Source organism: Idiomarina sp. (assembly GCF_048265525.1).
Taxonomy (GTDB): Bacteria; Pseudomonadota; Gammaproteobacteria; order Enterobacterales; family Alteromonadaceae; genus Idiomarina.
In genome coordinates, this window is sequence record NZ_JBLXBI010000001.1 from 806,005 (window position 1) to 1,036,690 (window position 230,686).

The window sequence follows — 230,686 nt, forward strand, 5'->3', positions numbered from 1 at the left end:
GAAAGCAGCGCCGAGTAGCGCAGCCCAAATAAACTAAAGGTGACAAAAGTAACTATCGCGACAACCACCACTTCAATCGCTTTGCCGCGAATGTAGTTCATAATTTGCAGGTTCATCTCCTGCCCTACCTGCGAAATCAACTGACGGTTTGAAGGCAGCAGACGGCTGAAATGAGCAATCAATATATCGCGATCTTTTAGCATGAAAAAGATTAAAAGCGGCACGATAATGAGATACACCAGCATCGCCATGACATTCACAATAGAGGTTAATGAAACCGTTAACAGGCTTTCCCCTAGGCTCACGGCTCGTCTTTTTACTTCCTGAGTGAACTCCGTAATTTGGCTGTCATCGACAATAGTCGGGAACATTTCAGGCAGTTTATGCAGCCAAATTTGCATGTTCGTGACCATATCCGGCATTTCCTGAATCAAAGTGGTGCTTTGCTGCCATATAACCGGCACCAGAGTCAGCAAAGTAACAATCATTATTGCCAGAAATAACGAGAAAGTAATAACCGTGGCAGTTAAACGGGATAAACCAAGCCCCATCAGTCGCATTACCGGCCAGTCCAGCAAATAGGCCAGAGAAATAGCAATTAACAACGGTGCAATTAAGCTACCGAAAAACACAATGACCAATACCGCAACAACCAATAACAGAAACAATGTTACTGCATTAGGGTCAGAAAACTTCCGTTGATACCATTGTTGAACGTATTCCCACATAACGACTATCTCTTAACCTTTGTTGAGATGATAATATCAGTCCTTGCAATCTTTCCATAACCCCATAGAGTAAAAAGGAACTAAAGATAAGAATTTTGCTCTTAAGAGAAGATTAAATCCGTTTCATTTAGCCTATGAGTAGTTGATGTCCACCAAAATAATACACCTTTTTGTCGCTTGCTTATTTACCTTCGCAATCAGCTTTAGTGCTGCAAGCAGTGCTGTGCAGGATAATCAACGTTTGCCCGAAATTGGAACCACCGGCGCTGCTTTCATGAGTATTGAACGCGAACGTGTTGTCGGCGACTTCTATATGCGCCAGGTACGCTCACAAGCGCCCATTATCCACGATCCGGTATTAGACAGTTATTTAAACAGCATGGGCCAGCGGTTAGTCAGGAATACCGGCGGCGTACGCTACCCTTTTAACTTTTTCTGGATTAACAACAAAGAAATAAACGCTTTCGCCTTTATGGGTGGCTACGTGGGTGTACATACGGGGTTAATTAACGAAGCCAGAACCGAGTCAGAACTCGCTGCCGTACTTGGACACGAGGTTGCGCACATTACTCAGCGCCACATGGTTCGCCGAATGCAGGAACAACAACGCAGTATGCCCATGACCATAGCTGGTATCATTGGCTCTATTTTAGTCGGTATGGCCAACCCTGAAGCGGGAGCTGCTGGCCTTTACGCCACAATGGGCATGGCTGGTCAGTCGCAAATTAATTACACTCGGCTGTATGAAATGGAAGCCGACCGCATCGGTCTCTCTACGCTTTTGTCTGCGGGCTTTGATCCCCGTGGCGCGCCCGACTTTTTTGGCCGGTTGGCAGAAAAATACCGTTATGTCAGCAAGCCCCCGGAAATGCTTATGACTCACCCATTACCGGAGTCTCGCATAGCCGACACACGTGCACGCGCTGAAAATATGCAACGGGTGGATGTGGCTCCCAGCCTCGACTTTGCCCTGGCTAAAACCAGAGTCCAGGCCCGGTATATTGGTAACACTACGAATAGTGATTTTGAATCTATGCGCTCCAGTAGCAATTCAATTAACCAACAAGCCGGGCAATATGGTTTAGCCATACGTGCGCTAGACAGTGGCGAAATTGATTTAGCATATAAACTCATGCAGCCACTACTTGAGCGCTATCCTAATGACCCGTTCTATATTGATGTCCAGACAGACATTCTGTTGGCACAAGAAGATTACGAGACGGTTTTAGACTGGTTGCGCGGTAAGTACATTCAGCAGCCGACCGAGCCTGTCATTACTCTTAACTTTGCTAACGCAGCACTCAAAGCAAAAGACACAGACTTAGCCGAAAAGCTTCTGCGCGACTTTTTATTAAAACAACCAAAACATGCGCTGGCGCTTGACCTTCTAACTCAAGTTTATGAGCGCAGTGGTAAGCGAGCCGCTATGTACGAAACTCGCGCCGAAGCACTGGCGTTAAGAGGAAACTTCCGGCTGGCCATTGACCAGTTGCACACTGCGCATAACCATACAGATAACGATCTGACGCATAAACGTCTGAATGCACGTATTGATCAAATGCGCAGCTTAGAGCAGCAAATAAAGTCGTTAATGTGAGTTAACTGCATTTTCCAGCGACTCTAGATCCTGCTCACCCATTAACGGCCCTTTGACACTGCCATCGGGCTTTATGACGTAGGTAGCCGGTAACATCTGCGGGCGCTGAAACGGAAACTTCGGCGCAGGCTCCATCAACGCCAACTGAAACTCAATGCCATGACGCTGTTTCAGCTCTGTCAGCTCAGCGTTAGACATTGGGTCGAAACTGACACCTATTAACTCAACATCTTTTGCTTTGTGCTGATTAAATTCGTTTAACTCCGGTAACTCTCTTAAGCAAGGAGCACACCACTCAGCGAAGTAGTTTACCACCACCGTTTTTTCACCAAGGTCGCCCCAGCGAAACTCATTGTCGGCATCGGTAACCACATCCGGCTCTTGCGAACAAGCCGTTATCAGCACAGCAGCTGCAGCGCACACTAGCGTTCTCAGTTTCATTCCTTACCTCAATTACGTTACTATTAACTTATACTTACCTAATAATCAGATACTACAAGGTACGATACTTATGAGCCAAGTAACAATTTATCATAACCCGCGTTGCTCAAAATCAAGACAGACTCTCGAATTACTCAAGCAAAATGACATTGAACCGGAAGTTGTTGAATACCTTAAAACTCCACCTAATGCTGCAGAGCTAAAAGATATTCTGGAAAAGTTAGGGCTTTCTGCCGATCAGCTAATGCGCAAAAAAGAAGACGTTTATAAAGAACTCGGTCTGGCCGGTATCAATAACGAAGATGAATTGATTACCGCAATGATTAACAATCCTAAGCTTATTGAGCGTCCCATTGTTATTCAGGGTAATAAAGCAGCCATTGGCCGCCCTCCTGAAGCTGTACTGGATATTTTATAATGACCCGTGTCGTTATTCTTTATTACAGCCGTAATGGGGCTACTCAACAGCTCGCTGACGCGATAGCAGAAGGCGTCACGGCGGCCGGAGGCGAAGCGGTTTTACGCAGCACCGGACACGGCAGCAACGCGGTCAGTGACCGCGATCTGGCGATTGAAAACGCCGATCTTGAAAGCTGTGATGCCCTTATTCTGGGCAGTCCGACTCGCTTCGGTCATATGGCCTCAAGCTTGCAAAAGTTCTGGGAAGGCACCTCGCGCGAATGGTTACAGGCTACGTTAACGGACAAACCCGGTGCGGTATTCACCTCCTCCAGTTCACTGCATGGGGGGCAGGAATCCACCCTGCTGACTCTGGCTTTACCGCTGTTGCACCATGGTATGATGCTGGTTGGCATTCCTTATTCTGAACCGGCTCTGCATCAGACTCAGTCCGGCGGTTCACCTTATGGTGCCAGCCATCATGAGCACAGCAATAAGTTAACTGACCATGAAAAGCAATGTGCTATCGCTTTAGGTAAACGAGTCACGCAAACCGCTTCTAAGCTCTCATCATAGGAATTACCAATGCCGACTTCTCCACGCTTTTATCGCTGGTTAACACAAGTTTGTTACTGGCCACTGCTCATTTTAGTTGCACTATGGCACGGTATGCCAACCGATGCGCCGGGCACATTGCCAGCTTATATTGCTTTGTTCCTCTGGGTGCTGCCGTTGTTGTTCCCTCTGCATGGGCTGGTTAAAGGCAAACCTTATACCCACGCATGGACTAACTTTGTTTTGATGTTTTACTTTCTGCATGGCTTAACTGTGGTCTACACCCACCCGGATGAGCGTTTGTGGTCAATACTGGAACTGATATTTACCACCGGTGCATTTATTGGCGCAACAGGTTATGCCAGATACCAGGGAAGAGCTCAGGGATTAGGGCTGAAAAAACTAAAAGACTACGACTAAATTTCGAGAACCTGCTTAACAAAAGGAATTGTTAAGCGGCGTTGGTAAGTAATAGAGGCTTTATCAAGCTCGTTTAACGCTTTCATTAAATCTCGCATGGAACGACCCAGTCGTTGAGTCATAAAAGCTGCGACATCGCTCGGCAACTCCAGTCCGCGCCATTGCGCCCGCAAAATTAACGCATTAATTTTTTCTTCGTCATTCAGCGGTTGAACCTGAAAGCCCGTTGCCCACTGGAAACGCGATTGTAAATCCGGTAACAACACTTTAGTTTGAGCCGCCGACTGCTTGGCCGTCATCACTAAACGCGTTGACTCATTATCGGTTACGCGATTAATAAGCGAGAACAACTCAAAACTCCAACTTTGTTCCTGAGTTACCGTATCAATATCATCCAGACAAATAAGATCTGCCTGATCAATTCCCTGCAGAACAGCGGATGCATCGGCTTTAGCCAGTTCACACAAAGGTAAATACGCAATGCGATATTGTGACCCGGCCGAGGCTATGACGCTGTGCATTAAGTGACTTTTGCCTACCCCACTCGCTCCCGACAGCCAGGTCAATTGCTGATTTCGCTTTAGTGGAGGCTCGGCTGCGGGCAAGCTTTCTAACCAACTTAATAAGGTTAAGTTGTCACCCGCAAGAAAAGTAGAAAATATCTCGTCATCCGGCAATTGCACAGCTAACGGTAATTGCTGTGGTGACATCAGCGGTTCTCATTCCAACGGTAAACCGGTGTTTCGGCCTGCTGCGCCGCAACAAAGGGGCCCACTTCCTGCGATACCAGGCGCCCATCCAGATTAATAGCCTGCAGTATCTGATCGACCGGACCATTAACCACAATCTCAAATTCGCTCATAGCTTGCGAGTATTCAAGTAAACGGACTTCGCGAACAGAGACAATACTATCCAAAAACGCTTCCAACTCTAAAACACGGCTTAAGCTACTTAATTTTTCAACTTTAACCATTAAGGTATTGCGAACATTTTCATCGCCAGCGGTAACGCTATACTGCTTCGCTAACTGCGCCATTAACTGCTCAACCAGGGGCTCGGCAAGCCAGTCCGGGCTGGTTGCTGTAACTTCGCCAGAAAAACGGTCGTCTCCCACTTCAACAAACCAGTTTAAACTCCACGGCTCTTCCTCGTCGTCCTGACGAATCATACGACCGACCAATAAACCATCGGTACCGTAACGTTCGGTAGTGGTTCTCACCGGGTCTAAAAAGCGCCCCCATACATCGGTTGCGTTTATGGTGAAACTGTCGGTCAAATCCATTAAAGGTAGCTGAATTGGAATACTGTACTGCTGCGCAAAGAATCTAAGTTGTTGGGTAAATACTGACTCGCTATTACTGTCGATAATCACGCGCTGCCCATTACTGTTTTCCTTCGCTATCCACAGCATCAATTGCGGTCGCCGACTACCCCAGTAGGGTAACTGCTGCTCCGCCAGCAACGCGCGCAGCTTACTACCATCAAATGTCGCCGTTAAAGTTCGCTTTTCTTCATTTTCGCTGTAACCGTATTGCACCAGGTAATTATTCACATCACGCTTTGCTCGCTGTATCGCATCATGCCCGGCCAATTCAGCCTGTCCGGTTAATTTTGTAATAACACGGTCAAAGGCTTTCCCTATTGCCTGCTGCCGATGAGACGAACTTTGCGAAGCCACTTCCACTTCTGCTGAATATAAATTTTCAATCAACCGCGCTTCGACCTCTTTAGCTATAAAAAGGCTAAACAGAAAAAATAAACTGGCAGCGAAGTAATGAATCTGCGACTTTGACATGTCATTATCCAAATAAGACTTTGAGAGCATATTAAACAGCCAGGTAGCGAACAGCAAGTAACAACTTGTGGATAAGCTTGTGGGAATCTTCACTAGGAAAATAAAGCCACTAACGGTAGTATTGCGACAAACGGACGAAGGGTGACAAAGGCATGCTAAAACAACAACTTCGCGGTATCAGCTCACTGCTTGGCAGCATTAGTTTAATTGGGGTCTGTGTTGGCATGACCAGTACCCTGTTAAGTTTGCGCGCTACCATTGAAGGTTTTGGTACCCTGGTTACCGGCTTTATCATGTCGGCTTATTTTATCGGCTATTTATTTGGCTCGACCCGCGCGCCAAAAGATATTCGCCGGGTGGGTTATATTCGTTCATTTGGCGGCCTTGCCGCGCTGGCTGCCTTTAGTATTCTCATGCAGGCTATCTGGGTCGACCCTGTAGTCTGGTTTGTTATGCGTTTTATAACCGGTTTCGCTATTTCTGGTATTTTCGTCATTGTTGAAAGCTGGCTTAATACCATGGCCGATAACCGCAGTCGCGGCACCCTGCTGTCAGTTTATCTGGTCATTATTTATAGCGGGCTTATTGTCGGGCAGCTTATTCTCGGCGTGGCCGACCCGGCCGGCTTTGTTGCTTTCGCTATTGTCGCTCTACTCATTAACTTAGCGCTTATTCCAATTCTTGTCAGCGTTACGGCAGAGCCGACAACGCACGAAAACCGTAAAGTACCCATTTCACTGCTACTGAAAACCGTTCCGCTGGGCGTAATTAATGCGTTTATAATGCAGGCCTGTTATGCCATGTTTTACGGTATAGGCCCAATGTATGCGTCCTATATAGGCCTTAGTGTTCTGCAAATTACTTTTTTCATGGCAGCCTTTATTGCCGGTGGCCTAGTTTCACAAGCACCCTTTGGTTTGTTATCGGATCGAATAGACCGTCGTTTTGTTATTGCTATTTGTGCCGCCGGAGGAACCCTGACGGCTGCCGCTCTGTCGCAGCTTGATGCATCAAACGCCATTCTCATTTACTTAAATGTGGGACTTTTAGGCGCCTTCATACTGCCCTTGTACTCTCTGGGTATGGCACACACCAACGACTATCTGGAACGTGATCAAATGGTAGGAGCAACCGGTGCCATCATTAAAATTGGGGGAGCAGGCTCTATTATTGGTGCGCCTGCGGTAGCTGCGTTAATGCAGTTTGGTGCCATTAATTACTTCTTTTTACTCTTAGCCGCACTTACCTCCTGTGTTGGTTTTTATTCTCTGTACCGCATTACACGGCGGGCAAAAGCAGAAGACCAGCTGCACAGCAACTTTGCCATACTGGCACCGTCACAAACTTCTGATGAGCTTTTAACGTCAATGGCTGAGGAAGCCCCGGAAACGGAAGAAGAAGACGACGAAGAAATGGAATCCAACGCCGTCCTTCGTTAAGAGACTTAGTCTGAGAGCAGGTCATTCACCCAGATAGTGGCCTGCTCCAGAATGTCATCCAGATGTTGCTCGCTGACAAAGCTTTCTGCGTAAATTTTGTAAACAGGCTCTGTGCCTGAAGGTCTGGCCGCAAACCAGCCTTTATCGGTAGTCACTTTTATCCCACCAAACTGGGCGTCATTCCCTGCCGCTTTGGTAGAAATGTCAGACACACTGTCGCCCGCCAGTTCAGGCAGTTTTACTTTATAGGCGCGAATGTCTTTAAAGCGCCCATTCTTTTGTGCACTGGAAGCCGTATCAACCCGACGATAATAAGCCGTACCATGTTGCTGGCATAACTCATCGTAATACTGACCGGGGTTTTTACCGGTTTTCGCCAGTATTTCAGCCGCCAGCAGTGCCATGACAATGCCGTCTTTATCGGTCGTCCAGGTATTGCCTTTACGGTCGAGTAAAGTAGCACCGGCACTCTCTTCACCGGCAAACGCAATTGAACGTTCAAACAACCCTTTAGCAAACCATTTAAAACCCACCGGCACTTCCATAAGAGATCGCTCGTTTGCGCTCACCACGCGGTCGATCATGGCGCTGGACACTAGAGTCTTCCCAATGGCAATGCTGTTATCCCAGTCGCGGTTCTTACATAAATAGTCTATTGCAACAGATAAATAATGATTCGGGTTCAGCAGCCCGTGTGTCGGAGTCACTATGCCGTGACGGTCGTAGTCCGGGTCATTACCAAAAGCCAAATCGTAGTTGTCTTTTAGCTCAAGCAAGCTGGCCATGGCAAAAGGCGACGAACAATCCATTCGAATTTTGCCGTCTTTATCCAGCGGCATAAAGGAGAATGTCGGGTCAACCACGGCATTGCGAACCTCAATCGACAAGTTGTAGTGCTCTGCAATTTGCGTCCAGTACTTAGCGCCCGAGCCACCCATGGCATCAACCGCCAGTCTCAGTTTCGCATCCTGAATAGCCGACATATCAATGCAGTCATCAAGCTGGCTAATATACTGCGTGCGCCAATCAACAAAGGTTAGTTTCGGGTGCTGTAATACGTCTTCACTCTCACAGGTATTCACGCCGACAAGTCCTGAAGACAGTAACGCGTTTGCGTATTTCTCTATGGTTCGGGTCACGTCAGAGTCTGCCGGACCACCATGTGACGGGTTGTATTTAAAACCGCCATCTTCTGGTGGGTTATGCGAGGGTGTAATCACCACGCCATCGGCTTTAGCTGTGTTCTCACGGTTCCACTCAATAATCGCGCGGCTTAAAACCGGAGTTGGTGTGTAGTCATGCTCAGTCTGAACCTGAACCTCTACGCCATTGCCAATAAAAACATCTAACGCACTAATGTAAGCGGACTCAGACAGCGCATGAGTGTCTTTAGCCACCATAATAGGTCCGGTAATGCCCTGCTCCTCGCGGTAAGCACAAATAGCCTGAGCAATAGCCAGAATATGCGCTTCATTAAAGGAACGCTTCAATGAACTGCCGCGATGACCCGAGGTACCAAAACTGACTTTTTCAGCCGCTTTGCGTGGGTCCGGCTCATAAACATAATACGCACTGGTCAATTGCGCTATATTGGTCAAGTCGCTGGCCTGCGCCAACTGGCCTGCTCGCTCGTGATCCGCCATTATAAAAAGTCCCTAATTTTTTCTGCATCGGCCGATTGATAACCCAGTTTTTCTGCTACCTGAGTCAGCATGGCTTTTTTCTTAGTCGTATTGGTATTGGTAATTACCCAAAATGGAGAGTCCGGAATCTGCTTCGGGTTCGTGCTGTTCCCCGATGTCAGTAAAGCTTCTTCTGAGCGGGCAAAATATTGACGATCACGACCGCGAATATCCAGCACTTGCGAAAATTCGCTCGGGTGGCAGCGGTACAACATGCTTAAAATATACAGAAAGCGCGCTACTACGCTTTTCTGAATACGCACATCCTGCTCATTCAAACGGTTAAAAACCGACTCAGTGAGTTCGCTTTTGCTGTCGGCTTCAGGTTCACTGCTATTCACGTCAAGCAAACGACGCAGAATATCCGATGCGCTCTCGCCTATTTGTCTGGTATGGCTTGCAATGTACGTGTATAAGTCATCGTCAATGTCAATCCGCTTCATTGTTGACTTTCTACCTCTAAAAATTGAAAGGTTGCGCTTTGTCACTTGCAACACCCCGACAAAGCCTTGAAAATATAGACCAAAGTTTATCACTAAAGGCAGTTCGATGGCAGACTCTTCATTGTTGAATCACGAAACATTAGGTACGGATAGCAATCCGGCTATCATCATTATTCACGGTCTGTTTGGCGATAAAGACAATTTAAAAAGTCTTGCCCGTGAACTGTCAGAAGACTACTACTGCATTTTGCCCGACGCCCGTAATCATGGTGAATCGTTTCACAGCGACAGCATGACTTACCCGGACATGGCAGAGGACATTATCAAACTGGCTGACTCGCTGAACCTCGAACAGTTTTATTTAGTTGGTCATTCCATGGGTGGCAAAATAGCAATGGAAACTTGCATAAAGGCCCCTGAACGGATTAAAGCGGCGATATTTGCCGATATTTCACCCGCAGCTTATGACGGTACCCACGACAGCATATTAGACGCTCTTTCTAACCTGGACATAGACCAGGTAAAAAGCCGCGGCGACGCCGACAAACAGTTAGCCGAGACAATTTCAGAAAAAGGTGTACGCCAGTTTCTGCTGAAAAACCTGAAAAAAACTGACGACGGTTACCAATGGCGGCTTAACCTAAAAGCCCTAAGAGAAAATTATCAGCAAATTTCAGCGGCCGTCAGCAAAGGCCAATACGACGGACCGGTACTTTTTATAAAAGGAGGTAGCTCAAACTACCTCACAGAAAAGCATCAACAAGACGTGGCAGCCCGATTTAGCAATGCCTCGGTAAAAGTTATTGAAGGTGCAGGCCACTGGCTACATGCCGAGAAACCAAGAATATTTAACCGCCTGGTCATTGAGTTTATAGCGCAGTAATCTCGCCACCAGCCGTGCTTTATGGTAATCTAAGCGCCGTAAAAAACAGTCAAGACCGCATTAAGCATTCTTAGGTTAAGTACCAGCGAGGTTAAGCAGTATGTTAGCTGAGTATTACGAACAAATTGAAGTTCTGGCCACCAATTTTACGCTGGGCATACTATTCTTACTAATAGGCTTAGCCATTCGGGACGTGTTAAAACGTTCTGCAGTGCCCAAATTTGGCCAGGTTATTGTCTGGATGGTGCTCTTTCTTGGCTGTTTTGGCTTTATCGCTAAAGGTATTATTCAGGTGCTCTGGGAATCCGGAGTTTAACCCAATTGATAATTTACGCCGCTGAATGGCAATCCATTCAGTACTGTTTATTCGTATAATCAGGTGAAAATTGACTTATGGCAACTGTTGGAATTTTCTTTGGAAGCGACACCGGTAACACCGAAGCCGTCGCGCAGATGATTCAGAAAGAGCTTGGTAAAAAGCTCGTTGATGTAAAAGACATCGCCAAATCCAGTAAAGAAGATATTGCCAATTACGACTTACTATTGTTCGGTATTCCGACGTGGTATTACGGCGAAGCTCAGTGCGATTGGGATGACTTTTTCCCCGAACTGGAAGAGATAGATTTTACAGACAAGCTCATTGCCATTTTTGGCTGTGGCGATCAGGAAGATTACGCGGAATACTTTCTTGATGCCATGGGCATGGTTCGCGACATTGTGGAAGCCCGTGGTGGCATTATTGTCGGACACTGGCCTACCGAGAGCTACAATTTTGAAGCATCTAAAGGCATGGCCGACGACACACACTTTGTCGGTTTGGGTATAGATGAAGACCGTCAGCCAGAGTTAACCAAAGAACGCGTTAGCAAATGGTGCCAGCAAGTTTATGAAGAAATGTGTCTGGCAGAACTGGCAAGTGACAGCTAATACAGGGTATGCTGTTATACATGTTTAACTGAGATACTAATTATTATGGCGAGTAACGACGAACAGCTGAAAAAAGCAGGACTAAAAGTCACTTCCCCACGGATGAAGATTCTGGAGATTTTGAAAAAACCAGATAACCAACACATCAGTGCCGAAGATGTCTATAAAATTCTGCTGGAACAAAAAGATGAAATTGGCCTGGCTACCGTTTACCGGGTACTAAACCAGTTTGATGACGCTGGTATTATTACTCGCCACCACTTTGAAGGTGGGCGTTCGGTATTTGAGTTGAGTGCAAAGCACCACCACGATCACCTGGTGTGTTTAACCTGTGGCCACGTTTTTGAATTTGAAGATGACGTAATAGAAGAGCGTCAGGAAAAAGTAGCCGCAGAAAATAAAATTAAACTGACTAACCACAGTCTGTACCTTTACGGTGAATGTCAGCGTGGTGAAGGCTGCGAATACAAAGCTGCCGCTGAGGCAGAGTAATAATATGGCACTGCGCTGGCTCATTTACGGTGCATACGGTTATTCGGGCAAACTTATTGCCCATCAGGCTAAAAAACGCGGTTACCAACCTATTTTAGCTGGCCGTAACGAAAACGCCCTTGAGCCAGTGGCACGCCATTTAGACTTTCAATACAGGGCATTCTCGCTCGACAGTATTGATGAAGTTCAAAAGCAATTAGAAGACGTAGACTTAGTCATTAATTGCGCCGGCCCATTCAGCCAGACCGCAGTTCCCCTTATTCAAGCCTGTATTGATACCAAAACCCACTATTTAGACATTACCGGCGAGATAGACGTATTTGAATACGCTCACTCTATGGACAAAGCCGCGCGCGAAGCCGGCATTGTTATATGTCCTGGCGTTGGCTTTGACGTTATTCCAACCGACTGTATTGCCGCGCGACTCAACGCCCAGATGCCGGAAGCAACACACCTAGCCTTAGGTTTTGATTCAGGTTCACGCATGAGTCGTGGCACTGCCAGAACCAGCATAGAACGTTTAGGTCGTGGCGGCGCTGCCCGTATTAAAGGACAAATTACCGATGTTCCTCACGCCTGGCATTCCCGTTGGATAGATTTTGGTAATGGTGAAAAATATGCCATGACCATTCCCTGGGGCGATGTCTCTACCGCCTACTACACCACGGAAATACCCAACATTGAAGTGTACATACCGGCCAGCCCGCGCCTAGTCAAGAAAATGCGCCGGATGAACTGGTTCCGCTGGGTATTTAAATGGAAATGGGTTCAGGCTAAGCTGAAGAAAAAACTCGAATCACAGCCTGCTGGCCCTGAAGAAAAAGAACGGAAGAATAACCCGACTTACGTTTGGGGTGAAATCAGCGATGCCAAAGGCAATAAGAAAAGTATGCGGGTTAAAGTGAAAAACGGTTATTCGCTAACTGCCGAAGGGGCTGTTGAGGTAGCTATTCATACCTTAAGTCAGAAACAGTCAGGGGGCTTTTACACCCCCTCACGTTTGTATGGCGCTAAGCTACTGGACCAGTTTAAGATCCAGTAGTTTGTTCCTGTTCTATTTTCGCCCAGCTGTCGCGTAAACCAACGGTCTGGTTGAATATTAAACGGCCTTCAGTCTCAGCATCCTGATCCAGACAATAGTAGCCCAGACGTTCAAACTGGAAGTTCTCGCCCAGTTTCGCACTCGCTAAGTTAGCTTCCACAAAGCCTTTCTTAATAACCAAAGACTCCGGGTTCAGGGTTGAGAACAAGTCTTCCTCGGCTGCCGGGTTAGGCACCTGGAATAAGCGGTCATACACACGGAATTCTGCTGCTTTTGCGGTTTCTGCAGACACCCAGTGAATAACGCCCTTCACCTTACGACCGTCCGCCGGGTCTTTACCCAGAGTGTCGGCGTCATAATGGCAGTAGATGGTCTGAATTTCACCGTTGTCGTCGGTTTCTACCCGGTCTGCACGAACAACGTAAGCATTACGCAAACGCACTTCTTTATCCAGCACCAGACGCTTAAACTTCTTATTAGCCGACTCACGGAAGTCTTCCCGTTCAATCCAGATTTCACGACTAAAAGTCACCTGACGCGAGCCCATTTCCGGGTCATTCGGGTGGTTTGGCGCATCCAGCAGTTCCTGTTCGCCTTCAGGGTAGTTTTCAATAACAATTTTAACCGGATCCATCACCGCCATAGCGCGTGGTGCATTGACGTTCAGGTCATCACGAATGCAGGCTTCCAGCATGCTCATTTCTACCTGGTTATCCATTTTGGTCACACCAATACGACGGCAGAACTCACGAACTGAATCTGGTGTATAACCACGGCGACGCAAACCAGCAATGCTGGCAATACGCGGGTCATCCCAGCCGCTTACTTTATTCTCATCTACCAACGTATTAATAATGCGTTTACTCATTACCGTGTATTGCAGATTCAGGCGCGAGAATTCAATTTGCTGTGGATGGCAGTCAATGCTGATGTTATCCAGCACCCAGTCATACAAGCGACGGTTATCCTGGAACTCCAGCGTACACAGTGAATGTGTAATGCCTTCCAGCGCATCCGAAATGCAGTGGGTGAAGTCGTACATTGGGTAAACGCACCATTTATCACCAGTCTGGTGATGGTGTACAAAACGCACACGGTAAATAACCGGATCGCGCATACACATAAACGGCGAGCTCATATCAATTTTTGCCCGTAATGCGGCGGTGCCTTCTTCGTGCTTACCTGCTGTCATGTCAGCAAAGTGCTTTAAGTTCTCTTCCACAGAAGTATCACGGTAAGGGCTGTTTACGCCCGGCTCTTTCAGAGTACCGCGCATTTCGCGCATTTTATCCTGCGAACTGAAATCAACGTAGGCCAGGCCTTTTTCAATCAGCTCAACCGCAAACGCATGCAGCTGATCAAAGTAATTAGAGGAATAACGCGGTTCGCCTTCCCAGTGATACCCCAGCCACTCCACGTCTTTTTTAATGGAGTTCACATAGTCCACTTTTTCTTTCAGTGGGTTGGTATCATCAAAACGTAGGTTACAGGTACCGTTGTAGTCTTCAGCAATACCGAAGTTCAGCACTATCGATTTGGCATGGCCAATATGCAGGTAACCATTCGGCTCCGGAGGAAAACGGGTGTGTACAGTTGCGTGCTTACCACTGGCCAAATCTTTATCAATGATTTGACGAATAAAATTACTGGGACGAGAGTCAGTATCTGCCATGAACCTTTTGTCTCCGCTACAAAATCAACACCGGATAATATGAAGCGGCTATGATCGCAGGTTATCGTCAGCCTGACAAGCTAAGCGAACATTAAAAAACTGATAAAAACGGCGCAATTGCTGCTGTGCAACTTTACCCTCAATGCGGGTAAAACGAACGGTCTGCCCCGGCTGGCATTGTGCCAACCGACCTAAATCGAACGGGTTAATGGTGCCCAGTTTCGGGTAGCCACCTAAGGTCTGGCGGTCGTTCATCATAATAATAGGCTGGCCATTTGCGGGCACCTGTACAGACCCCACATTCACGCCTTCAGACACCAAACCCTCACCGTCATATTCCAACGCTTTACCGGACAAGCGAATGCCCATGCGGTCACTGTCTTTAGTCACTTCGTAATCTTCGTAACAGAAAGCTTCTCTTGCAGACATGGGAAAGGCGTCGTACTGAAAGCCCGGTATTAAGCCAATAACCGGGGTTTTCTGGTAGTCTGCTCTGTAGGCCCAGCCCACGCGCCGCGATACCTGATAGTTCTGCTCATTAAAACTCAGTTCATCACCCGCTTTTAAAAACGAGCCGTCTCCATGCAGGCCGCCAACCGCGTCACGAGTAACGGTTGCGCAACTGCCCCACTTAGATTCCACCTGAAAACCGCCCTGCACCGCTAAATAGGCTCTGACACCGGCACTGGCGTACGCCATCTTCAGGCGTTGACCCGCGCGTACTTTAAAATTTTGCCAGGTATTTAACACCTCGTCGTCCAGCGTCAATTGAACATCAGCACCGGTCACAGCACACTGGCAGTCACGGTCAAATTCTACTTCAAAGCCGCCCAGGGTAATTTCTATTTGAGCGGCATTAAAATGGTTACTCAGCAACCGGTTCGCCCATAAAAACGCGTGTTCGTCCATTGGACCGCCCCGGGTCAGACCTTTTGATAAATAACCAAAACGCCCGAAATCCTGAACGGCTGAGCGCATACCCGGCTCAATAATACGCATCATGACAAGGCCTCCGTGTCACCGCCTTCCTCAATAAACTGCTCTTTACTTACCGCGTAAAATTCTACTTCATCGCCTACGTTCAGCGGGCTGATGGTCCCCGATGAGGGGTCATATAACTGGGTAGAAGTACGGCCAATAATATTCCAGCCTCCGGGCGATGCCGACGGATAAACCGCCGTCTGACTTTCAGCAATGGCGACGCTGCCTGCGGTAATGCGCTTTCTGGGGTTATCTAAACGAGGCGTTCTGATCTTCTCAGTAACTTCACCTAAATAAGCGAAGCCCGGCGCAAAGCCCATGGCATATACGCGGTACGTCTGCTCGGTGTGCATTTTTATTACATCATCCACAGAGCAGTTGTTCATGTCAGCAATGCGAGCAAGGTCAGGCCCGACACTTTCATCATAATAAACCGGAATGCGATGCAGCTTGCCGCTCTGCTCGCTAGTATCAGAGCTGAGGTCAGCTAAAGCTTTACGCAAGCGTTCACGTATTTCGGGCTCATCAATGCTCAGCACGTTGTAATAAACCATTAAGGAGTTGTAGGACGGCACTAAATCCAGCACAACGTCAGACAGTTGCTCTTTTACTACCTTAACCGCAGCCAGAACACGCTGGTTAACTGACACGCTAATGCCCTCGCCTAAATAGACAATAACGGCATCGGCGCCGGCTGAAACGAGTTTTGGAAAATCAGACTCTTCTTTCATAACTGAACTATAGGTCATTCCTAAGTTTATTCGTTAGCTTGCCGGACAATACTCCGCAGCTTCTCTACGGTTTCTATCGCTTTGGGGTTATCCCCGTGAACACAAAGAGAATCAATTTCAATTTGCAGCGACTTACCCGACACACTCTCAATAGCACGACCTGTCGCAAAAGCCTCCGCCTGAGCATACATGGCTTCAACATCACCGTGCACGGCGTCAGGATTGCTACGCGAACGCAACTGCCCATTATCGTCATAAGCGCGATCGGCAAAACCTTCAAACCATAATTCCACACCAAACTGCTGCGCGCGGTGGCGCCAGGCGTCATTTTCGGGAGTTGCCATAACCATTAACGGCAAGGGTTCATGTCTGTCGTCCTGCAAGGCGGCAATGGCCTGACAAACAGCATCGAATTGCTGACCGTCGCTTAACATGTCGTTATAAAGTGCGCCGTGTGGCTTCACATATTTCACTTCGGTTTTCTGGCCTGCACAAATGCCCTGTAAAGCCCCCACCTGATACTGAATTAAAGCGGTTACTTCATCGGGTTTTAACGCCATATGACGTCGGCCGAAACCAACAAGATCGGGGTACGCAGGATGCGCGCCTATCGTCACATCATGCTGCTTGGCTAACTTGACTGTTTTCAGCATAGTTAGAGGGTCTGATGCATGAAAACCACAAGCCACATTAGCGCAGTCGATGTGCGGCATAATTAAGTCATCGGCGCCCATTTTCCAGGTTCCAAAGCTTTCACCAATATCGCTGTTTAATGTAATTCCCGGATTACTTTCGGGGCTACTTTGACGACTCATTCCTCACCTTTTTCGGATTTTCTGGCTTCAATGTCTCCCATTAGCTTAACCAGACCCACGGCAAATAAATACAAACCAACACCTACGGCGGCGAGTTGTAACGGCGGCAAACAAAGCACCACCAGTTGATGTTTCACAAATACAGCTGCTGCACCAGTGAGTCCCATAGTCGTTATTGCGCTGGCAACTAAAGTAACAGGTGCCATCCAGGAAAGCAGCCAGCGGAACTTTAACAGTGCGCACAGCCCACCAATGACTAAGCCCCAGGCAACAGGAACGCCCAGTTTGTACCAGCTCAGATTAAAGTTCGCAATTAGAGTAATCAGGTCTTCCTGCTCTGCGGTGTAAAAAAACAGCCCCACCGCGCCGGCCAAAATAACAATTCGTTTTGCTATATTCATGAATTCGATTCCTAACTGAGTCTCTGTTTACATAAACAGACTAATCACAAAGATGATGATCGCAATAATAGGTATCCAGAGAATTGGAGACTGATACCATTTTAACGTTGGCTTATCGGTACGATTAAGCGACTTCAACGTCGGTTGCTTATACAGCCAGATAATACCAATTAACATCAATACCGCACCCGACAGTCTGACATTGGTATCGTTGTCACTCACCACACCCAAAACGGCCATTAACAGACCGACAATCAGAATCAGTAATGCCAAAACCCGTTGCCACATACTTCCCCCAAGTCATTGTTCTTATAATTATTGTCTTTATACTAAGAACTTATACTGTATCAGGTTCTGGAGCCATATGTTAAAGCAAATTCTTATCTGGTTAGGCGCTTCGGCCGTCACCCTTCTCGTCATTTTTGTCAGTGTTGTTGTGTACCAGTACACCGCCATGGAACCAGAATTACCGCATGAAGACGAGTGCGACATTCGTCAACTGGAAACCAGTGAAGACGGCGCGCTGGAAGTTCATAGCTACTGGTGCGAACGGGGTGAAAAACAAAGTTGGCAGGGCCATGAAATCTGGCTGCACGAACCACAGCCGGATAAATGGGAGCGCATAATGACCACCGAACACGATGGCTGCATTAAACTGGAACTGGCGGATCAGCGGTTGGAAATCAACCACGATGGCAAGCGCGGCGACATGTTTTTAGTCGAGCCGGTATTTCTGTTTAACGATGCACAAGGCGTCAGCCAGTCTCTGTCAGTGCAGGTTTCTACTAGCGGCGACGCCGTTTGCTCTGACTCTGGTGAATAACCGAGAGTTAAGCCAGCTTTAACACCCATTTCAGCGGCAGGCGTTTCATTACAAACGCCATTAATGCCCAGGGCCAACGCGGTACATAAGCTTTAACCGGCTCTTTATTGATGGCTTCGGCCAGCAAGCGACAGCCGGTTTCGGTGTCCACCATAAAAGGTGTGTTTTTCACCTTCTCGTTAATTTCCGAACGAATATAGCCCGGGTAAATAGTCGAGACTATTATTGGGCTGTTGCTGCCGTAGGTTTTCATTAAGTCTGCACGAATGCCTTCCGTTAATGATGCCAACCCAGCTTTGGTAGCCGCATAAACCGTCATAGCCCGCGGCATACCGCGGAAAGCACTCATGGACGAGATAGTCACCAGGTGCCCCTGTTTTTGCTCTCGTAGAATTTCCATAGCCGCTTCACACTGCGCCAGCGCGGCTACGAAGTTCGTTTCAGCCGTGGCTTTGTTTGCTTCAAAGTAGCCAGTGCCAAGCGCAGCGCCTTTACCCATGCCAGCATTAATAATAAAGCGGTCAACTTGCCCCTGCTCTTGCTTAAACTCCTGAAACACTCGGAACACGTCCTCGTGGACATTTACATCCAGAGTTTTAATGCTCACTTTTATGCCGGAATACTTTTCTTCCAGTTCGGTTTTCAAGGCTTCCAGCCGGTCTAGCCGACGCGCGCACAGGCATAGATCCTTGCCCTGAGCGGCAAACTCACGAGCCATACCTTGCCCCAGACCAGAGCTGGCACCGGTAATTAAAATGGTCTTCCTTTCTTGAGACATTATTGAGCTCTCTTTATTGTTATTGTCTTTTTATTCATATTTTTTAAGCTTTGGCGATACGACGGCGGCAACGCCACAGCAAGTAGTTCACCAAAAACCAGAAGTTCTTAAAGGCTTTATTGGTGGTTTGCTTATGGTGGTACCGATAATAAATTTGCTGGGCTATCACCGCTAAACGGAATAAACCAAACACTTCGTAGAAAGCAAAGTCTTCTACCTTGGTGCCAGTGCGCTCACAGTAGTAATCGATAACTTCTTTGCGGGTTAGCATGCCCGGGTAGTCGCTCGGCTGACGTTTGGTCGCACGCGCCACTTTGTCATCGCCCGCTTCTATCCAATAAGCCAGCGAGTTACCTAAATCCATTAACGGATTGCCTAAAGTCGCCAGTTCCCAGTCCAGAATACCGATAATGTCAGTTGGATCATCCGGGTTAAGTATCAGGTTGTCTAAACGAAAGTCGTTGTGAACCAGACAAATTTTCTCGCTTGGCGGCTGGTTCTCTTTAAGCCAACGCATAACCGAACCCGCGCCGAATACATTCCAGGTCTTTGCTTTTTCATAACGGCCACACCAGCCATTTACCTGACGTTCGGTGTAACCTTTACCTTTGGCTATTTTGCGTAGGCCGGTGCTGTCTAAATCCACCTGGTGCAGCTTTATCAGTTTATCCAACGCGTTCGTGCATAACTGCCGCGCCTGCTCAGAACTAAGATCCAGCCCTTTAGGAAAACGCCTCCGCGGAATAATGCCTGTTACGTGCTCCATCACATAAAACTCGGCGCCAATAACCGACTCGTCACGGCAATACGCCAGCATTCGGGGCACATGAGGAAACGCCGGTCTCAGGCGTTTCTGAAGACGGAATTCACGACCCATGTCATGGGCTGACTTGGCCTTTGTGCCGTCGGGTGGGCGGCGTAGCACCAGTGCCAGGCCGTTGTAATCTAAACGGTAAGTCCAGTTCGACACACCACCAGTATATTGGGTAATGCGCAAAGTACCGCGGTCTTCGGGAAGCTCGTCGCCTATATGCGCCGCCAGCCAATTATCTAATGCCTCTACGGGCAAAGTTTCTTCTTCGCGTACGTCACTCGCCTGATCGACTACGGCGGATGATGGATCAGTCATTAGAGCGCCCTTTCCATTGTTTTAACTCTGTTTTTGCAATAGTCGCACGGTGCACCGCGTCGGGTCCATCGGCAATGCGCAGCGAACGCGCAACGGTTAATAAGCCCGGCAGTGGCGTGTCGTGACACAGAGAAGCACCACCAAATAGTTGCATGGTTTCGTCCACCACCCGCTGCAGCACATTGGGTGCCACCAGCTTAATGGCCGATATTTCTTTAATGGCTTTCATGGCACCAACGTTGTCGATTTGCCACGCCGCATGCAGTGTCAGTAACCTTGCCTGATCAATGGCTACGCGCAAGTCAGCTAAACGCTCGGTATTGCCACCTAGCTTCATTAACGGTTCGCCAAAGGCAATGCGGGATACGCCCCGTTCAATAAAGAGTTCCAACGCGCGTTCTGCCGCGCCAATAGCGCGCATGCAGTGGTGAATGCGTCCCGGACCTAAACGTCCCTGCGCAATTTTAAAACCGGCACCAGGGCCGACAATGATGTTTTCTTTCGGTACGCGAACGTTATCGAATACCACCTCGCCATGACCGTATGGGGCATCGTACTCACCTAAGGCAGGCAACATGCGTTCAATATTTACGCCGGGCGTGTTCAATGGCACCAATACCATGGAATGGCGATGATGTTTGTCGGCGTCCTCGTCGGTCAGACCCATAACAATGGCAATCTCAGCGTCCGGGTGACCTAAACCAGTACTCCACCACTTACGGCCGTTTATGACCCAATCGGAGCCATCCGCTTTAATGGTAGTTTGCATATTGGTGGCATCGGAAGACGCGACATCGGGCTCGGTCATACAAAACACCGAGCGAATGTCGCCGTTCAAAAGCGGTTTTAACCACTGCTCTTGCTGCGGGTCATCACCAAAGTGATAGAGCACTTCCATATTACCCGTGTCAGGTGCGTTGCAGTTGAAGACCTCGGGTGCTAAGAGGCTGCGACCCATGCGCTCAGCTAATGGCGCATATTCCAGCGTGCTTAAACCAGCACCAAGCTCTTCGTCCGGCAAAAACAGGTTCCAAAGCCCCTGCTCTTTCGCCATTTGCTTAAGCTCAGCCACCCGCGGCGGCACCTGCCATTCACGCCAATTCGGCGTGCTGTTCAGACGATAATTTTCTTTCTGATACTGGTTTTCATACGGCTCAATATGCTCGCGCATAAAGGCATCTAACCGCGCTAAGTAGTCCTTTGTTTTCGCACTGTAGGAAAAATCCATAACACCCGCTCCCAGCCAACGTTAAACAGCATTGTAGACATGAAAGGGTTGGTGGTACAACCAGAGTTGACCACAAAATTCTATTGTACATTGGGACTAAAACTCGCCAATCAGAAAGAGTAGATTCAACTACCTGAAATGAAGCTGAGACGGCCAAAGTGGCTGCGATAATCGGAAGGAGTATAGCCAGTAATGTTTTTAAAGGTTCTGCGAAATGAGGTATCGTCGGTAAAACCTAGTTGGTCGCTGATCTGCGAAACCGATTGTGAACTATAGATTAGGTAATCCGATGCCTGTTTAACTTTCACAAGCCGCATAAAGTGAGCGCATGACAGCCCGGTTATTGCCTTCACTTTTCTCGCAAGTGTTCGTTCAGTTGTATGAAGTACTTGAGCCAGAGCAGATACCATTAAACAATTCGCTGATGTTTCTTCAACCCAGGCATAAACCTGGCGGATCAATGGTTCTTCAAACTGCATCATATTGACAGCACGTAAGGGGGTTACCTTATGTTCCGGCTTGGGAACAACCATAACTTCAATAATATCCCTCAGTATGTTGTGTCCAAGCTCCTGTTCAATAATCGCCTGTGCGATGGGCAAATGCCCATTAACCCCAGAGGCTGTCATGACATTTCCGTCGGCAACAAAGGTCTGAGAAAAACGCCAGAACGTTTCGCGGTTTCGGGCAGAAAGAAAGTCGGTCAGCCACCAGGTTGATGTTGCCCTCCTGTTCTTCAAAAGACCGGCTTCAGCCAATAGACTCACCGCGGAGCAATAAGCCCAAAGTTGGGTCGATGGAGATATACCTTTCAGGATACTGATAAGGTCATCATAGTTATCCAGTAAACCGCTTAGGTCGTCCTCTCCATCCGTCCAGAAACCAGGTATAAGCAATGCTTCTAGTGAGTCGTCTGTCATTGGCAACGCGGGTACGACAGAAACATTAGCGCCGTACCGCGTCACTTGAATGTTTACGGGCTTATCGTTAACGCCTGTCCAGACAACATCAAATTGCGTTTTTCCAGAGCGTTGATTGGCAGCCTCAAGCAGCTCCGCGAATGCCAACAGCCCGGACGCCATGCATCCAGGGTAAACCACCAGACCAATTCTCATTTTCCACCCATATGGCTGATATTGAATGATTAATGTCGTAAACGGCCATTATGTTCAGTGCTCAATAAAAATACAATGACTTCATTACCAATAAGGAAGCTGCCAACGATGAAAATTACCCAAATAAGAAACGCGACCATTGTTATTCATTACGAAAATGAAGTTATTCTTGTTGACCCAATGCTTGCACCAAAAGGCGCAATTCCACCACTGAAATATCTCACTACTACGCGGACAAGGAACCCAACAGCCCCGCTTCCTGACAATACCGATAAACTATTGGATAGCGTCACAGCGTGCTTGATCACGCATTGTCAAAAAGGACACTTTGACCACTTAGACAGAGCTGCAGCAAAGTGGCTTAGACAGCACCAAATTCCTGTCTATTGCTCCGATAAAGACGCACGATTTCTGGCACGTAAAGGACTGAACGTGCAGTCGCTAAGTACTGAACAAACTAACTCCTTTTTACACGGTACTATTAACCTTATTCCCTGTGTTCACGGAGAAGGCTTTATTGGCCGACTCATGGAACATGGTCATGGCTTTTTAATTAAGCAAGCCAATGAACCCAGCTTATATATTACCGGTGACACCCTTTTAACTGACGATGTTCGCCACTGTATTACTTCAGAACAGCCAGAGTGGATAGTACTACCCGCTGGTGGAGCGCAGTTTGACGTTGGAGGACATATCATTATGGGTATTGAAGAGGTTCTGGAAGTGGGCACATTAAGCAAGGGAAATATTGTCGCCAACCATTTAGAGGCACTGGATCATTGCCCGGTGACTCGGAATCAACTAATGGATTCTGTTAAAGAACAGCTATTAACAGACAAAGTTCATATACCGCTCGACGGAGCGACTATTTTGGCTTCATGAGAGCGCCCTTTCAGGGTTCTTCAATAAAACCAGCCTGTTCGAAACGAGACACCCACAACAACGAATAGAATGGAAATAACAGTAACCGACACAATGTGCCACGCCATTACTTTGAGGTTTGCTGGCGAAAGGTTGGGTATGACGAAAAACCTTGCGCTAATAGCAAAACCAACCGTTAACGCAAGCAAGCCCAGTTTTGCCATTATTGGATAAGCAACCGGGTTACTGGTATTGAACCACAGGCTGAAATCTGGGAGCAGCCTGTGCGCCAGAATTACGCCTGTAATTATTTGAATGATGAGTGCGGGCATGCCAATTTTTTCGTAGACAGACTCAAAATCGAGGAGTAACTGAGGTGACCGCTCTTTTAAAACCTTGGGCAGCACAACGAAGGACAGGACAATGTGCCCACCTGTCCAGATGGTTGCCGCGAGAATGTGGAGTAGTAAAAGTAAACCGTACATTGGTACCTCTTGAGCAAAAAACTTCATTCGTGGCAGGCTCTCACACCACACTTCTATGTTCATAAATATCGTCTACAGCTTTTGTCAGAGCAATGGAAATTGCGCTTCCAGAAGTTTGTTCTTCAAGTAACTTTTTAAGCTTTTTTTCATACTCTAGATATATCCTTGAATGATATGCCTTATTCTTCGCCATTGCAGAAACTAGCATTAATTTACGGATATCACTATTTGGCTCTTCAAGCGCGAGTTTTAGCAATTTATCGAAAATATTCCGTTCTCCATATAGTGTGCTTGGGCCATCGTCAACATTACATGCCAACGAGAGAGCTAAACAACTATCATTGGCATCCACGTAATGAGCAAATAACTTAGGGGTCACCTGACTGACACGAACTGGAGAGCTAGCTAGCTTAATCGAATAGTTTTCGGTGATATAAAGGCACACTTCATCTACTAGTTCTTTTAAAGCCAGCGATGGCTGGTCAGGACTGAACCCTATCGCAATAGTTTTTATTAGCGAAGAACCCGTTGAATCAAATATGCGAAATTCCATTTTCCATTGGTTAGATTCAGCATAAAGATGTGGAAGAATTATCAAGTCACAAGGGGTTCGCTCTGCTAGCTGAGTAACCCAGTGTTCCTCATATCGTTCTCCAAAAAAAGCAAAGCCCGCGTTTTCAACGACGGGAACTAACATGACGGCTTGACCGCTAGTTTCCAAATTCAGTTTGTCGCAAATAGACAAAGGAATACCACGGCATAAGCTTCCCTCTTGATTAGTTTTTTGCTTTATTAGCTGATCATGTTTTTCGTTAACAGAACAACTACCTGAGGTAGTAAGTATGGTAAAAGGTTTTTCATTTTTAGGCGGAAGAACATCGTCCACTGAATTTAACTTATGCAGCCATATGGGCTTTTCAACAGACATCAAAGCCAATTTAGGTGGTGTACTGTCTTCCAAAGGGCCGTAGCCTCCCATCAAATTATCTAACTCATTTTCCCAATAGCTCAATCCTTCTTTCCAATCTGGTCGTTTTTGTGCAAAAAGAGCTTCGACAAGAGATTTTGCCTCTTGAAACCTTTTTAGTTCAATAAAGGCCTTGATCAGGTTATTGCCAACCGAAAAGCCATGCTGCTCAATATCAAAATGGGGCGTTACAACAGTAATAATTTCCTCTATATGACCCTTCAACCCAAGATCCCCACTTATCTGCTGTAAAACCTGTGAATCTGGACTGTCAGAAAGTCGGAATATTTCTTCATACAAAGATATTGCTACATTTTTTTCCCCGCTATCAAGAGCCTCGCGGGCTAACCATAATTGCGGTCTCCAAGCTCCAGAAAGCCTGCTGACTCTTGTAAGGGCGTCAATATAAGAAGACTTTCCACCACGTTCATTATGAATGGCTGCATACCATTCAAGTCCATTATCTTGATTTGGGTCTGCTTCAAGCGCACTCCACAAAATCTTTTCTGCCATCCTATGGTCGTTACGCTTAGCGTAGACCTTAGCCAAGTTAGTTAATAGAACGCCTGACTCTCCGATAGAAGCCATGGTTTCCTTTAAAATTTTCTCCGCTTGATCTAAATCGTTGTTTTTCATTAACACGATGGCGTAAATACAAGCACCTCGTTCTTTAACAGGGTCTATCCCATATAGCCGTGCGCTGGCGTCTTGAATATGTGCTTCAAAGCCATCGTTCAGTGCGGATACGATTAGGTTGTAGAGTTCATCAGGGTTGTCTCTATTTTTTTCGAGGTTCCCTACTAATACACTGTTTAACCAGCTGCTCTTACTGATATAAATTTCACGACCATAGTCATCATAAGCCTTAATCATATCGTCTTTCGATTTTACTTCGCCTGGCTCAGAACTATTGGGTTTCACCCCCTTGTTCTTACCTTTTTTTCTACCAAATAGTTTTTTGATAAAACTCATGAATATTCCTTGTACAAGTTCATTCGGTTTAAATTGTAAATCGCTGCAGCATATTTAGGTCATTTAATGCCAGGCACACGCGCCGGTTTGGAGCCGTGAAGTGGAAGGAGAGCAGTCACAGTAATGCCGCTTGTTATGCCGAATCACTCAACCGCCCTGAGTTGAATTTTCGCTCCTTCAGGAAAGTCTTTAATCTGTTTTGCTAGATCACCTGAGAAACGAACAAGTTCGATAAGGGGCGTAGTTTTGATGTTTGAGGTTTCGTATGCCCCTCCTAGCGCACCGGGAATGACGAGACAGTATTTGTGGCCCTCCGGAATCGCACCTAAGCTTTCTTTTGCTTGCTCAACTAACGCCTGCATATACCAATCTTTGAGAAAGTTCTGGTCTTCAGACAGTAGCTCTAATTCGGCTCGGTCATTAGCCACAATCTCGCAATAGAGATCCTCGGGACTTAGGCGCCAAAACTTACCGTACACATCTTCAACCATCAGATTACCGAAATCGTTTTCGGCAACAGTTGCGAGCGGTTCAATTCCGACCCACCCCCATGAATCTTTGATTTCCTGAATGATGCTCATGAGTTAGCTACCCCATAACGCCTCAATAGCCGGCGCTGTTTTCTCCGTCCGGCGCCATAGCCTCGAAGTTGATTAACTTGTTATATGTTTTCATAGACGCCAATCCATAAACTTTGACTCATAAAATCTTGGAGAATAAATCAACTGTAAATCACTGCCTCTAGGAGTAACCGACCATCTACCATGTCGAGCTAAGTTTAGGTCCTGCCAGGAAAGATTCAGCTCACTTAATTTGGCTTCCCACATTTTCTCTTCTTCATCATCTTCCAGGCCAAGTTCATCCATTTCTAAATCAAAGGAAGACATCGAAGTTACAGCGACCAACTTTTTAAACAGAGAATCATCTTCGAATTCAACTTTTCCCGTAGCCCATGGTGTTTCGTAGGTAAAGCTAAGAATAGTGGCAACCTTAACCCCATCTAATTGTAACTCTATCGGTGTATTCATAGTGGCTCCTCGGTGGCTTTTAAGTAGCCCTATTTTAACTTACCTTCCGTGTTGCCCGTCGATTTTCAGTGCATATGTCCACCTTACATTCAAATGAGGTTTTTCTTCTTTTAAGCGCTTTAGAAAATATATAGTTTCAGGATCATGTGATCTAAGGTAATCATCATCAATGATCAGGTTATCTGCGTTATTGAAATACATAATGAAGTTTAAAATTCTTTCTAATTTTACATACCTAGTTGCGTCCGCTGCTATATTAATCGTTTTAATTTTTTCACTATGCTGTGGCTGTGAATCCAGATCATTTGGTGCTGAAACAAAAATTTCCATTGCTCTATTTTCTCTTTGAGTTAATAGTTTCATAGCACTTACGCCAGTGGTTGGTGGAACGCAGCGTAACCAATCCCCTGCGCATACTTGTTATGAGCTCTAGTTGGCGTCCCATATCCAGTATTTCTTTCCTTTCAAGGTGAATAAATACACCGAGATATCACCACCTTCACTGTAGTGTTTGAGTTTCTTTTTAGGCAGGCGATCCCATAACCACTCAATATCTTCTATCTTTTGAGCTTCTTCAATAAATGCATTGAGAAACTCAGTTTTGTCACTGAAATCCTCAGCTGACGCGATGCAATCGAAAACCGGAAACTCACCAGCCACCATCGGCCAACCGATATCTTGCCATGTAGGCAATGCCGGTGTTTTATATGTAATAGTTTCTGCAGCTTTAGAGCCATCGTCAAAGTTCATGTTTGGTTCGATTCCAAGCTCGATTAATGCACCAGCCTTTAAACAATCTGTGCAGATACAATCGATATCGTTGATACCAGCATAGCCACCAACATCAAAGCAAAGATCAACCTTGCCACACACAGAGCATGGTTTCGGTTTATCTACTTTATAAGCAAATTTTTCAGGATATCTAAAAAATTCAAATTCCATATGCTTTACTCATAACCCCCACCATAAACAGCCAAGTGAAACGAGGTTCGGCGACAGGAGGGAGCGAATTTAATGGCTTTGTTAGTGGGCATTTTCTTTAGCCCATATTTCATGTGCCTTGGTGTCATTTCCAAACCCAACGGACATGAGCAGATCCCGACAATCTCGCTGTGCTAACTGTATTGCCGAGTCTAGATCCATAGAGTTATCTTTTGCTAGCTTTAATATGGCGAAATGTATTCTTTCCATCTGCTCCGGGGACCAACCACTACAATATGATGCCTCTGTGCCACACTCAGTTTCCAGCATGTCGCATACCTCAAGAGCCTCACGCGACTTGTATAAATCGTGAATTATCTTCTTGGTTCTATTGCTGAGCTCACTCAAGAACTTGCCCACTAACGCCAAGCTCTCCGTAATATGTTCCCGCGTGCAGCTCTTTGTTAAGTGACACTGACTTCAGCCTCGATTGCGGATGCCACAAGGATTACTGACGACGGAGGTACCGGCACGCTAGGCGACCAAACCTGTCCCACCAAGATGACGTGCTCCTTTTTATCCCATGTTGCCACCATGTTTCCGCTATTACGGCGCTCTCTCAATGCATCGTTGTAGTAGCTATCGGGAGAAACCAGCATATACTTCTCAGTTTTCGAGCCAACCCATAATTCAGAAGACTCGGATGCCCCACACAAGTGTGAGCGCAGATGCAGTTCGAGTTCTCCAGACTCTCTACTAAAGCTAGCGATAATTGAAACTTGAGTGGTGGTCATTGCATTCACTTAACGCAGCCAGCAGCGGGTTTGAGGTACAGCGACCAAAGGGAGCGATGCTGACTGGCCTTGTTAAAGGTCACCTTTCGCAGACTCATACATTTCATTTTTAAGCTTTTCCAAGATCTCGTCAGTTAAACCGTACTTAATTGCAGCAGATTTAGAAATCGGATTCAAAATGTCTTCAACTGAATTAAATAACTTAATAGCATCTTCAAGTTCATTTATCATCTTGTTTCTTCCAGCTTCGTTTATAAAATCCAAAGCACGATCAACAAAATAGGCATGAGCTAACCAGTTTCTTTTTTGCAACGCTAGTGAAAGTGTATTTTCAATATCGCTATCGAGTACACCCATTTCTTTTATTGCACCCAGTAGGCGGCCCATAGTTTTCTTCGACAATACGCCATCAAATCGGTCAAAATCTGCCTCCCATTTCTCACGACTTTCAAACTTAGGCACGTTCTCCTTAAAAAAATCATAGAAAATGAGTAACTGAACTATTGATTGCTCAACACATTGTGCTCGATACATTGCGAGGCCAAAGTATGCGTAGACTTCTTTGCAGTGTTCAGACGTATCCATCGTGACCTTTAACGCCTGCAGCATGCGCGCCCATGAAATGGAGCCGAAGGCCCAATGTAATGGGCGTCGCCGTGCCTGCATTGGTTATGCGAGTTGCAGGTTTTCACGAAATTTCCGCACATTTTCTCACCAGTTTAAAAAGTTTTTCTGACGTTACTCCCAGGTGGAGAGCATATGGATGTACTTGAACGTCTTCTCCGAATACAAATGACTGTTTTGAACATAGTCATCCTCTAGTGCCTGCTCTAAATGGTCAGGTAACTCATAATCCCATGAGCGTTCGGCGTATTCCGCTCTTAACTGTGTACTGTTGGCCAATGTGATTGCTACCTCGCCTAAACCGAACTTGTACTGGAAATCACCTGACGACCAGAGCCATTCTGATACCCGCCGCATAACATTTCTATACTGCGCATGCGCATTTTGTAACGCCCCAAACAGTACCTCGAAAACCTTTAACTCACTGGTAAAATTAATATTATGAATCAAAGATCAAATAAGCTTGGAAAAACAATCCGAGCACACTCACTTTCGTGCTGGTAAACACACAATATCAAACTTTAATTTCTTGTTATATCTTTGACGATAAACGAGTTAATTTCGTAAAACAATACCAAATCGTGCAATACCTCCGACAAATGTGCGCAATGAATGACGCCAGACGTATTTGCCAAAAGCCACATCGCAAATCACTCAATTGGTTTGCCTTAGCAAGCGGCGATGCGCTATACCAAACAACCCCCTTCTAAAGTACAATACACACCCTAAACACCTGAAACTGCACACGACTACATGACTTTTTCTGACCTCGGACTTTGCCCTGAAACACTTGCCGCTCTTACGCGTCAAGGTTATACAGAACCAACACCCATTCAGGAGCAAGCGATTCCGCCGATCCTTGCTGGTAAGGACGTAATGGCAGCAGCGCAAACCGGCACAGGTAAAACCGCAAGCTTTACTTTGCCAATTTTAGACATACTCAAAAGTAACGAGCGCGCAAAGGCAAACACAGCACGCGCGCTCATTCTTACGCCTACTCGAGAATTAGCGGCTCAGGTGAGTGAAAGTGTTGCTAACTTAAGCGCGGGTATGCCGCTGAATTACGCGGTGGTGTTTGGTGGTGTGAAAATTAATCCGCAGATGATGAAGCTTCGCAAAGGCGTGGATATTCTGGTCGCCACACCCGGCCGTCTGCTCGACTTGTACAAACAAAACGCTGTTCGCTTCCCGAAGTTAGAAATGTTGGTACTTGATGAAGCCGACCGAATGCTCGATATGGGCTTTATTCATGACATTAAGAAAATTATTAAGTTACTGCCGGCTAAGCGCCAGACACTTATGTTCTCAGCGACCTTTTCAGATGATATTCGCACCCTGGCTAAAGGCCTGCTAAACAAACCGGTAGAAATTTCCGTAGCACCACCCAACGCTACTGCCGAGCCTATTGAACAAACAATGTATGCGGTACAGAAAAGCGAAAAGCTGCGCATGCTACTACGACTACTGCACAGCCTTAACGAGCCGCAAGTGCTTGTGTTTTCCCGCACCAAACAAGGCGCTAATAGGTTAGTTAAGCAACTGGATAAAGCCGGTTTCTCTGCCGCCGCTATTCACAGCGCGAAAAGCCAGGGTGCCCGCACCAGAGCGTTGGCTGAATTTAAAAGTGGCAAGGTTCAAGTGCTTATCGCAACCGATATTGTCGCGCGGGGAATCGATATTGAAAAGCTGCCGTACGTTATCAATTATGACTTACCACAAGTTGTTGAAGACTATGTGCATCGCATTGGCCGCACCGGTCGTGCTGGCCAGGTTGGTCATGCCATATCTTTGGTCACCGACGAAGACTTTACTTTCCTGAAAGCTATTGAAAAACTGATTGGCCAGCCGATTGAGCAGCGTAATCTGGAAGGTTTCGCCGACGTCGAACTTAACGGAACGACGACGGCTCTGACTAAAGACTAAATTCCCCCAAAAAGCGAAAAGCTAAGTCCCGATAAGGGACTAGCGAAGTCCGGGAAACCCACTGAGTTAGGTTAGCTCGTCCATTTTAATGTGGCTAGTTTTTAAACCCCACAACCCTTCAGCTTATTGACAGCTTGGGCAACACGCTCCGTCACGCGTGTTAGATCCGACTCTGATTGTATAGAGACGTAGCCACAACCTTTATAAACTAATTGCATATAGCTGGCGGTCAATTCAAAAGCCTTTATAAAACGCTCTGGTAACTACCGATACTTGCTTGACGAGCAGCCTGACGTTTTTTCTCCGCTGCTAAGCTCGTTCGAGTCCATCGAAACAGATATAGAATAACGAGCTTGGTACAGGCGCTCACTATTGCCAGCAGCAATAACGGCCAGCCGTTTTCAAGTCCCATAGTAAATGCGAATGCGATTGTCGATACATCCATCAACAGAATGAACTGACTCATTTTAATATCCAGTGCGCCGGTATCTCCTAATTTCAATACCTGCATAACTTGATGAATGTAACCTTGAGCAAGAAAGGCCGTAATCACAACAATCATTGCAGTCATTAACTGACGTCCATTATCTTCGTATGTGCCAGCCACCAGACCAAAAACAATACCTGAAACAAGCAGAAGCGCGGCTAAAATAAATAAAGTTAGAGGGATTATTGCTTTTCGGTCGAACCATATTTCATACAAAAGGACAGCTACTAAAAGAGCAGCAGCCAGCCTCGGCCAGACAATGAAGTGGTTAAAAGGCTCGATAGACATGCCGTAAACAAAAAATGAGTAATAAGCCAAAAAACTAACGAAGAACTTATTGAGAGAAAGGACTTCAGTTGCTCCGGTCTCACAGTCCCTCTTTCGCGCCCAAACAGTTCGCACCTGTGAGAAAACACCAACCAAGCTGACCACAATCAAAATTGAGTTTAAAGTACCAAAGAACTTGAAAAGCATAGCGCTCGATGAAAGTTGATTTGTCGACAATATACCTACAAATATGAGGTTTTCGAAATAAATAAAGATTATATCCGATATTTTGTCGACAATAATAGCACTAAGTAAGTTGTAAACCTGAAGAACGATTAACGAATGTCAGGCTTCAATTCATACAGGTATGTGCCATGCGGAAACATCGAAGAATACGGAGTGGCTCTCAAGTTTAGAGCCTTCCCCGTATAAAGTACCCGTTCAAATAAAGCGGTTAGCAATCCAAGTTTTTAACGAGTGGCTTTGCTACTTAACTCATGAGCACGGTCTAAAGCATCCATAGCCGGTACTTCAATATCCGGATTAATTCCGGTGCGCTCCCAGTTTTTCCCGGTTGCCGTTATTATCGGCTTGAATAGTGAAATACGAAACGCAAGCATGTCGGTAATTCGGCGTACTCCGACATAAAAGCCGGCGCTGGCGGTGATGTCACCAACCAGTACGGCCTTTGAATTAGCCTGCAAGACACCGGCGAAAATTTCAGAAGCGCTAGCTGTATTGCGACTGGTTAATATCCAAACCGGAAAGTCACCGCGAAAACTGTGGTGAGCTGCGGTATCAGATGCTGAAATCTCTGCTGTCTTCTCGTTTGAAGAATTCAGCACATACCAAAGGGGCGTTTCGTCGGGCAGAAAATAGCTCAGCATGTACTGAACTAAATCGGGCGAGCCGCCAACGGTATCTCGCAAGTCAATAATGATACCGTCGCTCTGGCCAAGAAAGTTAAAAGCTGCGTCAACGGCGTCCCTAGCCTGCTTGTCCGGCGAAAACTTATTAAACTTCAAATAGCCAATGTTACCGCTCAGGTAACGCACTTCCTCGACCCCATAGTTATTGGTTAACTTCCCTTCTTTATGGGTCAATATATGGGTAATTTCTTCGTCTGGGTTAACGGTATACAAACTAAGGTGGTTGTCGCCTGTAACCGCTCGTAAATCTTGTCCCAGTACGTGCGCGAAGTCCTCCAGAGACGTCAGCGAATCGTACTGCCCCAACTCCAGCTTGTTAAGAAATAGCTGTTTTAGCTCGGGAACCACTTCCGGTTCTATGTAATTGGCCTGCATAACATCGAACGTTTTAGTCATCAGCTGACGAACATGTTCTGACGACAGGTTGATCTCATCGGCCTGAGATAGCTCCGATTTGGACAGCAGAGAAATAAGCAAAAATAGCAGAGCAATAAATCTGCACGGTTTCAGTAAAATACTTTTCATGAGTTTACCTTTAAAAATCCATTAGTAAGGGCTGGCTTAAACCAGTCCAATAATTGTTATTCGTGTAGGAACTAACGGATTCAGATAAAGGCGTTCTTGATTTTGAATTGTATACCAACGTCTTTCCACCCGGACAGGCGAAAACGACTTGATGGTTTTATTAAAAACCAGTCGACAAGAATAGGTTCGGTGAGTAAATAACTATTAGCAACGGCAACGCTGAACTTAGTTTCATCAATGCGCTCGAATTGCCAATTTGCCGACTGTTTATGATGCTCAAATTGACTTGCGCTTGAGTATAGTGAAGCCGAGACAGCAGTGTCGTCATTTGCCTGGGACGTAACGAACGCATCGGCTACAACGAGCTGAGTATTTGTTGTCGAGTCAGGGTTAGTAAAAAAAAGCCAGCAGAACACACACAACATTATTGCCGTAATTGTGATTTTTGCAGTCTGAAAGGCTTGTTTTTTGGCCGCATCAACCATTAACGTTTCTCACCCCCCGTCCTTTCACATAGCTCTCCACAGCGCTGTTAATTTCGTCTTTAAGCCACGCAGGCCCGTAGTCCGTCATATCGTTATGCCGGGATTCTGGTATTTTCTTAACGCATATACCGTATTTCTCACTCTCTTGCTGTGACGGCAACACCCCGTCGTCTGCAGGGTAATCGCTGCCGCGAATTGAGAGCACACCAATATCCTTATTGCGGGGAAGCGGAACGCGCCGGTGGTCAATCGTAATAACAGTTTCTATGTAATCCTTGCTTTCATTCGCAAGCCAGGACGAGATATCGCCGCCGTTTGAGTGGCCAATCAGCAGCAAGTCATTAAAATTGTATTTCGGGTAAGTTGGCTCGAGGTTGTGCTTAACGAAATCCAGCGTTTTAGCGCCCCTGCTCCAGTTTTCGCTTCTGGTTTCATAAAGATCACCCGATACAGACAGCGGCGGATCGCTCTCTAGCTCATGGCCAATAGCCACAACCATATAACCCAACTGGTTTAGCTGCTTAGATAAAAAACTGTACTTGGTATGCGAAACTCCGTAACCAGCACTAAGAAATGCTACCGAACATTTTTGAGCTTCACTACACTGTTCTTCAGAGGTGGGATATGAAATTTGTATAGGAATATTTCTGTCTCTGGACTCATCGTAAATCGTGTTGTTGGCAAAGCTAAATGAGCTGAACAATAAGCCTGCGAGTAATATGAGGAGTTTCAAATTATAGTCCTTTACGATTTGATTTCGTGTTCTTTAACTGTACTACGATTTAAAATCTATGTCTGCTTATCGCAGGGTACTAGTCTTAAAGCAGCTTCCTAAGTTTTTCAGTGCAACCATAAATAAAACGACCTCATTTTTGAACATCACTGACTTAAGTTAGCCCAGGTTTTCGGGGTTGTGCCAAAGCATTTTTTAAAAAGGCTCATGTCACTTTATTCATATAATCGCAATATCGTTCAATAACATATAGGCTAGCCGAGCTACTATAGCCCAAACATTCATTGGGAGTATATATCTTGATTAAACACTACACCGTTTTCGCTAAATTGATTGCAGTGGTAACCGTCGCATTATTAACGGCTAGTTGCTCTGCCAAGGGGATCATAAACTTACAAAGCGGCAATGCTCTGGCGTCGCAAACGTGGTTAAGTAAAGAAGAAAGCTTCAAAGTCCCCTTCATTTGGCATGACGGCCATATCATTATTGAAGTAGATGTTAATGATACGGAGTCTTTACGGCTCGCTTTTGATTCAGCTGCCGCTGCGACCGTTATTTTTGATACTCCCCGAACTCAAAAACTGCCGTTAGATGTGGAAAGACAGCTTGATCTTCAGGGCCGGCAAGTCAACGTGGTTAATAATGGGGTTATCCGAATTGGGGAGCTAGAGCTTTCAGAATTGACTTTTATTCACGTTCCTATTGAGCAAAACCCGCTCTTTAACGACTATGACACAGCTTATTTTGACGGCGCAATTGGCTACGACTTACTGAATCACTTCAATATAACGGTTCTTTTCGCGGAACAGTCGCTACAGTTTTCTCAAAAAGACACGAAAAGTGCGTTCAGCAACGAAAACAGCATTACTTTACCATTGTCGATTCATGGCAGAATTCCCTACATTGATGCCACAATGAAAAATAGAGACGGAGTTAGAACAAAATATGCTTTTGTCGTAGACACAGGCGCCCCTGACTATGTTTATTTGAATGAAAAATTGGCAGATGGCATAGAGTTTCCAGCGGAATATTTTGAAACGAAAACACAAAACTTTGACGGCAAACAGGTATTTAAAACGAGTCGCATCGACTTTTTGGGACTGGGCGATGCAGAATTTCAGAATGTAGCGGCACATGATTTACCGCATTTTAAAGACTCTCACGGAGTTGGTTTAATAGGCAGCGGGCTGCTTCGGAAATTTGACGTCCATTTTAATTACGAAGAAGGCACTATTACGCTCGTAAAAAATAAGCTGTTTAGTAATCAAACCTATATCGACCGCAGTGGCTTGGTAATGGAACCACACCGGATGGGAGGTCTCATAGAACAGGTAGCAGAAAATTCTCATGCAGCAGAACTTGGCATTACTGCACCAGCGATAATAAATGAAATTAACGGCAAAAAAATAACTGAAGACAACTTTGATGAGCTGCGCGCGTTATTAAGCAGTGATGAGCCATTCGTGAATCTATGCTGGAAAACAAGCGGCCGAACAGAATGCGGCGATTTAAAGCTAAAAGATCGCATCTCGTTATAACTGACTTTAGCTTTTACTAAGAAAGCCGCAGACTCTCTCATATTGATGATTTCGGCAATATCAGAAGTGGCCATCGAATGAGCTTTTAGGCATTTATAGTTTACCTAAAAGCTTATTTAACTCATTCAGCACAAGCTCAGGCTCATCGACCTGAACAAAATGGCCACTATTCTCTCTCAGAATCGCTTCACCTTGAGGGAATTGATTCACCCACTCGCTTTGATATTGTCCCCACAGTTCACGACCTCGCGCTGTCTCAAATGCGTTTGACGGTTGTTCTGCCACCTTAACACCTGCTATCAAGGTGACAGGTATATCACCAATCTCTGAAAAACCTATAGCCTCGGATTTATCCCAAATCACATCCAAAAAGCACCATTTCCCCTCGCCCATCGCGTAATCGTTCTTTTTGATTGCATCGATTTCATATTGTCCGCCTGAAGGATTTAGCTCTGTGACGATATCAACATCGCGAGGGTTTGCAGGATCAATCATAAGTAAAGCCGCAACGTCGCCCTTATGTTTAGCCGCAAAGTTTCTCGCTGTTACTCCACCAAGAGAGTGACTCACATAAACGAAAGGTCTGTCTATATTCAACTTGGTAAGCAACTGGTCAACTTCATTCACGTAGTCTGAAATACTCCGCTGTCCTGTGCAGGGGGCGGAGTTACCCTCACCCAGCCGGGAAAACCGTACGGCGGTTATTTCCTCTGGCAAATCACTCCAAATTGAGTCCCAGCCGGCCATTCCTGACAACGCACCCGCATCAAACAGAACGACTGTGTCACCACCTGCTTTTATCTCATATTCGATACGACCGCCATCCACTTCTATCATGGATGATGCACCTGCCTGAGCACTCAGAAAGATGAAAAGAAAAATACCTATTAGTTTTTGCACAGTGTTTCCTTACTGCGGAGTGCTAATGCCGCACTCACGGGATTGTTAGATGCAGCGCTTGGTTAAGCACTTTTCACCGTTAGTTTCTGCCAAATTTCCAGCCATCTTTTTTCAGCTATGCGCTTTCTAAAATCAACTGGCTTAGGTCTCTTGTTATTCAGCGTAATGGAGTAATTAAATAAAGACTCGACGCCAAAAGGGGCGACAATGGCGACCTCCCCATTGTCATCCAACGTAGCTCCGACAGCTGTTTCAACTTCAATCCAATAACTCATAGCATTTGAGGCTGACGTATATGGTTTATCCAAGTTCCGCTCATGCATTCTCGTTTGATTCTTTACCGACCAGGGAAAATCAGATATGCCGCTGAGCTTCTCTTCTATACCGCGATCTCTAGCCTTGGCGATATCTTTCGGATCGAAGTAGATTAAATCTATATCGTTAAGCGGCGTTGCAGATGAAAAATCATGCATCTTGTCCCAAGCGAGGTTGCGGACAAAGCCTGCAGCGAGACACCAGTCCGGCAGGCGCAGTTCAGCAGCCAAATAAAGTGCCTTCATGCGTTCCGAGTCTTCTTTTATCCATTTTTTGAGCTGTTCTTCGTAGTCCATTGGATGCCTGATATTTATATATTGTGCACACGTACTTAGTAACTCGCTCAATTACTCACGACATTCTACAAAACACTAATAACGCTAATTTTAATTTAGTTATGTAACTGACATTAAACGAATTAAAACCGCAATTCAAACACATACCCACGAACGGCTCCCCAGTACCGACTCTTAATACACCTTGCTCGACTAGCCGCGAAAGAAGCCATTCAGGCTATAGAAGCAGCATAAGTAAACGACCGACTTGCCCGAATGCCTGGGCGGCTAATACCAGTTGGCTATTTTTTGGCTTAGGTATTTTGGTATTGATTCCGATAACCACCTTTGTATGGACTCGCCTAAAGTTCAAATCCCTAAACGACAAATAAACTTTTCACCAGATTTTATCGTACTGCTAAATACATTTAATAATTTGAGGCAGTCATTAATGTTTGGACTTTTTAAGTCAGACCCTACGAAGAAAATGCGCAAAGAACTAAAGCAACTGCAAGAAAAAGCCATGGAAATGCAACGTAACGGAAACATTCGCGATAGTTCGCATATCAGTCAGCAAGCAGACGAACTCTGGAATAAAATTCAGGCACTGGAAAGCCAGAATAAGTAAGCTTGCGGTTTTGGGTTGCTAACTGGCAACCCACTTTCTCGAAAACCTCAAAACAAACTTGCAAACAGTAATAATTCTCATTATGATCTATCGCGCAATTACTTAAGCACTCTTAAGTGTTGCTTATACAGGTCTTTGCTTTTCCTCTCCCTGGAAGTGCAAATTTGTTCCCTAGCTGCGGCTAGGGAACGTTTTTGACCAAGACCATCATCAACACACTCTAAAGCTCGTATTCCACCTGTATACAAATAAACTGAAAACTTATTTCACCTTTACATTGAAACGCAAATCATTCTCATTTATGATCCTCCTCCGACATTTCACGGGGGTATCAATGAAACTGACAAAATGCTTTATCGCACTGACTCTGGCCGGTATGACAAGCACACCACTGCTGGCACAAGAAACACAAACAACAAACGAATCAGACTCAACTAGCGCTCAAGAAAACATAGAGCACATTAACGTTAAAGGCCGGGCTCAAACGCTCTACCGTCAGGACTCAAGCAGTGTCGCCACACGCACGAATACGCCCATTGAAGAAATTCCACAAAGCGTTCAGGTGCTGACCGAAGAACTGATGAAAGATCAGGCCGCCCGCCAAATAACCGATTTGTACCGCAGTATCAGTGGTGTGAATTCGTTCAGTTACTCAACTATTACCTTCCGCGGTTTCCGTCAGGATGACATTTTTTATGACGGTGTTCGTGGTGACCCCTTTAACGGATTCGCGGTTCCTCAGCTGTTCAACATTGGACAAATTCAGGTATTAAAAGGGCCTAGTGGTGCCATGTTCGGTAGCGGTCAGCCCGGCGGCGTTATTAACTACGTGACTAAAAAGCCAACAGCAACAACGGAGCGTTCCATTGAACTGGGACTCGGAAATTACGACTATAAGCGCGGTTCTGTTGAATTAAGCGGCCCGCTAACAGAAGATGCTTCTCAGCGTTACCGTGCCGGTTACTATTACGACAACGAAAAACCGTTTCGCTATAACACCGAACAAACTAATAAAATACTCGATTTAGGTTACGCTTTTGATGTAGGAAGCGACAGCGAGATCATTCTTCAACTAACCGACTACGAGCAAGATTACCAGGGCGCTCGCCTTCGCGGCGTGCCGGTTGATAACGACGGTAACTTTGTCACCGACCGTAAATGGAACCATAACGAAGCCAGCGACTTCCAAAGATTAGAAGCTACCGTTTATCAGGCCCGTATTAATCACGACTTCTCGCTTAACTGGCGCGGCGATTTAACCATTCGTCACTATGAAAACACCGAGCGTCAGAATTACCATGAGCCTCGCGGCCTGCTTGATGCCGATTTAAATCCTGTGGACGACCCGAGAGAGGCGGTTTACAGTCAACGACAATTCCGTAATCAGTATCGTGAAAACGAAGCCACCAGTGTTACAGGTAACTTAATTGGTGAACTCAATATTTCAGGTCTGGAACATACTGTGTTAATGGGAGCCGAAAGTTATACGGCAGACAACACCTTTATTGGCAACAACGCAAACCCTGGCGAAGTTCCCAATTTAGAGATCCATAACCCAGTGTACGGACTAACCTCGGGCCCCTACTCCACCGCATTGGAGAATGCGACCCCGAGAGTTACCAAAACTCAGCGCGACGGCTTTTACCTTCAGGATCAAATTGCGTTTAACGAAAAAGCGAACCTGTTACTGGGTTTGCGTTACGACCAGTTTGAGGACGAGACCAATGCAGCAGATTTTGATGACAGTGACTTAACCTACCGTATTGGTGGAACCTATGAATTTGCCGACTGGGTTCGGGCTTATGCGTTATACGGTACCGGGTTCTCACCGCAATCGGCCGGGGATCAAGAGCCAGAGGTTGGCGGTCCTTTTGAGCCGGAACAATCGGATATTACTGAGTTGGGCGCCCGTTGGTCATTGATTAACGACAGCATTCGCGTCGGCACCGCGGTTTATGAGATAAACCGCGAAAACATTTTGCAGGCAACCGGTGAAGTCAGCGAAGACGGTCGCAATGTTTTAGGCAACGTAGGCAAAGTGCGCAGCCGTGGGTTTGAAATTGATGTGCTGGGCGACATTACCGACCAATGGGTCATTAATGCTAACTATGCGTACAACGACGCAAAAGTGGTAGAAACCGTACCTGGCCAGGGTATTACCAACGCAGTCGGTGACCAGTTCGCAAACGCTCCTATGCACCAAATGGGTGTATGGACGCGCTATGACTTGCCTGCACTGAACTCCTCTATCAGCGGTGGTATGGATTACGTGAGCGAGCAAATAAGCTTTTCGAACCCCGCTCAACGAGTTAAACCCTACACAGTGTTTGATGTCAGCTGGCAAACTGAATTTAACCAGTGGTTAGTTCAGGTTAATATCAAAAACTTATTTGATAAGGAATATGCGTCAAGCGGCTTCTTAACCCGTACCGGTCACTTCCCGGGCGAGCCTCGTCGCATTTACGCATCGGTTAAATATCGTTTTTAAGGACTTTGCTCAATGACTAACCGCCAGTGGTTCAAATTTCATTCCTGGGCTGGCTTCGCCTTTGCGGGGCTTCTGCTGCTCATTTGTATCACTGGCGTTTTAGCTACTTTGAGTTACGAAATTCAATACCTTAGTGACGAAAAATACCGGGCTTTAGAAGAACGTGAAGGCCCGGTAGCCTGGAAAGAGCTAGAGTCTAATCTGAGCGAAAAATACCCTGAGAGCCATATTTTAGGGGCGCAGGTGCACTCGCAAAACTACCTCGCCGGCGAAGTCCGTTTAATGACCCCAAATGGCTTTCGCTTTGTTTATTTCGATGCAGCCAGCGGAAAATTGCTGGGAGAAGGTGGCTGGGGGCAAGTTTCACGCTACTTACGCGATATTCACATGTATTTGTCTATGGGTGGCGTCGGTAAATACATTGTTACCCTCACCAGCCTCCTGCTTCTTATTTCGCTTGTTTCCAGCTTTTATGTTTACCGCAAATGGTGGCGCGGATTTCTCGCGAAACCCGGTAAGCTCAGTTGGAAAAAACGAACGGAGTGGTCCTCTTGGCACAAATGGATAGGGCTTTGGAGTTGGTGGTTCATCGCTACTATTACAATTACGGGAATATGGTATTTAGCCGAACATATGATGTTCAATTTTGACATTGAGCATTACCCGACAGCACCAACAGTTGAGCATACCGAAGCGCAACAGCAACAAACCGCGCTTTCACTCACTGAACTCGTTAGTATTGCGCAAGCCGACCGACCAGATATGGACATTACCCGATTCTACTATCCGCACCAATACAACCAGCCCATGTCCTTTACCGGACAAAATGGTTCAATACTGGTGCGTGACCGCGCTAATCGAGTATATCTTGACCCAGTTACCGGAGAGGTTGCAGGAACTCAGTACGCCGGCAATTTAGGTATTGTTGCCAGAATTTCTGATACAGCCGACCCACTCCACTTTGGTGACTTCTCCGGACTACCCGTAAAACTTATATACGCCTTCTTTGGGCTCATGCTAGTGGCATTAGTCGCTGGTGGAATGAGAATGCACTATCTGCGGACTCAAAAGCGCGACCCAAACACCGCCAAATGGCTCGGAATTACCGGCAGTTTATCGCTTGTACTAAGCGTTGTAGCACTCATCTACACTACAGCTGTCTTCGACGAATACAGCAACACCTCCACGTCAATTTCGCCGCAGCTTGAACAGCTTAAAACCAAAAACTCTAACTACTCAGAGTAAATTTATTCCTTAACACCAAAACTACAAATGGTCGCAATCTGTACAACGCACAAAGTTTAGTGTAACTTAAAATAATTATCAGATAAGGATTCCAGCCATAGTAGGCTGTTTATTAAAGGGATTTTATGAAGAAAAAGTGGGAAGATTTAACCTTTTTACAAAAGGCGGTAGCTGGCGTTGTTCTAATGGCTTTAGCACTGCTTGCTCCCGAGTTTGCCATGCTGGTTCAATTTGGTGGCATTGAAGTCGCTTTCGCATTTTTACTTTTGTACCTCAAACCCACTTTGCTGTGGCTCCAGGCTAAATACAGCGAACTAGAAGCTAAACTCTTTACAGCTTATTTGTCGTTCACGCAAAGCGCGTCGACCAAACCATCTGTGTTTATTACCCAGGCAACATTCTGCTGCGCCGCGCTTGTACTCACGGGTTCAATGGCCCTCTCCTTCAGCTTTTTTATGCCCGCTCTCCTATTTAATTCTGTACTAATTTAATCCCCAGAAAAAGAGTTGGTGCTGTGTTTGTTGCTGAGCCAGAAAGGCGAAATAGCTGAGAGCTGGTGCCAGATGTTGTAGCCTCACCATGTCGGGGTGTCGAAGGCCAAGGATGGCCTGAGACAAGCGCACACGGACGTGCTCGTAGCGTCTCCGACATGGTGAGGCTACAACATCCAACCGGCGACCTGCTATTTCGACCTTACTCAAAGCCAGCAACAAAAAACCCGGCACGAAGGCCGGGTTTTGTTTAAGCGTTGGCCGTTATTACCAGCCAGTTTTCTCTGCTACAGCTTTGCCGATATCGGCCAGGCTGCGTACAGTTTTAACGCCTGCTGCTTCAAGTGCAGCAAATTTCTCGTCAGCAGTACCTTTACCGCCGGCAATGATGGCACCAGCGTGGCCCATACGTTTGCCAGGAGGAGCAGTAACACCAGCAATGTAAGAAACAACCGGCTTAGATACATTGTTTTTAATGTACTCTGCCGCTTCTTCTTCCGCCGTTCCGCCGATTTCACCAATCATTACGATAGCTTCGGTTTCTGGATCTTTTTCAAACAGTTCCAGAATATCGATGAAGTTAGAACCCGGGATAGGGTCGCCACCGATACCAACACAGCTAGACTGACCAAAACCAGCGTCAGTAGTCTGCTTAACCGCTTCGTACGTTAATGTACCTGAACGTGACACAATACCCACTTTACCTTTCTTGTGGATGTGACCAGGCATGATACCGATTTTGCACTCGTCCGGAGTGATAACACCCGGGCAGTTTGGACCGATCATGCGCACGCCTTTGTGCGTCAGATATTCTTTAACGTACAGCATATCCAGTGTAGGAATGCCTTCAGTAATACAAACAATCAGTTCGATACCAGCGTCTGCTGCTTCGATGATTGAATCTTTACAGAAAGGAGCTGGTACGTAGATAACTGAAGCAGTTGCGCCAGTTGCTTCTACAGCTTCTCTTACAGTATTGAATACAGGCAGACCTAAGTGCTCTTGACCACCTTTACCAGGTGTAACACCGCCAACCATTTGCGTACCGTAAGCAATAGCTTGTTCAGAGTGGAAAGTACCCTGACCGCCAGTAAAGCCCTGGCAGATAACTTTGGTATTTTTATCGATCAAAATGCTCATTATTGACCTCCTGCCGCAGCAACCACTTTATCGGCAGCATCAGATAAGCTCTCTGCAGCGATAATGTTCAGGCCACTTTCGTTCAATTTCTGGGTACCCAGTTCAGCGTTGTTACCTTCAAGGCGAACAATAACTGGAACTTTAACACCCACTTCTTCAACAGCGCCGATAATACCTTCAGCAATCATATCGCAACGTACGATACCACCGAAGATGTTAACTAATACGGCTTTAACAGAGCTGTCTGACAGGATAATTTTGAACGCTTCAGAAACACGTTCTTTTGTCGCGCCGCCACCAACGTCAAGGAAGTTAGCTGGTTCGCCGCCACTCAGTTTAACGATGTCCATAGTACCCATCGCCAAACCAGCACCGTTAACCATGCAACCAATGTTGCCATCTAGTGCTACGTAGTTCAGTTCCCATTTAGCCGCTTCTGCTTCACGAGCGTCGTCTTGTGACGGATCGTGCATTTCACGGATTTTAGGCTGACGGTACAATGCGTTGCTGTCGATGCCAACTTTCGCATCCAGACAGTGAACGTTGCCTTCGTCAGTAATAACCAATGGGTTAATTTCTAACAGTGCTAAGTCGTACTGTTCGAACATTTTCGCCAGGCCCATGAAGACCTTAGTGAACTGCTTAACCTGGTCTGGAGTCAGACCCAGTTTAAAGCCTAGCTCGCGACCTTGGTATGGCTGCGCGCCAACCGTAGGGTCAATTTCAGCTTTCAAGATTTTCTCAGGTGTTTCTTCAGCAACGGTTTCAATTTCTACGCCGCCTTCGGTTGATGCCATGAACACGATTTTGCGTGAAGCACGGTCAACAACTGCACCTAAGTAAAGCTCGTCTGCAATGTCAGTGCAGCTTTCAACTAAAATCTTAGCAACCGGCTGACCTTTCTCGTCGGTCTGGAAAGTTACTAAGTTTTTACCTAACCACTGCTCAGCGAATGCGCGAACGTCGTCTAAACTTTTCACTAATTTCACGCCACCCGCTTTACCGCGGCCACCAGCGTGAACCTGACATTTGACAACCCAAATGTCGCCACCAATACGTTTTGCCGCTTCTACCGCTTCATCAGCAGTGTCGCAGGCATAACCTTCAGATACTGGCAAACCAAACTCTTTAAAGAGTTGTTTACCCTGATACTCATGCAAATTCATGATGCTCTTCCGATTCGTTGAAACAACTTAAGCAGCTAAAGTGCTGCCTACCCGAATACCGCGCCGAATTTTAACCTGCTCGGCGCATAATTAACAGCCGCAAGCTAAATTGCATTGCGGCTGGTTCTCAGCGTCTTTAGATATCCAGGATAAGACGTTGAGGATCTTCTAATAACTCTTTCACGGTAACCAGGAAACCTACCGATTGTTTACCATCAATGATTCGATGGTCATAAGAAAGAGCCAGGTACATCATCGGTAAGATTTCGATCTTACCGTCTACCACCATCGCCCGCTCCTGGATTTTATGCATACCCAGAATAGCGCTTTGTGGTGGGTTCAAAATTGGCGTTGAAAGCAGTGAACCAAATACGCCACCGTTAGTGATGGTGAAGTTACCACCCTGCATTTCATCCATAGTCAACTTACCGTCGCGGCCTTTAATAGCCAGGTCACGAATACCGTTTTCCATATCCGCAATGCTTAGGCGGTCTGTGTCACGCAGAACTGGGGTTACCAGACCACGAGGCGTTGATACCGCGATGCTGATATCGAAGAAATTGTGGTAAACAATATCGTCGCCATCAATGGATGCGTTTACATCTGGGAAACGTTTCAGTGCTTCAGTTACTGCTTTTACGTAGAAGCCCATGAAACCAAGACGCGTGCCGTGAGTTTCTTCGAACACGTCTTTGTATTTCTTACGCAAGTCCATAATTGGCTTCATGTTGATTTCGTTAAACGTGGTCAACATGGCCGTGTCGTTCTTAGCTTGCAACAGACGCTCGGCTATACGCTTACGCAGACGTGTCATAGGTACACGCTTCTGCTCACGGTCACCTGAAACCTCAGGCTGTGAAGACTGCTGTTTGCTGCTGTCCGAAGACTTAGAAGACTGTGCTTTTACGTGTTTTTCCACGTCTTCTTTAGTGACGCGACCGCCCTTACCAGTGCCTTTAACATCACTTGGCTTAAGGCCGTGTTCACCAAGTAAACGACGAACCGCTGGACCCGCTACTTCGTTGTCACCGTCATCGTCCTTGCTTTCTGAAGAAGATTCGGATTTGTTCTCATCAGACTTGCTTGAACTACTGCCGGCAGACCCACCAGCTTCTACAATACCGATAACGTCATCAGCACCGACTGTCGCGCCTTCTTCGTGTTTAATTTCAGCTAAAACGCCATCAGCCGGAGCAACGACTTCCAAAACCACTTTATCGGTTTCAATATCAACCAGGTTCTGGTCGCGTTTTACCGCATCACCGGCTTTAACGTGCCAGGTAGAAACAGTGGCATCAGAAACAGATTCTGGCAGTTGAGGAACTTTAACTTCCATCTTCTCGCCGGAACCTTTTTTGTCAGAACCTTTGTCTTCTGAAGAATCAGATTCTTTTTTCTCTGACTTCTTGTCGTCGCCTGAGTCTTTATCTTCTGATTTATCGTCAGATGCCGACGCGCCGTCACCTTCTTCAATTTTTCCGATAACTTCTTCAGCTGTTACGGTAGTGCCTTCTTCGGCAGTAATTTCGCCCAAAACACCGTCTGCTTCCGCAACCACTTCCAGCACTACCTTGTCGGTTTCGATGTCAACCAGATTCTGGTCGCGAGACACTTTATCGCCAGGTTTTACGTGCCATGTTGCAATTGTTGCATCTGCAACAGACTCGGGTAATTGAGGAACTTTAATATCAATCGCCATGGTTCATCTTCACCTATTTAATGGTTAGCGCTTCGTCAACAAGGTTTTGCTGCTGCTTGTTGTGCTCTGAAATGTATCCGACCGCCGGTGCGGCTGACGCACTACGACCACGATAAGACAACTGAGCTCCTTTCGGAATTGCGGCCCAGAAGTGATGTTGGCTGCTATACCACGCACCCTGGTTCTGAGGCTCTTCCTGACACCAGACAAAATCTTTAACGTGCTGATAATCTTTCATAATTTCTGCCACTTCTTCCGCAGGGAACGGATACAGCTGTTCGATACGAATAATGGCAACATCTTCTTGTTCACGCTCGCGGCGTTCTTTCAGTAAATCGTAGTAAACTTTACCTGAGCAGAATACCACGCGTTTTACTTTTTTCGGATTCAGATCATCGATTTCACCAATCGCGTTCTGGAATCCATGATCCGCTAAATCATCCATTTCTGATATCGCTAACGGATGACGTAACAATGACTTAGGCGTCATAACAACTAACGGACGGCGAACCGGGCGTAAGTGCTGACGACGGATCATGTGGAAAACCTGTGCAGGCGTTGTCGGTACACAAACTGACCAGTTGTGATCAGCTGATAATTGCAGGAAACGCTCCAGACGGGCTGAACTGTGCTCAGGACCCTGCCCTTCGTAACCATGTGGCAATAACAAGGTTAAACCACATAAACGTCCCCATTTCTGCTCGCCAGAACTTAAGAACTGGTCAATAACCACCTGGGCGCCGTTTACGAAATCGCCAAACTGAGCTTCCCACATAACCAACGACTGTGGTTCAGCTGTCGCATAACCATATTCAAAAGCCACAACCGCGGCTTCCGATAAAACCGAGTCATAAATTTCCATTTGCCCTTGATCTGAACCTAAGTTGTTCAGTGGCATATAAGTTGAACCATCTTTCTGGTTATGCAAAACCGCGTGACGGTGGAAAAAGGTACCACGCCCGCTGTCCTGACCAGTTAAACGAATATGAGTGCCATCGTTAACTAAGGTGGCATAAGCCAAAGTTTCAGCGAAACCCCAGTCCATTGGTTTATCACCTTTCGCCATTTTCAGACGTTCTTGATAAACTTTTTCAACTCGGGAATTCAGCTTGTCTTCTTCCGGATACTGAGTGATTTTTTCACCCAATTCTTTCAGCTTATCTGCTGAGATTTTGTAGTCGTACTCAACGTCCCAGTCGTTTCCTATATAGGGAGACCAGTCAACAGAATGCTGACGCATAGGACGGTGTTCATCAACCACTACTTCGCCTTTATCTAACGCATCACGATAGTCAGACATCCACTGCTTAGCGGTGTCTTCATCAACTATCGATTTCTCTATCAGACGCTTACCATAAAGCTCGCGGGCAACGGGCTGCTTTTTAACTTTTGCGTACATCAGCGGCTGTGTTGCACTTGGCTCGTCGGCTTCGTTATGTCCATGACGACGATAACAAACCAAATCAATAACCACGTCGCGCTGGAATGCATTACGGTAATCAAGCGCTAACTGAGTGACAAAAACAACGGCTTCAGGGTCATCCGCATTAACGTGGAAAATTGGCGCCTGCACCATCTTGGCAATGTCAGTGCAATACTGAGTAGAACGCGCATCTTCCTGTTTAGAGGTAGTGAAACCAACCTGGTTATTCACCACTATGCGGATAGAACCGCCAACACGGTAAGCACGTGTTTGCGACATGTTGAACGTTTCTTGTACCACACCCTGGCCAGCAACAGCAGCGTCACCGTGAATGGTAATAGGCAGAACTTTTTTGCCTTCAGGATCTTTCAGGCGATCCATGCGCGCACGAACCGAGCCCATAACGACCGGGTTAACTATTTCCAGGTGCGACGGGTTAAATGCTAATGCAAGGTGGACATCGCCGCCTGGCGTTGCATAGTCAGAAGAGAAACCCATGTGATACTTAACATCACCCGAGCCCTTACTGCTGTCATGCTTACCGGCAAACTCGTCGAATAAGTCCTGTGGCTTTTTACCCAGAACGTTGACTAAAACGTTCAAACGACCACGGTGAGCCATACCAATAACAACTTCCTTGGCACCTTGCTCACCAGAGCGTGAAATGAGTTCTTTTAACAGCGGAACCAGACTGTCGCCACCTTCTAATGAAAAGCGCTTAGCACCTGGGAATTTTGACCCAAGATACTTTTCCATTCCGTCAGCGGCTATAAGTTCTTTTAAAATTTTAGTCTGTTGTTCTTTTTCAAACTTGGGTTTTCCAAGGACACCTTCCAACCGTTGCTGAATCCAGCGTTTTTCCTCGGTTGAAACAATGTGCATGTACTCGGCACCAATAGAGCCACAATAAATATTTTCCAGTGCTTCGTGAATATCACTCAGCTTCATTGTGTCTTTGCCAACAGCTAAAGAGCCCACATTAAACTCGCGTTCTAAGTCGTCTTTGCTTAAATCGTGGAAGTTTAATGAAAGGTCTGGAACGGTTTCCTGTTTCCATAAACCAAGAGGATCAAGGTTGGCGTGCTGATGGCCGCGGAATCGGTAAGCATTGATGAGCTGTAAAACTTTAACTTGCTTCTGATCTGCGGCAGTCGTGCTGCCTGTTTGAGATTGCTTGAGCTTATTCTTAGCGGCCTGGCGAAACTGCTCCCGGACATCGCTGAGTTTAGTATCAACAATGTGATTATCCTTCGGCAACGCATCGAACATTTGACGCCATTCATCACTGACTGCCGTCGGATCATCCAGATACGCCTCAAACATTTGTTCAATGTAGGCAACGTTACCACCGGCTAGATGCGATGTTTCTAACCATTCACGCATTACACCATCTTGCATTGCGTTTCCTTCACCTGAATAGATAAACCGTTTTTATAAAAAAATAGCCATCCTTTGTGGGATGGCCATCCACAACATCAACCGTTCAAATTGGCGCGACGATTTAACGAGTTAAACAGCGCGACTCAAAAGCATCGATTTGATGTGTCCAATAGCCTTTGTTGGATTCAACCCTTTTGGACATACGTTAACGCAGTTCATGATTCCGTGACAACGGAATACACTAAAGGCATCATCAAGTTCGTCCAAACGCTCGTCTGTTGCTGTGTCACGACTATCAATTAAGAAACGATAAGCGTGCAGCAGACCAGCAGGTCCAACAAATTTATCCGGGTTCCACCAGAACGATGGGCACGAAGATGAACAACATGCACATAAAATACATTCGTAAAGACCATCAAGCTTAGCACGGTCTTCCGGCGACTGTAGTCGTTCACGCGCTGGTGGCGTTTTGTCATCGTTGATAAGGTACGGTTTGATTTTCTCGTACTGTTGATAGAACTGGCTCATATCAACAATCAAATCACGAATGACCGGCAAGCCTGGTAGCGGACGAATCACAATTTTGTCTGATTTCAAAGAAGACAAGTGAGTGATACATGCCAAACCATTTTTACCGTTAATATTCATACCATCGGAGCCACAAACACCTTCACGGCACGAGCGGCGGAACGCCAGCGATGGGTCTTGTTCTTTCAATTTGATCAATGCTTCTAGCACCATCAAATCCTGACTGTCTTCCATCTCCAACGTGTACTCTTTCATGTGAGGCGCGTTGTCGACATCAGGATTGTAACGATAAATTGAAAATGTGTACTTTTTCATATTACCCTCCAACTTAGTAGGTACGAGCTTTCGGAGGGAAAGCTTCACGCAGTTTAGGTGCCATATTGACCTCCCGCGTCACCATATCTTCCTTTTCAGGACGATAAACAGTGTGTACTAACCACTTCTCATCATCACGATCCGGGTAGTCTGCACGGCTGTGAGCACCGCGGCTTTCTGTACGGAAGCTAGCAGCAACTGCAGTTGAGTAAGCCGTTTCCATCAAGTTATCTAGCTCAAGGCACTCGACGCGCTGAGTATTAAACTCTTTAGAGGTGTCATCAAGACGGGCGTTCTTAAGGCGTTCGCGAATTTCGCGCAGCTCAGCAAGCCCTTCTTTCATTGAATCGCCTTCGCGGAAAACCGAGAAATTAAGTTGCATGCACTGCTGCAGGTCTTTCTTAATTTGTGCCGGATCTTCGCCTTTTTGGGTGTTTTCCCAACGATTATAACGCGCTAGTGCAGCGTCAATGTCGTCGCTACTTGCTTCTCTGGCTTCTACGTTAGCCGCAAGAGTTTCACCCAGGTGCATACCGGTTGAACGACCAAATACCACTAGGTCAAGCAGTGAGTTACCGCCTAAGCGGTTAGCACCGTGTACAGATACACAAGCAATTTCACCACAAGCAAACAGGCCTTTAACATGAGATGTCTGACCATCGTCACCAACAGTCAGGACTTGTCCGTTAACATCCGTCGGAATACCGCCCATCATGTAGTGACAGGTAGGAATAACCGGAATTGGTTCTTTCACCGGATCAACGTGTGCGAATGTACGTGATAAGTCACAAACACCCGGCAAACGACTCTCGAGGGTTTCTTTACCCAGGTGATCCAGTTTCAGTTTAAGGTGAGTACCCCATGGGCCTTCACAACCACGTCCTTCACGGATTTCAGTCATCATAGCGCGTGAAACAACGTCGCGTGATGCCAAATCTTTCGCGTTTGGCGCATAACGCTCCATAAAGCGTTCACCGTCTTTGTTCAGCAGGTAACCGCCTTCACCACGACAACCTTCTGTAACAAGCGAGCCCGCTCCGGCAATACCGGTTGGGTGGAACTGCCACATTTCCATATCTTGTACTGGAACGCCTGCGCGCAGAGCCATACCAATACCGTCACCCGTGTTGATATGAGCATTGGTCGTTGAAGAATAAATACGACCAGCACCGCCGGTAGCAAGAACAACGGCCTTAGCTTTAACAAAGTAAACTTCGCCGCTTTCGATATCCATGGTGGTTACACCACAAACTTCGCCGTCTTGGTTCTTAACGATATCCAGCGCGTACCATTCTGAAAATACGGTGGTCTTTTTCTTCACGTTTTGCTGATAAAGCAAATGCAGTAAAGCGTGACCAGTACGGTCAGCGGCAGCGGCAGTACGAGCGGCCTGCTCGCCACCAAAGTTCTTCGACTGACCACCAAATGGACGTTGATAAACTTTGCCGTTTTCAAAACGCGAAAATGGTAAACCTAGGTTTTCCATTTCTAAAATAGCTTCAGGGCCAGCTTTACACATGTATTCGATAGCGTCCTGGTCACCAATATAGTCCGAACCTTTAACGGTATCGAACATGTGCCATTCCCAGTTATCTTCATGCGCATTACCTAGTGCTACGGTAATACCACCCTGAGCAGAAACTGTGTGAGAGCGTGTTGGAAACACTTTGGACATCAACGCGCAACTCAATCCCTCTTGGGAAATTTGCAGTGCTGCTCGCATGCCGGCACCGCCAGCACCAATCACCACTGCATCATATTCTAAAGTTTTAACAGTCACTTAAACACCCCACAGTACGAATAAGCCAGTGAGCCAAACAGCGATCAGACCAACGCTGAAAACCAGTTGGATAAAAGCTCTGAGACCGGACGCTTTCACGTAGTCTGTTGATACTTGCCAAATGCCAATCCAGCCGTGAATTAGCACAGAGGACAAGGCCAGCATAGTGAATACTTTCATCCAAATGTTGGCAAACAACCCACTCCACACTTGATAAGTTACATCTGGCGTAGAAAGGAAGAACCCAGCCATGAACAGTGAATATAGAACCATTACAATCGCGCTGGCTCTCAATAAAATAAAGTCATGAGAACCGCTACGACCAAAAGTAGCTGCTGCTGTTACCATAGCCAAACTCCTACTAATACGGAAAAGATCACAGAAAGAGCAATTGAGACAATTGCGCTGATTCTTCCGGAATCGAGTTCTTCCCAGTAGCCCATGTCCATTACTAAGTGACGCAGACCAATGATTAAGTGAAATCCTAGCGCTGTCAAAATACCCCAGCCAATAAATTTAGCGATAAAGCTGGTCATGATACTCTCGATTTGAGCAAAGCCTTCAGGGCCACTAAGTGACACGGCAAAAGCCCAAATTAGAAAAGCCAGAGAGAACAGCATAGCAACACCGGAAATACGATGCAGTATGGATGCTTTGGCAGCGGCAGGAAGCTTGATAGTTGATAAGTCTAAATTAACAGGTCTTTCTTTTTTCACGATAGATTGCCTTTTAATAAAGCACAAAAGAAATGCAATTTTCGTTTGCGCGACACAGAAACATGCCACCAATACGGCGCAAAGTATATCTAGCCAAGCTATTAATTACAACGACAAACTCAGATTTGAACGCTGACTAAAATACGCTTTACTACTAAAGTCTAACTTAAGGTTATAATTCTTCAATCTGAGTAATCTTTTCGTCATGTTTATTACGTATGTTTAGCTATAATTGGTTCATGTTCCCCGATTAAAATTGACATTTAAGGGCATGATCGAGTTAAATTAGCGCACTTTTTCAAAGTAGATAGCGAGGAGAATTCCTTATGGCTGATCGTAAAGCCACTTTACAGATTGACGGCCAATCCATTGAATTGCCGGTACTATCACCAACGGCAGGAAAGGATGTAGTTGACGTCCGAACTCTGGGAAAACATGGTTATTTTACTTTTGACCCGGGGTTTCTGGCTACAGGCTCTTGCGAGTCGGCTATCACCTATATAGATGGTGAAAACGGCGTTTTATTACACCGCGGTTACCCTATTGGTGAATTAGCAACTAAAGCAGATTATTTAGAAGTTTGCTACATGTTGTTGCACGGCGAAGCTCCTACCGAAAAGCAATACCATGAATTCAAAGACACCATTACTAAACACACTATGGTGCACCAGGGAATTCACAATTTCTTTAATGGTTTCCGTCGCGATGCTCACCCTATGGCAATGTTATGTGCCGTAACGGGGGCTTTATCATCGTTCTATCATGATGACCTGGAGATTCACGATGAAAACCAACGTTTACGCAGTGCTTACCGTCTGATTGCTAAAATACCGACAATTGCAGCAATGGCTTATAAATTCAGCATTGGTCAACCTTTCGTTTACCCACGTAACGACTTAGGTTATGCAGAAAACTTCCTGAACATGATGTTCTCGGTTCCTGCGGAAGACTACAAAATAAGCCCTGCGGTAGCTCGCGCTATGGATCGCATCTTTACTTTGCATGCTGACCACGAGCAAAACGCATCAACGTCAACAGTACGCCTTGCCGGTTCTTCTGGTGCTAACCCTTACGCATGTATCGCTGCGGGTGTTGCGTCTTTATGGGGACCAGCCCATGGTGGTGCAAACGAAGCTTGCTTGCGTATGCTGGCTGAAATTGGCTCTGTTGAAAACATTCCAAAATATATTGAGAAAGCAAAAGACAAAGACGATCCTTTCCGTCTAATGGGCTTTGGTCACCGTGTATACAAAAACACCGACCCTCGTGCAACGGTAATGCGTGAATCTTGCCACGAAGTACTGAAAGAATTGGATCGTGATGATCCATTACTTGACGTCGCAATGGAACTGGAGCGCATCGCTCTGGAAGACGACTACTTCATTGAAAAGAAACTCTTCCCTAACGTTGACTTCTACTCAGGTATCGTACTGAAAGCTATTGGTATTCCGACCAATATGTTCACCGTTATCTTTGCGCTGTCACGTACTGTCGGCTGGGTTTCTCACTGGCACGAAATGATGGGCGAAGAAAACCAGAAAATTGGTCGTCCTCGTCAGTTATATACTGGTTATACAAAACGCGAGTTTTCACCAATTAAAAAATAAATTGGTTTGAGTTAAGAAGGCGCTCGGTTGAGCGCCTTTTTTTATGCCCGCTCTTAATTAGTTTGAGTACATTGCTTTTCACACCTTACAGAACGTGCAACGAAGCCTTAAATTCTTTATACTACGTCGCATTTCGTTGGTCGCCAAAGAGAGAGCTGACAGACAAATTCATTTTCAACGTGCTTTAGCAGGTTGCAGATAATTACAGAGAGGCTTATGCAGCAAGTAGTCAATGTACAACAACCCATCATTACACCACGTAAATTCAAGGTATATCAGCATCGCCAGTTAGATAAAATTGAGGCGTTAAAGAAAGTTCCTGCTGACATGCGTTTTGAAATGAAAGTCGTCGCTAATGTACTGCCATTCAGAGTTAATGAATATGTATTTAACGAACTGATTGACTGGGAAAATGTACCCAATGACCCGCTGTTTCAACTGACATTTCCGCAAAAAGATATGCTGGAGCCTTCTGCGTATCAGCGCATGGCTGACCTAATGTCAGGCAAGCACACCACCAATGAGGTATTTGATTTAGCGACTCAATTACGCGATGAGATGAACCCTCACCCTGCCGGGCAAATGCAAATGAATGTGCCGCATGTTGACGGTGAACCTTTGCCAGGTATGCAGCATAAATACCGCGAAACGGTACTCTTCTTCCCGGCTCAGGGACAATACTGCCATTCTTACTGCACTTTCTGCTTCCGCTGGGCGCAGTTTGTTGGTAAGGCTACCCGCTTTAATTCAAACGACGCTGATCAATTGCACCGCTATCTGGCCCAACACAAAGAAGTTACTGACTTGCTGGTGACCGGCGGCGACCCAATGGTGATGCGCACGCGTAAGCTGGCTCATTATTTAGAAGGCTTACTGCAACCTGAGTTCGAGCATATTAAAACCATACGCATCGGCACTAAATCACTCACATTCTGGCCATATCGCTTTATCACCGACCCCGATGCGGACGATTTACTGCGTTTATTAGAGCGCTTAGTTGCTGGCGGCAAGCATGTATCGATAATGGCGCATTTAAACCACCCGAATGAATTGCGCACTGAAGTCTGTCAGGAAGCCATTCGCCGCCTGCGCGCTACAGGTGTTCAAATCCGCTGTCAGGCTCCTTTGCTCAAACACATTAACGACGACCCGGATGTCTGGGCTTCTATGTGGGAGAAGCAGGTACAACTGGGATTAATCCCTTATTACATGTTTGTCGAACGCGATACTGGCGCGAAACGTTACTTTGAAGTGCCACTGGAGCGTACCTGGGAAATTTTCCAAAAAGCGTATCAACAGGTTTCCGGTATTGCTCGTACCGTGCGAGGCCCTTCGATGAGCGCAGGCCCTGGAAAAGTAGAAGTTCAGGGGGTTACTGAAATTGCCGGTGAGAAAGTCTTTGCCTTACGCTTTATTCAGGGACGCAACCCAGACTGGGTACAACGCCCCTTCTTCGCTAAATACGACCCGGATGCCACCTGGCTGCATCACTTGAAACCAGCTTTTGGTGAAGAGAAATTCTTTTTCGAAGATGAGTATTCACAAATGTCGGCGATGGATTAACCATCGCCTGCCAGTTTTCGTGCCCGCTGCAGGTCTTCTTCGGTATCAATGCCTGTAGCTGGTGCGAGAATGGCTTCAGCGACATGAATACGCTCTCCGTGCCAAAGTACCCGCAATTGCTCTAACGACTCAAGCTGTTCAATAGGGCTTGGTTGCCACTCAACATAACGTCTCACAAACCCCGCCCGATAAGCGTAAATACCAATGTGACGATGGTAATGCTCAGTAACAACATCAGTCGCCCGATCGGCAGAAAAGTGCTCTCTGTCCCAGGGAATTGCCGCACGGCTAAAGTACAGCGCATAACCGGCAGCATCGGTAACCACCTTTACTGTGTTGGGGTTAAAAATATCTTCAGCGTCGGTAATAGGCACGGCCAGCGTCGCCATAGGTGCCTGTCGTTGATTCGCTAAGTTATCGGCAACCTGTCGAATAATTTCAGGTGGAATAAAGGGTTCATCGCCCTGCACATTAACCACCACTTCGTTTTCTGCCAGAGCTAATTGCTCGATAACCTCAGCCAACCGTTCCGTACCAGAGGAGTGTTCACTTGAGGTCATCATTACACGACCACCGAACTTATCAACGCCCTCTTTAACCCGCATATCATCGGTAGCAACTATGACTTCGGCAGCGCCACTAGCCTCAGCTCGCTCAACCACATGCTGAATCATCGGCTTTCCGGCTATATCGGCTAAAGGTTTGCCCGGCAAGCGGCTGGAACCGTAACGAGCGGGAATGACAACGGTAAAACTCATGAAGGAACCTTTTCTAACTCTTCTGAAGATAATTCGCGGGCCTTATCCGCTATAAGCACGGGAATATTCTCGTCTATAGGGTATGCAAGGCGTTCTCCGCGGCATACTAACTCGTTTTTATCCGAGTAATAAGTCAACTTTCCTTTACACTTCGGACACGCCAATATTGCTAATGTCGTTTTATCGATGGCCATTTTTCTTCCTTTCCAGCTCTGCCAATAAGTTAGTTTTCATCACTTCGGGCAGCTTCGCTTCAATTGTTTGGTAATACCAGTCAGCTTGGGCAAAAGGCTGGCATTTACCGGCATCTTTTTCTGTCATTAATATAGGGTTACCGGCCAGGTTAGAAAAGTCCTGTTGGCTAAAAGCGTGATGATCCGCAAAGCCCTGACGGTTCTCCAGTTCAATACCCTGCTCAATTAGCGAGTTAAAAAAGCGCTGCGGATAACCAATACCAGCCACTGCATTAAATTTGCTCTCGGTTTTTAACGCAATTTGCTCATTGTTATCAACCCGGTACCAGTTGCCTGGCTCTACATCCACAACATGCCGGGCGAATGCGTGGCGACCATAGTTAGAAATAACCCAGTCAGCGCCTTTCAGACGCCAGGGGCCTTCTCTTAATGGACCTGCAGGCAAAAGCCATCCGTTTCCGGTTCCTCGCTCAGCGTCTATCATAATTAATTCAATGTCGCGCTTAAGCCCGTAATGCTGCAGCCCGTCATCACAAATAATAACGTCTACTTTTGGATGTTGTTCAGCCATAAGCTTTGCGGCCTGAGCTCGTTTTGGCGCAATAACAACAGGGCAGCCAGTTCGGCGACGCATGAGCAAGGGTTCATCGCCAGCTTTCTCCGGCGAGTCACTCGCTGAAACGTCGTAGGGAAAAGGGCCTTTCGCACCGTAACCACGACTAATAATGCCCGGATTCCACCCTTCATCTTTTAGCCATTGGCTTAAGGCCACAACCATAGGTGTTTTGCCAGTGCCGCCCACGCTAATGTTTCCCACCACAATGACCGGAACATCAGCTTTATAGCTAGGCATTAACCCAAAAGCATAAAAACTTCGACGCAAATTCGTTACCAGCCAAAACACCAGCGACAGTGGTGCCAGCAAAAACAGTAAAGGGTGCAGACTGGCTTTATACCACTGCTTTTGAAGCCACATTAGGCGCTCCCGCTAAACTGCAAGTTATGCAGCTGAAAATATGCACCTTCCTGATCAAGCAATTGCTGGTGTGTACCGCGTTCAATAATCTCACCGTTGTCCATAACCAAAATCTCATCAGCATTTTCAATGGTTGATAAACGGTGAGCAATAACAATAGCTGTGCGGTTTTGACGCAAGGTTCCTAACGCATCCTGAATATGACGCTCGGACTCAGTGTCCAGCGCCGATGTTGCTTCATCCAATATAAGAATGGGAGCGTCTTGTAATAACGCTCGGGCTATAGCAATACGCTGACGTTGACCACCGGATAACATCACCCCATTCTCGCCCACCATAGTATCCAGCCCTTTTGGCATACTGTCGGTGAACTCAGTAACGTAAGCTTGCTCAGCGGCTTTAATAATGTCTTCACGCGATACATCTTGCGAAGCACCATAGGCAATATTGTTTGCTATGGTGTCGTTAAACAAGGTTACATGCTGAGACACCAGCGCAAACTGACGTCTTAAGCATTTCAGCTTATAATCGTTAATATTATGGCCATCAAGCAGAATGTTGCCCTGCTCCACATCGTAAAAGCGCGTAAGTAAGTTCGATATTGTCGACTTACCACTACCTGACCGCCCTACCAGCGCCACGGTTTTGCCTTGATCAACTTTAAAGTTTATGTGCTGAAGAGCGGGTTCATCATCTTTTTGATAAGAAAAGGTCACGTCATCAAAGACAATATCACCGGCTGCCCGCTCTACCACTCGCGAGCCTTTATCAACTTCAATCGGTTCGTCAAGAATCGCAAATACACTGGTTGCAGCCGCAATACCGCGCTGGAAATCACTGTTTACGTTAGTAAGCTGCTTTAACGGACGCAGCAGCATGATCATGGCGGTAAGTAACGTAGTAAAAGCACCGGCCGAAAGCTCACCCAGCATTTCTGGGAAACTGGCAATAACCAGAACCATAGACAGACTTAGCGAAGCTATAAACTGAATAACCGAAGTGCTTATAGCCCGGGTGTTCACCAACTTCATATTCTGGTTGCGAGTAATGTTGTTTATTTCCGAAAAACGTGTCGACTCACCTTCTTGACCCTGGTGCATGATCACAACCTTATGGCCGTTGATCATCTGCTCTGCAGTTGTGGTTACATTACCCATAGCTGTTTGAATACGACTGCTTACTTTACGGAAGCGACGCGAAACAACCCCTACGACTTTTGCAACCAGAGGCCCTATCACCAAAAATACCAATGATAGTTGCCAGCTTTGATAAAACATCAAACCCAACAAACCAACGACAAACGCGCCCTCTTTCACCAAGACCAGAACAGCCCGGCTACTCGCTTCTGCTACCTGCTGCGTGTCATAAGTTATTTTTGAAATCAAATCACCGGTTGAATGCTGGTCATGGAAACCAACCGGCAGTTTCATCATATGGTCAAAAAGCTGCTGCCGCATTTTAGTAACGACTTTAAAACCCACCCAATGCAGGAAATAACTGGAAGCAACATTCAAAGAACCGCGAAGGATGAAAATAAAAGGAACAAAGAGGGCACCGTAAAGCAATATATTAGAGTCCTGCTCTGTTAACCCATTATCAATTAAGGTTTCAATTTGGGATAAGAACAATGTATCAATGGCAGAGTAACCAATCATACACAGGATAGCAGCGATAAAAGCTGCCTTATAAGGTTTGATATAACCTAACAAGCGTTTAAAGGTCGTCTTTTTTTTAAGCTGAGAATCCATGTAGTCTCAAATAAGTCATTAACACTTTTGGTATTCTACCTGTTTTCAAAGGGTAACTCCAAACTCCATGTGTTGCCGTCACTAACAATAGTCAGTTGGCCGTTATCCCTGGTTCCAAACCAGGGCTTTTGAGTACGGGCGAGCCTTTCTAGTGTATAGCGGTGAGGAAAGTCATACCCACTATGCTTACCGTAGCTGATAATATAGACATCGGCATCAACCGCCTGTAACAGAGGCCAGCTGGTCGACGTTTTGCTGCCATGGTGCGGAATCAACAGAACGTTGGAGTTAGCTTCAGACTGTTCATGTAAAGAACTCAGCAATAATTGCTCTGCTATCATTTCAATGTCACCGGGCAGAAGAATACTGAAGTTTTTATAACTGATGCGTAGTACACATGAACGATTATTTTTACTTAACCGATTTGAGTTCTGATACGCAGGCGTTGGCCACAGAACCTTCCATTGCATGCTATTCCATTCACCTGTGTCACCTGCGCGGCAGGGTTTATCACTGGCATCTCCGCGCCACTCTAGCTGAGGATACCTTTGCATCAGAAAGTCTCTGCCGCCGTTATGATCTCTATCGCCATGGCTGATAAAAACCAGCTCAGGTCGCAAACCATGGTAATTTAGAAAAGGTTCAATAACAGATTCTGCAACACTGAAACCGGAGTTAAACTCAATACCGGTATCAATTAGCATGGCTTTGCCGTCTTTCTCTAGCACCACAGCCTGGCTTTGACCCACATCCAGAACATGAAGACGCAACTTCCCGTCCCGTTGATTAAAAAATAAATAAGCAGCAACGGGCAAGCATAATAATAAACCCAACCGATGCCAACTGCGGCTAACCGGCAAAAGCAGAGCCGCAGTAAGCGCGAACAAAGCAGCAAACCGCGCGGCACGAGTTATTGGCCATTGGTTCAGTTCCAGCCAATTAGCCGGGTACCCCTTTATAGCTTCCAACGCTGGGTTCAAATAGGTAACGGGGAGTTCGGATAATTGCCAGAAAAAAACAGCAAGACCAGAATCAAACAGCGCCAAAACCGTTCCTATTAAAGCCAGCGGCAATAACCAAAAGCTGATAACAGGTAACACCAACAAATTGACAACGGGAGCAAAAACCGAAAAGCCGCCAAACAATAAGAATGATAATGGAGACATCACCACCAGCAGCAGCCATTGAATTGACCAGAGGCTTTTTACCGCAGAGAAACGACCACGACTTTTGCTCCAGCGCCAACTGGCAAGAAAAAGTGCGGCAACGGCAGTAACAGATAACCAAAACCCGGGATCCTGCCAAGCGAAAACATCAACCGCTAGCACAGCAGCAACCACTCGTAGCAATAAACTTAGCGGATTTAACTTAAGATTTAACACAATATGCAGAAGAACCACCAGAAACATGGTTAAAGCTCTTACAGTAGATATTGAGAAATCTGCCAGGCCAGCATAACCACTTACCACAATTGCCCCGAAGACTAGCGACCCCAGCCGAATGTTTAGCCGCTCTCGTGTTTGTAAGCTGATGGGAAAACAGTGGAAGCAAAAACGAAAGAATAAAATAGCGGCGCCGGCAACCATCCCCAGATGCAATCCTGAAATGGCCAGACTATGAGCTAACCCCGCTTTTTGCCAGGTTTCGCGGGTGGCAGAGGTTAACAAGCTGCGTTCGCCAATAGTTAATGCAGCCAATATACCCGGTTCAGATAAATCAGCTTGTTTAATGTCATCAAAAATTTTCTGACGAAAACTGATCAAACTGGTAAGTTTTTCGCCGCCTTTAACTGTGCCTAAGGCATAAATATTATTGCGCAGTAAGTATTGCCGATATCGAAAACTCCCCTGGTTACGGTAGTCCGTTGCCTGTTTCAGCTTCACTTCCAGTTGCCAACGCTCGCCAGCTTTCGGCACCTGTTTATGGTGGCTGTTATACCAATTCAGTTGAACCCGGGGTTGCTGCCAGAATGGCAAAACTTTACCAGCCAGAACTTCTACCCTACCCGTCATACGCAAATGAAAAGGGTAGCGACGCGATATTTCATCTACGACAAGCGTTAATTGAGTTTCCCGGTCAATTAACTCGTTTGGTACAGCGCGTAAATTTTGCCAATAAAGGTTGGCATTAGCCCATAAAATACCGCAAAATAACACCATCAGTAGTAGTACGATGGTTCGCTGTTTTACTTCCCTCTGTCTAAAATAAAAAAAGGCATAAGCTATCGCCAAAAGTAGTAGAGCAATAGTTGAAACAATTAGCCAAAATTTAATGTCAGAGTGTAATGAAGCGGACAATATTCCGCTAATAAAGACCAGTAACCAACGATCCATCGTTGCTCCTTCCCTGGGGCAGTAACCGGATAGGTAATAAACGTCACATTATGGCCAGACGCTTCATTAAACGCTTAATGCCTGATCATCAAAAAGTGCGCGAATCCAAAGCGATTCGCTTATTCGGCAGCCTTCTGCACGATGCAAACTTATGGCATTTAAACCGACGGTCAGCTTCAGGCGCATTTGCAGTCGGTCTATTCTGCGCTTTTATACCGGTTCCTTTTCAAATGTTATTAGCGGCAGCGTCGGCAATTCCTTTTCGCGTTAACCTGCCTCTTTCGGTCGGGCTTGTCTGGATCTCAAACCCTATTACTATGCCGCCAATGTTTTACCTCTGCTATTTAGTCGGTAACGCCATATTGGCTGAACCCCCGCAACCCTTTGCCTTTGAAGCCAGCTGGGAATGGTTAATGCACAGCATTTCAACTATAGGCCCTGCATTTTTGCTTGGCTGTCTGGTACTGGGCACGTTATCCAGCTTTGTTGGTTATATTGGTATTCGCTTACTTTGGCGCCAGTCTGTGGTCAAAGCCTGGCGCCGTCGTAATCCTGAAGGCAATTAAGTACTTTCGTGCAGAGCCTTGGCGGGTTCAACTTTGACCGCCCGCCAGGCAGGATAAATAGTAGCTAACAGACTCATTAGCAGCGCCACACTGGCGACTAAAATAACGTCGCCCCAAACCCATTCAGAAGGCACCTCGCCAACAAAGTAGATATCGTTGGAAAGCACTTTAAAGTGAAACCAGGATTCAAGTGTCAGCATAATATCAGGTAGAAACTGCGCCAGAAGTATTCCACAGGCACAACCAATAACGACCCCATAAAGGCCATTCATTAGCCCTTGAAATACAAAGGATTGCAGTAAGGACTTGTCTTTCATGCCCAGAGTTTTCAACATAGCAATTTGGCTGCGCTTTTTCGCTACCGTCATAATCAGCGTTGAAACAATATTAAAGCAGGCTACGGCCATAACCAGAATCAAAACCAAATACACGACCCAGCGCACCAACTCAATATCACGATATAAATGGCCATGACTTCGGGTCCAGTCATCCAGATAGACTAATTCTGGCAACTGGTTACCTATTTCCCGGGCAACCGCTGGAGCCGAAAAAACATCCTTTAACCGCAAGCGTACCGAACTGACATCACTAGCAAAACTCAATTCATTCTTAGCCGTTTCCAGAGAGACATAGGCATTTTGATAATCGATTTGCCCACCAAATTTAAACAATCCAGTGACTTCCAGTCGCACCCGTTCTGGAGAACGAAATCCTCGTTCAGACTTTTCCGGCGTTAACAAAGAAACGGAATCGCCAACGGCCAAGCCCAGCTTTTCGGCTAAGCCAGCCCCTAACAACAAGCCGCCCTTATGTTGCCAGCGTAGCCAGTCTTCGTTGCTTACATAGTCGGATAAAGCCGATACGTTTTGTTCCTGCTCTGCAGATATTCCCCGAACCTGAATACCATGAAAAGTTGACTGGGTCTGCACCATAACAGTGGAATTAATTCCAGGAGCCGCAGCTATAACTTCAGGGTGTTGCCGGGCGATTTTCGCAATCTCATGCCAGTCTTCCAATGCACCTTCTACCGCACTGTATTCAACCTGAGGAACAACAGCCAGTAGCCGCTCCTGTAGCACCTGATTAAAACCGTTCATCATCGACAACGCCGCAATTAAAACCGCACATCCGAGCGCTATACCAATAGTCGATGACGCCGATATAAAAGACAAAAAACCCTGCTTTGCGGTACCTTTACGAAAGCGGCGGGCAATTAACCAGGCAAGCTGCATTAGTCTTGCTCCTTACGCAAAATTCCATTTTTTAAAACTTCTACGCGCTGCAGTTGCTCAGCCAGCTGTAAGTCGTGAGTGACCACAATAAAGGCCGTGCCCATTTCCTGATTTAGCTCCAGCATTAACTGATAAATACTCTCAGCCGCTTCACCATCAAGGTTACCGGTCGGCTCATCAGCCAGCACAACCTGTGGTTTATTCACAAAAGCCCTGGCTATAGCAACCCGTTGACGTTCACCGCCGGAAAGCTGTGCCGGACGATGCGACAACCGGTGCTCTAACCCCACGCGTACTAAAAGCTGCTCAGCCTGCTGTTTAGCTTCCGCCGGGCTTTTACCGGCTATCAGTTGCGGCATGGCAACGTTTTCCAACGCTGAAAATTCCGGCAATAAATGATGAAACTGATACACAAAGCCAAGGTTCTGGTTACGCCACTGCGCCAACTTGTCGGCTTTCCAGGGCGTCATTTCCTGATCTTTATAAAACAATTGGCCAGATGAGGGTTTATCCAGTCCACCCAACAAATGCAGCAAGGTGCTTTTACCCGAGCCTGACGCTCCGACTACGGCAACCATTTCTCCGGCTTGCAGCGCAAAATCAATGTCTTTTAAAACGGTAACCTGGTCGCCCCCGTCCTGATAGGATTTACTCAATTCTTTGCAACGCAACAGCGCGTCAGTCATAGCGTAATGCCTCCGAGGGTTGAACATGTGCGGCTTGTGATGCGGGATATAGCGTTGCCACCAAAGTTAAGGCAATTGCAGCAACAGCGGTAATAATAACCTGAGACACATTAATGATAATTGGCAGGCCTTCATCTGATCCGGCAAAGATCTGTGCACCGAATAACGCCAGAATATCATTCAGGTAGCAACTCAACACCAGCCCCAGAATAACGCCAATTAGTGAGCCCAGCACGCCATTATAAAGCCCCTGCAATAAAAATACCGTGCGTATCCGTCCGTTAGATAAACCCAAAGTTTGTAATATGGCGATATCATGGCGTTTGTCGTTTATCACCATAATAAGAGCCGATAAAGTATTAAACGCCGCAACCGCAATGATTAACGCCAGCATCAACCACATCATGCGTTTTTCCATGCCCACAGCTTCAAATAACTGGCCGTAATTTTGTCGCCAGTCGCTTATCGTTAACTGTGTTTTATTGCGCAGGCTTTCTGCCACTTGGGGAGCTTTAAAGGCGTCATCTAAAAATAACTGCAGCCCACTCACTTCTCCTTCAGGTAACCGAATTAAACGAGCCAGGTCACTGCCATGGGCAAAAACAACCGATTCATCGACCTCAGACCCCATAGAAAAGAACCCGGTGACGACAAAGCGGCGCTGCGACGGAACCAGTCCAAAAGGTGTATAAACCCCGCCCTGCGCTGCAATAATACGAATGCTATCACCAACGGTTATTCCTTGTTTCTGCGCCAGCCGCTGCCCTATCACTAAGTGATAATTCCCCGGCGTCAGACTGAGCCAATCGCCGACAACCATTTTATCTTCGAGCGAAAGAGGTACCTCGCCCACATCTGGGTAAATGCCCTGTATATTGGCTACCGACATCTTTTCTGAAAATTGCAATATGCCCTGCGTTTGCACATACGGCATTGACCCTTTAATGGCTTCTAATTCAGGCAATTGCTCCTGTGTTTTACGCCAGTTTGACAGTTCCGTAGTGCTGTCGGCATCGGTTAGGGTCACCTGAGGAACAGCGCCCAGAATGCGTTCTTTCAATTGGCCTTCAAAACCGTTCATAACCGACATGACAACCACCAGAGCCATAACCCCAAGGGCAATACCGGCAAAGGCAAAGCGGTTGATAAAGGCGGTAAACGCAGACCCCTGCCTTGCCCTACTATAACGCAGGCCAATAAACAGCACGACCGACTGAAACATATACCCTCAATTATTTGATGGTTGCTAATTCATAACGAGCAAGGATAATGAGTTGTATTGAGCCTGACAACTAAAAGCCGACACAATGACGCAATCGCAGACATCAATGACATCACCAATCGGAGATTTCTTCACCGTAAGAGATCGTTTCCCGGTCAATTTAATTGCGCTGGAGTCGGCTGACAGTACCCCTGACGAAGACGCGTTTATTGCAGAAATTCCGGAACTGTTCACGATTGCGTCCAGTATGGCTGAAAGTGACCAGCAGCAACTGCAAAGTATTAAAGTTGAACAGTCGTCAGGCAGCGCTCTGGTCGCCTTTCTAGAACAGCAACACAAACGCATGAACATATTGTTGGGCTACATGCTCCGCAACGAGGATGATCCGGCTCACCGCTTTGAAGGCGTCGAATACGGTGGCGGTGGTATTCGCATAATAAATGACTCGCCACTAACCGAAGGTCAGACATTCCAGGCCAAACTGTTTTTTAAAGAAGAGGCCCTGGCAATTTATTGCTATCTGACAGCTGAAAACTCAGAGCCAGAGGAAAGCGGTGAGACTTACCTTTGCACGCTGAGCTTTGCTCAAATTCGCGAGGAAGATCAGGAGCTGTTAATTCGGGCCAGTCTTCATGCCCAGAGTCGTCAGCTTAAAGAACGTTCAAAGCAACGCCGCGAAGAAAAACAAAACGACAACCTGTCATCCAAATCCTGATTGATTTCGGTATAATACCGACGTTTTTCCAAACCAGTTGAGTAGTCATGACTAAGGCATCTGTATTAAGACCCCCTTTTCCTCCGGCAGCAAACAAAGACCTTACCTGGCAGGAGTTGCATGGCAGCTCGCCGGCAATGGCGATAGCCAGGCTAATTGACGCCACGCCCGGGCGGGTTTTAATTGTCACCGCAGATGCTAACCAGGCACACCGGTTAGAACAGGAAGTGAAATACTTTGCCGGTGAACACACCGAATACCATGACGACATTACGCTGTTCCCCGACTGGGAAACTTTGCCCTACGACAGCTTTTCACCGCATCAGGACATTATTTCTGACCGACTCAGCGTGCTGGCACGCCTTCCCGATGCCAAGCGCGGGGCACTGATTGTCAGCATTAATACCCTGCTGCACCGAATTGCTCCAACCTCTTTTGTGCAGGGGCAAGCGTTACAAATTGAAAAAGGCCAGCAACTCGACAGCCTGAAGCTGCGACAACAGCTTGAAAATGCCGGTTACCGGCATGTTAATCAGGTAATGGAACACGGCGAGTTCAGCGCCCGCGGTTCAATCTTAGACTTATACCCTATGGGCAGTCAGACACCTTACCGGCTCGACTTTTTTGACGACGAAGTCGATACCATTCGGCCGTTTGACCCTGAGACTCAGCTATCAAAAGATCCAATAGACGGCATTAATTTACTGCCCGCACACGAGTTTCCACTGACAAAAACGGCGATTGAACGCTTTCGCGCAAATTACCGTGAGCATTTTGAGGCCACCACTGAGCGTGAATCGGTGTATCAGCAAGTCAGCAAAGGCCAGTTACCCGGTGGTATAGAGTACTACCTTCCGTTATTTTTTGAAGAAACAGCCAGCTTGTTTGATTACCTTCCCAACGACACGGTACTGGTTACTTTCGGCAATATTCAGGCGAGCCTAGAACGGTTGTGGCAGGATATTAATCACCGCTACGATCAGCGTCAATTCGACCCTTTGCGGCCATTACTGCACCCCAATGAGCTCTTTCTTCCGGTCGATAATATTCACGCCGGTTTCAAACAATACCGCCGGGTGCGCGCCAATGTGCCTGCAGAAATGGCACAACCCGGTCCGACGCCGTTTTTGACAGAAGCAGTAACGGAAATAGCAGCTGACCATCAGCAAAAACAACCCTTTTCCAAGTTAAAGGCGAAACTGGAACAGGCTTTGGCAAAGGGTGAAAAAGTTCTGCTCTCAGCCGAAAGCGCAGGCCGCCGCGAAGCCTTGCGTGAAATTGTCAGCAAGCTTGGTTTTCAGGTAAGACTTTGCTCCGGGTTGGATGAATGCCCAACCCAACAAATTGGGTTAATCATTAGCCCCATTATTAATTCATTTTATTTACCAGACGCCAAACTTTGGTTTATTACCGAAACCGAATTATTTGGTAACCGCGTGGTGCAAAGCCGTCGACGTCAGCAAAAAGCCACTGTCAGCGCCGATACGCTGATTCGCAATTTAGCAGAGCTGCAAGCCGGTCAGCCGGTTGTTCACCTGGACCACGGTGTTGGTCGTTATCAGGGACTGACGACACTGGATGCCGGGAATGTCACCACCGAATTTGTCACCATTGAGTACGCTGGCGGCGCCAAGCTCTACGTTCCGGTCGCCAACCTTAACGTTTTAAGCCGCTACAGTGGCGGTGAAGAAAGCCATGCTCCGTTAAATAAGCTGGGGAACGATACTTGGGACAAGGCCAAAAAACGAGCTGCGGAAAAAGTTCGTGATGTTGCGGCTGAACTGCTCGATATTTACGCCCGCCGCGAAGCGAAGCCCGGTTACCCATTTAATATCAACGAAGAAGATTACCAACGTTTTGCCGCCGGATTTCCGTTTGAAGAAACCATTGACCAGCAGGCTGCAATTGATGCGGTTAAGCAGGACATGCAGCAGCCCCGCGCTATGGACAGACTGGTCTGCGGCGACGTGGGCTTTGGTAAAACCGAAGTGGCAATGCGCGCAGCCTTTATCGCGGTTAATGAAGGCAAGCAAGTGATGGTGTTGGTTCCGACCACCCTGCTGGCCCAGCAACATTATGAAAACTTCAGTGACCGTTTTGCTGAGCAGGCCATTCGGGTTGAAGTGCTGTCGCGCTTTAAAACCGCAAAGCAGTCAAAAGGTATTCTTGAAGACTTGTCCAACGGTAAAGTCGATATTGTCATTGGTACCCACAAGTTGCTGCAAGACAATGTGAAGTGCCATGACTTAGGCCTGCTTATTGTCGACGAAGAACACCGCTTTGGTGTAAGACAAAAAGACACCATTAAACGCCTGCGCGCTGACGTAGATATTCTGACGCTAACAGCAACACCGATTCCGCGTACCCTTAATATGGCCATGAACAACATTCGTGACCTGTCAATTATAGCCACGCCACCAGCGAAGCGACTGGCAGTAAAAACCTTTGTCCGCGAATACGACGAGCCAACGGTTCGTGAGGCTATATTGCGTGAGATTCTGCGCGGCGGTCAGGTTTACTTCTTGCACAATAATGTCGACACTATTGAGAAAACCGCGGCTGATATTGAAGCTCTGGTTCCGGAAGCGCGAGTTGTGGTTGCTCACGGACAAATGCGTGAACGTGACCTTGAACGTATTATGTCGGACTTCTACCATCAGCGATTTAATGTTCTGGTCTGTACCACCATTATTGAAACCGGTATCGACATACCCAGCGCCAACACCATCATTATGGATCGCGCCGATCACCTGGGTCTGGCGCAGATGCACCAGCTGAGAGGCCGGGTTGGACGCTCCCATCATCAGGCTTATGCCTATTTATTAACGCCACACCCCAAACGCATGACCAAAGACGCGCACAAACGACTTGAAGCTATCTCTCAACTTGAAGACCTGGGTGCCGGTTTTATGCTTGCAACTCACGATCTGGAAATTCGTGGTGCCGGTGAGCTGCTGGGCGATGATCAGAGTGGCCAGATTGAAAGCATTGGTTTTACTTTATACATGGACATGCTGGAGCAAGCGGTTAAAGCTTTAAAAGAAGGCAAAGAACCTGCGCTTGCGCAACTGCTACACGAACGTGCTGAAATTGACTTGAAACTGCCGGCACTTTTACCCGAAGCTTACATACCAGACGTCAATAATCGTTTAAGTTTGTATAAGCGAATAGCCAACTGCGAAACCAGCAAAGAGCTTGATGATCTACAAGTAGAATTGATTGATCGTTTTGGCCTGTTACCGGACGCCGCGAAAAACCTGATTCGACAAACACAACTTCGCAATAATGCTGAACAGTTAGGTATACGCAAAATTGATATTGGTAATCAGGGCGGTATTATTGAGTTTGCCGACGACACGAAAATTAACCCCGAGATAATTATTGGGTTAATTCAAAAAGCGCCCAGCTATTATAAGCTGGACGGGCCAAACCGTTTACGTTTGAGTCAACCACTGGAAGATACTCAAAGCCGCTTAAAACTGGTAGAGTCTCTGCTAGACGAGTTTGCAGAACAATCTCAGGCGGCGTAACACAGGAGTGAATAAATGGCGCTGGTACATCGGGGTGTAAAATCGGTACTGGGTTTAGCAACCGCATTAACGGCTTTAATGTCTGTAAATGCTGCGGCTCAAGCAAATAAAGATTATTGGCGCTGGTTTGAAGTTGAAGTTCTGGTCTTCAAACAAACCGCTACCGATCAGTCCGGTGAAAACTTTTCTTTAACCATGCAGCCTATTGCGGTTAATAAGAGCCGGGATTTATTGACGCCTCACTACAGCCAACAAAACCGCTCTCTTCGCAGCGCGCTACCTGTTTGCGAAGCATTTTCTGAGCAAAACTGGCAAATTGATGTTGCCTGTCGGTATGACAACGAAGACCAATGGGTACCCATTGCCGGTAACCCATTCGCCCCGGAACATAGGTTATCTGAAATGGCCTCTACTGAGGTTGTTATTGATGGCCCCGGTGGCAACATAGAACAAGCCTCGCAACCGTTCCTGATGCCTGCGGACGCCCTCGAACTCTCTCCAATCAGAACCGAACTCGAGCGCAAAGGTCAGGCTAAATCGTTGTTGCATCTAGCCTGGAGACAACCAGTTTTTACCCGGGGTGTCGGTCGTAGAATGCGCTTATTTGGCGGCAAAAATTATGGTAACGACTTCTTCTATAATGGTTTTCCCAAAGAGCAGGAGCAACTCGATACACCCCTGTCCAGTGCTGGCCAGGAGCAGCGTATGGATAATATCCAACGCCTGTTCAGCGTTATTGAATCAGGCACCGACCCTTTTATCAGCCCGGAAGATAATACCCCAGTTCGCCCGCCTCTGACGGCGGCTGGAAATCCTCAGCTTGCCTGGGAATTTGACGGCTTAATGCATATTTTTCTGGTCGGTAACTATCTGCATATTGACGGTGAGTTCAACTTACGCGAACAAGATGAAATCAAGCGTCTTGCCAACGACTTAGAAACTCAGGCGGCTTATGCTCTTAATGGTGCGAGTAAACAAACACCTTATTTACGTAGCTATTATTTTTCTCAGTTACGACGCGTTATCAGTCACGAAACACATTACTTCGATCACCCTAAACTCGGGGTTGTCGTTCAAATTCGCCGTACTGACTTATCGGCTCCAAGATACTAATAAGTTACGAGGCAATTATGGAAAAGTACGAAGAGCTGCTGCTGGCCTTAAGAAAAGTTATTCGCGCCATCGACTTATACTCTAAGCAGTTAAATAAGTATTCCGGATTAACCGCGCCTCAGTTATTAATTTTGCGTGAAATAAATGCGGCAAACGGTATAACCGCCAGTAAGGTTGCACAAAATATCAACCTAAGCCCGGCAACCGTCTCTAATGTCATAGAACGCCTTGAACATCGCCAGTTAATCCACAGACACCGTAATGAACAAGACAAACGCCGTGTGTCTCTGTATCTCACTGAGCAGGGTCTGACTCTGCTGGAAAAAGCGCCACAGCCGTTGCAGGAAGATTTCATAGAAAAGTTTCAGGCACTGGATGAATGGGAGCAGTCGTTGCTGCTTTCGTCAATGCAAAGAATTGCCAATATGATGGATGCGGAACGTCTCGACGCCGCGCCCGTACTTGAAGTTGGAAGCTACCACAAACTGGACCACTAACATGCACAAACGACTACTTAGCTTATTACCAGCTCTGCTTTTATCAGGTGCTGCAATTGCAGAAACCTGTGGAAGTGATAAAGAGGTTATTCCTATTTCACAGGTGCAGGGAGAAAGTAAACAGTCTCCAAAGGTTGGTAAGCAAGTAACCGTGCGCGGTATTGTTACCGCAAGCTGGCAGCCGTCTGAACAACTTGGCGGCTTTTTTATTCACAGCTTATCTGAAGACATGGATGACAACCCTGCGACTTCAGAGGGCTTATTTATAGTCACCAATAAGCAGCATTCGCAAGTTAATAACGGTGAATGGGTAAGAGTGACGGGACAAGTTGAAGAGCGTTCCAAATTAACCTCGTTAATAGAAGTGTCCAATATAACAACCTGCGGTGATGCAAAAGCTCTTCCTGCGACAACTGAGCTGGGACTTCCATTTGAGTCACTGGACGCACTTGAAGCTTTGGAAGGTATGCCTGTCATTTTATCCGCTACCAAAGGTGAGAGCCTGACAGTTTCCGGAAATTACAATTACCCTCGCTACGGTTTTTTCGATATTTCCGCCGGGCGCTTATGGACGCCGACCCAGGTCGTTATGCCGGGAAAAGACGCGAAACTTCAGGCACAGGAAAACGAATTGAACCGCTTGCAGGTTGATGACAACAGTAATGTTATCAAGCCACGTCCTCTGCCGTTTTCGGAGCTTCAGCATGGTGAACAAAGCAGTTTGCGTTCCGGCTCTACCATAAAAAGCTTCTCCGGTATTATCAGCCAGTTCAATAACCGTTACCGAATTCAGCCAACCGACGACTTAGAACTAGAAACACCGTCGGTGCAACCGCAACTGGCAGAGAAGTCAGATAAGGCCCTGCGCATCGCCAGTTTTAATGTACTGAACTTCTTTAATGGAAACGGTGCCGGACAAGGTTTCCCCACTCCCAGAGGAGCCGATACGCCTGAGCAAATGCAACGACAACAGAAAAAAATTGTTGCCGCACTAACAGCTATTGATGCTGATGTTATTGGCTTAATGGAAATTGAGAATGACGGATTTGGTGAGCGCAGCGCAATAATGCAACTGGTCAAGGCACTGGAGAAAGCATCAGGAAAAGATTACGCAATAGCTGAGCCGCGTGCCGAAAAAATTGGAACAGACCAAATTACTGTCGGTATTATTTATCAACCACAGCGTGTAAAACCAAGTTCTCACGCGATATTTACACGTCAGGGCCCTTTCTCCTGGGGAAGCCGCCCTCCTCTTGCGCAAAGCTTTATCGATGCCAACACCGATAAAGAATTCAGTGTTGTGGTAAACCACTTCAAGTCGAAGGGCAGTTGTCCGGAAGACTCCGAAAGCCCAAACAGTAACCAAAATGATGGCCAGGCCTGCTGGAATGACTTAAGACTTCAGTCCTCGCAAGAATTAACGCAATGGATTCAGAGCGAGTCTTTAGAAAACCCGGTATTACTGGGTGATTTTAATGCTTACTATCAGGAAGACCCGGTGCGTTATTTTGCTGACAATGGTTTTTATAACCCTTCAGGCGCAAAAGAATATTCTTACGTATACGACAGTCAGGCTGGGGCTTTAGATCACATTTTTGTTGCAGATTCACTTAAAGACGCGATTCAGGAGGTGTATCACCTACCCTTTAATGCTGACGAACCCCAGGTATATGATTACCGCGATGAGGCGTATTTTGTAGAAGGGCCTTTCCGCTCTTCTGACCATGACCCACTAGTACTGGACTTAGATTTTTCCGGCTCGGGCATGTAGGCATTATCGGTTCCGAAGTGAACCTCGAACTCAACACCAATTAACCACTGGCCGCTACGCTGCTCCGTCATAAGATTGCGAGGCCAGTGGTACCCAGCCCAAGTTTCCACAAAAAACCAGTCCCGCAGGTATCGCTGACGATTAAGAAATCGCAATCCATAGTCCTGAACTGGCACCTCGTGATCTGTATTGCCCTCGATCCAGGTTTCTGTCGCCCAGGCTTTTTCTTCACCATATAAATGGTATAAACGAGCAGTACTGCTCCAGCGAACACCGTCCGTTTCTTCTGCAAAAGTACCTTTAGAAGCCCACCTTAATAACCAGGTGTCAGTTAACGTAGCTTCATAATCCACTTTCTGCGCAACACCAAAGCCGTCGCTATCGCGCCAAAAAGCCGAAGACTGCATACGAACTTGCTGATTACCTGAAAAAACAAAACCGGTCATATAACGGGCTCTGACATAGGTATCAAGCCGTAATCCACCACGTATACCTATACTGTAGGATACTCGATGCGCTTCATTAATTTCAGGATCGAAACCTAAGCCCACTAGCCACTCTTCGTCTGACTGTGGGGAACGAATAACTGAGGGGCGACCGGTTGAGTCATCATCCAGAAACTCATTTTCATCAACCCGGCCAATGAAAGCTGAAACGTTTTCTTTTAGCTTAGGTAAGGTTACCCGGGCTCTGAAACGCGACTTAACTTCAAAGCCATCGTACTGATCCCATTGCGGCGCAACCGAAAGCCGCCCATAAGAGCGTTCATATTGATTAATGCTTTCATCTCCGAACAAGCCGTCAAACCAGCGCGCAGTTGCATCTACCGAGGTTCCAAGCCCGCTGCGGAAGCTGTCCAGCCACATATCATCTTCTTCATCAGCCTGTTGAGCTGCTGTAGCTGACTGGCAACCAAGACTAAAAATAAAAGCTAACCAAGTAATCTTTTTCATATTGAACGGTCTATAACTAAACACCACCTTTGGTTGGAGAACACTATGTCGTTTCGCCTTATAATTGTTATTGTCGGTTTGTTAGTATCTTGTTTCAGCATGGCACAGAATAGCGAGCCAACAAAGCAAAAAAATGAAAAAGTCGCGACTTTTGCCGGCGGCTGTTTCTGGTGTGTTGAAGAAGCTTTCGAGAAAATGCCTGGCGTCCGGGAAGTCATCTCGGGATACAGCGGAGGCGATGAAGCTAACCCAACCTATGAGCAGGTTTCAGCAGGTAAAACCGGGCACACGGAAGCAGCCCAGATATACTACAACCCGGATGTCGTAAGCTACGCAGCATTACTTCAGAAGTTATGGCGTATCAGTGACCCGACAGACAACGACGGCCAGTTTGTTGACCGCGGCGAACAGTATCGCCCCGCTGTTTTTTATCATAATAATGAACAAAAGCGCATAGCTATGGAGTCGCGCGAGTGGCTGGATAAAAATGGCCCCTTTCCTGATCCGGTGGTTATTGAAATAACACCATTTAAGAGCTTCTACAAAGCTGAAGAATACCACCAGGACTATTACGACAAAAATCCCGTTCGCTACCGTATTTATACCTACAACTCGGGGCGTTATGACTTCGTCGAGAAGCATTGGGGCGACACCTCGGACGTTGACTATCAGCAATTTACGAATGACAACCCCACAGGTACATCTGAGCAGCAAAGCTTCGTTAAACCTAGTGACAGTGAACTAAAGCAGCGCCTAACAGATATTCAGTATGCGGTGACTCAGGAAGATAAAACGGAACCGGCCTTTGATAACCGCTACTGGGACAATGAACGTGACGGCATCTATGTGGATGTGGTAAGCGGTGAACCGCTTTTTTCTTCAGCAGATAAATACGAATCGGGTACCGGTTGGCCAAGCTTTACCAAACCCATAAGCCCTGACGCGGTAGTAGAAAAAGATGACAGCAGCTGGTTCTACACTCGTACTGAAATTCGCAGCCGCAAAGCAGACTCACATGTCGGCCATGTCTTTAAGGATGGCCCTCAGCCTACCGGTTTAAGGTATTGCATGAATTCTGCGGCGTTGCGCTTTATTCCTTTAGAAAAAATGGAGGAAGAAGGTTACGGTGACTACATTCCTGCAGTCACCGATGATTAAGCAATATAATCAGGCCGTCCAGCCAAGCTCAGTAGCACGCTGCTGAGCCTGCGCGGGCACATCAGTTGCCACGAAATGGTGATGCAGCACCTGAACACCCAGCATGTGGTTGATGACCGCATCAAGCTGTACACGTTCCTCGTTGGGAACATTCTCATCCTGATGCCGTTCAAAGGTCCGCACCACTTCGTCGTAGTCCAGCAAACCCGCTGACTTCACTGCATCGGCATTCAGAAACTGATCTGCCAGCTTCTCAACGGCTTTCCACTTTTCCGGGTCGGTGTGCGCCGGCGGTGCCATAAAAGCGAACTTTTCACGTTTATACAGCGTTTCCGGCAACAAACCTTTCATGGCTTCACGCAGCACATATTTTTCTTTATTGCCTTTAATGCGCAGATGCGGCGGCACAGTAAAAGCATATTCCGCTAAGTGATGATCTAAAAATGCCGGGCGCGCCTCCATTGAATTCGCCATATCGACCCGGTCGCCACCCCAGGTCAGAATTTGCCCCTCCAGCATGGTTTTAATCCAGACATACTGAGCTCTGTCCAGCGGGTGCCGGCCATCCAGCATCTTTTTATCGAGCGTGTTGGCAATAGCCAGACTGGGGTCGTAGCCTTCAACCTGTTTCCGCTTGTTCTCCGACATAAGCGGTAAAGCAACCGATGAGCAAGAAAGCCACGGCTGCACACAACTTGGAGTGAAGCCCATTTTCTGGTTAAAAGCTTCGCTAACAAACTCTTCGCGAGCCAACATAGCCCCTTTAAAGAGTTTATTGTTTTTTTCCAGCAACTCCTGCCATTCCACCCGCTCCACTTCCGGTAAATGATCCAGCCCATGCAAGAACATATCCTTTCTAAAAGCCGGGTAACCTGCAAAGAGCTCATCCGAGCCCTCTCCGGTCATCACAACTTTATAACCGGCTTCGTGTACCTCTTTACTCATCAGATACTTGGCTACGCCCAGAGTGTTATAAATTGTTCGCTCGGTGTGCCACAAGGTTTTCACAAAATGGTCATAAAGATCATCGGCTTTAAGCCGCATAATATGGTGATCAGCCTGAGTCGCTTCAGCCATTTCTTCTGCAATAGGTGTTTCATCATAGTCCGCAGAATCAAAACCTATGGTAAAAGCTTTTACCGAGGTTTGGGTTGAGGCGGACGCAAGTCCCAGAATGGCACATGAATCAATGCCACCGGACAAGTAGCAACCGACAGGAACGTCAGCTGTCATTCGGTGCTGAACGGCTTCCAGTAACTTAGCACGGACACCTTCAATGTAAATCTCTTCATCAACATCCGCTCCTGGGTAGCTCTCTTCCGGTGGAAAGTCGACATCCCAATACTTATGCTCTGTTGCAACCACTTTCCCATTTTTGCGCTGCAACTTAACCACATAACCCGGTTGAACCTGATTAATCCCCTCAAAGGCGGTAGAGCCCGGCACCATGACCTGAATTAACTGGTGATATAAACCTTCTGCTGAAAACTCCCGTTTAACGTCCGGGTGAGCAAACAACACTTTCAGCTCAGAGCCAAACACCACACCGTGCTCCGTTTCCGTCCAGTATAAAGGCTTAATTCCAAACCTGTCGCGCACCAGGTAAAGGCTTTCGTCTTTGGCATCGAACAGGCCAAAAGCGAATTCACCCCGCAGCTCTTTTAGAGTGTCCTCCAGTCCGTAACGCTCAAATAGGTGAAGAACAATTTCAGAGTCGCTTTTACTGTTAAACCTTGCGCCGCGAGCGGTTAAGTCCGCACGAATGCGCTTAAAGTCGTAAAACTCACCGTTATGAGTCAGCATCAGTCGTTTATCGGCTGATATAAAAGGTTGCCGACCTCGCTTTTCGTCCAGGTCGATAATGGATAAACGGGCGTGACTAAACCCCACGCCATAGTCTTGTTGCACTTCATAACCAAACCCGTCGGGTCCACGATGATGCATTATCGCAGCCATATTCACTAAGGTTTGGGGTTCAATCGCTCTTTCCGTTTGATGATGAAAAACGCCAGCAATTCCGCACATTCTTTGCTTTTCCTCGTATCAGACGACATCAATGACGCGTTCAGCTCGCTGTACCATACAGGTCAGTAGCGCCATACGTAAAAACACCGCCCCCCGTGCCTGGCTGAAATACCAGTTATGAGGCGTATGGTCGAGATCGGCGGATAGTTCTTCACCGCGCGCTAATGGATGTAAAATAATAGCGCTGTCTTTTAGCGGTGACTGCGCCGTTAAGTGAAACTCACTGCCATAAGTACTAAAGGTATCACCTTCCCACGAAATAGCGTTGATATAAACTACGTCGAGCTCTGGTAGTACCTGCTCTAAATCCCGGGTAGTACGAATATTTATTCCGGCTTGTTCGATCTGTTCTCGTTGCTCACTTCCGAACAGCTGAGTCGACGATTCCTCGTCATGAATAATGACAATTTCATCAATTGCTTTTGGAAACTTTACTAAACATTTAATAAAGCTGCGCACGGTACGCATTTTATTTGGCACACCAATAATACCAATTTTTATCGGTGCTTTATCGGCTTCGTCCGTCACTAAATCGGGGCGCCATTTAAACAGTGCGTACATATCCGTAAGCGCCTGAGTTGGATGCTCATCTGAACCATTACCCGCATTAATAATGGGAATGCGCAGCGAATCGATCATCTCTTCCAGTGAGGTTTCATTATTGTCCCTCAACACCACACAATCACCATAGTTATTAAACATTTCAGCCACATCGGCTAAACGCTCACCTTTGGCTATGCCGGTAGTAGAACGGTCCGTAATTGACATGATATCGCCGCCCAGACGGTGCCAGGCGCTTTCAAACGACAAACGAGTACGAGTACTTGGCTCGTAAAACGCGCTGATTAGAATTTTTCCTTGTAACGACGTACTAAAGCGACGAGGGTTAGCCTCGTACTTGGCGGCAAGCCGAAACAACTGCAGCATGCCCAACCGCGAAAATTGGTCTGCAGACACAACATGCTGATTCGACAAGTTCAGCAAGTAATCACCATCTTCCTGAATTGCTTTTAATAACGCCTTTGGGTGAGCATCGCCGCAAACATCGGGGCGCTCTCGTTCAAAGGAGACATCCTTTATAGTCATACAATTACCATATGGTTTTAGAAATAAAATCTTTAATAAAAAGTCCCAGTAACAAAACCGGAGCTAAGCAAGTCATTATTAGCGCCAAAGAAATTAGCCACTCAAAAGCCAGTTCACTGATTAGCATTTGACTGCTCCTTCTCATTTAGTGTGTCCCAGTCAAACTTTTCGCTACTACGTAAAATGCCTATTAGACATATTAGACCGGAAACCGCACATGACACTAAAGCGGCGACATAAAAGCCGACAACAAAATAACTCAGCATACCAAACGCCGTACCGAACGCCATAGCGCACGCCGCGTATGTTCCTGTCAGCCGACGATGATACAGCCCCAGTACTATTGGCCAGATGGTGCTGGCAACAAAAGCTCCGGCAAAATTCAATAAAGCACCTAAGGTCGCAACACGCGGCAAGCACAATAACCAGGTAACGATTCCTAAGCCTAGAATACAACTGCGATTAAAGCGCATTAATGTTTTGTCGCTGGCTTTAGGTTTCAGTTTTTTATGGAAAATATCCTGCGTGACTAAATCTGAAGTAGCTGCGAGTAACGAGTCCAGGCTGGACGCCAACGCAGAAAAAATAACAATAAAAACAATAATGGCTCCGGCTTTACCGAGTACAGCCGCAGCAACGGTAGGACCAATCATATCGGGGCTTGGCGGGAAGATTCCCAGCTGAGGCGCTGCTAACGCAATGAATCCGGTAACAATAGGAATGGGCAACCACAATAAGCCACCAGTTAAATACGCCTTGTAGGCCACATTCTTTTTAAAAGACAAAGCCCGTGACCACCAGACGTTCGAGTGAAAGATTTCCCCAAGGCCGAAAAAGATATTATTAAACAGAAACATGACGGCAGCCGGAAATAACATATCCAAAAGCTGAGGATGCTCACTTGTCAGGTTGCTGTGGATGCTCTCCAGGCCAACATTATCAATTATCCAGTACGCGATAAAACTGACACCGACAATGATAATTAAAGCCTGAATAAAGTCGGTGGCAATAACCGCCCGCATTCCGCCAAAGAGTGTATAGCCGACACAAATTATCAGTATGGTGGTCATGCCAATGTGATAATCGAGTCCACTAAGTGACTCAAGCAAAATACCACCGGCCATACCCAGACTAATTAACCAGCCAAAAGCATAAACCACAGAAATGATAATAAACACGAGCCAGGCCAGATTACCATAACGCAAACGCACAAAGTCGCCCGATGTATAACCGTTAGGAAGCAGTTCCTTAATGCGTTTAGCCATAGGTGCAAACAGCACTAAGCCCAGAGCAGCAAAGGAATACCCTATCATGCCCCAAATGCCGAATTGATAGGTTAACTGCGGAGCTACCAGCGTGGTGTTACTGGTCACCCAGGTTGCCATAGCTGTTGCCGCGGCAAAAGCAAAACCAACATTTCGGCCTGCCAGAGCAAAGTCCTCGTGGCTGCGGTTCTTCCGCCCCAGCCAATAACCAAAGGCTACCCAGAACACCCCAAACAGGACGATAATCGTGATGCCGGTACTCGTATCCAGTGCGAACTCAGTCATGGCGCTCTTGTCTGGAGTGAATCCATTGCCGATGAAGCAGCAATAAGGTGGCTACCAGAGTAATGAAAATAACCAGGCCGACGAAGAATAAGGTCAGAGATTGCCAGAGCGGATAGTGCTCCACAGTTATCTCAATAGTATTGCTGGTATAGATTTGGTTATCAGGACCTTCGGCTCGAGCGCGCACATAGTAAGTGCCGTTGCTAAAACCGGTAAGTGAAATATCCTGGAAGTCACCTAGCGTAGGAAACTGACGAGTACTCTTGGCAAACTCTGAATTGCTGGCAACTTCAATAGTAACTCTGTTAAGCTCGTCAAAATTCGGAGCACTGACAGAAACGGTGAAGTAACCTTCTTTTACAACAGAGTCCGGCCCGCTCAGTTTTAACGAGCTCGCATGCGCGGTTGTTGGCAACATTACCAACAAACATAAAGCAAACAAAATATAGCAATAGTTAAAGCCGTTTTTCTGCGTTGTCATTAACACTTCTGCTCATCAGCATTAGTTGAAATCTCAGGCTAGCAGCAGAATTTTTTAATTTCAACTGTTTAAAATAGTCATCTGTTTACTGTTATAACCCGTAATCAGTTCAACATATTATTTACGTTTAGTGGTCAGTCATTCAATGCAAAAGTATTTATGCAGTCTTGGTTCAAACATTGAGCCTGAAACACATTTTCCTCAGGCACAAGTGGCCCTTAAAGCTTTATCCGGCGATATACGCTTTTCACGAAACATACCGACTTCACCCGTCGATATGGACACGAACAACGACTTTCTGAACGCTTTATTTATTATTCGTACACCTATGTCTGCGAATGAACTAAAGCAAGAATTTAATGCTATTGAAGAAGCTATGGGCCGCGACCGTTCAGATCCGCAAAGAAGCTTTAAAGATCGCACCATAGATATTGATATCCTGGGCCGGCTTGAAGAGAAGCCTCCGGTACCGGAATACTTAACCTCTTTATTACCAGATTTAGGACTCACCTCATGAAAAAAACAGCAGTTATTACAGGCGCCGGACGACGTTTTGGTTTTGAACTGGCCAAAGCCTTGCTGACTGAGGGGTACCAATTATTTGCTCACTACAATAGCTCTCGTGACGGTATTGACGAGCTGGAAGCACTAGGTGCTCAGGGCGTACAAGCAGATTTCACCAACATAGACAGTATTCAGGCCATGGTTCGTACTATTAGCAGTGCTACGGAAACTGTCGATCTATTGGTTAACAACGCGTCCTGTTTTTTCGACAACGAGACCGTTGATAACGACAACAACGCATTAGCTGCGGTATTCCAGGTACACGGAATGGCGCCATACCTGCTCATAAGCGGTCTGCAACGGCAATTAAGCCATTCAGAGAATGGTCTGGTTATTAATATTACAGACATATACGCTGACCGCCCGTCTACCGATTATATTGCTTATTGCGCAGCGAAAGCCGGACTCGCCAACATGACCCAGGCTTTTGCTAAAAGCTTAGCGCCGTCAGTAAGAGTCAACGCCATTCAGCCAGGTCCTATTCTATTTTTACCAGAGCACGATAAAGAACATCGTATGCAGGTTCTGGATGAGACACCATTGCAGGTTGAAGGGGGATTAGAGCCCATGATAGAAACCGTTCGCTTTTTACGTGATAACCCATTTATTACGGGCGAATCCATTAAAGTCGACGGCGGTCGTGGCTTGATGATATAAAAAAACCCGGCGCAATGGCCGGGTTTCAATTCACTATAGCGACTCTTATTTAAGCATTCCGCGCAATACGTAATGTAAGATACCACCACTTTTGTAGTAGCTCATTTCATTACCAGTATCGATACGGCACTTAACCTCAAACTCAACTTCGCTTCCGTCTTTGCGTTTAGCAACAACTTTCAGCATCTGTCCAGGCTTGAGATTATCATCAAGACCTAAAATCGATATCTGCTCTTCGCCAGTCAGCTTGTGTTCTTTAACACCTTCACCTTCAGCAAATTGTAGCGGCAGAACGCCCATACCCACTAGGTTAGAACGGTGAATACGTTCATAGCTCTCAGCCAGTACGGCCTTAACACCTAACAGCGTTGTACCTTTTGCTGCCCAGTCGCGGCTTGAACCGGTACCGTACTCTTTACCAGCTAATACAACCAACGGCGTATCATTTTCCATGTACTTCATGGCGGCATCGTAAATGGCCATTTGCTCGCCAGTTGGAATGTACTTGGTGTAACCACCTTCGACATCGTCCAGCATCTGGTTTTTGATACGAATATTAGCGAAGGTACCGCGCATCATGACTTCGTGGTTACCACGACGCGAACCATAAGAGTTAAAGTCTTTAACTTCGACGCCATTTTCCTGCAGATACTTACCTGCCGGTGAATCCGGTTTGATAGAGCCTGCCGGTGAAATGTGGTCGGTAGTAATCGAGTCAGCAAATACCGCCAGCACATTAGCGTCTTTAATGTCGCTCGGTGCCTGCAGAGGCTTATCAATACCTTCAAAGAACGGCGGATTCTTAACGTAAGTAGAGTCGTCCTGCCAGTTATAGGTATTGCCTTCGGCAACACTAATTGACTGCCATTCTTCATCACCTTCGAAGACTTCGCCATATTCTTTGCCGAACATCTCGTTATCAACCATTTTCACAGCTTCGGCAATTTCTGAACTGCTAGGCCAAATGTCCTTCAAGAACACATCATTACCGTCTGAGTCTTTACCTAAAGGATCTTTACTCAAATCAGTACGTGTTGTACCCGACAGCGCATAGGCAACCACTAGCGGCGGTGACGCCAGCCAGTTAGCTTTAACTTCTGGGTGCACACGGCCTTCAAAGTTACGGTTTCCTGACAACACAGAAGATACTGTCAGGTCACCTTCATTAATGGCCTGTGTTATTTCATCATCCAGCGGGCCGGAGTTACCGATACAAGTAGTACATCCGTAGCCCACTAAGTTAAAGCCAAGCTTATCTAAGTATTCATCTAAACCGGCTTTTTCAAAGTAGTCGGTAACCACTTTAGAGCCCGGTGCCAGCGAGGATTTAACCCAGGGCTTACGTGTCAGACCTTTCTCTACGGCTTTTTTAGCAACCAAACCAGCCGCCATCATGACACTTGGGTTTGACGTATTGGTACAAGAGGTTATAGCAGCGATGACAACATCACCGTGCGACAAGGAGTAATCCTTACCTTTCACTTGTACTTCTTTGTCTTTCTCACCCGATTTACCGTTAGTTTCCAGTATCAGGTCGAAGTTACTGCCAAGCTGCTCCATATCCACCCGGTCCTGAGGACGTTTCGGACCAGCCAATGAAGCCGTTACAGTACTTAAATCTAGCTCCAGCGTGTCAGTGAACTCCGGTTCATTGTCATTATCGCGCCACAAACCCTGTGCTTTAGAGTATTTCTCAACCAATTCAATGGTTTCTTCATCACGACCTGACAGACGGAAATAACGCAGGGTTTCGTCATCGACCGGGAAGAAACCACAAGTTGCGCCATATTCCGGCGACATATTTGAAATCGTCGCACGGTCAGCTAACGGTAAGTTGTCCAGACCAGGACCGTAAAACTCAACAAATTTACCTACTACGCCTTTTTCACGCAGCATTTGAGTAACGGTTAAGACCAAGTCTGTCGCGGTTACACCTTCTTTCAGCGCACCGGTCATACGGAAGCCGACAACTTCCGGTATTAACATGGAAACCGGTTGACCCAGCATTGCAGCTTCGGCTTCAATACCGCCAACGCCCCAGCCTAATACGCCAATACCGTTGATCATGGTGGTGTGCGAGTCGGTGCCAACCAAAGTGTCAGGATAAGCAAAGGTTTTTCCGTCTTCCTCTTTAGTCCAGACACTCTTACCTAGATATTCCAGATTCACCTGGTGACAAATACCGGTACCCGGCGGTACTACTCGGAAGTTTTCAAAGGCACCCTGCCCCCACTTCAGAAACTCGTAACGCTCTTTGTTACGTTCCATCTCAAAGCGGACGTTTTCTTTAAAGGCACCTTCGGTTGCGTATTTGTCTACCATTACCGAGTGGTCAATGACCAGGTCGACGGGCGACAATGGGTTAATGACTTCAGGATCATGCCCGGCTTTCGCCACGGCGTCACGCATTGCCGCTAAATCGACAATACCCGGAACACCGGTGAAGTCCTGCATCAGCACCCGCGCAGGGCGGTACTGAATCTCGCGGTCAATTTTCTTCTTCTTCGACCAGTCGACCATGGCTTGCAAATCGTCTTTCGTGACGGTTTCGCCATCTTCATTACGCAATAGGTTTTCGAGTAAAACCTTCATTGAAGCAGGAAGTTTAGAAATGTCTCCTAAGGCTTCCTCTGCTTTAGGCAGGCTATAATAATGAAAGGTTTTTCCTTTAACATCTAACGAACTTAAGGTTTTCAGACTGTCTTTGCCTGACATAGATTCTCTCCCATTCGCTTCCAAAGCGTCGTTGTGAACTAAACGGTTTCTTAAATATAGACAAACAGAACCGTTTCAGCCATCAAATATGTACCTTGATGAAAACATAAATCAAAAGTTTGTGCCAATTAACTGCTGGTTAAGTAGTCAGTTAAGCAACTATTTTTATTATAAATTGTGTTTATATTACATAGTCTGTAAAAAGTGTTTAAGATCAATCAGACATCAGTCTTAGCGAATAAAATAAGGATATAATGAATGAGTCAGGTACTCGATGATTTACTCGACCTGCTAACCCTGGAAAGCATTGAGGACGGCCTTTACCGTGGACAAAGTCAGGATTTAGGCTTTGGCGCTGTTTTTGGTGGTCAGGTTATTGGACAGGCGCTTTCGGCGGCTAAAGAAACCTTACCTCAGGAACGAGTGTGCCATTCGTTTCACAGTTACTTTTTACGTCCGGGTGACGCCAAAAAACCCATTGTTTATGACGTTGAAACCATACGCGACGGTAAAAGTTTTTCAGCACGCAGAGTCAAAGCCATACAATATGGTAAACCCATTTTCTACATGACTGCGTCTTTCCAGCAACAGGAACAAGGCTTTGAGCATCAGGACACCATGCCTGAAGTACCGGGTCCCGAAGGCTTAGTTTCAGATTTGGATATTTATCGCGAGCACGAAGAGCTGATACCGGCTCCGCTGCGCAAAAAATTCATTTGCGACAAGCCCATAGAAATGCGCTTCGTTACCCCTTATAACCCATTTAAACCTGAAAAAGACGAACCACGCCGTTATGTCTGGTTCAGAGCAAACGGCAACATGCCGGACGATCAGCGCGTGCACAAATACTTACTGGCTTATGCGTCAGACTTTAACTTTTTACCAACGGCACTGCAGCCTCATGGCGTCAGCTTTGCTCAACCCCATATGCAGGTTGCTACCGTTGATCATGCTATGTGGTTCCATCGCGATTTCCGTATGGATGACTGGCTGCTCTACGCAATAGACAGCCCTTCGGCCAGTGGTCAGCGCGGTTTAGTTCGCGGGCAAATATTCACACGTGACGGCGTATTGGTTGCGTCAACAATTCAGGAAGGTGTTATACGGGACCGCGGTTAAACGCGATCCCGATATTAGGACATGTTGGCATTTGCTGATTAGGTCAGAGAAACAAAGAAACCGGCAATTGCCGCACTCATCATGTTTGCCAAAGTCGCTGCCAATAAAGCCCGCATACCTAAACGAGCAATGTCATGGCGTCTGCTGGGCGCCATACCACCTAACCCGCCAAGCAGAATAGCAATAGATGAAAAGTTCGCAAACCCGCAAAGCACAAAGGTAATAATGACCTGAGAATTTTCACTTAACTGATCTTTGTAATTGACAAAATCGAGAAACGCTACGAATTCGTTAATAACCAGTTTCTGACCAATAAAGCTTCCGGCCAGATTCGCTTCATCCCAGCTGACCCCTAATACGTAGGCAACAGGCTGAAATACATAACCAAAAATTTGCTGTAAGGTCAGTTCAGAATACCCAAACCAACCGCCAACCCAGCCAAAAATGCCGTTAACCAGTGCAATAAGCGCAACGAAGGCTAACAACATAGCACCAACATTCATTGCTAACTGCAGGCCACTAGATGCCCCTTGAGCTGCTGCGTCAATGACATTTGCGGAATTATCTTCCACTTCAATTTCGTTGAGATCGTTACGCGGCTTTTCTGATTCAGGAATCATCATTTTAGCCATTAAGAATCCCCCAGGCGCTGCCATAAAGCTCGCCGCAATAAGATACTTGAGCTCGATTCCAACTTCAGCTAAACCAGCAAGAACAGAGCCAGATACTGAGGCCATCCCGCCCACCATAACCGCAAACAGCTCAGAGCGCGTCATAGTGCCGATAAATGGCCTGACCATCATAGGCGCCTCGGTTTGTCCCACGAAAATATTGGCAGCTGCTGACATCGATTCCGGGCGACTGGTACCCAACAGCTTTTGCAGCCCCCCGCCTAAAATGCGAATAATCCATTTCATAATGCCTAAATAGTACAAAACGGAAATAAGAGAGGAGAAGAAAACAATGACCGACAAAACATGAATGGCAAAAACAAGACCAAACTCTTCTGATGCCAATCCACCAAATAAAAAGTTGATACCTGCCTGAGTGTACCCAATGACCTCGGAAATCCCGGCCGCAAAACTCAGTAGTAACTCTTTTCCTACAGTGGTGTAGAGTACAATACACGCTAACCCTACTTGAATGCCGAAGGCTCCGAGAACCGTTCTCCAACGAATGGCTTTGCGATCCGTTGAAACTAAATAGGCAACGATAAAGATGACGGCAATGCCGAGAATACTATTCATAGAAGAACCAATTTTATTCCGCCAGCAACTGACGTATTTTTGTTTTTATAATATCAATGGCGATTTCGTTCTGACCACCGCGAGTGACAACGAGATCGGCAAACTGCTTAGACGGGAATATAAAGTCAAAGAATGCGGGACGAACATACTGCTCATATTGCTCAGTAACCGACTGCAGCGTACGCCCACGCTCTTCAATATCGCGCTTGATACGGCGCAGCAGACAAATATCCAACGGCGTGTCCATAAATACCGAGATATCAAACTGTTCACGTAACTTTTCGTCGGTTAACAGCAAAATACCTTCAACCATTACGACTTTTGCCGGAGCAACCCGTATCGATTTTTCCAGGCGGGTATGCGTAGTATGGCTGTACTGCGGCATATCGACCGCTTCACCGGCCTTTAACTGCCGCAAATGTTGCATCAGCAAATCGTGTTCAAAAGCAGCAGGTTGATCATAGTTAGTTAATACCCGCTGCTCCATGGTCATATGACTCTGGTCACGGTAGTAAGCGTCTTCGGCCAGAATAGCAATGCCGTCAGTTCCTAATTCAGCCACTAACTCCTGATACACCGTGGAGGCAAACAGGCTTTTTCCCGACGCTGAGGCGCCAGCTATCGCTATAACTGTTATTTTACTCACAAGCTTCCGTTTCTATTTGCTGCAAACCGCGCGCAATTATCCTTGATTGTCTGTGTAATTAAAAGACTTGACTGACACCTTTATTGTCATAACTTTGGCCGATAATCTCCCATATATTTAATTTCGTTACAATTTAGCCTGAACATAAGCATGCATATCTGTGTGCCCTCTCGTATAGTAAGTTCGCTAAATAAAAAAATAATCCAGGAACCACTATGAAAATGATGAAAACGTTAACTGCCGTTGCCGTAGCCACGGTGTTACTAGGCGGTTGTCAGACAACTCAGTCGGCTGATAACGGACAGGCTGTCAGCCAGTCACGATTTCCCGAAGTAAAAGTCAACTACGAGACATTTACTTTAGATAACGGCTTAACTGTAGTCGTCCATGAAGATCGCAAAGCACCGATTGTTGCGGTAAACGTTTGGTACGCCGTTGGCTCTAAAGACGAAAAGACAGGCCAAACTGGCTTTGCTCATTTATTTGAGCACTTAATGTTTAACGGCACCGAAAACTACGATGACGAATACTTCGGTCCTTTTGAACGTGCTGGCGCTACAGAAATGAACGGCACCACCAACAATGACCGTACCAACTACTTTGAAAACGTTCCTACGCCGGCACTGGACATGGCCTTGTGGATGGAATCTGATCGTATGGGTCACCTGTTAGGAGCCGTAACTCAGGACAAGCTCGACGAACAGCGCGGCGTTGTACAGAACGAAAAACGTCAGGGTGAAGCTCAGCCTTATGGTAAGGCCTGGAGTTATATCGCCGAACAAACCTTCCCCGAAGGACACCCTTACTCATGGTCAGTTATTGGCTCCATGGAAGACTTAAACGCTGCTTCTCTGGACGACGTACACCAGTGGTTTGAGGATTACTACGGCGCAGCTAACGCAGTCCTGGTTTTAGCCGGTGACATTGATGTTGAAACCGCTAAAGAAAAAATGACCAAGTACTTTGCTGATATAGGCCCGGGCAAACCACTGCAAAAACAGGAAGCCTGGGTTGCTAAACGCGATGAGCAAAAACGCTCTACTATGGAAGACCGCGTTCCGGCTCCGCGAGTTTATAAGGTATGGAATACCGCGCAAATGGGAACTGCGGACTCGGAGTACCTGAGCTTGCTGGCTGATATCCTTGCTAATGGTAAAAACTCTCGCTTATATGAACGATTAGTTTATAACGAGCAAATTGCCAGCTCGGTCAGTGCCTTCCAATATGGTCGTAAACTCTCCGGTCAATTCTTTATTACCGCTGATGCCAAACCAGGTGTTGAGCTTGAGCGAATTGAAGCAATTATCGACGAAGAGCTTGAACGTTTAATTACTGAAGGCCCAACGGCTGCAGAACTGCAACGTACCAAATTCAGCACCACAGCCGACTTTGTTCGTCGCGCTGAAAAAGTCGGAGGTTTTGGCGGTAAATCAGACATTCTCGCTTCTGGAGCGGTTTACCATAACGCCCCCGGTTTTTATGAAAAAGAAATGAAATGGACTAAAGAAGCGTCCGTTAGCAACCTGCAAAATGCCGCTGAACAATGGCTTAATGACGGCGACTTCGTTCTTAATGTTGTGCCACAGCCTGACTATGCGGCTCAGGAAACCGATGCTGACCGCTCACAGTTGCCAAATGTAGGCGACTTACCACAGCTGGAATTGCCTGAAGTTAAAACGTTCACTTTATCTAATGGTTTAGAGGTTTATCTGGCTCAGCGTAGCGATACACCAACAGTAGAAATGAGCCTGGTGTTCGACAGCGGCTATGCCTCCGATGTTGGCGGAAAACTCGGTACAGCAAGTTACACCATGTCGATGCTAAAAGAAGGTACTGAAAACCTCAGCGCGCTCGAATTAAATAAGCGTTTAGAGTCTTTAGGAACCAACTTGAACGCGTCAGCCAGCCTGGATAGCTCGCGTATTAGCATGGACACACTCAGCGTTAACTTCGCAGAGAGTTTAGCGCTAATGAATGACATACTTCAGCGTCCCGCGTTTGCCGAGGAAGAAATTGAACGCAAGCGTTCAAACTGGATAGAAGGTATTCGCAAGGAAGAAGCTCGCCCTCAAACTCAAGCTTTACGCGTGTTGCCCGGCTTAATGTTTGGCGAAGGACACGCCTACAGTCAGCCATTAACAGGCTCAGGTACACCTGTATCCATTAAGTCATTAACTCGTGAAGACTTAGTCCAGCACGCTCAAACCTGGCTACGCCCGGACAACGCAAAACTGGTGATTGTGGGTGATACCAATGTTGAACAAGCTCAATCTTTATTAGAAGAGCAGTTTGCCAGCTGGCTGGCGCCAGCTTCTGATAAACCAGAAAAGACACTTGATGCTTCAATGGCTTCTGAAACCAGTCGCGTATTTCTGATTGATAAGCCAGGAAACCCTCAATCAGTGATAATAGCAGGTCAGTTGGCTCCTTCTGGCCAAGTCGATAATGCTGATACTATTGACGTAATGAACACCATTCTTGGTGGCAGTTTCACCAGTCGTCTGAATATGAACTTACGTGAAGACAAAGGCTGGTCTTATGGTGCTCGCTCTATCTGGTTAGATAATGAAGGCCCTGGTTTACTCGTTGCTCTTGCTCCTGTTCAAACGGATAAAACCAAAGAGTCGATTGAGGAAATTATTAAAGAGTTTACTCAGTACGAAGGTGACAAGCCTGCAACCGAAGACGAACTGGCCAAAGTAAAAGCCAATAAAACGGCTAAATTACCGGGCGCCTACGAAACCAAAGGCAGCTTGCTGAGCGGTTTAGTCAGCACCTTTAATAAAGGCAAAGATGTTGAGTATCTCGAGAACTATGGTCAGCGCATAAACGCCATTACGCTTAACGACGTTCAGGATAATGCGGACAAGGTTTTAAAACCTGACGCTATGACCTGGGTTATCGTTGGTGACTTGGCTGAAATTGAAGATAAAGTACGTTCACTGAATTTAGGTGAAGTGACTATTCTAAAAGAAAGCGACGTTAAGTAATATCGTCTCCCCCAGTCTTTCTGACTGGGGGAGTTTCTCTCTCATTACTCACCAAATAATTGCTCTGCGCGACTATGAAGGATCCAGCTGGTTAAAATATACTTGTCATTGGAAACTGGCATTCTACCTCTATGGGTGTGAGTAAAATAAGCTGGCGCTATGACCATTTGCCCCGCTTGTGGCTTTAACGACCGTTCTTGATAATAAAAGTCAGTTTCGCCACCTTCGTCTACATTATTTAAGTAATACATAAACAATAAAGCCCGATGCAATGGTTCAGTTGAACCTTTTTGCGGAAAAGCTTCGCAGTGCCAGTAATTATAATTTCCTTCACCTTTTCGATAACGCTGCATTTGTATTGCACCTACACGAAACAGCTTTTGCATAATTGCCATTTCATTGCCTTTCGCTATCTCATCGAAATTATCGTGAGTTAAAGCGGCTGGCTGCTGAGTTTCCGGATGCCGCAACGTTAGCGCGACTGGCGCTATCAAGGCAAAATGATACTTTTTAAAATACTCCAGCGCATGTCTGGCTGTGATCTTCTGTACTTCTAGCAGCAGCTTCTGGTACTCCGGGTGAGCGTTCAACGCTAGATCCGTACTCGACTTCTTACTCACATCAACACCACCTCCGGTGCGCCCCTGGAAGGTATGCGGCGACTTTTCGAAAACCGTAATGAACTGCTGGCACAGTTCGTGGGGTAACGCATTATCATAGGTTTCGATAAAATCATTCATAAAGATGACTCTTTCCAATAGCTATACGTTTGCCCGAAATAGCATTTTAAAAAAATTAATTCAATACGCGACTGACTTCCGGCGATGGCTTACCAATGTAGTAGCCTTGTAAGTACTCAATTTGTTGGTCACACAAATAGCTGTTCACTTCTTTATTCTCAACAAATTCAGCCACGATAGGAATATGTAATTCCTTACAGATACTGATCAGGCCATTCAGAATACTGGCACTTGTGGGGTCATGTAATACGTTTTGCACAATGCTGCCATCAATCTTCAAATAATCCGGACGAAGACTTATCAGGCGTGAGAAGTTTGAATAACCGACACCAAAATCATCTATCGCAATTTGTCCGCCTAAACGTCTGACATCTCTGGCAAAAGCCTGAACTTTGGTAAAATCTTCTGTCGATTCGGTTTCCGTAATTTCGAAAATAAGCTGCGCTTTCTTATGTTCTGACAACACATAATGAATAAAGCTGACCGTCTCGTCATTCAAAATATCTTCAATGGACACATTCACGGATATTGCGACCTGGTATTGCTCGGACGTTAGCACCGCCTGTTCAATAACAGAACGGGTAATTTCACAGTAATAACGTGTTGTTTTTGCCTCGTCTAAAAACAGCCCCGGCACTAAATCCTTATTTTTGTCTCTTAACCGGACCAACGCCTCGTAATAGCTGGGCTGATTTTTGTTCGTACTTTGAATGGGTTGGTAGTAATTGACAAAACGATGATCAACCAGCGCTGACTGAATTTTAGGAAGCCAGTTCACTTTATTCTCGTCCAGCAACTCACGTTCATAAACCACTTCCACTTTGTAGCCGGAGTAGATGGCTTTCGCTTTCGACAAAGCGCTTTCCGCAAGCTGTAACTGCTTTTTACGCCCAACACCCATGCCTATCGCGACATCCAGAGTGACATCACTATTTTCTACTTTGAGTTTGTGTAACGACAACGCCTTGTAAAAGCTAAGCAATTGTCTCTCGAATAAACTGGGGATCATTCTGAAGTCTGGAATTAACGCAAATTTATCACCATGCAAACGATAAATATTAATGTGTTTAGTTCTCAAAAACGCCGAAGCCCAGTCACTAAATTCACGCAGTAATGCATCACCAAATTCTAAACCATAGAAATCGGCGTAACTTCGAAATTTACGGATATCCAGTACGGCGAGACATTGAGCCCCTACCTGCTTAAGGTCGTTGAGCAAGTCTATTCGGGTAGGAAGAGCGGTAACCTGATCAAAGCGGGCTTCTTGTAGTAATTCATCCAGGTGAATCTCTCGTGAGATATCCTGAAACAACAATATTTGCTCAGCTAAAAGGCCATCAGTTTCGTATAAGGGAATTGCAATACAGCGACACCAGCGCCTGCGGTTGGCACTTGTCAGGCAAAGTCGTCCATTCCAGACTTCACCATTAGCGGCAGCTTGACTTATCTCGCCAGTCACATCGTTGCGACTATCAATGTGGAGAAACTCAGAAAATGCGGTTGTGCGCTTTAAATAGTGAACTCCTAGCAATTTATGCAGCGATTCACTCATCCAGCGAATATTACCGTCCGGCGACAAGCGTGCACATATTGCAGCAGACTCTAACGTATTTATATACTGCTTTAATAAAAATGGATTACGCATCAATGCCTGCTCAGTCAAGGTCAACAAATTAGATGTTACTTTTTTGTAATGTACCGAATCCGCTCCGATAATGACAGCCTGTTACAACAGATAGCTTGATCAAAATCGATAGGTTACGCCTATATTTAAAGCATTAATTGTGTATTCGTCTTTATCAATCAATTTTATCCAGTCAATAAAGTAAGTTGTTCTGGGGTTATGATCATACTGAACTCCGCCGCCGTAACTGATGCTGTTAAGCGTTGTATCTTCACCCCCTACCGTAAATTTACCGCGCGAAAAGCCACCGGTAAGATACAAAGCGACATCGGGTGACAAATACAAACGAGGCTTAGCTAAAATACTGGCCGTGTAATCGGTTTCAAACTTGGTGCCGTTATCACTGCTGCTGCGTACGCCGAAACCGTAGCGCGCCTCTGCCGAAAGGCTGTTGCTGTAACGATAACCCAGCATCAGGTTAATCGCATGAGGGGTAAATGACGGGGCTCCCTCAAGCTCGGTATCAACATTCAACTGAGCTAAAGATGCAGCCCCGTAGTAGCCACTGTCCTGCGCTTGGGCAAACACACTGACAAATAAAAGCGTACTACCACATAAAACAGCTTTCAAAAACTTCATGCGACTTCCTTATTAATCTGGTAACCCTAAGTGAGAGTAGTTTACCAGACTCTGTTACAGGTGATATACCCCTTGGTAATCAGCAACATCGACATCATAAGAGGTGTTCTGCATTAAATAGTCACGGAAGGTTTCCAGTGCATCTAACTCACCATGTACTAATTGAATTGGAGTGTTTGGTTTTAAACTGGATTGTTCTAGCCACTCAGCAATTTCTTGATAATCGGCATGTCCTGACAGTCCTTCTAAGGAGCGGACTCGAGCTTTTATCGGTAACCATTGGCCATGCAGTTTTATCGATTCCACACCCTGCAGCATTTTAGCGCCACGAGTCCCTCCGGCCTGGTGTCCACTGAATAAAACCGTCGCACGATGATCACTCAACCAGCGTTTAAAGTGATGCAGAATTCGTCCGCCTGTCGCCATACCGCTGCCGGCAATAATAATATGAGGCCCCGACTGAGACGCAATAGCTTTTGATTCATCGACAGAACGCGTGTACTCGACTCTTGCAAAGGTTCGGGAGCACTCTGAGTCCGTCAGTTTGTGAATACTATGGAAACGCTGGTAAAGCCCTGAAACGTTAATAGCCATGGGAGAATCTAAATAAATAGGTTGTTTAGGTACCCGCCCCTCATCCATCAATTTAACTAACAGATATTGCAGCAGTTGTGCTCTGCCGACTGAAAAGCTAGGAATTAATAACACACCGCCGGACTGAGCCGTCTCATTGACCACTTCTGCCAACTGTTCTTCCGCATCTTCGGTTTTAGCATGAAGCCGATTGCCGTAAGTTGACTCAAGCAGTAGCAAGTCCAGATCCGGTAGCGGTTCAGGTGGATACATCATAATATCCTGCGGACGCCCAATATCACCGGAGAAGCCAACGCGTTTACCTTCGGCTTCAATAATGACGCTTGAAGCACCCAGAATATGACCGGCTGGCTGCAAAGTCACTTTAATATCGCCAATTTCAAATTGTTGATGAAACTCAACGCCCTGAAGCAGCCGTATGGCTGACTTTGCCATTGCTTCATCATACAAAGGTTCTGGTTTTTCATGGCGGCTTAGCTTATGTTTTCCGAGGTATTTCGCATCTTCTTCCTGAATTCTTCCGCTATCTGCCCACAGGATATCGCACAAACCAGATGTTGCATGATGTGCGAAAACCGGTCCCCGAAAACCTTCTTTATATAGCACTGGAACAAATCCAGAATGATCAAGGTGAGCATGAGTCAATACGACACCGTCAACCTGATTAATACCCATTGGCAAAGGCTGCCAATTACGCCGCCGCAACCACTTGTAGCCCTGAAAAAGACCGCAGTCTATTAGAATTCGGGTTGATTCTGTTTCAACTAAATATTTGGAACCGGTAACCGTTTCCGCACCACCTAAAAATACGACTCTCATTGCGTGTCCTTATTTAAACCGACAACAAAGTATCTCACTTCACTGTCGTAGAAAAATAGACGAAAGACAACTATTCGTGCATTGACGATCTTTAATAATCTTGCTTCACTCAATTAAGACAAGGAGTAAGAACATGACTCATAAATACCCCCGAGCCGATCAGTTTATGGCCAGCACCCACCAGGTTAAGAATCAGCCACCGGCGCTGGAAAACTATAATCTTTACCTGGCTGATAAAGGACTACGAAAAGCCGTTGAGCGCGAAGGTGCCAGTTGGGCTTATTCCGATCTTATTGCCTTTGGCGAACTGGCTGGTAAGACTGACAGTATCGAACAGGGGTTTCAGGCAAACAAATACCAGCCTGAACTGAGAACTCACGATCGTTACGGGCACCGTATCGATCTCATCGATTTTCACCCGAGCTATCACCAGCTTATGTCGACAGCCATTGAGCATGGCCTACATGCAAGCCCTTGGAGCGAACCCAAATTAGGGGCTCATGTTGCACGGGCAGCAAAATACTATCTGCATACTCAGGTAGAAGCCTCTCATGGCTGCCCTATTACCATGACCTTTGCCTCTATACCCGCACTAAGACACCAACCCGATTTGTTCAAAGAGTGGGGACCCAAAATTACCGCCAGGCATTACGACCCCAGAAATATCCCTCATACCGAAAAAAGTGCCGTGACCATTGGTATGGCAATGACCGAAAAACAAGGTGGCTCTGATGTCCGGCTGAACAGCACTCGCGCTTACCCACTAGACAAAGAAGGTTCAGGCCAGGCGTACGAATTGGTTGGTCACAAATGGTTTGTGTCAGCACCAATGTGCGATGCTTTTCTGGTGCTTGCTCAAACAGCCAGCGGGTTATCCTGCTTTCTGGTGCCACGCTGGCGTCCGGACGGTTCAAAGAACCCAATTCAGATTCAACAACTGAAACAAAAAATGGGGAACGCGGCCAATGCTTCAAGTGAGACTGAGTTAAGAGGTGCACTGGGCTGGATGGTAGGTCAAGAAGGTAAAGGCGTTCGCACTATTATAGAAATGGTGGCAACTACCCGCTACGACTGCATGATTGGTTCCTCTTCCGGCATGCGACAAGCGGTGGTTCAGGCCATTCACCACGCCAGCCACCGCGAAGCTTTTGGCACTAAATTAAGTGAACAACCGCTAATGCAAAATTTGCTGGCGGACTTAGCCATTGAAAGCGAAGCCGCCATGACTTACATGATGCGCATAGCGCGGGCCATGGATAACCAGGACGACGAGCATGAAAAGCTGTTGTCCCGAATTGCCACACCCATAGGAAAATACTGGATTTGTAAGCGCACACCGAATCATGCTTATGAAGCTATGGAAGTGATTGGCGGTAGCGGTGTTATGGAAAACCACATTATGCCGAGACTGTTCAGAGAATCGCCAGTAAACGCTATATGGGAAGGCAGCGGTAATATTCAATGTCTGGATGTCCTCAGAGCAATAGAAAAACAGCCTGAGGTTCTCGATGTCTATTTTGCCGAACTGCAACGGGCACAAGGTGCAGATAAACGACTCGACCAGTTTATTATGCGGTTGAAAAGTGAGTTTACTGACAGGAATATGCTTCAGTATCGTGCACGCAGTATAACGGACAACATGGCCGTTGGGTTACAAGCCGCTTTATTAGTTCAACATGCCAGCACGGACGTTGCCGATGCTTTTTGTGCCAGCCGTTTAGCAACAAATACCGGACTCAACTATGGCACATTACCCACAGGGCTTAATTGTGCAGCGATTGTCGAAAGGGCCTCGCCAGCAGACGCACAATAAGTTCGCCAAATACAGCCAGCAACAAGCCTGAAACTAAACCAAACAAAATAGCGCCGGGGTTGAGTTTTACAGTATAAGAAAAGCTGCTGCGAACCTCGCGCTGAATGTCCTCAACTGGGGTAAAAAATGCCTGTTGATAAGCACTCCAGGCATTTTGACTGAAACTACGATAGGCTTGTTCCAACAATTGATTACGTTGATAAATGGCACTGATGCTTTGCCCGCCTTCCTGAAACACTCTGTCGTCACTGGCCTGATAGTGAGCAATAAGTTCCTCAATACTACCATCGAAAAATTTTTCGGCTTCATCACGAAACTCGTTCAGGCTGCGCTCTGACTCAATCATATGAGCCTGCAAACTTTTACCGTACTGATCAACAAAGCCGGGCAACTGTATTCCGGCGAGTACCCCCGAAACCAGCAGAATAATTCGTAGATAGGAAGTGAAGATTGCCATGGTCTCTCCTTAAAAGCCCTGAACCACTTTAGAGCAGACCTTAAGCGACAATCAAACTTAATTACGCTTCATTACACTTAACTTGTCAGCACGACCGCGTTTTTACCTTCGCTCTTTGCCTGATACATAGCTTTGTCTGCCCGGGCCATAATGCCTTCAATAGTGTAATGCTCTGAAGGTTTATCGCATTGACAAAGGCCGATAGACAACGTGACAGGTAACTCAGCATGCCCTATTCCACTCACTAACTGGCAACGTAAACGGTGCATCATGAGTCTGGCGTCTTCAGCGGAAATCATAGGGTGAATGGTAGCGAACTCGTCACCTCCAATACGGGCAACATAGTCGGTATGCCGACTGTGTAAACGAATTAAATCGGCTATTTTTTGCAACACCACGTCGCCAAAGTGATGTCCATGTTCATCGTTTATTTCTTTAAAGTCATCCAAATCGATAAAACTTACAGCAAAGGGCGTACCATGGGTTTCCAGTTGGTTTATCTCATCTTGTAATTGCGCGGTAAACGCGCGTCGGTTCATTATTCCGGTTAAGTGATCGGTAAGAGCCTGACGCTTTTCAAACTCCAGTTCGAGACGAATTTTATCTTCCGATTTTTTCTGCAGAGTGTAATCCCGCACTATGGCTATGCCATACAACTGGTCTTCGATATCCAGTTGATTCAACATAATATCGGCATAAAAAGTTGAACCATCCCGACGAATTGCGGGGAAAATCAAGCCATTCCCCATAGAGCGCCTGCCCGGGTACTTAAAAAACTTTTCTAAGTGCTGGTCATGCTTTTCACGCATACCTTCAGGTAGCAGTTCATTAAGATGCAGTTCAAGCATAGATGACGAGGAATAGCGAAACATTGTCGCGGCAGCCTGGTTAACACCAACAATGAGCCCTTGTGAGCTAATGACTATTGCGCCGTCCGGTATCACTTCAAGGAACTCAATAAAGGTTTGTTTTACTTTCATCGTTATGTGGCTCCACTGTTCTGCCGCATTAAACTTTGCAATAACACCCTTTTGCAACGGTATTAACCCATTTAGGAGCCGCTGATTCCTCCGCAACGGAAGGTATCAGCTCTTCTACAAAGCTACTCTCAGTAGTACAAAAAGCACCATCGGCATATGGGCCAATGTAAATCAGCTTTGATGATTTATTGAACATGATAATAGCTGGAGTTGCCGGAACGAAGCGCTTTAAGGTTGGATATTGATCGATATCAACAATCAAATTTTCCCCTTCAGATTCCGCTACCTTTCTTTTTACGCTGGCCATATGCCCGGATGAGCGCCAGTTACAAGAGCAATCCTCAGAAGTAATATGAAAAACGCTGCCAGCTAAGGAATAACCCAGACGCGTGAGCTCACCCACTAGCTTCGGTTCCAGTTTTTCGTTGTTACTGAGTTCCAGTAATTCACCTTTTTCATCAAACCAAGCCAGCCGTTGTTCCAATAGATAACTGATACCTAGAAGCACTAGCCCAAACCAGGCCACAACAGCGATAATAAGCCAACGGGAACGAGCCTTACCTGATTTCATGAGTGACAATGAAACGCCCTACTTCCAAGTCTAATTCTGCTGAAGCCTCTTTTAACGAATCGGAGTTTTCCTGACCAATCAGCAACAACTGAGTTTCTGTTTGTGACAACTCTCGCATTGTTTGTGCAGACTTCGAAATATCTTCGCTTGCGCTTCGCTGTTGTTCGGTTGCAGTTGCAATCGCAATAACCTGTTGAGAAACCTCTTTTATACGCTCCGCAACTTCTCTCATCGATTCTCCTGATTCATCAGAATATCTCACCGCATCATCAATCTGCTGAACACAAGCATCCATTGAACTTACAGCCTCAGCAACCTCAGTTATTATGCTTTTACTTATGAGACTAATCTCCTCTGCGTTTTTTGCCGTTGTAGCTGCCAACGACCTGACTTCATCGGCAACCACCGCAAACCCTCGGCCTTCTTCCCCGGCTCTGGCAGCTTCAATTGCTGCATTAAGCGCCAGTAAATTAGTTTGCTTAGCAATATTGTTTATTGCTTCAACGACGTCTGAAATTTGATGACACTGACTATCCAAAGTGCTCAGCTTTTTATTGGTTTCCAAAACATTAGATTTCAATGAGCCAATAGCATCGGCTGCTGTTTTAGCTACGCTGTCGGCATGCTCCGAACGGTCTATAGACTCCTCGGCTGAAATTTTCACTTCACTTGTCTGCTCAGCTATACTTCTTATCGTTACGGTCATTTGTTCAATTGCACTCGCAATACGATCCACTTCACGGGATGTATGCTTTCGACTGCTAACTAACTCTGTCGTTTGATGAGAAAGTTTACCTGAAACGCCCTGAACTTCTTCCGCCAGAGTCCGGGTGCTTCTGATGTTTTTCCTGAATTGTTCGATAAGCTCCCGGAAAGCCACAATTTCATTCGTTTCACCCTGAATCTCTACAGCTAAATCTAACGTGTCAGACTGTTTAACAATATTAGCAATACTGTCACGCAAGGCCTGAGCACTTCTAGCTTCAGCGTCACTTTTTTTAGCGATAACACAAAGCACGGCTCCTTCGGCTATGGCGAATCCCGCATGGATAGCTAAAATACCTAGAGTGACGTAGCCCTCAGCAAAAATATAAACGTCTGCACCATTAGATTGCAGAATAAAGAAGAGGATATGATGCACTGCAACTACAGCAACGCTGGTTATCACAATAGCCCAATCGCGATAATAAATTAGAAATGCCATCACTACGAAAATTTCAAAATGCATTTCGACCAAACCCATTGTCTGATCGATATGAACCGCAGTTATTAGTTGAACTGCCGCGGCTATAACATGATGCGTGAGCTTTCTTTGGCCTGCTATACGAATTAATAATAAAGGCAAAGCAACAATAAATAGTGAAAGCAATACTGGTAAAAACCAGTCATTGGTAAAGGAGGCAATCAAGAGCGTAATTAAGAACTGAACAATCAGGACGCCGATGAAAACTCGGTTGGCCGAGTTAACCCAGGGACGGTAAAACATGTAATTTCCTCTAAAGAAGCTAAATGAGGGCTAAAAGCGGCGCGAATAATGCGCTCACTTTTTCATCGAATCAAGAAAAACTTTCACTATTACGCACTTTTCTAAATAAAGGTTTAATCTCGTTTGTGATACAATGCCGAAAAGCCGCACATTAGCGCGGTATCTACTATCATAATTCCCGGAGCTTCATGTCCACAGAACAAAACCCATCCTCATTCCAGTCACTCGGATTGAGCGACGATATTTTACGAGCCGTCACTGAATGCGGTTACACCACCCCGACACCAATTCAACAGCAAGCGATTCCGACCGTTATGGCCGGCCACGACTTATTAGCCGCGGCGCAAACGGGGACCGGTAAAACAGCTGGTTTTACGCTCCCTTTGCTGCACAAATTGTCGCAAACAAAGACCGACGGAAAACCTGTTATTAAGGCGTTAATTCTTACGCCAACCAGAGAGCTGGCAGCACAGGTTGAAGACAATTTGAATACCTATGCAAAATATACCGGTCTTAAGTCTCTGGTGATTTTTGGTGGTGTTGGTATTAACCCGCAAATTAATGCCTTACGTCGTGGTGTCGACATTCTTGTTGCAACACCCGGCCGCTTGCTGGATCACAGCCGTCAGGGAACCGTTGATTTAAGTAAAATTGACGTACTGATTCTGGACGAAGCTGACCGCATGCTGGATATGGGCTTTATTCATGACATTAAAAAGGTCATGAAGCTCATTCCTGAAAAACGCCAAACACTGCTGTTTTCTGCAACCTTCTCAAGCGAGATAAAAGCATTAGCACAACAATTTATGCAACAACCCAAATTGGTTGAAGTTGCGCGTCAGAATGCAGCGGCAGATACTATACAACAGCGGGTTTACCCGGTTGATAAAAAGCGTAAAAGAGAGCTAATAAGCTATTTAATAGGAAGCCGAAACTGGCGACAAGTATTAGTTTTCACCCGTACAAAACACGGTGCCAACAGACTGGCTACGCAATTAAGTGATGATGGTTTGCCTGCTATGGCCATTCACGGCAATAAAAGCCAAGGCGCAAGAACGAAAGCTTTATCGCAATTTAAAGCAGGTAAGTTACGAGTGTTGGTAGCAACAGATATTGCTGCACGCGGTATTGATATTGATGAATTGCCACACGTTATCAACTTTGAACTGCCTCAGGTCGCTGAAGACTATGTACACCGTATTGGCCGTACCGGTCGTGCAGGAAGTGAAGGTGAAGCGGCGTCTTTAGTCTGTGTTGATGAGCATAAACTGCTACGCGATATAGAAAAGCTAACTAAAAATGAGATACCCAGAGAAGTTATTCCGGGTTTTGAACCAGACCCCAGCATAAAGCCGGAGCCTATTCAGAAGCCTCGTACGGGTCGTCCTCAAAACTCTCGTCGTGCGCCTCGCCAGAAGCGCCCGGACACACGACGTTAATTCTACCGCTGACCAGCAGGACCGGACTTTACTTTAAAAAGTCCAGTCCTCCGGTTACCGCAGCAACCTGTGCTTGAATGCACTGTTCAGGCGTTGCTTTCGGGCTGTCAGGGTACACTTCTGTAGTCGTCGCATACTCTGCTTTGCTAAAGCTAATGCACAATCCCATTTTCGCCGTTGGCAATAAAATAACGCCACGCTGAGCAATGTCCTCGCCTATCAGTTTATTTTCATCGTCGGCATCGGCAATATGAGTGACCTCTTCCACCGAATCTAAAACCGCCTTTTGAAACTCAGAATAAGGCTTTTCAGAATTTCCAACCAAATAGAACCCATCCGGAATATTCCAGTTCGTATTCACTTTTCCATCCATCGCCGCTTTGGCCGGACGAAACTCGCTGTTATCCGTATCCGTTGTTTCGTGTAAATCTATGTGGGCCAGAATATCTACGCCTAAGCCAGCAACATAATTCATAATGTGCGCGCATTCCCCGGCTGGTGAATCAGCGACAAAAGAGCGGTTAGGATCAATGGCCGCCGGATTCCAGCGGTTGATGGTTTCATAGCCCCAGGGACTCAAACATGGCGCTACCACCACATTGAAATGTGGCTGGTAATCTTTCGCTTTAGTTTCAATAAAACGCAACGCACCATGGACACCACTGGTTTCATAACCATGTACTCCGCCGGTAATTAAAACTGTTGGCTTCGACACATCCCAATTTTTTGTTCTGACCACAAATAAAGGATAAGTACCGCTGTCGTAGACAAGTTCACCGTATTGGTCTACATCGAAATCGCTTTTAAAGGTTTCAATCTTACTAACCACATCATCGAAGTAAGAGCGCTTTTTCGTTTGCTCGGCTAGCCACTGAGCTTTTTCTGTCGCTCCCCAGGGCGTGCCCGGTGTTCCAATATGGTAAATCGTTTGTTGCGTCATATTTTAATCCTATTCACTTAAAACAAGGCTGCTATACTAGCAAAGTCTTTACCGGTAGCTAAGCCGCCTTTGTCGATTCCTTATCCGCAGGCTTAGACACTTCAGTTTTTTCTGTCGATGTCTTTTCCGTCTTAGGTTTCTTTGGCTTTTTAGCCCCTAATGCAATAAGTATACTTTCACGCTCTTTCGCTAAAAACAGAGCCATATCCTCGAGTTGTTGCTCATCAGTGAACAGTTCGCTACTTTTAATTAATGGGTTCAGGGCTTCCGCCATATCCAGAATTTTATCGTGCGCATCGGCTTCGGCTTTTGAAGTGAAGGTCATTTTCTCGGCTCCGTCGCGAATAACTACATATTGGGTTACTACAGCCATGGTATGGTCCTTTGCTGATGTGTAAATATACTGTTTATTTGTACAGTAAAGTGACATAGATTGCAATAGTTGTAGCATTCGCTAAACTGCGCACTCCGAACAGGCCTTCGTTACGACAGGAAGTAAATCCGCCCTATGCAGTTCTCAAAAATACAAGTTCTACTGGCCATTTTTGCAATGGCAATTGGAAGCTTTGCCATTGGTATTGGTGAGTTTGTCATTATGGGGCTGCTGCCCGACGTAGCCGCAGACTTTAATACTGACACCCGGGAAACAGGCCACTTAATCAGTCTTTATGCGCTCGGTGTGGTTATCGGTGCCCCGCTCATTACCATTTTATTTGCCAGGCTGCCACGCAAACCTATGTTATTGGCACTGATGCTGGCATTTTCTCTGGGCAACTTCGCCAGTGCCTCAGCAGAAAATTACACATTACTTCAGGTGTTACGCTTTCTAACTGGCCTGCCTCACGGTGCTTACTTCGGGATTGCCTGCCTGGTTGCAGCCGATATGGTACGTAAAAACCAACGTGGTATGGCAGTAACTATGGTGATGATGGGACTCACTGTGGCGATTCTGGTCGGAAACCCGCTAGCCACCTGGTTAGGGCAGCTTATTGACTGGCGCACCGTATACCACACGGTAGGAGCGTTAGGCTTACTGGCTTTTGTCATGATTTCCATTGTGGTTCCCAAACATCCGAATGAAAAGAAAACGTCCGCCCGAGGCGAAATGCAGGCATTGCAAAACCCTCAGGTCTGGCTGACTCTGGCCATAGGAGCCATTGGCTTCGGTGGAATGTTTGCGGTATTGAGCTACATAGCCCCAACACTAATAAACGCCACCGGATTAGATTCTCACTGGATACCCGTAGCTTTATTTATCTACGGACTGGGATCGTTGGCCGGTAGTTTGGTCGGCGGCTGGGCTGCCGACAGAAACTTGAAATTAACCATCGGCGGTTCTTTGGTGTGGTCGGCAATTGTGCTGGCAATTTTTCCCTTAACACTACAGAGTCTATGGACGGTTATGCCTATGGTGTTATTACTCGGTAGCTCTGCTGCGCTGGTTCCGGCTCTGCAGGTACGTTTAATGGATGTTGCCGGAGAAGCCCAGACTTTAGCAGCATCGTTAAACCACTCCGCTTTTAATGCGGCTAACGCCTTAGGTGCCTGGCTAGGTGGTCTTGCTATCATTTCCCCGCTTGGCTGGCAAGGAACCGGTTGGGTTGGGTGCGCACTGTCGCTGGCCGGCCTGCTATTATTTTGGGTCACTAAAAAGCACAGCCGCAGAACACCCAACATAGTTAGTCTTTAGGCTTGCCCTCTGCATCTAACTCACTGAGCTCCTCATCGGGCTTCGCATAAGACAAACGCGCGGCCCGCTGAGTGCTATGATACCCATCAAGCCCTGAGATAGTCATTGCCCCCAGCGATTCTATATCAATGAAACCATCGCCTTTTACCGCCTCTTCTTTAACTTCAACCCAACGAACTTCCCCAACAATTAACGCCGTATCGTTATGTTGTATCGGAATAATTTCAACCTGTTGCATACCAATTCTGAGCGAACTCTCGGCCACATAAGGAGCATGAAAACCATCGACAAATTCCGGCGTCAGACCACAGGCTTCAAATTCTGAAGTTTCTCTGGGATACCGCGCCGATGTCTGATGCGCTTGACGGAAAAAACCTTCGTTAACCTGGTTAATAGTATAAACGCCACTCTCTTCAATGTTTTCCCAGGTATGCCGGGTAACCGACTGCGGTCGCATAACAAATCCCAACAGAGGCGGATTACTTCCCAAATGAACAACAGAACTGACTATGGCTAAATTGTTTTGCTGATGCCGGTCACGAGTGCCAATAACATTGGCGCTTTTAAACCCGGATAAGCAGTTCACAAAACGCGCTCGATCGCGGTCATTCATTTTCGCTAAATCTTGCTGTTTGTAGGTTTTCATTAAAGCTCCAGTTTGTTTTTGTCGGCTATCTATACGTTTTATTTCTCAATTACGATCGTTTACAAATAACTTATTGCGAACTATTATCATTTGCGTTAGCTTGTTTAATCAAAGCCAGAATAAAGGATGCATAATGACTAACGCCTATCAAGAGTACTTTAACTCTCAGGAAAAGCTAAAAATAGCGAGCTCACTGCTCAACCAAAAAGATTATCGCACTGCAACGACATTTCTTAGCCAGGCACGCGACTCAGCAAAACGGGCTTTTAATGAACCTGTACTGGTGGGTAATGCCATCCAAAGCTTTACAACCTGTTCTATTTTGTTAATTGCTACCCATATTCGCCGCCAGCAAAAGCTACAGGCCTATGAGCTTCAACAAGAGAGTGTTGAGCAACTGACGTCATGGCTTAATCAGGCTGAAACTCAGCCGCTAGAAGAGTTGTGTCGTTACTGCTATCAACTATTAATTACCGGTTGTCAGCATTCTCGTTGCCTGGGGCACTGTATGCAACAATTAGAGGAATCCGGTTATGCGCATGAACAAACCTGAACGCTTGCAACTTTCAATGAGTAAAGAGCAACTTAAAAAGCTACTGCTTGAGCAAAAGTTAGTGGCCAGTGATATTCGTTGCAGTGATTACTGCAGTCAGTGCGAGCTTAAACAGTTGATACTTGAATGCGCCAGAATAAACTGTTCCGGCTCTTTGCAGAACTTCGACGGTTAGAAGTCTTTCTTTCGAAGTGCTTTTTTCTGTCCCTGCTGCTTTTTAGTGGTTAGTCGTCTTTCTTTAGCCGAGCGGCTGGGTTTAGTCGGAATACGTTTTTTCTGAACCTGAGATGCACTGCGAATTAAATCAATTAGTTGCTCAAGTGCCAGCTCTCTATTACGTGCCTGACTGCGAGTTTCCTGAGACTTGATAATCACTTTTCCGCTTTGGGTAATGCGGTGGTCAGATTTTTTCAGTAATCGGCTTTTATAAAAGTCGGGAAGTGAAGAGGCCTGAATATCAAAAATGAGTTGAGCCGCAGTTGCTACTTTATTCACGTTTTGCCCACCCGCCCCACTGGAACGGATAAACTGCCATTCAATTTCGCTCTCTGCTAACTCAACTCGCTGCGATATCTGAATCATTTTTCTCTTTATTACCAAAAAAATTAAACGATTTTACCCACATCACTCAGCGGGCTGGATAAAGTTATCTATGCCTTCTTCTTTCAAAGCGTCGAGGGCTTCAGCAAGCGCATCATCTTCGTTCTCAAACGCATCTTCCCAAAGCGTTGAATTATTATTCTCATCAACAATTTCCAGAATCCAACCGCTGTCCTCGGTACGGTAAATATCTATCTCTACATTTTTACCGTCAGCACTGTATTGTTGGGTATGTTTGCTTTGAGTTACTTGCTGTTCTTCGTTCATAATAGAGTCTCTGTATACGTCCGTATGGTGGCAACAGTCTATCACTGTTCGGCTTACTCTGAGGGGATTTTTATAGGGCTTTTAGTACATCCCGCACAAAGTCATGCTCGTTAAATCCTTGTTCACCAGCAATGTCATAACCACGACGAACCACCACTAAATTCTTTGAAGGAATAACGACCAAAAACTGTCCCCTGTTTCCGCGGGCTGCAATAGTATCGTCAGGTAACTCTGGAAAGCGCTCGTTATAAAGCCACCACTGCGCACCGTAGCCCGGAGCATCTTCCGGTGGTTGAGCCGGTGCTGGCGTACTAATATAATCCAACCAGCCTTCCGGTAAAATTTGTTCTCCCTGCCATAGCCCTTCCTGCAAATGCAAAACCCCCAAACGAGCTAAATCACGAGATGTTGTCCACACCTGAGACGATAAAATGAAGTCTCCGCGCCAGTCGGTTTCGACAAAAGTATGCTGCATTCCTACTTTTTCCAGCAAAGCTTTATACGGGAATTGTAAGTACTCGTCAGTTGTATCAAAACGCTCATGCAGTGCTCTTAAAGCCAGCATAGTGTCGTTATTAGCGTACTTCCAACGACTGCCGGGAGCCACTTCAAGTGCCGTTTCTGTTGCCGTGTCACTTACAAGTCCACCACCCATATAAACCCGGTCGGTGCGATTGCCTGCGTTATTACTGTCTAAACCAGACGCCATGTGCAATAGATTTTCTAAGGTAATATGTCCTCGCGGGTCGAGCGGATGTGACCAGTTCGAAATACCAGCAGGAGCATCCAGCTCTATTTTATTTTGCTGAATAGCTGCACCAATAACGCTGGCACCAATGCTTTTTGCAACAGACCAGGTACGCTGCGCCGTCTCAGGGCTAAAACCTTCAAGATAACGCTCAGCAATAATTTCATCCGGCGTCACAATCAATACTGCCGAGGTACGCGAACCAGAGCCATACTTCTTGGTAAAGGCCTGTTTTAGTACGGATTCTAACTGAGCATTATCACTTCTTGCGTTAACCTCTGCTCGTTTCTCCCAGGGGGCTCCACTGTCCTTATCCGCAGCTTTATCCCCACGAAAAGGATCAGCAAGAAATTTAGCGTCATCAACGCTCGCTCCTACCGGCAGATCGACGCAGCCAAGTTTTGATCGCCAAACTGATATTCGCTCCCGCCGCCCCTCATCATAAGGTACCCTGACCCAGTTGTTTTCTTTATCAACTTCTGGCTCCATACTCTTTACGCGTTCAGCAATTAAAGAATAAATTCCACTCAGTTCATGCTCCCGAACTTGCGCCATAGACTTATTAGCGTTAAATACGGCACTACAGGTAAAACCCGCAGTATAACCAGCGGCGTAAGCATTTAAGGTTGTTTCAGTTTCTTCAGCCTGAGTGTACGCAGTTGCCAGCAACATGCTGGCCAGAGTTATTTTTAATGTCTTATTCATTTATCACATACCTGTTGGCTCTTTATCACAGTTCCTCAATGTAAGAGCATGATGCAAAAGAAGCAAACCGCCAGAGTCATCCGAATGTTAAAAATTATGGTATATTACTGCGCATTATTTTCTAGATCAGGACAACCCTATGGCAGCCTTTGGCACCGTATTTATGCCACAAATGACGATGGCAACTTTCGAGAATTCAGACTGGAGTAAACCTGAATTAGTCTCTTCTGACGCAATACAGTTACACCCCGGAGCCCATGTTCTGCATTACGCCAGTACTTGTTTTGAGGGGTTAAAGGCGTTTCGTCATGAAAATGGCTCTATCAATCTATTTCGTATGAACCGCAACATTGAGCGCATGCAGCAAAGCAGTCGTTTGCTTTCCTTACCGGCATTTGATGCCAGTTTGCTGCAGCAAATGATTACAGATGTTGTGAAGCACTTCAGCAACGAGGTTCCAAAACCACCGGGTTCAATGTACATACGCCCTACTCACGTTGGTACCGAAGCTGCGATCGGCAAGGCCGCCTCGCCAACCAGCTCCTCAATGCTTTATGTATTGTTATCGCCTGTCGGTGACTATTTTTCAGGCGGGGATAAAACCCTACGCTTGTTGCTCGAGGAAGACGGTTCACGTTGCGCGGCTCATATGGGTATGGTTAAAAGCGGCGGCAACTACGCCAGTGCGTTACAGCCCATTCTTCAGGCACGGGAATCCGTGAATGCGGATCAAGTTCTGTTCTGCCCTAATGGCGACGTACAGGAAACTGGAGCCGCCAACTTCTTGCTTATTGACGGCAACGAAATTATTACCAAAGCATTGGACACTAGCTTTCTACATGGCGTAACCCGAGACTCTATTCTCACTATTGCGCGAGATATGGGAATGACGGTGTCTGAACGAGAGCTTAGCGTAGATGAACTGCTGGAGCGCGCCTCAAAACCGGATAGCGAAGCGGCTTTATCCGGCACCGCAGCGGTACTTGCGCCAGTTGGTACATTAATTCATAACGGAAAAGAGTTTCCTGTCGGTAACGGGAACTCAGGTGCTACCACATTGAAATTACGTAAAGCACTGAATGATATTCAGTGGGGCAAAGCAGAAGATAAACACGGTTGGCTAACTAAAATCTAACCTTTAGGCGGCCTTACCACCCATTCAGGGTCTTCGAATTCACCTAAAGGTGTTATTTCACAAAATGGGGCAGCACTGCGAATAATATTAGCCACTTCGGAGTTATGTTGCCCTTCCATAGCGTCGCGTTTTTCTTTGCTATCCCACGACGCTATGGCTATTAACTTTTTGTCATCACCGATTTTGCGGTGTAACTCCGTACCTCGGGCTCCTGGCGCTTGCTGGATTATTTCACTGGCTTTTACCCAGGCTTCTGCATATTCCTCTGCCGTATGACCTTCTTTGATACGAACCTGGAAAATATACTTCATAGATCCTCTTCTAGCACTATTTCCGTTTATTCTCTGATTTAACCATTTTTAAGTAAAAGAAAATAGCGTAAAAAACACACATACCAATAACAATAGCTAAGCCTGTAAAAGAAAAAAAGATGACTGGATCTTTAAAAAACTCTTGCCATAAACTCATGGTTATTCCCCTGTTTGAATTCTTGATTTCAGTTTATTCAAACTTGACAGTGACGATATTGATCCCAATCAATAACAAGAATAACACTGATTTTTTTAGGGGCTTTTTAGTTTATTCCTATCGAATACCGAAAAATATTCATCTTTACAGTTTGTAAAGCAGTGTAAAAAAATTTGCGTATATCAGAATTTACGTCTTTCCTTAATAGGTACATTCAATAAAAACCGAGGGTATTATGAGTAATAATCAAGCAAAAGCAGAAGACGCAGTAAACAAGTCAGCAAATAAAGCTCACGACACCATCGATAAAGTGGCGGACGCAGCTAAACATGCCTCTGACAACCTGGGTGAAAAAGGACATAACCTTAAAGAAACTCAGGAAAAATGGCTTTCGACTGCAACTGATTACGTTAAAGATAACCCAATTAAATCTTTAGGTATTGCAGCCGCAAGTGGTTATTTATTAAGCAGGCTATTCAGTGACCGCTCATAATCAAACTGATACGAACGAAACGGAAAGCTTACTTAAGCAAGTTAAGGCACTGGAAAGCGAAGTTCGTGGTGTTGTAAAAGCTCAACTGCAGCTTGCGGGTATGGAAACCCGTAGAGCTGGTGAGAGTTTTGTACGTATGGTCGCTTTCGCTGTGCTGGCAGCTTGCTTAGCTTTTACGGCTTGGGCGGTTTTAGTTACGGCTGCTGTAATAGCGGTTGTAAACAGTAGTGTAATATCTTTGACAACAGCATTAATCATTGTTGCCGTCGCTCATCTGGCAGCGGCCTTTTATATTGTTAGATATATAAAACGAAGAAGTCGCGATCTGCTGTTTGCAGAAACCAGTAGCAGTCTCTAAGTGGAGGGCTTATGGCATCAAGCCTTGATTATCAAATAGCGCAAACGAAAAAAGACCTTCAGCTTCGTAAATTAGCTGTTAAGGTCCGTTCACAAGGCGTTATTTCAACAACTCATGACAAACTAGCTTCTCCCACGGCTCTTTGTGTTGCCGTAGGTGCAGGTTTTTTTATCGGAGAAATGTCGGATAGACCGAAAAAGCAGACAGAGTCTTCCGGCGAGAAAAAATCTGCCACAAATATAGTAATTAAAGTATTGAGGTTAATTGCTGGCGTTCAAAGTGCCAGCAGTTTTGCAAAACATCTGTAAAGATGACCGTAAACTCATACAGTTACAGCTATAGTGAGTGTGGTAATGATTTTTTAATAACAGGAGGTTACCCATGAAGAACTTTAAAATGGCACTACCAGCAAGTTTAATCGCAATTTCAATGCTGACTCTTTCGGGCTGCAGTGACGCTGAAACCGAAAAAGCGGAATCAAAAGCTGAAAAGACTATGCAGGAAACTGAAGATAAAGCTGAAAACGCGATGCAAGAGACTGAAGACAAAGCTCAGGAAGCCAAAAGCTACACTGAAGAAAAAGCTGAAGATGCTGGTGAGTATGTTGATGATGCTGTCATCACCACTAAAGTCAAAGCCGTTATCTTCGAAGACGATAACCTGAGCAGCATGGATATCAATGTTGAAACGAACAACGGAATTGTTCAATTGTCAGGTTTTGTTGAAAGCGATGCCGATATTGATACCGCAGAGAATCTGGCGGCTACAGTGAAAGGTGTTAAAGACATCGAAAACGATATTCAGGTTCGCGAAGAAGATTAATTATTTTTTAAATACTCCCTGATAAAAAGCGGCTTCTAAGCCGCTTTTTTTATACCCTTAAAGCTAGAACACAGAGTAAATTACTGATAACTTTACGGCATAACAAAAATAAGAATCGAAACTATGTCAAAAAATGCATTTAGCAACCACACCTTAACACCTGAAGACCTTCCGCAGGTTAGCGCTCAATACTTTACACCGCTGAGTAACACCTATATTAAGGTCAACCTAATGTGCCGCTTAGTTTTTTGGTTAATGGTCGTGAGTGCCTTATTAATTCTTTATTGTCAGCCTTGGGTTGCTCTTCCTAAGCTGCTCGAACTTTATTTGCCTCAGATACAATTAGCTGCCGGAGGGCTTGGCTTATTAAGTTCGGCTTATGGAATTTTAGCTGACAAAAACAAAGGATACGCAATACGTGAGCACGACTTTAGCTATCGTAGTGGAGTTATATTCCAGTCAGTAGTCAGTCAGCCCATTTTACGTATTCAGCACGTTGAATTAAAACATGGTCCTATTGACCGCCATTTTGGACTGTCCAGTTTAGAGATTTTTAGCGCCGGCGGTGCCATGCACACTTTCGCAATACCGGGATTACCAGAAGAAAAAGCTCGCGAAATCCGTTCCTACGTACTAACCCATAGCGACATCGCAGCCAATGACTAGTTACCAGGACCGATGGCTAAAACTATCACCCGTAGCGATTATTTATTTCGCTGTTCAGTTCATCAAAACCATTGGTAACAATTTATTTTATTTACTGCCGGCTATTTTTGTTGGCTACAATCAGTTTTCTGAAAATTCCTTGATAATACTATCGGGGCTTGGCGCTCTATTAGTCTTTGTTGCCATCTCCGCTTTGCTCAAATTTTATTTCTATCAATACCGGTTGAGCGAAGGTCGAGTTCAGATTCATTCCGGCGTGTTTCAGAAAACGCATATCGACCTTCCCTTCGAGCGCATACAGAATGTCCGTTTTGAACAACCCATTTTTTACCGCCCGACGAATCATGTCTGCATGCTTCTGGACACCGCGGGTTCCAATAAACTCGAAGCAAAAATTATTGCTTTACCCAAAAACGTAGCCGAGTCTCTAAAGCAAAAAATACTCGCTCATAAAACCGAAGATACTCATCCAGCAACAGACCACCAACCTCAACCTCATGAGGAACGCCTGCTAAATTCACGCTCCTTACGAGACTTAGTTATTCATGGCCTGGCCAGTAACCGTATCTGGATTGTACTGGGTGCGTTAGCGCCTTTCTTTAACTCGCTTTCAGAGCAGTTTATTAAAGCCATAGAAAGCTTCGGAGTGGATGTTGATGCGCTCATGGCCTCTTCACAATATGCATTCTGGCAGTACGTATTATTTTTCTTTTCTATCGCTTTTGTTGTTATTGCCCTAATGGCATTAATTTCTGTCTTAGGCTCTGTAATTACATTCTACGACTTTAAACTAACTCGCAGCGACGATCGTTATATTCGCCGCAACGGACTTTTTACCCGTCACGAAGTCGTTATGAAGCTGTCTCGACTGCAAATGATTGCTTTACAGCAAAATTGGCTTGATCGCATACTGCAAAGAGTTAACTTAAAATTCGAGCAGCTTAATGCCAACTTTGAGCGCCAGTCCGCAGGAACTTCAGGTGGAAAAATTATTGTGCCATCGGTTACTCTCGAAGAGGCACATAACTTGGCAACGGAAACCTGGCCCAATAATCAATTAAGCAGCATAAGCTATAATCCGGTCAGCAAGCGACTCGCTATTAGAAATACGCTCATCGCCTTTTGGCTGTTTGTTCCTCTTGCTTCCGCACTTGCTTATTTTGAAAAAACAGAGCTGGCAACAGCCTCAATTGCGGCTTTTGTTCTGTCTACCGCCTTTATCGTTCTAAGCTGGAAACGCCGCGGCTATGCAATTGACAGTAACTTCATTTATCTCAGAAAAGGCCTTATTGGAGTAAATTACCGCTGCTTCCCTATTCATAAAGTTCAACAGACAACGTTCTCGCAAAGCTGGTTTATGCGCCGCTTTCAGTTATGCTCAGTAAAGTTTGTCCTGGCTTCTGGTGGTCAGACTCTGCCTTTTATTAATGCTAGAATCGGTGAAGAACTCATAGACTCCTGCCTTTATCAGGTGGAAGCATTAAAAAAGTCCTGGATGTAATATGGAATTACCTTTCTCGCAAGCCTGTGAAAACAACAAAGACCCAATACTCGAGGTTCTTAAAACGGCGTTTTCAGACTGCACTCGTGTTTTAGAAGTAGGCAGTGGTACAGGCCAACATGCCGTGTACTTTGCCAGCCAACTGCCTAATATTCATTGGCAAGCCAGTGATCAAGCAGAGTACCTACCGGGAGTAACGGCCCGAATAAAGCAGGAAGGTGTAACTAACCAGCCATTACCGGTTGAATTTAATGTATTTGCAGACGCACCGGAAGGAACATTCAACGCTCTTTTCGCCGCCAATACCTGCCATATTATGCCGAAAGAAGGGGTTGAAAGGCTCTTCAAGCATTTGGGAAGCGAACTTAGTAGTGTGAAGCGTTTATGTATTTACGGACCTTTTAACGACAACGGTCATTTTACCAGCGACAGTAATCGTCGCTTTCACCAGTCGCTGCAGTCGCGTAACAGCGACATGGGGATACGTGATTGGCAATGGATTGCAGAGCTGGCCAATCAGCAAGGCTTTGAGCTGAAAAAGATACACGCTTTGCCTGCCAATAACCAGCTGCTGGAATTTAAACGTTAGCCCTTTATTGATAAGTGATAAGGGCTAACGAAAGCTAGGCCGTTATTTAGTATTGGGAACAATACGTAACTCTACCCGACGGTTTAACTGACGTCCGCTTTCGGTATCATTATCTGCAACAGGCATACTTTCTCCATAACCTTCGGTTGTTACCCTGCGGGAGTCCACGCCGTTACCCACTAAATTATTGCGTACGGCATTAGCACGATTTAACGACAGTTGCTGGTTGTATTCAGCAGAACCTGTGCTGTCGGTATGCCCTTCTATCAGCATGGTGGTTTTTTCATACTTTTTCAGTACTCGCGCAACATCATCCAGTACTGGGTTGAAGCTTTGAGAAATGTTTGCACTGCCGGTAGCAAACGTAATGTTACTAGGTAACTGCAAACGAAGATTATCGCCGTCACGTATCACCTTCACACCACTATCGGCCAGCTCTTCCCGAAATTCTTCTTCCTGCTTATCCATATAAGAACCAATGGCACCTCCGGCTAATGCCCCAACCGCAGCGCCCCAGACATACCGACTTTTATCATGATCGCCTGTACCTTTACCCAGCAAAGCGCCAGTGACAGCACCAATAGACGCGCCTTTCTGGGTGTTACTCATATTTTCACAACCCACAAGTGCTAACGAAGAGAACATCATAGTCAAAACTAACTTTTTCATACTCTAACTCCATAAAAACAATGAATGCCCAAAAAGCTAGCATGCTTTAGTATAGTCACTGTTGAGATTTGCGAATTTTTTACTTAACTTATTTTCTCTTAATGCCCAGCAGTGATACCTTATAAAAAGTAGTAACTCACATATGCGCTTCCATTTATATGACCATAACTGACCCTACAGAGGCTCGTAAGGCTTTAATAACGTTCTTGCGAGATAATGCGCCCGTAACAGTCATTACCGGCGCAGGCATAAGTACAGACTCAGGAATTCCCGACTATCGCGATAATGAAGGCGAATGGAAGCGCACACCTCCGGTTCAGCATCAGGATTACATGCACAGCGAAGCGGTACGAAAAAGATACTGGGCGCGGAGCTTATTTGGCTGGCCAGTGCTTTATCATGCGAAGCCTAACTCAGCGCATTATGCGATAGCAAAATTGCAGCAGCAAGGGCTTATTGGCTGTGTTATCACGCAGAATGTGGACGGCCTGCACCAAAAAGCCGGAGCCACACGTGTCATTAACTTACACGGATACGCCAACGACATGGTCTGCATGAGCTGTAGGGAAATAACCCCACGACTGGAGATGCATGAACGCAGCCTAAAATTGAATCCGGACTTTGCAGCCTTAGACGCAACCGCCGCACCGGACGGCGATGCTGACCTTGAAGCCGACTTTGAACAGTTTAAAGTCGCCGACTGCAGAAGCTGCGGGGGGATTCTAAAACCCGATGTCGTGTACTTTGGTGACAACGTGCCTCGCCCACGGGTTGAAGAAGCTCAAAAGGCTATAGAAGACAGCAACGCCCTGCTGGCTATTGGCACCTCGCTCATGGTCTTTTCCGGCTATCGCTTTGCCCGCCAGGCTCACCAAAGCAATCAACCTGTCGCCCTGTTAACTCTGGGGAAAACACGCGCCGATGACCTGGCAACTTTAAAACTGAACTGCTCTATCAAGGACGTACTGGCATGAACTACTGGCAGCTATTCTTTCCAGGCTGAGCGCCCGCGTGACAATAAACGGGCTCTCCAGGGGTGATTCAGAAAAACCTTAAATATTCGGCTTATACTCAAAACCTTCTTCAGCCTGAGAGTCGGAGAAGGTTTTTATTTTCTCTTTATGGTTCAGCATAGAGTTAACCAATGAATTTGGAAACACTTCAATACCGTTGTTAAAGTCTTCTACGTTCTGGTTAAAGATACGAATTGCCGCACCAATGTTTTCCTGCTGGTCGGTAATTTCTCTCATCAATTTCTGATAAGTTTCTGAAGCCTTCAGTTCCGGGTAGTTCTCGACAGTAACGTTAAGGCTTTTAAGCAGTTCACCAGTTCTGGCTTCCGCCTGCTCAAGTTTAGCCGTATCGACTTTGCCACTATCCAACCCCTGCAGAGCGCTACGCAGTTCGGTTACTTTAGTCAAAGTACCCTGCTCAAACTCTTTATAGTCTTTCACGACATCTTCTAAGTGCGGAATAATTTTATTTTTCTGGCGCTCTTGCGTAATAACGTTAGCCCATGCTCTCTCGACAGCGTTTGCGCGGCTAATAATGGCGTTATATATAGCAATAACGGCTATTACTAAAACAAGGGCTATGCCAATAGCTATCCATGTTCCTGTCATTGTTTTACTCCTAAAAGTTACTGTCCAGTTTGGTCATTACATAGTGGATAAAATCAAGCGATGCCTTTAACTTTGCAAATTCCTGCTCGCCTTCTAAGGCTTCAATAAAGGCTTCATAGTCGCATATCTTAGCGTCTTTAGTGGTGGCAATAAGGTCTTTGTCTGCGAACGAAAGACACAAATCAGCAGCGTCATTCACCTCGAAGTTCATTTGCGATAGTACCTCAGAGAACTCTTCAAAAGCGATAACCACGGTTGGCTTCATCGCTTTTGCAGCTTCCAATTCACTGGCAGCGACCACTTTAAACTCTTTGTTAAAACGGTTGGACGCTGGCTTATAAGTGGCTTTTCCTGCCCCCGGAAGGCCAAAACCTACAACAGCAACATTGCGTAACAAGCCGAAAGGCAAAATAAGCCCGTAGCGATCATAATGATCGTAGACTTTCTTTCTGCGTGTTCTTACCTCACCTTTGCTGTCCGTATAGGTTTCAGTGACAATCCGCTCATCAACATAGTGAAAGTGATAATACTGATACTGAAAGGAATATTCGCTGCCACTGTAGCTTCCATCATAAAGCGCACGAATTTCACGTTTGTAATTACCCCGATTAAAATCACTAAAGCGATGCTGGAACTCATTTGACGCCGCTCTGCTCTCAAATACAGCAGGCGACAAGTCATTATCCAGTAAACCATCGCGTTGCAGTAAAGCATGCGACGCCTTGGTCATAAGCCTGCCCGGGTAAAAAGCGGTAATTCCGGCAACCAAAGTTAAAACACTACCTACAGCCAGAATAATCCAGGTACTTTGCTGAAAACGTTGCCACTGAGACCAGTCCCAGTATGTTAATGCGGCGGTTGCCAACAGAAGAACAGTAAAGGCTATCCAGTAAGCTTTCATATTAAACTGGTAGCTTCCGGAAAAACCTTTCAAGTCATCAATTACCGCGTCGAGATTCTCTCTGGTACGGCTGTTAAGCGCTTGCGTTTCAGTGCGCTTTAGCAATTCAATAAGGGCTTTGTTATTTTTCTGATAGAACACGGCAATCAACATAGAAGTTAGTTAAAAATAGGTGGTCAGTTTAATGCTTCGGTCTTTTCGATACCAGTCAATATTTGTAAAACTCTTCCCATAACAAACTGATTTTATGACTCTAAATGGTGCTAAAAAACGAAATTAAGCCTAACTAAATGTGTTTTTATAATTTCTGGTAAGATGTTTAGCTCCTATGCAAACAAAGACGCCATTAAGAGGTAATTAATGAAAGCTGTCATACTCGATGCAGAAACCCTGGGCAAAGGTATTGATCTTTCCGCCATTGAAAAGTCCGTCGACGAGCTGATTTTATATGATTCAACAACGCCCGAGCAGGTTAATGAGCGGATTAACGATGCTGAAATTGTTATAACAAATAAAGTCGTCATTAATGAACAGGCTATTGAGTCCGCTGAGCAGTTAAAGCTAATTTGCGTGTTAGCCACCGGAATGAACAATATCGACTTAGCAGCAGCAAAGAAACTGAATATTCCGGTTAAAAATGTTGAAGCTTACGGTACAGAGAGCGTGGTTCAGCATACTTTGATGATGATGCTTTCGCTGGCGACTAAGCAACCGGTCATGCAAAAACGCGTTGCAGCCGGCGATTGGCAAAGCTCGTCCATGTTCTGCCTGTTAGACCCATCCATTATTCAACTGGCTGGCAAGAAGTTAGTTATTGTCGGCTCTGGTGAGCTCGGCCAGGAAGTGAAAACTCTGGCGGAAGCTTTAGGAATGCACGTTGAGTTCTCAGCACGCCCCGGAAAGAAAGATGACCCGCGACCAACGCTAAATGAGCTGCTACCTTCGGCAGACGTTATCTCTTTTCATTGTCCGTTAACGGATGACACCAAAAACTCACTTAACGCAGATAATCTCAAACTTTGTAAAAAAGACGCACTGATTATTAATAATGCCCGAGGTGGTGTTATCAATGAACAGGATGTTGTCGAGGCGCTACGAGCGGGAGAAATTGGTGGTGTTGCCGCTGATGTTCTGCCTCAGGAACCGCCTAAAGGTGGCAACCCCTTGTTGGATGCGATGAACGAGGGATTAAACCTGATTGTCACACCTCACAACGCCTGGACATCACCTGAAGCGCGGCAGCGCATTGTGGAGCTTACTGCCGAAAATATTCAGAGTATTCAGGGCAAGAACTAAAACTTGAGTTAACTTTCGAATATTAATGTGTTGGCAGCTATTTTCACGCTGCCAACACGTATTAATCAAGGTTAATAAGCTTTCGTTTAAGGAAATTCACTCAGTTCAAATTCGTCCTCAAAGCGTTGTTCTTTCAACCTGCCATCCTCGTAAACAGAGATTGAAAACGGCTGCCCTGATTCTGTATAAGACCAGCTTTTTCCATGTCGCCTGTCTCTTTTATACTTGCTGATATTGTATAACGCGCCTTCATCAGTGAAGTTCACAACAATACCGTCCAGGTAGCCGTCACTATCGAATGACTCAACGCCACGCAAGTAACCTTGTGGAGAATAAGTACGCCACTCCCCTACTTTAACGCCGTTTTCATAGCTTCCCCGGGATATTTCATAAGGCGCATAGCCAAGAGCAACTTGCCACTCTCCCTCGCGTTTACCCTCGACATACTCGCCTTCAACAACGAGTTCACCGTCGGCGTATTCCTGATAAGCCCCGTCTAGCAAGTCATCTTTATAGTGCTCGCGTAAACGCAAATCACCATTTTCACCATAGACTTCACGGACACCATCAAGCTTACCCTCTTGGTCGTAATGCTCGTTTATCTCACCGTAGCTGTCTTTTGAAACCCATTCACCAACTTTCTTCCCATGGTCGTATTCACCGGAGGTCGTAACCTTTCCGTCTTTATCGGTTATCGTATAGGGGCCATGCCGCTTACCTTCAACAAAACGGACTTTTTCCAGACCATTTCCATATCGAGAAATATAAAGGCCATGCAGATCGTAGCCTTTAAACTCACGGCGGTCTCGCACGTTTCCATCTTCATCATAACTTTCATTTAATCGCCAGCTATTATCAACAGCCTGACGGTTTAAGCGGGTCAGTTGCTCCGAATCGTTGTACCATTTTTTTACTTTAACTAAGCCGTGTTCGGCGGTTTCAACATGTTCGCTTGAACGAATTAACTGACCGTTTTCATCATAGCTACGGGATGTAAGCAGTTTTCCATCGTCGTTACGCTTTTCATATTGCCTTAATTCGCCGTTTTTGTGATACAGCTTAGTTTCGCCTACCCGTTTACGATTTTTATATTCTTGCGTTCGTTTAACCGAACCATCCTCATAATAGTCAGTTGACAAACCATTGAGCACACCATCTTCATAAAAGGATTCTTTAACCAAATTCCCTTCAAAGTCCCAACGTTTTCCTATTCCTTGCTCAACATCATCTTTATATTCAGCTTCATACTTAACCTGACCATTTTCATAATAATGACGCATCAAACCATTACGCTCGCCGTCCTTCATGGTTTTTTCGGTCAATAAGTAACCTGTCGACGCATAAGTTCTGTAAGGTCCATTGAGCTCACCATCTTTATAGGTCATCTCACGTTTTTTATGACCATTTTTGGAGTAAACGGTAGTTTCACCTTGCTGTTCACCATTAGTATCCCGCTGACCTTCCGATCTTAAAACACCAGATTCAAAGTAGGTTTTATACGGCCCAATCGCTATGGCCTCAGCAAAATTAAGGGAATCTGAGCCAGTTTCATAATAAGGCCCGCCATCAATGTAGTTGATAAAAAGACGAAAACCGTCGTCTGTCTTTTCTACTTTATCTAATAAATATTCGGCTTCACTTCTGTCATCTGTTGGCTGTAATTCATCATCCAGCCATTTAATTGACTTCTCAGCTTCAGCCACTGTTTCCGGCACTTCATTATTCTGACCATTTTGCTCGGCAGAAAATGCAAAGGCATTAGACACAATTAAACTGGAAGCGATAGCAAAAAGTACTTTACTGAAAGTCATTAATTGGCCTCCTGTAAAGATTCAAAATCAGGCATAGGGGGCAGTTGGTGAGTCCATTCTTTTGTTACCGGGTCACCTTTAGCAATAAGTTGCTCAACTTTGTCTACTCGCCCACCAATACGTAAAAAACCATCGTTGGACACAAAGTCACTAAACTCTGAATTTAAGTAGTCGACAGAATAGCCCCCATCGTTCTGTGGCAGGACTGCTAACGCTTTTCCTTTGGCATTCAGAAAACGATACTTTCTTAAGAACTCACTCATAGCGACTTCAGCCTGCTGTTCGTCCCAGTCTTCGCCCAGCAGAGATTCAACCGGAATCATCCAGCTTTTTTCACCTAAAGCGATATCGACTGACTGCCATTCCGGCTGCCCGTCACAACGAAGTTCTAAGACAACTTCAGTATCGTAAAAGAAACGCTGTACACCGTCGTCTGTCATTAATTGATAGACCACTTTTTTCGGCATTTTTAAATGCGAAACAACATTACGTCTATTGGGATCAGCATTTTCTCTCATGACCAGCTTATGTTTGTTTCCCTCACTTTTGCCCTCGGTATCCAGCTCACAAACACCCGCCTGTTCAGGGCTTAGAGTTAAGTACAGCTGAGGGCGGTCAAAACTGGTAGGCTCTAACTCACCCAATGTCGATGTAGAAAACTCAAGATCCCGATCATTAACTGAGACCGCCATCTCATCCGATTTGAACAAAGGAACGGTATCAACCGGGGCAATCGAGGTATCACTTCTAAGCGTTTCTTCATCATAAAAAACAATTTTCTTCTCAGAAGTTTTATTATCTGTAACACGGTTAAATTTAAGCTCAATTGTCTCAGGCAATTCATCCTCAAACGCTATTCTCAGAGTTACCGCATAGTCTCCTCGTTTGGCAATAGCTAACGCGCGGCTCTCTGCACTAGATACCCAGTCAGGTGCCGATGCATCTGTGTCGTAATTTAAAACCGCCCGGCTAACCCCATTTACCTGGCTATCGAAATAAGCGTCATTAGTGGCCGTTAATTTCAGTTCAAACTCTTTGTCCTTTTTGGTGGGAACCAAAATCGCTTTGGCGCCATGCATTTCTATGCTCGAGCCATCTTTATCTATTGGAAACTCAACAATTTCATAGCTTGTTTCATAGCGTTCCAGAGTCGCTTCTATTGATGTCATTTGCTCAAGATCATCAACGACATCAGTCCAGCCCAAAGGGAGTAAATGCATTAACGTTTCTGATTTTTCGTTACTACTGTCTGTATATGTAAAAACCCCATTTTCATGAAGCTTAATATCAAGAGCGTTCCCCTCACTATCTTTAGCTATAAAGTCTTTCGCTTTTATCGACATAGAGCCCATACTTTCAAAACTTACCCCGGGATGGCTATATGTCAAAGAAATATGACCACCGTAAAAATCCATTTTTCCTGAATCATTAGCTAATACTTCTGCATCGGTCGCTTTGTTGTTTGAGTTAAGTTCGCTAAAGTCCGTATTATCAATGGTAAAAGGCTCGTCATAACCCAAATGCTCCAGGTTCTGACCATACAGCCAGTCTTCCGGGTAAATTGACGTCACCATTCGCATTGAGCCATTAGATACCGCAGCTTCTTCAGGAAGCGGCATATCCATAATCATAGTTAAACGCTGAGTCCAGCCAGTGTCACGTTCCAGCACAACATAACCGAACACTTTTGCCTCATTATTTTCACCAGTCGCTGATAAAGTCACCGTACTATCGGTAAAGTCTTCTACTTGAAAGGTAATTTCCGGTAATGGTTTTTTTAGCTCTATGGTCTGAGTTGCGCCTTTTTCAACTTTTAAGTCATTAATAAAACCCGGACGTCCGAACTCGTCGTTTAATATTTCTTGTAAAGGATCCAACCCTTGCTTACGAAGATCTTCCGGCTCTTCATGAATGATGAAGTCCACCATTGCGCTACTGTCTTTATCGATATCAACAGTGAACCCGGCATCCATCATTTTCCGAATGCTATCACCAGAGCTTCCACGACCATCATCTTCAAAGCTCGTAAAATCTCCTTGCGGAAACTCCATTCGCATATACTGAGGTTTCATTCTTATGCTGTAGACATCGGATTTATCGGACACTTCATAGTCCAGTAACATCATAGTTTTGAGTCTTTCTGAACGGTTGCCGTAATGCTTACTCTCAACTTTGATGTTGGTATCCGAGTACATTTGATACCGTCGCTGCTCACCGTCATCGGGGTTAAACGATAAGGTCGTTGGAGGGCCACTTTCAGAACAAGCTACAACGAGAAGAGCTGAAAAAGCCACGAATGATAGACGCCCTAACATAAGCTTCCTTAAAATTTATAAACGAATATGAATAAAGTCATATAATAAGCAGTATTAAATCCTGGCTCAATACAGACTGCCAGTCTTAACAGATCCTTTACACTGATAATTCAATTAAGTACTTAATATGACCAGTCGCCCTGTTCTTCCACCAGAACATCTTCATTATTTTGAATAATTTGAAGTAAACCTGATTCCAAGACTTTATAAGTCGTATTCCCGTTTTTGAATTGATACCCCTGAAAACTGCAAGGAGTCACTCCATCAGCACAAAGTGAATGAAGAGTTTTGCCGTTAAGCTCTATGCGATTGCCTGATATTTTCGACACGCCGACATAACTCACGTTATCGCATGTAACAGAACCCTCCTGACAGTGGCGTTCAATTTCAACAATATAGTGTTCTGTTGTCAGCGTATCTCCGAATGCTGCACCAGATAATATGAATGCACTTAATAATATAAATTTCTTCATCTACTTTTCCCTGCCGACATTACTCAGAAAATAATACCCGACTAAACCAATTAATAAGCCCCAGAATGAGCTATTAATACCTAAGAAATTGACCCCAGATGCTGTAACAATAAAAGCCATAACCGAAGCCAGCAAAGTCTCTTCATGACTAAACGCCTGCCGGAAGTTAACGGCAAGCACTGGTAGTAAAGCTAAGCCAGCCAGAGCCGATGTCGCTTCGGTTGGTAAAGCCAGAAACAGCCCAACAATTAATGAGCCAGCAAGCCCGGCAATAATATAGAAAACGCCCGCTGCTATGGCCGCTTTGTAACGCTGATTGCGATCAGTATCGGCATCTGTGGTTTGACAAATTGCGGCTGTAATTGCGGCCAGATTTATTGCGAAAACCCCTAGCGGAGCCATAATGACACCGAATAATCCTGTCACCCGTAACAGCGGAGACAGCGACACCGCATAGCCGTTACTGCGCAACATCATAATACCCGGCAGATTCTGAGACACCATAGTCACAACATACAAAGGAATGCCAACCCCAACCAGTAAAGAGAAGTTGAATTCAGGCCATACCCAGACCCAGTCGGGAGCGGAGACTATCAACTGGCTTGTATCGAATTGCTTTGTCAGCACCGGCAAGCCCACTGCAGCCAGCAACACCCAGAAAAAAACCAGCTTGGGTGTAAGCTTCCGCATCACAAAATAAACAATGACTAAAGTTGCAGTAATTAAAGGCTGATTATCAAAGGCTGGAACTAAAGCAAGAACAAACTTAAGTAAAATGCCGGCCAATATGGCAGCCGCTATTTCGACAGGAATGTATTTTAAAAGTCGGTCAGAGATACCGCTTAGGCCGCTAAGTAAAATTAAACCCGATGAAAAAATAAAAATGCCAACCGCTTCAGCGACTGAAACACCGGCAAGTGCAATAATGAGTAGTGCAACACCCGGTGTGGACCATGCAGTCAATATCGGGGCTTTATATCGCCACGACAGAATAATGCTGCTTAGCCCCATAGCTAAACCTAAAGCCAGCAACCAGGAACTCTGCAACGCCACCGAGCCATTGAGGCTTTTTACGGCTTCGAGAATTAAAACAACCGCACTGCTGTAACCAACAAAAACAGCTGTCGCCCCAGCCATAATATGAGAAATAGAAAACCTCATGGCACTTCCTTGTGGTCTGTTTATATCGCTTCGTTTCTTTTGCGTATTTTAATTTTATTAATTGAAGCCACTAATACAAAGCTCAGTAGCATCAATAAAAACCAGGAGCTTAACTTGGCCAGCGGCACCATTTGCCACTCGCTGGCCTGGTTCGGATAAATCCAAATATTGGCATAAGTGGCAATATTTTCAGCAAACCAGATAAATAGCGCAACAAGAAACCATCCCAGTAAAAGAGGCATACTGCGATGCGTTCTATTAATTTTGTAATAAATAGCTGTCCGGTAAAACAGGAAAAAAGTAAAGGCTAATAAAACCCAACGCATATCCCAAATATAGTGATGACTGAAAAAGTTGATATAAACCAGGGTCACTAAAACCAAAGTGAGGCTCTTGGGTGGATAATAAGAATATTCAAATTCGAAGATGCGCCAGACCCGGGCAATATAGCTGCCAACGGCACTATACATAAACCCTGTAAATAGAGGCACGTTGGCAATACCAAACACATAGTCTTCAGGATAAACCCAGGCACCTATTGCGTCTGAGGTTTTAAACAGCTCCATAACCGTAGCTACTACATGGAACACCAGAATGACAACGCATTCGCGCAGAGTCTCAAGCCTGAAGATTAAAAGAAGAATTTGAAAGCCGATAGCGGCCAGGAAAATGAAGTCGTAACGATGTAATGCTTCCAGCGGATACCAGAACTTGGTTATCAGCATGAGTGCCAGTAAAAAACCACCGAAAACACAGGCGTAAGCTTGTTTTACACCAAATAACCACAGCTCCTTTGCAAACGTCTTGATGTCCATATCTTCAATCCAGAGAATTCAGAACAGGTAAGGCACTGCATAATAGTGCCTTACCTGCTGGCAATTTAGAAGCTAATGGTAACACCAAACCAGAAGTTTCTGGCTTTATCTTTCACATTGTAATCATCCGTGAAAACAACTTCGCTAACGGCACCACGTCCGGTGACATACTCAAACTCACCATCACCGTTAAGGTCCGTATAAGTTGTTGAGTAGGTCGTAAAGTCACGATCAAATAAGTTATTGATGCGCAGGTTCAAATCTACCGACTCCGTTAATTTATAATTAGCGCCTAAGTTAAACAAGCTGTAGTTCTCAAAGTACAGTTGTTGTTCGGTAACACTGTCATAACCACGGTAGCGATCGGAACGGAACTCACCCTGCAAATAGATAGCCAGGTTATCTGAAGCGCTCCAGTTCAACCATAAATTGGCCATGTGCTCAGCTGTATTCGTTAAAGGCTGACCAATCTGGCTACCGCTTTTCTGCTCGCTGTCGGTCCATGTATAGTTACCGCGTAGTGACCAGGCTTCACTTATTGCGTAACGCGCCGCCACTTCAACGCCCTGAACATCAACTTCGTCAATGTTGATACTTTGTGCCCATGAGTCATAACCCAACTGCTCATACTCACCCAAGTTAACGCAAGGACGTACGTTATCGGTTGCTTCACAGCTTAAAACTGTATCGCCGCGGGCAATTTTGTCCTCAAAGCGTGTATTAAAGTAGGTGATGTTAAAGTTATGGTCACCGTTGTCTGAATTCCAGTAAAGTGCAATTTCAGAGTTTACGCTGGTTTCAGGCTGTAGCTCCGGGTTGCCGGCAAAAGGCATGGTTCCCTGTCCACCAAACCCAACGATGCCATCATACAAGTCGGTAGTTTTTGGCGTCTTATAACCGGTGCTAACGCCCCCTTTCAGCGTCCATGCAGAACTCAGGTTATAAACCGCATAAAGGCGCGGCGATACCTGACTTCCGAAAACATCGTGTTTGTCGTAACGAACACCGCCGGTCAGGGTGAAATCGGCAATCGGCATCCAGTTATCTTCCACAAACAGGGAGTACATTTTCTGCTCTTGAATGGCGCCAGCACTACCTTCCTCTAAACCAAATACACCGTCTTCCAGTTCACCATCAATAAGCTGACCACCAATAACAAAGTTATGATGTCCGGCAAAACCTGAAACAGGAATGTCCAGTCGTGCATCGACGGTATACTGACTACTGTCTAATTGACGAGCGGGTCGCGGTAAGAAAGTTTCTTCTGCAATTGAGCGTCGCTCATCTTCGCCCAAGCCAGCATACTCACCGGTGCCATCGTACATTTCCTGCAGCAATAAACGCTCATCCACGCTTAACGGCAAAGTTCTGCCATTATTTTGTGTGTCTACATAAGATAAAGAAATCATGCTGGTACCAAACGACCAGTCTGCGTCATGTGCTATTGACCACCAGCTGCGATCAAAAGTCTGATCAGCCGCGTAGCCTGCACGAGGGTTTACATTTCCTCCACGCGCCTGCCAAAGAGCCTCAATACTGTCTTTTGTGCCCAGAGGGTAGGTAATGGTGTCGTTTTCTACATCATAAGAAGGCGTGTTGTCGTAAGACTGATGTGAGTCATCGTAATCGAACTTTATATGATGGTTCTTTGCTGGCGTGTATGACAGTGAAAATCCGTAATGCTCGTCTTTGTTGTCAACAGTACGCCCGCCACTGCCAAAACCCAGCTGACGAACATGTACCGTGCCATTTGGGTCAACTGCTGGCTCAAATTCTGGCGAAGACGCTTGCTGATCATACAAGCTTCCACGTACTCCCAGACTTAAAACATTTTTAATTAACGGCCCTGTGGCACTGAAGTCCGTTGTAAAATCATCACCAAAGTTATCGTTAGTTTGCAGACTACGCCCGAAGGTTACAGCACCTGACCAGTCCTCCGTGTGTTTTTTAGTAATGACGTTAATGACACCACCAAGCGCATCGGCGCCATATAAGGTGGACGCCGGACCACGGATAACTTCAATCCGGTCAATGGTTTCCAGTGGCGGAATATGGTTAAAGGCATTACCACCGAAGTTATTCGGATAAATATCACCATGATTGTTTTGTCGTATACCGTCCACCAGAATTAAGGTGTAGTCGCCGGTTAAACCGCGCATGCTGATACTGCCCTGGCCGGTTTTGTCACGGCTGGTTCCTATATCGATACCTTCCTGATACTTCACCGCATCGAGCAGCGAAGTGAAAGAACGCGAGCGGATTTCTTCACTTGAGATAACAGAAATACTTGCAGGTGCCTCGGTAATTTTCTGCTCAAATCCAGCGGCTGTTACGACAATACGCTCAATATCGTCAGGAACCGTGTATTCGTCTGCCAAGGCACTACTTCCTAGAGCCGATGCAATAAGTATTGCCAGTGAACTGGGTACAAGTTTGTCCATTTCTGTTTATCCTTAATTTAATGAGTTAAGCGGTTGCGTATGCTACCCATGCTGTTTACAAATGTAAATACAAATAACAATAATTCGTATTAGCAAAAATAAAAGCGAGCTAAATTGCCATTTTTTTCGTAGAAGAAGAACCTGTATTTAAAGTATCTGGAGTGTAGTTTTGACGAATTTGGCTTTTGACGTTTATGGCACGCTTATCGACGCACAAGGTGTGGTTTCAACATTAAGTTCATACCTTGGCACAGACAAAGCAGAGAGTTTTTCCAGTCGTTGGCGTGATAAGCAATTAGAATATTCGTTTCGTCGCGGACTTATGCGGCAATATCAGGACTTTGCAATTTGCACTAAGGAAGCGCTGGAGTTTACCAACAACGAATACGGCTCGCCTTTAAATGAAGAGCAAAAAGAAGACTTGCTCGATACCTATACGCGTCTGCCCGCATTTGATGATGCCAAGGCGGCGCTTAGCAAGTTGAGCTTATCGGGCATGGGTTGCTTTGCTTTTTCCAATGGCAGCCAGGAGGCCATTTCCGGGTTGCTGGAGAAAGCCGAATTAAGCAGCTATTTTAATGAGGTTATAAGCTGTAAAGACATTAAAAGCTTCAAGCCTGACCCGGAAGTCTATCAACATTTTCTTGATAAAACGGGCGGTCAGGCTGAGAACACCTGGCTTATTTCCAGTAACAGTTTTGACATTATCGGGGCTAATGCCGCTGGTTGGAAAACCGCCTGGGTAAAACGAACAAAAGAGGCTCAGTTTGACCCATGGGGAATCGAGCCTACCATTACCGTAAGCTCGCTTTCGCAGCTGATTGAAAATATAAAGTAAGGTTTAAAACTCGTACGACAGTCCAAAGCGAACGGTTCTTGGCTCCATTACATGATAATGCAAGTCTTCCACACCGGTTGCCGGCTCGCCCGGCAACCGCGATGCGTAAAAGTAGTCTATGTCATGATCATTGCTGTCAAACACATTAAGAACCTGTAGGTTCACCGCCCAAGCGTTCCATTTCTTGCCAACCATGAAGTTTACAACCGTCGAGCTATCGGAACGCTCTGAGTTGTCTTCAACCAACGGACGCTCTCCCAAGTAGCGTAGACGAACCGTTGAAAACCAGTTGTCATCAAAGCGTTTTGTCACGCCCAGTTGAAGAATGTCTTCCATAGCACCAGGTATTTCCTGTTCAAGCACATTGCTGTCATCAAACTCAGCATCGGTATAAGCGTATTCAAGATCAAAACTTAGCTGGTCACTGTAATTGTAATAGGCAGCCAATTCGATGCCCTGCCGTTTTGATGGACGGCTGGCCTCTGTATTACCAGCGTCTCCCACAAACAATAACTCGCTGTCCTGTTCTAATGACCACAGTGCCAGTGAACTGTTAAATTTGGCATTAGGCCGCCAGCGCACACCAACTTCGTAACCAAAGGTTCTGACCAACGGATCAACTGAATCAACGGCGTCGCCATTATTCGGGTCAACACTTGTCACCGTGCCTCTTGCATCATTGGAATGAAAGCCCTGCCCGGCTGACAGATACAACTCCGCGTCGTCAGTTAATAAATAGTTGGCACTTCCTTTAAAAGACCAGAGGTCATCCGAAGTTTCACCGTTGTTCGGAGCAAGTGCCACGTTATAGATATTAGTATCAACTAAGGAGTTAACGTCAAAATCAAAGTAGTCATAGCGCAATGACACATTCGTTCGTAGTCTGCTAGTCCACTGATAGTCGTAGCTGGCATAAACGCCGGTGCTCCATTCGTTAACCTCATCGCTTCTTACCGTACCCAGTCGTTCTCGTTGTTGCGACTTGTGCAGGCCGACTTCGCCAATGTCGTCGTAGCGGGTTGAGAAGCCCAGAGTCAGGTTGTCATCCGGATGCCAACTACCCGATGCACCGTAAATTTTTCTGTCATCAACTTGCTCAAACTGGTCGCCCAGCACAGGATCATCAAGGTAATACGTAAAGTTTGAGAATAACGACAACTCGTAGTCGATAACATAGGCGGTTAGCGCATAATCGGCCGTTGTGTAAATGGCATTGACGCTGTAGCGATGAGTTTTGCCGCCTAGAGTGTCATCAATAGAACCCAGCTCATCAATAATGCCCTGACTTACCGCCCGGGAAGGAATTTGGTCAGCACTGTTCCACTCATTCTCGTAACCCATAGCTCCAAAGGTGAGAACACCCTCAGAAGTACGGATGCTGTGACGTACTACCGCATTGATTTTATCAACGTCCTCGTCAATATCCGTCCAGGGGCCATCATAAGTCTGATACTCAAGCCCATATAATGTCGTATTAGTACTGTTCTGAGAAACGCTGTCAGCCAGCAAAACCCGCTGATAAGCGTCTTCACCCAGGCTCACTTTTGCAAGGCCTTTTTTCCGGTTCATTTGGGTACTGAAACCCACGCTACCGGCACTGGAAAAGTCGCCCACATCACCGTGATAAGAACCTTTCTGATAGGTCACCTGTTCAATCAGCTCAGGAATAAGAAAGTTAATATCGGTATAGCCGTGACCGTGTCCATGAGTTGGCATATTAACTGGCATACCATCAATATAAGTGGCGAAATCAGTGCCGTGGTCGAGGTTGAAGCCACGTAAAAAGTACTGGTTCGCTTTGCCGCTGCCACTGTGCTGAGTTGCACTCATTCCCGGAATCAGTTCCATTAACTCGCCGGTGCGCAACATAGGCCGAATTTCTATTTCAGGTTGCCCTAGAACACCTTCAGAAGCCGACATGGCCTGCCCCAGCAAATTCGCCTGATGCCCAGAAATTAATATTCGTTCAATACCATCGTGCGCAGCTACCTGCGCGGAGTTAAACAAAGCACCTGAAACAACCACAGAAAGAAACGCGAGCTTGAAAGTCTTCATTGACAGAGTTATCCCTTCTCAAAATTTTTCGCAGTTTACCTTACGGAAAGCACTCCCGGTGAAAATTTGAGAGCAAAAGGCTGAATCTGGCGACAAAGTTAAAAACTGGACCCCGGCTGTTTAAGGAACGCTTCCTCTTCAGAGGTGGATTCACGACCTAATATGGCATTTCGGTGCGGGTAACGACCAAAACGATCAATAATTTCTTTATGCCTCACTTCGAACTGATAGTTGTTTTCTAGGCCTGGTTGGTCGAAAAGCTCAATAGCCTGCTTGTGAATCAACTTCGACTCACTGTGCATATAGGGCATGTATAAAAAAGATTTCTCATGAGATTCTAACGATTCGTCTGCACACTGAGCTACAGCTTCCTGCGCCAGCACCAAAGCTATAGCGTCCTGTGCAAAGGCTTTCAGCGTATCCCGATAGATATTGCGCGAAAATTGATCGAGTACAATAATCTCGGCTAAACGGCCTTTTTCAGTCCCGCGCCAATGCCAAAGCTCACCTTTTTCAGCAGCTTCCAGGGTGTCAGAAAACCGCTTCTTAATAGATTTATCCAGCTCGTCACTTTTGACGAACCATTGCTTTGGCGTCAGTTCATTGAACCAGAATTCGATAACTTCGTTCGCTTTAGCAACCATATAAAGTCTCCAAAAATTAAATTAAACACCGATAACGCAAATGATAATGGTTTTCATTAGTATGCATTCTATGGTTTAATACTGCTCTGACAAAAACTAAACAAATCACTTTTACTATTATGAAAGCACGATTCAGAGACAGTATGACCTGGCTCCATACGTGGGCTGGATTAGTTGTAGGCTGGATACTGTTTGCGGTTTTTCTGACCGGAACATTAGCCTATTTTCAGTTCGAGATTACACAATGGATGCTTCCCGATGTAAAGCAACATGCAACGCCCGAAAAGGCGGTTGCACAAGCACAAGACTACCTTGAAGAGCAAGCCGCTGACTCGCCGGGCTGGTCCATTACCTTGCCCGATGAGCGATCTCCCATTACCACTATTTTTTGGCGTGACCGTAATGCCAGTAATGGCCGTGGTTTTGAGTTCGCCGTTCTTGACGGTGATGGTAAAAGAATTGAGCAACGTGAAACCCGCGGCGGCAACTTCCTTTATCGTTTTCATTTTGACCTTCACTATATGCCGGTATTTATTGCCCGCTGGCTGGTCGGCATATGCGCCATGCTTATGCTGATAGCCATAGTTACCGGCGTAGTCATACATAAAAAAATATTCAAAGACTTTTTCACCTTTCAGCCAGGTAAAGGTCCACGCAGCTGGCTCGACGGGCATACTATTACGTCGGTATTAGCTCTACCTTTCCATTTTATGATCACCTACACCGGCTTAGTCACATTAATGCTGATGTATATGTCCTCGGCCGTGTCGCTAAGCTATGGCGACAGAGGTGAGTTTTTTAACGACCTACAGTCCCAACCCCCTACGCTACAGGCAAGTGGTGAAAGCGCAGATTTAGCTGACTTGCAGGAGCTTTATTTTAAAGCGCGGGAAGACATAAAGGGCAACCCCATTCGTTTAGCTCAAATTAGTCATCCCGGAGATACGAATGCCACCGTCACTTTCTACGAAGCGCCTACTCAATCGCTTATGTCAGACTATACGACGCTGACTTATTCAGCCGTCACTGGTGAGCAGTTACATGTCCAGCCCGTAGAAAATAGCGCAGAACTGACACGGCGCACCATGATAGGCCTGCACGCCGGTCGCTTTGCCGATACTCAGCTGCGTTGGCTGTACTTCTTCTCAGGAATTCTGGGTACCTTGATGATAGCCACAGGCTTAGTGCTGTGGTTTGAAAAACGCAAAAAGAAACTGCAAGCCAGTGGCAACCTGTCATTCGGTCATTATCTAGTCAGCGGATTAAACGCAGGTTTTATTATGGGTCTTCCACTTGCCGTTGCCACCTACTTCCTCAGTAATCGTTTGCTACCCATAGCGGCCGACAAACGGGCTGAGCTTGAAATTGCCTGGTTCTTCTTTGGCTGGCTTTTAATGGTCTGCTATCCGCTGCTTCGCGGCGCCCGAAAAACCTGGCGAGACGGCGCACTGCTTAATACCATTGCCTACCTAAGCTTGCCCATTGTCAGCTTTATGACTGTCGACCGGCACCTTCTGAATTATCAGTACCCGCGCGACTGGCCTTTATTTGGCATGGATATCAGCTTCATTTCAACGGCAGCCGCGTTTCTAGGGCTTACCTGGTATCTGTTTCGCAAATGGAATTCAAAGGAGACGCAAAATAATGTTGAAAGATAAAATAGCAAATGCGCCGTCTAAACTGTCCGTAAGTTATCGAGTTCTGCTAGCAACAGTCGGTGGGTTCATTTTTACGCTTATTGTTACAGTCTTCACGCCTGAACTGTTTTTATCGGTTTTTGGCTGGAATAAAGCCACAAGCTTAATGTGGATGATGTTACTGAGTTTCGGAGTCTACTGCGGCCTAATTATGTGGATTATCGCCACTCGCAAATTACTGAAAACGAGTCTCATACTGTTGCTTTGTGGTATTGCTCTGACTATTGGCTTTACGCAACTGCAGTCCCATAATTCAGACCAGCCAACGTCAACTGAGGTGACATCATGATATCTATTACCCTTTGGCTTCTGAGCATAGCGGGCTTTTGGTTATTGTGTATTGTCACAGCCCGGCACCGAAAGCTATTTCATTTAAAGCCGTTAACTATGCGTGCCGAGCGGATCTATAAAACTGCAGGCTTTATATTGCTCGGTCTTGCTCTGGCCGGCACAAGCTTAATGCCAAACCCTGTAGACGGAATACTGATCTGGTTTGGTATTCTGACTTTCGCTTCACTGCTTATTTCCGCGCTATTAGCTGTTCAGCAGCAACGCAAACGAGAGCATAAGGTTTTTAAACGTTAAAAGCTTAATAAAAAGAATGCGCCACAAACTTGCTCCAGAAGGAACATAAAGTTATGTTTTACTCTCAAAAACCAAACACAAACTATGACCTCTAAATCTTATGCGCCGTTTACTTTGTCTTTTAATTTTCGTTAGTACTTTCACTACTATGGCATTTGCAGACACTTATACTCTTTACTTTACTCGTCACATGGAGAAAACCGATGAGAAAACTGACCCCGAGCTAAGTATTGCGGGTCAACAGCGGGCGCACATGCTGGCTCAAACTTTAAAAAACAGTAATATTGAGGCTATATTTTCTACCAATTTTAAACGCACCAAACAGACAGGCGAAGCTCTTGGAAAGCATCTTGGCCTCTCCGTTCAGAGTTACCCTTCTAAAGATTTTGATGGAATAATAGCCAGTATCAAAGGCCTGAAAAAGAATGCACTTATTATCGGTCACAGCAACACGATATCGGAGTTAGTAAAAGCCGCAGGCGGAACCGCCAAAACACTTGAAGAAGATGACTACGGTGACTTATTTCAGGTTGTTGTTAACGGTGACAGCGTAGTGACAAACAGGCTTTATGTTCCGGCCGTAGAATGAAACTCGTACGACCGGCCATGCAGTTGATGAAGAGTTTATTCCCAGTTAGCTCTGAACCAGGAAATCATTTCGTTCCTTATTTCTTTTTCTTTAGGCAAACAGCGATGTTCTGGCACTTCATATATCGACAGTTTATGGCAGTGGCTGATACCCTTTCCAGTCGGGTACCAAAGGCTGTTGTTCACCGTCAAATTCAAGCGTCACATAGTGGTTACCCACCAAATCGACGCACAAGCAGTCGTCCACCGCCAGTAAGTCGTCTTTATGAATTTGCTCAGCGTCCGCTAAGCCGGCTTTGGAAACTTGTGCGCGAGCCAGTTGCTTTGCGGATTGTGGTGAGTCTGCAACCACTACGGTAAAGTCATGATACTCGGCCAGCTTATTCGGAAAATAGCCACCAAAATTAACGAAGTACAAGCGTTTTTCCGCAGGTTTTTCAGGCGCTTTAGAAGTAAGATGAATTCGGTAGCCATCCACATGGTGCAAATGGACAAAGCTGTCCAGGTGCAGTCCTTTTTGCGTGCCGAACCAGCCTTTTCGAATAGCCGGATAAGTCTCTTCCATGCTCAGCCCTACTACAAAGCGAATGTCATGCAACTCAATATTGGCTCCAGGCGCCGTGCCGCCCACATAAACTAAAAAGAGCTTGTTATTGGTTTCGTTCATTGTCTTCCCTTACTCATTGCCAATAAAACAGAATCGGGGCACGTCATTGCCGTCTATGTTCACCGCTTCCACGAACATGTCAAAGGGGCGAACCCAAAGTTCCTGTTCCCCATACAGGGGCTGATAAAGCACCATCCACTCTTCTGTTTCGCTATGGCGAGCAATATCAATAACGCGGTAACGCCCGCCTTTGTAGTGTTCGTAAATACCCGGCTTTATGGTCATGTTGGTTTATTCCAATGCTTATGGTTACTAAAGTACTTTGAAAGCATGCTACCAAAAGTTGTAGTTTAGCGTTTATTCATTTGCTCCCGGTCACCCGAAAAGAATGGTTTGTGATTAAAGGGCTTAACTAATAATCTTGAAAAGAAAATGGCGACAGTATTGATGACTCCGCACTGGCTGCCATGCGAGGATGGTTTCAGAAACACTGAGAATGCTATGAGTTGCAGATATGAAAACAGATAATAAAATACTTTCGACCATATACTTGGCGCTGGTTTTTATTGGCGCCTACCTTGTTGGTGGTACCATCATTAAATCATTTCAAACAGGTGAATTCACTCTACACAGTTCAGAATTCAAAGACTTTCTCATAGCACTACTTATTTCATCGCTTTACCACTGGTGGGAAGCGCGTAAAAAGAAGGCGAAAAATGAGCAGCTTTAATTCGGTCTAACGTTGGTCAAAATAAGACTGCTCATTTAGCGTTTTATAAACACCTTCGATATTCTGCGGCAGCCACTGGTCGTACATTTTTAAATCAGAGAATTCATCAAGCTTTATGTCCTGTTGAAGTGTTTCCAAACTTTTGCCAGCCAACATACCGTCGCGAACCTCAGCGTATAAGGCTTGAAGATAGCTTAAATAGCGTTCAACATCTTTACGCGTTCCCATATCCGCATGAGCACCAACAAACACATCAAATGGCTTTTCATCTAACACGGCTTTTGTCGAGCGTATCATTCCGTGAATATCATAGCCCGGAAGCGTTTGATAAGGCATGCGGCCCAGCACAATCCAGTCAGCCACAAAGAGTACATTCTCCGGCATAAAGCGCATGCTAACAGAACCACGCCCATTGTTTGGTCCGTAATATTTCATTTGAACCGATTGTTCGCCGAGTTTAATAGTCAGCTCATCGCTAAACGTCATTGTGGGCAAAGCGGTTGGCGTTTTAGTCCAGCGTAAATCTTCATCCGCATACTCATGCGCAATCACCTCTACATTATCCGTGGCGATAACATCACCGCCCAAGGTGTGATCAACGTGGTTATGACTATAAGCTAAGTATCGTACCGGTTGCTCAAAACGCTCGTTGAGTTCCTTTATAAGGTAAGCTGCCGCATCCGCATTAATAGGATCAGTAACAAAAATCCCCCGCTCAGTTACCATAAACACCGAATGGTAATGCCCGGCAGAAAACCGATAAACATTACCCTTAACCTTCTCTATTGAATACTCGGTTGCCGCCAAAGCACCACAAATACCGAGCCATAAAATCAGACTAAACAGTACTTTCATAAATTACTCCTGGTTTTATCTATTAAATACCTACGTCTCAGGAAGCAATTAAGAGCACTTTAAAACTAAGCGTTAAGCATCACCCTGAATAGAACATAGTTTCATGAACAACTGTTTCTTCAGACTCTCGAGACTCAATAACGAAATCAAAATGTGAGATTGTAGTCTGCGGTTCTTCTTCCGTCGTTAATGTCAGTACAACACTTCGTTTCTCTCCCGGGCCTACAGCAAAAGGTCCGGTATCTGAAAGTTGAGCGCCTGCCAGCCCGGAAGCCGTTACGTCGAAGGTTTTTACGTAGCTGGATTTATTCAGCAAGGTGACGGTGTAAGCGTTTTCAACCAAGCCCTGGTTATTAATTCGGTACAAAGCATGGCGGTCTCTTATCACGCCTACTTCAAAACTCTGCCATGTCAGCATCCAGACGATGATCCCGGTAATGATGAGCGCAGACACCACGCCATATAACCATTGCCCGCCGCCATTGCGTGCAGACTTTTTATCACTACGAAAGCCAATGAGTTCCCTTTCATAGCCAAAGTTATCCATCACTTTATTGCAGGCATCCACACACAAACCGCAGTTAATGCACTCATATTGCAAGCCGTTGCGAATATCGATACCTGCCGGGCAAACTTGCACGCAGAGCTTACAATCGACGCAATCACCCAGCTCCGAAGGAGCACTGCCTCTTTTCCTCGGCCCTCTGTCTTCACCACGGGTAGCGTCGTAAGTCACGAGTTTGGTGCCAGAATCAAACATTGCAGATTGAAAACGGGCATAGGGGCACATGTGCTGGCACATTTTTTCACGCAACCAGCCCGCATTGCCGTAAGTGCAGGCAGCCAGAACAAGAACCCAGCCGTAAATAAGACCCGAGCTTGAAAGAGTAAAAAAGCCAGAATAAAGTTCTTTTACGGGAGTAAAATAGGACATAAAAGTTAGAGAAGTCAGTAAAGCAACTGCCGCCCAGATGAAGTGTTTAAATCCTTTTTTAGCGACTTTTTCCACGCTAAGTGGCGCTTTATCTAGTGCTCTACTCTGGTTAGCAGTTCCTTCAATGCGCCGCTCAATCCAGTTGAACATCAGCATCCATACTGTCTGCGGACAGGTAAAGCCGCACCACACCCGGCCATAACGCACAGTCACAGCAAATAAGACAAACGCAGAAAGGATAAATATTAAACTGAAAATGATTAAATCCTGCGGAAACAGCTTAATAGAGAAAAAGCGAAGCGTTTGCTGAGCGACATCAAACAAAATCGCTTGTTGTCCGTTGTATTGAATAAATGGAATGGCAATGAAAAGCAGCATCAGGAAAACATTCAGATAACGGCGGTTTCGCTGATATTTACCGGTTTCCTCTTTTATATAAATTTTCCCATCTGGTACGCCAGTCTGGAAAATAACGTCCTTTTTTGAAATTTGCTTGGCACTCACCGTAATTACTCCGCAATGAACAACACAGAGGTATTCTAATTACCGTGGTTTTCGGGGGTAGATACAGAAACGAGTTAAAAAGCTAGATCAGTCAGCAGAATGGCGAGCGATGTATTCCCTCAGGTGCTGGCAAAGCTGTTGCAGCAGCTGTTTGTTGGCGTCGGTTAGCTCAAACGAAGCATTCACCCGTAAGCAATGATTAAACTCATCCTGTAACGCGAACAATTTACCCGGAGCCAGCGTAATATTTTTATCCAGCGCTTCCCGGTATAACAACGTGGTATCGACGCTGGCATCAAACTCAAGCCATAAAAAATAACCACCACTATGGTTATAGATTTTAGCAACGTCGCTTAGCTGTTGCTGTAAAAACTCATGCATTTTACGTTTTCGGGAAGCCAGTGTTTTGCGTAATTCTTTAAGGTGCTTCTCGTAGTTTTTTGTCGACAGATATTCAACTAAAGATAACTGAATAGGAGCACTGGTCGCTAAAGTGCTCATTAGCTGACGTTTTTGTACTTCCAGTGCGCGGCTCCCTGCCGCCACCCAGCCAATACGAAATCCAGCCACAAGCGATTTAGAAAATGACGAACACAGCATCACGTTATTGCTCTTATCAAACTGTTTTACTGCCAGCGGTGCCGTGTCTCCTTCATACAACTCGCTGTACACATCGTCCTCAATTAACACGACGTTGTACTTTTCCAGCAGTTGCGCCACCTGCGACTTCTTTTCATTGCTTAGCGAATAGCCCACCGGGTTTTGAAAATTAGACATTAACCAGCAGGCTTTAACGTCATAGCTCTGAAACGCCCGTTCCAGAGACGACATATCCAAACCATGCTCAGGATCAACCGCCACAGAAATAGCTTTAAGACCAAGCCGCTCTAAGGTCTGCATCGCACCATAAAACGCAGGTGCTTCAATCACCACCCAGTCGCCGGGTTGAGTCGCAGCCTGAAGACTCAAACTCAGCGCCTCCAGCGCCCCTGCGGTTATTACAATTTCATCGGGCGAAATATTCATCCCCCGCGCCGCATAACGCTTAGCAATTAGATGCCGCAGCTCTTCATTACCGGGTGGCAGGTTATCCAGCGCAGTCATTAAAGAAGACTGTTTTGCTGCTGACGCAACCGCTTTATTCAGTTGGTAGCGCGGAGACAACGAAGGATCAGGGTACGCAAAGCCTAAACTCAACGTATGAACGTTACGAGACGCCTGCAGGACTTCAAACACAAAGTCGTTCACACTAACAGCTTCAGTTGGCTGAATAGAATGAGACTGATTTTGAGGGTATTTTACCGAGGCAGAAACGCTGTAGCCTGAACGCTCACGCGCCGCCAGAACACCCTGAGACTCAAGCATTTGATAAGCGTGTAAGACCGTCATCAAGCTGTAACCGGACTGCTCCGCCTGTCTTCTTAAAGAAGGCAGTTTTTCACCGGGTAGCCATATGCCTTTCTCAATTTGAAGCCTTAGCTGATTTGCCAGTAGCTCATACTTTTTCATGAAAATACTCTGATGAACCGAACGAGCTAAATAATAACAGATTATTGTTTTAACTGTTATAGAAAGCCCGTTACGGCAAAATCAAAGCAGCAAGGCTTTTACATCATCCGTTTTAGTGTTCCATCTTTTATAATAAACTGATGAATGAAAGCCATACCGATATGACCTGCAACTAGAAACAATAAGCCCCAGGCTATGTAAGAATGCAGACTACCAATGTTTATCAGCCAGCTAATTTCCTCACTTTTTGCAATAATTTCAAAGTTAAATGCACTCAACCCATAGCCGTTACCCACCATGTAGCAAATTCCGGTCACAGGCATCAATACCAACGCGGCATACAATAAACCGTGACCAACTTTTGCCAGAACACCAATAATAGATTCATGTTCGGGCCGGTTTCCCTTTTCTTTTGCTGTCCAACCTAAGCGTAAAACAATAAGTACCAATAGCAGGGAACCAATGGATATGTGCCAGGGAACCAGCGTTTCACCTACCCAGTGTTCACCATCGTTTATACGGTCAAAGAATTTTAGAAATTGCCAGCTAACCAAAATGGCCATCGACCAGTGGAAGAAGCGCGTTATAGAACCATAACGCGCTTTAGAGTCATTCATCATTTTGAGTACCAATATCAATCAAATATCGCCTTAGGCTACCTATCTGATATTAGTATGAGAATGCACATTTTCTTAAAATATTTTTCAGAAAGCTAAAACTCTATGCAAATCTTACCGAAGTGCTTACCTGATTCTTCATAACGGAACGCATCCGCTAATTCTTCCAGAGCAAAGGTTTTATCAATTACCGGCTTCACACCATTAGCTTCTAAAGCACGCACAAAGTCTCTCTGATTGTCGCAGCTGCCAACAATTAACCCCTGTAGTCGTGCCTGCTTAGCCATTAATTTAGCAGTTGGAACCTCGCCTTCGCTTCCGGTCAGAACACCAATTAACGCAATGTGCCCCGCTATCGCGACCGCATTAATAGACTGTGGCAAGGTGCCTGGGCCGCCAACTTCAATCACATGGTCGACACCACGGCCATTGGTTAATTTACGAACCGTTTTGCCCCATTCAGGGTCTTCTTTGTAGTTAATCAGATGATCCGCTCCAAGCTCTTTATACTGTTGGAGTTTGTCGTTAGACGAGGATGTCGCAAATACCGTTGCCCCCAGGCTTTTCGCTAACTGGCAGGCAAATACTGATACGCCACCACTGCCGAGCACCAGCACCGTATTGCCCGGCTTAATGCCACCGTCCACGACCAGAGCGCGCCAAGCTGTTAAACCCGCAGTCGTCAAAGTGGCTGACTCCGCATGGCTATAACCCTTCGGCTGATGAGTAAAGAACTGAGTCGGACGCACCACAACTTCGCGAGCGTAGCCATCAATGCCATCACCCGGCGTATTGCGGAAGTCGCCGACTGGCGCCGGTCCACTTTGCCAATACGGGAAAAAGGTAGAAACAACATTGTCCCCTACCGCGAATTCTTCCACGCCTTCACCTACAGCCTCAACAACACCAGCGCCGTCAGACATTGGAATGCGTCCATCCTCTGTTGGGATAAAACCAGATGCTACGCCGTAATCATGAAAATTGAGTGAGCTGGCTTTAACTTTAACTCGAATTTCTCCCGGCCCCGGCTGGCCAGGGTCTTCCATTTCGGTTACCTGAATATTATCCAGCCCAAACGGTTTTTTGAGTCGTAGCGCTTTAATCTTCTCAGTCATGTTGGTAGTCCTTTAACTAGAGTGTGTGTTCAATTGTAGTTCTTATGAGGGGGGATTGGATCAAAGCTAAGCTATAAAAGCTGAGAAAACTCATTAACGGGAATTAAATTGATCTAACTACATTAGGTAACTCTTGATGCCGACTATACTGAAAGTGCCGTTCGCAATACCACTAAGGGTATCAGCGAGAACAGCAAATATTTCTATTCAGTAAGGGAAGGAATCCGTAATGGCTAAAAAGACAATTGCGAAATTTGATATCTCGACAACTGCACCAGAAGGTTTTGAGCATGAGCCTGACGCAACAGGCGGTTTTTGGTGCCATAAACCGCTTAACACTTTGCCACCGGGGGATTTTATATCGCCCTACTCGCGTCATAAAACCTTACCTACTCAGGGAGTCGAAAAGCGTAAAGCCTGGATAATTGGTGGTGGTGTCGGGGGGCTTGCCGCGGCATTTTATTTAATTCGCGATGGTCATATGTCCGCCGAAAATATCACTATTTTAGAAGAAATGAGTGTAGAAGGCGGCTCTATGGATGGTGCGGGTAACCCCGAAGACGGTTACATCATTCGCGGTGGCCGTGAAATGAACTGGAACTACGACACCCTTTGGGATCTATTCCAGGACATTCCTGCCCTTGAGCTTCCTGAAGGGTATTCTGTTCTCGATGAATACCGAATGATAAACGACAACGACCCGAATTATTCTAAGGCCCGTTTAATTAAAAAGTCCGGCGAAATTCTTGACTCAGAAGACCTGGGTCTGAGTAAATCTCAGCAGTGGGAACTTATTCGCTTAATGCTGAAACGGAAGGAAGAGTTAGACGACACCAGCATTGAGGAATATTTCAGTGAAGGCTTTTTGCAAAGCAACTTCTGGTTCTTATTTCGCACTATGTTTGCTTTCAAAAACTGCCACAGCCTGCTGGAAACCAAGCTCTATTTACATCGTTTTCTGGATTCAATTGACGGTTTTGCTGACATGTCTGTTCTGCTTTTCCCTAAATACAATCAGTACGACACCTTTATCAAGCCACTGACCAATTTTCTGCGCGAAAAAGGAGTGAAATTTACCTTTGAAGCCAGAGTAGATGACCTTGATATAAGCTTTACCGGAGACAATAAGACAGTAACCGGAATTCAGGCCGTTATTAAAGGTAAAGAGCAATATATTGAAGTTGGCAAGAATGATTTAGTGTTCGCCCTTACCGGTTCAATGACTGAACATACAGGTTATGCCGGTATGGATGATGCGCCGAAGCTTAGCTGTGAAAAGCATGACCCGGGTAGCGAAAGCGGCTGGAACTTATGGAAGAACCTCGCCAAAAAGTCTCCTGTTTTTGGTAAGCCGGAAAAGTTTTATGGTGACGTAGACAAGTCTATATGGGAGTCTGCCACCCTTACCTGCAAACCCTCGCCCCTTGTCGATAAACTGAAAACCTTATCGGTAAACGACCCATACTCAGGTCGAACAGTTACCGGCGGAATAGTGACGTTTACTGACTCTAACTGGCTATTAAGCGTTACCTGTAATCGGCAACCGCACTTCCCCGATCAGCCAGATGACACATTGGTGTTGTGGGTTTATGGTCTGTTGATGGATAAGCAAGGCAACCGTGTAAACAAAACCATGCCGGAATGTACCGGCAAAGAAATTCTGACCGAGCTTTGCCATCATCTGGGTATTGAAGACCAGTTAGATGAGGTTATAGCCAACACCAAAATACGCATTGCACTTATGCCTTATATTACTGCCCAGTTTATGCCCAGAGCAGCAGGCGACAGACCCAGAGTAGTGCCTGACGGCTGCACCAACTTAGGCTTAGTGGGACAATTTGTAGAAACTCGCAACGACATAATATTCACCATGGAAGCCTCCATTCGCACCGCCCGTATTGGTGTGTATAAACTGCTGAATATTCCCAAACAGGTGCCGGATATAAGCCCCACACAATACGACATTCGTAACATCATAAAAGGTGCCAGAGCGCTCAATAGCAATAAGCCTTTTATTGGCGAACGTATGCTCCACCGCTTACTCGACAAAACCTACTTTGCCCACATACTGCCGCCGCTGCCCGAACCGGAGGAGAAAAAGCAAACGCATTTTGAAGAAGAACTAAGGGAACTGCTTGGTAAAGGCGGTGACTTAATAAATAAATTCTCAAGCTGGGTTAACTCACTGAGAGAAAATTTCTCGAGCAAAGATAAATAGTGGATTAGGTTCTGTTTTATGCACCAAAAAGGGGCGCTATTCGAGCGCCCCGATTTAATAATTTGGTGGTGCAGTGGGAGTTGAACTCAATAATCAATTACTCATTTCAATAAAATTTTCTCTATTTTGACTTGTCCCCCTAAAACCAGCTTTTCCGCGAACGATCGCTTAGAGAATAATGGTTAGTTTGGATTTCTCCGAAAAACCTACATTTATCATCTATTAATGAGCTCCAAACTGAGCTGGTCGACATCTCTAAATACTCGGTTCACGCTGTGATCCAATTGGTTAAAGTCGTCCGAAATTTCCATCAACGTAATTATCTTTGTAAGGTGACGTTCGAGGTGTGTTCTGGCATCGTCAGTTAAGTGTTGGTGGTGTTTTCGTCGCCTACCACCCGTTTCAGTAGTAGGGTTTAGTTCCCTGAGTTTCTCGAGTACCCCCTGAGGAAGTAGCTCATAAACATACTTGTTAGTTAGTTTACCTAGATAAGCAGGACGTTTCACGTTAGATGGGTTATATTCCCAATCGCAGAGTCTGAATAATTCTTTATAGAACTTCCTTGGGAACGTTTGCTGCCAAACCATATAGTCTTCGCGAATATAAGCAGACAGAATCTTTTGTAAAGCGTCTTTTTCCCGCTCATACTGGTATCCAGTTGCCTCATCAATTAACGCAACGATAGCAGTTTTGGCTAGTGACCGGACGATGATTTCGGCTTGTTCAGCCAAGTGGAGCTGACCCTTCTCAAGGGAGTTATCATCTCGCGCTCTAAGGTAAATCTCGCAAATGATCTGTATTACCTCGGCAGGGTAACCACTTTGCTCCCTTCCGTTTTTAGCGAGGTAGGTAATTGGCTGGAGTGCTCTAATTTCGTCAGGAGCAACAAATTCTTCGAGCTTTTTAGAAGTCAAAATAGGCGACAACCCAGAGTGCTTCCCCGTACCCATCTGTTTCCGTCCAAAAGCCTTTAAAACGTTTGTACCATTTACGACTCTTGTTTCATTATCCAGAACTGCACAGCTAATTTCGTTACCTGCGATGTTCAATACACCCGTATACTTTGCTCTATCCATATCCCCGGTCTCATAATTAATTACAATCCGGGTACCTTACACCCTCCCGGTATCGATTGTCAATTCATAGCCGGGGGTAAGTTTTTTTATCAACCCTACCTTCTGATTAATGATAAGGACTGAGACTTCCCAACCCCTTTTATGGTGAAAATGTAGAGGCATTCTATTTTTTTTCGTTCACTTGATAACGAACCGGTCTATTCAATTTTATCACCAGATTTTCATTAATCGCTCGCTTTAACCAAGTGTTGAGTTGTGATTTATCTAAATCAGTAGCCTCAATCAGAGCCTCTAAGGTAATAGGACTAGCCGCTAACCGATACAGCTCTTTAACAAATGTTCGGTAAAAATCTACAGCCTGCATTTGAGCTTTCTCTGATTTATCATTATTAACAATCGAGACAACAGGCTCCGATTGCTTTACAGAAGAATAGCTAAATTCAGCAGTTTTAGTTAAAAAAGTTTCTCTTTCTGACAACTGTTCTTCAACCAACTGAGTTTGTTCCGGCATCGAGAAAAGATCGACTTGTTTTTCTCTAAACTCTAGTGTGGCAGTATTTTCGTTTGATAGAAGTTCGGAAATTTTCAAGCTTTGAATGTCAGCTTTGCACCACTGCCCCCCTTTTGCAACTAGGCTTGTATTAGCAGCTTCGCTATCGACAGTCGGTTTCACCCAGAGTGGTACCCAACGTTTCTTTAAATTTTCTTGCGCACCATTTAACGTTCCTCCTTTTTTACCTGAATGAATCACTAGCGAACTATCTGCCAGACAATAAATATACTTATTACGTGCCATGGCGTTACCGGCGTTAAATCCGGCCTCGGGATAAAAAGGTGAAACTAGTACGACATGACTATCCATCAAACCTTTTCGCCATTTACTGCTGGTTGCGCTTTTCAGTAAGCTGTCAGACATAATTCCAATAACAGCTCCCCCACTACTCATAGCCCCCAGCATAGCAGCTTGGTCTACACCTCGGGCCCCGCCCGAAACAACCGCAACGCTCTCCGCCGCGGCTTTCGCCCCTACCTGTTCGGTAAACAGTAAATCAGCATTACTAGCATTACGTGAACCTACAATCGCAACACCTCCTGAATTTAATAAAGATTTGTTGCCACAACCAAATAACACTGGAGGAGAGTCTGTTTTCAAACGCTGTTTCAAGCGACGTGGATATTCCGGATCGGAACGTGTAACAACCCATAAGCCAGCTCGCTGCCATTTTTCAAACGCCAGCGCCAGACTATGCCCTCGATTAAGCAAGTTAATCACTCTTTCGGAACTAACATGCTTATCCTGCCAGCCGTAAAGCAGTGATTGAGGATCAGGAGCGCCTAATAAATCGGCCGGGGTTATGGATTTTGCCTTCAACCATAATGCAAATCGCCCCCATTCCGCGTTTGTAAGGGGTTTTACATTTTCGCTGCTTGCTTTAGAAAAATAACTAGTGAGCAGTAAGGTCGCTTGAGCTGTTAGCGATAAATTCATGAGTCTTTTACCGAAGAGGAACTTAATGCTGAAGGATACACAATACCACTGCCTGCTTGCTGTAATAGTGCGGCGATAACTGTTAACGTCCAACCTGAATCAACAATATCATCAATTAGTAATACTGGGGTATCTGGCACAGGCTGATTAATTGTAAATACCCCATCCAGATTCTTACATTGATGATAGCGATTTTGTTGTTGCTTTTGAGGCTGATTATCGCTCACTTTAGCCACCGCATCAATAAAAGGCAGATCCAGTCGGATCGCTAACCTTCGGGCAAAATCAGGAACCAGTTCAGGACGATTAAGAGAAGGCACTGAACAAACCCATTGTGGAAAAGGATGCGGCTCCCAGCGTTGCTGAACCATCTCCGCCATAGCCTCAACTAACTCATCACCAAATTTTCCTGAGTTCTTATGCTCCGCAACTAGCTTCCCCCAACCCGCATCTTTCCATCGGGACATTACCCGGCCTTCTTGCGCTCGCAAATGTATCGGCAAGTTGCCTCTGAAGCCATATTCAAGAAATGCATTTGCGGCTACCTGTGCCTTAGCTTTAATTACCATTTCCGCGTGTTTAAGAAAAGTTGCTGCTTTGTGAATCAGTCCTGCATCAATAGACGCTTGAGTTAATGGTTGTCCTTTGCATGAGACACACTTCCCACAAGGAGTAGGATCATTATCATCCAGAGAGCGGCGTAAAAATGTCATCTTACAACTATTGCAAGCTAAGTAATCCTGTACCTCAGTCCACTCCTTTTCTCTTTGGCTAGTTAGGTGCGATATACGCGCCTGATCCATCTGATAGTGCACTGGCGTCCTTACCCAGCGTGTCCCCTCTTTTATCACCGGAGCAGGATTTTCCACTCGTAATAGCTTCAAAACTTTTTCAATTTGACTATGACGTAAGTTCGTCCGTTCTTCAATATCACGAAGTGACAAGCCATCACTATTTTCCAGTGCCTGCAGAATCTCATTAACTTGAGCTTCTGAAGGAAATGCAGAATCCCTGAAAAATTCATGAATGTCCCTATCTTCCGCTCCAGACATTAATACACCTAAGGCCTCTTCAATACCTCTCCCTGCGCGACCGACCTGTTGATAATAGGATACTATGGAACCAGGAGCCTGGTAGTGAATGACGAAACTTAAATCAGGCTTGTCATAACCCATTCCCAAAGCCGTTGTCGCTACCAATACTTTAAGTCGATTTTGGAGTAACAGTCCTTCCAGGTGCTGACGATAAGTACTGCTGTTTTCAAAGTCGATACCCTCAATACTCCCATGATACGCTTTGGCATCAATCCCATTTTCACTTAACCAATCAGCAACCTGTTCTGTATCCCTCACCGTCAATGTATAAACAATACCGGTACCAGGTAATGTAGGGATTACTTGCGCCAGCCAAGCAAGGCGTGAAGCTTGATCGGGTAACTCAATAGTTTCCAAAGCAAGACTCTCACGAATCAAAGATCCACGTTGAACTTGAATATTGCCAATTTGCCCCTGAATATCAGTCTCCACACGACGATTAGCCGTAGCAGTAGTACATAATACTGGAGTATTGTCTGGTAATTGACGCAATATATTAACAATACGACGATAATCGGGACGAAAATCATGACCCCAGTCGGAAATACAGTGAGCTTCATCAATAACCATCAATGCTATTTTATCAGAAATAGGTTGTAGCACTGTTTCAATAAAATTGTCATTGGCCAGACGTTCAGGAGAAATCAATAAGCAATCGACCTGATTTCCCATAATCCTTTGGGTTATTGCATCCCAATCGTCTTGGTTAGAGGAGTTCATAGTTTCCGCAGTAACGCCTAAACGTCGAGCTGATTCTATTTGATTGCGCATCAACGCTAATAAAGGAGAAACAATAATCGTTGGACCCATACCACGGTCGCGGAAAATTTTAGCACTAATAAAATACACTGAACTTTTACCCCACCCAGTGCGTTGTACTACTAAAAGCTTTTGTCGATGATTAACTAACGAATCAATAGCTTCCCACTGACCACTGCGAAACTCTGCCTCGGGGTTACCTAGCGCGATCCTCAGTAAATTTTGTGCCTGTCCTTGATTCATGCTCTCTCTCTGATTTAATAATAAGCCAAATTTTTTCGACTAAGAGGACAATTCCCATTGTTCATTATCTTTATCGTTTGTGAATATCGTCAATACTTAATTGAGGAGACTCCCATCTTAACCCAGGCTATCCAACCGTCTCTACGCTATTAATTAAAGTACATTTTTACGCACGCTGATGAATTGTAATAATGCTCCTATAGCCGCGATTATCGCAGCACCAACAGGTAACAACCATATCGGCAGACTAAGAGCTAAAGCCAAGCCTCCGACTGCAGCTCCAATAGCACTGCCAAGATACAAAGCTGATTCATTGAGAGCAACCGCAAGGTTACCGTCACCCTGTGACTCCCTAACGTGGAGCAACTGATTATTCTGTGGCACCTGCAAAGCCCAGCCGACAGCTCCCCAGATCAAGATTGGAACCATTGCCAACCATACACTCCAGAATGCAATTAACGGTAACACCGCCAGAGACAGAGCAAGGGTTAACATAATAAATAGAGTCATCCGAGGACCTTTAATACGGTCGGCCATGGGTCCCACCAGAAAACTTCCAGCAACACCACCGATACCCCACACCCAAAGAAAAGGAGTAATTGATTTTACCCCACCATACTCCGGAGCCGACATTAGAGGAGCCAGAAAGGTGTACATTCCGAGACTGGCTATAGCTGCAAGTAAGGATACGGACAGAATAACGGTTACCTGACCATCGACCAACACAGAGAGTTTCCGACGCAAAGGGATAAATTCTGATCCAGATAATTCTGGCAGGCGCCAAAAAAGTCCAGTAAGTGAAATTGCCCCCAGTAGTGTTACCAACCAAAATGCGGATGGCCAACCTAATTTCTCTGCGAGAATAAGCCCGATAGGAACACCCAGAACGGTCCCCGCAGCCATCCCTCCCATAATCACCGCTATAGCTTTGCCCCGTCCGGCAGGCGACAGCATTGCGGCGGCTGAAATCCCTACCGCAAGGTAAACACCCGAGCCAACTCCTGCTAACGCCCTAAATATAAGCAACCACAAAAAGTCCGTCGACAATGCACTGGCGGCGTTTGAAATTACAAACAAGCCAAGGGCTGCCAATAGCCCATTTCGCTGTCGGTTCCCGGGCAATAAAGCAACAACAACTGGCGAGCCTATGCCGTAAGCAAGAGTGAAAGCTGTTACAAGCTGTGCAGCGACACCAGTAGACACACTAAACGCCTGCTCAATCATTGGAATAAGTCCGGCTGTAACGTAAGAAGCCATGCCAAGCGCAAAAGCGCCTAATGCAATTAAGTAAACAGTGGGCGACACTGAGGATGTGCTTTTGAAACTCATCGTAGATTCTCCGGTGAAGAAAAATGAGCATTCTACGAGCAGGATTAAGGTGTTACAATTTAACTATTTATACTATTACTAAAAGCAACAGGAATGTGATGAGTAAACTAGAACGCAAGCGTCATGAACTTGCTACTTTCCTAAAATCACGGAGAGAGCGCCTATCTCCCACGGAAGTAGGTCTTCCCTGTGGAGGCCGTCGACGTACACCAGGGTTGCGGCGCGAAGAAGTTGCAGCGCTTTCAGGCGTAGGGCTGACTTGGTATACGTGGCTTGAACAAGGGCGCGATATTAGTGCCTCCTCCTCTTTTCTCGATAATCTGGCACGAACACTAAAACTGGATGCCGCTGAACGCAGGCACCTATTTCTGCTCGCCCATGGCCGACTACCGCCAGAACCGGGCAAGACCTTTTGTGAAGTTCCGCCTTTGATATTGAGGCTGATGAGAGATCTCTCACCCCATGGTGCCTATATACTCAACTTAAGATGGGATGTGTTGGCTTTCAACGAGCAGGCAGACCTACTTTTCGGCTTCAGTCGTCACGCTCCAGGACAACGCAACCTGCTTTGGATGCTGTTCACGGATGCCGTTCTCCGCGAACGACTAGTAGATTGGGACAGTCAAGCCGTTCAGATGTTATCCAGCTTCAGGCGAGATTACGCGCATGCAACGCAAGAAGCAGATATTCAGGCTCTGGTTACCAATTTACAAAAGGCTTCTCCTGACTTCAGCCAATGGTGGAATCGCCACGATGTCGACGCCCCATGTCAGGGCGTCAGGGATATGAAAATAGAAAATGAAACAGTGTCATTCGAGCACACTTCGATGACTGTCGATGCTGATCGCCATTTGCGATTGGTTGTTTATGCGCGGGGCTCGGCACAAGGAATAGCAATCAACGACCAGTTCTCCGCAACCTCGTGAGCTGTTGAGGCTTTAGTCGCTCGAAGATTTCTAGGATAGTCGACATCTTTGGCCTCCATGGCTTTAGTCGCATGAAACTGGCCATTCGCGGCGCGAAGTATCCATCCACCTTCATAGCATTCCTCGGATGCTAGATACGCGACCCCTGGCGCCACCTCGGCTGGGCGTAGTTCGTCAGGTTCCCCCTCTATACCCCACATACGTGTTTTGGCGACTGGAGAAACCGCATTAACGATAATGCCGTTCCTTTCACCTTCAAAAGCAAGGACATTCATCAGCCCCACTACAGCCATTTTGGCCGCTGCGTATGACGCAAGACCATTCTGAACGTATTGCGGATAGAGAGCCCGGCAAGAGGTCGTCACAACGATCCGACCATACCCTGCGCCTTTCATTGAGGGCCACGCCGCCTGTGCGAGCCATAAAGGAGCCTTGGCCGAAATAGCCATCATATGATCAAAAGAACTTTCCTCTATCAACTCAATATTTTCATAAGCAACCCAACCCGCGTTATGGATCAAAGCATCTAGTCGTCCGCCTATTTTCAAAGCGTCCTTACAAAGTTTATGGCAGCCTTCACGCGACCCTATTTCTCCGGGAATCGCTTGTACATTTAACCCTTCCAACCTAAGCTTTTCTGCCGCAACCTCTGCGACCTTTGGGTCAATTCCATTGCCATCGGAGTCGGCACCGATATCCTGGATAAGAACCATCGCACCGAGCTGAGCGATGGTTCTGGCGTAAGAGAAGCCAAGCCCTTGGCCAGCCCCGGTTATTAATACTACTCGATCATTGAAATCCACCATGTCGTTCCCTCCGTTCACGAAAGTGCTTAAGAAAATAGAATAAAATTGATCTAACGATATAAAAAATACTATTTTTAATTACAGGTAATATATTTATAGTATTAAAAATATGATGCTCAAATGAATCTTCGCGAGGACGAGAATGGCGATAGGTACCAGAACACGGATCACTTTACGTGCAATGGAGCAATTTATTGCAGTAGCAGAAGAATTACACTTTCACCGTGCCGCAGAACGACTGAACATGTCGCAGCCTCCTCTTACCAGTGCTATACGCAAGCTGGAGGATGATATTGGTGTTACATTGATTGAGCGTGGGAAACGCGTACTTGGATTAACTCCTGCGGGAAAGAACTTTATTGATGAAGCACGTAAAACTCTTAGACAAGCAGAACAAGTCGTCACGACCACACAAGACGCAGCTGCCGGACGAACGGGTTTAGTGCGCCTGGGTTATGTGGGAAGCTCACTTTATGGGAGATTACCTGATGTCATTCGTGATTTTCGGGAGAGTCATCCGGACGTACGTCTTGAGCTGAAAGAGGCAACTACCGCAGCGCAGGTCGCAGCACTACGCAATAACGCATTGGATGTTGGCATTTTGATTCCACCTCTTGTGAATGCTGAAGATATTGAACAAATACCCTTTGATCATGATCGCTTGTGCTTAGCTATTCCGAAAGGGCATCCCCTCAATAAACGGTCAAATTTGACACTGACTGACCTTTCAGAAGAGCCATTCATATTATGGCCAATGGTTGAGGGGCGCGGCTTTCATTTACAGGTTATTCGACTATGTGCAAACGTTGGTTTTGTGCCGACGGTTACTCAGGAGGCTCACGGGATGCACGCGGTACTGTCGTTAGTTTCTGTTGGAGCAGGAGTATCCGTTGTCCCTCAAAGTATGAGTGGCTTTCGAGGAGACCAGATAAGCTATCATCCATTAACGGGTTCTGAGCCCGAATTCGATTTGGTCCTGAGTCACCGCCACCTATCGCCATCAGCAAAGGCATTCGTCCGCTCTATTGGAGAACAATGACCTGAATACTCTTACTAAAATCGTCCCTTAAAACCATCGCTTAGGATAATCATGCCCTGAAATTAGTCGGTGATATATGACTCCGAAAACGACAATCAGAACGGTTCCCGCTGTGACTGGCATAAACAAAAAATCCCATTGCTCGCCAGCTAGCATGACAACAAGCGGGTTAGCTCCCGCGGGTGGGTGAGTAGTGTCGGTCAGCAGCATCAAACCTACCGCCAGGCCTACTGCCAACCCCAGAGACCAGGGACTAACACTTATGACAGAAGCAACAGACAAACCAATTGCCGTAGTTAATACATGCCCCATGACGATGTTGCGGGGCTGCGCCAGAGGGCTTTCTGGTAACCCAAACAGGATGACCATGGTGGCTCCAAAAGGTGCCATTAACCACACAAAAGACTCAACAGTTGTGCTCAGGCCGCTTAAGACGGTAATACACAACATAGCCCCCAAACCCGCTATTAATGCAACAGAAAACCGAGATGCAGTAAGACGTTTATACATAAGTAAAACCCTAAGTAGACAGATTGGTCTACATAGAATAGACAGGTCTGTCTACTTGTGTCAAGATAAGGGTATGTGATGAAACAAGGTGTAAACATGGACAAGCAGGAATTGTTAATTCGTACAGCCTTTAAACTGTTTTATACTAGGGGTATCCACGCCGTGGGAGTGAATCTCGTGTTAGCGGAATCTGGTGTGGCCAAAAAAACGCTCTATCATCATTTCCCCAGTAAGGATGACTTAGTTGAAGCAACCGTCAGGTATCGTGACCGCTGTTACCGGGACTGGCTTATATCGAGGCTGGAGCATGTGCCTGCGGGCAAGGACGCTTTATTAGAACTTTTTAATGCCCTGGATGATTGGTTTCACGACCGCGTACCGGATATCGACCACTTCCATGGCTGCTTCTTCGTCAACGCCAGTGCTGAGTTTGGAGATCAAACAAGCGCAATTCACAGAGCTTGTGCTGAACATAAGGCCTGCGTTACGACATTAATTCGCAAACACGTGAATCGGTTGTCTCTTTCGGAAAAGAAAGCTGAAGAGATCACGCAGTTAATTGTTCTATTAAAGGAAGGAGCTATCTCTCTGGCGTACGTTCAGGGCAACCTTAATGCGGCTAAGGAAGCCCGGAAAATAGTGGAAGATACTTTGGGAAATTAAAGCGTTATGCCTAAATCAGAACCAGCGCTCTCACTCTTCAACGATGAGTCCGGAGCTGAAATACTAAGTTCCGAGGCAAGACATTCTGCCCGGTCTTTTGCATTGGCTACCGACATACGGTGTCTATCGTCACCAAACTCTTGGTATTCAGAGGCTATTTCATACATTGTGTCCACGCCTAAATATTTGCTCAGTGTTCGTAGGTGTGGTGTCAGGTGGCCAGAGTCTTCTCTTACTCCCCCCTTTTCAAAACCAAACTCACCGCTGGAAGTCACTGTTATCAATGTCTTACCTGAAAGTATAGGCTGCAAGGGGAAATCCCCTCGTGAAAGATCAAAATCGAAGGTTTTGTTTATCCGCACAATTTGATCAAACCAAGCTTTTAGCTGAGCCGGCATTCCGTAGTTATACATGGGTGATGAAATCACGATAACGTCGGCTGCTGACACTTCATCTATCAGTTTATCTGATAACGCCAGTCTCTCTTTCTGCTCTGAAGTCCTTTTCTCATCGGGAGTAAACACTGCGCCAATCCAATCCTGAGTAATAAAATCAGGCGGGTTCACTCCAACGTCACGATAAATATACTCATCTTTAGGCCGATGCTGTTTCCATGTCTCAATAAATCGCAGAGCGATGTTCTTCGATATCGAATTGTGGTCTGGATTCGTGTTGCTTACGGCTCTCACGCTTGAATCTATATGTAATAACGTGCTCATGTTCATTACCTTAGTTGCTGAATAACAGGAGCTATTTTGTGAGTCTGAGCAGAGTAAGACAAACGAGAAAAATACATTTATAGATGAGCATAACTCATCTAAACTATTCGATAAATTGGTTGCCGACCGAGGATAACAATGCAGGTATCGCTACAAGCACTTAAGGCCTTCGAGGCGGCTGCGCGCCGGGGAAGTTTCAAGTTGGCTGCAGAAGAGCTTTCGCTGACACCAACAGCCATCTCTCACCACATTAGCAACCTGGAAGGTCGGTTAAATGTAAACTTGTTTCACCGACAAGGAAGACGAATAGCGTTAACTGGGGCTGGTAGAAGGTTAGCTGAAGCGACCTCAGACGGATTCCGGAAAATTGAAAGTTCTCTGGAAGAGCTGCTAACCGCCGGCAATACAGTTAGAGTGACAACAACATCATCATTAGCTGCTATGGTTCTTATTCCTTCGCAGAAGGAATTTGAGCAAATCAACCCTGGTATTTCTGTCGAAATATCTACCGGTGAATCGGTCGACAATCAGTCCTACATTATTCCGATTCGTTTTGGTGACGCTACAGGCGTTGAGCCTTCAGATGTCATTAAATCCGAATCCTTCAATGTTTTCGGTGCTTCTGGAATGAAGCCCCCTTCCTGGTCAAATGAGCCCATTACCCTTTTTACCACTGAATGGAAAAATAAAGCGTTACCAGATGCGTCATTAGAGGCTTGGTTAGCAGTGAATGGACTGGAAGGGTCGAACATTAAACTCGAAATATTTGACCAGGAACTGTTCGGGATCCAGCAGGCTATGTCAGAAAAGGGACTGGTATTCTGCTCTACCACACTTACAAAACGGTTGCTAAACGCTAACCTTCTCCAGCAATTTGGAACCCAGCCGGTAAAATCTGATTTGTGCTATTACATACCAAATAAGTGCAGCTTTGAGACCAGGAGTGCAGCCCGATATCTAAATTGGGTCGAGGAGCTGTTGAATCGATAAGTAGTTTTGTAGCAAGGATGCTAATACGAACTCAACCCTATACTGATTTATTCAGTTCAATTTCCATCGGCTGATAAATCAAGCCCGCAGACTCTGCGGTAGAACCTTTGCACTTGAAACCGTATTTTTCATAAGCGGGAACGGAGGATAAAGAAGCACTTACGGTGACAATAGGGTTTCTCGCACATTCCAGAGCGGCTGACAGCAGCTTTCTGCCAACGCCTTTCTTCTGGGAGTCAGGGCTTACGAATAACATGGCTACGTGACGCCCTTCCATGAGCTCTATGACACCGACAATTTTACGGTCTACCTCGGCAACAAGCATCAAGTTATCGCCCTGCATTCGCTCACAGAATGAATCAGCCGCAGCAATTTTTGAAAAGGTTGAAACACCATTTTCAGACAAAGTCGCAGCTACAGATTGAATAAACGACGCCAGACAAATTGTGCTTACGGCCTCAAGATCCTTCTCTTCCATTTTCCTGACAATCACCAGTACCTCCATAGAATTTAATATTTATTCCGAGCTAGTAAAAGCCGCTCGGGAGAGCGGCTTGCTTCTCTTAAGAAATTAGTGGAGCTGACGAGAACTTCAGAACTTCGCTTACGCAGGTCAAGTAATCCTTTAAATTGATTTAAGACTGACCCGAAAGATCTCCGAATATATATCATTTCTAATAACGATAAGTCTCTGATCGTGGAACGTCTAGCATAACTAAGGTAACATCAGAATTGTTCTCTTCATTTTGACTTGACTAGGTTTACGGATTGTCCTAAATCAAAAGGAATTAATATGAAATATAAGTTATGTCTATTTTGGGTCGCGCTCTTAGTTACTCTTTCCTTCACCACACAAGCAGAAGGCGGCTCTAACGAAAAAAACGCGATGGAATATCTTAAATCAACGCCAGCTTCCAAATTTGAATTAGGCAAGCTCTCAATGGAAATAGGCTCATTAGTTCTAACTCAGCAGTACAATGAACAAAAAGTACAAGGAACTGACTTTGAAGTTAAACGCTTTTCCGTTAAAGAAGAGCCCGATAACCTCTTTATGGTGATACATCTTGAAGGAAAAGCAAAGGACATGAATGATGAGCAGTGCAATGCATTCCTGAATATCTTTACGGATATGGAGCCTTTCAACGACTTACCAAAAAATCTTTGGCCAGAGCTATCTGAAAGTCAACACGATGAACTAAGTCATTTAGTAAGGTTTGCTGTTGAACTTGTGTCGCGCGAGAATGAATCTTTTACATTGTCGTGTAATTGATCGGCTGATGGACAACATCAACAGAGCTTTTTAAAAAGTTTACCCTAGCAAGAGCCAAGAACTAATTAAAGCTCCTTTCCAGGGCTATCGTCAGCTTGAAAATCAAGCATCATCATTAGGTAAATTAGTCTCGACTTGATCTGATACATCTGCTGGAAAAAAATAGTCAGCAGACTCTGAAGCACGGTACATAACTATGAGCCTGACGTGAACGTCAGGCTACAGGCATATAAAAAGCCGCTCGAGTGAGCGGCTTTTTATATGGAATTGGTGGAGCTGGCGGGAGTTGAACCCGCGTCCGCAATACCTACATCCTCGGTCCTACATGCTTAGTCAGTCTTTTAGTTAATCAGTGTGACGCCGACTGACAGGCTTCACAACTGACGAGTCCGATTGGTTTTAACGCTTCAGCTCCGGACAAAGCCTCCACGCGAGTCTACATTAGTTTGAGCCATCCTGGTCCGGTCTCGCAGACAAAGCGCCGGGGGATGGGCTTAGCGGGTTATTAAGCCGCTAGAGCGTAGTTGTCGTCGTTTGCAACTATTAGGTTGAGGCTTTTTACGAGGCCTGCCTCACCTCGGCATGCACCTTGGGTTTCGTGTATCCCGTCGAATCCAGATCAGCCCCAAAGCTATTACTTACGTAACTTGTGTACTATAACTCAGACACCGCTTAAGTGCTATAAGTTCCGCACTCAAGCGGTTATTTATTGGACGTTAAGTCAGGTATTAGGCCGCCATATACAAGACTTTTTCAACCAGCTTACTAATGCCCTCTTCGGCATCCGGCAGGTTTTCAGCCAGCATATAGGCCGGTGTGGTCACTAACTGGTGCTTGTCATCAACAACAATATCTCGAACACCGCAGTTCACGTGCTCGCCGCCCATTTTATTAATAGCACTGGCAACTTCGCCGTCGTTACCAATAGTCACTTTCACACCCTTTCCGTAAATATGTGGCAACAAGACAGGGGAAATACACATGTAGCCTGCTGGTTTCTTCGCCTCAACAAAGGCTTTACCAACTTTCAACACCTGGTCGTTTACCGTCATATCAGCACCTTTAACGGCAAAATCGCAGAAGTTTTTGGCAACACCAAAACCGCCCGGCAATATTAACGCGTCAAACTCAGACGAATCTAAGTCGGTTAAGGGTTTAACCTCACCGCGAGTGATACGTGCAGCTTCTTCCAGCACATTGCGCTTATCACCGCTTTCTTCACCCTTAAGGTGGTTAATGGTGTGCATTTGCTCAATGTCCGGTGCAAAGCATTCGTAGCTGGCACCCTGCTTTGCTATGTGCAATAGGGTTAATACAGCTTCGTTCACTTCGGCTCCATCAAAAACACCGGAGCCGGATAAAATAACTGCTACTTTTTTCATAGTCGAAACCTCCTGTCCGCTACTTAAAATTCGCTTTAATCCAGTTCAATGTGCGCATCGTTTTCATCGCGCCACTTCCACTCATTTTCAAGTGTAGCTGTTGGTTGCAGCATGGCAAAATCTAGCTGACGTATTGGCTCGGAAGACTTAATGCGAATAGGAAAGTCCGGATTCGCTAACGACGTTTTCGCCATAGCGAGCAAAGCATTAGGATAATGCCCCGCGACATGCTCATAGTTTTTCTCGCTAATACCGCCATTTACAATTAACGGAATGTCCGAAAACTCCTGCACAATGTCGCCCAATGACTTATTACTGCCACCTTTAAATGGCTTACGCATTACGTCCGTATCTGTTGTGTGAATGTAATCCACACCGGCTTTCTCCATGGCCTTCACCACTTTTATCATGGCGTCCTCGCCTTCCGGCCACTGATAATCAGAGTCAGTCACGGTAATTTGGCTTAAACGCACACCTACAATGAAGTCATCGCCTGCAGCGGATTTCGCAGCCTTAACCACTAATTCCAGAAAATGCATGCGTTTTGCCATGTTTCCGCCCCACTGGTCAGGACGCTGGTTAAAATAATCGCTCAAGAATTCATTCAGCAAGTACCCGTTAGCCGCATGCAGCTCAACCCCGTCAAAACCAGCCTCTTTAGCCCGGTTCACGGCACCAACAAAACCATTCATAACGGCATCAAAATCCGTTTCATCCATGGCTTTCACTTCAGGCCAGCCGTCGGTTTTGCCATACAAATCCAACGGTTCACCTTTAGGCTTTACTTCGCTGGGCGCAATGGGTGTATCGGTGTATTCATTGTGCTGCAACTGAGCGCCCGCATGCATCAGCTGCATAATGAACTTGCAGTCATGTTTGTGTACTCGTTCGACAATTTCTTTCCAGGCGTCGGTTTGTGGTGCGTCGGTAATACCCGGTTGATTCTCATACCCTTGGCTTGCCTGCCGATCTGTGTATACGCCTTCGCTGATGATCATGCTCCAGCCGCCTTTCGCGAAACGCTCGTAATACTCGCCCATTAACTCCGTTGGCTTGCCTTTCTTGTCGGCACTGGTTCGTGTCATGGGAGCCACAACAAAACGGTTTTCAAGCTTGTGGTCTTTTAATTCAAAATCATCAAATGCTGAACTCATACGGAATTCCTTTTTCATCCAATACTGTTATATGACTTTGAGCATAATTACGCAGAATTCAAGGGGAATTGATCACTTTGTTGTTAAATCAGCTGAAAGTACAACCGCTGCTTTTTGCTTACGACCACCGTAGCCAAAGGCTTTGCTGAAGGTACTTATAGGCACCGGTAAATATTGACGTTCCGTAGGAGATTCCCAGGGCAAGGTGTCGTAATCGGGGTCGTTTATATAAATGAAGTCATCGTCCGCTGCGCAAATTAAGACCCAATGCGGTGCCCGAATACCATCAAACTGATAAGTAGAAATAAGCACCATAACCAGACAGCCCTGGCTTAAATCTTCTTTTATTAAGGTTACGTCGTAGTCGCGCACAACAATGGGAACACCATGTTTTTCCAAGTAAGTCATATCGGCCTGCTGTATGCGTTGCATTACTGTCTTTTTCTGCTCCTGACGAACCGAATCCACAAATAATGGCTGGTCGGTATTTACTTCCACCCGAACTTTCAGGCCACGCTGAAACGCCGCCCGCGCCAGCCCATGAGGGCCACAGCCGCCGTGCCCGGAGGTCATATAAATGGTCGTCGCCTGACGCCAAATTTCCAGCTCTTCGGCTTGCGGGTCGCTACTGGGCCGGCCGAAATAGTCCATAGCCATTAGCAGGCTAGCCGGACCGCAGGTAAATTCCGTCGACTGGGTCAACATAGGAACGTATTCTTCGGTTGCTCCCACGCCCGCATCTTCGCCCATTTCGTAACGAGGCAACAGTTTTTGCAGAACCAGAGCATCTGTCGATTGCGATGCAGAAGGCGGGAAATAGGCTTCGCGCAGCTCTATTGCACGGAAGCCTTCGCTGTTCATCAGCTGTTGCCCTACGGTATTAGAGGTTGCTACCTCGGTACGTAAAAACAGGGAGTGTCGTTCATCGGCCAAGTCTTCTGCAGTTTGCAACAAACGGCGACCATAGCCATTACTACGATGTTCCTTTTCGACAACCAAAGCATAGAGTCGAGCCAGATTTGTATTATTTCGGTACAGGACAACGGTATACCCAATGACCTTTTCGTTCAGCAGTAACACCTGAAAATCGGCGCTAGGCGACTCAATAAACCGCCGAAAACTGCGCTTACTGATCGCATCTTCGGGGAAAGTGACAGCTTCTAGCGCCGTTACGGCGTCTAAATGCTCATTACGTGCCGGTTGAATACTGGCCATAAAATAAACCCCTTAATTTTACGCAGATTTTACGCCTAAAGACGCTTTCGGTATAGAGATTTTACGCCCTGCAGAATTACTCTTAGTAATAGAAAAAGTCGGCTCTTCGCATGAGGTAACAGTGAATCTAAAAGCAACGTTGCGCCTATTAACCTGGCCTATGATCTGGATTGCCTCAATTCAGTGTTTTTTTGGTTTGCTATCGGTTTTTGTCTTTAGAGACAAAACCTTTACCGATTTTATTTACCCCTCTCTATTATGCCTTATTCTGGCGTTCTTTCTTTTTATCCGCACTAACCGCGGTGAGCAAAAGAAAATCTTTTTCCGCGAAGCCCTGGCATTCGCTTCTTTTACCTGGATTTTAATGGGCGTTCTGGGAGCATTACCTATTATGTCCGTTACCGGGGTCAGCTTCACCGACGCGGTATTTGAATCGGTCAGCGCTATGACCACCACCGGTGCCACCATTCTTACTGGCCTTGATGAAATGCCCAAAAGCTTTTTACTGTACCGCCAGTTTCTGCAATGGATGGGCGGGCTTGGTATCGTTATTTTTGTGGTCGCCATTCTTCCTATGCTGAATGTGGGTGGTATGCGCCTGCTTAAAGCGGAAACTCCGGGCCCTATTAAAAATGAAAAGTTAGCGCCGCGTGTCGCCAGTACCAGCCGTTACCTCTGGTTAGTTTATCTGTGCCTGACAATAGGCTGTGCTGGCAGTTACTGGCTGGCCGGAATGTCTCCTTTCGACGCCATAGCTCATAGTCTGACGACCGTATCAACCGGCGGGTTTTCGCCCTACGACGCCAGCATGGGCCACTTTCAGCAACCCATTATTCTGATGGTGGCCGATGTGTTTATGATTTTGGGGGCTATCAGTTTTGCCCTGCACCATAAACTATTTACAACCAGAGCCATAAGTGGCTACTGGCAGGACGAAGAGACCCGCTGGTTCTTAATTGCGCTGGCGGTTTTCAGCGTTATTCTGACTGTTCTGGCATTTAACGCTCAAACTCATCATTCCTTCGGGGAGTCTCTGAATCAGGCGGTTTTTCATGTCGTTTCCTTTATGACCAGTACCGGTTACGGCGCCGATGACCTTTCGGCGTGGCCTGCGGCTACCGCTGGCTTTTTAGTGGCAGCCAGTTACCTGGGCGGCTGCGCCGGCTCTACGGCCGGAGGCAACAAATTTATCCGTAATGTCATTACCTTACGCATTCTGAAACATCAAATGCTGCAGGCCATACATCCCCGTGCCATTATGAAAGTGGTGTATCAGGGAAAAGCGGTGACTAACGACGTTATTCAGGCGGTAATGAGCTTTATGCTAATGGTCGCAATTAGCTCAATGGTACTTACCCTCATACTGATGCTGACCGGACTGGACTTTTTCTCTGCATTTACCGCCGTTTCGGCGTGTTTGAACGTACTTGGCCCGGGCTTTGGCGAAGTTTCCAGTAACTTTATTCCGGTATCAGACACCGGCACCTGGGTACTGACATTAGCAATGATTTTAGGACGCCTTGAATACTTTACTTTGCTAACATTGTTACTTCCTCAATTCTGGCGAGACTAGCACATGAGATTAGAACATGAGTAAACAGCCCTGGTTAGGTTACCTGGTCTCCGTTGCCGTCACCGGCACGGCAGTGGGTATTGCTTACCTGCTCGATCACTGGTTATTGCCCACCTCCGGCACGGTACTCATTCTTCAACTGGCGGTGTTGCTTATTGCGTTTTTAACCAATTTTCGCGCGGCACTACTTGCTGTTGTTCTGGCCTTGCTGTTGTTTAATTTTTTATTTACAGAGCCACGCTATTCGCTGCACATGACCGACATAGACGAAATGGTTACTGCAATTGTATTTATTGCCGTGGGCGTTATTACCAGCCACTTAGCCACCTCGTTCAGAAACCAGAAAGAAAGCTTACGTCAGGCTCAGTTGCGCTCAAACATTTTGCTTTCGGTTTCACACGACCTGAGAACCCCGCTTGCCAGCGTGATTGGTAATTTAAGTACCTTGCAGGCGTATCAGGAACGCTTGCCGGAGCAAGAACGGGCCGAGCTGTTACAGGGTGCGCTGGATGAAAGTGACCGCCTGCATCGTTATATCGAAAACCTTTTACAGGCAACCCGACTGCAGCACGGCGAAATTCGTCTAACTCATGCAGTGCAGGATATTCGTCCGGTTATCAGTAAAACTCTTTCGCGCTTTGCTTCACAAGAACGGTTACTGGTTAAAGATAATTTACAGCACGCTATGGTTGAAGTTCAGTCCTCGCTGCTGGAGCAGGCACTGTTTAATGTCATTGATAACGCTATGCGCTTTTCCGGCGAGACAGCGCCGGTTACTTTGTCACTGTCAGAAACCGACAAGTTCATTGTCATTGATATTAAAGATGAAGGCCCCGGCATAGAAACCAGTAAGCGCTCGCTTGTATTTAATGTTTTTTATTCGTCGCGCGAGAAAGACTCGGGCACCGGCGGAACCGGCCTGGGGCTGTCCGTTGCTAAAGGAATAATCGACATTCATAACGGCCACATAGGTATTGAAGAAAGCTCTGATGGCTGCCTTGTCCGAATTAAATTACCACGCGCCAACATCACAGAGGAAGTCTCATGAATGCACAAGCCCGCACCGACGGCCCCCGCATTTTAGTCATTGATGACGAACCACAGATACGACGCTTTATGCGCGCCTCACTCACCGCCGAAGGGTACACCTACCTGGAAGCAGCGACAGCCGAGCAAGGGATAAAGCAGATTACCAGCCAGAACCCGCATTTGGTTATTCTGGACTTAGGCCTGCCTGACGCTGACGGCTATCAGGTAATGCGACAGCTGCGCGAATGGAGTCAGGTGCCGGTACTGGTACTGACCGCACGTGACGACGAACTGCAGAAAGTTAAACTACTGGAAGGCGGCGCTAACGACTACTTGACCAAACCCTTTGGTATTCGGGAGCTTATGGCGCGTATTCATGTTTTACTGCGCGACCTCTCCGATCAACAACCCACAGCCGAAGCCCAGCTTCGTTTTGGTGAGTTACTCATCGACCGCGAGCAACACAAAGTGTTTCTGCAAAACGAGATGGTTACCTTGTCCCGTAAAGAATACGCCTTACTGGATTTCTTAGTCAGCCACCCGCAAAAACTCGTTACTCAGCAACAGTTGCTGGAGAAAATTTGGGGTCGAACGCACCAGGAAGACACTCACTATCTGCGTATTTTTGTCAGCCAGGTGCGTAAAAAGCTCAAAGATGATCCGGCACAGCCAAAGTATATAGAAACAGAACCCGGTGTTGGGTACCGGTTTATCGCAGATAAATCCTGACACAATAAGGAGCCGCTTAAGCTACCTTTTATGGCTTAAATCGTGTTAAACTTGCGCGCAAATTTTGCCAGTCGGGATTATTCTGTGAGCGATAAAAAACCTTCTCTAAGTTATAAAGACGCGGGCGTCGACATTGACGCTGGTAATGCATTGGTTGAACGTATTAAAGGCGTTACCAAGCGCACGCACCGGCCTGAAGTCATGGGGAACATTGGTGGGTTTGGCGCTCTGTGTGAAATTCCGGCTGGTTATAAACAACCGGTTTTGGTGTCCGGAACCGACGGTGTGGGTACCAAGCTCCGTTTAGCCATAGACCTTAAACGCCATCGTGGTGTGGGTATCGACTTAGTTGCTATGTGCGTCAACGACCTTATTGTACAAGGCGCTGAACCTCTGTTCTTCCTTGACTACTACGCAACGGGCAAGCTGGACGTTGACGTAGCAGCTGACGTGGTTGCCGGTATCGGCGACGGCTGTGAACAGTCGGGCTGTGCTCTTATTGGTGGCGAAACTGCAGAAATGCCGGGCATGTACGAAGGCGGCGATTATGACTTAGCCGGTTTCTGTACGGGTGTTGTTGAAAAATCTGAAATTATTGACGGCACCAAAGTTGCCGACGGCGACGCCTTAATTGCTCTGGCCTCCAGCGGCCCTCATTCAAATGGTTACTCGCTTATTCGCAAAATCATTGAAGTGAGCGGTGCGGATTTAGAGTCTCACCTGCAGGGTAAAACACTGGCTGATCATTTATTAGAACCTACCCGCATTTACGTTAAACCGGTTCTGGAGCTGATTAAACACGTACCTGTACATGCATTGTCACACATTACCGGTGGCGGCTTCTGGGAAAACATTCCACGCGTTTTACCGAAAGGCAGCAAAGCCGTTATTGACGGCAACAGCTGGGACTGGCCGGTTATTTTTGACTGGTTAAAAGAGAACGGCAATGTCAGCATGAAAGAAATGTACCGCACCTTTAACTGTGGTGTGGGTATGGTCATCGCTGTCCCTAACGAGCAAGCAGATAAAGCCATTCAAATTCTGACGGACGCAGGTGAAGACGCCTGGAAAATTGGCCGTATTGCCAACGCTGCTGAAGGTGAAGAGCAAGTCGACATTCTGGCCGACGAGACTCACTAATGAAGCGTATTGTTGTACTAATTTCAGGCACCGGTAGTAATATGCAGGCCATTCAACAGGCCTGCGAAGATGGAAAAGTAGCCGGTGAAGTGGTTGCGGTCATTTCCAATAAAGCCTCGGCTAAAGGCCTGGAAAAAGCTGCTGCTAAAGGCATTGATACCGAGGTATTGAGTCATAAAGAGTTTGACTCTCGCGAGGCTTATGACGCCGAACTGAAGTCGCTGATTGACAGTTACCAGCCCGATTTAGTGGTTCTGGCGGGTTTTATGCGAATTCTGACGGGTGACTTTACACGCCACTATGAAGGCCGCATGTTCAACATTCATCCTTCTCTTCTTCCTAAATATAAAGGTGTGAATACGCACCAGCGGGCATTAGACGCGGGCGATACCGAACACGGCGTGAGTGTACATTTTGTGACAGAAGAACTTGATGGTGGCCCGGTGGTATTGCAGGCTAAAGTACCTATTTTTGAGGGCGACACAGTGGAAGAAGTTCAGGCTCGCGTGCACGAGCAGGAACACCGTATTTATCCGCTGGTGGTTAACTGGTTCTGCCAGGAGCGTCTGAAGCTGCAAGGCGGCCGCGTAACCTTTGATGGCGAAGTTTTAGGCGCTCAAGGTTACGCAGCGGATTAATTTACATAGACAAGCTTTTCAGTGACATGGTCGCTTGCTCGTCACCTTCTTTAAACTGCTGCATTTTAACCATGACGTAGTTTAGCTCCGGCGCGAACCAGAAAAAGGTCTGGCGCCGGTTATTATCCCTTATACGCCCGACTTTTATTGCTTCAACCTCACCATAAGGCAACGACAATTTTTCTGTTGTCAGCACTTCAAAGCGATATTCGTCTTCTTGACCTTTTTCATCAACCACTCTGTACTTAAAGGTTTCAGCGCCACTGGCCAAATCCACACGTAACTGCTCAGTCACATTGGCTTCATCAAACAAAGCGTCTTCCCAGTTCACATCCAGCATGCGCCCGGTATCCACATTACGAACCTTTTTCTCATTCGCTTTGAATTCGCCATGAAAGGACTTATCCGATCCGGTGCCGGTTCTCATATAAATAAACTCACGAGGCTCCAGTCGGCTATTCTCTTCATCTACAATAAACACCGAACGAGCTTCACGGGTGTCCGACAAAATAAACCAGGAAATATCCGACTTTGTTCGCAGTTGCCATTCGTCCTCAGGCGACACTTCAAGGTAACGATAACCTTCACCATATTCGCTGTCGCCACGCGTTATCACATAGTCAGCCTGATACGGCTTCATTGATTGTTCGATGGGTTGCTCGGCGTTCTTCTGACTATCTGCGACAGCAGTACTCATTGCCAAACCACTTAATAATACGCTGGATACCAGCCAACTGACGGTCCTTTTCACTTTCACTTCTCCCCTTCTGTTCACTACTGGACGTTTATATTGACAACAAAATTCAAACGCCCGTTCAATTTTTCCTTGAAAATATACTCCGGTTGATCTAACTTGCACAGTATCACTGGTCAGACCTCCAAATCGGAGTATTACATTATGAGTATTGCACTTTGGATTGTCGCTACTGTTATAGTCGCGGCTGCATTAATCTACAAACGAGCCAGCCTGGCTATGTTCAGCGCTGGTCTTGTTATTATGTTCGCTATTGGCAGCGCAATCGACATTGTCGGTCCGGTACTTTGGGCTATTCTGGCAATTGTTCTGGTTCCGCTTAATATAGCGCCAATTCGTTTAAACCTGCTGACTAAGCCTATTCTTAGCGCATATCGCAAAGTAATGCCAGAAATGTCTGACACCGAGCGCGATGCACTGGAAGCCGGTACGGTCTGGTGGGACGGCGATTTATTCAGTGGTGACCCTGACTGGTCAAAACTTCATAAGGTACCTAAAGCCGAGTTAACGGCTGAAGAAAAAGCCTTTTTAGAAGGCCCATGTGAAGAAGTCTGCAAAATGCTGGACGACTGGGAAGTAACCCACGAATTAACGGACATGCCTGAGCACGTCTGGCAGTATCTGAAAGACGAGAAATTCTTCGCCATGATCATCAAGAAAGAATACGGTGGTCTGGAATTTTCTGCCTACGCACAGTCTCGTGTTTTACAGAAGCTTGCCGGTGTCAGCACCGTGCTGGCCTCAACCGTCGGCGTACCTAACTCATTAGGCCCGGGCGAGTTGTTGCAGCATTATGGTACGAAAGAGCAGCAGGACCATTACCTGCCACGCTTAGCCAGCGGTGACGAAATTCCCTGCTTTGCTTTAACCAGCCCTGAAGCCGGTTCTGACGCAGGTGCTATTCCTGACTCAGGTGTGGTTTGTAAAGGTGAATGGAACGGCGAAGAAATTGTCGGTATCAAACTGAATTTCAATAAGCGCTACATTACCTTAGCGCCAGTAGCTACTGTTTTAGGTCTGGCATTTAAAATGTACGACCCTGACAACCTTATTGGCGAAGAAGAAGAGCTGGGGATCACCTGTGCGCTTATTCCTCGTGACACCAAAGGTGTTGAAATTGGTCGCCGTCACTTCCCGCTGAACGTTCCATTCCAGAACGGCCCTATCCGCGGTAACGACGTATTCGTTCCTCTAGATTACATTATTGGTGGCCAGAAAAATGCCGGTAAAGGCTGGCGTATGCTGGTTGAATGTCTGTCAGTCGGCCGTTCAATCACTCTGCCGTCAAACAGCGCTGGTGGTATTAAATCCATTGCTCTGGCAACCGGTGCTTATTCACGCATCCGCCGTCAGTTCAAATTACCTATTGGTAAAATGGAAGGTGTTGAAGAGCCAATGGCTCGCATAGCCGGTAACGCTTACCTGATGGATGCGGTGACTATGTTATCCACCAAAGGTATTGATTTAGGCGAGAAGCCTTCAGTTATTGGTGCTATTGCCAAATACCACATGACCGAGAAGCTACGCGCCTGTATGGACGACGCTATGGACATTCATGGTGGTAAAGGTATCTGCTTAGGTCCGAATAACTACCTTGGCCGTGGTTACCAGGGGGTTCCGGTTGCCATTACAGTAGAAGGCGCCAACATTCTTACTCGTACTATGATGATTTACGGTCAGGGTGCTATCCGCTGCCATCCATTTGTTTTGAAAGAAATGGAAGCTTCGGCTGAAAAAGGCCCGGCTGCATTGAAGAAATTTGATAAAGCCGTATTTGGTCATATTGGCTTTGCCATCAGTAACTTTGTTCGTTCACTGTTCTATGGTTTTGGTGGTCACCGCCTGAGCTCTGTTCCGGCTAGCGACGAAACCCGTAAATACTACCAGCAGATGAACCGCTTTAGTGCCAACATGGCATTATTGTCAGACATTGCTATGGGTAAACTGGGTGGTAGTCTTAAACGTAAAGAGCGCGTTTCTGCGCGCTTAGGTGACATGCTCAGCTACCTGTACATCGGTTCTTGTGTGTTGAAACGTTATCATGATCAGGGTCGCATTAAAGAAGACTTGCCGTTAGTTCACTGGGCTATGCAGGACACTCTGCATAAGTTACAGGAAGCACAGCTGGAAATGCTGGCGAACTTTGGCGGTGTTGGTAGCTTCATGCGCGCCGTCATGTATCCGTTAGGCCGTATTGCTAAACGTCCTACAGATAAAAACGATCATGAAATTGCCCGTATGCTGATGTCACCAAACGACGTTCGTACACGTTTAGGCGAAGGCCAGTTCCTGAGCCCTGAAGGTCACTTTGGTTTCCTTGAAGAAACCCTGAAAAACGTGATTGCCTCAGAGCCACTGTACGACAAAGTTTGTAAAGCAGCCGGTAAACGCTTCAGCTTTACTCAATTAGACCAGCTAGCCGCTAAAGGTAAAGAGCTGGGCGTATTGAGTGACGACGAAGTGGCTCTGCTTGAGCGCACGGAAGTTGGTCGCCTGCGTACCATTAACGTTGATGACTTTGCTCCGGAAGATTTATTAGCCGGTCAGGCAGCATTCGATTATGCCCTGAAAAACCTTAAGAAAGATGAAGCTGCATAACAGCTGAAGGTTAACCTATAAACGGCGCCCCTGATTTCAGCGGCGCCGTTTTTTTATGCTAGAATCTTGCGCTGGTCTAAAACTTATAATAAAGGCGCGAGTTATGCAGTCTCCCAATAATGACTATAACGCTACCAGCAAACGAGGCTGGTTTACCCGTTTTCTCGATGGCGTTGAGTGGCTTGGTAACCTGTTACCCCACCCCATTACCCTATTCGCAGTTTTCTGCTTATTCATTATTTTCATTAGTGGCGTCGCTGCTTATTTTGGCGTCAGCGCAGTAGACCCAAGAGACGGTGAAACCGTTATCAAAGCTGTCAGCTTGCTTAATGCTGAGGGAATACAACGTATTGTCACTAATCTGGTCACCAACTTTACCGGCTTCACGCCTTTGGGTACTGTGTTGGTTGCTCTTTTAGGTGTCGGTGTTGCTGAGCGCTCAGGCTTAATTTCTGCGGCTATGCGCGGGCTGGTCATGAAAGCTCCGCCGCGCCTGGTAACCGTAACCATCGTCTTTGCCGGTGTTATTTCTAACACCGCAGCAGAACTGGGCTATGTTGTACTGGTACCACTTGCTGCCATGATTTTCTACGGCCTGGGGCGTCACCCGTTAGCCGGTTTATCGGCCGCTTTTGCCGGGGTTTCCGCAGGCTACAGTGCCAATCTGCTAATTGGTACAGTAGACCCCTTACTATCGGGTATTACTGAAGAAGCGGCCAAAATTATTGATCCGGCCTATACCGTTGGCGCGGAAGCCAACTGGTACTTTATGATGGTCAGCACCTTTCTGATTGCCATTATGGGCGCGTTTATAACCGACAAAATTGTCGAACCTAAACTCGGTAAATACAACAAAGACGAAGCCTCTATTGATTTGTCCGATCAATCCTCAATGGATCCTCTGAGCAAACGGGAAAAACGAGGATTAATTTACGCGGGGTTAAGCGTTCTGGTTCTGGCCGGTATTCTGGCATTAACCGTTGTACCTGAGTGGGGTATTTTACGTCACCCGGAAACCGGTGATGTTAAAGGTTCGCCATTCCTGAAAGGCGTGGTTGTTTATATCTTCTTCTTTTTCGCCATTCCCGGCTTTGTCTACGGCCGCACAGTCGAGACCATGCGAAACGACCGAGATGTTATAGATGCGATGTCGCACAGCATGAGCACTATGGGTATGTACATTGTGCTGGTATTTTTTGCGGCGCAATTCGTTAACTTCTTTAAATGGACAAATTTCGGGACTATTTTTGCCATTAATGGGGCGGAGTTTCTGACCAATATTGGCATGACCGGCCCTATCATTTTCCTGTTCTTCATTATGGTCTGCGGCTTTGTGAACCTGATGCTTGGCTCGGCTTCTGCACAGTGGGCTATTACCGCTCCTATTTTTGTGCCGATGCTGATGCTGGTTGGCTACTCGCCGGAAGTCATTCAGGCGGCGTACCGCATTGGTGACTCAGTCACTAACGTTATTACCCCAATGATGAGTTACTTTGGCTTAATATTGGCCGTTGCGGCCCGTTATAAGAAGGATTTAGGTATCGGCACTCTGGTTGCCATGATGTTGCCGTATTCCATGTTCTTCTTTGTTGGCTGGTCGGTGCTTTTCTTCCTTTGGGTCTTTGTCTTTGGATTCCCTGTAGGACCAGCCGCACCGACTTATTATAACTAAAAAGCTTATTCTGGCCGGCGCATTACGCGGTATGCAATTACCGCGAGTAAGCCGGCCACACCTATGACCCATGCCATGGCGTAATCAGTGAATGAGCCAGCCTGACTCACTCCGGCAGAAACCAAACCAGCAATTAAAAACTGTAAGCTACCGGTTACGGCAGACGCCGAACCTGCACGTTCTTTCTGTTCAGCCAAAGCCCCGGCCATAGCGTTCGGGAAAACCATGCCTAAAGTCGAAATATAGGCAAATAACGGCAGCAATATTCCCCAGAAGCCGGCATTAAAATACGCCATAACGCACATTACAATGGATACTACGGCCAATATCGGTAAAGAAACATTAAGGATCTTGCGTGAGGAGTGGTATTTCAGTAACCAGCCATTCAGCTGCGAAAAGCCAATAATACCAATAGCGTTTAATCCAAACAGCCAACTGTAGTGCATGGGCTCAAGACCAAAAACCTCAATAAACATTTTTGGCGAACCTGTGATGTAGGCAAACAACCCCGACTGAGCAATAGCACCCGTTAACGAGTAACGCAGGAATGAGGGATCTCGTAAAACCGCCCAGTAAGTGCTGCCGGTATTGCGCATACGCACGTCGTAACGGCGCCCGCGGGTTTCCGGCAAAACAAAGTGAATAGTCACAGCGGAGGCCACACCTAAACCGGCGACAATTAAGAACAGAGCACGCCATCCCATCCATTCGGTTACATAGGCACCAAACAGAGGCGCCAGAATAGGTGCAACTCCCATTACCAGTATCAGGAATGAAAACACACGAGCCGACGCTTGCGGTGTATACAAGTCACGCACCACAGCCCTTGCAATAACAATACCGGCACAGGCCCCTATAGCCTGCAGGAAGCGTAAAGCAATAAGCCACTGAATATCCGGCGCAAAAGCACAGCCAATGGATGTCACCACGTATATAGCTAAACCGATATACAACGGGTTCTTACGCCCAAATTTATCGGTCGCTGTACCATAGAGCAGCTGTCCAATAAAAAGACCGAAGAAAAATGCCGTCAGCGACAGTTCAACGTGATGTGTATCGGTCGCATAGTCCGACGCAATAGCGCTGAAAGCCGGGAGGTACATATCAATGGAAAGTGGCGCAAAGGCCGTCAATAACGCCAGAATAACAACTATAAAATCGAATCTGGCGTTATCGGAAACAGGGGCTGGCTCGAATGGTCGAGCCATTATTTATCTCCCACAGGAACATACGACTGCGTGGCAAATTCTTGCGGGCGCTTCAGAACCTCCTGCTCTCTGGCATAATCCACCAGCGACTGAGCATAGTCTATTCCCGTATTACGGGCACGTCCGCGCTCACTAACACGGTAAAAGGTGTCATAACCGTCCTGACCGCCTGCAATAAAGCTGTTTGTCACCATCACGTAGGTGGCTCTGGCGGTCATTGGCTGCCAACTGTTGCTGCCTTTATCCCACACTTGCAGGTTGGACACGCGGCTACCTTTTTCTTTAGTTAAATCCACCGAGTAACGAATACCGGCACCATAGGGGTAAGCTCGGGTTGAGCCGCCATCAGAAATGGAATAGGCCAGTGCTTCTTCCATTGCCTGTTTGAACTCAGAGCCGCTCAGTTCCAGCTTAACCAGAGTATTCGCAAAAGGCAGTACATTGAAAGCGTCACCCACGGTGAAGTCTCCCTGACTAATCCCAGAGCGGACACCACCACCATTTTGAATAGCAAAGTCAGCTTCCGGCACTGAGTTCAGGAAAGCTTCAGCAACCAGACGGTGAGCACCAGAACTCAGGATGTCAGCACAACCATCGCGTCTCGGCAGATCAATTTCCTGACTGCAAATTTGCTGTGGCACTTGCGCCAGCACTTCGGCAGAAAACTCTTCAACTTTGCCTTGATACTCTTGCAACATGCTTTGCAGCTCAGCGTCAGGTTCAACAAAGCTGAATACGTCACTGTCCTCCAGTGCGGTTTTAATCGGCTCGTAAGTCGTCACAATGCCGTCGCTGACCTGAATGTCGTCACTCAGAAGATAATGCGGACGCCCGCCGCACTCTGCAATTTTGTCACCTTCAAATACGGCCTGCATCTCGCCAACCACCAATGAATATTGATAAGCATGGCCAATACAAACTTTGTCGCCGTCAGCATTGGTCAGTTCGGTTGGATAAGACCCGTCAGATTCCATACCAAAATCACTGAAATCGCCTAACAACGTATGCGAATCACCGCCAATAACAATATCCACGCCCGGTAACTGTTGCACCAGTTCTTTGTCCCGCTCGTATTGAATGTGCGTCAGCAGCACTATTTTCTCAATACCCTGCTGTTGAACTTCCGCTATATACTTGCGCGCCGTTTCCAGCTCATCTAAAAACTCAGTAGTTTCGTCTGGTTGCGATGACTTTTTGGTTTTACTGGCAATGTCCAGACCAATAATGGCTATTTCTTCACCGCCACGCTCGACTATTGTGTACGGCTGAAACATTTGCCACTCGCGGTCAGGGGTCAGCGGCGACTGCCCGACTTTCGGCTTAATATTCGCTCCGAGCTTCACGGTAGGGCAACTTTCAGTTCCCAATTCCTGCAGGAACTCGGCCAGTCCGGCATCGCCGGTGTCAAACTCATGGTTACCAATAGTGAAGGCATCGAAACAAATGTTGTTCATCATGCGGGCGTCGGCTTCACTACCAAACAAGGTGAAATACAAGCTGCCTGTCAGAGCGTCACCAGCATGCAATGTCAGTACATTTTCGTTAGCCGCGCGTAGCTTTTTGATTTGCGCGCCAACACGAGGGAAACCGCCGGCTTCAGCTTGCCACTCCTGTTCACCCCACACTAAGGTCTGCCGCTTGGCGTCCAAATTAGAATGGTGGTCGTCAATGTGCAGCAACGTCAATCGAAACTCATTGCTTTCAGGCTCCTGCGGAGCTGATGCGCAACTGATTAATAATGCAGAAACAGTGACAGCAGCCACACCCCGAACTATGCGTTTTAGATTAAACTCGCCTGTTTTCACCAGCTGTTCCTTTTAGTCTTTTATCAAACCAATTTCACGTAAGCGCTGCATTAGATAGTCATCCGCTGTAATAGGTTCATCTCGCTGCGGATTTTCATCCGAAATGCAGCTTTCCAGCGGTGTGATCATCACATCCGGATTAAAATGTAAAAAGAAGGGTATTGAGTAACGCGACTTTTCATTAAATGGTGCAGGTGGGTTAACCACCCGATGCGTTGTCGATGGCAGCACATGATTCGTTAAGCGCTGCAGCATGTCACCCACGTTACAAATAATAGCACCTTCAATAATCGTTACCGGCACCCAGGTGCCGTCTTTCGCCAGCACTTCTAAGCCAGGTTCACGCGACCCCACCAGGAGTGTCAGAACGTTGATGTCTTCATGCGCACCAGCACGAACCGATGGCGTATCTTCATCAATAATAGGTGGATAGTGTAAAGGCCGCAAAATTGAATTGCCGTTATTCACTTTGTTGCGGAAAAAGTCTTTCGGCTGACCCAGGTAAACGGACAGAGCTTCCAGCACCTGATTACCCAGGTTATCTAAAGCCGCGTAAATAGCCAGCATATCGTCTTTAAACTTAGGCAGCTCTTGTGGCCAGACGTTTGGCAGTAATTGTGGGTATGCGGGCTCCCCTTCAATTTCACGACCCACATGCCAGAACTCTTTTAAGTCGACATGCTTGGCGTCTTTAGCCACTTCAGTACCAAAGGGCGTGTAGCCTCTGGCGCCGCCCTGACCCGGGCGGTGATATTGTTTTTTTACATCTTCAGGTAATGCAAACAATTCACGACAGGTATCCAGTGCCCGTTCAATAAGCGCGGTATCGACTCCGTGCTGGGTTAAGGCAATAAAACCGTATTTTTCGTAACCATTACCGACATCTTGAGTAAAAGCATCAAAATCATTCTGATAACGGCGCATATCAACGTGCGGGATAGACTGCATGGTGAATTCCAACTTCCTGAAAGAGCTTAGTGAATAGGCCGTTATTGTATGAATTTTCGGGTTAAATCACAAGTTAGCAAGGAGCCGCTTAACCGGGTTAAAGCCTTTACGGTGTATAGGACAAGGCCCGTATTTTTCTAATAATTCCAGGTGCTTGGGCGTACCATAAGCTTTGTGCTTATCAAATTCATACTGTGGGTACAATTCATGCCACTTAAGCATCTGCCTGTCCCGCTCAACTTTCGCTAAGATTGAAGCAGCAGCAATGCACTGTTCGCTGGCATCCCCGCCAACAATGGCTTTTGCCGGTACATTCAACTCCGGAACCCGGTTACCGTCCACCAGCACCATATCGGGTTTTACCGGCAGTGCTTCCACGGCTCGCTGCATGGCTTTCATTGACGCCCAGAGAATGTTAATGGCTTCTATTTCGTCGGGGTCAGACTGAGCAATAGTCCAGTACAGTGCTTTTTCTTTTATTTCCAGACTCAGTTTTTCACGCTTTTTCTCGCTCAACTTTTTTGAGTCGTTAAGCCCTTCAATTGGGTTGTCCGGGTCTAAAATGACAGCTGCTGCCACAACCGGCCCGGCAATAGGTCCTCGACCCGCTTCATCTGTACCACAAATCATTGACACTTTTTCACCTTGTTCGCTTTGTTCCACCTTACAATAATGGTTATGATACCTGCGCATAATAATTAGACCAATAAAATAACAACCAGGGGTTTCACCATGGCTCAATCTCCACAACCAGACCGTTCGCAAAAGGAAAAGCCGGACAGTCTGTTAAATCGCCTTCTAGATGGCGTTGAAAAGGTCGGTAATAAACTACCCGATCCCGCCGTCATGTTCTTTGGCTTATTAATCATTGTCTGGGTAATGTCGTGGCTATTGTCCGGCGTGAGCTTTGATGAGAAACACCCGCTTACGGGTGACTCTATTGGCGTAATCAACTTATTAAGCGGAACCGAGTTTACGGCTTTTCTTGCCAATATGGTTGATACCTTTATGGGGTTTGCGCCCCTGGGGGTTGTGCTGGTAGCTATGCTGGGTGTCGGTGTAGCCGAACGCTCGGGCTTTATTAATGTTGCCATTAAACTCATGTTGAACGTTACGCCGAAAATGCTGCTGACCCCAGTTTTGATTCTGGTTGCTATAGTCAGTCATACGGCAGTTGATGCAGGCTACGTTCTGGTTATTCCTTTAGGTGGTGTTATTTTCTACGCTGCCGGCAGACATCCGCTGGCAGGTATTGCTGCAGCCTTTGCTGGTGTTTCCGGTGGTTTCAGTGCCAACTTCGTACCTTCGGCTATTGATCCGTTGCTGCAGGGCTTTACTGAAAGCGCCGCACAAATTATTGACGCCGACATGCAGTTAAATCCACTGAACAACTATTACTTTACAGCCGCTTCGTCAATTGTCGTCGTTGCCATTGGCTGGTTCCTGACGGACAAAGTGGTTGAACCCCGTTTACGCGGTGCCGAAATTGATGGTGACGCCGAAGATATGCCTACACTAGACGACGTATCCCCACGTGACCGCAAAGCATTTTATGCTGGCGTAATCACCATGGCGGTAGGTTTAGCTCTGTTGTATTTCTCAGCAACGGCTGAAAATACTCCTTTGGCTGACCCAGCGACCGGTGAATTGGCATCCTACTCCGCACCTCTTATGGGTATGATTGTACCGCTCATTTTCCTGCTGTTTATTATCCCGGGTATTGTTCACGGTTATGTGTCCGGTAACTTTACCAACTCACAGGATGTTATCGGCGCAATGACTAAGTCAATGGAAGGCATGGCCTACTACATGGTTATGGCCTTCTTCTGTGCCTTATTCATAAAAGCGTTCGGAGACTCACAACTCGGAACTTTAATTTCCGTAAAAGGGGCGAACTTCCTGGCCAGCTTAGAGCTGTCCGGTGGAGTCACTATGGTCGGTATCGTTTTCTTAGTGGCTTTTATTAACTTATTTGTAGGTTCAGCATCGGCTAAATGGGCGCTGATATCCCCTATTTTTGTGCCTATGCTAATGCAGTTAGGTTATTCCCCCGACTTAACTCAGGCGGCGTATCGTGTAGGTGATTCATCCAGTAATATTATTACGCCGTTGTTGCCTTACTTCCCGCTGGTCGTTCTTTATTGTCAGCGCTATGTTAAAGGCACAGGCATAGGTACTTTAGTGGCAATGATGCTGCCCTATACTGTAGCGCTCTTAATACTATGGTCTGCCTTCCTTATTCTCTACTGGACTCTTGGCTTTCCTCTGGGTATCCAGGCAAATTACGTTTACCCTGCGGGCTAAATATCTGAATTTAAACTCGTATGAAAAACCAGTGAGTCACCTTAAGAAAGGTGGCTCACCGCATTTACGACATTCGTCGCCCCTTCGTCAATCTCTTCTATCAAGCTTTTCACTTTTTCAATTTGCTCTTTGCTCAATTCTGCCATCTTTTGAATATCATCTATCGAAGTCGATATTGCATGCGAGACCTCAGAACTGCGTTCCATAACGCCGGAAATTTGACTGGTTGCCTGTGTAGTACGTGACGCTAAGTTTCTTACTTCATCTGCAACAACGGCGAATCCTCGTCCGTGTTCTCCGGCTCTGGCCGCCTCAATAGCTGCGTTCAACGCCAATAAATTCGTTTGGTCTGCCAGACCGTTAATCGTTTTCACAATATCCTCGATATTGCGAGCCTGCTCATGAAGCTGTTCAATAACTTCATCTGTTTTATTACTTCTCGACAAAATCTCATTCGAAGTTTCTACAGAAACCTCAATCGAGGCTTTACCATCTCTGACGATAGCAGCCGTTTGCTGTGAGGTAGAATAAGCCACTGCAGCAGCTTCCGCTGTTTGCTGAGCTTTCACCACGCTGGCCGTTACGTCACTGGCGAATTTAATAACTTTTGTCACCTGCCCATTCTCATCAAAAATGGGGTTTAGCTGGCTTCAAGCCAAATCGCCTCTCCATGCTTACTCAGGCGTTTAAATTGCCCTGTTTTAAACTGGCCATTACTCAGTTCTTTCCAAAAGCTGGGGTTTTCATCATAAAACGCCTGTTCACAAAACAGGCTGTGATGACGCCCTTTAATTTCATCTGCCCGGTAACCTATTGTGTCTAAAAAGTTCTTATTGGCACGAAGAATCTCGCCCGATGGAGAGAATTCTATTGTTGCCATAGACTTATCAATTGCAGTGCTAACAGCTATCTGATGTTCTAACTCCAGAACTTCGCGAGTCACATCTTTCGCTATTTTAGTTATATATTCGACCTGCCCCTCTGAGTTTTTAATCGGAAAATAAGAAGCCTCCAGCCATATAACGTTGCCGTTGTTACAGAACCTTTTAAAGCGGCCATGGTGAGATTGCCCCTGCGCCAGTTGTTTCCAAAAGTTCTGGTACTCCGTGCTTGTTGCATAGTTCTTATCACAAAAGATTTTATGGTGCTTTGATACTATCTCGTCAAGCCTATAATCCATGGCTTCCAAAAACAGGTTATTCGCATTTATGATGTAACCTTGAGGGGTAAAATCAATTCGAGCGATATTACCGTCAATAGCGTTTATCAGTTGCTCGTATTCACTCAGCTCTTTATGGGTTTGTGCAAGCTGATACTTCGTTTTTGAGCCAAACATGGGGCTTTCCTACTCATAATAAATAAAAAATATTATGAGAAGATACGCTCAGCAAAATGATTCAGGATCATTTGTGAGCGTTTTATTGAGTGGGAATTCAGATAAATCTAAATATATCAATGACTCGCTGATGGGATTTTTTTACTTCTGCTAAGCACTCCAGGCAGGATTCCAGGTTACTTCCCAAATATGTCCGTCTGGATCTTTGAAAAAACCACCGTAGCCACCCCAGAACAAATCCTTCGCCGGCTTGAGGATATCAGCACCTGACCTTTCCGCTTCCATCATAACCTCATCAACCGCACTGCGCGAATTGACGTTATGGCTTAACAATACTTCATTTGCCGCACGGGTAACTTCAACCCCCATTTCTGCAGCAATACTTTTACGTGGCCATAAAGCCAGTCTGAGCCCACTAGGTAACTTAAAGAACACGACGGTACCATGCTCAAACTCTTCACCAATAATGCCATCGGTTTCCCAACCCAGGCCGTCCTGATAAAACGCCAATGAACGTTTCAGATCATCAACACCTAAAGTGATCACACTAATACTGGGGTTCATAGAACATCTTCACGGTTAACGCTAAAATCTTGCTATGTACTCTAATCAACATCGATACTCGGGTCAAAGCATGGATAAAGAACTGCTAAACAACTATAAAAATACGAATTATTGGTTCGCCGTTGGAAAAGAGACGCTCACTTTGACGATAGGTCAAAAGAATAATGACTTTGACCGTTTATGTGAGCGTCTTCGTCACACTACAGGCAGCTTTATCACAGCCTTTAACCCACAAAGTCAACTGCTTACAAACTCCGAAAATAAGAGCAGAAATAAGCAATTAGCGACTCGTTTAGAACAAATGACTGAAATTTACTGTTTTTTAGGAGAAGGTCAGGACCGCGACAAACAATGGCCGCCGGAAGCCAGTTTTATGGTCTTAGGTCTCAAGAAGAAAACAGCCATTGACCTGGCACGAGAGTACCAGCAAAATGCGCTGGTCTGGATTGAATACCAACAAGCTGCAGTACTCATCGACGTATGAGTTAAGGGGTCACCATGCCATCACACCATAGCCGCTGATAAACAAGCCTTTATTTATGCGATCATCGCCGTACTTTTATGGTCAACGGTGGCTACCGCATTCAAAATAACCCTGCAGTACATGACCCCATTGCAGATGGTTACTGCTGCCAGTAGTGTTTCTTTTGTCATTCTAGCGCTGGTCTGCCTTATTCAGAAGAAAACCAGCGAATTAATACTCGAGCTACGTAAAATGCCCTTGTATTACCTGCTCATGGGGCTTATTAATCCACTCATTTATTATCTGGTGCTTTTCCAGGCTTATAAACTGCTGCCGGCTTCCGAAGCTCAACCACTCAATTACACCTGGGCCATTGCCCTTAGCATTATGGCCGCTCTGTTTTTAAAACAAAGCATACGCCGTCGCGACTGGGTTGCCTGCGCCTTAGGTTATTTTGGAGTATTGGTTATTGCCACACGAGGTAATGTGCTGGAGCTTAGCTTCAGTGATCCCTGGGGCGTTACGCTGGCGTTAATTTCCACTTTCTTGTGGGCTGGCTACTGGATCCTGAATACGCGCCGTAACGCCGATTCTGTTGTTAGCTTAGTACTTTCTTTTGGCTTGGCCTTACCCATACTTATTGTCGCCAGCTTCATATGGAGTGACTGGTCGGCAATACCCTGGCAAGGCTGGGCAGCGGTAAGCTACGTAGGCTTATTTGAAATGGGAATAACCTTCCTATTCTGGTTAAAAGCCATGAAAACAGCCACCAATACGGCACTTATCAGCAACTTAATTTTTATTTCGCCGTTTATCTCGCTGTTGCTGCTCTCGGTCGTGATTGGCGAAACCATTTATCCAAGTACGCTAGTTGGGCTTATGCTTATTATTTTCGGACTGTTAGTTCAACGCATTCACTTTCGGCGTAAGCTTAAGCCATAGCTTTATTCACAATCTCATCAGCGGCTTCTTTGTCATCTTCATCCGGCGACGGACCATCACCAGCACCATTTTCTCCCGGGGCTAAAGCAAGCTCCGTCAGTAATGGAAAATGATCTGACCCAAAACCCGGTAAACGAGTCATTGAAACCAAAGCAAAATGGTGGCTGTGGAATATATGATCCAACGGCCAACGGGCAAACCAGTATTCCGCGTGGAAAGTATTAAACATGCCACGCCCAATACGAGGGTCTAACAAGCCACTAAGTTTGCGGAAAAGAAGCGTCGTGCGCGACCAGGCTACGTCGTTCAAATCTCCAGTGACTATAGTCGGATATTTCTCCGGCTCAACCCGACGAGCGACCAGCACCAGTTCAGCATCCCGCTCTTCCGACTCTTCATTTTCAGAAGGGCTGGGTGGCGCAGGGTGCACAAAATGCGCTTTTACTTTCTGCCCGCAAGGCAGCTCAATAAAACAATGTACCGACGGTTTATCGTCTTCAATCAGATACTCAACACTGACATCAGACAAAGCATAACGAGAATACACATGCATGCCATAGAGGTTATCCAAAGGTACCTTTACCGTATGCGGATAATCCGATTCAATCGCATCCAGCTTCTCCTGCCACCAGTCATCAGATTCCAGCGTGACCAGTACATCTGGCGTAAAGTCATGAACAAGCTTTAGCAAACCATCACTATTATGGTTAGGAGTAAGAACATTCGCGGTCATAATGCGCAAGCGCCCGTTAGCATTCCCCGGCCGGACAGCTTCAACTTCCTTAGGGAAGAAAAAGGTATAAGGCACAACCCACCAGAGCTGACAGACCAGACAACCAATAATCAGACCCAGCGTCACCGCAGTGATTGAACTCCAGTCACGTATAACAACCAACCCCACTATGAGCAAGGCAGCTAATAACACCGACAGCTGTAAACGCGGAAAGTCCAAACCACGTATCCACCAAACTTGCGCTCGGGACAATGGCGCGAGGGTAAGTACCAACAGTAATACCGCCAAGGAAAGATAAATAATTTCAAACATGCTGGCTCTCGATGCTTCTCAGATAAGAAAACAATAGCACAGCTGCAAAGTATAAGGTGAAAGGAAGTGTTAACGCTCCTACGGATAGAGCGCTCCGCTTGGAGTCAAACCCCTCTGATACAGGAGCCGCAACGAGCTCATCCATGAGGGCTTGACGAAGGCCATCCATGGCCTTCGACACTCCTGTATCAGAGGGGTTTAACTTCAGGCGCTACGCCCACTATCCGTAGGATCTGCTAGCTTTATTTAACTTACTGAACGCAGATGTAGATAGCCAGAAACAAAAAAAGAGTTAGGTGTAAGTTAAGAAACTGTGTGACGCCAAGGATGGCGTCACCCAAGCCCCCATGGAGGGGTTCACGGCGTGTTTCTTAACTTAGCCTAACTCTTTGTTTCTGGCTCAGCCTCTATCTCAGACCATATTTACCAGCATGCTGGTTGGGTCTTCGAGGTATTCCTGCCAGAGTTTGTTGAAACGGGCAATGGTACCGCCGTCGATAATGCGATGATCGCCTGACCAGCTTACCGTCATTATCTTACGGGCTACCACATTGCCGTTGGCATCAAAGCGCGGTAGCTCCTGCACCTTACCTAAAGCCACAATCGCGGCTTCCGGCTTGTTGATGATAGGAGTTGCCACAGTACCGCCAATAACGCCAATATTTGAAATGCTGATGGTACCGCCTTTCATATCGGCTTGTGGCAACTTGCCTTCGCGCGATGCCTGAGTCAGACGAGTGACTTCATTGGCTACATCGATGATGCTCTTGTTTTGCACCTGCTTGACGTTAGGTACTAACAGGCCAATTTTGGTATCAACGGCCATACCAATGTTGTGGTCATCAAAGTAAGTGATCTCAGTACAGTCTTCATTCACCTGTGCGTTCATCACAGGGAATTCCTTCAGTGCCAGCGACAGAGCTTTAATGAAGAATGGCATTACCGTTAAACGAATGCCTTTCTCTTTGTATTGCTCTTTTAGCTTTTCACGCAATGCGATTAAATCAGTAACATCAAACTCATCGGCGTAGGTGAAATGCGGAATCGTACTGACCGATTTCATCATTTGCTTAGCCATGGCAGCTTTCACACCGCGTATCGCTTCGGTACGAGTCCCGCCGCTAGTAGCCGCTGCTTTCTGCGATTGCTGGCTATCGCTTGGGGCCGCTGACTTCTGCTCACCCGATTTAAAGGCTTCAATATCTTTCTTCAGAACCCGGCCTTTCTTACCTGAACCTGGCACTTCAGCAATGTTAATATCGCTCTCACGTGCCAGACGGCGCACTGCCGGGCTGGCAATGGCTTTGCCCTGACGCGCTTTCGCTGGTGGCTCAGCTTCTGCTTTTGAGTCCGATGGCGAAGTCTTAGCGTCGGGGTCAACATGGCTCTGTGGGGCATTTGAACCAAGAGACTGAACACCACCAACTGGCTTCAACGCAAACAACGGTTTGTGTACTTCCGCAATATCACCTTTTTTGTGATACAACTTAACCACGGTACCGTCGTCTTTAGCAGGAATTTCAACTGTTGCTTTGTCCGTCATAACTTCAACAACCGGCTGATCTTCTTTCACTTCGTCGCCTTCAGACACCAGCCATTCAACGATTTCGCACTCAACAATACCTTCGCCAATATCAGGCAAAATGAAGTCGGTTGTATCGCCGTTGCTTGAGGTTTGTTTTTCCTCTGTTTTCGGTTCTTCTTTTTTAGACGGCTCGCTTTCTTTAGCAGGCGCCTCATCAGAAGATCCGTCAGCTGGCTTTATTGCAAATAACGGTTCGTGAACCTTGGCTATATCACCTTTCTGGTAATACAGTTTTTCCACAATGCCGTCGTCTTTGGCCGGGATCTCAACCATAGCTTTGTCGGTCATGACCTCAACTACGGGTTGGTCTTCTTTAACTTCGTCACCTTCGGCAACCAGCCACTCAACGATTTCGCACTCTACGATCCCTTCGCCGATATCGGGCAGAATAAAGTCTTTACTCATGTCGATGGGTCCTTAGTAATTCATTGAGCGTTTGATCGCTTCATAAATCTTCAAGTGATCAGCCATGTACTCTTTCTCGTGACACAGCGGATACGGTACGTCGATACCGCATACTCGACCAATTGGTGACTCCAGATACAGAAAGCATTTGTCCTGAACTGTTGCCGCAATTTCGCTGGCGAAGCCACCGGTAATAGGTGCTTCCTGAGTGATCACCAAGCGACCGGTTTTTAAAACCGATTCTGTAACAGTTTCAACATCCCATGGAGAAATAGTACGCAAGTCAATTACTTCGCACGAAACGCCGTCTTCTTCGGATTTTTCCACCGCTTTTTCAATCATTTCCATCTGCGCGCCCCAGCCAAGAACGGTAATATCTTTACCTTCTTTGACCACGTCGGCTTTGCCTAATGGAATGGTGTATTCTTCTTCTGGAACATCGCCTGTTGAGGCGCGGTACAACCGCTTAGGTTCCATAAACAAGACCGGGTTTTTATCAAAAATGGCGCTCAACAATAACCCTTTAGCTTCGTACGGGTTACGCGGGGTCACAATTTTAATACCTGGCGTATGCGCAAAGTAGGCTTCCGGAGACTGTGAGTGGTAATGACCACCGGCGATACCACCACCGTACGGGGTACGAATGGTTAAACCACCCACGTTGAACTCATTACCTGAACGATAACGGAACTTGGCCGTCTCGTTCACGATTTGGTCAAACGCCGGGAAAATGTAGTCGCCGAACTGAATTTCGGCAATGGCATAACTGCCTTGAGACGCCAGGCCATTAGCAAAACCAATAATACCCTGCTCAACCAGTGGGGTATTAAAGTTACGGTGCTTGCCGTATTTCTCAGTCAAGCCTGAAGTGGCGCGGAATACACCGCCAAAGCCACCGGTATCTTCACCAAAACTGTATACGTTGTCATGCTTAGCCATCGCCAGGTCTAGCGCGCTGTTGATGGCCTGTAGTAAATTCATTTTAGCCATTAGTCCAGTCTCCCCGACGTTTTACTGTAGGCATCCGGGTATTTACGGATGTGCTCTTTTAACTCGTCTAACTGCTCTTTCAGCATGTCAGTCGGTTCGTCGTAAACATCATTGATCAGTTCATCAATGTGCGGGACCGGCACTTTTTCTGACTCTTTTAAGGCTGCCAGAACTTTAGCTTTCACTTCTGCATGATGTTCTTCGATATGGTCTTTATCCAACCAGCCTTCGTTCATCATCCATTTCTGTAAGCGATCAAGTGGATCTTTCGCCTGCCAGTCAGCTTCTTCTTCACGGGTACGGTAACCGGTAGGATCATCCGACGTTGAATGGCCTGACATGCGATAGGACATGGCTTCAATCAAAACGGGTTCGTTTTCTTCTACAGCCAGACGACGTGCTTCCTGAGTGGCTTTCAACACAGCAAAAGCATCGTTACCGTCGATACGTATGGTTTTCATACCGTAACCAATACCACGAGGTGCGATACCATCGCCGCCGTATTGTTCACCTTGCGCCGGAGTAGAAATAGCATAACCATTATTACGGCAGAAAAAGATGACCGGAACTTTATAGACCGACGCCATGTTCAGAGCGGCATGGAAATCACCTTCCGACGCTGCACCTTCACCAAAATAGCAGATGGTGCACTTGTCGGTTTTATCCATTTTCTGACCAAACGCATAGCCGGTTGCCTGTGGAATTTGAGTTCCCAGCGGCGAAGAAATGGTCATAAAATTCAAGTCAGCACAGCCGTAATGAACCGGCATCTGGCGGCCTTTACCTAAGTCTTTCTCGTTGGAAAACAGTTGATTCATGAACTGCTCAACGGTAAAGCCACGGTAAGCCAATGCGCCCTGCTCGCGGTACTGGCCCATGATCATGTCGTCGGCATCAAGTGCTGCCGCAGAGGCCACACTTGCTGCTTCTTCTCCGCGAGAAGCAAGATAAAAGCTAATACGGCCCTGACGTTGAGCGGCAATCATGCGTTCATCAAGAATACGGATAAATTGCATGGTGTCGTGAATTTTCACGATCAGCTCTTTATCGTATTCCGGCATGTCGGCATTTTTATGAAAACTGCCATCTTCTTTTAAGATTTGCAGCATTGGAATTGTGACTGAGTCTTTATCAAACCATTTCGGCTTTGTCACAATTTCTGTGTCGTGTTTTTTATCCTTGACCATAACCTTCTCTTTCGGTTTTAAGCTGGGTTGGAAATTGCCGCTACTTTACCTTTACGTAAAGTGACATGCAAACCACTCCCTAATGAAAACTGAGTGCGCTAAGTGTAAATAGAAACGAACAGTCTTAACAAAGTTCGGCAACTTAGGCTCAATAATTTCAGACTAAATCGAGCGACTCTGTGGGTACTCTAACCACAGTTAATAACGCTCGGTGCCCCAGCGCCACTTTGGCATTAGGGAAAATAATATGTTCACCGTCATGCTGCGCGTAACATGCCTTGTCACCATCCCAGGCCAGTAACTCCCCTTTATTAAAAGAGGTGAAGTTAGCCACATCATCCGCAAAGTTTAGCTCAAAGTCAGGTTGCGTGCGGTTAATGGTTTGTGCTTCTTTGAACACATAGTGTTGTTCTGGCTCAAAAGGACCAAAATCCAGCTCCGTTTGCGAAAGTAAGTTGCGTAAAGAGGTTTCAGCTGCGGCAAACTTAGTCCTGTCATTTTCGCCAAATGGACGGACTTTACCCAGCTCAACGGTAAACGCATGGGCACTAAACTGACGTGCGCTAAAATATGAAAATGTCGTTGTCGGCGCCTGATTTAATAATACCGTATCAACGCCACAAGCCAGCAAAAACTGAAGCTGTTGGCGGCTGTAAGGTGCGCCATGGGTAAACGGATAAACGGCAAATTTCTCACGTTTAGAGTCGCGAATGGCAGTATGTAAGTCATAATGAAAACGTTCGCGGGAACCTTCCGGAGCCGATTGGTAGAAACGCTCTACATAGTTTTCTATCTTTGCTGCTCGCCCGCGTTCTTTATTCTTCGTACTGCCTTTACTATGCTCGCCACTAAACAGCCGGTTCATGTTCTCTTCAACAAACCGCTCACCTTTGTTTATTGAGGCTGGATTTGCAATTAAAAACAGCGTGCGGTGCGTTACTGTCTGCTTTTCATCAATAATGTCATTAATGATATCCCGGCATATTTCGATAGGAGCAGTTTCATTGCCATGCACTGCACAGGATAACACAATATCCTTGTGTCCCGGATTAGCCGGCAAAACTTCTAACACTCCGCTATCCCAGACCGACAGTTTCGTGCCATTGCTCAATGTTAAGTCATAACTTTCGTCACAACCCCACTCATGTTCACGAGTCCAGGCCAGAAAATCAGAAAATACCTTATTCACAACCTTCTCCTATTATTTTTTTCCCGGCACATAGCCTTTCGTTGCCAACAATTCACGTAATACTCGTGAGCGATATTCACGACGATAAAGCACGGCGACGACCACAGCGCTTGAAGCAATTAAGATGACGGGATGCAGAAACCAGGATAAATATGCCAAAGCAAAATAATATGTGCGCAGACCTTTGTTGTACTCATGCCCGGACTGATCCAATACTTTTGCCGCGTGCATAGCAAAACGCCGACGCTCTTCTTCTGGTTTATTGCCCTGATGATACTCAACGGAAGCTCCCAGCAGTACAGACACAAAGCCGAACTGACGAATAGACCAGGTAAACTTAAAAAAGGCGTAGATAAAGATAATGGCTAACACCGACAGTTTAAACTGCACCAAAATAGAACTGGTATCGGGACTCATCGGAATTTCATTTAGCACCAACACAACTTCATCGGCATGCGCTAAGACGGTAATAACACCGGCCAGAACTAAAATGGTAGAAGAGGCGAAGAAGGTTACAGTGCGCTCGACATTACCAATAAGTGACGCGTCAGCAACTTGATTTTCTTTGTGCATGACAGTGGTAAACCAGTCAATTCTTAACGAGCACAGAATACTCGACAGACAATGCGTGGTTCGGGCTCGTTTGCGGGCAAACAATGAATAGCCTATCCAGCAGAAAAAGAAAAATAGCAATGCGGCAAAATCAAGAAGCGACAGCAACATGTCAGCGTTTCCTCTGGAGTGTTCGGTTATTAATAATTTAACAGTTTAGAATAGTTAGTTTACCAGTTTATGACGAACCATACGATAAAGCCGGAGACTTAGCTCCGGCTTTCTTTCATTTGCTCAAGCACTTAGTAGTGTTCCAGTGCCTCTTTGGTACTCATATCTTTAGGTTCAGGCGGTGTTGCCAGCCCATACCAGGACAACATGGTACGCATTCCTCGCTTAGTATCAGCCAAAATCAAGTACAGACAAGGTATTAACAGCAAGGTAATAACCGTTGCGAAAATAATACCGAAGGCCAGTGATATTGCCATTGGTATCACTATTTTAGCCTGCAGACTCTTCTCCAGCACTATCGGAAGCAAACCGAAGAAAGTCGTTAACGAGGTTAAGGTTATTGCACGGAAGCGACGACAACCGGCATCCAGCACGGCTTTACGCAAATCCGTGCCCATTTCCCGGGCTCGGTTCACGTAATCGACCATGACCAGACTGTCATTCACCACAACCCCGGCTAACGCAATAATACCAAACAAGCTCAAAATGCTGACCGGCATGCCAATAACCCAGTGGCCAATAACCGCACCAATCATACCGAAAGGTATCACCGACATAATAATTAATGGCTGGCTATAGGATTTCAGCGGAATAGCCATTAACGCATAGACAGCAAACATTGCCAGAAGACCACCAATTGCCAGCGAGCCCGTTGCTTCGGCTTCGTCTTGAGTGGCGCCTTGCAACTGGAAGCCAACGCTCGGGTATTTATCCAGAATTCGCTGGATTTTCTCTTCACGCACTTCTTTAACGACCCGGAAAGGCTCTACCTTGTCTTTGTCGGCACGCGCACGAACATTGACAGAGCGCTGACGGTCAATACGGGTAATGGTGCTGTAACCTTCGGCAAATTCAATATCTGCCAGCTCAGTAAACGGAATTTCAGAACCATCCGCTGCACGCAGCTTCATATCCTGTAAGTTGCCAACCGACTCACGCTGGTCTCGAGGATAGCGAACCATGACTTTAATTTCTTCGTCGCCTCTTTGTATACGCTGTGCCTCTGCACCATAAAAGGCGTAACGAACTTGTGTTGCAAGCTCTGCCAGATTAATACCCATAGCCGTTGCTAAAGGTTTCGTCTGCAGCAAAATTTCTTCTTTACCGTCGCCAAAGGTATCTTCAATATCGAAAACGCCGTCGTAATCAGCCAGTTCCAGCTTCAACTCATCCGCAGCGGCTTTCAGTTCGTCCAGGTCTTCGCCCACTAACTGAAATTCAATATCAAAGCCACTGCCGCCGCTCATGCTTCCCTGAAAATTAAGGGCTCGCACTCCGGCCAGTTCGGGAACAGCTTCACGCCACTGGTTCACAATTTCAAACCCGTCTATCTGGCGATCTTCACCTTTTTCCAATTCAACAAAAACGGTGCCTGAAGTATTGCCGTTCATCCAGATATTAGTATGACGGACAACGGCTTCACCGTCGCTTTCTTTAATCCGACTGTTCACTTCATTGAGTGACTTTTCAACACTGTTCAGAACTTCAATGGTACGAGTTTCTGACGTTCCCGGCTGCATCTCCACGTTAGCCTGTACAAAGTCACTGGGAATATCCGGAAAGAATACCCAACGCACAATACCGCCACTCATCAACCCAGCCATTAGTATCAGTAAACCAACGAAACAGGCTAAAGTCGTATAGCGATAGTGCAGACACTTCTTAAGAAATGGACGATAGTAGTTTTCTACAAATGACTTAATTGCACCTGCAAATTTATTACGGAAGCGCTGAAACGCATTGGCTTTTTCACCTTTTTGTTTGGAGTACTTCATATTGGCGATGTGTGCTGGCAATATCAGTTTTGACTCCACCAACGAAAACGCCAGACAAAGAATAACCACCCAGGCAATAGACTCCCAAATAGCCCCCATGCCCCCTTCAACGGTCAACATAGGTACAAAGGCAACCATGGTTGTTAATACACCGAAGGTAGCCGGCATCGCAACTCGCTTAGCTCCGGCAATAACGTTATCGATACTTTTACCGTTTTCCTCTATTTCGGTATAGGCACTTTCCCCTATGACTATTGCATCATCCACCACTATCCCTAACACGAGTATAAAGCCGAACAGCGATATCATATTAATAGAGATATCAAACATCGGCAGCGGCATTAACGCGATAGTACCGAGGAAACATACGGGAATGCCTATCATGACCCAGAACGCTAAGCGCAGCTGCAAGAACAGCGACAACATGAGGAATACCAACAGTCCCCCCATCCACATATTGTTCAGCATTAAGTCTAAACGGCCTTGCAGGTAATAAGACGAGTCTCCCCATTGTGCTACCTGAACGCCGTCGGGCAGCTCTTCATTTTTTCTTTCCGTATAACCGCGGACGTATTCTGCTATTTTAAGATCGTTCTGATCGCCCACTGATTGTACGCGGACAAAAGTTGCCGGCTTACCGTCAAAGCGGGTATAAGACTCTTCTTCAATAAAACCATCTTCTACCTTGGCAATATCACCCAGGGTCAAGCGCGTGCCATCAGCACGGCTTAATAAAACGATTTTCTCAAACTCACCGCCAACATAGGCCTGGTTATTGGCACGCAATAGAATGTCACCATTGGGCGTTTTAATTGAGCCACCCGCAACATCAATTGAGGTTCCGCGAACTGCATCTACAATTTGCGAAAAGGTCAGTCCGTAGCGTTCAAGGTCCTGCTGAGAAATCTCAACCGAAATCTCATAATCACGGCTACCAACAACATCAACTTTCGTTATGCCGCCGACAGTCTTGAGCTCATCACGAACTTCCTTTGCCAGCTCTTTACGGGAGCGTTCATCCAGGTCGCCGTAAACCGACATCCAGATAACTTGTCGCTGTGGTCTTACCCGGTAGATATTTGGTTTTTCAATTTGCTGGGGAAAATTAGGAATTGCATCCACCAGCATTTTTACCTCGTCCATGACAACTTGTACGTCATAGTCAGGTTCAACTTCCAGAGTGACACTACCGCCGCCTTCTCGCGACTGAGAGGTCATCTCTTCAATACCATCAACATCTTCAATGGCATCTTCTATCAGCATAATAACGCCTTGCTCTACTTCCTGTGGAGCTGCACCGGGGAACGGCACCTGAATGCTGATAATATTCAGTTCAATTTCCGGAAACATTTGCTTGCGCACAGTGAACACTGACAGCGCACCCGCAACCAGAATAATGATCATCAATAAATTTGCGGCTACCGAGTTGCGTGCAAACCACGCAATCAGACCGGTTTGTTTTTCAGTCGTCATGATGTTTACCCGCCTACATTTTCAGAGTCTTCGGCTTCTTTATCGCCGTCTTCATCCGTTTTGGCCGTTGTTTCCATTTGCTCCGGCAGTGGATCGCCGGGCAAACGCACCTTCATACCCGGTAACGCGTTTTTCAGCTGCGTCAGCACCACTTTATCTCCACTTTCCAGTCCGGAGCTGATAAGGCTTGTATTCCCCTGAGTTCGCACAACCTCAACATCACGTTTTTCCAGCTCGCGACTCTCAGGAACAATCCAGACAGACCCATCAGGATTCAGCGCATAGGTAGGAACTTCAATAACTCCCTGAGCCGCAGTGCCCTCAACTTTAGCCTGAACGAAACGTCCATAGCGCAAAGGTATTGGATGTGTCTCTTCACCCAGGTTATATGGGTCAGAGACTTCTACGACACCATAGATAACCCGGCTGTTTTCATCTAAAACGCCTTCTGTACGAACCAGACGTCCCTGCCAGGTTGCCGACTCCCCGGAAACCATTGACTCTAACTGCACTCGAGGCGCTTCTTCAGCAACGGCCGGATCAAGAATATAAGTCATATCAAGGTCACTTAATGGCAACCGGACTTCTGCGGTACGGGTATCGAAAACCAGGGCGATTTGGCTGCCCGTTGACACAAACTGTCCCAGGTTAGCTTCTTTACTGCGAAGTACGCTGTCGTATGGGGCTTTTATGGTGGTCCGCTCTAAATCGCGCTCTGCTTTGGCGACGTTAGCTTCGGCTGACTCTACCGCCGCAATGGCACTGGCCAGTTGCGGTTTGCGTAAGCCCAGTTCGGGTGCATTTCCTTCTTTAAATGCCGACCATTCTTCTTCAGCAACTCGGGCACGCGCTTTCTCTTGTTCTAACTCGGACTGGGCCTGTAACAAGTTAGCCCGGGCCTGCTGAGCTGCAACCTCATAGTCAGACGGATCAACCTGAACCAGCATATCGCCTTTTTTGAAGAACCCACCGGCATGGTAATTCTCAGCAACGTCGACAATCTGTCCGGTCACTTCTGCAACCAGTGTGGTTGAGTGCTTTGGTTTTACCGTTCCCTGAGAATCAACGATAAAGGTCATGTCACGAGGGCTCACTTCCAGAATTTCAACCATCGCAGCGGGTTTACTTGTATCTTTCTGTTTTGGCGGCTCCGCAGACATGCTTGCAAGTATCGATAAAACGATAGCTCCAACAATAATTAACGGCGGAATAAAGGCTCGTTTTTTAAATTTCATTTTTTATTGTTCTCATAATTGGTTAACTCACAGCATTATTATTGCTGTTAATAATGTAAAATGTTAGACGTTAACTGTTGCCAGTTGTGTGATTCCGGCACTAAGTTGTAACTGACTGTTTCAGCCTTCAAGTAGCCAACGTTCCGCGGCCTCAACATAACGCGGTTTACCCACCAGCAAGACCACGTCCTGCGGTTGTAACTCGGTATCGCTATCAGGCTCCGGAATTTCCTCGTCGTCACGCCGTAAAGCCTTCAGTTGCACCTGATGCTTCTCCCAGTCTAATTCATCGATGCGTTTACCCGTCGCCCAGGCGCCTTCCGGTAAAGTTAAAGCACGCAAAAACTCAAGTTTATCAGCCAGTTCCGGCGTAATCTCAGTTTCATCCCCCTGGAAAAACCCATGCATTTCACCGTAATGGTTACGTCTTTCTTTATCCAGCCGCGCAAGAATACGGCGTATTGGAATGCCGCTGCGGCTAAGCACGTGCGAAATCAGCATTAAACTCGCCTCCAGTGTGTCCGGCACCACTTGCGATGCCCCGGCTTCCTGTAACTGAGTTAACCTCATATCGTCACGACTCCGTACAATAATGTAAGCGTCAGGGTTTAACTGACGAAGCTCTTTTAGCACTTCGAGTGCGCGCAGGTCGTCGGCGAAACTGATAATAATAAGATCGACACTCTCAGCTCCTACCGCCCGTAAGATGTCTTTTCGGGCGCTGTCACCAAAGTAGACACGAGCGCCACCGGCAACAGCTTCCTGAACTCGCATGGGATCATTATCTACAGCTATGTGAGTAATACCCTCGGCGTCTAAGAATCGACTCATGGTTTGGCCAACCCGACCAAAGCCGCAAATAAGTACCTGGTTTTCCAGCCCTTCATTGCCTGAAGTTCGCTGCTGCTCAATATCGACTAGAGGATCTGGGTGCCGAACAACCAGATTCACCAAAGATTTCAGGCGATGAATCACAATGGGCGTTATCGCCATACTCAATACACCAATACCTATCATACTGGTGACTATTTCTTTACTCAGTAGACCATGACTGCTTGCCAACGCGACGATAACGAAGCCAAACTCCCCCATTTGAAATAGCGAAATACCACTGCCCCAGGCATCTTCGTCCCGCTCGCCCATAAAACGTGCTACCGAGCTAATTAAAGCAATTTTAATAACGGCCATTACAATCAAAGCCAGCAGTATCCAGTGAAAATTCTGGACGAAACCATAGAGCTGAAGCTGCATGCCTATGGTCGTAAAGAACAAGCCCATTAAAATATCGCGAAATGGGCGAATATCGGCTTCCAACTGGTGTTTATACTGGCTTTCCCCCAGCATCATTCCGGCTAAAAAAGCACCTAACGCCATAGAAAGACCGAAAACATGAGTCATACCACCGGCAACCAGTGCGACCAGAAGTGTCGCTAGAACAAACAGCTCATCGGTTCTTTGCTTGGCTATTTCTTTGAATAAATAGGGTAAGACCCATTTGCCTATAGTCATGAGCACAGCAATAACGGCGGCACCCTTCGCCAGAGCCAATAATAAGGTGTAGCCAATGTTGCCATTATCGGAGGCCAGTAAAGGAATAATAATAAGCAGTGGTACCACCGCTATATCCTGAAACAGCAAAATGGCGACACTCATCTGCCCGCGACGAGTTGACGTCTGTGCGCTTTCTTTTAATTGCTTGATAACAACCGCGGTAGAGGACAGTGCCAACGCACCAGCAATAGCCAGAGATGCAGCCCATTCATCCAGCCAGATAAACCCGATAAGCAAAAAGATTAACAAGGAACCAAGAACCTGAGCCGCACCTAACCCGAATACCCACCGCCGCATCGCGATCATCTTCGGTAAGGAGAATTCAAGCCCCAGTGAGAACAGGAGCAAAACAATACCCAGCTCAGCTACCAGATGATAATCATCAGGATCAGCTATCCAACCCATAACATCCGGCCCGGCAATAATACCGGCAACTAAGTAAGCCAAAATTGCCGGCAATTTCACCCTTCTGAAGAGCCAGACAAGAATAACGGCAACCGCTAATAAAAGCAGAAGACTGGAAAATGTACCGTTCATTCATAAACTCCTGGATTTCTTTGTTTTTATGAGTGTCAAAATAGTAACACTCTTTTGTTTCAGAAAAACTAGCTCTTATAACGTTTTGTAAAATATAGCTTTTCTATTCTTGGCCTAATATTTGCAAATAAATTTTCAATTATCAAATTCAGGCAAAAAGGTTTGTCATGCTAAACAGAGCTGTAGCAAAAACTGAGAGTAAGGCAACTGAGCAAAAAACTCAGGCAATTATCAGTCAATTAACCTCATCGGCTGACTTGCAAAGTAAATCAACTCCGTTAACTGAACGGTTGCAGACATCTCTCGATTTGCATCAGGTATTGTCTATTTACGCAGAATACATGGTTCAGCGTCTACCGGTAAGTGCTCTGCAATTTATCTCTGATGACCAAATTATTAATTTGATTGGCGACTACGAAAGCCTTGAGAGCGAATACTCGGTAATGCTTTATGCCGATAAAGAATACTTAGGACAAATGGTTTACCAATTCAAACGTCAACCATCCTATGTTAATAAAGTGCGCCTGGAACAAATGCACCGACAGCTAACTTTCCCTCTGCGTAACGCTATAGAGTTTTCACGCTTAAGAAAAGTTGCGATACGAGACCATTTAACCGGCCTTGGCAACAGAGCCTTACTGGACGAAACTCTTGAGCACATCAGTGCACGTTTAAAGCGCGATAACAAACAGTCTCATATTGTCATGTTATTGGATATGGATGGCTTTAAAAACGTCAACGACCGTCATGGACACCAACAAGGCGACGAAGTACTGAAGCTGTTTGGCAATTTATTGCAACAGCAACTGCGCGATACGGATAGGGTATTTCGCTACGGTGGTGATGAATTCGTGTTAATACTGGAAAACACAAAGCCAGAACAAGCAGAAGACGTTTTTCTCCGTATTCGGGATGCGCTCAATAACGACATTAATCTTGCCACTTTTAATATTGGCGTTAGCGCCGGTAGCCTGGTTATGGAAAATTATCATAGCCCGCAGGATATTATTGATGAAGCCGACAGACGCCTTTACGCCGCTAAAGTAGCCGGCAAGAATCAACACCTGAGCTAACCCAGTTTGGCTCAGGTAACTGAAGACTGTCGAATTCTGTTTTCTCAATAACCTGGTAGCTGAACCAGCCAAGTCCGGCTACCCACACGTACTGAGCATTCAACTCAAGTATTGGTCGTCTGGCCCTTAACCATGGCGGAACTCCGGCCTGCTTCAGCCAGTCTTTCAGCTTTTTGCGTCCCTTACGTCCGGGTTTTGCGAGTTTTTCTGTAGTTAACGAGAAGGTTAATCTCAACTCACTATTATCCGCCAGCAGTCCGTCAGGCACGCTTAATGTACCCCATTCACCCAGATCAACATTAGCCTCAGCTAACCAACAATCTTCAGGTAATTGCCCGACATTGTTGTCGCACCACAGTGCGTATTGAAAGTAGCGCACACTGTAGCCATCACACTGAACCTGCATTTGGCTGTCGTCTGTTGCGCTTTGAGCTTGTAACCGAATTTGTTCCAGTTGCTCGTAACTGGGCAACGAATATTCTAGTTTTTGTAGCCAGGTTCGCAATAACGCTCGCTGCATAGCCGCAGACTGATCACTAAGTAAACTTAAAGGAAAGTGACTATTGTACTGCTGCGCTTTATCCAGCTTTTCCAGCAGCAACTCATCCATCACCTGCTGTTGCTCGGCACAAAGCTTTGCCGACCTCAGCACGCTATTCCCAAACTGAGGCCAGCGCTGTTCTAATAACGGCACCACTTTATGCCGCAAAAAGTTTCGCTCAATACGGGTATCGTAGTTTGTATCGTCTTCAATCCAGGTTAGCTTGTGTCGCTGCGCATAGCTTAAAATTTCTTCTTTACTCACACTAAGCAAAGGACGGCAGAGACGACGGTTGTCCACCCATGGCTGAATAGCGGCCATTGAGGATAAGCCTTTTGGCCCGCTGCCGCGTTTTAATTGCAGAAAAAAGGTTTCAATTTGGTCATTGCGGTGTTGCCCTAACAGCAATACCGCATCATCGTCGGTCAGCTCGGCCATTCTCCGGTAACGGCTTTCACGCCCGGCGGCCTCTTTGCTTTGGCGGTTTTCTATGGGCACATTAAGCGGTTCAAAAACTGTTTTTACACCATAGGCCTTAGCAGCATGCTCAATAGTCGATGACCAGTCAGCTGAATTGGCGTGAAAGCTATGATCTAAATGAATGGCTAAATACTGATACTGAGGGTTCTGCTGACGAAACCGCATGAGCAAATCGAGGATAGTTTGCGAGTCGGCCCCGCCACCAAGGGCAGCAACTAATTGCTGCCCCGGCTTTAATGCAAGAGACTCTAAGCTTTCACAAAACAGGTCGTAGAGACCATCTTTCATCATTGGTAATTAGCAGTAACCAAAAGACATGAGTTTACGATAACGCTGATCCAGCAGTTCCTCGTGGCTTAACCCCTGTAAGCTTCCTAAATCAGCAATCAGCTGACGCTTAAGGCGTACCGCCATTTCTTCCTGATGACGGTGTGCGCCGCCTAAAGGCTCAGGTATTACAGAATCAACCAGACCCAACTCTTTACTCCGCGCTGCGGTTACACCCATAGCTTCTGCTGCTAATGGTGCTTTGCTGGCACTTTTCCACAAAATAGAAGCACAACCTTCCGGAGAAATAACCGAGTACGTACTGTATTGCAGCATGTTAACGCGGTCACCGACACCAATAGCCAGAGCACCCCCAGAACCACCCTCTCCAATAACAGTGCAAACGATAGGAACAGTTAAGCGAGCCATAACTTTCAAGTTGCGCGCAATGGCTTCACTCTGACCGCGTTCTTCCGCACCAATTCCCGGATAAGCACCCGGTGTATCAATGAAGGTAACAATTGGCATTTTAAACCGTTCTGCGGTTTGCATCAGGCGTAGCGCCTTACGATAACCTTCCGGCTTTGGCATACCAAAGTTACGACGGATCTTCTCTTTGGTTTCGCGGCCTTTTTGCTGGCCTATAACCATAACCGGAGTGCCGTCTAAACGCGCAATACCACCAACAATCGCCTCGTCATTAGCAAAAGAGCGATCACCCGCCATTTCGTCAAACTCGGTGAATATCATGCGAATATAGTCAAGCGTGTAAGGACGCAACGGATGACGCGCCAGCTGTGCAACCTGCCACGCACCTAAATCAGAAAAGATTTTCTCTGTCAGTTCCTGACTCTTGGTGGTCAGTCGCTGCACTTCCTCTTCTAAGTTAAGATCCAGTTGCCCGCGGTTGCCAACAGACTTCAGTTCCTCGATTTGCGCTTCAAGTTCCGCAATAGGTTGTTCAAAATCCAGAAAATTAAGGCTCATTCGCTGTCATTTCCTTTAAAATTCAAGTGAAACTTGCTGAGTTCCCAGCAAATTCTGTAATTCGTATATTAATTCATCAGACGGATTCACATACCATTGTGCGCCAACATTTAACGTGGCTTCAACGCGTTCCGACTGATACCGCATTTTTATCGGACAAGTCCCTTCAGCAAAGGGCTGTAATAGCTTTTCCAGTTTTCCGGCAAGACCTTTAGCAAGCTGCTCATCCGTTACTGTAATTGCTAAATGCCGGAGATAAGTTTCCCGAGCCTGCTCAATTGCCATCACTTCTCTGGCAGTCATTGTATTGCTATTACTGAAGTTATCAAATCTGACCTCACCTTTTATCCACAAAATTCGGTCTTTTTCGAGCAATTCCTGATAACTTTCGTATTCGTTACTAAATAAGCGTACATCCATGCGCGCTGTTTTGTCATCTAAAGTCACTATAGCAAAACGCTGACCTCTTTTATTGGTCAGTACTCTCACATCAATCACCAGCCCGGCAATAGCAATACTCTCATCTTTACGGGTAGGAGTAACATTGGACAATGTACTATTAATGTAATGTTTGAGCTCTGCACGAAAACGGTTAATGGGGTGACCAGTCAAATAAAGACCGAGGGTATCGCGCTCTCCTTCCAACCAGACCGCTTCCGACCATTTACGTACGCTGACAAACTCCTGTTCAACCGCTTCAGGTTCGGTGGTAAGCACCCCAAACATATCCGACTGACCAATTTTTTCCGCATTCAAATGCTGTTCGGCCTGACGAATGGCTTTTTCCAGCGTCGCCATTAATGAAGCACGGTGAGGTCCTAAGTTGTCCATTGCGCCAGCACGAATTAAGCGCTGCAGAATGCGCTTATTCATTCGCTTCAGATCAACCCGGCAACAGAAGTCGAATAAATCCCGGAACGGCCCGCCTTCTTCCCGGGCTTTAATAATAGACTCAATTGGCGCTTCACCCACACCTTTTATTGCGCCTATACCGTACACCACTCGTTGCTGTTCATCGACGGTAAACTTATATTCGCCTTTGTTTACGTCCGGCGGCAACAAGTCCAGTCCCATGCGTTCGCATTCGTCCGCCAGAGTGACAATTTTGTCGGTGTTATCCATATCGGCGGACATCACCGCAGCCATAAATTCTGCCGGAAAGTGGGTTTTCATCCATAAGGTCTGGTATGAAACTAAAGCGTAAGCAGCCGAGTGCGACTTGTTAAATCCATAACCGGCAAATTTCTCTACCAAGTCGAAGATTTTCGTTGCCAGTTCAGGGTCGATATTATTTTGCGCCGCACCCTTAGCAAAAATTTCTCGCTGCTTAGCCATTTCTTCGGGTTTTTTCTTACCCATTGCACGGCGTAACAAATCTGCGCCACCCAGAGTGTAGCCTGCAAGAACCTGGGCAATTTGCATTACCTGTTCCTGGTAGAGGATGACACCGTAAGTCGGCTCCAGTATGGGTTGCAAACTCTCATGCTGATACTCGGCATCGGGGTAAGAAATTTCTTCCCTGCCATGCTTCCGGTCAATAAAGTTATCAACCATGCCGGACTGCAGTGGCCCCGGCCGGAATAGCGCCACCAAGGCGATAATGTCTTCGAAAGAGTCTGGCAAAAGCTTTTTAATCAGCTCTTTCATGCCACGCGACTCTAACTGAAACACCGCCGTTGTTTCGGCTTTTTTCAACAGTTTAAAACACGCCGGATCAGTTAAATCAATCGACGTAATATCAATCGGATCTTTACCGCTCTGAGCATGCCGACGGTTCACCATATCGACCGCCCACTGAATAATGGTCAGCGTTCTCAGACCCAAAAAGTCGAACTTAACCAGACCTGCAGACTCAACATCGTCTTTATCAAACTGAGTGACCGGGTTGTTGCCTTCGTCATCACAATACAGCGGCGAAAAGTCGGTTATTTTGGTTGGAGAAATAACCACGCCACCAGCGTGTTTACCAGCATTACGAGTCACGCCTTCAAGAATACGAGCCATATCAATAATGGCTTTAACTTCTTCATCCTCGTCGTACGCTGCGCCAAGCTGAGGCTCAATTTCAAAGGCTTTGGCCAGAGTCATTCCCGGATCGCCCGGTATTAACTTGGAAATTCGGTCGACAAAGCCATAGGGATGAGCCAATACCCGTCCGACATCGCGTATCGCAGCCTTAGCGGCCATGGTACCGAAGGTAATAATTTGCGAAACCGCTTCACGACCATATAGGTCAGCAACGTGATCGATGACTTCATCTCGACGATCCATACAGAAGTCGACATCAAAATCTGGCATGGAAACCCGTTCAGGGTTAAGGAATCGCTCGAAAAGTAAGTCAAACTCAAGCGGATCCAAATCCGTTATTTTAAGCGCATAAGCCACCAGAGACCCGGCACCTGAACCCCGTCCCGGGCCTACGGGTATCCCATTGTCTTTACTCCATTGAATGAACTCCATAACGATAAGGAAATACCCAGGGAAGCCCATATCGTTAATAACGCCAAGCTCGCGCTTGAGTCGTTCATCGTACTCTGGACGCTTTTGCTGTCGCTCTTCCGCGTCAGGAAACAAAAACTCTAAACGTTCTTCCAGCCCTTCTTCCGAAACCTTAACTAAGAACTCTTCCGTGGTCAGATCACCAGTTGGAAACTTAGGCAGGAAGTATTCGCCCAAACGCACAGTGACATTACAGCGCTTGGCTATTTCAACAGTATTTTCTATTGCTTCAGGAATGTCAGAAAACAACTCTGTCATTTCTTCGCTGGAGCGCAAATATTGTTGTGGTGAATATTTTTTCGGCCGACGTTTGTCTTCCAGCTGGTACCCATCGTGAATAGCCACACGAATTTCGTGAGCATCAAAGTTTTCCTCTTTCAGAAAAACCACTTCATTAGTCGCGACAACAGGTAGGCCAGTTTCTCCGGCTAAAGCCACCGCTTTATGTAAGTAGGTTTCTTCCTGAGGTCGGCCGGTGCGCACCAGTTCCAGGTAATAGCGGTCAGGAAAATATTGCTGGTAGAAATCGAGGGCGGCATCTAACTGGCTGTCGTGGCCTTTAATTAGAGCCTGCCCTACATCGCCCTGACGGCTTCCGGACAATAAGATAATGCCCTCGTTATGCTCCTTCAGCCAGTCTTTGTCGATAACCGGCTTGCCTTTAATATTACCCCGCAAATAGGCTTTTGAAATAAGCTGAGTTATTTGCTGATAACCTTCGTTATCCATTGCCAGAGCGGTCAGGCGGAAGATTTCAGACTCAGGATAGTCAGCCTGCACCCAAAAATCGCACCCTATTAAGGGCTTTAAGCCCAACTGATGCGCCTTTCCATAGTAGCGAACCAGACCACAAAAGTTCATTTGGTCGGTAATGGCTAAAGCAGGCATACCTGCTTCAGCAACAGCCTCACAAATTGGACCAACTTTCGCCAGTCCATCTATCATGGAAAAGTCGCTATGAACTCTTAAGTGAACAAAATTTGGTGCAGTCATTTTACGGATACAGTCTGGCTTTTTTCATTATAATTTTAGGGTCGTTATTGTGCCTTAAGCAGCCTCTGAAGTATATCGTCAGTGTAACTTCAGTCGCGGTTTTACAACATGATTAAGTTTGTCCACCATTAGCAACAAAAACATCTTCCACCAGCCGTGTAAGGCTCTTTGGTGCATGCGGTATAAACTGGCATAAGCCCAACGCGCTAAAGTACCTTCGAGCGACATTGACAGACTTTTACTTTGCATCAAATTACCCACCGCCGAAAAACGGCTCAGTGAGACGAGCGAGCCTCTGTCTTTATATTTAAAGGCTTTTGCTGGTTTGTCGCGGTACTCACGCACAATATTCTGATATAAACATTCAGCCATCTGATGTGCTGACTGAGCTCTTGGTGGTACCCAACGTTCATCGTCTATACGGCAACCAGCACAATCACCTATGGCATAAATGCTTTCGTCAGAGACCGACTGGAGATACTCATTTACCTCAATTTGGTTGTTTTTGCGAACTTTCAGACCCCATTCGCTAACAAAATCGGGAGCCCGGACACCAGCTGCCCAAACCATTAAATTGGCACTGATATTCTCTCCTTCAGACAACACCAGGGTATTTTCTTTTACTTCAGTAACCGGGTTACCCAATATGACTTCAACACCCAGCGATTTCAATTTCTTCTCTACCGATGCAGACAAACGCTCAGGCAACGCTGGCAATAACCGTTTACCGGCTTCAACCAAACGAACTTCAAAATGTTTTTGATCAAGGAAAGAAAGACCATAAATAGATAACAATGAAACCGAATGAATGAGTTCAGCAGCCAGTTCAACTCCGGTCGCCCCACCGCCCACAATAGCCAGCGACAATTTCGTATTTTCGCCGTCTTCGATCGACTGGTTTACCCGTAAAAACTCATTTAATAAATGTTCATGGAACTCATCCGCCTGACGCAGTGAGTCCAGAAAATAGCAATGATCGCTAACGCCGGGGGTTCCAAAATCTGCGGTAACACTACCAATGGAAAGAATTAATCTATCGTATTCAATACTGCGCGGTGCCAACACTTCATGACCCTGCTCATCTTTTATTGCCGCCAATTGAATAGACTTTTCGTCTTTATTCACAGCCTCTAAAGTGCCAACCAGAAACTGAAAACCCTCGCGGGCACTTTGTCCGCGATAATCCAGTTCAGCAAGCCGCGAGTCCAGAGCACCTGAGGCAACTTCGTGCAACAACGGCTTCCACAAGTGAGTACTGTTTCTGTCAATTAGTATTATCTTTGCTTTCTTCTTGCGACCCAGTTTCCTTCCCAGCATAGTCGCCAATTCTAATCCGCCTGCACCGCCACCAACTATTACAATCCGTTCTTGCATTTGTGCCTCGCCTATTTGCAGATAATAAAAAAGCCACTGACGATGATAACGCCAGTGGCTTTAGATAACGACTGTTCAGTCGTAATTATTTCAGTATGACTTAGTCGATACTAGGATCCGTTAGTCCGCGGCGCTCAAGCAAGGCTTCAACAGTCGGTTCCTGACCACGCCAGTCGATGTACTGTTGCATAGGATCTTTACTGCTGCCTTTTGACAGAATTTCTTTACGGAAAGCCTGGCCATTTTCAAGGCTCAAACCACCGTTATTGCCCATATGCTTGAATGCATCGGCTGCTAGCACTTCACTCCACATGTAAGCGTAGTAACCAGCTGAGTAGCCGCCGGCAAATACGTGAGCAAAGTAAGTTGAACGATAACGTGGTGGTACAGCTTCAATCGCTACACCGTTTTTCTCCAACGCGTCCTGCTCAAAACCAGCAACATCATCAATCTCTGTTCCCGGCTCTATCGTGTGGTACTCCAGATCTAATAACGCAGCAGAGAGATACTCTAGCGTATCGAACCCCTGGTTAAAGTTACGCGCTGCTAATACTTTTTCCAGCAACTCATCCGGAATTTGTTCTCCGGTTTCGTAGTGTTTGGCGTATTTGGCAATCACTTTTTCGTTCAGAGTCCAGTCTTCCTGGAAAGTTGAAGGGAACTCAACATAGTCACGCGGTACAGAAGTACCCGCCTGCGACGGATATTTTACGTCAGAGAACATACCGTGCAGCGCATGGCCCATTTCATGGAACATAGTTGATACTTCATCAAAGCTGATTAAGGTTGGTTCACCTTCAGGCGCTTTGGTGATGTTCATGTTGTTCAAAATGACCGGCTTCTGATTCATCAGCTCAGACTGAGTACGGAACGAGCTCATCCAGGCTCCGCCGCGCTTACTGTCACGAGTGAAGTAGTCAGCATAGAACAAACCAAGGCTTGAACCATCAACATCTTTCACTTCATAAACAACTACGTCATCGTGGTAAACCGGAATGTCATTACGCTCTTCAAAAGTAATACCAAACAATTGATTCATTGCGTAGAAAACACCGTCTTCTAATACGCGGTTAAACTCAAAGTACTGCTTTACTTCATCAGCATCAATTGCGTATTTTTCTTCGCGTACTTTTTCAGCATAGTAGAACCAGTCCCATGGCTTGAGCTCAAAATCTTCACCTTCAGCTTCAATCATTGCCTGAACTTCTTCAGCTTCTTTTTCTACGTTGCTGACCACAGCGGGAACTAAGTCACGTAACATAGACTGCGCTGCTTCAGGCGTACCAGCCATGTTGTCTGCCAGTACATAGTCACCCCAGCTATCAAAGCCCAGCAGTTTTGCTTTGTCAGCGCGCAACTTAGTTAAACGCTGAACCATAGGACGTGTATCAGTTTCCGTATTACCTGAACCACGATTAGCTGAGGTTTCCCAGATTTTCTGGCGCAGTTCGCGGTTTTCTAAATCGGTCAAAATAGACTGACGAGTTGTGTTAGTCAGAGTAATAGCGTACTTACCTTCCATATCACGGCTCTCTGCCGCTTTAGCTAACGACGCAATTTTACTGTCACTAAGTCCAGCCAGTTGTTCTTTATCATCAACAACGATGACGTTTTCGTTAGTCAGCGCCATTAAGCTTTTCTGGAATTCAGTTGTTAAACTGGATAACTCTTCGTTGATATCACGAATTTGTTGTTTCTGCTCGTCGTTCAGCTCTGCGCCGGCACGAACAAAGCCTTTGTAAGTGTCTTCCAGTAAACGCTCAGACTCAGAATCAAGATCTAAAGAGTCGCGATTATCAAATAAGCTCTTAACTCGCGCAAACAGATCTGGGTTCAGCATGATGTTGTCACGGTGAGAGGCCATCTCAGGGGCTAGCTTGCCCTGTAACTCACGAATTTCATCGCTGCTGTTAGAAGAAGACAGGTTATAGAACACAGAGCTTACACGCCCCAGAATTTCGCCAGCTTTTTCCATTTCAACAATGGTATTTTCAAAAGTAGGTTCTGCTGAATTCGTTGCAATAGCTTCAATTTCAGCCATGTGCTCTTTCATTCCGCGCTCAAATGCAGGTTCAAAATGTTTGAACTCAATAGCATCAAAGTCCGGTGCCTGATATTGCAGAGAGCTGGCCTCGAAGAATGGGTTAGTTTCTGTTGCTTGTTGACTGCTGTCTTTAGACGTTTCAGTTGAAGCAGTTTTGTTCTCAGTTGTTGATGAGTCATTTGCATCGCTGCAAGCCCCCAACGATACTGCCGCGCCCACAGCTACAGCCAGTAAAGTTTTACGCATGGGTATCTCCCGTTGTCTATGTTTGTCATTATGATTTTGGTGACAATACTCTATCCCTGTGGAGCCTCAGGCTCAAGAGCTAAACGGCAAAAAGCATGATCTTCGGGGTAAAACTTAAGACAGGTGAAAAATAAAACAGACGAAAAAAATAAAAAAGATAAATTAATTTGAGTTTTACAGGGGGATATTACTAATTACTAAGAAAGGGAATAATGGCGGAGTGGACGGGACTCGAACCCGCGACCTCCGGCGTGACAGGCCGGCATTCTAACCAACTGAACTACCACTCCGCAAAAATTCTTTGGGGTGTACTAAATGGCGGAGTGGACGGGACTCGAACCCGCGACCTCCGGCGTGACAGGCCGGCATTCTAACCAACTGAACTACCACTCCGCATTAGTACTTTGCTTTGAAGTCTCCCTCAACGCGGCGTGCATATTACGAGTGAGGGGCAAATGAGTCAACACTTTTTTTAAAGATTTTAACCGACTGTCTGATTTATATTCAGATCTGCGCTTTTTTAACCACAAAGGTCAATTTTTACTACTTTTCTCTGGTTTTTCAGCTATCGCTTCATCGCTCTCAACCGCAACTTTTTTCCGACGAAACTTAAACCACCAAAGCCCGACTAAAGCTAACGCAATGAGAATAATGTTAACAACAACAATAATGATCAGATTAGTCATCGCCTGTTTTTGCTTAGCCTCACGCTCCTGCCTTGCCTGTTCACGTTGACGCTCAAGCTCTATTTGCTGCCGTTCAGCCAACTCTGCGGCTGTCGGTTCAGGTGGAGGCGGTTCCTTTGCAATAAAACTAAAGTCATCAATTCGGGCTTCAAATTCACGCCCCCCCACACTGGTGGCAAAAATATCTAAATCTATAAGGTGTTTACCAAAAGCCAGGTTTGCAATGTCGACACGGTGCGGAAAACTCTCTATCTGGCTAACCGTAAATTTCCGAACTTCTCCGTTCGGAAAGCTGGTTTCACCATTAATCACCAGGCTCTGCGGATCTATCCAGTCTTCATCAACACGAATAACAAACTGGTGATTATCGTCCACAGACTCTGACTGAATAACGTCAAATTCAACCGGTAACGGCTCAACCACAACAGGACCGGATTCAAACACTCGTTGGTACAAAGGCGTGGTCATTTCATATGTGGCCATCCACTCACCTGGTACCACATCCAAATTAAAGAAACCGGTAAATATACCGTCGCCCGCTCTCTCATCATGACCACGGCCGTCATCTTCAAATTGCGCTATACGTGACGGATTCGAACCAAAGTTATCAAAGTCCGAGTTATTAGTACTGATAAACAGGACATCCAATAGCACAGTCTGACGAAAACGTGATGTTTTAACGACTTCATCGCCATTATAGAGTTTCCCTTCCACTTTCAGCTCTTCGTACTGAAATAATGGACTGGGTAAAGGTTCGGCTTCAAAGCGAATATCAGAAATGACTAAAGCTTTATTTTCCTCATCAATACGCCCGGCAGCCTGCCAGGGCCCCGGTTGAGGCTCTTTTATCCGGATAATGTCAAAATTAGGGTCAGTGTACCAGGTTACTTTTTCTGCCGGATAGCGGGCGTCGTACCATTTACTTCCGTCAGGCTTGATGAGAACCAAAGGCTTACTGCCCGGTTCGCGAAAAAACAACAGAGTAATTTCTTCGACGTTCTCATCTATACGAAAGCTTTGCCCTTTAATTGGCAATTTATTAGTAAGATCGCCTTCAATAAGGCTCATAGCACGCTTTTCAACTTCCTCTTTCGAGTCAGAGTCAACTGTGCTAAAACTCTGTACCGCGTAGGCTGATGAGCTACCTATTAAAATCAATAATACTGCTAAGAGTCTTGCCACAGACAATGTCCACCTTCTTCTTTGACTCGCGCCAAACGCTCCTGATGTAATGCTTCTTCATCGGCCGTTGCCCGTAAAACCTTTAATGCAGGACGATTGGTGACTCGTTGATGTTCTACTTTTTGTGAGCCGCCTTGGTTATCTTTTCCGTGGCTGGCCAGGTTTAATGCCGTTTGCCCGCCGGTCATCATCAAATAAACATCAGCAAGAATCTCGGCATCCAGCAAGGCGCCGTGCAGTTCACGTGCTGAGTTATCAACGTCATAGGCGCGGCATAATGCATCCAGACTGTTTCTTTGCCCTGGCCGCATTTCACGGGCAAGCTGCAAGGTATCAAGTACCGAACAAAAATCATTGGTCAGACCAACAGCCGGGCGAATACGACTAAATTCAGCATCCATAAAACCCACGTCAAATGGCGCATTATGAATAACTAACTGAGATCCTTTAATAAATTCAATGAAATCGTGAACCACCTGAGCGAATACGGGTTTGTCGGTTAAAAAGTCATTGGTTATACCGTGAACTTCAATCGCTTCCTGCTCGACCACCCGCTCCGGATTAATGTAAACATGGAAATGATTACCGGTTAATTTGCGATTAATAAGCTCCACACAGCCTATTTCAATAATTCTATGCCCCTTTGCGGGGTCAATTCCGGTAGTTTCTGTATCTAATACGACCTGACGCATGCTGAAATCCTGATATACTCGCTGGAAACAAGGGATATAGTAGCAAGTAACATGTCGAACTCAAAAACTGTTCATTTATATACTGATGGTTCTTGCCTGGGGAACCCGGGCCCGGGTGGCTATGGCGCCGTACTGGAATACGGGAAACATCACAAAGAATTAAGCCAGGGTTATCGTCTGACCACCAATAACCGCATGGAGATGTTGGCTACTATCGCTGGCCTGCGCGAATTGAAACGCCCCTGTCATGTCATTCTGACTACCGACAGCCAATATGTGAAGCAAGGTGTCGAGCAGTGGATGCATCGCTGGAAGCAAAACGGCTGGCGCACATCGGCTCGTAAAGCTGTTAAAAATAAAGATTTATGGCAACAACTGGACGAAGAAGTTAAACGCCATAAAGTTGAATGGAAATGGATAAAAGGCCATTCAGGGCATAAACAGAATGAGCGTTGTGATGAACTGGCCCGCGACGCCGCAACGCGCGAGCCTATGCTTGAAGATAAAGGGTTTGGGGGCGAGTAAATTACTCGCCAGCAACTACCGGCAGTTTATTCTCCTGCCACGCACTCATGCCGCCATCTACGCTATAGACATTATCCAGCCCCATGCGTTGCAGGCTTTCTGCGGCCAGAGCTGAACGACCACCGGTTCGGCAAATAAGATACAAGGGCTTTTCGGCGATGCGCTCCAGCGCGTTGTCATATCCGGCCACGTCAGGATGCTGGTTTAACTGCATTTCCAATACACCGCGTGGCATATTCACTGCTTGACGAATGTGCCCCTGACCATATTCAGCCGGTTCTCTTACATCAATAACGCGCGCACCCTGCTCTATAGCTTTTTGCAGTTCTTCGGTGTTCACTTCTTTGACGTTCGATTTCGCTTTTCCACATAATTCTTGTGCTGTAATCATAATTTACCTCTTATTTGTTTATTAGACTTTGAAAACTGTTTCGTCGTCATTGCTGTTGCTGCCTGCCTTCCGTTAACCGCAAGCTGCTTTCTTTGAGCCGACGGTTTTAATCTGTTAATCAGAGTTTGCTTGCGTGCCACTATGAAATAAGCGGCGCGCAGCCCCGGTATCAGGTTACTCAGCTTCGTTGACCAGTCACTTCCCCGATGCTCGCTATGATGCAGAAAATTCGAAACGTAAAATTCAGACTCCAGGATTTCGAACCCCAACAATTCCAGCCAGTCTTTAACTCTTACTGGTGTAAAGTACCTCCCACACCATGGGAAACTCTTTTTATGGCGAATGAAAAAGCCACTGGCCACCGCCGGACTGTAGGGGTTGAACCCTGTAAGTATTAATACACCATCATCGTCCAGGACTCGCGTTGCCTCTCTAAGTAGCTGGTGCGGATGCCGACAAAATTCAAGGACAAAAGGAGCAATTAGGTTATCGACACTGTCTTCCTTTAAAGCCAACGCTGTTAATTTGCTGCGAACCGCTACGTCACTGCCTGTACCGACAGTCAACCACTGAGCCCCATTTTTAAGGCACTCATTAAGCCCCGGACCCAAAGAGCCTATAGCCACGGTTTTCCCCGGCTTTAGTCGTCGCTGATGAGCGCGAATTAAATCAGCCGTCTGCTCCATCATGTAGTGCCCGCAGGCCATTTGCTGCCAGTTCCCGGGTGCCGCTAAATCAATTTTCGAATATGCTGGTTTAATTAACACGGCTAATTCCTGTATTATGAACTTATCTTCAACTTACTCGCTGGGTTTCTCATCCTAGCGTTATAGGGGTTAACATGCGAGTGCACGCTATTGAAGCTTTTGACGACAATTACATATGGGCAATTGAAACCAATAATAATGACAAAGTTATTATTGTAGACCCCGGCGAAGCCAAACCCGTTCAACAATGGCTGGAACAAAATAATAAAAGTATTGAGACTATTTTAGTCACTCACCACCATTACGACCACACTGGTGGCATAGCTGAATTGCTGGAACAAACCCCGTGTCCGGTTATAGGCCCGGAAAACCCTGATATAAAAACGCTCACCCGAACAGTTGCAGAAGGAGATGAGCTGACCGTTGGAGGGATTCAGTGGCAGGTATTAACCACTCCGGGGCACACACTGGATCACATCAGCTTTTATACTCCCGGCTTTTTATTTTGCGGTGACACGCTTTTTTCCGGTGGTTGTGGCCGTATGTTTGAAGGCACACCGGAACAATTTACGCAGTCCTTGCTAAAGCTGCGTAAGCTGCCGGGCGAAACTCGGGTCTTTTGTGCCCACGAATATACTCAGGCAAATGTAAATTTCGCATTAAAAGTTGAGCCAGAGAACGCTGTGCTGCAAAGTTACGCTGAAAAGGTCAGAATGTTACGTGAACAACAGCAGATCACTCTGCCAAGCACGCTGCAACTGGAGTTAGCCATTAATCCCTTTCTCCGGTTTGACCAAAAAAGTGTTATTGCAGCAGCAAATAAGCATGCCGGAAGTGTAAAAAATAGCCCTGAGGATGTTTTTTATACAATTAGGCAGTGGAAAGATAATGCGTGATTCTTTAAACTCCTCAAGATTTTAATAATTATCGGAAGTAAATTGCGCATGATAAACAGCAAGCGAAAGAACGCATGGTTAAAGTATTGTATGGTGGCCAGTGGCCTGGCATTGAGTGGCTGCCAGAGCACAACGCTGTTTAGTCATAATGATCCGGTAAACACAAAGAACGAACCCGCTGAGCTCAAACTGACGGTTATTCCGGAAGAAGTGATCACTCAACACGCCGAAGAAGAAATCCAGATCAGTAAGCCTGTAGAACTGACTCCGCAGCAGCAGGATGATTTATGGGTACGCATTCGTCAGCAACTCAGCTTCAATGTGCCCGATGTCCCCAGAGTACAAAGCCAGCGCAATTGGTATGCCAGTCATCCGGAGTATTTAGACCGTGTTGCTAAGCGCGCCGAACCTTATCTTCATCTTATTGTTGAAGAGCTGGAAAAGCGTAATATGCCAGTTGACCTGGCCTTATTACCGATAGTGGAAAGTGCCTTTGACCCCTTTGCCTATTCGCACGGCAGTGCCTCCGGTGTCTGGCAGTTTATTCCGGGTACCGCGCGTCAATATGGTCTGGATATCAACTGGTGGTACGATGGTCGTCGCGATGTTTTTGCCGCAACACACGCTGCACTCGATTATTTGCAGGCGCTTCATCGTTACTTTGACGGTGACTGGATGCACGCACTAGCAGCCTATAATTCAGGTGAAGGCCGAGTTGCCGCTGCAATTCGCAAAAATGAGCGTCTGAACAAACCAACTGACTTCTGGAATTTGTCGCTACCTCGCGAAACTCGTGCATACGTGCCCAAGTTATTAGCTTTAGCAGAAATATTAGCTAACAGTGAAGAGTATGGTGTGGCATGGTACCCGATCGAAAATCAGCCAAAGCTTGAGGTTGTTGAGACACCAGCACAAATTGATCTGGCATTAGCCGCCGACATGGCTGACATGCCATTGGATTTACTGCACCAGTACAACTCTGGTTATAACCGCTGGGCAACGGCGCCGAACGGCCCTCACCGTTTACTTCTGCCTAATCAAAATGCGGATAAATTTAAACAGGCTTTGGATAAAACAGAGCCAAAAGACTGGCTGAGCTGGACCCGCCACGAGGTTAAATCGGGTGAGAGCCTGCTCGTTATTTCCAAAAAATACAATACCTCTGTTGACGTGATACAGCAGGTTAATGACATCAGCAGTGATATCATCCGCGCAGGCGATCATTTGTTAGTGCCAGTTGCCACACTCGATATCGACAATTACACATTATCGCAAGATCAGCGCCGTGAAGACCGTCAAGATCAGAAACGTTCAGGTAAACGTATTGAACACGTCGTTCAGTCTGGCGATACGCTCTGGGATCTCAGTCGCGCCTATCAGGTAAACCTTCGTGATTTGGCTCGCTGGAACTCAATGGCTCCGGGCGATTATTTAAGACCTGGACAAGAGTTAGTGGTTTGGACGGAAGCCAAGCCATCGTCAACGGTACAAAGCAGTATTAACAGTATTATGCGTAATATCAGCTACCGTGTGCGTAGCGGTGACTCATTAGCCAGGATTGCTGATAAATTTAATGTCACCATTCGCCAAATTGAGCAATGGAATAACATTCAACGCAATCGTTATCTACAACCCGGACAAATGCTTAAGTTAAAAGTCGATGTCACCGAGGTGAGTAGTTGAGGCAACCTATGAACAACGTAAAGTACTTTTTTGTCTTTGCAGCGCTGCTATTTAGCGCTCAAACTTTAGCCGACTGGAAAGCCGAAGGTAGTGGTAAAGTTATCTACCCGTCAGGCCGTACGGAACCTTTAACCTTTGGTTTTGAGTATAAAAAGGTTTATGACACCATTATTTTTACTGCCGGAAAGTCGCAAATGCGTACGTCCGAAATGCCGCCAAATTACATTCTTAATCTGTTTGTAAATAAGCAAGGGCAGGTTTACGTAGCAGAATTTGCTAACGGTTTTTTCAAAGGTTTCGAGCTCAATATTGGGGACCATAAAGTCAGCATTAATCATCGCCAAGAGTTTGACGAAGATGAGCCCTTAAAGCACTTGCGTGTACAAATCGATGATCGCAGTTTTCTGTTGGAAACCACTCACCCGACTATCCGGTTTGAGTTTGACGAAGAAAAAGGCATTGTCGATATCAATGGCTCAGGCCTGCTGAAAGACCTGAGCGCAAAAGGACGTTAGTCGCTGAGCAGCTCAGCTAACGCATTTTCATCTAATATATCGAGCCCAAGGGACTGGGCTTTGGTCAGTTTTGAGCCGGCATTTTCCCCGGCAACCAGCGCGGTTGTCTTTTTAGAAACACTGGAAGCTACTTTTGCCCCTAAAGCTTCTAAAGCAGACTTAGCCTCGTCACGAGTCATGGTCGACAAGGTACCGGTAATAACATAGGTATTGCCCGATAAGCGGTCACTTTGCACAGAGCTTGCCTCGTCACCCTCTGGCCAGGAAATAAACTCACGCAATTCCGCTACCACTTGTTGGTTATGGGTCTCATGGAAAAAAGCCACAATATGCTTAGCGACAACAGCACCAACATCCGGAACTTCCTGTAGCTGTTCACTTTCAGCGGCAATTAAAGCATCCAGGTTTTTGAAATGATTCGCCAGCGCGTTTGCCGTCGCTTCCCCTACTTCCCGAATACCTAATGCATAAATAAAGCGGGCTAAGGTTGCTTCCTGCGTCGCTTTAATAGCATTTCGTAGATTTTCAGCAGACTTAGCGCCCATTCGCGGCAAAGTTGCTAATTCAGCTTTGGACAGACGATAAAGATCGGCCGGTGATTTTATCCAGTCCCGCTCCACCAGTTGCTCGACAATTTTATCGCCTAGCCCGTCAATATCCATGGCTTTGCGGGAAGCAAAGTGTTTAATCGCTTCCTTTCGCTGAGCCGCGCAGTATAAACCACCGGTACAGCGGGCAACGGCTTCGCCTTCAACGCGTTCAATTTCGGATTCACAAATTGGGCAATGTTGAGGAAATTCAATTGCCTCAGTGTTATCAGGACGTTTCTCTTTTATGACGCTGACCACTTGCGGAATAACATCGCCTGCGCGGCGAATACTGACACAGTCGCCAACACGCACGCCCAGTCGTTCAATTTCATCCGCATTATGTAAAGTCGCATTAGATACTGTAACGCCGCCCACATTAACGGGCTCTAAGCGCGCTACGGGCGTTATCGCGCCAGTACGGCCAACCTGAAAGTCAACTCCGGTAATGGTCGTCAGTTGTTCCTGCGCGGGAAACTTACGTGCAATAGCCCAGCGCGGCGCACGTGCGACAAAGCCTAAGTCTTGTTGCAAGCGAATAGAATCCACTTTAAAAACTACGCCATCAATATCGTAATTTAAGGTATCCCGGCGGGCCAAAATAGCTTCGTAGTAGTCGTCACAGCCCTGCACAGAGTCTACAGTTTTTATTTCAATATTCACTGGCAGTCCCCAGTCTTTCAGCTGCAGCAAGCGCTGGTGATGACTGTCGGGAAGTTGTGTGGTTTCTGATATTAACCCGAGACTGTATGCATAAAAGTGCAAAGGACGTTTTGCGGTAATTCTGGAGTCTAACTGACGTAAACTGCCTGCTGCTGCGTTACGGGGATTAGCAAAGACCTTTTCTTCGCGCCGCCGGGCTTGCTCATTAAAGCGCTCAAAAGCCCCCAGAGGCATAACCACTTCACCCCGTACTTCCAGTCGTTCTGGGACGTTACCAGAGAGCTTTAAGGGGACATTGCGTATGGTCTTAACGTTCTCGGTAATATCTTCACCGCTTTGTCCATCGCCACGGGTTGCGCCACGCACTAACAGGCCATTTTCATAGAGTAAACTGACCGCAACACCATCAAGCTTAGGCTCACAGCAGAAAGTCACGGTTTGGTTGGTATCCAGCCGCTGTGCTACGCGCTTGCTAAAAGCTTCAAACTCATCGACAGAAAAAGCGTTATCCAGTGACAACATCGGAACTTCATGTTGAACACTTCTAAACTGACCTAAGGGTTTACCCCCCACTTTCATAGTTGGAGACTGGGCACTTTTTAAATCCGGGTGTTCAGTTTCCAGAGTTTTCAGTTCCCGAAAAAGACGATCATATTCAGCGTCCGGCACTGACGGTTCGTCATTCTCATAATATTCCTGGTTGTAACGATTAAGTAATTGCTCCAGCTCTTGCATGCGCTGGTGAACAGACTGATTCATAGTGACCTGTAATTAAGCTGAGTGTTTACGTTCAAATTCACGAATACGCTGTCGTGCTTCGTGAATAGACTGGCGGGTCAATAATTGACGCTGGCCATCCAGAACCTGCCCCTGAGGAATTTCGGTAGCGAGTTTTTTAGCCGCATTCAACATCATATTAAAGGCCTGCTGACCGTCAAATTTCATGGGTAAGGCCATAAAGAAAGCCACGCCGTCGGTTTCAAAGTTTTCCATGTTATCCAGGTCAAACGTCCCGGGGTTGAACATGTTGGCGACACTAAAAATCATTGGTCCGGTGCCTGCGGTGTTTTCATAGCGGTGGAAAATACCCAGTTCCCCAAATTTACAGCCCAGCTCGGTCATCATTTGCAATAATACTGCGCCCTGTACCGGCCCTTTAACATGTAACGCAATAACTTCTTCCGGAGCTGATTCAAAATCATCGGTCGTATCTGCACTGACTTCAGGTTCAGGTTCTTGCTCAAGCTCCTGCTCCGACTCTTGCAAAGAGCTCTGTTCGGCGGCACTTTTATAAGAGTCATCCGGCTCTGAAGGAACATCCCCATCAAACTTAAGCTCTGTTTGCTCTACTTCAACCGTTTCATCGTTACTAACTCGCATAGACGGTAATGAGTCAGACATATCATCGTCATTGCTAAGGTCCATAGACATTTGCTCAACAGCGTCGGCATCATTGTCCTGTGTTCTCACATTACTGTGCGACGATGTTTTTGCTTTTGGCTCAACGGCTTGGTCATGGTTGTAGCCGTCATCTGAACTCTCTTTCTTTAAAGTCCGAACTTCGCCAATGCCGTCGTCATCAAAACCGGACGATTGCTGCTGACGATTCTCTGCAACCCGTTGTTCACGCTGCCGTTGTTGCTGGTTACCTTTACGTATCTTCCATACGCCATGCGCAACAATACCTGCGATTGCCAGGATCCCAAGAATACTGAGGGTTATTTGTAAACTGCCCATTTTTGCTCCATCAAGCTTATTTTGTTATCCGGCGTCTGTCATCGCCACAGCCTGTTCAACATCAACCGCTACCAATCTCGAAACGCCCGCTTCCTGCATTGTTACCCCTGCCAGATGGGTAGCCATTTCCATTGCCACTTTATTGTGACTGATATAAATAAATTGCACCGATTCCGACATTTCACTCACCAGACGGCAGAAACGTCCTACGTTGGCATCATCTAATGGCGCATCAACCTCATCTAACAGGCAAAAAGGTGCCGGATTCAAGCGAAATATCGCGAATACCAATGATAATGCGGTCAGTGCCTTTTCTCCACCGCTAAGCAAATGAATTGTACTGTTTTTCTTGCCCGGTGGTCTTGCCATGATGGTAACCCCGGTTTCCAATAAGTCATCATCGGTAAGTTCGAGCGTGGCACTGCCACCACCAAAAACTTTCGGAAACAGAATTTGTAAATCATGGTTTATCGCATCAAAAGTGGTTTTAAACCGATGTCGCGTTTCCTTATCAATCTTACGAATCGCCGCTTCTAAAGTGTCTAGCGCCGATGATAGATCATCCACTTGCTGGTCGAGGTACTGTTTACGTTCTCTTTGCGCTTTGGCTTCATCAATTGCCGCCAGGTTAATCGCCCCTAAGCGTTTTATTTTATTTTGTATTGACTCCAGCTCTTGCTGCCACTGCTTTTCATCCGCGTCAGAAGAGAGTTCTTCCAGTATATTTTTCAATGTAAGGCCTGTTTCAGCCAAAGTTTCCAGGACAGCCTGACTACGTTCCTGCAATTTAACCTGCTCAATTTCAGTACTCTGCATTGCCTCTTTGGCCTGGCTTATTTTAACCTGAATTGCAGATTGTCCTTGAGTTATCTGCTGCAAGTCGTACTCTAACCGCGACAATTGCTGGCGTTGCTCCTGCAATTGTTCCGCAACTTCACCACGCTTATCCAGCAGCTCGGTTAACTGTTCATCGAGTGCACTTTCATTTTCATCCGTGTCGGCAGTCTGCTGCTCACTTCGTTCCTGCAAAAGTTGCTGGTAGCGTTGTTCACTGCGTTGCAGTAATTTCTGCAACTGTGCGGCCTGAGCCTGTAAATTCTGCTGTTGCATTGTCATCTGTTGCTGTTGGCTGCGCAGTTGCTGTAGTTGTTCATCTTCGACACGAACTTGAGACTCCAGTTGTTCACCGTAGTCTTCATCCACCAGCTCCGTTTGCTCCAGTAACAGTTCAAACTCTTCCAACTGCATTTCAATTTGCTGTTGCTGCTCAGCCGCATTTTCCGCATGCAGTCGTTGCTCTTGCTGCTTATCTTGCAGGCTCGTTAACTGCTGTTGTATTTGCTCGGCCTGCTGTAAGTTCCACTGCAGCCGCTCTTCAACTTTACCCTGCTCGTTACGAATCTTCTGGACTTGCTGCTGAACCTGCTCTAGCTGCTCTTGCGCCTGTTCAACCTGTGTCTGAGTTTGCTCCAGCTGCGCTTCACTTTCAGACAACCTGGAAGCCAGCACTTGCAGTTGTTCTAGTAAGTTTTGGCGCTGTGTCTGCAGATGAAGAACACTGTTATCCTCGTCAACTCGAGCCGCGATAAAACCGTCCTGCCAATACCAGTTGCCGGCTTTCGATACAGCAAAACTGGCGTTGCTTTGTTTTAATTCCAGCTCCGCGTTAATATCCTGCTCAATCGCCAGACACTGCTGCAACGGAGCCCAATAACGTAGCGGACCATTGACTTTACTGGCCAGAGACCAGCTTTCAGGCTCTTGCCCACTCACAGGCCACACCAACTTTACCCCAGAAACCGCTTCCAGCTCTTCCGGAGCTTGTTCCAGAACCACGGCATCCAACCAGTCGTAAGCCAACTGTTCAACTGCCATTTCCCAGCCACTTTCAGCCTGCAGTAATTCCCTTACCTTCAAGCTGTCTGGATAGTTTTCCTGTAACCATTGTTCACTGCGGCTGTCGTTATTTTGCTTCCCTTCCAACAGTTGCTCAATGGCGGTTAACTGAGCCTGAGCTTTATCTTGTTGCTGCTGATTCTGTCGGTGCTGTTGCTGCTGATCTTTAAATGCTTGCTGCAAAGCCTGCAGTTGCTGCTTACTGTGCTGATACTGAATTTCTTCCTGCTCCAGCTGACGTTTTAACTCCACCAGAGCCTGTTCGTTCTCGTCAACAGATAATGCGTGTTCCTGTTGCTGCAACTCTTGTTGCTGGCTGTGAAATTGCTCCACTTGTTGCAACGCATACTGTTGGCTCTGTTTCAGCTCCTGCAGTTTAAGTTGCGCCTGCTGTTGCTGTTTTTCGACATCGCGTTGCTGCTGTTGCTGCTGTCGTTGTTGTTGCTGCCACTGACGCCATTTCTCATTAGCTTGCTGAGACTGTTCAGCCACGCTTTCCAGCTGTTCCTCAACCTGCTCCAGCTGAGGCTCCAGCATCAGCTGCTGTTCTTCCAGTTGTTCTCTTTGCAAGCGATCATCCGCCAACTGCTCATTAAGCTGTTCTATTTCTTCATTTAACTGCTGTTGCCGCTGGCTGCGCTGCTCTTTTAGTTCTTGCTGATGTTTCAGAGTTTGCTCAATACGGGTAATTTCATTGCCCACTGAAAACATTTGTTCCTGCGACAGCTCTACTCTGTCGCGCGCTTCTTCAGCCTGCTCTTTCAGTTCAATAGCGCCCCGTTCATCACCACTTTGCTGTGCCTGCCAACGCTCAAGCTCGGTTTGCTGTTCGGCGTATTGCGCCTGCAACTGCTGTCGTTGATTATCCAGTTTCAGCCAACGCAGAGCTTGCAGTTCACCTTTAAATTTACGCTCACTAGCTTTTAATTCCTTGTAACGGATGGCAGCCGCGGCCTGACGCTCCAGCTTCTCCAACTGTTGACCCAGCTCTTCGCGAACGTCACTCAAGCGCTCAAGGTTCTCGCGCGTATGCAGCATCCGGTTTTCAGTTTCTTTGCGGCGTTCTTTGTATTTTGAAATGCCTGCGGCTTCTTCAATAAAAACACGCAATTCCTGCGGACGTGATTCAATCAGCCGAGAAATCATGCCCTGCTCAATGATGGCGTAACTGCGCGGACCCAGCCCGGTTCCCAGAAATAAATCGGTAATATCACGGCGACGACAACGACTGCCGTTCAAAAAGTAAGTAGACTGGCCGTCACGGGTCACCAGGCGCTTAACAGAAATTTCATTGAATGCCGCGTACTCGCCCTGAATGCGCCCCGAACTGTTATCAAAGACCAGTTCAACACTGGCCTGAGAAACCGGTTTACGGGCGCTGGAGCCATTAAAAATCACGTCGCTCATGGCATCGCCACGCAGGTTTTTTGCTGAACTTTCGCCCAGCACCCAGCGCACGGCATCAATCACATTGGATTTGCCACAGCCGTTCGGACCGACGACACAGGTCATTTGGTCAGGAAAGGGAACTTTGGTTGGATCCACAAAGGATTTGAAGCCAACTAATTTGATGTGTTTTAGGCGCATTCAGTTGTTTTTATTATCAATTTAATACGACGGTTTATTATCACAAGACTCTAGCAGATCCGGTAGCCATTTGTAACAATTTAGCCCGCACATTGCCATTGTATTGCCTTATTATACTAAGCAAATTAAAACCTCTGGAGTTTTCATGCAAAAAGCAGCCTACAGCAACTCGGGATTAGCTTACATAGGACGCGGTTTACAACTTATTCGAACCAAAGGTCTGCGCCGCTATGTTTTGGTGCCTATTCTGACCAACCTTATCCTGTTCTCGCTTGCTTTCAGTTGGCTGTATGGCGAAGTCGACTATTGGCTGAACCGCTTTATGAGCTGGCTGCCCGACTTCTTTCAATGGCTGGAGTTTATTTTATGGCCATTGGCGGTTATTACCATTATTGCGCTCTTCTCGTTTATTTTTAGTACCATCATGCATTTAATTGCAGCCCCTTTTAACGGGCTTCTGGCGGAAAAAGTGGAACGCTATGAAAGCGGCGAGAGCTTAGGCGACGAAGGTTTCTTAGGCCTGTTTAAAGATATTCCACGTACGCTAAAACGCGAAATGCAAAAACTCATGTACTACATTCCACGGGCGCTCGGTTTCTTTTTGCTGTCGCTGGTTATTCCGGTTATTGGGCAGGTGCTTTGGTATATCTTTGTCTGCTGGATGATGTCGATACAATACTTAGATTACCCATTCGACAATCATAAACTGTCGTTTCCGCGTATGCGTTCTGAATTGCACCGACAACGCAGTAAAACGTTAGGGTTTGGATTCGGGGTAACTGTGCTGACTATGATACCGCTGATTAACCTGATTATTATGCCGCTGGCGGTTTGTGGAGCAACCTCACTGTGGGTTGATCATTATCGTCGCAGCGCATTAAGTTGATAAAAGCAAACGACTGAGCCTGGGCTCAGTCGTTTTTCTTATCTACACCGTCAGATTCAATGCCTTCCTGACCTGTTTCGTCGGAGTCGAGGTAATCCGGATTTAACCGCTTATTGGTTTGCACACCCATCTGACGGAATTTATCGACCCGTCCAATGAGGTTTCCGCGCCCCGTACTCAGCTTCTTCATGGCTTCCTGATAACGGTTATCCAGAGTTTGTAAGCCGTTACCAATTTTTTCTAAGTCTTCCACAAAGCCCACAAACTTGTCGTACAAACGTGCCGCATCGGTCGCTATTTTCTCGGCGTTCTGATTCTGATACTCATACTGCCAGATGTTATGCACCGTGCGCAGCGCAACCAGTAGGTTAGTCGGGCTTACCAGCATAATTTGGTTGTCCAGCGCCAGCCGGATAAGCTCCGGGTCACGATCAACAGCCAGCAAAAATGCCGGCTCAATCGGAATAAACATCAATACATAATCCAGCGTACGCAACCCTTCCAGTTGATGGTAGCTCTTTTTACCCAACTGTTTTATGTGTTGCTTCAGCGACTGAACGTGCTCATTTAACGCCCGTTCACGTTCTGTATCGTCATCAGAGTTGAAGTACCGCTCGTAGGCCGACAAGCTGACTTTCGAGTCGATAATCACGTCTTTTTTATTCGGCAAATGCACAATCACATCCGGCTTGAACGACTTACCGTCTTCATCGCGGTGATGCTCCTGTGTCTGATACTCGTGCCCTTCACGTAACCCGGACTGCTCCAGAATACGCTCCAGTACCACTTCGCCCCAGTTGCCCTGTTGCTTGGTGTCGCCTTTTAATGCCCGGGTTAATGCCTCAGCTTCAGACGCCATTTGGCGGTTCAGGTCCTTAAGCGACATCACTTCATTTTTTAAGGCAGAACGCTCTTTGGTTTCATCCGTGTATTGCTGGGTGATTTGCTTTTTAAACGCATCAATTTGCTGTTTGAAAGGCTCTAATGTTGCCTGCAAAGACTGCTGATGATGTTGCTGCAGCCCTTTGGACTTCTCATCAAAAATACGGTTGGCTAAATTTTCAAACTGCTGGGTCAGCCGTTCTTCGCTAACCTTCAGTAGGTTCAGCTTTTCTTCTGCGGTTTTCTGCTCATGCTCAGATCTAGCCAGAGTTTCACGCAGACGGCTGTCTTTTTCATAGACTTCGAGCTGAAGTTCATCGACGCGCTCACGAAGAATGTCCGCGTCTTGCTCCAGTGCCGCATTTTGTTGTTCTGCCTGTAAACGCAAACGGCGCTGCTGTTGCCAAAGCAACAACAACGCCGCAATTACAGTCACAACCGGCACTCCAATTATTGCCATCCATTGCCACAGTGCCAGCGACATAATTAAGCTCCTAATTTTTCATTGAGGTCAGCAATTTTCGCTTTCCAAATTGCAGGGCCTTGAGTATGCGCGTTTTGACCGTCGCTATCCACAGCCACAGTGACCGGCATGTCTTCCACTTCAAATTCGTATATGGCTTCCATACCCAAGTCTTCAAAAGCCACCACACGGGACTTTTTGATGGCTTTAGCTACCAGATAGGCAGCGCCGCCAACAGCCATCAGGTAAACGGCTTTGTGCTTACGAATACTCTCCACAGCTTCGGGGCCACGCTCTGCTTTACCGACCATGCCAATAATACCGGCTTCCTCCAACATTTGGTCAGTGAATTTATCCATACGCGTAGAGGTTGTAGGACCTGCCGGACCAACAACCTCATCACCCACAGGATCAACCGGCCCTACGTAGTAAATAAAGCGGTTGTTGAAATCAACTGGCAGCTCTTCACCGTTATCCAGCATACCTTTAATGCGTTTGTGTGCCGCATCACGACCAGTCAGCAACTTACCGGACAAGAGCACGGTTTCACCCATTTTCCAGTCCTGAATGTCTTCTTTGGTCACTTCATCCAGGTTCACACGGCGGGCATCATCACCCAGCTCAAAAGTCACATCCGGCCAGTCTTCCAATTTCGGCGGAGTTAAATCTGCCGCACCGCTGCCGTCTAAAGTAAAGTGCACGTGACGAGTGGCTGCACAATTCGGAATTAAAGTGACAGGCTTAGAGGCCGCGTGGGTTGGTAGTGACTTAATTTTCACATCCAGCACTGTTGTCAGGCCGCCTAAGCCTTGTGCACCAATGCCCAATGCGTTAACGCGGTTGAAAATTTCTAAACGCAGCTCTTCTTCGGCATTCTGCGGGCCGCGCTCAATAAGCTCATGGATATCGACAGACTCCATTAAAGATTCTTTTGCTAATACCGCAGACTTTTCCGCTGTACCACCAATACCGATTCCAAGCATACCCGGTGGACACCAGCCCGCGCCCATTTTTGGCAAGGTTTCCACAATCCAGTCCGCAATCGAATCGCTGGGGTTTAACATCGCCATTTTCGATTTATTCTCAGAACCACCACCTTTTGCAGCAATCATCACTTCAATTTCATTGCCCGCCACCATATCAATATGCACCACAGCTGGCGTGTTATCGCCGGTGTTTTTGCGAGCTCCCGCTGGGTCAGCCACAATAGATGCTCGTAAGGGGTTGTCCGGGTTGTTATAAGCACGGCGAGTACCTTCATCCACCATTTGCTGAACGGTCAGGTCGGTTTTATCCCATTGCACGCCCATGCCCACTTTCACAAAGCAGGTCACAATACCGGTGTCCTGGCAAATTGGACGGTGCCCTTGTGCCGACATACGCGAGTTAGTCAGCACCTGAGCAATAGCGTTTTTCGCCGCTTCGCTCTCTTCACGCTGGTATGCCTCGTCCAGTGCTTTAATAAAATCCAGTGGGTGATAATAAGAAATGTACTGCAACGCATCGGCAATACTGTCAATAAAATCGGCCTGACGAATGGTGGTCATGGAACTGCCTCTTGGTTAACTTTTGCGTGGCGCTATAATAGCGTTTTCGCTAACAACTGACCAGTGCCACTGACCCGCGATTATTTGCTGTGGTAGTATATTGGTAATGAATAACCAGCCTGAATTGCGAGCATGATGTGAGTGTTTTCCCGGATCTCTGTGCGATAAAACTTGATTGCGAGGCCTCAGCTCTTGAGTTGTTTCAGCGTTGTCAGCATGAAAGCTACGCTCTATTACTGGACTCTGCCGCACAAAGCCACGAGAACTGTGCCTACGATATTATCTTCCGACAGCCAGATCTGGTTCTAAGCTGCAAAGCAGGCAAGTTAAATGTAGCAACAGACGCTCCTTTAGAACTACCGCCAGCCCCCGAAGACGCAGCCGAGCTTTGCCGTTATGCCGAGCAATTGAATCAGTTATCAGGTCATTATTCGGGGCCTGCTGAACTGCCTTTTCAAGGCGGCTTTGCCGGAGCTGTCGGCTATGACCATGGTCGTTCGCTGGAAGTCATCCCTGAGTTTAATGCAGACACCTATCAGTCTCCCGATGCCGTGCTGGCCTACTACAGCCAGGCGTTGATCATCGACCGGCAGAGCAACGCGGTCTGGTTAGTTGCGCCAATAGAACGGTCAGACGAGCTTCTCGCATTCTGGGAGCAGCCAGTAGCAACAAAAAAGCCTGACGCTTTTCAATTATTAAGCGACTGGCAAAGCAATATGAACGAGCTGCAGTACACCGATAAATTTAAGGCCGTACAAAACTACCTGCTGGCCGGTGATGCCTACCAAATTAATTTAGCGCAAAGGTATTCAGCCCGTTATCAAGGCAGTGAGTGGGCCGCTTACCTTAAATTACGACAAGCTAATTCAGCGCCGTTTTCTGCCTTTATGCGTCTTCCCGGCAGCACTATTCTGAGCCTGTCGCCGGAACGCTTTTTACTAACCGACGCAAAGGGGCAAGTAGAAACAAAACCCATTAAAGGTACGCGTCCGCGGTTTGACGATACACGCAAAGATCAGGCTAGTCAGCAGGCTCTGTTAACCTCAGAAAAGGACCGGGCAGAAAACCTGATGATTGTGGATTTACTACGTAATGATCTCAGTAAAAACTGTGAGGCGGGCAGCATCGAAACACCAAGCTTGTTTGCCATAGAGAGTTTTCCGGCGGTTCACCATCTGGTATCGACGATTATTGGCAAACTGCAGCCCGACCGTACCGCATTAAGTTTGTTTAACGGCGCTTTCCCGGGCGGTTCTATTACCGGCGCACCGAAAATTCGGGCCATGCAAATTATTGAAGAGCTGGAGCCGCATCGGCGTAATATCTACTGTGGCAGTGTGGGCTATTTTTCCCAGCACGGCCGCAGCGACACCAACATTACTATTCGTACGCTGCTCGCCGAAAATGATCACTTATATTGCTGGGCTGGTGGAGGTCTGGTTGCTGACTCAACAGCAGCAGATGAGTATCAGGAAACCAAAGACAAAGTGTCACGCATACTGCCGGTGTTAACTTCATGACAATCAATACTCGCGCAGACTTTATTCGTCGCTTTAGTCTTTATCCTTCACCGCCGGTTGAGCGACGAATTGATGAACCTCTGCGTAAACGCTTGCGTCCGGCTGCAGTATTAATTCCTATTGTTGAGCGTCCGCATGGGTTGTCGTTAATACTTACCCGGCGCTCCAGCAAATTGCGCAAGCATGCGGGTCAAATCAGCTTCCCCGGAGGCCGCTTTGACGAAACCGATAGCGACTTACTGGATACAGCATTGCGGGAAACCGAAGAAGAAATCGGCTTACCCCGCAGTCAGGTAGACGTCATAGGACGTTTACACGACTACCCAGTGCTGTCTTATTTTATGATCCGACCTTACGTGGCTTTTGTCTCACCGCAACAGCCGCTGGTCGCCCAGGAAAGTGAAGTCGCTGAAATTTTTGAAGTACCGCTGGCTGATATTCTCGATCATGGTAACCACTACGTTTATCGTATTCGGAAATTTATCTACGACCGGGTGTATTTTATTCCCTGGCAGCACCGGAATATTTGGGGCGCAACCGCCGGTATTTTACGTGAGTTATCAGAGCAACTGCAGCCCGACGGCAAAAATCACTTCAGACCACTGAACTGACCACTTATTTTTGCTTAAAACTTGCTTCCCCCCACATGAATCATGCGACAATACTATAATAAACAGAATACGCATGCGCGACAGGTAAGGATAAATATGATCAGCGTTTTTGATATCTATAAAATTGGTATTGGTCCTTCCAGTTCTCATACTGTAGGACCGATGAAAGCAGCCTATGAATTTTTGCATGCCGCAAAAAAATCAGGGCATCTAAATAACGCAGATGGCATAAAAGTCGAACTGTTCGGTTCACTTGGCCAAACAGGTAAAGGTCATGGTACCGGCAAAGCTGTTATTCTTGGACTGGTCGGTGAAACTCCCGAAACAGTAGATACTGAAACTGTTGAAGATTTTCTGGAGCAAACTCGCAAGACTGAAAAGCTGAACTTGCTTGGAGAGAGAGAAGTTTCCTTTCCCAGTGAGGGCGCAATTACTTTTCACCGCCGCAAAACCATGCCCAAACACGCCAACGCTATGGAATTGAAACTGTTGAAAGACGGTGAAATCATCTATAGCGACCTGTATTACTCCATCGGCGGCGGCTTCATTGTGCGCGATGAAGATTTTGACGAAACTCTGGAAGAAGCGATAGAACAGTCGTCTAAACCTATTCCATATCCGTTTGACAGTGCTGCGGACCTTCTGGCGCATTGCAAAGAGCACGGCATGCGCATGAGTTCATTGATGATGGCTAACGAAAAAGTCTTCCGTAGTGAGGAGGATATTCGGGCCGGATTAATGAAGATTTGGCGCACGATGCAGGAAAGCATCAAAAACGGCATTACTACTGAAGGCATTCTGCCGGGTGGACTTAAAGTGCGTCGCCGCGCGTCGTCTTTATATCAGCGTCTGAAAAAAGAAAAATCTGGCGATGCCATGCAAGTCATGGACTGGGTCGATTTATACGCTTTAGCGGTTAACGAAGAAAATGCCGCTGGCGGGCGTATTGTGACAGCCCCTACCAATGGAGCGGCCGGTATTATTCCTGCGGTAATGAGTTACGCTGATAAGTTTATCGAAACGCTGGACGAAGATTCGGTAGTCCGCTTTCTTCTGACCTCTGCTGCTATTGGTATTCTTTATAAGAAAAATGCTTCAATTTCAGGTGCCGAAGTCGGTTGCCAGGGTGAAGTGGGTGTTGCCTGTTCAATGGCCGCTGGTGCCTTAGCTGAATTTATGGGCGGTGACCCGTCAAGAGTCGAAAATGCGGCAGAGATCGGTATGGAACATAACCTGGGCTTAACCTGCGACCCTGTAGGCGGCTTAGTACAAGTGCCGTGTATTGAACGAAACGCCATGGGTTCAGTTAAAGCTATTAATGCTGCCCGCTTAGCCATGCGAGGCGAAGGCGACCACAAAGTGTCACTGGATAAAGTGATTAAAACCATGTGGGATACCGGCAACGATATGAAAACCAAATACAAAGAAACCGCTCGCGGCGGTCTGGCAGTCAATATTATTGAATGTTAACCGGTTGATGCTACTGCCGGTGCTTAGCGCATCGGCAGTGAGCAACTATCAAAGAGTTTATCAATCTCATCCTGACTTTTTAGCTGAGTAGCTTTTTGCACCCTGTCGCGCGTTAAGTGCGGTGCGAAATTCTCAATAAAGTCGTACATATAAGTACGTAAAAAAGTACCACGCCGGAAACCTATCTTAGTCGTGCTATGAGCAAACATATGCTCCGCAGGTATCGCCACTAAGTCGGTATCTTCTTTCGGGTCGTAAGCCATACTCGCCAGAACCCCAATGCCCAACCCCATTCTGACGTAGGTTTTTATCACGTCGGCATCGGTTGCTGTAAAAACAATTTTAGGCTCATGCCCCGCATCGGCAAAAGCTTTATCCAATTCGGAACGACCGGTAAAACCATGCACATAAGTGACCAAAGGAAACTGAGCAATATCATCAATAGTTAGCTTACTCAGTTGCGTAAGCGGGTGTGATTTAGGCACAACAATAGATCGGTTCCAGTGATAGCAGGGCAACATAATGAGGTCGTGATATAAATGCAGCGCCTCGGTCGCAATGGCAAAATCTGCCCGCCCTTTCGCCGCCGCCTCACTAATTTGCTCCGGGGACCCCTGATGCATATGCAGTGAAACTTTTGGATATTGTTGAATAAATCGCTGAATAACGGACGGCAAGGCATAACGAGCCTGAGTATGGGTCGTCGCAATGTTGAGCTTGCCTTGGTTTGGCAAGGTGTGCTCAGCAGCAACCGTCTTAATCGACTGGACGTTATCCAGAACCTGCTGAGCAACCGCTATGATGTCTTTACCCGCTGGCGTTATGTGAGTCAGGTGTTTGCCTGTCCGGCCAAATATCTGCACGCCCAGCTCGTCTTCCAGCATTCTGACTTGTTTACTAATGCCCGGCTGCGAGGTGAATAAGCTTTCGGCCGTAGCAGAAACATTCAGGTTATGATTTGTTACTTCAACAATGTAACGTAACTGCTGTAATTTCATTGAGGAACGTGCCACTCTAGTTTGCTAAATGTGATATAAGAAAATACTATAATAATCTTGATAACTATGACAAATATAAAAGCTATCGCAACAGTATTTTGTCGAGGCTTCTATTTGGACCACAGGAACTGTCATCTATGACCCAACCCGCATTTGATTTTTCAACCGTCCTGGCTTCTTCCGTGCACGACATGAAAAATTCACTGTGCTTACTCATTCAGATGATAGAAGAAGTATCAGAACAGGTCGCTGACAGCAGTGCAACAGAAAAAATGGCGAAAGTCCATTATGAGGCTCAGCGTATCAATTCAAGTTTGATGCAAATGCTCACGCTTTATCGCAACGACAATAACGCTTTACCTCTCAATAGCGACCAGCACCACGTCGACGAACTTGTAGAAGAGCTGTTGCTAAACAATGAGCTCTATCTTGAGCAGCGGAACATTACTGTCAGCACCGACATTGATGAAACAGCAACAGGCTGGTTCGACAGAGACCTGATCTTTCATCTACTTAATGACATCATCATTAATGCAATGCGCTATACAGCCGATAAGCTCTTTATAAAAGTAGAGATAACCGAAGATGGTGGATGTCGTATTATGGTTCACGATAACGGCGACGGTTTTCCTGCTAGAATGCTGGAAAACGCCGCGATGCCGATACAACAATTAAATATTCAGCAATCCCGGACAGGGTTAGGTCTATACTTTGCTCAGATGATAGCGAGCGCTCATGAGCGAAATAATAAAAAAGGTTTTATCGAGCTGAAAAATAATGGACACTTAGGTGGTGGTGTTTTCTCTTTAACATTACCCTGAAAAATAATTATAACTTAACGAGCGTAATATGATTTACACCATTGTCATCGCATTGATTATATTACTAATAATAATGGCAATTATAGTTGGTGCGGTACAACAGAACAGACAGCGTTTAGAACTAGAGCGTCGCAAGAAGATGGCGCGCTTTCGCAGTTCGCTTGAACAAATTGAAGATCTCATTCATATGTCGAGCTTCTTCCCTATTGGTAAATCTATGCTGGTGGTTCTTAATAGCCGTGCGTTAGAAATACTTAAGAGTATGAATTCTGTCTCGCCTTCAAAAGACTATAAGGCTCGAATACAGGATTACGAAGAACGCATACAAAGTGTTGACCGTAACGACACCTCATTAATCAGTGAAGATTTTGAGATCCCGGAAAACAACAAGCAAATCATAGCAATGATCAATGGGCTCAAGCGTTTACGTTCTACTTTACGCAATGAGCATTCCCGCGGTCGGGTCGACAGCAATGTTTTTAGTGTCGAAGATCAGCGTTTGACCAAGTTGCAATTGAAAATTAGTATTGAAACCTTAATACGTCGGGGCCGTCATGCTTACGAAAGCCAGATGTTAGGTTCCGCCAGACAGTATTATGAAAAAGCGTTACGTACTATAGAAGACCAGAGCTTTAGCGACGACTACACTACGTCGCGCCAGCAATCGATTAAAAAAGCGCTGGAACAAATTGCACAAGAGTTGAAAGATGCTCATGCGCGTGACAAAGAAAAACACAAAAAAGAAGACGATTTAGAAGAACTGTTCCAACCTAAGAGAAAATGGTAGATAGAATGCCGGACTGGAAAGACCAACTGAGCCAAATGGTATATTCAACAGACTCGGGACGTATTGATCCGGAGCCTGAGCCAGAGGAAGTCCCCGAAGGCGATGGCATTGTTCGCCTACGCCGGGAGACCAAAGGTCGAAAAGGCAAAGGAGTAACCATTGTTACCGGACTGGATAAACCACAGTCAGATTTAAAGGCGATAGCTAAAAAACTCAAGCAGCTCTGTGGTGTTGGTGGATCAGTTAAAGAGTACGAAATAGAACTACAAGGCGACCAGCGCGACAGTATTGAAAGCTGGTTGAAAAAGGAAGGCTATAAAGTTAAGCGTGCGGGCGGCTAAGGTCGTATTCAATATATAAACGTCGGCCGTCGTCACGCCACTCAACGTGGCTTGAAAAGTTTCTTATCAGCTGTAATCCACGACCAAACGCTTGTTGTTCGTCATCTTCCGATACTTGCTGATATTCAGAAAAACCGTTTTCGCTATTGGATGAAATACTAAACGAAAGCAAACTATTATCCGGTTTGTATTCAATATCAATTTCTATTTCTACCCCTTCTAAAACAGCCAAACGCGCTTCCCTAGTCCGGTAGTATTCATCGAACCCCTGCCCAGTTTCTTTAATTCCCGAGTCCAGCTGCAAAACGCTGTGTTCCAGAGTATTGTTAAAAGCTTCAGCTAACAATAAATACAAGGTTGTTTTATGCGCGCGAATACCTTCAAGATGACTTAAGGAATCCACCAATTTAATAATTGGATCGCGCCCTTTAATCTCGTTTTCTTTTAAATAAACCATTAACCGGAAAGGTAAGTGAGTGACGTTGGTATCAGGCTGACTAACAGGTAAATTTGTGGCTGCACAATCCAGGCACACCAGTGAAATATCATCAAACTGTTCCTGTCCTTGCTGAAAAGTCTGGAATGAGCCAACCAGTCCCACGAAGTCTCGCTCGCGGGCATAACGTAACAACAAAGCCTCGAACCCCTGTTCAGACAATCGCTCGTCTGCCTTATTAGTCATCTCCACTACACCGTCGGTATAAGTTATCAAGCGTGTGTTTTTCTCAACAAAACAATGACTCACCTGACTACTGAACTCTTCCGGCGACAAAATACCCAATGCCATATGCTCAGGCACCAGCCGCTTCTCGACTTCTCCTGCTTCATTTATCAGCAGCGCATCGGGAATGCCGCCATTCCAGTACGTTAAACGTTCACCATTGGCAGACAACTCAGCAACAAAAGCGGCACAAAACATGTCGTCAGGTAACAGCTTAACCAGCTTCCGGTTAAACTCTTCAACCATGTTCGCTATTGAGAGTCCTTTTTCAGCTAAATCAAAAAAGGTTTGAGCAACCGGCAGAGCGCCTGTGGCGGGGGCTAAGCCGTGCCCGGTGAAGTCACCAACAAACAGGTAAAAATTTCCCAGAGGTCCCGCTTTAGAGAGAACTAAGTCACCGTTAAATTCACTGGCCGGTGCAAGGTAGGTTTTTAAGAATGGATATTCCGTTTCGTTTTCCTGCAGCGCGTTAGCCAACATGTGCCTGACAACGTTCTGCTCACGCTCCATTCGGTTAGAATGGTAAGCTAGGGTCTCATTTTTCCCTTTGAGGGAATAACTTAACTCGCGAACCCGCGCGTGAGCATTGAGTTTTGCCTGCAAGACAACTGGTTCAAAAGGCACACTAATAAAGTCGTCCCCTCCAGCCTCAAGACATTTCAACAAGGTTTCCTGATCATCCAGTGCCGTAATAAATAAAATAGGCAAATGGACATCGCCGCTTAGAGCTTTTAGCCGGGGAGCAGTCTGAAAGCCATCCATAACCGGCATCATAACGTCCAGTAGCACCACGTCCGGCGCCAGACTGGCGAAAATATCTATAGCCTCAATGCCGTTATCAGCGCAGGTGACCTGATGGCCAAAGCGTTTAATCAAGCCACTCAGCATCAGCTGGTTAGCAGGCTGATCATCGACAATCAGTACCTTCATCAGGCAATAACAAACATCTTATCAAAGCGGGATATATCGAGAATACGACGCACGTCCGGTTTAGCATTAATCAGTTGAATACCTTTCACACTGCTGCCTAAAGACTTACGCATGTTGAGCAGCATACCGAGCGCAGAGCTGTCCAGATAATCGGTTTCCCTCAAGTCGATAATTACGGTTGGCTGTGAATCACCAATATGACTGTAGGCCTGGCGGAACTCCTGTACCAGACTAAAGTCAAATTTCCCTTTAATAGCAATAACTAATTGCTTACCATCATTTGAAAAGTCGCGACTAACGTTCATACTCACCTCTTTTTTTAATGAGCATAACACAGATTTTCTGATTGAGTTTATCTGCTGAATACCCTACTCTTTCGATCACAATAAATCCTAATTATGTGATTATGGCAATAGCCTTTGACGAACTCCGTATTTTGCTTATCGAACCTTCCGATGTGCAAAGAAAAGTAATTACTCAGCACCTGAACCAGGCGGGCATTCAACATACCCGTGGCGCTTCAACCATTGCTGAAGCAAAAGAAGAAATACTCCGCTGGCAACCCGATATTGTTACCAGCGCTATGTATTTTTCTGACGGCACTTCACATGAACTCATTGAATTCATTAATACTAACGACTTAAAAGATACCTTACATTTTATGTTGGTGTCATCCGAACATCGTGCCGATCAGCTGGAGCAGTTCAAACAAGCTGGTATTATTGCCATTTTACCAAAACCTTTTACGCCAGATCAGCTCCAGCGGGCTATTACCGCCACCATGGACATGATGGAACCCGAGCCTCTTCATCTTGAGCTGTATGATGTCGAGGATTTGCGGGTATTGATTGTTGATGACAGCATGACCTCGCGCCATGTCTTAAGACGTGTATTTGAAAATCTGGGTGTTGAGAGCTTTGTTGAAGCAGAAAATGGTCAGCAGGCAATTGATATCTTAGTGAAGCATCAATTTGACTTGATCGTCACTGACTTTCATATGCCGGAGGTAAACGGCAGTGAACTCACCCAATACATTCGCAATAGCTCAGCACATGCTCACACTCCGGTACTGATGGTGACTGCACGCGCCAATGAGCCACAACTTGCTAACGTAAAACAAAGTGGTGTCGATGCCTTAACCGACAAGCCCTTTGAACCGGCAACGTTAAGAAAACTCATCGCCCGTTTATTAAACAGCTGATCCTGAATTCAGGAATGAATATTGTCCGTTAAAATGAAAAGCCCCTGCCAGTTGAACTGACAGGGGCTTTTTTCGTTTTAAATTTAATCAAAGAGCGTCTATTCAGATGGCTTCTGGCGATACTTCTCGTAAAGCTCAGTATGTCGGCTGCTTAAGCTTACTTTGCGTCCATCAATATAAAGATGCGTTAACTTTTGTCCAATTGGATCTAGTAAGTCACCTTCAGACACACTCAGTGAAGCGCTTTTACCCACTTCCAGTGAGCCCAACTTATCGGCAACTCCCATAATCTCAGCTGGCTTCAAAGTAATAGCCGCAAGAGCCTGCTGTTGATCCAGGCCAAAAGCAACTGCGTTTCCTGCGGCAAAAGGTAAGTTACGCACGTCCCAGTAACCCGGGTAAGAGATAGCAAAGTTGACTCCGGCTTCAGCCAAACGCGCTGGTGAGGAAAAGTCCTGATCATAGCCTTCATCATTGCGAGCCGGCAGACCGTAAGGAGAACCAAAAACAACAGGAACATTCAGCTCAGCTAGCTTATCGGCAATA

Annotated in this window: 216 protein-coding genes, 2 tRNA genes and 1 other RNA gene (2 of these 219 running past the window's edge); 81 read left to right on the forward strand and 138 right to left on the reverse strand. The window is 46.3% G+C overall.

The features are described 5' to 3' along the window. Window positions 1–728: the 5' portion of an AI-2E family transporter gene (locus tag ACN0TF_RS03890; RefSeq protein ID WP_417440830.1), read on the reverse strand. It extends 352 nt beyond the left edge of the window; the window shows 728 of its 1,080 coding nt (coding positions 1–728); its start codon is at window positions 726–728; its stop codon lies off the left edge, out of view. Window positions 729–873: 145 nt separating this feature from the next. Between ACN0TF_RS03890 and ACN0TF_RS03895 the strand changes: the two genes are divergently transcribed. Further along, entirely contained in the window at window positions 874–2,325 is a 1,452-nt protein-coding gene (locus ACN0TF_RS03895; protein ID WP_417440831.1) for a M48 family metalloprotease, read from the forward strand. On the opposite strand, the gene ACN0TF_RS03900 is transcribed toward ACN0TF_RS03895, so the two are convergent. Beyond that, entirely contained in the window at window positions 2,317–2,766 is a 450-nt protein-coding gene (locus ACN0TF_RS03900) for a TlpA disulfide reductase family protein (RefSeq protein ID WP_417440832.1), read from the reverse strand. The genes ACN0TF_RS03895 and ACN0TF_RS03900 overlap by 9 nt on opposite strands. A 70-nt stretch (window positions 2,767–2,836) precedes the next feature. Here ACN0TF_RS03900 and arsC point away from each other — a divergent pair, with 70 nt between their 5' ends. From arsC to ACN0TF_RS03915, 3 genes are read left to right on the forward strand one after another with little or no spacing between them, the layout of a single operon-like run. Next, a complete protein-coding gene (gene arsC / locus ACN0TF_RS03905) occupies window positions 2,837–3,184 on the forward strand; it encodes an arsenate reductase (glutaredoxin) (protein WP_417440833.1) in 348 nt (115 codons plus the stop codon). Continuing rightward, window positions 3,184–3,741, forward strand: coding sequence for an NAD(P)H:quinone oxidoreductase (gene wrbA, locus ACN0TF_RS03910; protein ID WP_417440834.1), 558 nt, complete (start codon window positions 3,184–3,186; stop codon window positions 3,739–3,741). The genes arsC and wrbA overlap by 1 nt, the downstream gene beginning before the upstream one ends. Window positions 3,742–3,750: 9 nt before the next feature. Further along, window positions 3,751–4,140 carry a DUF2069 domain-containing protein gene (locus tag ACN0TF_RS03915; RefSeq protein WP_417440835.1) on the forward strand — a complete coding sequence of 130 codons (390 nt, stop codon included), beginning with the start codon at window positions 3,751–3,753 and terminating at the stop codon, window positions 4,138–4,140. Here the strand turns inward: ACN0TF_RS03915 and hda are convergent. Next, window positions 4,137–4,850 carry a DnaA regulatory inactivator Hda gene (hda, locus tag ACN0TF_RS03920; protein ID WP_417440836.1) on the reverse strand — a complete coding sequence of 238 codons (714 nt, stop codon included), beginning with the start codon at window positions 4,848–4,850 and terminating at the stop codon, window positions 4,137–4,139. The two genes, ACN0TF_RS03915 and hda, sit on opposite strands and share 4 nt — an antisense overlap. Then, the gene (locus ACN0TF_RS03925) at window positions 4,850–5,935 is read right to left on the reverse strand and encodes a DUF2066 domain-containing protein (RefSeq protein WP_417440837.1); all 1,086 of its coding nucleotides are present in this window, start codon (window positions 5,933–5,935) and stop codon (window positions 4,850–4,852) included. Before ACN0TF_RS03925 ends, hda begins: the two co-directional genes overlap by 1 nt. A 152-nt stretch (window positions 5,936–6,087) precedes the next feature. Here ACN0TF_RS03925 and ACN0TF_RS03930 point away from each other — a divergent pair, with 152 nt between their 5' ends. Further along, window positions 6,088–7,374, forward strand: coding sequence for an MFS transporter (locus tag ACN0TF_RS03930; protein WP_417440838.1), 1,287 nt, complete (start codon window positions 6,088–6,090; stop codon window positions 7,372–7,374). A 5-nt stretch (window positions 7,375–7,379) separates the two neighbouring features. Here ACN0TF_RS03930 and pgm read toward each other — a convergent pair whose 3' ends face one another. Both pgm and ACN0TF_RS03940 read right to left on the reverse strand, forming a co-directional pair. Continuing rightward, entirely contained in the window at window positions 7,380–9,017 is a 1,638-nt protein-coding gene (gene pgm / locus ACN0TF_RS03935; RefSeq protein ID WP_417440839.1) for a phosphoglucomutase (alpha-D-glucose-1,6-bisphosphate-dependent), read from the reverse strand. Continuing rightward, window positions 9,017–9,499 carry a replication initiation negative regulator SeqA gene (locus ACN0TF_RS03940; protein ID WP_110013252.1) on the reverse strand — a complete coding sequence of 161 codons (483 nt, stop codon included), beginning with the start codon at window positions 9,497–9,499 and terminating at the stop codon, window positions 9,017–9,019. Before ACN0TF_RS03940 ends, pgm begins: the two co-directional genes overlap by 1 nt. 106 nt (window positions 9,500–9,605) lie before the next feature. Here ACN0TF_RS03940 and ACN0TF_RS03945 point away from each other — a divergent pair, with 106 nt between their 5' ends. From ACN0TF_RS03945 to ACN0TF_RS03965, 5 genes are all read left to right on the forward strand, one after another. Then, window positions 9,606–10,382, forward strand: a complete 777-nt coding sequence (locus ACN0TF_RS03945) for an alpha/beta fold hydrolase (RefSeq protein WP_417440840.1) — start codon at window positions 9,606–9,608, stop codon at window positions 10,380–10,382. Between the two features lie 100 nt (window positions 10,383–10,482). Beyond that, window positions 10,483–10,698 carry a DUF2788 domain-containing protein gene (locus ACN0TF_RS03950; RefSeq protein WP_011234720.1) on the forward strand — a complete coding sequence of 72 codons (216 nt, stop codon included), beginning with the start codon at window positions 10,483–10,485 and terminating at the stop codon, window positions 10,696–10,698. Between the two features lie 77 nt (window positions 10,699–10,775). Then, window positions 10,776–11,309: a flavodoxin FldA gene (fldA, locus tag ACN0TF_RS03955; RefSeq protein WP_011234721.1), complete on the forward strand. Its 534-nt coding sequence runs from the start codon at window positions 10,776–10,778 to the stop codon at window positions 11,307–11,309. Window positions 11,310–11,354: 45 nt separating this feature from the next. Beyond that, window positions 11,355–11,801, forward strand: coding sequence for a ferric iron uptake transcriptional regulator (fur, locus tag ACN0TF_RS03960; protein ID WP_417437888.1), 447 nt, complete (start codon window positions 11,355–11,357; stop codon window positions 11,799–11,801). A 4-nt stretch (window positions 11,802–11,805) separates the two neighbouring features. After that, the gene (locus ACN0TF_RS03965) at window positions 11,806–12,843 is read left to right on the forward strand and encodes a saccharopine dehydrogenase family protein (RefSeq protein ID WP_417440841.1); all 1,038 of its coding nucleotides are present in this window, start codon (window positions 11,806–11,808) and stop codon (window positions 12,841–12,843) included. On the opposite strand, the gene glnS is transcribed toward ACN0TF_RS03965, so the two are convergent. Genes glnS through ACN0TF_RS03995 form a run of 6 tightly spaced genes read right to left on the reverse strand, consistent with a single transcriptional unit; the run spans window position 12,830 to window position 17,731 of the window. After that, window positions 12,830–14,515 carry a glutamine--tRNA ligase gene (gene glnS / locus ACN0TF_RS03970; RefSeq protein ID WP_417440842.1) on the reverse strand — a complete coding sequence of 562 codons (1,686 nt, stop codon included), beginning with the start codon at window positions 14,513–14,515 and terminating at the stop codon, window positions 12,830–12,832. The two genes, ACN0TF_RS03965 and glnS, sit on opposite strands and share 14 nt — an antisense overlap. 48 nt (window positions 14,516–14,563) lie before the next feature. Continuing rightward, window positions 14,564–15,517, reverse strand: a complete 954-nt coding sequence (locus ACN0TF_RS03975) for a biotin-dependent carboxyltransferase family protein (protein ID WP_417440843.1) — start codon at window positions 15,515–15,517, stop codon at window positions 14,564–14,566. Continuing rightward, window positions 15,514–16,245, reverse strand: coding sequence for a 5-oxoprolinase subunit PxpB (gene pxpB / locus ACN0TF_RS03980; protein ID WP_417440844.1), 732 nt, complete (start codon window positions 16,243–16,245; stop codon window positions 15,514–15,516). The genes ACN0TF_RS03975 and pxpB overlap by 4 nt, the downstream gene beginning before the upstream one ends. 8 nt (window positions 16,246–16,253) lie before the next feature. Continuing rightward, entirely contained in the window at window positions 16,254–17,042 is a 789-nt protein-coding gene (locus ACN0TF_RS03985; protein ID WP_417440845.1) for a 5-oxoprolinase subunit PxpA, read from the reverse strand. After that, window positions 17,039–17,443 (reverse strand): hypothetical protein, encoded by a 405-nt coding sequence (locus ACN0TF_RS03990; RefSeq protein WP_417440846.1) that lies wholly within the window; start codon window positions 17,441–17,443, stop codon window positions 17,039–17,041. The genes ACN0TF_RS03985 and ACN0TF_RS03990 overlap by 4 nt, the downstream gene beginning before the upstream one ends. A 27-nt stretch (window positions 17,444–17,470) precedes the next feature. After that, window positions 17,471–17,731: a hypothetical protein gene (locus tag ACN0TF_RS03995; RefSeq protein WP_317497102.1), complete on the reverse strand. Its 261-nt coding sequence runs from the start codon at window positions 17,729–17,731 to the stop codon at window positions 17,471–17,473. Window positions 17,732–17,807: 76 nt separating this feature from the next. Here ACN0TF_RS03995 and ACN0TF_RS04000 point away from each other — a divergent pair, with 76 nt between their 5' ends. Beyond that, entirely contained in the window at window positions 17,808–18,266 is a 459-nt protein-coding gene (locus ACN0TF_RS04000; RefSeq protein WP_404396361.1) for a hypothetical protein, read from the forward strand. Window positions 18,267–18,273: 7 nt separating this feature from the next. Here ACN0TF_RS04000 and ACN0TF_RS04005 read toward each other — a convergent pair whose 3' ends face one another. The 4 genes from ACN0TF_RS04005 to ACN0TF_RS04020 form a co-directional block, all read right to left on the reverse strand. Further along, window positions 18,274–19,044, reverse strand: coding sequence for an SDR family oxidoreductase (locus tag ACN0TF_RS04005; RefSeq protein WP_417440847.1), 771 nt, complete (start codon window positions 19,042–19,044; stop codon window positions 18,274–18,276). A gap of 43 nt (window positions 19,045–19,087) precedes the next feature. Continuing rightward, window positions 19,088–20,173, reverse strand: coding sequence for a phosphotransferase family protein (locus ACN0TF_RS04010; protein ID WP_417440848.1), 1,086 nt, complete (start codon window positions 20,171–20,173; stop codon window positions 19,088–19,090). Continuing rightward, the gene (locus ACN0TF_RS04015) at window positions 20,166–21,401 is read right to left on the reverse strand and encodes an acyl-CoA dehydrogenase family protein (protein ID WP_417440849.1); all 1,236 of its coding nucleotides are present in this window, start codon (window positions 21,399–21,401) and stop codon (window positions 20,166–20,168) included. Before ACN0TF_RS04015 ends, ACN0TF_RS04010 begins: the two co-directional genes overlap by 8 nt. A 125-nt stretch (window positions 21,402–21,526) precedes the next feature. Further along, the gene (locus ACN0TF_RS04020) at window positions 21,527–22,516 is read right to left on the reverse strand and encodes a GlxA family transcriptional regulator (RefSeq protein ID WP_417440850.1); all 990 of its coding nucleotides are present in this window, start codon (window positions 22,514–22,516) and stop codon (window positions 21,527–21,529) included. 108 nt (window positions 22,517–22,624) lie between these two features. Between ACN0TF_RS04020 and ACN0TF_RS04025 the strand changes: the two genes are divergently transcribed. Further along, entirely contained in the window at window positions 22,625–23,398 is a 774-nt protein-coding gene (locus tag ACN0TF_RS04025; protein ID WP_417440851.1) for an MBL fold metallo-hydrolase, read from the forward strand. 20 nt (window positions 23,399–23,418) lie between these two features. Here ACN0TF_RS04025 and ACN0TF_RS04030 read toward each other — a convergent pair whose 3' ends face one another. From ACN0TF_RS04030 to ACN0TF_RS04070, 9 genes are all read right to left on the reverse strand, one after another. Next, window positions 23,419–23,862 carry a CopD family protein gene (locus tag ACN0TF_RS04030; protein WP_417440852.1) on the reverse strand — a complete coding sequence of 148 codons (444 nt, stop codon included), beginning with the start codon at window positions 23,860–23,862 and terminating at the stop codon, window positions 23,419–23,421. Between the two features lie 40 nt (window positions 23,863–23,902). Further along, on the reverse strand, window positions 23,903–25,801 hold the full coding sequence (locus ACN0TF_RS04035) for a tetratricopeptide repeat protein (RefSeq protein ID WP_417440853.1): 1,899 nt from the start codon (window positions 25,799–25,801) through the stop codon (window positions 23,903–23,905). Between the two features lie 143 nt (window positions 25,802–25,944). Continuing rightward, a complete protein-coding gene (locus ACN0TF_RS04040; RefSeq protein WP_417440854.1) occupies window positions 25,945–26,382 on the reverse strand; it encodes a T6SS immunity protein Tdi1 domain-containing protein in 438 nt (145 codons plus the stop codon). A 90-nt stretch (window positions 26,383–26,472) separates the two neighbouring features. Next, the gene (locus ACN0TF_RS04045; protein ID WP_417440855.1) at window positions 26,473–26,829 is read right to left on the reverse strand and encodes a hypothetical protein; all 357 of its coding nucleotides are present in this window, start codon (window positions 26,827–26,829) and stop codon (window positions 26,473–26,475) included. A 39-nt stretch (window positions 26,830–26,868) separates the two neighbouring features. Then, the gene (locus ACN0TF_RS04050; RefSeq protein ID WP_417440856.1) at window positions 26,869–27,192 is read right to left on the reverse strand and encodes a hypothetical protein; all 324 of its coding nucleotides are present in this window, start codon (window positions 27,190–27,192) and stop codon (window positions 26,869–26,871) included. Window positions 27,193–27,258: 66 nt separating this feature from the next. Next, on the reverse strand, window positions 27,259–27,771 hold the full coding sequence (locus tag ACN0TF_RS04055; protein WP_417440857.1) for a CbrC family protein: 513 nt from the start codon (window positions 27,769–27,771) through the stop codon (window positions 27,259–27,261). Window positions 27,772–28,214: 443 nt separating this feature from the next. Continuing rightward, a complete protein-coding gene (locus tag ACN0TF_RS04060; protein ID WP_417440858.1) occupies window positions 28,215–28,544 on the reverse strand; it encodes a hypothetical protein in 330 nt (109 codons plus the stop codon). Between the two features lie 72 nt (window positions 28,545–28,616). Beyond that, complete coding sequence (locus ACN0TF_RS04065) at window positions 28,617–29,129, reverse strand: hypothetical protein (RefSeq protein WP_417440859.1); 513 nt, start codon at window positions 29,127–29,129, stop codon at window positions 28,617–28,619. Between the two features lie 153 nt (window positions 29,130–29,282). After that, window positions 29,283–29,525, reverse strand: a complete 243-nt coding sequence (locus ACN0TF_RS04070) for a hypothetical protein (RefSeq protein ID WP_417440860.1) — start codon at window positions 29,523–29,525, stop codon at window positions 29,283–29,285. A gap of 396 nt (window positions 29,526–29,921) precedes the next feature. On the opposite strand from ACN0TF_RS04070, the gene ACN0TF_RS04075 reads away from it, so the two are divergent. Next, complete coding sequence (locus tag ACN0TF_RS04075; RefSeq protein ID WP_417440861.1) at window positions 29,922–31,091, forward strand: DEAD/DEAH box helicase; 1,170 nt, start codon at window positions 29,922–29,924, stop codon at window positions 31,089–31,091. A gap of 244 nt (window positions 31,092–31,335) precedes the next feature. Here ACN0TF_RS04075 and ACN0TF_RS04080 read toward each other — a convergent pair whose 3' ends face one another. The 4 genes from ACN0TF_RS04080 to ACN0TF_RS04095 all read right to left on the reverse strand — a co-directional run bounded on the left by ACN0TF_RS04080 (window position 31,336) and on the right by ACN0TF_RS04095 (window position 34,517). Next, window positions 31,336–32,082 (reverse strand): hypothetical protein, encoded by a 747-nt coding sequence (locus ACN0TF_RS04080; RefSeq protein ID WP_417440862.1) that lies wholly within the window; start codon window positions 32,080–32,082, stop codon window positions 31,336–31,338. Between the two features lie 233 nt (window positions 32,083–32,315). Beyond that, the gene (locus tag ACN0TF_RS04085) at window positions 32,316–33,299 is read right to left on the reverse strand and encodes a S41 family peptidase (protein ID WP_417440863.1); all 984 of its coding nucleotides are present in this window, start codon (window positions 33,297–33,299) and stop codon (window positions 32,316–32,318) included. A gap of 80 nt (window positions 33,300–33,379) precedes the next feature. After that, window positions 33,380–33,784, reverse strand: coding sequence for a hypothetical protein (locus ACN0TF_RS04090; protein WP_417440864.1), 405 nt, complete (start codon window positions 33,782–33,784; stop codon window positions 33,380–33,382). Beyond that, complete coding sequence (locus ACN0TF_RS04095) at window positions 33,777–34,517, reverse strand: alpha/beta hydrolase (protein ID WP_417440865.1); 741 nt, start codon at window positions 34,515–34,517, stop codon at window positions 33,777–33,779. Before ACN0TF_RS04095 ends, ACN0TF_RS04090 begins: the two co-directional genes overlap by 8 nt. Before the next feature lie 299 nt (window positions 34,518–34,816). Here ACN0TF_RS04095 and ACN0TF_RS04100 point away from each other — a divergent pair, with 299 nt between their 5' ends. Further along, window positions 34,817–36,055: a hypothetical protein gene (locus ACN0TF_RS04100; RefSeq protein ID WP_417440866.1), complete on the forward strand. Its 1,239-nt coding sequence runs from the start codon at window positions 34,817–34,819 to the stop codon at window positions 36,053–36,055. Between the two features lie 93 nt (window positions 36,056–36,148). On the opposite strand, the gene ACN0TF_RS04105 is transcribed toward ACN0TF_RS04100, so the two are convergent. Next, complete coding sequence (locus ACN0TF_RS04105; RefSeq protein WP_417440867.1) at window positions 36,149–36,955, reverse strand: alpha/beta fold hydrolase; 807 nt, start codon at window positions 36,953–36,955, stop codon at window positions 36,149–36,151. Between the two features lie 62 nt (window positions 36,956–37,017). Beyond that, window positions 37,018–37,566, reverse strand: a complete 549-nt coding sequence (locus ACN0TF_RS04110) for a nucleotidyltransferase family protein (RefSeq protein WP_417440868.1) — start codon at window positions 37,564–37,566, stop codon at window positions 37,018–37,020. 430 nt (window positions 37,567–37,996) lie between these two features. Between ACN0TF_RS04110 and ACN0TF_RS04115 the strand changes: the two genes are divergently transcribed. The 4 genes from ACN0TF_RS04115 (at window position 37,997) to ACN0TF_RS04130 (ending at window position 42,397) form a co-directional block, all read left to right on the forward strand. Then, window positions 37,997–38,173: a DUF6435 family protein gene (locus tag ACN0TF_RS04115; protein WP_153849213.1), complete on the forward strand. Its 177-nt coding sequence runs from the start codon at window positions 37,997–37,999 to the stop codon at window positions 38,171–38,173. Window positions 38,174–38,507: 334 nt separating this feature from the next. Then, window positions 38,508–40,661, forward strand: a complete 2,154-nt coding sequence (locus tag ACN0TF_RS04120) for a TonB-dependent siderophore receptor (RefSeq protein ID WP_417440869.1) — start codon at window positions 38,508–38,510, stop codon at window positions 40,659–40,661. Between the two features lie 12 nt (window positions 40,662–40,673). Further along, window positions 40,674–41,906, forward strand: a complete 1,233-nt coding sequence (locus ACN0TF_RS04125; protein ID WP_417440870.1) for a PepSY-associated TM helix domain-containing protein — start codon at window positions 40,674–40,676, stop codon at window positions 41,904–41,906. A gap of 125 nt (window positions 41,907–42,031) precedes the next feature. After that, window positions 42,032–42,397 (forward strand): hypothetical protein, encoded by a 366-nt coding sequence (locus ACN0TF_RS04130; RefSeq protein WP_417440871.1) that lies wholly within the window; start codon window positions 42,032–42,034, stop codon window positions 42,395–42,397. 267 nt (window positions 42,398–42,664) lie between these two features. Here ACN0TF_RS04130 and sucD read toward each other — a convergent pair whose 3' ends face one another. The 8 genes from sucD to sdhC form a co-directional block, all read right to left on the reverse strand. Beyond that, window positions 42,665–43,537, reverse strand: coding sequence for a succinate--CoA ligase subunit alpha (sucD, locus tag ACN0TF_RS04135; protein ID WP_011234743.1), 873 nt, complete (start codon window positions 43,535–43,537; stop codon window positions 42,665–42,667). Continuing rightward, window positions 43,537–44,703 (reverse strand): ADP-forming succinate--CoA ligase subunit beta, encoded by a 1,167-nt coding sequence (sucC, locus tag ACN0TF_RS04140; RefSeq protein WP_011234744.1) that lies wholly within the window; start codon window positions 44,701–44,703, stop codon window positions 43,537–43,539. The genes sucD and sucC overlap by 1 nt, the downstream gene beginning before the upstream one ends. Before the next feature lie 136 nt (window positions 44,704–44,839). Further along, on the reverse strand, window positions 44,840–46,402 hold the full coding sequence (gene odhB, locus ACN0TF_RS04145) for a 2-oxoglutarate dehydrogenase complex dihydrolipoyllysine-residue succinyltransferase (RefSeq protein WP_417440872.1): 1,563 nt from the start codon (window positions 46,400–46,402) through the stop codon (window positions 44,840–44,842). Between the two features lie 13 nt (window positions 46,403–46,415). Continuing rightward, complete coding sequence (locus ACN0TF_RS04150) at window positions 46,416–49,223, reverse strand: 2-oxoglutarate dehydrogenase E1 component (RefSeq protein ID WP_417440873.1); 2,808 nt, start codon at window positions 49,221–49,223, stop codon at window positions 46,416–46,418. Between the two features lie 111 nt (window positions 49,224–49,334). Further along, entirely contained in the window at window positions 49,335–50,048 is a 714-nt protein-coding gene (locus ACN0TF_RS04155) for a succinate dehydrogenase iron-sulfur subunit (RefSeq protein ID WP_417437852.1), read from the reverse strand. 13 nt (window positions 50,049–50,061) lie between these two features. After that, the gene (gene sdhA, locus ACN0TF_RS04160; RefSeq protein ID WP_011234748.1) at window positions 50,062–51,828 is read right to left on the reverse strand and encodes a succinate dehydrogenase flavoprotein subunit; all 1,767 of its coding nucleotides are present in this window, start codon (window positions 51,826–51,828) and stop codon (window positions 50,062–50,064) included. Next, complete coding sequence (gene sdhD, locus ACN0TF_RS04165; protein WP_011234749.1) at window positions 51,829–52,176, reverse strand: succinate dehydrogenase, hydrophobic membrane anchor protein; 348 nt, start codon at window positions 52,174–52,176, stop codon at window positions 51,829–51,831. After that, entirely contained in the window at window positions 52,170–52,544 is a 375-nt protein-coding gene (sdhC, locus tag ACN0TF_RS04170; protein WP_011234750.1) for a succinate dehydrogenase, cytochrome b556 subunit, read from the reverse strand. The genes sdhD and sdhC overlap by 7 nt, the downstream gene beginning before the upstream one ends. 326 nt (window positions 52,545–52,870) lie before the next feature. Here sdhC and gltA point away from each other — a divergent pair, with 326 nt between their 5' ends. Both gltA and ACN0TF_RS04180 read left to right on the forward strand, forming a co-directional pair. Next, entirely contained in the window at window positions 52,871–54,151 is a 1,281-nt protein-coding gene (gene gltA, locus ACN0TF_RS04175; RefSeq protein ID WP_417440874.1) for a citrate synthase, read from the forward strand. Window positions 54,152–54,367: 216 nt separating this feature from the next. Further along, a complete protein-coding gene (locus ACN0TF_RS04180) occupies window positions 54,368–55,714 on the forward strand; it encodes a KamA family radical SAM protein (RefSeq protein WP_417440875.1) in 1,347 nt (448 codons plus the stop codon). On the opposite strand, the gene kdsB is transcribed toward ACN0TF_RS04180, so the two are convergent. Genes kdsB through ACN0TF_RS04205 form a run of 5 tightly spaced genes read right to left on the reverse strand, consistent with a single transcriptional unit; the run spans window position 55,711 to window position 61,723 of the window. Next, complete coding sequence (gene kdsB, locus ACN0TF_RS04185; RefSeq protein WP_417440876.1) at window positions 55,711–56,472, reverse strand: 3-deoxy-manno-octulosonate cytidylyltransferase; 762 nt, start codon at window positions 56,470–56,472, stop codon at window positions 55,711–55,713. The two genes, ACN0TF_RS04180 and kdsB, sit on opposite strands and share 4 nt — an antisense overlap. After that, window positions 56,469–56,666: a Trm112 family protein gene (locus ACN0TF_RS04190; protein ID WP_417440877.1), complete on the reverse strand. Its 198-nt coding sequence runs from the start codon at window positions 56,664–56,666 to the stop codon at window positions 56,469–56,471. The genes kdsB and ACN0TF_RS04190 overlap by 4 nt, the downstream gene beginning before the upstream one ends. After that, window positions 56,653–57,642, reverse strand: coding sequence for a tetraacyldisaccharide 4'-kinase (gene lpxK, locus ACN0TF_RS04195; RefSeq protein ID WP_417440878.1), 990 nt, complete (start codon window positions 57,640–57,642; stop codon window positions 56,653–56,655). Before lpxK ends, ACN0TF_RS04190 begins: the two co-directional genes overlap by 14 nt. Then, window positions 57,642–59,390, reverse strand: coding sequence for a lipid A export permease/ATP-binding protein MsbA (gene msbA, locus ACN0TF_RS04200; protein WP_417440879.1), 1,749 nt, complete (start codon window positions 59,388–59,390; stop codon window positions 57,642–57,644). Before msbA ends, lpxK begins: the two co-directional genes overlap by 1 nt. A gap of 35 nt (window positions 59,391–59,425) precedes the next feature. Next, window positions 59,426–61,723, reverse strand: coding sequence for a DNA internalization-related competence protein ComEC/Rec2 (locus ACN0TF_RS04205; RefSeq protein WP_417440881.1), 2,298 nt, complete (start codon window positions 61,721–61,723; stop codon window positions 59,426–59,428). 50 nt (window positions 61,724–61,773) lie between these two features. Between ACN0TF_RS04205 and ACN0TF_RS04210 the strand changes: the two genes are divergently transcribed. Further along, the gene (locus ACN0TF_RS04210) at window positions 61,774–62,289 is read left to right on the forward strand and encodes a DUF2062 domain-containing protein (RefSeq protein WP_417440882.1); all 516 of its coding nucleotides are present in this window, start codon (window positions 61,774–61,776) and stop codon (window positions 62,287–62,289) included. Here the strand turns inward: ACN0TF_RS04210 and ACN0TF_RS04215 are convergent. The 3 genes from ACN0TF_RS04215 to ACN0TF_RS04225 are packed head-to-tail and all read right to left on the reverse strand — an operon-like array spanning window position 62,286 to window position 65,429. Next, window positions 62,286–63,521 carry a lipoprotein-releasing ABC transporter permease subunit gene (locus ACN0TF_RS04215; RefSeq protein ID WP_417440883.1) on the reverse strand — a complete coding sequence of 412 codons (1,236 nt, stop codon included), beginning with the start codon at window positions 63,519–63,521 and terminating at the stop codon, window positions 62,286–62,288. The genes ACN0TF_RS04210 and ACN0TF_RS04215 overlap by 4 nt on opposite strands. Further along, on the reverse strand, window positions 63,521–64,207 hold the full coding sequence (gene lolD, locus ACN0TF_RS04220; RefSeq protein ID WP_286822952.1) for a lipoprotein-releasing ABC transporter ATP-binding protein LolD: 687 nt from the start codon (window positions 64,205–64,207) through the stop codon (window positions 63,521–63,523). The genes ACN0TF_RS04215 and lolD overlap by 1 nt, the downstream gene beginning before the upstream one ends. Next, entirely contained in the window at window positions 64,200–65,429 is a 1,230-nt protein-coding gene (locus ACN0TF_RS04225) for a lipoprotein-releasing ABC transporter permease subunit (protein WP_417440884.1), read from the reverse strand. Before ACN0TF_RS04225 ends, lolD begins: the two co-directional genes overlap by 8 nt. 106 nt (window positions 65,430–65,535) lie before the next feature. Between ACN0TF_RS04225 and ACN0TF_RS04230 the strand changes: the two genes are divergently transcribed. Genes ACN0TF_RS04230 through ACN0TF_RS04250 form a run of 5 tightly spaced genes read left to right on the forward strand, consistent with a single transcriptional unit; the run spans window position 65,536 to window position 73,055 of the window. After that, window positions 65,536–66,144 carry a PilZ domain-containing protein gene (locus tag ACN0TF_RS04230; protein ID WP_417440885.1) on the forward strand — a complete coding sequence of 203 codons (609 nt, stop codon included), beginning with the start codon at window positions 65,536–65,538 and terminating at the stop codon, window positions 66,142–66,144. Between the two features lie 47 nt (window positions 66,145–66,191). Next, window positions 66,192–69,674 carry a transcription-repair coupling factor gene (gene mfd, locus ACN0TF_RS04235; RefSeq protein WP_417440886.1) on the forward strand — a complete coding sequence of 1,161 codons (3,483 nt, stop codon included), beginning with the start codon at window positions 66,192–66,194 and terminating at the stop codon, window positions 69,672–69,674. Window positions 69,675–69,689: 15 nt separating this feature from the next. Continuing rightward, complete coding sequence (locus ACN0TF_RS04240) at window positions 69,690–70,787, forward strand: peptidoglycan binding protein CsiV (RefSeq protein ID WP_417440887.1); 1,098 nt, start codon at window positions 69,690–69,692, stop codon at window positions 70,785–70,787. A gap of 17 nt (window positions 70,788–70,804) precedes the next feature. Then, window positions 70,805–71,284 (forward strand): MarR family winged helix-turn-helix transcriptional regulator, encoded by a 480-nt coding sequence (locus ACN0TF_RS04245; protein ID WP_417440888.1) that lies wholly within the window; start codon window positions 70,805–70,807, stop codon window positions 71,282–71,284. Between the two features lies 1 nt (window position 71,285). Next, window positions 71,286–73,055 (forward strand): ExeM/NucH family extracellular endonuclease, encoded by a 1,770-nt coding sequence (locus ACN0TF_RS04250; protein WP_417440889.1) that lies wholly within the window; start codon window positions 71,286–71,288, stop codon window positions 73,053–73,055. Here ACN0TF_RS04250 and ACN0TF_RS04255 read toward each other — a convergent pair. Then, the gene (locus ACN0TF_RS04255) at window positions 72,959–74,008 is read right to left on the reverse strand and encodes a hypothetical protein (protein ID WP_417440890.1); all 1,050 of its coding nucleotides are present in this window, start codon (window positions 74,006–74,008) and stop codon (window positions 72,959–72,961) included. The two genes, ACN0TF_RS04250 and ACN0TF_RS04255, sit on opposite strands and share 97 nt — an antisense overlap. A gap of 99 nt (window positions 74,009–74,107) precedes the next feature. On the opposite strand from ACN0TF_RS04255, the gene msrB reads away from it, so the two are divergent. Then, complete coding sequence (gene msrB / locus ACN0TF_RS04260) at window positions 74,108–75,166, forward strand: peptide-methionine (R)-S-oxide reductase MsrB (protein ID WP_417441110.1); 1,059 nt, start codon at window positions 74,108–74,110, stop codon at window positions 75,164–75,166. A gap of 9 nt (window positions 75,167–75,175) precedes the next feature. Here msrB and asnB read toward each other — a convergent pair whose 3' ends face one another. The 4 genes from asnB to ACN0TF_RS04280 all read right to left on the reverse strand — a co-directional run bounded on the left by asnB (window position 75,176) and on the right by ACN0TF_RS04280 (window position 80,308). Further along, window positions 75,176–77,191, reverse strand: coding sequence for an asparagine synthase (glutamine-hydrolyzing) (asnB, locus tag ACN0TF_RS04265; RefSeq protein ID WP_417440891.1), 2,016 nt, complete (start codon window positions 77,189–77,191; stop codon window positions 75,176–75,178). 18 nt (window positions 77,192–77,209) lie between these two features. Beyond that, window positions 77,210–78,277: an aspartate/ornithine carbamoyltransferase family protein gene (locus tag ACN0TF_RS04270; protein WP_417440892.1), complete on the reverse strand. Its 1,068-nt coding sequence runs from the start codon at window positions 78,275–78,277 to the stop codon at window positions 77,210–77,212. Window positions 78,278–78,390: 113 nt separating this feature from the next. Beyond that, window positions 78,391–79,827: a sodium:solute symporter family protein gene (locus tag ACN0TF_RS04275; RefSeq protein ID WP_417440893.1), complete on the reverse strand. Its 1,437-nt coding sequence runs from the start codon at window positions 79,825–79,827 to the stop codon at window positions 78,391–78,393. After that, entirely contained in the window at window positions 79,820–80,308 is a 489-nt protein-coding gene (locus ACN0TF_RS04280; protein WP_286822959.1) for a hypothetical protein, read from the reverse strand. Before ACN0TF_RS04280 ends, ACN0TF_RS04275 begins: the two co-directional genes overlap by 8 nt. 145 nt (window positions 80,309–80,453) lie before the next feature. Between ACN0TF_RS04280 and folK the strand changes: the two genes are divergently transcribed. Then, entirely contained in the window at window positions 80,454–80,825 is a 372-nt protein-coding gene (gene folK / locus ACN0TF_RS04285; RefSeq protein WP_417440894.1) for a 2-amino-4-hydroxy-6-hydroxymethyldihydropteridine diphosphokinase, read from the forward strand. Further along, complete coding sequence (locus tag ACN0TF_RS04290) at window positions 80,822–81,529, forward strand: SDR family NAD(P)-dependent oxidoreductase (protein ID WP_417440895.1); 708 nt, start codon at window positions 80,822–80,824, stop codon at window positions 81,527–81,529. Before folK ends, ACN0TF_RS04290 begins: the two co-directional genes overlap by 4 nt. Window positions 81,530–81,574: 45 nt before the next feature. On the opposite strand, the gene acnA is transcribed toward ACN0TF_RS04290, so the two are convergent. After that, window positions 81,575–84,244: an aconitate hydratase AcnA gene (acnA, locus tag ACN0TF_RS04295; protein WP_417440896.1), complete on the reverse strand. Its 2,670-nt coding sequence runs from the start codon at window positions 84,242–84,244 to the stop codon at window positions 81,575–81,577. A 258-nt stretch (window positions 84,245–84,502) separates the two neighbouring features. On the opposite strand from acnA, the gene tesB reads away from it, so the two are divergent. Beyond that, entirely contained in the window at window positions 84,503–85,363 is an 861-nt protein-coding gene (tesB, locus tag ACN0TF_RS04300; protein ID WP_417440897.1) for an acyl-CoA thioesterase II, read from the forward strand. 38 nt (window positions 85,364–85,401) lie between these two features. Here the strand turns inward: tesB and ACN0TF_RS04305 are convergent, their stop codons facing one another. Then, window positions 85,402–86,610: a NupC/NupG family nucleoside CNT transporter gene (locus ACN0TF_RS04305; RefSeq protein WP_417440898.1), complete on the reverse strand. Its 1,209-nt coding sequence runs from the start codon at window positions 86,608–86,610 to the stop codon at window positions 85,402–85,404. Window positions 86,611–86,623: 13 nt separating this feature from the next. Then, entirely contained in the window at window positions 86,624–87,256 is a 633-nt protein-coding gene (gene udk, locus ACN0TF_RS04310; protein WP_011234778.1) for a uridine kinase, read from the reverse strand. Window positions 87,257–87,471: 215 nt separating this feature from the next. On the opposite strand from udk, the gene ACN0TF_RS04315 reads away from it, so the two are divergent. Then, window positions 87,472–90,246: a M16 family metallopeptidase gene (locus ACN0TF_RS04315; RefSeq protein WP_417440899.1), complete on the forward strand. Its 2,775-nt coding sequence runs from the start codon at window positions 87,472–87,474 to the stop codon at window positions 90,244–90,246. A 44-nt stretch (window positions 90,247–90,290) separates the two neighbouring features. On the opposite strand, the gene ACN0TF_RS04320 is transcribed toward ACN0TF_RS04315, so the two are convergent. From ACN0TF_RS04320 to ACN0TF_RS04335, 4 genes are all read right to left on the reverse strand, one after another. Continuing rightward, complete coding sequence (locus ACN0TF_RS04320) at window positions 90,291–90,986, reverse strand: 2OG-Fe(II) oxygenase (RefSeq protein ID WP_417440900.1); 696 nt, start codon at window positions 90,984–90,986, stop codon at window positions 90,291–90,293. A gap of 55 nt (window positions 90,987–91,041) precedes the next feature. Next, complete coding sequence (locus ACN0TF_RS04325) at window positions 91,042–92,631, reverse strand: EAL domain-containing protein (RefSeq protein WP_417440901.1); 1,590 nt, start codon at window positions 92,629–92,631, stop codon at window positions 91,042–91,044. A gap of 99 nt (window positions 92,632–92,730) precedes the next feature. Beyond that, the gene (locus ACN0TF_RS04330) at window positions 92,731–93,249 is read right to left on the reverse strand and encodes a porin family protein (protein ID WP_417440902.1); all 519 of its coding nucleotides are present in this window, start codon (window positions 93,247–93,249) and stop codon (window positions 92,731–92,733) included. Window positions 93,250–93,303: 54 nt separating this feature from the next. After that, window positions 93,304–94,662: an MBL fold metallo-hydrolase RNA specificity domain-containing protein gene (locus ACN0TF_RS04335; protein ID WP_417440903.1), complete on the reverse strand. Its 1,359-nt coding sequence runs from the start codon at window positions 94,660–94,662 to the stop codon at window positions 93,304–93,306. Between the two features lie 133 nt (window positions 94,663–94,795). On the opposite strand from ACN0TF_RS04335, the gene ACN0TF_RS04340 reads away from it, so the two are divergent. Beyond that, the gene (locus ACN0TF_RS04340) at window positions 94,796–96,475 is read left to right on the forward strand and encodes an isovaleryl-CoA dehydrogenase (RefSeq protein ID WP_417440904.1); all 1,680 of its coding nucleotides are present in this window, start codon (window positions 94,796–94,798) and stop codon (window positions 96,473–96,475) included. Here ACN0TF_RS04340 and ACN0TF_RS04345 read toward each other — a convergent pair. The 4 genes from ACN0TF_RS04345 to ACN0TF_RS04360 form a co-directional block, all read right to left on the reverse strand. Continuing rightward, a complete protein-coding gene (locus tag ACN0TF_RS04345; RefSeq protein ID WP_417440905.1) occupies window positions 96,426–96,932 on the reverse strand; it encodes a DUF2937 family protein in 507 nt (168 codons plus the stop codon). The two genes, ACN0TF_RS04340 and ACN0TF_RS04345, sit on opposite strands and share 50 nt — an antisense overlap. Window positions 96,933–97,009: 77 nt before the next feature. Beyond that, window positions 97,010–97,912 (reverse strand): diguanylate cyclase, encoded by a 903-nt coding sequence (locus ACN0TF_RS04350; RefSeq protein WP_417440906.1) that lies wholly within the window; start codon window positions 97,910–97,912, stop codon window positions 97,010–97,012. Between the two features lie 28 nt (window positions 97,913–97,940). Then, entirely contained in the window at window positions 97,941–98,483 is a 543-nt protein-coding gene (locus tag ACN0TF_RS04355; RefSeq protein WP_417440907.1) for a DUF6436 domain-containing protein, read from the reverse strand. Next, window positions 98,470–99,969, reverse strand: a complete 1,500-nt coding sequence (locus ACN0TF_RS04360) for a methyl-accepting chemotaxis protein (RefSeq protein ID WP_417440908.1) — start codon at window positions 99,967–99,969, stop codon at window positions 98,470–98,472. The genes ACN0TF_RS04355 and ACN0TF_RS04360 overlap by 14 nt, the downstream gene beginning before the upstream one ends. Before the next feature lie 188 nt (window positions 99,970–100,157). Between ACN0TF_RS04360 and ACN0TF_RS04365 the strand changes: the two genes are divergently transcribed. Continuing rightward, complete coding sequence (locus ACN0TF_RS04365) at window positions 100,158–101,408, forward strand: DEAD/DEAH box helicase (protein ID WP_417440909.1); 1,251 nt, start codon at window positions 100,158–100,160, stop codon at window positions 101,406–101,408. 28 nt (window positions 101,409–101,436) lie between these two features. On the opposite strand, the gene ACN0TF_RS04370 is transcribed toward ACN0TF_RS04365, so the two are convergent. Together ACN0TF_RS04370 and ACN0TF_RS04375 are read right to left on the reverse strand one after the other, a co-directional pair. Next, the gene (locus ACN0TF_RS04370) at window positions 101,437–102,348 is read right to left on the reverse strand and encodes a M14 family metallocarboxypeptidase (RefSeq protein WP_417440910.1); all 912 of its coding nucleotides are present in this window, start codon (window positions 102,346–102,348) and stop codon (window positions 101,437–101,439) included. Window positions 102,349–102,406: 58 nt separating this feature from the next. Beyond that, window positions 102,407–102,721: a YebG family protein gene (locus ACN0TF_RS04375; protein ID WP_417440911.1), complete on the reverse strand. Its 315-nt coding sequence runs from the start codon at window positions 102,719–102,721 to the stop codon at window positions 102,407–102,409. A 135-nt stretch (window positions 102,722–102,856) separates the two neighbouring features. Between ACN0TF_RS04375 and ACN0TF_RS04380 the strand changes: the two genes are divergently transcribed. Beyond that, complete coding sequence (locus ACN0TF_RS04380; protein ID WP_417440912.1) at window positions 102,857–104,038, forward strand: MFS transporter; 1,182 nt, start codon at window positions 102,857–102,859, stop codon at window positions 104,036–104,038. On the opposite strand, the gene ACN0TF_RS04385 is transcribed toward ACN0TF_RS04380, so the two are convergent. Beyond that, a complete protein-coding gene (locus tag ACN0TF_RS04385) occupies window positions 104,028–104,684 on the reverse strand; it encodes a flavin reductase family protein (RefSeq protein WP_417440913.1) in 657 nt (218 codons plus the stop codon). The genes ACN0TF_RS04380 and ACN0TF_RS04385 overlap by 11 nt on opposite strands. A gap of 133 nt (window positions 104,685–104,817) precedes the next feature. Between ACN0TF_RS04385 and ACN0TF_RS04390 the strand changes: the two genes are divergently transcribed. Then, window positions 104,818–105,237, forward strand: a complete 420-nt coding sequence (locus tag ACN0TF_RS04390) for a hypothetical protein (RefSeq protein WP_417440914.1) — start codon at window positions 104,818–104,820, stop codon at window positions 105,235–105,237. Further along, window positions 105,218–105,412 carry a hypothetical protein gene (locus ACN0TF_RS04395; RefSeq protein WP_011234794.1) on the forward strand — a complete coding sequence of 65 codons (195 nt, stop codon included), beginning with the start codon at window positions 105,218–105,220 and terminating at the stop codon, window positions 105,410–105,412. Before ACN0TF_RS04390 ends, ACN0TF_RS04395 begins: the two co-directional genes overlap by 20 nt. On the opposite strand, the gene arfB is transcribed toward ACN0TF_RS04395, so the two are convergent. From arfB to ACN0TF_RS04410, 3 genes are all read right to left on the reverse strand, one after another. Then, window positions 105,409–105,819, reverse strand: coding sequence for an alternative ribosome rescue aminoacyl-tRNA hydrolase ArfB (gene arfB, locus ACN0TF_RS04400; protein ID WP_417440915.1), 411 nt, complete (start codon window positions 105,817–105,819; stop codon window positions 105,409–105,411). The two genes, ACN0TF_RS04395 and arfB, sit on opposite strands and share 4 nt — an antisense overlap. Before the next feature lie 42 nt (window positions 105,820–105,861). Then, a complete protein-coding gene (locus ACN0TF_RS04405) occupies window positions 105,862–106,104 on the reverse strand; it encodes a hypothetical protein (protein ID WP_034821363.1) in 243 nt (80 codons plus the stop codon). Between the two features lie 70 nt (window positions 106,105–106,174). Next, window positions 106,175–107,557, reverse strand: a complete 1,383-nt coding sequence (locus ACN0TF_RS04410) for a serine hydrolase domain-containing protein (RefSeq protein ID WP_417440916.1) — start codon at window positions 107,555–107,557, stop codon at window positions 106,175–106,177. A 139-nt stretch (window positions 107,558–107,696) separates the two neighbouring features. On the opposite strand from ACN0TF_RS04410, the gene ACN0TF_RS04415 reads away from it, so the two are divergent. Further along, window positions 107,697–108,692: a branched-chain amino acid aminotransferase gene (locus tag ACN0TF_RS04415; RefSeq protein WP_417440917.1), complete on the forward strand. Its 996-nt coding sequence runs from the start codon at window positions 107,697–107,699 to the stop codon at window positions 108,690–108,692. Here the strand turns inward: ACN0TF_RS04415 and ACN0TF_RS04420 are convergent. Together ACN0TF_RS04420 and ACN0TF_RS04425 are read right to left on the reverse strand one after the other, a co-directional pair. Further along, window positions 108,689–109,003 (reverse strand): antibiotic biosynthesis monooxygenase family protein, encoded by a 315-nt coding sequence (locus tag ACN0TF_RS04420; RefSeq protein ID WP_417440918.1) that lies wholly within the window; start codon window positions 109,001–109,003, stop codon window positions 108,689–108,691. The two genes, ACN0TF_RS04415 and ACN0TF_RS04420, sit on opposite strands and share 4 nt — an antisense overlap. A gap of 16 nt (window positions 109,004–109,019) precedes the next feature. Beyond that, window positions 109,020–109,160: a DUF3149 domain-containing protein gene (locus ACN0TF_RS04425; RefSeq protein WP_081423223.1), complete on the reverse strand. Its 141-nt coding sequence runs from the start codon at window positions 109,158–109,160 to the stop codon at window positions 109,020–109,022. Window positions 109,161–109,395: 235 nt separating this feature from the next. Here ACN0TF_RS04425 and ACN0TF_RS04430 point away from each other — a divergent pair, with 235 nt between their 5' ends. The 7 genes from ACN0TF_RS04430 (at window position 109,396) to ACN0TF_RS04460 (ending at window position 113,589) form a co-directional block, all read left to right on the forward strand. Continuing rightward, window positions 109,396–109,653: a DUF883 family protein gene (locus ACN0TF_RS04430; RefSeq protein WP_011234800.1), complete on the forward strand. Its 258-nt coding sequence runs from the start codon at window positions 109,396–109,398 to the stop codon at window positions 109,651–109,653. After that, window positions 109,640–110,011: a phage holin family protein gene (locus ACN0TF_RS04435; RefSeq protein WP_417440919.1), complete on the forward strand. Its 372-nt coding sequence runs from the start codon at window positions 109,640–109,642 to the stop codon at window positions 110,009–110,011. The genes ACN0TF_RS04430 and ACN0TF_RS04435 overlap by 14 nt, the downstream gene beginning before the upstream one ends. An 11-nt stretch (window positions 110,012–110,022) precedes the next feature. Then, window positions 110,023–110,319: a hypothetical protein gene (locus ACN0TF_RS04440; RefSeq protein ID WP_417440920.1), complete on the forward strand. Its 297-nt coding sequence runs from the start codon at window positions 110,023–110,025 to the stop codon at window positions 110,317–110,319. A 73-nt stretch (window positions 110,320–110,392) separates the two neighbouring features. Then, entirely contained in the window at window positions 110,393–110,833 is a 441-nt protein-coding gene (locus ACN0TF_RS04445; RefSeq protein ID WP_417440921.1) for a BON domain-containing protein, read from the forward strand. 123 nt (window positions 110,834–110,956) lie between these two features. Then, window positions 110,957–111,499: a PH domain-containing protein gene (locus ACN0TF_RS04450; protein WP_417440922.1), complete on the forward strand. Its 543-nt coding sequence runs from the start codon at window positions 110,957–110,959 to the stop codon at window positions 111,497–111,499. Then, on the forward strand, window positions 111,492–113,000 hold the full coding sequence (locus tag ACN0TF_RS04455) for a PH domain-containing protein (protein WP_417440923.1): 1,509 nt from the start codon (window positions 111,492–111,494) through the stop codon (window positions 112,998–113,000). The genes ACN0TF_RS04450 and ACN0TF_RS04455 overlap by 8 nt, the downstream gene beginning before the upstream one ends. Window position 113,001: 1 nt before the next feature. Continuing rightward, window positions 113,002–113,589, forward strand: a complete 588-nt coding sequence (locus ACN0TF_RS04460; protein ID WP_417440924.1) for a DUF938 domain-containing protein — start codon at window positions 113,002–113,004, stop codon at window positions 113,587–113,589. A 42-nt stretch (window positions 113,590–113,631) separates the two neighbouring features. Here the strand turns inward: ACN0TF_RS04460 and ACN0TF_RS04465 are convergent, their stop codons facing one another. Then, on the reverse strand, window positions 113,632–114,258 hold the full coding sequence (locus tag ACN0TF_RS04465) for an OmpA family protein (protein ID WP_273025122.1): 627 nt from the start codon (window positions 114,256–114,258) through the stop codon (window positions 113,632–113,634). Window positions 114,259–114,416: 158 nt separating this feature from the next. On the opposite strand from ACN0TF_RS04465, the gene ACN0TF_RS04470 reads away from it, so the two are divergent. Next, complete coding sequence (locus ACN0TF_RS04470) at window positions 114,417–115,232, forward strand: NAD-dependent protein deacetylase (protein ID WP_417440925.1); 816 nt, start codon at window positions 114,417–114,419, stop codon at window positions 115,230–115,232. Window positions 115,233–115,310: 78 nt separating this feature from the next. Here the strand turns inward: ACN0TF_RS04470 and ACN0TF_RS04475 are convergent, their stop codons facing one another. Both ACN0TF_RS04475 and ACN0TF_RS04480 read right to left on the reverse strand, forming a co-directional pair. Beyond that, window positions 115,311–115,880, reverse strand: coding sequence for a LemA family protein (locus ACN0TF_RS04475; RefSeq protein WP_011234809.1), 570 nt, complete (start codon window positions 115,878–115,880; stop codon window positions 115,311–115,313). Window positions 115,881–115,890: 10 nt separating this feature from the next. Beyond that, window positions 115,891–116,934, reverse strand: a complete 1,044-nt coding sequence (locus ACN0TF_RS04480) for a hypothetical protein (RefSeq protein ID WP_417440926.1) — start codon at window positions 116,932–116,934, stop codon at window positions 115,891–115,893. Between the two features lie 207 nt (window positions 116,935–117,141). Here ACN0TF_RS04480 and ACN0TF_RS04485 point away from each other — a divergent pair, with 207 nt between their 5' ends. After that, the gene (locus ACN0TF_RS04485) at window positions 117,142–118,077 is read left to right on the forward strand and encodes a D-2-hydroxyacid dehydrogenase (protein WP_417440927.1); all 936 of its coding nucleotides are present in this window, start codon (window positions 117,142–117,144) and stop codon (window positions 118,075–118,077) included. An 86-nt stretch (window positions 118,078–118,163) separates the two neighbouring features. On the opposite strand, the gene ACN0TF_RS04490 is transcribed toward ACN0TF_RS04485, so the two are convergent. The 6 genes from ACN0TF_RS04490 to ACN0TF_RS04515 form a co-directional block, all read right to left on the reverse strand. Then, window positions 118,164–119,888 (reverse strand): toxin-antitoxin system YwqK family antitoxin, encoded by a 1,725-nt coding sequence (locus tag ACN0TF_RS04490; protein WP_417440928.1) that lies wholly within the window; start codon window positions 119,886–119,888, stop codon window positions 118,164–118,166. Further along, window positions 119,888–122,182: a hypothetical protein gene (locus ACN0TF_RS04495; RefSeq protein ID WP_417440929.1), complete on the reverse strand. Its 2,295-nt coding sequence runs from the start codon at window positions 122,180–122,182 to the stop codon at window positions 119,888–119,890. Before ACN0TF_RS04495 ends, ACN0TF_RS04490 begins: the two co-directional genes overlap by 1 nt. Window positions 122,183–122,325: 143 nt before the next feature. Beyond that, window positions 122,326–122,676, reverse strand: a complete 351-nt coding sequence (locus ACN0TF_RS04500; RefSeq protein WP_417440930.1) for a hypothetical protein — start codon at window positions 122,674–122,676, stop codon at window positions 122,326–122,328. Further along, the gene (locus ACN0TF_RS04505) at window positions 122,677–123,837 is read right to left on the reverse strand and encodes a benzoate/H(+) symporter BenE family transporter (protein ID WP_417440931.1); all 1,161 of its coding nucleotides are present in this window, start codon (window positions 123,835–123,837) and stop codon (window positions 122,677–122,679) included. It abuts the gene before it with no gap. Between the two features lie 20 nt (window positions 123,838–123,857). Further along, window positions 123,858–124,652, reverse strand: a complete 795-nt coding sequence (locus ACN0TF_RS04510) for a DUF817 domain-containing protein (RefSeq protein ID WP_417440932.1) — start codon at window positions 124,650–124,652, stop codon at window positions 123,858–123,860. A gap of 65 nt (window positions 124,653–124,717) precedes the next feature. Then, window positions 124,718–127,093: a TonB-dependent receptor domain-containing protein gene (locus ACN0TF_RS04515; RefSeq protein ID WP_417440933.1), complete on the reverse strand. Its 2,376-nt coding sequence runs from the start codon at window positions 127,091–127,093 to the stop codon at window positions 124,718–124,720. Between the two features lie 169 nt (window positions 127,094–127,262). On the opposite strand from ACN0TF_RS04515, the gene ACN0TF_RS04520 reads away from it, so the two are divergent. Further along, on the forward strand, window positions 127,263–127,931 hold the full coding sequence (locus ACN0TF_RS04520; RefSeq protein ID WP_417440934.1) for a haloacid dehalogenase type II: 669 nt from the start codon (window positions 127,263–127,265) through the stop codon (window positions 127,929–127,931). A 3-nt stretch (window positions 127,932–127,934) separates the two neighbouring features. Here ACN0TF_RS04520 and ACN0TF_RS04525 read toward each other — a convergent pair whose 3' ends face one another. Both ACN0TF_RS04525 and ACN0TF_RS04530 read right to left on the reverse strand, forming a co-directional pair. Continuing rightward, window positions 127,935–129,986: a TonB-dependent receptor gene (locus ACN0TF_RS04525; RefSeq protein ID WP_417440935.1), complete on the reverse strand. Its 2,052-nt coding sequence runs from the start codon at window positions 129,984–129,986 to the stop codon at window positions 127,935–127,937. 98 nt (window positions 129,987–130,084) lie between these two features. Continuing rightward, window positions 130,085–130,630 carry a DUF924 family protein gene (locus tag ACN0TF_RS04530; protein WP_417440936.1) on the reverse strand — a complete coding sequence of 182 codons (546 nt, stop codon included), beginning with the start codon at window positions 130,628–130,630 and terminating at the stop codon, window positions 130,085–130,087. A 143-nt stretch (window positions 130,631–130,773) separates the two neighbouring features. Between ACN0TF_RS04530 and ACN0TF_RS04535 the strand changes: the two genes are divergently transcribed. From ACN0TF_RS04535 to ACN0TF_RS04550, 4 genes are all read left to right on the forward strand, one after another. Continuing rightward, complete coding sequence (locus ACN0TF_RS04535; protein WP_417440937.1) at window positions 130,774–132,288, forward strand: PepSY-associated TM helix domain-containing protein; 1,515 nt, start codon at window positions 130,774–130,776, stop codon at window positions 132,286–132,288. Continuing rightward, a complete protein-coding gene (locus ACN0TF_RS04540) occupies window positions 132,275–132,616 on the forward strand; it encodes a hypothetical protein (RefSeq protein WP_417440938.1) in 342 nt (113 codons plus the stop codon). Before ACN0TF_RS04535 ends, ACN0TF_RS04540 begins: the two co-directional genes overlap by 14 nt. Next, the gene (locus ACN0TF_RS04545; RefSeq protein WP_417440939.1) at window positions 132,613–132,912 is read left to right on the forward strand and encodes a DUF3325 domain-containing protein; all 300 of its coding nucleotides are present in this window, start codon (window positions 132,613–132,615) and stop codon (window positions 132,910–132,912) included. The genes ACN0TF_RS04540 and ACN0TF_RS04545 overlap by 4 nt, the downstream gene beginning before the upstream one ends. A 148-nt stretch (window positions 132,913–133,060) precedes the next feature. Further along, window positions 133,061–133,501 carry a histidine phosphatase family protein gene (locus ACN0TF_RS04550; RefSeq protein WP_417440940.1) on the forward strand — a complete coding sequence of 147 codons (441 nt, stop codon included), beginning with the start codon at window positions 133,061–133,063 and terminating at the stop codon, window positions 133,499–133,501. 132 nt (window positions 133,502–133,633) lie between these two features. Here the strand turns inward: ACN0TF_RS04550 and ACN0TF_RS04555 are convergent, their stop codons facing one another. Further along, window positions 133,634–134,167, reverse strand: a complete 534-nt coding sequence (locus ACN0TF_RS04555; protein WP_417440941.1) for a DUF1543 domain-containing protein — start codon at window positions 134,165–134,167, stop codon at window positions 133,634–133,636. Between the two features lie 9 nt (window positions 134,168–134,176). Then, on the reverse strand, window positions 134,177–134,392 hold the full coding sequence (locus ACN0TF_RS04560) for a DUF1653 domain-containing protein (RefSeq protein WP_417440942.1): 216 nt from the start codon (window positions 134,390–134,392) through the stop codon (window positions 134,177–134,179). Window positions 134,393–134,621: 229 nt separating this feature from the next. On the opposite strand from ACN0TF_RS04560, the gene ACN0TF_RS04565 reads away from it, so the two are divergent. After that, window positions 134,622–134,837: a hypothetical protein gene (locus tag ACN0TF_RS04565; protein ID WP_417440943.1), complete on the forward strand. Its 216-nt coding sequence runs from the start codon at window positions 134,622–134,624 to the stop codon at window positions 134,835–134,837. A gap of 6 nt (window positions 134,838–134,843) precedes the next feature. Here the strand turns inward: ACN0TF_RS04565 and ACN0TF_RS04570 are convergent, their stop codons facing one another. The 5 genes from ACN0TF_RS04570 to ACN0TF_RS04590 all read right to left on the reverse strand — a co-directional run bounded on the left by ACN0TF_RS04570 (window position 134,844) and on the right by ACN0TF_RS04590 (window position 140,371). Continuing rightward, window positions 134,844–135,692 carry an MBL fold metallo-hydrolase gene (locus ACN0TF_RS04570; RefSeq protein WP_417440944.1) on the reverse strand — a complete coding sequence of 283 codons (849 nt, stop codon included), beginning with the start codon at window positions 135,690–135,692 and terminating at the stop codon, window positions 134,844–134,846. A gap of 79 nt (window positions 135,693–135,771) precedes the next feature. Beyond that, entirely contained in the window at window positions 135,772–137,130 is a 1,359-nt protein-coding gene (gene ccoG / locus ACN0TF_RS04575) for a cytochrome c oxidase accessory protein CcoG (protein WP_417440945.1), read from the reverse strand. A gap of 87 nt (window positions 137,131–137,217) precedes the next feature. After that, a complete protein-coding gene (locus tag ACN0TF_RS04580) occupies window positions 137,218–138,639 on the reverse strand; it encodes a PLP-dependent aminotransferase family protein (RefSeq protein ID WP_417440946.1) in 1,422 nt (473 codons plus the stop codon). Between the two features lie 98 nt (window positions 138,640–138,737). Beyond that, complete coding sequence (locus ACN0TF_RS04585; protein WP_417440947.1) at window positions 138,738–139,259, reverse strand: cytochrome b; 522 nt, start codon at window positions 139,257–139,259, stop codon at window positions 138,738–138,740. A 92-nt stretch (window positions 139,260–139,351) separates the two neighbouring features. Then, window positions 139,352–140,371, reverse strand: a complete 1,020-nt coding sequence (locus ACN0TF_RS04590) for a zinc-dependent alcohol dehydrogenase family protein (protein WP_417440948.1) — start codon at window positions 140,369–140,371, stop codon at window positions 139,352–139,354. 229 nt (window positions 140,372–140,600) lie between these two features. Between ACN0TF_RS04590 and ACN0TF_RS04595 the strand changes: the two genes are divergently transcribed. Continuing rightward, window positions 140,601–142,589 carry an oleate hydratase gene (locus ACN0TF_RS04595; protein ID WP_417440949.1) on the forward strand — a complete coding sequence of 663 codons (1,989 nt, stop codon included), beginning with the start codon at window positions 140,601–140,603 and terminating at the stop codon, window positions 142,587–142,589. A 215-nt stretch (window positions 142,590–142,804) separates the two neighbouring features. Here the strand turns inward: ACN0TF_RS04595 and ACN0TF_RS04600 are convergent, their stop codons facing one another. The 4 genes from ACN0TF_RS04600 to ACN0TF_RS04615 all read right to left on the reverse strand — a co-directional run bounded on the left by ACN0TF_RS04600 (window position 142,805) and on the right by ACN0TF_RS04615 (window position 148,579). After that, on the reverse strand, window positions 142,805–143,665 hold the full coding sequence (locus ACN0TF_RS04600) for a P63C domain-containing protein (protein ID WP_417440950.1): 861 nt from the start codon (window positions 143,663–143,665) through the stop codon (window positions 142,805–142,807). A 163-nt stretch (window positions 143,666–143,828) separates the two neighbouring features. Then, a complete protein-coding gene (locus tag ACN0TF_RS04605; RefSeq protein ID WP_417440951.1) occupies window positions 143,829–145,154 on the reverse strand; it encodes a DNA-processing protein DprA in 1,326 nt (441 codons plus the stop codon). Next, entirely contained in the window at window positions 145,151–147,250 is a 2,100-nt protein-coding gene (locus ACN0TF_RS04610) for a RecQ family ATP-dependent DNA helicase (RefSeq protein WP_417440952.1), read from the reverse strand. Before ACN0TF_RS04610 ends, ACN0TF_RS04605 begins: the two co-directional genes overlap by 4 nt. A 153-nt stretch (window positions 147,251–147,403) precedes the next feature. After that, on the reverse strand, window positions 147,404–148,579 hold the full coding sequence (locus ACN0TF_RS04615) for an MFS transporter (protein ID WP_417440953.1): 1,176 nt from the start codon (window positions 148,577–148,579) through the stop codon (window positions 147,404–147,406). A gap of 98 nt (window positions 148,580–148,677) precedes the next feature. Between ACN0TF_RS04615 and ACN0TF_RS04620 the strand changes: the two genes are divergently transcribed. After that, a complete protein-coding gene (locus tag ACN0TF_RS04620) occupies window positions 148,678–149,505 on the forward strand; it encodes a helix-turn-helix transcriptional regulator (RefSeq protein ID WP_417440954.1) in 828 nt (275 codons plus the stop codon). Here ACN0TF_RS04620 and ACN0TF_RS04625 read toward each other — a convergent pair. After that, the gene (locus tag ACN0TF_RS04625; RefSeq protein WP_417440955.1) at window positions 149,445–150,311 is read right to left on the reverse strand and encodes an SDR family NAD(P)-dependent oxidoreductase; all 867 of its coding nucleotides are present in this window, start codon (window positions 150,309–150,311) and stop codon (window positions 149,445–149,447) included. The two genes, ACN0TF_RS04620 and ACN0TF_RS04625, sit on opposite strands and share 61 nt — an antisense overlap. 142 nt (window positions 150,312–150,453) lie before the next feature. On the opposite strand from ACN0TF_RS04625, the gene ACN0TF_RS04630 reads away from it, so the two are divergent. Next, window positions 150,454–151,350, forward strand: a complete 897-nt coding sequence (locus tag ACN0TF_RS04630) for a LysR family transcriptional regulator (protein ID WP_417440956.1) — start codon at window positions 150,454–150,456, stop codon at window positions 151,348–151,350. 27 nt (window positions 151,351–151,377) lie between these two features. Here the strand turns inward: ACN0TF_RS04630 and ACN0TF_RS04635 are convergent, their stop codons facing one another. After that, a complete protein-coding gene (locus tag ACN0TF_RS04635; protein ID WP_417440957.1) occupies window positions 151,378–151,860 on the reverse strand; it encodes an HPP family protein in 483 nt (160 codons plus the stop codon). 78 nt (window positions 151,861–151,938) lie between these two features. On the opposite strand from ACN0TF_RS04635, the gene ACN0TF_RS04640 reads away from it, so the two are divergent. After that, complete coding sequence (locus tag ACN0TF_RS04640) at window positions 151,939–152,523, forward strand: TetR/AcrR family transcriptional regulator (protein WP_417440958.1); 585 nt, start codon at window positions 151,939–151,941, stop codon at window positions 152,521–152,523. Here the strand turns inward: ACN0TF_RS04640 and ACN0TF_RS04645 are convergent. After that, window positions 152,520–153,242 carry an FMN-dependent NADH-azoreductase gene (locus ACN0TF_RS04645; protein WP_417440959.1) on the reverse strand — a complete coding sequence of 241 codons (723 nt, stop codon included), beginning with the start codon at window positions 153,240–153,242 and terminating at the stop codon, window positions 152,520–152,522. The genes ACN0TF_RS04640 and ACN0TF_RS04645 overlap by 4 nt on opposite strands. A 138-nt stretch (window positions 153,243–153,380) precedes the next feature. Here ACN0TF_RS04645 and ACN0TF_RS04650 point away from each other — a divergent pair, with 138 nt between their 5' ends. Beyond that, window positions 153,381–154,232: a LysR family transcriptional regulator gene (locus ACN0TF_RS04650; RefSeq protein WP_417440960.1), complete on the forward strand. Its 852-nt coding sequence runs from the start codon at window positions 153,381–153,383 to the stop codon at window positions 154,230–154,232. 37 nt (window positions 154,233–154,269) lie between these two features. Here the strand turns inward: ACN0TF_RS04650 and ACN0TF_RS04655 are convergent, their stop codons facing one another. Next, window positions 154,270–154,725, reverse strand: a complete 456-nt coding sequence (locus ACN0TF_RS04655) for a GNAT family N-acetyltransferase (RefSeq protein WP_417440961.1) — start codon at window positions 154,723–154,725, stop codon at window positions 154,270–154,272. 300 nt (window positions 154,726–155,025) lie between these two features. Between ACN0TF_RS04655 and ACN0TF_RS04660 the strand changes: the two genes are divergently transcribed. After that, window positions 155,026–155,502: a hypothetical protein gene (locus tag ACN0TF_RS04660; RefSeq protein WP_417440962.1), complete on the forward strand. Its 477-nt coding sequence runs from the start codon at window positions 155,026–155,028 to the stop codon at window positions 155,500–155,502. Between the two features lie 268 nt (window positions 155,503–155,770). Here ACN0TF_RS04660 and ssrA read toward each other — a convergent pair. The 4 genes from ssrA to ACN0TF_RS04680 all read right to left on the reverse strand — a co-directional run bounded on the left by ssrA (window position 155,771) and on the right by ACN0TF_RS04680 (window position 159,253). Further along, window positions 155,771–156,129, reverse strand: a transfer-messenger RNA (tmRNA) gene (gene ssrA / locus ACN0TF_RS04665). A 101-nt stretch (window positions 156,130–156,230) separates the two neighbouring features. After that, entirely contained in the window at window positions 156,231–156,884 is a 654-nt protein-coding gene (gene elbB / locus ACN0TF_RS04670) for an isoprenoid biosynthesis glyoxalase ElbB (protein WP_011234892.1), read from the reverse strand. Window positions 156,885–156,919: 35 nt separating this feature from the next. Further along, entirely contained in the window at window positions 156,920–158,038 is a 1,119-nt protein-coding gene (locus tag ACN0TF_RS04675) for an NADH:flavin oxidoreductase (RefSeq protein WP_417440963.1), read from the reverse strand. Window positions 158,039–158,110: 72 nt separating this feature from the next. Beyond that, the gene (locus ACN0TF_RS04680; RefSeq protein WP_417440964.1) at window positions 158,111–159,253 is read right to left on the reverse strand and encodes a peptidase C39 family protein; all 1,143 of its coding nucleotides are present in this window, start codon (window positions 159,251–159,253) and stop codon (window positions 158,111–158,113) included. A 121-nt stretch (window positions 159,254–159,374) separates the two neighbouring features. Here ACN0TF_RS04680 and ACN0TF_RS04685 point away from each other — a divergent pair, with 121 nt between their 5' ends. From ACN0TF_RS04685 to purN, 5 genes are all read left to right on the forward strand, one after another. Next, on the forward strand, window positions 159,375–160,826 hold the full coding sequence (locus ACN0TF_RS04685) for a TrkH family potassium uptake protein (RefSeq protein ID WP_417440965.1): 1,452 nt from the start codon (window positions 159,375–159,377) through the stop codon (window positions 160,824–160,826). Between the two features lie 16 nt (window positions 160,827–160,842). Continuing rightward, window positions 160,843–161,874, forward strand: coding sequence for a DUF4118 domain-containing protein (locus tag ACN0TF_RS04690; protein ID WP_417440966.1), 1,032 nt, complete (start codon window positions 160,843–160,845; stop codon window positions 161,872–161,874). Further along, window positions 161,871–162,584: a response regulator gene (locus tag ACN0TF_RS04695; RefSeq protein WP_417440967.1), complete on the forward strand. Its 714-nt coding sequence runs from the start codon at window positions 161,871–161,873 to the stop codon at window positions 162,582–162,584. The genes ACN0TF_RS04690 and ACN0TF_RS04695 overlap by 4 nt, the downstream gene beginning before the upstream one ends. Before the next feature lie 84 nt (window positions 162,585–162,668). Then, on the forward strand, window positions 162,669–163,724 hold the full coding sequence (purM, locus tag ACN0TF_RS04700) for a phosphoribosylformylglycinamidine cyclo-ligase (protein ID WP_255801622.1): 1,056 nt from the start codon (window positions 162,669–162,671) through the stop codon (window positions 163,722–163,724). Further along, a complete protein-coding gene (purN, locus tag ACN0TF_RS04705) occupies window positions 163,724–164,362 on the forward strand; it encodes a phosphoribosylglycinamide formyltransferase (RefSeq protein WP_417440968.1) in 639 nt (212 codons plus the stop codon). Before purM ends, purN begins: the two co-directional genes overlap by 1 nt. A 1-nt stretch (window position 164,363) precedes the next feature. Here purN and ACN0TF_RS04710 read toward each other — a convergent pair whose 3' ends face one another. Next, window positions 164,364–165,113 carry a DUF3108 domain-containing protein gene (locus tag ACN0TF_RS04710; RefSeq protein ID WP_417440969.1) on the reverse strand — a complete coding sequence of 250 codons (750 nt, stop codon included), beginning with the start codon at window positions 165,111–165,113 and terminating at the stop codon, window positions 164,364–164,366. 147 nt (window positions 165,114–165,260) lie between these two features. On the opposite strand from ACN0TF_RS04710, the gene fadE reads away from it, so the two are divergent. Continuing rightward, window positions 165,261–167,714: an acyl-CoA dehydrogenase FadE gene (fadE, locus tag ACN0TF_RS04715; RefSeq protein ID WP_417440970.1), complete on the forward strand. Its 2,454-nt coding sequence runs from the start codon at window positions 165,261–165,263 to the stop codon at window positions 167,712–167,714. A 103-nt stretch (window positions 167,715–167,817) separates the two neighbouring features. After that, window positions 167,818–169,386: an AbgT family transporter gene (locus ACN0TF_RS04720; RefSeq protein ID WP_417440971.1), complete on the forward strand. Its 1,569-nt coding sequence runs from the start codon at window positions 167,818–167,820 to the stop codon at window positions 169,384–169,386. A gap of 5 nt (window positions 169,387–169,391) precedes the next feature. Here ACN0TF_RS04720 and ACN0TF_RS04725 read toward each other — a convergent pair whose 3' ends face one another. The 4 genes from ACN0TF_RS04725 to rnhB form a co-directional block, all read right to left on the reverse strand. Beyond that, window positions 169,392–170,594 (reverse strand): multidrug effflux MFS transporter, encoded by a 1,203-nt coding sequence (locus tag ACN0TF_RS04725; protein ID WP_253620244.1) that lies wholly within the window; start codon window positions 170,592–170,594, stop codon window positions 169,392–169,394. Beyond that, window positions 170,594–172,399, reverse strand: a complete 1,806-nt coding sequence (locus tag ACN0TF_RS04730; protein ID WP_417440972.1) for a bifunctional metallophosphatase/5'-nucleotidase — start codon at window positions 172,397–172,399, stop codon at window positions 170,594–170,596. The genes ACN0TF_RS04725 and ACN0TF_RS04730 overlap by 1 nt, the downstream gene beginning before the upstream one ends. 12 nt (window positions 172,400–172,411) lie before the next feature. Then, window positions 172,412–173,347 (reverse strand): isopenicillin N synthase family dioxygenase, encoded by a 936-nt coding sequence (locus ACN0TF_RS04735; protein ID WP_417440973.1) that lies wholly within the window; start codon window positions 173,345–173,347, stop codon window positions 172,412–172,414. 66 nt (window positions 173,348–173,413) lie between these two features. Next, on the reverse strand, window positions 173,414–174,088 hold the full coding sequence (gene rnhB / locus ACN0TF_RS04740; protein ID WP_417440974.1) for a ribonuclease HII: 675 nt from the start codon (window positions 174,086–174,088) through the stop codon (window positions 173,414–173,416). Between rnhB and ACN0TF_RS04745 the strand changes: the two genes are divergently transcribed. Continuing rightward, window positions 174,080–175,651, forward strand: coding sequence for an AbgT family transporter (locus ACN0TF_RS04745; RefSeq protein WP_417440975.1), 1,572 nt, complete (start codon window positions 174,080–174,082; stop codon window positions 175,649–175,651). The genes rnhB and ACN0TF_RS04745 overlap by 9 nt on opposite strands. Window positions 175,652–175,692: 41 nt before the next feature. Here ACN0TF_RS04745 and ACN0TF_RS04750 read toward each other — a convergent pair whose 3' ends face one another. The 3 genes from ACN0TF_RS04750 to ACN0TF_RS04760 all read right to left on the reverse strand — a co-directional run bounded on the left by ACN0TF_RS04750 (window position 175,693) and on the right by ACN0TF_RS04760 (window position 177,551). Next, entirely contained in the window at window positions 175,693–176,265 is a 573-nt protein-coding gene (locus ACN0TF_RS04750) for a methyl-accepting chemotaxis protein (RefSeq protein WP_417440976.1), read from the reverse strand. A 26-nt stretch (window positions 176,266–176,291) separates the two neighbouring features. After that, window positions 176,292–176,987: a PAS domain-containing protein gene (locus ACN0TF_RS04755; RefSeq protein ID WP_417440977.1), complete on the reverse strand. Its 696-nt coding sequence runs from the start codon at window positions 176,985–176,987 to the stop codon at window positions 176,292–176,294. A 150-nt stretch (window positions 176,988–177,137) separates the two neighbouring features. Continuing rightward, the gene (locus ACN0TF_RS04760) at window positions 177,138–177,551 is read right to left on the reverse strand and encodes a VOC family protein (RefSeq protein ID WP_417440978.1); all 414 of its coding nucleotides are present in this window, start codon (window positions 177,549–177,551) and stop codon (window positions 177,138–177,140) included. A 70-nt stretch (window positions 177,552–177,621) separates the two neighbouring features. Here ACN0TF_RS04760 and ACN0TF_RS04765 point away from each other — a divergent pair, with 70 nt between their 5' ends. Beyond that, on the forward strand, window positions 177,622–178,035 hold the full coding sequence (locus ACN0TF_RS04765; RefSeq protein ID WP_417440979.1) for a DUF3293 domain-containing protein: 414 nt from the start codon (window positions 177,622–177,624) through the stop codon (window positions 178,033–178,035). A gap of 60 nt (window positions 178,036–178,095) precedes the next feature. Continuing rightward, the gene (locus ACN0TF_RS04770; RefSeq protein WP_268766516.1) at window positions 178,096–178,956 is read left to right on the forward strand and encodes a DMT family transporter; all 861 of its coding nucleotides are present in this window, start codon (window positions 178,096–178,098) and stop codon (window positions 178,954–178,956) included. Here ACN0TF_RS04770 and ACN0TF_RS04775 read toward each other — a convergent pair. From ACN0TF_RS04775 to ACN0TF_RS04815, 9 genes are all read right to left on the reverse strand, one after another. Beyond that, a complete protein-coding gene (locus ACN0TF_RS04775) occupies window positions 178,946–180,001 on the reverse strand; it encodes an endonuclease/exonuclease/phosphatase family protein (protein ID WP_417440980.1) in 1,056 nt (351 codons plus the stop codon). The genes ACN0TF_RS04770 and ACN0TF_RS04775 overlap by 11 nt on opposite strands. Window positions 180,002–180,413: 412 nt before the next feature. Continuing rightward, complete coding sequence (locus ACN0TF_RS04780; RefSeq protein WP_417440981.1) at window positions 180,414–181,991, reverse strand: dihydrolipoyllysine-residue acetyltransferase; 1,578 nt, start codon at window positions 181,989–181,991, stop codon at window positions 180,414–180,416. A gap of 12 nt (window positions 181,992–182,003) precedes the next feature. Next, on the reverse strand, window positions 182,004–182,981 hold the full coding sequence (locus tag ACN0TF_RS04785) for an alpha-ketoacid dehydrogenase subunit beta (RefSeq protein WP_011234915.1): 978 nt from the start codon (window positions 182,979–182,981) through the stop codon (window positions 182,004–182,006). Then, complete coding sequence (locus tag ACN0TF_RS04790) at window positions 182,981–184,168, reverse strand: thiamine pyrophosphate-dependent dehydrogenase E1 component subunit alpha (RefSeq protein ID WP_417440982.1); 1,188 nt, start codon at window positions 184,166–184,168, stop codon at window positions 182,981–182,983. Before ACN0TF_RS04790 ends, ACN0TF_RS04785 begins: the two co-directional genes overlap by 1 nt. A 157-nt stretch (window positions 184,169–184,325) precedes the next feature. Continuing rightward, window positions 184,326–185,357 (reverse strand): succinylglutamate desuccinylase, encoded by a 1,032-nt coding sequence (gene astE / locus ACN0TF_RS04795; protein WP_417440983.1) that lies wholly within the window; start codon window positions 185,355–185,357, stop codon window positions 184,326–184,328. Window positions 185,358–185,369: 12 nt separating this feature from the next. After that, the gene (locus ACN0TF_RS04800) at window positions 185,370–186,080 is read right to left on the reverse strand and encodes a DUF599 domain-containing protein (protein ID WP_417440984.1); all 711 of its coding nucleotides are present in this window, start codon (window positions 186,078–186,080) and stop codon (window positions 185,370–185,372) included. A gap of 131 nt (window positions 186,081–186,211) precedes the next feature. Next, on the reverse strand, window positions 186,212–189,388 hold the full coding sequence (locus ACN0TF_RS04805; RefSeq protein WP_417440985.1) for an efflux RND transporter permease subunit: 3,177 nt from the start codon (window positions 189,386–189,388) through the stop codon (window positions 186,212–186,214). Between the two features lie 5 nt (window positions 189,389–189,393). Then, window positions 189,394–190,623: an efflux RND transporter periplasmic adaptor subunit gene (locus ACN0TF_RS04810; protein WP_417440986.1), complete on the reverse strand. Its 1,230-nt coding sequence runs from the start codon at window positions 190,621–190,623 to the stop codon at window positions 189,394–189,396. Between the two features lie 120 nt (window positions 190,624–190,743). Then, the gene (locus tag ACN0TF_RS04815) at window positions 190,744–192,711 is read right to left on the reverse strand and encodes a cation:proton antiporter (RefSeq protein WP_417440987.1); all 1,968 of its coding nucleotides are present in this window, start codon (window positions 192,709–192,711) and stop codon (window positions 190,744–190,746) included. A 167-nt stretch (window positions 192,712–192,878) separates the two neighbouring features. On the opposite strand from ACN0TF_RS04815, the gene ACN0TF_RS04820 reads away from it, so the two are divergent. Beyond that, window positions 192,879–193,784: a GGDEF domain-containing protein gene (locus ACN0TF_RS04820; RefSeq protein WP_417440988.1), complete on the forward strand. Its 906-nt coding sequence runs from the start codon at window positions 192,879–192,881 to the stop codon at window positions 193,782–193,784. Here the strand turns inward: ACN0TF_RS04820 and tilS are convergent. The 9 genes from tilS to dnaQ form a co-directional block, all read right to left on the reverse strand. Continuing rightward, window positions 193,750–195,096: a tRNA lysidine(34) synthetase TilS gene (tilS, locus tag ACN0TF_RS04825; RefSeq protein ID WP_417440989.1), complete on the reverse strand. Its 1,347-nt coding sequence runs from the start codon at window positions 195,094–195,096 to the stop codon at window positions 193,750–193,752. The genes ACN0TF_RS04820 and tilS overlap by 35 nt on opposite strands. A gap of 6 nt (window positions 195,097–195,102) precedes the next feature. After that, complete coding sequence (gene accA / locus ACN0TF_RS04830; protein WP_110013816.1) at window positions 195,103–196,059, reverse strand: acetyl-CoA carboxylase carboxyl transferase subunit alpha; 957 nt, start codon at window positions 196,057–196,059, stop codon at window positions 195,103–195,105. A 15-nt stretch (window positions 196,060–196,074) separates the two neighbouring features. Further along, window positions 196,075–199,551, reverse strand: coding sequence for a DNA polymerase III subunit alpha (gene dnaE / locus ACN0TF_RS04835; protein ID WP_417440990.1), 3,477 nt, complete (start codon window positions 199,549–199,551; stop codon window positions 196,075–196,077). Between the two features lie 78 nt (window positions 199,552–199,629). Continuing rightward, window positions 199,630–200,925, reverse strand: coding sequence for an NAD(P)/FAD-dependent oxidoreductase (locus tag ACN0TF_RS04840; RefSeq protein ID WP_417440991.1), 1,296 nt, complete (start codon window positions 200,923–200,925; stop codon window positions 199,630–199,632). A gap of 100 nt (window positions 200,926–201,025) precedes the next feature. Continuing rightward, on the reverse strand, window positions 201,026–203,215 hold the full coding sequence (locus ACN0TF_RS04845) for a M3 family metallopeptidase (RefSeq protein WP_417440992.1): 2,190 nt from the start codon (window positions 203,213–203,215) through the stop codon (window positions 201,026–201,028). Between the two features lie 213 nt (window positions 203,216–203,428). Further along, window positions 203,429–203,505: transfer RNA gene (locus tag ACN0TF_RS04850), tRNA-Asp, on the reverse strand. A gap of 26 nt (window positions 203,506–203,531) precedes the next feature. After that, a tRNA-Asp gene (locus tag ACN0TF_RS04855) sits at window positions 203,532–203,608 on the reverse strand. A gap of 140 nt (window positions 203,609–203,748) precedes the next feature. Beyond that, the gene (locus ACN0TF_RS04860; protein ID WP_417440993.1) at window positions 203,749–205,083 is read right to left on the reverse strand and encodes a TIGR03503 family protein; all 1,335 of its coding nucleotides are present in this window, start codon (window positions 205,081–205,083) and stop codon (window positions 203,749–203,751) included. Further along, the gene (dnaQ, locus tag ACN0TF_RS04865; RefSeq protein WP_417440994.1) at window positions 205,068–205,775 is read right to left on the reverse strand and encodes a DNA polymerase III subunit epsilon; all 708 of its coding nucleotides are present in this window, start codon (window positions 205,773–205,775) and stop codon (window positions 205,068–205,070) included. The genes ACN0TF_RS04860 and dnaQ overlap by 16 nt, the downstream gene beginning before the upstream one ends. A gap of 51 nt (window positions 205,776–205,826) precedes the next feature. On the opposite strand from dnaQ, the gene rnhA reads away from it, so the two are divergent. Next, window positions 205,827–206,300: a ribonuclease HI gene (rnhA, locus tag ACN0TF_RS04870; protein WP_417440995.1), complete on the forward strand. Its 474-nt coding sequence runs from the start codon at window positions 205,827–205,829 to the stop codon at window positions 206,298–206,300. A 1-nt stretch (window position 206,301) separates the two neighbouring features. On the opposite strand, the gene ACN0TF_RS04875 is transcribed toward rnhA, so the two are convergent. After that, window positions 206,302–206,691, reverse strand: coding sequence for a rhodanese-like domain-containing protein (locus ACN0TF_RS04875; RefSeq protein ID WP_011234931.1), 390 nt, complete (start codon window positions 206,689–206,691; stop codon window positions 206,302–206,304). Beyond that, the gene (locus ACN0TF_RS04880; RefSeq protein WP_417440996.1) at window positions 206,688–207,458 is read right to left on the reverse strand and encodes a class I SAM-dependent methyltransferase; all 771 of its coding nucleotides are present in this window, start codon (window positions 207,456–207,458) and stop codon (window positions 206,688–206,690) included. Before ACN0TF_RS04880 ends, ACN0TF_RS04875 begins: the two co-directional genes overlap by 4 nt. Window positions 207,459–207,532: 74 nt before the next feature. Here ACN0TF_RS04880 and gloB point away from each other — a divergent pair, with 74 nt between their 5' ends. Genes gloB through ACN0TF_RS04895 form a run of 3 tightly spaced genes read left to right on the forward strand, consistent with a single transcriptional unit; the run spans window position 207,533 to window position 210,492 of the window. After that, on the forward strand, window positions 207,533–208,294 hold the full coding sequence (gene gloB / locus ACN0TF_RS04885) for a hydroxyacylglutathione hydrolase (protein ID WP_417440997.1): 762 nt from the start codon (window positions 207,533–207,535) through the stop codon (window positions 208,292–208,294). A gap of 48 nt (window positions 208,295–208,342) precedes the next feature. Then, window positions 208,343–209,977, forward strand: a complete 1,635-nt coding sequence (locus ACN0TF_RS04890) for a LysM peptidoglycan-binding domain-containing protein (RefSeq protein ID WP_417440998.1) — start codon at window positions 208,343–208,345, stop codon at window positions 209,975–209,977. An 8-nt stretch (window positions 209,978–209,985) separates the two neighbouring features. Continuing rightward, entirely contained in the window at window positions 209,986–210,492 is a 507-nt protein-coding gene (locus tag ACN0TF_RS04895; RefSeq protein ID WP_417440999.1) for a hypothetical protein, read from the forward strand. On the opposite strand, the gene ligA is transcribed toward ACN0TF_RS04895, so the two are convergent. The 3 genes from ligA to smc are packed head-to-tail and all read right to left on the reverse strand — an operon-like array spanning window position 210,489 to window position 216,962. Beyond that, window positions 210,489–212,501, reverse strand: a complete 2,013-nt coding sequence (gene ligA / locus ACN0TF_RS04900) for an NAD-dependent DNA ligase LigA (RefSeq protein ID WP_417441000.1) — start codon at window positions 212,499–212,501, stop codon at window positions 210,489–210,491. The genes ACN0TF_RS04895 and ligA overlap by 4 nt on opposite strands. Window positions 212,502–212,513: 12 nt before the next feature. Continuing rightward, the gene (gene zipA / locus ACN0TF_RS04905; protein WP_417441001.1) at window positions 212,514–213,479 is read right to left on the reverse strand and encodes a cell division protein ZipA; all 966 of its coding nucleotides are present in this window, start codon (window positions 213,477–213,479) and stop codon (window positions 212,514–212,516) included. A gap of 24 nt (window positions 213,480–213,503) precedes the next feature. Continuing rightward, complete coding sequence (gene smc / locus ACN0TF_RS04910) at window positions 213,504–216,962, reverse strand: chromosome segregation protein SMC (RefSeq protein WP_417441002.1); 3,459 nt, start codon at window positions 216,960–216,962, stop codon at window positions 213,504–213,506. A 145-nt stretch (window positions 216,963–217,107) separates the two neighbouring features. On the opposite strand from smc, the gene cysZ reads away from it, so the two are divergent. Continuing rightward, a complete protein-coding gene (cysZ, locus tag ACN0TF_RS04915) occupies window positions 217,108–217,848 on the forward strand; it encodes a sulfate transporter CysZ (protein ID WP_417441003.1) in 741 nt (246 codons plus the stop codon). 25 nt (window positions 217,849–217,873) lie between these two features. Here the strand turns inward: cysZ and rmuC are convergent, their stop codons facing one another. Together rmuC and ACN0TF_RS04925 are read right to left on the reverse strand one after the other, a co-directional pair. Next, on the reverse strand, window positions 217,874–219,217 hold the full coding sequence (rmuC, locus tag ACN0TF_RS04920) for a DNA recombination protein RmuC (protein WP_417441111.1): 1,344 nt from the start codon (window positions 219,215–219,217) through the stop codon (window positions 217,874–217,876). Next, on the reverse strand, window positions 219,217–220,740 hold the full coding sequence (locus ACN0TF_RS04925) for a fumarate hydratase (RefSeq protein ID WP_417441004.1): 1,524 nt from the start codon (window positions 220,738–220,740) through the stop codon (window positions 219,217–219,219). Before ACN0TF_RS04925 ends, rmuC begins: the two co-directional genes overlap by 1 nt. A 137-nt stretch (window positions 220,741–220,877) precedes the next feature. Between ACN0TF_RS04925 and pabB the strand changes: the two genes are divergently transcribed. From pabB to ACN0TF_RS04940, 3 genes are all read left to right on the forward strand, one after another. Next, window positions 220,878–222,260, forward strand: coding sequence for an aminodeoxychorismate synthase component I (pabB, locus tag ACN0TF_RS04930; RefSeq protein WP_417441005.1), 1,383 nt, complete (start codon window positions 220,878–220,880; stop codon window positions 222,258–222,260). Further along, window positions 222,257–222,871, forward strand: a complete 615-nt coding sequence (locus ACN0TF_RS04935; protein ID WP_417441006.1) for a CoA pyrophosphatase — start codon at window positions 222,257–222,259, stop codon at window positions 222,869–222,871. Before pabB ends, ACN0TF_RS04935 begins: the two co-directional genes overlap by 4 nt. 96 nt (window positions 222,872–222,967) lie before the next feature. Then, on the forward strand, window positions 222,968–224,341 hold the full coding sequence (locus ACN0TF_RS04940; RefSeq protein ID WP_417441007.1) for an L-serine ammonia-lyase: 1,374 nt from the start codon (window positions 222,968–222,970) through the stop codon (window positions 224,339–224,341). A 23-nt stretch (window positions 224,342–224,364) separates the two neighbouring features. Here ACN0TF_RS04940 and cysB read toward each other — a convergent pair whose 3' ends face one another. Beyond that, on the reverse strand, window positions 224,365–225,339 hold the full coding sequence (gene cysB / locus ACN0TF_RS04945; protein WP_011234945.1) for an HTH-type transcriptional regulator CysB: 975 nt from the start codon (window positions 225,337–225,339) through the stop codon (window positions 224,365–224,367). Between the two features lie 137 nt (window positions 225,340–225,476). Between cysB and ACN0TF_RS04950 the strand changes: the two genes are divergently transcribed. From ACN0TF_RS04950 to yciH, 3 genes are all read left to right on the forward strand, one after another. Next, window positions 225,477–226,160, forward strand: coding sequence for a sensor histidine kinase (locus tag ACN0TF_RS04950; RefSeq protein WP_417441008.1), 684 nt, complete (start codon window positions 225,477–225,479; stop codon window positions 226,158–226,160). Window positions 226,161–226,233: 73 nt separating this feature from the next. After that, window positions 226,234–226,947 carry a hypothetical protein gene (locus tag ACN0TF_RS04955; RefSeq protein ID WP_417441009.1) on the forward strand — a complete coding sequence of 238 codons (714 nt, stop codon included), beginning with the start codon at window positions 226,234–226,236 and terminating at the stop codon, window positions 226,945–226,947. A gap of 5 nt (window positions 226,948–226,952) precedes the next feature. Continuing rightward, window positions 226,953–227,288: a stress response translation initiation inhibitor YciH gene (gene yciH, locus ACN0TF_RS04960; RefSeq protein WP_417441010.1), complete on the forward strand. Its 336-nt coding sequence runs from the start codon at window positions 226,953–226,955 to the stop codon at window positions 227,286–227,288. Here the strand turns inward: yciH and ACN0TF_RS04965 are convergent. Continuing rightward, window positions 227,269–228,939 (reverse strand): SpoIIE family protein phosphatase, encoded by a 1,671-nt coding sequence (locus ACN0TF_RS04965; RefSeq protein ID WP_417441011.1) that lies wholly within the window; start codon window positions 228,937–228,939, stop codon window positions 227,269–227,271. The two genes, yciH and ACN0TF_RS04965, sit on opposite strands and share 20 nt — an antisense overlap. Beyond that, entirely contained in the window at window positions 228,939–229,244 is a 306-nt protein-coding gene (locus ACN0TF_RS04970) for an STAS domain-containing protein (protein WP_011234950.1), read from the reverse strand. Before ACN0TF_RS04970 ends, ACN0TF_RS04965 begins: the two co-directional genes overlap by 1 nt. A 101-nt stretch (window positions 229,245–229,345) precedes the next feature. On the opposite strand from ACN0TF_RS04970, the gene ACN0TF_RS04975 reads away from it, so the two are divergent. After that, on the forward strand, window positions 229,346–230,140 hold the full coding sequence (locus tag ACN0TF_RS04975; RefSeq protein WP_417441012.1) for a response regulator: 795 nt from the start codon (window positions 229,346–229,348) through the stop codon (window positions 230,138–230,140). A gap of 98 nt (window positions 230,141–230,238) precedes the next feature. Here ACN0TF_RS04975 and ACN0TF_RS04980 read toward each other — a convergent pair whose 3' ends face one another. After that, window positions 230,239–230,686 carry the final stretch of an amidohydrolase family protein gene (locus ACN0TF_RS04980; protein WP_417441013.1) on the reverse strand. 854 nt of this gene lie beyond the right edge of the window, so 448 of the gene's 1,302 nt are visible here — the last part of the coding sequence; its start codon lies beyond the right edge, outside the window; the stop codon is at window positions 230,239–230,241.

Excerpts from the sequence above, each read along its gene's own strand:
- ACN0TF_RS03895 (WP_417440831.1), top strand. The coding sequence starts at position 874 with ATGTCCACCAAAATAATACACCTTTTTGTCGCTTGCTTATTTACCTTC.
- ACN0TF_RS03900 (WP_417440832.1), bottom strand. The coding sequence starts at position 2,766 with ATGAAACTGAGAACGCTAGTGTGCGCTGCAGCTGCTGTGCTGATAACG.
- arsC (WP_417440833.1), top strand. The coding sequence starts at position 2,837 with ATGAGCCAAGTAACAATTTATCATAACCCGCGTTGCTCAAAATCAAGA.
- wrbA (WP_417440834.1), top strand. The coding sequence starts at position 3,184 with ATGACCCGTGTCGTTATTCTTTATTACAGCCGTAATGGGGCTACTCAA.
- ACN0TF_RS03915 (WP_417440835.1), top strand. The coding sequence starts at position 3,751 with ATGCCGACTTCTCCACGCTTTTATCGCTGGTTAACACAAGTTTGTTAC.
- hda (WP_417440836.1), bottom strand. The coding sequence starts at position 4,850 with ATGTCACCACAGCAATTACCGTTAGCTGTGCAATTGCCGGATGACGAG.
- ACN0TF_RS03925 (WP_417440837.1), bottom strand. The coding sequence starts at position 5,935 with ATGTCAAAGTCGCAGATTCATTACTTCGCTGCCAGTTTATTTTTTCTG.
- ACN0TF_RS03930 (WP_417440838.1), top strand. The coding sequence starts at position 6,088 with ATGCTAAAACAACAACTTCGCGGTATCAGCTCACTGCTTGGCAGCATT.
- pgm (WP_417440839.1), bottom strand. The coding sequence starts at position 9,017 with ATGGCGGATCACGAGCGAGCAGGCCAGTTGGCGCAGGCCAGCGACTTG.
- ACN0TF_RS03940 (WP_110013252.1), bottom strand. The coding sequence starts at position 9,499 with ATGAAGCGGATTGACATTGACGATGACTTATACACGTACATTGCAAGC.
- ACN0TF_RS03945 (WP_417440840.1), top strand. The coding sequence starts at position 9,606 with ATGGCAGACTCTTCATTGTTGAATCACGAAACATTAGGTACGGATAGC.
- ACN0TF_RS03950 (WP_011234720.1), top strand. The coding sequence starts at position 10,483 with ATGTTAGCTGAGTATTACGAACAAATTGAAGTTCTGGCCACCAATTTT.
- fldA (WP_011234721.1), top strand. The coding sequence starts at position 10,776 with ATGGCAACTGTTGGAATTTTCTTTGGAAGCGACACCGGTAACACCGAA.
- fur (WP_417437888.1), top strand. The coding sequence starts at position 11,355 with ATGGCGAGTAACGACGAACAGCTGAAAAAAGCAGGACTAAAAGTCACT.
- ACN0TF_RS03965 (WP_417440841.1), top strand. The coding sequence starts at position 11,806 with ATGGCACTGCGCTGGCTCATTTACGGTGCATACGGTTATTCGGGCAAA.
- glnS (WP_417440842.1), bottom strand. The coding sequence starts at position 14,515 with ATGGCAGATACTGACTCTCGTCCCAGTAATTTTATTCGTCAAATCATT.
- ACN0TF_RS03975 (WP_417440843.1), bottom strand. The coding sequence starts at position 15,517 with ATGATGCGTATTATTGAGCCGGGTATGCGCTCAGCCGTTCAGGATTTC.
- pxpB (WP_417440844.1), bottom strand. The coding sequence starts at position 16,245 with ATGACCTATAGTTCAGTTATGAAAGAAGAGTCTGATTTTCCAAAACTC.
- ACN0TF_RS03985 (WP_417440845.1), bottom strand. The coding sequence starts at position 17,042 with ATGAGTCGTCAAAGTAGCCCCGAAAGTAATCCGGGAATTACATTAAAC.
- ACN0TF_RS03990 (WP_417440846.1), bottom strand. The coding sequence starts at position 17,443 with ATGAATATAGCAAAACGAATTGTTATTTTGGCCGGCGCGGTGGGGCTG.
- ACN0TF_RS03995 (WP_317497102.1), bottom strand. The coding sequence starts at position 17,731 with ATGTGGCAACGGGTTTTGGCATTACTGATTCTGATTGTCGGTCTGTTA.
- ACN0TF_RS04000 (WP_404396361.1), top strand. The coding sequence starts at position 17,808 with ATGTTAAAGCAAATTCTTATCTGGTTAGGCGCTTCGGCCGTCACCCTT.
- ACN0TF_RS04005 (WP_417440847.1), bottom strand. The coding sequence starts at position 19,044 with ATGTCTCAAGAAAGGAAGACCATTTTAATTACCGGTGCCAGCTCTGGT.
- ACN0TF_RS04010 (WP_417440848.1), bottom strand. The coding sequence starts at position 20,173 with ATGACTGATCCATCATCCGCCGTAGTCGATCAGGCGAGTGACGTACGC.
- ACN0TF_RS04015 (WP_417440849.1), bottom strand. The coding sequence starts at position 21,401 with ATGGATTTTTCCTACAGTGCGAAAACAAAGGACTACTTAGCGCGGTTA.
- ACN0TF_RS04020 (WP_417440850.1), bottom strand. The coding sequence starts at position 22,516 with ATGAGAATTGGTCTGGTGGTTTACCCTGGATGCATGGCGTCCGGGCTG.
- ACN0TF_RS04025 (WP_417440851.1), top strand. The coding sequence starts at position 22,625 with ATGAAAATTACCCAAATAAGAAACGCGACCATTGTTATTCATTACGAA.
- ACN0TF_RS04030 (WP_417440852.1), bottom strand. The coding sequence starts at position 23,862 with ATGTACGGTTTACTTTTACTACTCCACATTCTCGCGGCAACCATCTGG.
- ACN0TF_RS04035 (WP_417440853.1), bottom strand. The coding sequence starts at position 25,801 with ATGAGTTTTATCAAAAAACTATTTGGTAGAAAAAAAGGTAAGAACAAG.
- ACN0TF_RS04040 (WP_417440854.1), bottom strand. The coding sequence starts at position 26,382 with ATGAGCATCATTCAGGAAATCAAAGATTCATGGGGGTGGGTCGGAATT.
- ACN0TF_RS04045 (WP_417440855.1), bottom strand. The coding sequence starts at position 26,829 with ATGAATACACCGATAGAGTTACAATTAGATGGGGTTAAGGTTGCCACT.
- ACN0TF_RS04050 (WP_417440856.1), bottom strand. The coding sequence starts at position 27,192 with ATGAAACTATTAACTCAAAGAGAAAATAGAGCAATGGAAATTTTTGTT.
- ACN0TF_RS04055 (WP_417440857.1), bottom strand. The coding sequence starts at position 27,771 with ATGGAATTTGAATTTTTTAGATATCCTGAAAAATTTGCTTATAAAGTA.
- ACN0TF_RS04060 (WP_417440858.1), bottom strand. The coding sequence starts at position 28,544 with ATGACCACCACTCAAGTTTCAATTATCGCTAGCTTTAGTAGAGAGTCT.
- ACN0TF_RS04065 (WP_417440859.1), bottom strand. The coding sequence starts at position 29,129 with ATGGATACGTCTGAACACTGCAAAGAAGTCTACGCATACTTTGGCCTC.
- ACN0TF_RS04070 (WP_417440860.1), bottom strand. The coding sequence starts at position 29,525 with ATGCGGCGGGTATCAGAATGGCTCTGGTCGTCAGGTGATTTCCAGTAC.
- ACN0TF_RS04075 (WP_417440861.1), top strand. The coding sequence starts at position 29,922 with ATGACTTTTTCTGACCTCGGACTTTGCCCTGAAACACTTGCCGCTCTT.
- ACN0TF_RS04085 (WP_417440863.1), bottom strand. The coding sequence starts at position 33,299 with ATGAAAAGTATTTTACTGAAACCGTGCAGATTTATTGCTCTGCTATTT.
- ACN0TF_RS04090 (WP_417440864.1), bottom strand. The coding sequence starts at position 33,784 with ATGGTTGATGCGGCCAAAAAACAAGCCTTTCAGACTGCAAAAATCACA.
- ACN0TF_RS04110 (WP_417440868.1), bottom strand. The coding sequence starts at position 37,566 with ATGGACTACGAAGAACAGCTCAAAAAATGGATAAAAGAAGACTCGGAA.
- ACN0TF_RS04115 (WP_153849213.1), top strand. The coding sequence starts at position 37,997 with ATGTTTGGACTTTTTAAGTCAGACCCTACGAAGAAAATGCGCAAAGAA.
- ACN0TF_RS04120 (WP_417440869.1), top strand. The coding sequence starts at position 38,508 with ATGAAACTGACAAAATGCTTTATCGCACTGACTCTGGCCGGTATGACA.
- ACN0TF_RS04125 (WP_417440870.1), top strand. The coding sequence starts at position 40,674 with ATGACTAACCGCCAGTGGTTCAAATTTCATTCCTGGGCTGGCTTCGCC.
- ACN0TF_RS04130 (WP_417440871.1), top strand. The coding sequence starts at position 42,032 with ATGAAGAAAAAGTGGGAAGATTTAACCTTTTTACAAAAGGCGGTAGCT.
- sucD (WP_011234743.1), bottom strand. The coding sequence starts at position 43,537 with ATGAGCATTTTGATCGATAAAAATACCAAAGTTATCTGCCAGGGCTTT.
- sucC (WP_011234744.1), bottom strand. The coding sequence starts at position 44,703 with ATGAATTTGCATGAGTATCAGGGTAAACAACTCTTTAAAGAGTTTGGT.
- odhB (WP_417440872.1), bottom strand. The coding sequence starts at position 46,402 with ATGGCGATTGATATTAAAGTTCCTCAATTACCCGAGTCTGTTGCAGAT.
- ACN0TF_RS04150 (WP_417440873.1), bottom strand. The coding sequence starts at position 49,223 with ATGCAAGATGGTGTAATGCGTGAATGGTTAGAAACATCGCATCTAGCC.
- ACN0TF_RS04155 (WP_417437852.1), bottom strand. The coding sequence starts at position 50,048 with ATGAAAAAGTACACATTTTCAATTTATCGTTACAATCCTGATGTCGAC.
- sdhD (WP_011234749.1), bottom strand. The coding sequence starts at position 52,176 with ATGGTAACAGCAGCAGCTACTTTTGGTCGTAGCGGTTCTCATGACTTT.
- gltA (WP_417440874.1), top strand. The coding sequence starts at position 52,871 with ATGGCTGATCGTAAAGCCACTTTACAGATTGACGGCCAATCCATTGAA.
- ACN0TF_RS04180 (WP_417440875.1), top strand. The coding sequence starts at position 54,368 with ATGCAGCAAGTAGTCAATGTACAACAACCCATCATTACACCACGTAAA.
- kdsB (WP_417440876.1), bottom strand. The coding sequence starts at position 56,472 with ATGAGTTTTACCGTTGTCATTCCCGCTCGTTACGGTTCCAGCCGCTTG.
- ACN0TF_RS04190 (WP_417440877.1), bottom strand. The coding sequence starts at position 56,666 with ATGGCCATCGATAAAACGACATTAGCAATATTGGCGTGTCCGAAGTGT.
- lpxK (WP_417440878.1), bottom strand. The coding sequence starts at position 57,642 with ATGTGGCTTCAAAAGCAGTGGTATAAAGCCAGTCTGCACCCTTTACTG.
- msbA (WP_417440879.1), bottom strand. The coding sequence starts at position 59,390 with ATGGATTCTCAGCTTAAAAAAAAGACGACCTTTAAACGCTTGTTAGGT.
- ACN0TF_RS04205 (WP_417440881.1), bottom strand. The coding sequence starts at position 61,723 with ATGGATCGTTGGTTACTGGTCTTTATTAGCGGAATATTGTCCGCTTCA.
- ACN0TF_RS04210 (WP_417440882.1), top strand. The coding sequence starts at position 61,774 with ATGGCCAGACGCTTCATTAAACGCTTAATGCCTGATCATCAAAAAGTG.
- ACN0TF_RS04215 (WP_417440883.1), bottom strand. The coding sequence starts at position 63,521 with ATGCAGCTTGCCTGGTTAATTGCCCGCCGCTTTCGTAAAGGTACCGCA.
- lolD (WP_286822952.1), bottom strand. The coding sequence starts at position 64,207 with ATGACTGACGCGCTGTTGCGTTGCAAAGAATTGAGTAAATCCTATCAG.
- ACN0TF_RS04225 (WP_417440884.1), bottom strand. The coding sequence starts at position 65,429 with ATGTTTCAGTCGGTCGTGCTGTTTATTGGCCTGCGTTATAGTAGGGCA.
- ACN0TF_RS04230 (WP_417440885.1), top strand. The coding sequence starts at position 65,536 with ATGACATCACCAATCGGAGATTTCTTCACCGTAAGAGATCGTTTCCCG.
- mfd (WP_417440886.1), top strand. The coding sequence starts at position 66,192 with ATGACTAAGGCATCTGTATTAAGACCCCCTTTTCCTCCGGCAGCAAAC.
- ACN0TF_RS04240 (WP_417440887.1), top strand. The coding sequence starts at position 69,690 with ATGGCGCTGGTACATCGGGGTGTAAAATCGGTACTGGGTTTAGCAACC.
- ACN0TF_RS04245 (WP_417440888.1), top strand. The coding sequence starts at position 70,805 with ATGGAAAAGTACGAAGAGCTGCTGCTGGCCTTAAGAAAAGTTATTCGC.
- ACN0TF_RS04250 (WP_417440889.1), top strand. The coding sequence starts at position 71,286 with ATGCACAAACGACTACTTAGCTTATTACCAGCTCTGCTTTTATCAGGT.
- ACN0TF_RS04255 (WP_417440890.1), bottom strand. The coding sequence starts at position 74,008 with ATGAAAAAGATTACTTGGTTAGCTTTTATTTTTAGTCTTGGTTGCCAG.
- msrB (WP_417441110.1), top strand. The coding sequence starts at position 74,108 with ATGGCACAGAATAGCGAGCCAACAAAGCAAAAAAATGAAAAAGTCGCG.
- asnB (WP_417440891.1), bottom strand. The coding sequence starts at position 77,191 with ATGTGCGGAATTGCTGGCGTTTTTCATCATCAAACGGAAAGAGCGATT.
- ACN0TF_RS04270 (WP_417440892.1), bottom strand. The coding sequence starts at position 78,277 with ATGACTATAAAGGATGTCTCCTTTGAACGAGAGCGCCCCGATGTTTGC.
- ACN0TF_RS04275 (WP_417440893.1), bottom strand. The coding sequence starts at position 79,827 with ATGACTGAGTTCGCACTGGATACGAGTACCGGCATCACGATTATCGTC.
- ACN0TF_RS04280 (WP_286822959.1), bottom strand. The coding sequence starts at position 80,308 with ATGACAACGCAGAAAAACGGCTTTAACTATTGCTATATTTTGTTTGCT.
- folK (WP_417440894.1), top strand. The coding sequence starts at position 80,454 with ATGCAAAAGTATTTATGCAGTCTTGGTTCAAACATTGAGCCTGAAACA.
- ACN0TF_RS04290 (WP_417440895.1), top strand. The coding sequence starts at position 80,822 with ATGAAAAAAACAGCAGTTATTACAGGCGCCGGACGACGTTTTGGTTTT.
- acnA (WP_417440896.1), bottom strand. The coding sequence starts at position 84,244 with ATGTCAGGCAAAGACAGTCTGAAAACCTTAAGTTCGTTAGATGTTAAA.
- tesB (WP_417440897.1), top strand. The coding sequence starts at position 84,503 with ATGAGTCAGGTACTCGATGATTTACTCGACCTGCTAACCCTGGAAAGC.
- ACN0TF_RS04305 (WP_417440898.1), bottom strand. The coding sequence starts at position 86,610 with ATGAATAGTATTCTCGGCATTGCCGTCATCTTTATCGTTGCCTATTTA.
- ACN0TF_RS04315 (WP_417440899.1), top strand. The coding sequence starts at position 87,472 with ATGAAAATGATGAAAACGTTAACTGCCGTTGCCGTAGCCACGGTGTTA.
- ACN0TF_RS04320 (WP_417440900.1), bottom strand. The coding sequence starts at position 90,986 with ATGAATGATTTTATCGAAACCTATGATAATGCGTTACCCCACGAACTG.
- ACN0TF_RS04325 (WP_417440901.1), bottom strand. The coding sequence starts at position 92,631 with ATGCGTAATCCATTTTTATTAAAGCAGTATATAAATACGTTAGAGTCT.
- ACN0TF_RS04330 (WP_417440902.1), bottom strand. The coding sequence starts at position 93,249 with ATGAAGTTTTTGAAAGCTGTTTTATGTGGTAGTACGCTTTTATTTGTC.
- ACN0TF_RS04335 (WP_417440903.1), bottom strand. The coding sequence starts at position 94,662 with ATGAGAGTCGTATTTTTAGGTGGTGCGGAAACGGTTACCGGTTCCAAA.
- ACN0TF_RS04340 (WP_417440904.1), top strand. The coding sequence starts at position 94,796 with ATGACTCATAAATACCCCCGAGCCGATCAGTTTATGGCCAGCACCCAC.
- ACN0TF_RS04345 (WP_417440905.1), bottom strand. The coding sequence starts at position 96,932 with ATGGCAATCTTCACTTCCTATCTACGAATTATTCTGCTGGTTTCGGGG.
- ACN0TF_RS04350 (WP_417440906.1), bottom strand. The coding sequence starts at position 97,912 with ATGAAAGTAAAACAAACCTTTATTGAGTTCCTTGAAGTGATACCGGAC.
- ACN0TF_RS04355 (WP_417440907.1), bottom strand. The coding sequence starts at position 98,483 with ATGAAATCAGGTAAGGCTCGTTCCCGTTGGCTTATTATCGCTGTTGTG.
- ACN0TF_RS04360 (WP_417440908.1), bottom strand. The coding sequence starts at position 99,969 with ATGTTTTACCGTCCCTGGGTTAACTCGGCCAACCGAGTTTTCATCGGC.
- ACN0TF_RS04365 (WP_417440909.1), top strand. The coding sequence starts at position 100,158 with ATGTCCACAGAACAAAACCCATCCTCATTCCAGTCACTCGGATTGAGC.
- ACN0TF_RS04370 (WP_417440910.1), bottom strand. The coding sequence starts at position 102,348 with ATGACGCAACAAACGATTTACCATATTGGAACACCGGGCACGCCCTGG.
- ACN0TF_RS04375 (WP_417440911.1), bottom strand. The coding sequence starts at position 102,721 with ATGGCTGTAGTAACCCAATATGTAGTTATTCGCGACGGAGCCGAGAAA.
- ACN0TF_RS04380 (WP_417440912.1), top strand. The coding sequence starts at position 102,857 with ATGCAGTTCTCAAAAATACAAGTTCTACTGGCCATTTTTGCAATGGCA.
- ACN0TF_RS04385 (WP_417440913.1), bottom strand. The coding sequence starts at position 104,684 with ATGAAAACCTACAAACAGCAAGATTTAGCGAAAATGAATGACCGCGAT.
- ACN0TF_RS04390 (WP_417440914.1), top strand. The coding sequence starts at position 104,818 with ATGACTAACGCCTATCAAGAGTACTTTAACTCTCAGGAAAAGCTAAAA.
- ACN0TF_RS04395 (WP_011234794.1), top strand. The coding sequence starts at position 105,218 with ATGCGCATGAACAAACCTGAACGCTTGCAACTTTCAATGAGTAAAGAG.
- arfB (WP_417440915.1), bottom strand. The coding sequence starts at position 105,819 with ATGATTCAGATATCGCAGCGAGTTGAGTTAGCAGAGAGCGAAATTGAA.
- ACN0TF_RS04405 (WP_034821363.1), bottom strand. The coding sequence starts at position 106,104 with ATGAACGAAGAACAGCAAGTAACTCAAAGCAAACATACCCAACAATAC.
- ACN0TF_RS04410 (WP_417440916.1), bottom strand. The coding sequence starts at position 107,557 with ATGAATAAGACATTAAAAATAACTCTGGCCAGCATGTTGCTGGCAACT.
- ACN0TF_RS04415 (WP_417440917.1), top strand. The coding sequence starts at position 107,697 with ATGGCAGCCTTTGGCACCGTATTTATGCCACAAATGACGATGGCAACT.
- ACN0TF_RS04420 (WP_417440918.1), bottom strand. The coding sequence starts at position 109,003 with ATGAAGTATATTTTCCAGGTTCGTATCAAAGAAGGTCATACGGCAGAG.
- ACN0TF_RS04425 (WP_081423223.1), bottom strand. The coding sequence starts at position 109,160 with ATGAGTTTATGGCAAGAGTTTTTTAAAGATCCAGTCATCTTTTTTTCT.
- ACN0TF_RS04430 (WP_011234800.1), top strand. The coding sequence starts at position 109,396 with ATGAGTAATAATCAAGCAAAAGCAGAAGACGCAGTAAACAAGTCAGCA.
- ACN0TF_RS04440 (WP_417440920.1), top strand. The coding sequence starts at position 110,023 with ATGGCATCAAGCCTTGATTATCAAATAGCGCAAACGAAAAAAGACCTT.
- ACN0TF_RS04445 (WP_417440921.1), top strand. The coding sequence starts at position 110,393 with ATGAAGAACTTTAAAATGGCACTACCAGCAAGTTTAATCGCAATTTCA.
- ACN0TF_RS04450 (WP_417440922.1), top strand. The coding sequence starts at position 110,957 with ATGTCAAAAAATGCATTTAGCAACCACACCTTAACACCTGAAGACCTT.
- ACN0TF_RS04455 (WP_417440923.1), top strand. The coding sequence starts at position 111,492 with ATGACTAGTTACCAGGACCGATGGCTAAAACTATCACCCGTAGCGATT.
- ACN0TF_RS04460 (WP_417440924.1), top strand. The coding sequence starts at position 113,002 with ATGGAATTACCTTTCTCGCAAGCCTGTGAAAACAACAAAGACCCAATA.
- ACN0TF_RS04465 (WP_273025122.1), bottom strand. The coding sequence starts at position 114,258 with ATGAAAAAGTTAGTTTTGACTATGATGTTCTCTTCGTTAGCACTTGTG.
- ACN0TF_RS04470 (WP_417440925.1), top strand. The coding sequence starts at position 114,417 with ATGACCATAACTGACCCTACAGAGGCTCGTAAGGCTTTAATAACGTTC.
- ACN0TF_RS04475 (WP_011234809.1), bottom strand. The coding sequence starts at position 115,880 with ATGACAGGAACATGGATAGCTATTGGCATAGCCCTTGTTTTAGTAATA.
- ACN0TF_RS04480 (WP_417440926.1), bottom strand. The coding sequence starts at position 116,934 with ATGTTGATTGCCGTGTTCTATCAGAAAAATAACAAAGCCCTTATTGAA.
- ACN0TF_RS04485 (WP_417440927.1), top strand. The coding sequence starts at position 117,142 with ATGAAAGCTGTCATACTCGATGCAGAAACCCTGGGCAAAGGTATTGAT.
- ACN0TF_RS04490 (WP_417440928.1), bottom strand. The coding sequence starts at position 119,888 with ATGACTTTCAGTAAAGTACTTTTTGCTATCGCTTCCAGTTTAATTGTG.
- ACN0TF_RS04500 (WP_417440930.1), bottom strand. The coding sequence starts at position 122,676 with ATGAAGAAATTTATATTATTAAGTGCATTCATATTATCTGGTGCAGCA.
- ACN0TF_RS04505 (WP_417440931.1), bottom strand. The coding sequence starts at position 123,837 with ATGAGGTTTTCTATTTCTCATATTATGGCTGGGGCGACAGCTGTTTTT.
- ACN0TF_RS04510 (WP_417440932.1), bottom strand. The coding sequence starts at position 124,652 with ATGGACATCAAGACGTTTGCAAAGGAGCTGTGGTTATTTGGTGTAAAA.
- ACN0TF_RS04515 (WP_417440933.1), bottom strand. The coding sequence starts at position 127,093 with ATGGACAAACTTGTACCCAGTTCACTGGCAATACTTATTGCATCGGCT.
- ACN0TF_RS04525 (WP_417440935.1), bottom strand. The coding sequence starts at position 129,986 with ATGAAGACTTTCAAGCTCGCGTTTCTTTCTGTGGTTGTTTCAGGTGCT.
- ACN0TF_RS04530 (WP_417440936.1), bottom strand. The coding sequence starts at position 130,630 with ATGGTTGCTAAAGCGAACGAAGTTATCGAATTCTGGTTCAATGAACTG.
- ACN0TF_RS04535 (WP_417440937.1), top strand. The coding sequence starts at position 130,774 with ATGACCTGGCTCCATACGTGGGCTGGATTAGTTGTAGGCTGGATACTG.
- ACN0TF_RS04540 (WP_417440938.1), top strand. The coding sequence starts at position 132,275 with ATGTTGAAAGATAAAATAGCAAATGCGCCGTCTAAACTGTCCGTAAGT.
- ACN0TF_RS04545 (WP_417440939.1), top strand. The coding sequence starts at position 132,613 with ATGATATCTATTACCCTTTGGCTTCTGAGCATAGCGGGCTTTTGGTTA.
- ACN0TF_RS04550 (WP_417440940.1), top strand. The coding sequence starts at position 133,061 with ATGGCATTTGCAGACACTTATACTCTTTACTTTACTCGTCACATGGAG.
- ACN0TF_RS04555 (WP_417440941.1), bottom strand. The coding sequence starts at position 134,167 with ATGAACGAAACCAATAACAAGCTCTTTTTAGTTTATGTGGGCGGCACG.
- ACN0TF_RS04560 (WP_417440942.1), bottom strand. The coding sequence starts at position 134,392 with ATGACCATAAAGCCGGGTATTTACGAACACTACAAAGGCGGGCGTTAC.
- ACN0TF_RS04565 (WP_417440943.1), top strand. The coding sequence starts at position 134,622 with ATGAAAACAGATAATAAAATACTTTCGACCATATACTTGGCGCTGGTT.
- ACN0TF_RS04570 (WP_417440944.1), bottom strand. The coding sequence starts at position 135,692 with ATGAAAGTACTGTTTAGTCTGATTTTATGGCTCGGTATTTGTGGTGCT.
- ACN0TF_RS04580 (WP_417440946.1), bottom strand. The coding sequence starts at position 138,639 with ATGAAAAAGTATGAGCTACTGGCAAATCAGCTAAGGCTTCAAATTGAG.
- ACN0TF_RS04585 (WP_417440947.1), bottom strand. The coding sequence starts at position 139,259 with ATGATGAATGACTCTAAAGCGCGTTATGGTTCTATAACGCGCTTCTTC.
- ACN0TF_RS04590 (WP_417440948.1), bottom strand. The coding sequence starts at position 140,371 with ATGACTGAGAAGATTAAAGCGCTACGACTCAAAAAACCGTTTGGGCTG.
- ACN0TF_RS04595 (WP_417440949.1), top strand. The coding sequence starts at position 140,601 with ATGGCTAAAAAGACAATTGCGAAATTTGATATCTCGACAACTGCACCA.
- ACN0TF_RS04600 (WP_417440950.1), bottom strand. The coding sequence starts at position 143,665 with ATGGATAGAGCAAAGTATACGGGTGTATTGAACATCGCAGGTAACGAA.
- ACN0TF_RS04605 (WP_417440951.1), bottom strand. The coding sequence starts at position 145,154 with ATGAATTTATCGCTAACAGCTCAAGCGACCTTACTGCTCACTAGTTAT.
- ACN0TF_RS04610 (WP_417440952.1), bottom strand. The coding sequence starts at position 147,250 with ATGAATCAAGGACAGGCACAAAATTTACTGAGGATCGCGCTAGGTAAC.
- ACN0TF_RS04615 (WP_417440953.1), bottom strand. The coding sequence starts at position 148,579 with ATGAGTTTCAAAAGCACATCCTCAGTGTCGCCCACTGTTTACTTAATT.
- ACN0TF_RS04620 (WP_417440954.1), top strand. The coding sequence starts at position 148,678 with ATGAGTAAACTAGAACGCAAGCGTCATGAACTTGCTACTTTCCTAAAA.
- ACN0TF_RS04625 (WP_417440955.1), bottom strand. The coding sequence starts at position 150,311 with ATGGTGGATTTCAATGATCGAGTAGTATTAATAACCGGGGCTGGCCAA.
- ACN0TF_RS04630 (WP_417440956.1), top strand. The coding sequence starts at position 150,454 with ATGGCGATAGGTACCAGAACACGGATCACTTTACGTGCAATGGAGCAA.
- ACN0TF_RS04635 (WP_417440957.1), bottom strand. The coding sequence starts at position 151,860 with ATGTATAAACGTCTTACTGCATCTCGGTTTTCTGTTGCATTAATAGCG.
- ACN0TF_RS04640 (WP_417440958.1), top strand. The coding sequence starts at position 151,939 with ATGAAACAAGGTGTAAACATGGACAAGCAGGAATTGTTAATTCGTACA.
- ACN0TF_RS04645 (WP_417440959.1), bottom strand. The coding sequence starts at position 153,242 with ATGAGCACGTTATTACATATAGATTCAAGCGTGAGAGCCGTAAGCAAC.
- ACN0TF_RS04650 (WP_417440960.1), top strand. The coding sequence starts at position 153,381 with ATGCAGGTATCGCTACAAGCACTTAAGGCCTTCGAGGCGGCTGCGCGC.
- ACN0TF_RS04660 (WP_417440962.1), top strand. The coding sequence starts at position 155,026 with ATGAAATATAAGTTATGTCTATTTTGGGTCGCGCTCTTAGTTACTCTT.
- elbB (WP_011234892.1), bottom strand. The coding sequence starts at position 156,884 with ATGAAAAAAGTAGCAGTTATTTTATCCGGCTCCGGTGTTTTTGATGGA.
- ACN0TF_RS04675 (WP_417440963.1), bottom strand. The coding sequence starts at position 158,038 with ATGAGTTCAGCATTTGATGATTTTGAATTAAAAGACCACAAGCTTGAA.
- ACN0TF_RS04680 (WP_417440964.1), bottom strand. The coding sequence starts at position 159,253 with ATGGCCAGTATTCAACCGGCACGTAATGAGCATTTAGACGCCGTAACG.
- ACN0TF_RS04690 (WP_417440966.1), top strand. The coding sequence starts at position 160,843 with ATGAGTAAACAGCCCTGGTTAGGTTACCTGGTCTCCGTTGCCGTCACC.
- ACN0TF_RS04695 (WP_417440967.1), top strand. The coding sequence starts at position 161,871 with ATGAATGCACAAGCCCGCACCGACGGCCCCCGCATTTTAGTCATTGAT.
- purN (WP_417440968.1), top strand. The coding sequence starts at position 163,724 with ATGAAGCGTATTGTTGTACTAATTTCAGGCACCGGTAGTAATATGCAG.
- fadE (WP_417440970.1), top strand. The coding sequence starts at position 165,261 with ATGAGTATTGCACTTTGGATTGTCGCTACTGTTATAGTCGCGGCTGCA.
- ACN0TF_RS04720 (WP_417440971.1), top strand. The coding sequence starts at position 167,818 with ATGCAGTCTCCCAATAATGACTATAACGCTACCAGCAAACGAGGCTGG.
- ACN0TF_RS04725 (WP_253620244.1), bottom strand. The coding sequence starts at position 170,594 with ATGGCTCGACCATTCGAGCCAGCCCCTGTTTCCGATAACGCCAGATTC.
- ACN0TF_RS04735 (WP_417440973.1), bottom strand. The coding sequence starts at position 173,347 with ATGCAGTCTATCCCGCACGTTGATATGCGCCGTTATCAGAATGATTTT.
- ACN0TF_RS04745 (WP_417440975.1), top strand. The coding sequence starts at position 174,080 with ATGGCTCAATCTCCACAACCAGACCGTTCGCAAAAGGAAAAGCCGGAC.
- ACN0TF_RS04755 (WP_417440977.1), bottom strand. The coding sequence starts at position 176,987 with ATGTTTGGCTCAAAAACGAAGTATCAGCTTGCACAAACCCATAAAGAG.
- ACN0TF_RS04760 (WP_417440978.1), bottom strand. The coding sequence starts at position 177,551 with ATGAACCCCAGTATTAGTGTGATCACTTTAGGTGTTGATGATCTGAAA.
- ACN0TF_RS04765 (WP_417440979.1), top strand. The coding sequence starts at position 177,622 with ATGGATAAAGAACTGCTAAACAACTATAAAAATACGAATTATTGGTTC.
- ACN0TF_RS04775 (WP_417440980.1), bottom strand. The coding sequence starts at position 180,001 with ATGTTTGAAATTATTTATCTTTCCTTGGCGGTATTACTGTTGGTACTT.
- ACN0TF_RS04780 (WP_417440981.1), bottom strand. The coding sequence starts at position 181,991 with ATGAGTAAAGACTTTATTCTGCCCGATATCGGCGAAGGGATCGTAGAG.
- ACN0TF_RS04785 (WP_011234915.1), bottom strand. The coding sequence starts at position 182,981 with ATGGCTAAAATGAATTTACTACAGGCCATCAACAGCGCGCTAGACCTG.
- ACN0TF_RS04790 (WP_417440982.1), bottom strand. The coding sequence starts at position 184,168 with ATGGTCAAGGATAAAAAACACGACACAGAAATTGTGACAAAGCCGAAA.
- ACN0TF_RS04800 (WP_417440984.1), bottom strand. The coding sequence starts at position 186,080 with ATGTTGCTGTCGCTTCTTGATTTTGCCGCATTGCTATTTTTCTTTTTC.
- ACN0TF_RS04805 (WP_417440985.1), bottom strand. The coding sequence starts at position 189,388 with ATGACGACTGAAAAACAAACCGGTCTGATTGCGTGGTTTGCACGCAAC.
- ACN0TF_RS04810 (WP_417440986.1), bottom strand. The coding sequence starts at position 190,623 with ATGAAATTTAAAAAACGAGCCTTTATTCCGCCGTTAATTATTGTTGGA.
- ACN0TF_RS04815 (WP_417440987.1), bottom strand. The coding sequence starts at position 192,711 with ATGAACGGTACATTTTCCAGTCTTCTGCTTTTATTAGCGGTTGCCGTT.
- ACN0TF_RS04820 (WP_417440988.1), top strand. The coding sequence starts at position 192,879 with ATGCTAAACAGAGCTGTAGCAAAAACTGAGAGTAAGGCAACTGAGCAA.
- tilS (WP_417440989.1), bottom strand. The coding sequence starts at position 195,096 with ATGATGAAAGATGGTCTCTACGACCTGTTTTGTGAAAGCTTAGAGTCT.
- accA (WP_110013816.1), bottom strand. The coding sequence starts at position 196,059 with ATGAGCCTTAATTTTCTGGATTTTGAACAACCTATTGCGGAACTTGAA.
- dnaE (WP_417440990.1), bottom strand. The coding sequence starts at position 199,551 with ATGACTGCACCAAATTTTGTTCACTTAAGAGTTCATAGCGACTTTTCC.
- ACN0TF_RS04840 (WP_417440991.1), bottom strand. The coding sequence starts at position 200,925 with ATGCAAGAACGGATTGTAATAGTTGGTGGCGGTGCAGGCGGATTAGAA.
- ACN0TF_RS04845 (WP_417440992.1), bottom strand. The coding sequence starts at position 203,215 with ATGCGTAAAACTTTACTGGCTGTAGCTGTGGGCGCGGCAGTATCGTTG.
- dnaQ (WP_417440994.1), bottom strand. The coding sequence starts at position 205,775 with ATGCGTCAGGTCGTATTAGATACAGAAACTACCGGAATTGACCCCGCA.
- rnhA (WP_417440995.1), top strand. The coding sequence starts at position 205,827 with ATGTCGAACTCAAAAACTGTTCATTTATATACTGATGGTTCTTGCCTG.
- ACN0TF_RS04875 (WP_011234931.1), bottom strand. The coding sequence starts at position 206,691 with ATGATTACAGCACAAGAATTATGTGGAAAAGCGAAATCGAACGTCAAA.
- gloB (WP_417440997.1), top strand. The coding sequence starts at position 207,533 with ATGCGAGTGCACGCTATTGAAGCTTTTGACGACAATTACATATGGGCA.
- ACN0TF_RS04890 (WP_417440998.1), top strand. The coding sequence starts at position 208,343 with ATGATAAACAGCAAGCGAAAGAACGCATGGTTAAAGTATTGTATGGTG.
- ACN0TF_RS04895 (WP_417440999.1), top strand. The coding sequence starts at position 209,986 with ATGAACAACGTAAAGTACTTTTTTGTCTTTGCAGCGCTGCTATTTAGC.
- ligA (WP_417441000.1), bottom strand. The coding sequence starts at position 212,501 with ATGAATCAGTCTGTTCACCAGCGCATGCAAGAGCTGGAGCAATTACTT.
- zipA (WP_417441001.1), bottom strand. The coding sequence starts at position 213,479 with ATGGGCAGTTTACAAATAACCCTCAGTATTCTTGGGATCCTGGCAATC.
- smc (WP_417441002.1), bottom strand. The coding sequence starts at position 216,962 with ATGCGCCTAAAACACATCAAATTAGTTGGCTTCAAATCCTTTGTGGAT.
- cysZ (WP_417441003.1), top strand. The coding sequence starts at position 217,108 with ATGCAAAAAGCAGCCTACAGCAACTCGGGATTAGCTTACATAGGACGC.
- ACN0TF_RS04925 (WP_417441004.1), bottom strand. The coding sequence starts at position 220,740 with ATGACCACCATTCGTCAGGCCGATTTTATTGACAGTATTGCCGATGCG.
- ACN0TF_RS04935 (WP_417441006.1), top strand. The coding sequence starts at position 222,257 with ATGACAATCAATACTCGCGCAGACTTTATTCGTCGCTTTAGTCTTTAT.
- ACN0TF_RS04940 (WP_417441007.1), top strand. The coding sequence starts at position 222,968 with ATGATCAGCGTTTTTGATATCTATAAAATTGGTATTGGTCCTTCCAGT.
- cysB (WP_011234945.1), bottom strand. The coding sequence starts at position 225,339 with ATGAAATTACAGCAGTTACGTTACATTGTTGAAGTAACAAATCATAAC.
- ACN0TF_RS04950 (WP_417441008.1), top strand. The coding sequence starts at position 225,477 with ATGACCCAACCCGCATTTGATTTTTCAACCGTCCTGGCTTCTTCCGTG.
- ACN0TF_RS04955 (WP_417441009.1), top strand. The coding sequence starts at position 226,234 with ATGGCAATTATAGTTGGTGCGGTACAACAGAACAGACAGCGTTTAGAA.
- yciH (WP_417441010.1), top strand. The coding sequence starts at position 226,953 with ATGCCGGACTGGAAAGACCAACTGAGCCAAATGGTATATTCAACAGAC.
- ACN0TF_RS04965 (WP_417441011.1), bottom strand. The coding sequence starts at position 228,939 with ATGAAGGTACTGATTGTCGATGATCAGCCTGCTAACCAGCTGATGCTG.
- ACN0TF_RS04970 (WP_011234950.1), bottom strand. The coding sequence starts at position 229,244 with ATGAACGTTAGTCGCGACTTTTCAAATGATGGTAAGCAATTAGTTATT.
- ACN0TF_RS04975 (WP_417441012.1), top strand. The coding sequence starts at position 229,346 with ATGGCAATAGCCTTTGACGAACTCCGTATTTTGCTTATCGAACCTTCC.